Source organism: Thalassospira profundimaris, from assembly GCF_003326675.1.
GTDB classification, from domain to species: Bacteria; Pseudomonadota; Alphaproteobacteria; order Rhodospirillales; family Thalassospiraceae; genus Thalassospira; species Thalassospira aquimaris.
In genome coordinates this window covers 173,015-403,700 of the sequence record NZ_JPWF01000002.1, presented here as the reverse complement: position 1 = coordinate 403,700, position 230,686 = coordinate 173,015, and the positions used below count along the sequence as shown (strand labels likewise).

Here is a 230,686-nt window from a genome sequence, read left to right as displayed (position 1 = left end):
CGGACATCAAACTTGGCGGCAACGTCGAGATGCGTGTTGAAAACGAACTTGGCAATGTTACCGACGAAGCCAAACGTGCCGAAGCGATTGAAAAGATCAAAGCCGAAGTCAAAGCCGATCAGGAAAAGGTTCTGGCGGCTGGCGGTCTGTTTGTGATCGGGACCGAGCGTCACGAATCACGCCGCGTCGATAACCAGCTTCGTGGTCGTTCCGGTCGTCAGGGTGATCCGGGTGGCTCGAAGTTCTTCCTGTCGCTTGAAGATGACCTGATGCGTATTTTCGGGTCCGAGCGTATGGACGGTATGCTTCAGAAACTTGGTCTTCAGGAAGGTGAAGCAATTTACCATCCGTGGATCAACAAGGCGCTTGAAAAGGCCCAGCAGAAAGTTGAAGCGCGCAACTTCGACATTCGTAAGAATGTCCTGAAGTTTGACGATGTCATGAACGATCAGCGTAAGGTCGTTTATGAACAGCGCCGTGACCTGATGCAGGCAAAGCATGTTGCCGAAGACGTCGCAGACATGCGCGCCGAAGTCATCGAAGAGATGGTTGATAAATTCTGCCCGGCCAAAGTTTATCCCGAACAGTGGGAAGTCGCGAGCCTGCATGAAGAGATCACCCGTCTGCTTGGCTTGAACCTTCCGATTGCGGATTGGGTCAAGGAAGAAGGCATCGATCAGGAAGTCATGCGCGAGCGTCTTGAAAAAGCCTCGTCCGAGAAGATGGCTGCCAAGGTCGCGAATTATGGTGCCGATATCATGCGCCAGGTCGAGAAAAGCCTTGTTCTTCAGCTTCTGGACCAGTCGTGGAAAGAGCATCTTCTGGCACTTGATCATCTGCGTCAGGGCATTGGTCTGCGCGCCTATGGTCAGCGTGACCCGCTGAACGAATTCAAACGCGAAGCCTTCAACATGTTCGAAGGTATGCTGGCAAACCTGCGTGAACGTGTGACCCAGATGTTGTCCCATGTTGAATTGCAGTCTGCCCCGCGCCCCGAAGACCTTGAGGCCCGCCGTCCTCAGCAGGAAATGCACGAAAACCGTGACGAACTTGATGGTGACGAACAGGGATCAGAAGGCGGAACCGTTCAGTCGCGTCAGGCCGCTGGCGATGCAAACCCGAATGATCCGTCGACCTGGGGCCGTGTTGCACGCAACCAGCTTTGCCCGTGTGGTTCTGGCAAGAAATACAAACATTGCCACGGTCAGCTTTCCTGATCGGAATGCTGAGTTTGAGATAAAAAACGCGCCTTCGGTTGGAGGCGCGTTTTTTGTTGGGATCAGTTCATCTGCAAATGTTGCCCAAGGAAATCGGTAACGGGTCCCAGAACCGCGTTATTGGTGGTCAGATAGAAACCCAATGAAATCAGGGTGCCTGCATGGCCGGTTTCTTCGATTTCGACCAATTTGGCATTTGGGGCCAGTTCCGCAAGACGACGGGAATTGCGCGGAAAAACGGTGTGGTCGCGATTGCCGGTGATCAAAAGAAGTGGCGGCATATGAGATAGGTCCATCTCGACCGGTTGGCTCTGCTTTGCAGGCGTATCGCCGAATGCTTCTTGCGTTGCTTTCACATCATAGGGGTAAAAATCATAGGGCCCCGACAGTCCAATGATCGCAGCAATGTCTTTCGGGCTTAGTCCGACATCACCGAGGTAAACCGGATCTGCTACCACCTGCACAGCGTTATAAGCGCCTGCTGAATGGCCGGCCAAGACAACTGGACCGGTTTTGATCTGATCGACATTTTCGTTGGCGTAATTCTTCATAAAGGCAATGGCAGAGGCACTGTCTTTAATAAAGGCCGGGAAATGCACATTGGGCACCAGCCGGTAATCCGGGATCGCCACCGCGTAGCCAAGTTCGGTAAAGCGTTTGGCGACGAATGAATATTTGGTCTTATCCCCCGAATCCCATGATCCGCCATAAAACCAGATCAACAGCGGTGCCGGTTGAAAAGCTTCATCTGGCAGATAAAGATCAAGCTTCTGACGGCGATCTTCACCATAGGAAAGATCAGCGATATCGGGCTTGAAATCCCCGGCTTGCCAATAGTTATAAGCACCAAGTTTGTCGCATCCCGTCAGAAGGAATGCGGCAACAAGGACATTGGTCGTTAGTGTCAAAACGCGCATTGGCCATTCAAATCAATAAAGGTCATAACAACATCAATCTATACGCGGCAAACGAAGCAGAAGATCGTTTCTTTGCCAAATGGCTTGTTGGGCTGACATCGGGACGACCAAGAATGTTTCTGCGATTGCTGATTTCTGTCGCAATGTTGACGGCCGTTTTCCGTGCCGTGCCGGCCTCTGCCCAAAGTTCCGACTATGAAAAGGCGATTGCAGGCATTCTTTCCAGCCCGCAAGCCGCATTTTCCCGAATTGCGACGCGAACAGACGGGCTTGGTGTTCTTGATCAGATATTGATCCGCTTTGCGATTGAAACTGTCAGTCCCGAACGGGATGCATTGATCCTTGATATGCAGACGGCTCTTAACGCTGTAATTTCGGAAAAGGTTGATCCGGATTTAAGTAAGCGGGTCGGACCGCTGCGTGCCTATGACGGAACGCTTGAAAGCCTTATCCCGACGGTGGTCATGGCATCGGCAAGTGGTGTTTCCGTTTCGCATCCGTCGTTTTATGCAATTCCGTGTGCGGTTTTGCGGGTGGAGCCGGGGATGCTTAAGGCGCTGGCGCCGGTTTATGGGGATCAGCGCGACGGTACTTTGCCACGTGCAGGATGTATCTGGGGACGTGGAGCGATCAAGAATTATCCGCTGGACGAAGTATCGGCGTTTATTGATGCAAGTTTTTCAGTCGCTGTAGATACGGCCACATCGGGTGAAGCCATTCCAATTGAACGGATATTGGCAAAGACCCATGCCTTGCAACGTGCAATGGTCGCGCCTGAAACACTGCCACGGGCACCTGTGACGGATGTGCTGCCCTATGACGGCTGGGCCGCAGTCATGCCCGAAAGGCGTTCGGAGTTCGAACAGCTCATTGTTTTGGGGCGCACAGCGCAATCGGGCCTGATCCAATATTGGACCAAGAATGGTACCGACCCGCAAGCCGCACAATCCAACGCCGAGCGGACGCTGTTTGCAACGACGCTTGGTGCAGATTGTGGTGGTGCAATTCCGGTTACGATGATCCGGGCAATGATTTTTCAGAAGCAACCAGCATCGGCCTTTGCCAGTTTGCCAAATGCGATGGATGTCAGCGATGCCAAGTCAAAGGCGCTGTGTGGGGGCGATAAAGATAAGGGGGTATTGCTTCATCTTGCGGTGGGACGTCCCGATATCTTGGCGATGCTATATGTGCGTGGCTACATCACCGATATGGAATCCCCGGATGGTCAGGGCAAAACGGCCCTGATGGCCGCAGCCGAAAAGAACAACCTGTCGGCTGTGAACTGGTTGCTTGCCAATGGGGCGAATATCAATGCCCGTACGCGTCAAACCGGTCCTGGCGAGGAGCCGAAACATGGTTATCGGACTGCCCTTCATTACGCGGCGGCCTCTGCCAGTCTGGCCGTGATGACAAGTCTGATGGCGGCCGGGGCGGATCCGTTTAATGCAGATGACGAGGGGTATCGTGCGGTGGATTATCTGACCGGCTGGGCACAGGTTGGTGGAAACAGGACATTGTCCGCGCAGGATTTCGCCCAAGCCCGGCGCATGCTTGGTGGCTAAATTGAAGTTGGATGCGCTCGGCTCTTGGCGAAGGCAATTTTGCGCGATACAACAATCCCATGACGATACAACAACCAGATAAAGGCTGCATGTCGGTTGACCTGCGCCAGGGTAAGACACCCGAAAAAACAGTATTTGTCAGTGCAGTGGCGCTGGTGGATGCGGATCATCGTGTATTGATTGCACAGCGCCCCGAAGGCAAGTCCATGGCAGGCCTGTGGGAGTTTCCCGGTGGCAAGGTCGAACCGGGTGAAACCCCCGAAATGGCCCTTGTGCGGGAACTGAAGGAAGAGCTTGGCATCGATATCACCGAAAGCTGCCTGGCGCCTTTTACCTTTGCCTCGTTTACCTATGACGATTTCCATTTGATGATGCCGCTTTATCTGTGCCGCGTCTGGAAAGGGGAAATTACCCCGATGGAAGGTCAGCAGGTCAAATGGGTGCGCCCGGTGCGTTTGGGCGATTATCCGATGCCACCAGCTGACGTGCCACTGGTTGCGATGCTGCGCGATTTCCTGTGATCCACGCCCGATGGCGGTGTGATCCAGTGTCTTAAAACACGATTGAAGTTGTGGGGAAGTGATGTCTGATCCGGTCCGTGCCTGTTTGATTATTATCGGCAATGAAATCCTGTCTGGCCGTACCCATGACAAGAACCTGCCTTATCTGGCGGAAGAGCTGAACAAGATCGGCGTACGTCTTGCCGAAACCCGCGTGATCCCCGATATCGAAGACACCATCATTGCCACCGTCAATGAATGTCGTGCCAAGTTCGATTACGTCTTTACCACCGGCGGGATTGGCCCGACCCATGATGACATCACATCGGAATGCGTTGCCAAGGCGTTCGGGGTTGCGATCGAACTGAATGCCGAGGCACATGATCTTCTTAAAAGCCATTACGAGAAACCCGAAGACCTGAACGAAGCGCGCCTGCGTATGGCGCATGTGCCGGTTGGTGCGGAACTTGTTCAGAACCCGATTTCCAAGGCGCCGGGTTTCCGTATGGAAAATGTCTATGTCATGGCCGGTGTGCCGATGATCATGCAGGCGATGTTCCAGGGCATCAAACACCAGCTGATCGGTGGCAAGCCGATGGTGTCGCGTTCGGTGGGCGGCTATATCCCCGAAGGCACGATTGCCAAGGTTCTGGCAGAAATTCAGGGCGATTTCCCCGAAACCGATATCGGGTCCTATCCTTTCCTGCGCGAAGGAAAACTTGGCACGACATTGGTGGTGCGCGGGGAAAATCCCGATGACGTCAATCAGGCGGCCGAGCGGATTCGACTGGCGATCACGGACAATGGCCGCGACGTTATCGAAGACACCGGTCCGGCAGTCGCATAGACACCGAGCCGGTCACAACTGATTGCGTTTGGTCAAAGTCCTTTGCGCAAATACTGTCTAGAATTGTTCTGACCTTGATAAGGGATCGGACATGACCGGTATGGAAAACAACACAGACCCGAATTCGGAAGACGCGGTTCGTAACAGCAAGGCTGCGCGTGAAGCCCGTTCCATTGTGCGTTTCATGATTGAACACACGGCCTATGGCGGATTTGGGGCGCTGGTGTTCGGCTGTCTGGTTCTGTTTTTTGATATTGGCGGGATCTACAGCCTTGCGATGTCATCGCGGGATGCACCGATCTTTATCTTTTTGCTGTTTTTCGGATTGTTCATCACCTTTGGCGGGATCAGTCTTGGCATCGGGATCATGAATCTTGGCGGTTTTTCCGATGATGACCGATACCGGGATGAACGCACATCCCATCGTAACCGGGATGACTAGGACATGAAAAAAAGGCACCTGTGCGGTGCCTTTTGTTTTTCGGAATGCCGACGCACTTATGGCCGGTCTGCACCGGACTTCTTGATGATGATCCGGGCGACAATCATGCCGATGATCCAGCCTGCCAGCGGCACAACAAAGATATAATCAAACAGGGGGTGTGCCGTATCACCACCCGATGCTGCCAGAATAAAGCCGACCCAGCCAGCAGTCAGCAAATAGCCCATGATCTTAAAATAGACGCCATTCGACAGACCCTTTTTCACGGGCTTTTCGGGGGCGTTTGATTGGCCTTTCTCGGCAGACATCCTGATATCCTTGTGATGGGGATTATAGTTGTTCTGATAATGGCTTGAACCTTGGCGGGATCAACGTTCAAGGGTAAGGGCGTCGGGATCAATGCGATCCTGCCAACCTTCGCGGACCAGTTCGGGTACGATATGGTCTTCTTCGGGGTAGCCGATGCACAAATAGGCGATCAGGCGCCAGTGTTCGGGAACTTCAAGGGTCTTGCCAACGACCTCTGGTTCAAGGATCGATACCCAGCCAACTCCGATGCCTTTGACGCGGGCCGCCAGCCACAAAAGCTGCACCGCGGCGACGGCTGAATAATCCAGCATTTCGGGCATTGTCTTGCGTCCAAGGCCCATGCCGGCCTCGGTTTCCTCGTCGGCAAAAACAGCAAGTTGCACGGGGGCCTGATCCATGCCCTGAAGCTTCAGGGAGGCATACATTTTTGCCCGTTCGCCGTGATAGTCGTTCAGGGCCTCGGTATTGGCCCGTTCGAAGCTGTCGCGGATGGCCTTGCGGCGTTGCGGGTCATTGACCTTTACAAAGCGCCATGGCTGGCAATTGCCAACGGACGGCGCCAGGCAGGCTTCCTTGATCAGGTCGTTGATATCATCCTGCGGGATCGGGTCGGTCCGGAACCGGCGCACATCACGCCGCCATAGCAACAGATCGATGAACTGTTTTTGAAAATCCCGATCAAAGACCGGCGGGGTCAGCGTTGGCGTATCCGCGGCGGACTTGTTGAGTGTGTCGGGCTTGTTCATGGCGCAAACCTGCTGGTATTAGCGTAACGGGTGTTTGTGTGTGCACCCTACCTGTCACGGGGGTGAACGCCAATAGCAAGATGCGCATTCGGGCATATTCGGCGCGCAAATTCGCCGATCAAAACGGAAAGTCGATGGTAAGGAGCCCGGTATAGTCACTATGTTGCACCTCATAGGTGAATTTGCGCCGCACCTCGAAGCTCAGTTGACCGGGAAGTGCGCCCCAGCTTTGGGTGATCCCGCCCCCGGTATCGAGATACAGGTTGGTGGTTTCGACCGTGACAAAGGGTTGAAGCGTTACATAGCTTTGCGGCAGATCACGGGTCAGGGCGAGTTCCGAACGGATGCCTTCAAGTGGCTGGCTGCTATTTGCGATTTCGCGAAAGCCGGTGATGCTCATATCAAAGCCAAGCGGATCATATCGATAGTCCGAGCCACCGTAATAGCGGGTTGATCCACTGCGTCCGTAATTCTGGTTCAGCAGGGAAATGGTTTCTTCCTGACCTGCGAACGGAATGATCCTGTGAGGGCCAAAATCAAGCTGATAGCGGGCTTCAAGGGCGGCATCAAACAGTCGGGTTTTTGCTGTGTTTGCGCCAACCACGCCGCCATCGGTGGCACGTGCCGCATCGATATATTCGTGGGCCGTGATCACGTCGCCATCAAGCTGCACACTTAGGGGTAGTCCACCAAACTCGTACTTGGAGGCAAACCCGATAGAGTTGGAAAAGGTGCTGCTTTCAAGGTTTTCGGCATATCGCATGCTGGTGGGTGGGGCTTCGATGGCGGACTGACTGATCATGCTTTTGCCAAAGCTCAGACTGCCGCGCAGATTAAGCCAGTCGGTCATCCGGGCAACGAAATAGGGCGATACGGCCAGATTGCTTTCGCGATACCGCAATTGCCGGGCGCCTGTTTCGCCAAGGGTGTTGCTCCATCCGATGCCAAGACCAACAACAAGGCCGTCATCCAGAAGGTAGTCAACACCACTGTCAATCGAGACGGAATCGCCGCTGATGCCGGGATCATATCCGGATCGGGTGACGCGGTTTTCAAGATCGGTGTGGTTGCCGACAACCCAGATGCTGATCGGGACGCGCACACTGCGGGATTGGGTGGGAAAGGTGCCCGCGGCACTGTCGAAATCAATCTTGCGCGCAAGTGACGACAGTGCGGCACGACCACCAAAAACCTCCACGGTCGGATCATTGCCTGTGCCAAGATAAAGGGACGGGGATGCCTCGTTTACGGGATCGACGAAATCGTCAAACAGCAGGGGCGAAAGGGTGCTTTCATACAGGTCATTGTCCATCTTGTCGTAAAGACGGTTCATATGACGTCGACGATTGTCCGCACGGTTAAGTGTTTCGCTGTGCAGGATCACGGGATCAGGGCGCGCGTTATTTTCGCTGGCAAAAGCCAGCGTCATGAAACGCGGAAATATACCGCGGTGGTAATACAGGGTCGCTGTTGTGATGCATACCGTCGCGGTCAGCACGGTTTTCAGATGCCTGTTCATAAGACGCAGCGCGTTGTTTGGTGAACAGCGGGAATGGTGCAGGCCAAAAGTGCAGGGAATATGGAACAAGGCGGGCAATTCTGCCGCATTCTTGATCCGGGACGGGCAAAACAGAGCCAAATCAACGGGGATCGGTGAATAGGACAATAGGGTGTTGCGCCAACTTCAAAGCCGCGCTAGAACCCTGTTTCACCGGTTTTAAACCGGTTGCGACACGCATTGCGGGCGTGGCGAAATTGGTAAACGCAGCGGACTTAAAATCCGCCGGCCCTAAAGGCTTTGCCGGTTCAAGTCCGGCCGCCCGCACCATTCCCCAAAGTCAGATACATTCCACGCAGCAGGTCGAGCACCAAAAGAGCTTGATTGCGCCATTAAATTACCTGTTTTGCAGATTAGAAGATGCTTTCGTCATCTATTGGCGGGATTGCGTCCTGTATGGGGCGTGAAGTGTTCTCTGTGAACTCAGGAGAGTGAGATGATCCATTTGATCGCATTTGGCGTTATCGCCGTTACCGCACTTGTTGTTGCCTAGGCAATGCGATGGGCCATCCCGTGTTGATCGGGATTGGCCGGTTCTAGTTCGTGTCGTTTGTTACCTGCTGGATGATCGGTCGTGGTTTGGCGATGGCCAGATGACGGCGCAGGTGCCGCATGTCTAGATCCGAGGCAGGCGATGTCGCAAAGTAGAATGTCTGGGTCGCGACGGGTTGCGAACTTATGTGAAGCATTTCCCCCAATTCGGGATAGGTGTGAATCAGGGTGTCGGCCACGGCCTTTTCCATAAGGCCGCCATCGGCTCTTTTGCTTGCGATCATGCGCATGATTGACAGGTCATCGACCACTTCAATTATATCAACATCGTCGCGACGGCTTTCGAAAACATCGCCATACCAGTACCCGGCGCCAACCGCGATGCGATGATGCCAAAGTTGTGCAGAATCAAGCGGGTAGTCCCGATGTGATAGCAAGATCGTGTCGCTGATCAAAATCGGAAACTCATATTCCAGCCCATAGGTCTTGGCTTGCCCTGCTTCGGCGCAGAAAATCACATCAACTGTGCCGTCCTGTGCCGAATCAATTGCCCGTTTCCATGGGTAGATTTCGATTTGTGCCTTATAGCCAAACGAGTTCAGCAATTCTTCTACATAGTCGACCAGTATTCCGCCCGGCCGTTCACCTTCGACAACATAAGGGGGCCAAGGACTGCAGGATGCGACGATTTTTGTTCCGCTATCACCGGACGCCAATCCGACAGAGGGTAAAAAAACGCTGCAAGCAAGCAGGCGTCCGAAGGTCTTGATTATAGGCTGCATCAGCGGGTCCAATGAATATGAGATAATACATATGTGTGAGCGGCACTTCACGGTTTACAGAGTGGAACTGTTCGAAAGTGTAGGCTTTGCGTAGCGCCCGTTCGACAAGTCTTTGTTTTAATGAAAAACAGGGTCGATTTTTTCGGCCGACAAAATGCTTTTTTCATGAATATCACGATGCGCAGGGTGTCCGAGGACGCTGTTGCGGGGCAAAAGTCGTCCTTCCTGTGACGAAATGCACATTGGTTTGCGGTTTACTTGATTTAAATCGGTTGGGACTAGGGTCGGCATTTGGGCAAGGCACGCTTGTGCAAGGCAGGACGGAAGAGAACCGGTGAATATGATCGAGAAAGAAGACGATGCTCCGCGCAAGAAGGAACGGATCGGCAAATATGTCGCCCCGGAAGAACGTGCGGCCAATATCGTCAAGCAACTCGACGAGTTCCTGCGCAAAGGTCCGCGCAAGGGATTGAAATATTCCCGTTGGCAGCAGCTTGCCTGGTATGAAATCGTCGATGAAATCAAACGCGCCGAGACCGCCCAGAAAAATCAGGATACTCTGACCAAATCGGCCTTTCTAAGCCTTGCGGTGGGATTTGGAACCGTCGGGTTCTGGGGGCTGGTGTTGATGGCGGGCAATGGCCTTGGCGGGATTGCTGCGGCATTGATTGTTGTTGCCGGACTTGTTATCTGGCGGGCAATGGCAAAGGCCAAGTGGTTCAAATAATTCTCGGACGTGATGTCATATGAACAAGGAAGCTGCGGAAACGCTGGCCATTCGCGCCATCGCCCATATTGTCGGGGATGACGAATTGCTTCAGGGCCTTGTGGCCCAAACCGGCATGGGGCTTGATGACCTGCGAGCAGGTATCGGTTCCAACGAAGTGCAGGCCGGTGCACTGGAATTCCTGCTGTCGCACGAGCCGTTCCTGATGCGCTTTGTTGACGATTCCGACTATGCCCCCGAAGATCCGGCACGTGCCCATATCATTCTGTCGGGTGGACCGATCTGGCAGGACTGATGCCGTCGATATTCGGGCGGACTAGCCCGCGATGAATTGGGGCGGGTTCGGGATGTCGGGCCGCGGATCACTGCGCAGCAATCCGAAAATCACCGAATCGCGAATACCAATATGGGTTTCCCATTCCCCGCGCAAAACACCTTCGCGGGTGAAGCCGAGCTTTTCGAATGTTCTGATGGATGCGTGATTGTCCGGGTCGATATCGGCAAAGACCCGGCGCGCAGTGGTGTTTTCAAACAGATATTGAACTGAGAAATGCAGCCCGCGTGCCGCATAGTTCTGTCCGCGTGCTTGTGGGTTTACCATGCAGGCTGCTTCCCACACATCCTTGTCGCGCCCGACATTATAAAGCGCAATCCGGCCAAGAGCCGGGCCATCAGGCGTTTCGCAGATCGCCCATGATGTGGCTTCAAATCCGGTTGTCCAGTCACGCAGTTTGGCAATCGTGGCATCCAGATCGGCAAAGGCCGGTTCCGGAAGCCATGTGCAGCATTCCGGATCGCCAAAAATAACGTGCAATGCGGGGCCGTCGGCCACCGGATCAAGGGGACGGATAAACATGTGGGGCTCTTGGTTCAGATCGGAGGTTGCTTAGCCGCCGATAAAGGGCAGCGGTACACCGTTATAGAAATACAGCCAGACCAGAAGGCCACCACCCAGCAAGATGCGATAGATGGCAAACGGGGTGAAGCTGGATCGTTTCAGCCAGTTCATCAAAACGGCAATTGCGATCAGAGCGGTCAGGAAGGAAAGCCCGGCTGCCAGAAGAATATCTTCATTAAGGGCAATATTGCCTGCCTGATGAAGATCGATCCCGGCCAGGAGGCCTGCGCCCAAAATCACCGGAATCGACATCAGCATGGAAAACTGTGCTGCGTCGGAACGCTCATACCCCATGAAGCGGGCAGCAGTCATCGTGATGCCCGAACGGCTGGTGCCGGGAATCAGGGCCAGAACCTGTGCCAAGCCGATAAACAGTGCACCGCCCCAGCGCATATGTTCAAGACGGTTGATTGTCATGCCGATCTTGTCAGCGATCCACAGGACAATGCCAAACCCGATGGTCGCCCATGCGATGATCTCGACCGAGCGCAGCTGTTCCTCGATCCCCGAGACTTTAAGATAAAAGCCGACGCCAATAACCGGGATGGTCGCAAGGATAATATGGAGTGCAAGGCGGGCACCGGCGTTGATTCGCCCGGTAAACAGCCGAACGAATCCGCCGATCATCGCGAATACATCACGCCAGAAATAGATCAAAACAGCTGCCAAAGTGCCGACATGGACGGCCACATCTACCAACAAACCCTGATCCGGACTGCCGGTCAGGGCAGGTGCCAGAATGAGATGGCCTGATGAGCTGATGGGAAGGAATTCGGTGATCCCCTGAACGACTGCCAGAAGGATAATGTGCTGTAGGGTCACGCCGGCCTCGGTGCCTGTTCTCTTTAAAAACTGATCGCTTATAGCAGTTTAGCGTGATTCGGCGAAATGTATAAATAGTACCATAATGGTACCAATGAAACATTATTACAGCAGGCTTCCGGTTGAAAATCTGGAAAACCGGAAAAAAAGTGCGGATATTTATGTCAGTAAAACTGACCTATAGTGCATTTTGTGCTAGATTCTTGCGTGTTTGACACGTATACAAGCCGAAACCCGCAACATAAAACCCTTCCAGAGGGCGATCATGACAGAAAAGATGCTGAAGTTTGTTCATCTCGAACAAAAATATCCGCACAAAAGAGAGGCGTCCGAACGTCGGACTGACTTCAACGAAATTTATGAAGCATTCGAGGACGACAAGGCTGCCGATCAGGCGTCGCGTTGTTCCCAGTGTGGTGTGCCGTTCTGCCAGGCCCATTGCCCGCTTTATAACAACATCCCGGACTGGCTGCGCCTGACCACTGAAGGTCGTCTTGAGGAAGCTTATGCTATCTCGGCTGCAACCAATAACATGCCCGAAGTTACCGGTCGCATTTGTCCGCAGGATCGTCTGTGCGAAGGCAATTGCGTTATCGAACAGTCAACCCACGGTGCGGTCACGATCGGCTCTGTCGAGAAATACATCACCGATACTGCCTTTGCGAACGGTTGGGTCAAAGCCCCGACGCCGGCAAAGGAAAATGGTATGTCGGTCGGCATCATCGGCGGTGGTCCGGGTGGCATGGCCGCAGCAGAGCAGCTGCGCCTTAAAGGATATGAAGTCCATATCTATGACCGTTATGACCGCATTGGTGGTCTGCTGGTTTATGGTATTCCTGGCTTCAAGCTTGAAAAAGATGTGGTTGAACGCCGTGTCAAACTTCTTGAAGAAGGTGGCGTTGTTATGCACACCGAATTCGAGGTTGGCCGCGATGCGACCCTTGATGATCTGCGCAAGAAGCATGACAGCATTCTGATCGCGACCGGTGTTTACAAAGCCCGCGAACTGAAACTGCCGGGTGCCGGTCTTGGCAATGTTTATCCCGCACTTGAATATCTGACCACGTCCAACCGTCAGGGTCTGGGTGATCAGGTTCCGGCATATGAAGACGGAACGCTGAATGCCAAGGACAAGAATGTTGTCGTGATCGGTGGTGGTGATACCGCCATGGACTGTGTTCGTACCGCGATCCGTCAGGGTGCGAAATCGGTCAAATGTCTGTATCGCCGTGACCGTGCCAACATGCCCGGTTCCCAGCGTGAAGTCGCGAATGCCGAGGAAGAAGGTGTCGAGTTTGTCTGGCTGACCAACCCGGAAGCCTTTGTTGGTGATGACAAGGTTACCGGTGTTCGTGCCGTAAAAATGCGCCTTGGTGCCCCCGATGCCGGTGGCCGTCAGAGCCCGGAAATCATCGAAGGTTCAAGCTACACCATGGATGCCGATATGGTCATTCTGGCACTTGGCTTCGAACCCGAAGATCTTCCAACCCTGTTTGGGGCACCGGAACTTGGTGTGTCGCGTTGGGGTACGGTCAAAATCGACTTCCGCACCATGATGACCAATCTTGATGGCGTGTTTGCTGCTGGCGATATCGCCCGTGGTGCATCGCTTGTGGTTTGGGCGATCCGCGATGGCCGCGATGCGGCAGACCGGATGGATGAGTATTTGCTGGCGCGCAAAGAAGCTGCTGCTTAAGCCCGCTGCCGCATTAGGAGAGAGAAGTTATGAACAAGATCGTTCAGGACAAAATGGATCAGAGCCGCGGTGCAGCCGATATCGCCCGTTTTGAGAAAAACGCAGCGCATCTCGAAGCCAGCGGCATGTATGACCCGGCCGAAGAACATGCCAACTGTGGTGTGGGTCTTGTCGGTGCGATTGACGGCAAGCCGCGTCGTGAAGTGGTTGAAGCCGGGATCGAAGCACTGAAAGCAATCTGGCACCGTGGTGCGGTTGATGCCGATGGCAAGACCGGTGATGGCGCTGGTATTCACCTTCAGGTCCCGCAGGATTTCTTCAAGGCTTACCTTAAGGTTATCAACCAGGAAGCCCCGGAAAGCCTGATCGCGGTTGGTCAGGTCTTCTTGCCGCGTATCGACATGTCCGCACAGGAACGTTGCCGTGCGATCGTTGAAACCGAAATCCTGAAGCAGGGTTACGGCATTCTTGGTTGGCGCCAGGTCCCGGTTGATGTTTCGGTCATCGGTGAAAAAGCAAACCAGACCCGCCCGGAAATCGAACAGGTTCTGATTGGCGTCCGCAGCGACGTTGACGAAGAAAAGTTCGAGATTGACCTTTATGCGATCCGTCGTCGTATCGAAAAGGCAGTCCTGTCCGAGACGATCAAGGACTTCTATATCTGTTCGATGTCGTCGCGTTCGATCATCTACAAGGGCATGTTCCTTGCAGAAGACGTTGATACCTTCTATCCGGATCTTCGTGACGAGCGCTTTGTTTCGAGCTTCTGCGTCTATCACCAGCGTTATTCGACCAACACCTTCCCGAGCTGGCCGCTGGCTCAGCCGTTCCGTGTTCTTGCCCATAACGGCGAGATCAACACGCTGCGCGGCAACGTCAACTGGATGAAAAGCCACGAAGCACGTATGGCGCACGAAGTGTTCGCCGACAGCATTGATGATTTGAAGCCGGTTATTCAGCCGGGCTCGTCTGACTCGGCAGCCCTTGATGCCGTGTTCGAGCTGATGATCCGTGCGGGCCGTGACCTTCCGATGGTGAAAACCATGATGGTTCCGGAAGCATGGTCGAAAAAGGCATCGACGCCTGACAGCTATAAAAACCTTTATGCCTATTGCAACGCCGTGATGGAGCCGTGGGACGGCCCGGCTGCACTTGCTGCCTATGGTGGTGAATGGCTTATGGGTGGTACGGACCGTAACGGTCTGCGTCCGCTGCGTTATGCGGTAACCGGTAACGGTCTTCTGATCGCCGGTTCCGAAGCCGGTATGGTTCATATCGATGAAGAAACCTGCATCGAAAAAGGCCGCCTCGGCCCGGGCCAGATGATTGCGGTGAACCTTGCCGAAGGCAAACTGTTCCACGATGCCGAGCTTAAGGACAAGCTTGCCAATCGTCGTGACTGGTCGAAATGGGTTGGTCGCACCAAGGTGCTTGATGACCTGATTTCGCCGGAACATACCGAACCGTCCCATATCGAAAAAGAACGTCTTCTGCGTTTGCAAAAGGCAATGGGCCTGACCCATGAAGACCTTGAGCTGATCCTTCATCCGATGGGTGAAGACGGCAAGGAAGCCATCGGTTCGATGGGGGATGATACCCCGCTTGCGATCCTTTCTGATCGTTACCGCGGTCTGCATCACTTCTTCCGCCAGAACTTCTCGCAGGTGACCAACCCGCCGATCGATTCTCTTCGTGAAGCGCGCGTCATGAGCCTGAAGACCCGCCTTGGCAACCTTGGCAACGTTCTGGAAGAAGACGAAAGCCAGTGCGACCTGCTTCAGCTTGAAAGCCCGGTTCTGACCAACGCTGAATATGACGCAATGCGCGGCTATATGGGCGACACGGCTGTCGAAATTGACACCACCTTTGACATCAATGGTGGCCAGACTGCCCTGCGTGATGCGATTTCCCGCATCCAGCGTGAAGCAGAAGAAGCCGTCCGTGGCGGTGCCTTGCACATCATCCTGACCGATGAGTCGATCAGCGAAGAACGCGCAGCCATTCCGATGATCCTTGCGACCGGTGGTGTTCACAGCCACCTCGTGAAGACGTCGCTGCGTACCTACATTTCGCTGAACGTGCGTTCGGCAGAATGCATGGACGTGCATTACTTTGCCGTTTTGATCGGTGTTGGCGCGACCACGGTTAACGCCTATCTGGCACAGGAAGGTCTGCTTGACCGTTATGCACGCGGCCTGTTCCCGAATGTGAACAGCACCGCCGAAGTCATGCAGCGCTTCAAGGCCGCAATCGACGCGGGTCTTCTGAAGATCATGTCCAAAATGGGCATCTCGATCATCAGTTCCTATCGCGGTGGCTATAACTTCGAAAGTATCGGCCTGTCGCGTTCGCTGGTGGCTGAATTCTTCCCGGGCATGCCGTCGCGTATTTCGGGTATCGGTCTTCAGGGTATCCAGCGTCGTACGATTGCCCAGCATAAAGAAGCGTTTAACGGCAATGTCGTCAGCCTTCCGGTTGGTGGTCTTTACAAATACCGTCGCAGTGGCGAACGCCACGTCTGGACCGGTCCGCTGATCCATACGTTGCAGTCCTCTGTCACCACGGGCAGCTACAACACCTTCCGCAAGTTTTCTGAAGGTCTGCGTTCGCGTGAACCGCTTCATCTGCGTGATCTTCTTGATTTCCGTAGTGACCGTACCGCAGTTCATCAGGACAAGGTCGAAAGCATCACCGAAATCCGCAAACGTTTTGTCACCCCGGGCATGTCCCACGGTGCATTGTCGACCGAGGCCCACGAGGCACTGGCGATTGCAATGAACCGTATCGGTGCGAAATCGAACTCCGGTGAAGGTGGTGAGTCGCGTGAACGTTTCCGTCCGCGTGCGAACGGTGACAATGCGCGTTCCTCGATCAAACAGGTTGCGTCCGGTCGCTTTGGTGTGACGGCTGAATATCTGAACAACTGCGAAGAAATTCAGATCAAGGTCGCCCAGGGTGCAAAACCGGGTGAAGGTGGTCAGCTTCCGGGCTTCAAGGTTACGGTTGAAATCGCACAGCTGCGTCATGCGACGCCGGGTGTGACCCTGATTTCTCCGCCGCCGCACCACGACATCTATTCAATCGAAGATCTGGCGCAGCTGATCTATGACCTGAAACAGATCAACCCGCGTTGCCGCGTCTGCGTGAAGCTGGTGTCGCGTTCGGGTGTTGGTACGATTGCCGCTGGTGTTGCCAAGGCAAAAGCCGACGTGATCCTGATTTCCGGTTATGACGGCGGTACGGGTGCAAGCCCGCAGACCTCGATCAAATATGCAGGCGTTCCGTGGGAGATGGGCCTGTCGGAAGTGAACCAGGTTCTGACGCTTAACAACCTGCGTGACAAAGTCAAACTGCGCGTTGACGGTGGTTTCAAAACCGGTCGTGACGTGGTGATTGGCGCAATGCTTGGTGCAGAGGAATTCGGTATCGGTACGGCTTCACTGATCGCACTTGGGTGCATCATGGTCCGTCAGTGCCATTCGAACACCTGCCCGGTTGGTGTCTGTACCCAGGATCCGGCACTGCGTGCCAAGTTCGTCGGTACGGCTGACAAACTGGTCAACCTGTTCACCTTCATGGCCGAGGAAGTCAAAGACGTTCTGGCAGAGCTTGGCTATGACAAGCTTGAAGACGTGATTGGCCGTTCGGACCTGCTTCAGCAGGTTCACCGTGGCGCGAAAGACCTTGTTGACCTTGATTTGAACCCGCTGCTTGCACAGGCTGATGCCGGTGATCATGCACGCTTCTGCACCATCGAAGGCCGGAACGAAGTCCCGGATACCCTTGATGCGCAGATGATCAAGGATGCCCGTCCGCTTCTGGAAGACGGCGAAAAGATGCAGCTTCAGTACAACATCCAGAACACCCAGCGTGCGATTGGGACCCGGATGTCGTCACTGATCACGCAGAAATACGGCATGACCGGCCTGAAACCGGGCCACCTGCATGTCCGTCTGCGTGGTTCGGCTGGTCAGTCGCTTGGCGCCTTTGCGGTTCAGGGTCTGAAGATCGAAGTTCAGGGCGATGCCAACGACTATGTTGGTAAAGGCCTTTCGGGCGGTACGATTGTTCTGCGTCCACGTCCGAGCAGCCCGCTTAAGACCAACGAAAACACCATCATCGGTAACACCATTCTTTATGGTGCGACGGCTGGCAAGCTGTTTGCTGCCGGTCAGGCCGGTGAACGTTTCTGTGTCCGTAACTCCGGTGCGACCGTTGTGGTCGAAGGTTGTGGTTCGAACGGTTGTGAATACATGACCGGCGGAACCGCAGTCATCCTGGGTTCGGTTGGTGAAAACTTTGGTGCTGGTATGACCGGTGGCATGGCCTTCATCTATGACGTTAAGGGCACCTTTGCCGATGTCGTCAACGATGGCTCCATCCTTTACCAGCGCATTGAAACCCAGCATTGGGACGAACATTGCCGTGCGCTCATTGAAGAGCATGTTGCAGAAACCGAAAGTGGTTATGCACGCACGATCCTTGATAACTGGGATCGTGAACGCGGCAACTTCTGGCAGATCGTGCCGAAGGAAATCGTCGACAAGCTGGAACACCCTATTCGCTCCGAGAGCGAAAACCAGGCAACTGCGTGATCTGATCACGCTTTTGCGCAAGCTCCCTTGTCCAACACACCTGGACAATTGAACTGGCCCCGTACTTCGGTACGGGGCACTTTTCTTTGTTCGTGACGGATGAAGCGAGCAGGCAAAAAGGCGGGCCTTGTGGTCCGCCTTTTACTTTCGGGTGTTCTGGCATTGCGCCATCACCCGTCCAATCTGTCCCGGTCTAGAGCAGAATATTCAGATATGTGCCGCGCCGCGCATTGTGATCAATTTGATCGGTTGCGATCAGATTACGCAGTCGTGCGAGCTGTGCGGCGATAAAGCTGTCAGAAGATGGTTGATCGGAATTGGCAGTCACGCGGCCACCAACCCCGGGCAATCCCTGTGGGCGGTTGCGGGCGTCCTGCAGTCCCGTTTGGGACGAGCCTGTACCGATTCTGTTGGCGACCATCATGCTATCCAAATGAAAATCCGGCCCTGACCTTAGCACGTGCAAGGGGACTTGTCATGATGGGCTATTGCTAAGCCTTTAGACGGGCACACAAAAAGGGGTGGTTCTGGACCACCCCAAGGAGGAAGCTAACGGAGGGAAAAAATCACGTCAGAATGTTTACGCGTGTGCCGCGGTGACCACTGGTTTGAAGCGGCTGATGTTCGGTAACGATGGAACCGATAACTTTGGCAAGGCCGGTGGCCTTGTTGATCGCGCCTTCAGCGGCGGCAAACGGCAAAGACGGGCCTGAACCACCGGGGGTGATGGCATCATTAACAGCCTGTGCTGCTGCGCTTAAACCTGAACCTTGAACCGAACCGATCATGTTGACCTCGTCATCCTTTCCAAAAGGGTGGGGCACCCATCGAAGAGAACATCACTCAATCTCTATGACTTTAAGGTAGGGATTAATTGCCAGCAAAAAAGTGACGGTTGTCACAGGTGGGGTTCCCGGCAGAGAGCGGGCAGAAGAAACTGGTTTTCGCAGAGTGACTTACGGGTGAATTTGCGTAAATATTTTTTTAATCATTGCGCGATGGGGCGGGCCGTATTTACCTGTACGGGTTGCGCATCCCTGCGATATAAAAAGACAGGCATTGCGGCCTGTCTTGTATTTTTCGATGACTTAAGTCCGCTGACGTTCAGCCCGCAGAGCAATGGCATCATGGATGGCTTTTTGCAACTGACTTGGACGGAACGGTTTTTTGACAAAGACATAATTGCCAAGAAGCTTGTCGAGTTCCTTGCGCGATCGGGCCGGATAGCCCGACATAAAGACGACGCCATATCGCGGGTTTGATCGCAGGGCCTCGATCACCAGTTGCGGGCCACTACGGCCAGACATCACCACATCGGTCAGAATGACATCAAACGGATCATCCTTTTCCGCCTGGATCAGAACTTCCAGCGCTTCTTCGGTGCTTTTGGCCGTTGCAGTCCGGAAACCGGCATCTTCAAGAATGATATGCGCGGTGGTTCGCAGGGCCTGTTCATCATCGACAATCAGAACCCGTTCGCCGTTGCCCGGGAAGTCATGAATTTCATCAACACGAAGGGCTGCTTCCGATCCGGCTTCGGACCGGGGCAAGTAAACCGAGAAGGTTGTCCCTTCGCCTTCAACGCTTTCGACATTGATAAATCCGTGTGCTTCTTCCACCCAGCTATGGACGATGGACAAGCCAAGCCCGGTGCCTTTGCCCGGTTCCTTGGTTGAGAAGAAGGGCTCAAAAATATTGCCGATAATGTCGTCGGGAATGCCGGTCCCGGTATCCTGAACCGTGATGACAACAAACTCACCGGCGATTTCGTTGGGATAGCTGTCTTCGTCCTCGTCCGGGTCACGCTGGGCCAGTGGCGGGATGTCGACACTGCGCGACGATATTTGCAGTGTGCCGCCATCAGGCATGGCATCGCGGGCATTGATCGCAAGGTTCAGAATGCAGGCTGAAAGCTGTGTCGGGTCGACACGGGTAAAGAGTTCAGGCTCGTCAGACCAGATTTGCAATTCGATCCGGTGTTCCAACAGGGTCATCAGCAGTTTCTCCATTTCCGAGAAGATGCTTTGGACCCGTACATTGGTTGGCTGATCAATCCGGCGGCGCGAGAACATCAAAAGCTGATCGGCAACACTGGTCGCACGTTCGCCCAGCGATATCACATGGTCGAGATATTCTTTGACCCGTTCGCGATCGTCGATCTTTGCCCTGGCGACTTCGGCGAAGCTCAGAATACCGGCAAGGCAATTGTTAAATTCATGGGCAACACCACCAGCCATCTGACCAACGGCTTCAAGCTTTTGCGACGTGGCAAGTTGACGTTGCAGGGCCTGTTGTTCTTCGGTTGCGCGATGCTGGGCGGTGATGTTGCTGCCGGTGCCGCGATAGCCGTTGAAACGGCCATCAAGCGAAAAGACCGGAACCCCGTTGATGCGGCCGTAATGCTTTTCACCTTTGCGCGAGACCCAGGAAAACTCGACATTTTGGAACGCCATATGGGCATCCAGCCGACGTTGAAGATAATGCCAGCCTTCCGGGTGTTCGGATGTCAGGCCAAGTCGGTCGAAGGACTGGCCTTGTGGTGATCCGTTGATTTCTTCGATCAGCTGATAAAACTTGTAGGACGCAAACGCGATTTTAAGGTTCGCACCCATTTCCCAATACCAGTCGGCCGAGGACAGGGTGAAGTCGCGGAAACGTTCTTCGCTGTCACGCAGGGCATCCTGGGCAATCTGATGTTGCTGTGTGCGGCGTTCCAGACTTTCGGCCATTGCATTAAGGCCGCGTTCAAGCGTGCCAATTTCATCGCGTCCCATCGGAGTCAGGCGCGAACTCAGCTTACCCAACTGGATCTTGTTCACAAACTGGGCTGCTGTGATCAGGCGTTTGAGGACTGTTTGCTGGGTGAACAAGAAGATCAGGGCTGATGTCATCAGGATACACATCGCTGACCCGACCAGCAGCACCGATTGCATTTGGCGCTGGCTTTCTTCAAGGCCTTTGGTGGAAACCTTGAGATAGACAAACATGAAGGGCTGATTGGCGTTCAGGCTGAACAGCGGGGTGATCGAAACGATACTGCGGCCAACCTGATCGTCGGTCGTGAACAATGTCGGCTCTGTCAGGTCCGAACGCAATTGATCAACCGGGAAATCCGGTACGACAGTGATCGAGTTACCGATGATAAAGGGATCAATCGCGTGATAGATCGTGCCGTCAAAGCCGATTGCCATGGCTTGCTGCAAGTGATCACCCAGCAGCAATTTCATCTGGTCGGCGTCGCTCAGGATCGAGATTTTAAGTTGTTCGTCCTGAATAAGGCGGCCAGGCGTGCTGATCTGTTCCGCAATACGGCGATCAATTTCCGCGCCGAAATACTGGACATAATATCCGCCAAACAATCCAAGCAGAATGGTTTCCACAATGACGATTGCCAGCGCAATCTTGAAAACCAGGCTGCCGATCATTCGGTCTAACAGCTTCTTCACGCCTCGTCGTCTCCCCTGTGCGAGATCAGTCTCCCGCGCACCAGTTACTTTTGCTCAATATAGTATTGGCTTGGGTTGGTTGGTGCTGGTGTTGCATAGCTCCATGCCGCCGGAATTACTTTTGGAACATTGTGGAAGTTCTTGGCAACCACGCCTTTCCTGTTTGGCGGCAAAGCAATACCCATAACGTAAAACTGATCTGCGCTGATGTCGAGGATATCGCGCATCAGTTGATTTTGTTTTTGAGCGTTCGCGGTTTCTTTGAGCTGATTATAAAGCGCAAGCTGCTTTTGCACTTCATCGGGCGGGGTAATTGCGTTCGGGCTGTTGGGATTGACGTACCAATTGGCCCATCCGGTCGCAAACCAGGACGAATCGGCCGACATTGGCAGATAGTTGATCGGAATGACCATCGCATCAAGGCCGCCATCACCGCCCCATGCACTGGCTTGATGATCATTGCGTTCGCGCATAGCAAAGAATTCGTCGCGCGGCAGGTTGCGCGCCCTGACATCAAGGCCGATTGCCCGCCAATACTGGATCACCGCATCAAGGATCGCAAAGCGGTTTGCGCCTTCGGTGTCGATGGTAAAGGACAGGCGTTTACCATCCGGACGCAGCAGGAAGCCTTCACTGTCTGTTTGATGCAAACCGGCCTTGGCAAGATAGTCCGTTGCAAGGGCGGCGTCATAATGGATGAACTGACGGGCCAGAACGGTGTGATAAAGCGGACTTTCCGGGCGCGGTGCGGCCTGATGAGGCAGGGCATCGGGGACAAACCGGGCAATGACATCGTTGCGATCAATCGCATGGGACAGCGCAATCCGGAAATTCTTGTTCTGGAAGATATCGCGCAGTACCGGGTCCTTGTCATTGAGGTTCAATGACAAGGTCAAGGTGTTCATGTCACTTTCAATCAGCGTAAAGGGCTGAAGATCGTGATTGGCGGCAAGAACTTCGTCCGCACGCGTGCTGACATGGCGTTCCTGCATATTCACCTTGCCGGCAATCGCTGCGTCACCTGCGGCACTTTTCGACGGTACAAGCGTCAGTGAAACTTCGTCGATATAGGGAAGCTGACGGCCGGCCGGATCAATCTTCCAGTAATAGGGATTGCGTTTGGCAATCAGCGGATCATCCTTGCCATAAACACCGGTGAGAACCCAGGCATTCAGGGTTGGGACATCCGGATTAAGCCATCGCGATGGATCATCAATCGTGCCGGGCGTTCCAAACACCGCAATAAAGCGTTCTTTCCATCCCGCAAAGCCAAGGCTGCGTGCTTCGCTATCCGCATTTGGATTGTATTTCGGCAAAAGCGGTTTAAGGAAATGGGCGGGATAGCTTACCGGTTCGACGCCTTCTGGGCGCGCCAATGCTGTCGGGAACAGGCCATAGGGCGTACTGAAACGAAACGCGATGGTGTTGTCATCAATCTCGTCTACCCGCACGGCATTGCCACCGGCAATCAGCCATTCCGGAACTGAATCGGCAAAGGCCGGATTAAGAAGGATGTCCTGATACCAGAAGATGATGTCATCAGCACTAAAGGGCGCACCATCTGACCAGCGCATTCCCGGGCGCAGCCGGAAAAAGAATTCTGTGGCATCGTTGCTGGGCTGGAAGGAAAGGGCAACGTTTGGAATGGTCGATGTCCATTGCGGGGTCCAGCGCAAAAGCGGTTCATAACCGATATTGCGGATCAGCAGAGCCTGATCACGCTGATCGCGTTGCGCCATTTTCCAGGTGCCGCCATAAACACCAATCTTTTCGTTCGGCGTGACAATCATCGGTGTGGTCGGCAGGCGGTCGCTGACAGGTGGCAACTTGCCTTCTGCAACCTGTTGGGCAAGGGTCGGGGATTCACCAAATTCAGCAGCACGCACATCCGGGAAATTGACCAGAACGGCCCCCAGTGCTGCGATCAAGATGTACTTAAACTTTTTCAAAAGACGCTGCGCCCCCGCGGTATTTCCAGCCTCTGATCGAAGGTATCGGAAAAACTACTCAAAGGTGGTGAATATCTTGAGTGGATAAAAAGGTAAATAGACCTGTGCGCGTGATAAACCCCAAAATGAAGGAATACGAACTTTATCATATAAAGATAATTTACATGTTCGTTCCGTTCTATTGATTTTTTCCAATAGCTTGCATCAATCCACAGGATAGATTTTTCATTGAAATTCCGCAGGTTTGAAAGGTTTTGACGTGAATTCGAAAAGGTTCAAAACTGGATTTATTAATATTTATGGTTGAGATTCGCGTAGTGGCGAAGCTGCTATGCTCATACATATTCGACTAAAGTTTAATGGTGACTAATTTAGAGGGTTTGACTTTTTATTGTCCCGGAATCGCATTAAGGGGCGTTCCTTTCCTGCGACGAGTCGCCATATAATCAGGATGGTCAAACGGACTGCTTATCGACAGGACAGGTGTCGTGGCGCAAAACGACAAGCAACAGTCACAAGAAAATGGTGGAGGGTCCTTTATGAAAGGACCGAAACCGACGGCACCGATTCCGAAATATGAACCGGGCACGGATGTCGCATTGCGCGAACGGTTGCAAGGAACATCGGCAACGCCAAGTGTTATCGCCGCCGGGCAAGAGGCCAACGGGATCAGTGTTGCCGGGATCGAAGGCATGATTGATCGCAGAAAAGCCAATGTCGCGGCCAAGCTGGTTGATACCGATCCGGATCGGGCCTTGCGCATCATTCGTAATTGGCTGGTCGAAGAATAATCTTCATTCCCTTTATGTTTTTCGGGCAGGGCATCTACGGCTGCCTTCCGTGAAATGCGCCATCGTTTAATTCCTTGGCATTACGAGATTTTTTGTCATGCTGATGGTCAAATACGTCAAGGGGAGGTGCAAAAGGCCAATGGCAGATTTTACCAAGCTGATTGAAGAACAATTTTGTGCGTTCGATCCGGATTATGTGACGCAGCAGGAAAACTATGCTGCGAAATTGGCCCCATTGCAGGACAAGCTGATTGCAATTCAGCAGACCGGTAACAGCATGGCGGCATCTGATCAGCGGATGATCGAATGCAAGTGGCTGTTGATGTATACCGCCGACTGGGACACGCTTGCGACCAAGATTGATGCCTTTGCGGCTTCGCTGGAGAACCCGGATCAAAGCTGGGCCGAAGACCAGGTGCCAAGCGATGGTTCATGGGGACCTTGTTATGATCAATGGTTCCTGAAAGTCGATGCGATGATTGATGCGGTCAATACGTTGGCCGATGCCGGGACAGCACCGCAATATCCCTTTGCCTTCATGGCGCCAATCGCAACGCCCGAGAAAATGGTCGCCTGGCTTGAAAGCCAGAAAACATCAAAGATTTATGCAGATGGTCTTGATCGTCGTGATGCGCTGGGTGCGGTTACAGCCACACTTTCACAGATGTGTTTCAAAAGCGAAATCCGCGACTATTTTCAGACTTATGTGAAGGGCTTTGACCTGACCCAGGATTATATCGATGCCTATAAACAGTGGCTTGATAACTGGCAGGACGATCAAAGCGGATATTGGGGCGGCTGGTTCGACACACCTGATCAGGGTGTTCTGAAAAGCAGCGATCTGAGCCTGACTTTCCATAATATTTCCTATCAGCACGGCAAGGTCGATTTATGGCCACAGATTTTCCAGACCACGCTTGCGATCCGTGACGATGCCTATCCTTTCGGCTGGAAACACAATGGCGATTTCAACAATCACAACAATTATGATGTGACCAAGATCTTTGACCTTGGCTGGTCACAGGTTGATGCGGATATGCAAAAGAATGCATCGGCCGATATCGGTCTGGTGCTGGAATGGTGTCTGACCAAATCGATGACACCCGATGGTGGCTTCATTGATGACCCGACATTCTATAACTCGGTCGGGGCTGCTTATTATTATGGTGTGTCGTTCCTTGATCAGGCCGGATATTTCGGAACGACGGCGCCGTTCTGGACCGATAAGCCATTCCCCGGTGGACCTGCCCTGTGTTGTAAAATCCAGAAAAACATCAAAGCCGAGGGGCTTGATGATGACGAGGCAAAGGCCGCAATGGAAAAGCTGGTCGATGCCTGTGGCAATTGCACTTGAAATTCGGGGCTGTGGTGTGAATTCGATCCGGGGGATTGGCGAAACGGCCATCGCGATCCCCATATAAGGTAGGAAGAACAACACAGTTCACGAGGTTTCGCATGACGGACCGTAAAGATATTGATCTGGTTGCACTGCGCACGCGTCTGGAAGCTAGGCGCGCCGACATTCTGGCGCATTCAAACCATTCAGAAGATTATCGAAAGCCGGTCGAGCTTGATCAGCAGGCAGTCGGTCGTTTGTCGCGAATGGATGCTCTTCAGAATCAGCAGATGCATCTTGAACAGGAACGTCGCCGCAACGCGGAACTGGACCGGATTGAAAAGACCCTGAAGCGGATGAGCGATGATGAATACGGTCATTGCCATAATTGCGGCGAGAATATCGAAAAGAAGCGGTTGGAGTTTGACCCGACAACGCCGCTTTGTGTGGAATGCGCGGAAAAGGTAAGCCACGTCTGATGTCAGGCACTATAGAACCCATTGTGATCTTTTGGTGAGGATGTTGTTTGTTTTATCGTGATCACATGGCGAACTGGATAGCGGACCTTTTTTGCAGCCTTGTGATCTGTGTGGCATTGCTGGTTGTGCCGACACCGGTCGCGGCGCAAGGATCATGTGTTTCGACGCGCAGTCCCGAAGCCAGACTTGAATTCAATCACATGGATCCGATGCTTGATCGCCACCGTTCCGTGAAATGGCTTAACAGCCGTGCGGGCGGAAATCCGCGTTATGTGGTGGCAGGCCTGACCGAATATGAAATGCAGGCATCCTTTGATATGCGCTTTGAACCACGTGAAGTTGGCAATGGGCGTTATTGTCTCGAACTGGTGCGGGTCAGTCCCAAAGTCGATGTGATCAAACATCTGGTCTATGTCGCATCGGAGCTTGCGCGCGGCACATGCGAATATGATGCGGTCTATGCCCATGAAGGCGAACATGTGAAGGTCAATCAGGGGATGGAAGCCGATATTCGGGTTGCCCTTGATGATCTGATCAGGGATGTTGTGATCAAGGTAGGGGCAATGTTTCCGCTTGCCGCGGATAATGTCCCGGGGGCCATGCGGCGGCTTTCGTCGGAATATGGTCGGGATTTCAAGCGCCGGTTAAAAGATATCGATCGCCGCCGTCGGGAAAAACAGCGCCAGATCGACACCCCCCAGGAATATGAAAGGCTGGCGGCGTCTTGCGGGCCCAACTCGGCATTCCAGACAACCTTGCAACAGGCTGCCAGATAGGTACGACATTCTTAGAATGACAGTGAAAGCCGGTCTTCATCTATGCCTGCAACATCCTTAAGGCCGTCGAGATCGAGACGGAAGACATTGCGTGACTGGAAATCCAGCAGATCAATACGTCTGAAATCGGCAATGATCCGGCTGGCCGTTTCGGTGGTGATGCCCAGCATCGCACCGATATCTTCGCGGCCGGGCAACTGACAGGTGCCGGTTTCGGGATCGTTCAGGAACAGACACAGACGGGCCACCCGTTCGCGGGCTGTCCCGGTCGACATCTGGGTCAGCCAGTTATCTGAATCCATCACTGCCTGATGCCAGCGATTAAGGACCTGTTTGTGCAGACGGGGGCTTTCGCGATCCAGTTTCTCGATCACGGCAATCGGAATGCGGCAAAGCTGACTGTCCTGAATGGCTTCGGCGTGATGGGTGAAGCAATCACTGACGATGGCTTCAAGTCCGATGGTGCCGCCGGGTCGCACAAGTCGCACAACCCGTTGATTGCCGTCCGGAAGATAGTGGACAAGTTTTACGAGACCACTGCGCAAGGTATAAATGGATTGGGCCTGATCGCCGGAATTGTAAAGCGTACCGCGTTTCGGAAGAGTAATGTCTTCGACCGGCATATGAACGAGTTTGAAATCCTCGTCCGTCATATTGTTAAACAGCGCAAACTTTCGCACGCCACAATCGCGGCACCGCGCAAGGTCGGGTCGGAATGTATAGCTTACTGAATGGTTCACACGTTCCGCCTATCAAGGAGTTATATACAGGTAGCGTGACGTCAGATGAAAAGTTTAATCAATCCAAACCATTGACCAATGTACCGGTTTCATTTGTTAAATCAATCTAAAGTCGTATCTCGCACGTCACAAACCAGACCGGAACCGGACGATCAGGCGTTGGTGTCGAGCGTGACCAGACCTTTTTCGATTGCGTAACGGACAAGACCGGCAGAACTGTCGATATCAAGTTTGCGTTTGATGTTTCGGCGGTGGGTTTCGACCGTGCGCACGCTGATATCAAGTTCACGTGCGACATGTTTGTTGCTGGCCCCTTTGGCAAGGAGGCGCAGAACGGTGCGTTCACGTGTTGTCAGCGGCACGCCATCACTGGTGCTGTCTTCACCGGCACTGATACGGTCAAAGGTCGAGCTATACGCTTCACCGCCATTGGCAATAGCCTCGATGGCCCGAACCATGTCATTTGACGACACGTCTTTGAGGATAAAGCCCTTGGCGCCAGCCTGCTGGGCGGTGCGAAGATATTCCGGGTTTTCATGCATCGACAGGATGACAACCTTGGTATCAGGCAGAGTTTCGCGGAACTTTTCCGCGGCCTCCAGACCGTTCATCACCGGCATCGAAATATCCATCAAAACGATATCCGGACGCAGTTCGCGGGCCAGCGACAGGGCTTCGACGCCGTTGCTGGCTTCGCCAATGATGTTGATATGATCAAAACATTCCAGTCGCGAACGGATACCGTCCATCACAAGGGCGTGGTCATCGCACAGCAGAATGCGCAAGGGGCGGGCGGTGGAATAGATTTGATTGGAACTGTTCATCGATCGAAACTTGGTCCTGTCGCATAACGGTAACTATTTTGCCAGATTAACCTCTGATTGGTCTGTCGGGTAGATCATTCTGGCTGGTTGCGGGAATAAATGCAGTGATTTTAGTGCCATCATCTGGTTCTGAGCGTACTGAAAGCCCGCCACCGTGGAATTCCATACGTTCGCGCATATTGCGCAATCCGATTCCGGCACGCGGATCGCGGTTGCGGATATAACGGTTGGTTTCAAAGCCGACACCGTTATCGGTGATGCGCATGACAACACTGGGCCCTTCGCGTTTGATCGATATCTTGATGACGGTTGCATCGGCGTGGCGTTCGATATTGGTCAGGGTTTCCTGCAAAACACGATACAGCGTGGTCTTTTTGGCGATGTCGAGTTGCTTGTCGATATTGTCGATCTTGATTTCCATCAGAATGCCGGAACGGTCCTGCAATTCCGCGCACATACTTTCGATGGCCGGTTTCAGGCCAAGGTCATCAAGCACCGCCGGGCGCAGGTCGCGCGAAATCCGGCGAACTTCGTGAATGGCGTCCTGTAATCGTTTGGCGGCCTTTTCCATCGGTTCAATCGCGTTTTCGCGTGCCTGTCCAATCCGGGCGATGGCTGTTTCGACCGAATATTTGACCGAAACCAGTATCTGGCTGATGCCGTCATGCAGTTCGCGCGACACCCGAAGACGCTCCTGTTCCTGCACGTCAACCACGCGGTGGGTCAGTTCCTTAAGCTTGGAATCGGCAAGTTTGCGTTCGGACAGTGTGACGACCGTTCCGGAAATACCAACAAGCAGAACCGCAAGGATGGTTACGCCAATAATAGAAATCGTGGTTTCGCGGATATGGGTGGAAACCTCTGTCTCGATCTCGGTGACCTGTTCGGCGATATCGTCAATATAAATGCCGGTGCCGATCATCCAGTCCCATTTATCAAGCATCAGCGAATAGGTGATCTTTTCGGTGGGTTCGCCGGTTGACGGTTTTTCCCAGACATGGCGCATGAAGTCGCCACCCTTTTCGGCGTTAAAGATCAGGCCCTGAATGACGGTGTTGCCGTTAATGTCGCGCAAGTTCCAATAGGTGCGCCCGACGCGCCATGGCTGTGGCGGTTCGACAAGGGCAGTGCCATCGCGGTCATAAATAAAGAAATATCCGTCTTCGCCATAAGTCAGGTCTTCGATGATGGCCTTGACCCGTTCCTTGGAAACAGCATCAAGCGGACTGGCCACCGAATAGATATGGTCAATCGATGCCAAAGCCAGTTCGAGATAACTTTTGAGTTCTTCCTTGCGGGCTTCAAGGATGTTGCGTTCAAAGGTTCTGATTTCGGCCTCGGCCAGTCTTTCGGCCTGTGCAAAGACCAGCCAGGAGATGGCCGATGCCGCAAGAACCAGTGGCAAAATGGAAAGCAGCAGGAACTTTAGTCGAAGATTGAGCTTCGGCATGGGCGTAACCGTTTCAGGATTTGGGTGTTTTTCCTCGGGCGGACAATAGCATATCTGTCACAAAAGTCGCCGAAAGATCGCGGATTTCCAAGCCGTGACAAGGCACCATATGCGCATTTCGTTCCACATGGTGAAAAGCGGCTGGTCTTGCTTTTGTTCAATTGGTATTACCAATTCATGAGATCATGCTTTGACAGGGAGAGGGCAATGCGCATATACCAGAAACGACGCCTGCCCACCGGGCGCCAAAAGCTCTGGATGCATTGCACAAGATCTCTACGTGCAGGCATCTTGTTCCGCCACAAAAGGTATGGCGTTGCAGGCATCCCGCACCGCAACGCATTCCGGGACCATATCGTGGCGTTTCACTTGGTTTTGGCAGGCGCGCACAGGCACGTTCCTGCCAGGAAAATGTGGTAGGAGCCCGGTGTCAATGACGCGTTCTGCACCTAAGCGTATCCGTAAACTTTTGGTCGCCAACCGTGGCGAAATCGCGATTCGTGTTTTGCGAGCTGCCAACGAGCTTGGCATTCGCACCGTTGCGATTTTCTCTGACGAGGACCGTTTCGCCCTTCACCGTTTCAAAGCAGATGAAAGCTATGCGGTGGGCAAGGGCAACAAGCCTATTCGCGCCTATCTTGATATCGAGGACATCCTTCGCATTGCACGTGATGCTGATGTCGATGCGATCCATCCCGGATACGGTTTCCTGTCTGAAAACCCAGAATTTGCCGATGCCTGTGCCGAGGCCGGAATTCAGTTTATCGGTCCGAATTCCGATGTGATGCGGGTCCTTGGTAACAAGGTCGCTGCGCGCAATTTGGCCGAAAGTGCCGGTGTGCCGGTGATGCCGGCATCAAGTGCACTTCCCGAAGATATGAAGGAAGTCACCCGCATTGCCGAGGCAATCGGCTATCCGCTGATGCTTAAGGCAAGCTGGGGCGGTGGCGGACGCGGGATGCGTGTCATTGAAAATGGCAAAGACCTTGCCAATCAGGTACTGGCCGCCCGCCGCGAAGCCGAGGCCGCCTTTGGCAATGGTGAAGTTTATTTTGAAAAACTGATCCGTCGTGCACGCCATGTTGAAGTTCAGCTGCTTGGCGATACGCACGGTACACTGGTTCACCTGTATGAACGTGATTGTTCCGTTCAGCGCCGTAACCAGAAGGTCGTCGAACGTGCACCGGCTCCGTATCTGAATGATGATCAGCGTCAGGAAATCTGTGACGCGGCAATCCGGCTTGGAACAGCGGCAAATTACGTTAATGCCGGTACGGTCGAATTCCTGATGGATGTTGATACATCCAAATTCTATTTCATCGAAGTCAACCCGCGCATTCAGGTCGAGCATACCGTTACCGAATGTGTGACCGGCTTTGATCTGGTCAAGGCGCAAATCCTGATTGCCCAGGGTGGCCGCATCGGTTTCCCGTCAGAAACCGGTATTCCGTGGCAGGACAAGATCAAACTGCGTGACCATGCACTTCAGTGTCGTATCACGACGGAAAACCCGGAAAACAACTTTGTCCCCGATTACGGGATCATCAAGGTTTATCGCGGGGCCAACGGTTTTGGTATTCGTCTGGATGGTGGCACGGCCTATTCCGGTGCAGTGATCACGCCGTTCTATGACAGTATGCTTGAAAAGGTCACCGCATGGGGCAGTACCCCGCGCGAGGCCGTGGATCGCATGGACCGTGCATTACGCGAGTTTCGTATTCGCGGTGTTGCCACCAACCTGGCCTTCCTTGAAAACCTGATCAACCACCCGAAATTCCGGGCGGGTGAATATACCACGCGCTTCATTGACGAAACGCCGGACCTGTTCAAATTCGTGCGCCGTCGTGACCGTGCAACCCGTTTGCTGCGCTTCATTGGCGAGGTTGCCGTCAATGGCAACCCGGAAGTCGAAGGCCGCGTTGTTCCAAGCAATCTGCATGATCCGGTCATGCCGAAATCCATCGATCTTGGCGAAATCCGTCCCGGTACTAAGCAAAAGCTTGATCAACTGGGGCCAGAGGGTTTCTCGCGCTGGATGAAGGATCAGGAACGTGTCCTGATGACCGATACGACCATGCGTGATGCGCATCAGTCGCTGATTGCGACGCGTATGCGGACGTTCGATATGCTCGAAATTGCGCCTTATTATGCGCATGGTCTGCCGGAACTGTTTTCGCTGGAATGCTGGGGCGGGGCGACGTTTGATGTTGCCATGCGCTTCCTGAAAGAAGATCCGTGGGATCGTCTGGTTAAGCTGCGCGAACGGGTTCCGAACATTCTGACCCAGATGTTGCTGCGTGCGTCAAACGCGGTCGGCTATACGAACTATCCCGACAATGCGGTGGATTATTTCGTCAAGCAGGCGGCCGAACATGGCATGGATGTGTTCCGTGTCTTTGACTCGTTAAACTGGGTCGAAAACATGAAAGTCGCGATGGAATCGGTTCTTAAAACCGACAAGCTTTGCGAAGCGACCATTTGTTATACCGGCGATATCTATGACAAGAGCCGCCCGAAATATAACCTTGATTACTATGTGAATATGGCGCGCGAGCTTGAAAAATCAGGTGCGCATATTCTGGGTCTCAAGGATATGGCGGGCGTCTTGCGTCCGGCGGCGGCGACCGAACTGGTCAAGGCGCTTAAAGATACGGTCAATATTCCGATCCATTTCCATACCCACGATACCAGCGGCATTTCGGCGGCAACCGTGATTGCCGCGATTGATGCCGGTGTCGATGCGGTTGATGCGGCGATGGATTCAATGTCGGGCCTAACGTCGCAGCCAAGTCTTGGTTCGATTGCCAATAACTATATCGGTCAGCCCCGTGATCCGGGCCTCAAGACCGAGGCACTTAAGGAAGTCTCGACCTATTGGGAGCAAATCCGTCGTTACTATGCCGGATTTGAAAGCGACATTCGCAGCGGCACGTCCGATGTCTATGTCCATGAAATGCCGGGCGGCCAATATACCAACCTGCGCCAGCAGGCCCGTGCCTTGGGGATTGAAGATCGCTGGCCGGAAGTTTCCAAGTCCTATGCCGCGGTCAACAAGATGTTTGGCGATGTCGTCAAGGTGACGCCAAGCTCCAAGGTTGTTGGCGATATGGCACTGATGATGGTGACATCGGGCTTGTCCGAGGAAGACGTCCAGGATCCCAAAAAGGACATCGCCTTCCCCGACAGCGTGATTTCGTTCTTCCGTGGTGAAATCGGTCAGCCGGTTGGCGGCTTCCCGCCCGCCCTGCAGCGCAAGGTGCTTAAAGGTGCCGAAGCTCTGACAGATCGTCCGGGCAAATCATTGCCGCCGATTGATTTCGAGGCCACCCGCAAGGAAATCGAAAAGAAAACACATCGCAATATCAGCGACGCCGAAGTTGCATCCTATGTGATGTATCCCAAGGTGTTCCTTGATTATGCCGAACATCGCAGTCACCACGCCGATGTTTCCGTTCTGCCAACCCCGGTCTTCTTCTATGGGATGAACCAGAACCAGGAAATCTCGGTCGATCTGGAAAAGGGTAAAACCCTTGTTATCCGGTATCTGGCGACGTCGGAATTCGGTGATGAAGAAGGCCATCGCACGGTATTCTTCGAATTGAACGGCCAGCCCCGTACGGTCAAGGTTGCCGACAAGACTTTGGCGGCGTCGGGCAAGGCAAAACCAAAGGCCGAAGATGGCAACAAGCTGCATGTTGCAGCCCCGATGCCGGGTCTTGTGGTCGAGGTGCATGTTGCCGAAGGCCAGAAAATCAAAGCCGGTGATGTGATGTGTTCGCTTGAAGCGATGAAAATGGAAACCGCGGTTCACGCGGAAAAGGACGGTGTGGTGGCCAAAATCCACGCACCTGCCGGTACACAGGTCGACAGCAAGGACTTGCTGGTCGAATTGAAGGAGTAACCATCGATGCTTAGGATGCCTGAGCCGAACCAAAACACACTTGCACGTCGCAAGGACATTATTGCTGCCATGCGCGACATTGTTCCCGCAATTGGTGGCGTAATTGTCGATGAGGATCAGCTCAGGCCCTATGAGTGCGACGGATTGATGGCCTATCGCCAGCTTCCGATGATTGTGGTCCTGCCCGAAAATACCGGGCAGGTCGCAGCCATTCTGAAATATTGTCATACAAATAAAATCCGCGTGGTTCCGCGGGGTGCGGGCACCGGTCTTTCGGGCGGGGCACTGCCAATGGCGGACGCGATTACCATTAGTATGATGAAATTCAACCGCGTGCTTGAAATTGACTGGGACAACCGGGCGGCTGTCGTGCAGCCCGGTGTCACCAATCTTGGCATCACGCGTGCGGTCGAGCACAAAGGTTTCTATTACGCGCCGGACCCGTCCAGCCAGATTGCCTGTTCAATCGGTGGCAATATTGCCGAGAATTCCGGCGGCGTGCATTCCCTGAAATATGGGCTGACGACCAACAATGTTCTTGGGCTTGAGATGGTCACAATCGAGGGCGAAGTACTTCGCATCGGTGGCAAGGGGCTTGATCAGACCGGATATGACCTTTTGGGGGTGATTACCGGCTCCGAAGGATTGCTGGGCATCGTTACCGAAGTTACGGTCCGCATTCTGCGCAAACCCGAAACGGCGCGTGCGCTTCTTTTGGGCTTCAACAGCAGCGAAGAAGGTGGCAATTGCGTTGCCAAAATCATTGCGGACGGGATTATCCCCGGCGGACTTGAAATGATGGATGCCCCGGCGATCAAGGCGACCGAGGATTTTGTTCATGCCGGTTATCCGCTTGATGTCGAAGCCCTGTTGCTGGTTGAGCTGGATGGTCCCAAGGTGGAGGTCGACTATCTGATCGAGCAGGTCGGGGCCATCGCCAAGGCATGTGGCGCGGTCTATTCGCGCATTTCCGAAAGTGAAGAAGAAAGACTTCTGTTCTGGTCGGGGCGCAAGAACGCCTTTCCCGCAATCGGGCGTATTTCGCCTGACTATATGTGCATGGATGGCACCATCCCGCGTGCCCGCCTTGCCGAAGTTCTGACCGGGATGCAGGTGCTTTCGCAACGTCACGGATTGCGTGTGGCCAATGTGTTCCATGCCGGGGACGGCAATTTGCACCCGCTGATCATGTTTGATGCCAACCAGCCCGGCGAACTGGAACGGGCCGAGGAATTCGGTGCCGATATCCTGAAACTTTGTGTCGAAGTTGGCGGCGTTCTGTCGGGCGAACATGGCATTGGTGTCGAAAAGCGTGATCTGATGCCGGAAATGTTCACCAAAGATGACATGAAGCATCAGGAGCGCCTGAAACTGGCCTTCGATGAGGACGAGCTTCTCAACCCCGGCAAGGTATTCCCGACCTTGCATGGGTGTGGCGAGTTGAAAACCCTTCATGCCCGCGAAGTTGCCAACAAATTCCCGGATATCCCGCGCTTCTAGGCCCGGGCGAGAGACGACAAGAAAAATCCGGTCATCGGGGCCCACTTCCCGGATGGCACGGATCACGAGAGGAAGAGAGAAATCACAATGGCGGAAGTCATAACCCCAAGCACGCCCGAACAATTGCGCGAGGCGATTGGCTGGGCAGTCGGGACAAACAGCCCGTTGGAAGTTTTCGGGTCAGCAAGTAAGCGGGCCTTTGGTCATGCGGTTGCCGCAGACCATGTTCTGGACTTGTCGAAACTGTCAGGCGTGTTGTTCTACGAACCGGAAGAACTGGTTCTGTCCGTTCGTGCGGGTACATCCCTTGCCGAAATTCAGGCAGTTTTACGTGAAAAGAACCAGCAATTTCATTTTGAGGCCGGAAACTTTCCGGGGCTTCTTGGTGATGGGGGTGCGGAAAATGCAGGGACTATCGGGGGCCTGATTGCAACCAACCTTTCCGGTCCGCGCCGGATCAAGGTCGGGGCGGCACGCGATCATCTGTTGGGGTTTGAGGCAATCAGCGGCCGGGCCGAAGATTTCAAATCCGGTGGGCGGGTGATGAAGAACGTTACGGGTTTTGATCTTTCAAAACTGATGTCGGGTTCATTTGGAACGCTTGGCGTGATGCACACCATCACCATGAAAGTGATGCCATGTGATGAAAAGACCCGGACCGTTCTGATTGCTTGTGATGATATCGAACGTGCCGGTGCGGCCATGACCCGCGCAATGGGCAGTGAAAACGAAGTTTCGGCTGCGGCCTGGTTGGCGGCAAGTGACATCGCCAAGCTGGGCATTGATGTCGCATCTACCATGTCATCCGGTGTTGTCGGACTTCGTGTCGAAGGACCGGCACCGTCGGTTGCCTGGCGCTGCGAAGCATTACGTAAACTGTTGGCGGAATTTGGCACTACCGAGGAATTGCACACGATCAACAGTCATTCATTCTGGAAATCGGTTGCGGATGTGATGCCGTTTTCCGGGGGAACCGGGATTTTGTGGCGGGTCTCGGGTGCGCCCGCATCGGGGGGACGAATTGCCGCAAAACTGGCGGCAGAAACCGGCGGTCAGGTCATGATGGACTGGGCCGGGGCCCAGATATGGCTGCTGCTGCCCGGTGATGATGCCAAGGCCGGTCAGGTACGCCAGATCGCACAATCCGAAGACGCCCAAGCGGTTCTGGTGCGTGCCCCGGCGGACATGCGCGCCGCCGTTCCGGTATTCCATCCGGAAGACGCGGCATTGGCCCGCATCAATCAGAAAATCCGCGATAATTTTGATCCGGCAGGCATCCTTAATCCGGGGCGAACCCGGCCAATTGCAAGTGACGGGGGACACGCATAATGCAGACCAATTTCAGTGCGGCCCGTCTTGCCGATCCGATGATTGCCGAAAGTGAACAGATCCTGCGCAAATGTGTGCATTGCGGGTTCTGTACGGCGACCTGTCCGACCTTTGTGACGCTGGGTGATGAACTTGATAGCCCGCGTGGACGCATTTACCTGATCAAGGACATGCTGGAAAATGACAAACCGGCAACCGATCGAGTGGTAAAGCATCTTGATCGTTGCCTGTCCTGTTTGTCCTGCACAAGCACCTGCCCGTCGGGCGTGGATTACATGCATTTGATCGATAATGCGCGTGCGCATATCGAAAATACCTATCAGCGACCGTTGGGTGACCGGCTGTTGCGCAAATTGCTGGCCTTTGTGGTGCCCAATCCGACCCTGTTCCGTCTGTCGATGATCGGGGCAAAACTCGCATCACCGTTCGCACGACTGATGCCCGGGCGCCTGCGCGGCATGGTGAAAATGGGTGCGCGCCATATGCCGCCGCCGAGCTGGGTTGATAAACCACAGATCATTCCGGCGATTGGTGAACGCAAGGGACGTGTGGCAATCCTGACCGGCTGCGCACAGCAGGTCCTGGAAACAGAGATCAACGAATCGACAGTTCGTCTACTGACCCGCCTTGGTATCGAAGTGGTCGTTGCCCAGGGTGCAGGATGTTGTGGGTCACTTGTCCATCACATGGGCAAGGAAGAGAAATCCCATCATCAGGCCAAAGGCAATATTGATGCCTGGAGTGCCGAAATCGCCGGCGAGGGTCTGGATGCGATTGTCATTACCGCATCTGGTTGCGGCACAACGGTCAAGGATTACGGCCATATGTTGCGTCATGATGCGGCCTATGCCCAAAAGGCAGCCAAGGTTTCAGCCCTTGCCAAGGATATTACCGAATATCTGGCAAGTCTGGATATTGATGGCAGTGTCTTTGCAGATGCCGCCCATGGCGGTCCGCGCGTTGCCTATCACTCGGCCTGTTCGATGCAGCACGGGCAAAAGATCACCCGTCCGCCGCGTGATCTTTTGAAACAGGCCGGTTTTGACGTGGTCGAAATTGCCGAAGGTCATCTGTGCTGTGGGTCGGCCGGTGTCTATAACCTGTTGCAGCCGGAAATCGCGGGCAAGCTTCAGGAACGCAAACGCGGCAATATCCGCGCGACTCAACCCGATCTGGTGGCGACCGGCAATATCGGCTGCATGGTTCAGATCGAAACAGATGATCTGAAAGTCATTCATACAGTGCAGTTGCTTGACTGGGCGGCCGGTGGTCCGGTTCCGGGCAAGCTGAAGGCCGGATTTGGCGAGGCGACCCTGGCGTCATAGCCCAAGACCTTCGTTCTATGTGGACAAAAACACAAAAGACGGCAGATTTCCTGCCGTCTTTTTTATTGTCAGCGATTGAGGATTCACCAGCTTACAGGCTGCTTGCCGGGTTATGGATGTGCGCTGCTGGACTTCGAAGCGCGTCCGTTCTTGCCCGATACCCGACCCAGATACCCGATAAAGTATGGGATCAAACTTCCTTGCCAAGAAGGCTTTGTGCGATGCCTTCGGCAGCGGAACCTTCGGAGCTATCCTCGGAATAAGCAGCGGTTTTGTCGCGAATCCACTCGATGGCTGCGGCGTCATCAATTTCGACCTTCTGGGCAACAAGGGCCAGAATGGCTTCGATGGCCAGAACGTGGGATGCCACATTATTGACGGCAACATGCAGGTCATCGATATGCCGAGAGGCCGCCTCGGACATTTCACCAAGTTCGCCCGACAGCTTCTGGATCAGTTGCTGAATCTCGTCAATCGACGCGTTGCTCATGTTGTTCTCCTGATTATGGCTGCATCAGGGATGATGCAGCCTGTTGCTGTCCCTGTCTTTCACAGTTGCGTGGAATGACCCGGATGTAAAGGGGCGGGGGGATAAATCCGCAATGGGTCTATGGGACCGCCGCCACAGTTCGGCAGGGACCAGTATATGTGACAGTTTTTGTTACAGTCCGTCGCAATCAGGTCGTTTCAGCCTGAAAACAGGATGAAATTCCCCTTTTTCGGACAAGGGCGAAAATCATCTAATGATTTGAAAAATAATCATAAAGCACCGCGTTTTTACTGCTCTGATACGTTGTCACATAACGTTAACAAAAGCGACACAATACCGTAAGCACCCAGCGGTAGAGTCCGCCTCGCAGATCGTTGCACCGTTCCGAAGTGGAACAACCATTGGGGAATATACCATGAAGAAGACTCTTGCTGTTGCGGCGCTGATGAGCGTTGCCTTTGCTGGCGCTGCCCAGGCACGTGACCAGATTCGTATCGTTGGTTCGTCCACCGTTTTCCCGTTTGCAACCGCAGTTGCAGAAGAATTCGGTAAAACCACCTCTTTCAAAACGCCGGTTATTGAATCAACCGGTTCTGGCGGTGGTCTGAAGCTGTTCTGCGCCGGTGTTGGCGAACAGCATCCGGACATCACCAACGCTTCGCGTCGCATCAAGAAGTCGGAAGTTGAAACTTGCGCAAAGAACGGCATTGCCGAAGTTACCGAAGTTAAAGTCGGTTACGATGGTATCGTTCTGTCGAACTCGAACGAAGCACCGGAAATCGATCTGACCAAAGAACAGATCTTCCTGGCACTGGCGAAAACCGTTCCTTCCAAAGACGGCAACTCGCTGGTTGATAACTTCTACACCACCTGGTCGGAAATCGATCCGAGCCTGCCGAACATCAAAATCGAAGTTCTTGGCCCGCCCCCGACCTCCGGTACCCGTGATGCCTTCACCGAGCTGGTACTCGAAGAAGCTTGCAACTCGTTCCCGGCTATCAAAGCACTTAAAGACTCCAACAAAGATCAGCACAAAGCTGTCTGCGCTGGCGTTCGTGAAGACGGTGCCTATGTTGAAGCTGGCGAGAACGACAACCTGATCGTTCAGAAACTCGAAGCAAACCACGATGCACTTGGCATCTTCGGTTTCTCCTTCCTTGACCAGAATGGTGACAAGCTTCAGGGCTCGAAAATCGAAGGCGTTTCGCCGACCTTCGAAGCGATCTCTGCTGGTGAGTATCCGGTTTCCCGTTCGCTTTACTTCTACGTAAAGAACGCACACGTCGGCACCATCCCGGGCATGAAAGAATACCTGGCTGAGTTCACCTCGGAAAAAGCTTTCGGTGACGAAGGTTACCTTGCTGACCGTGGCCTCATCCCGATGGATGCAGCTGAGCGCGAAGCAGTTCGCAATGCTGCGACCAACCTTGCTCCGCTGAGCATGTAACGCGATCTTTCAACCGATGGCGGCGAATGCTGCCATCGGTTTCTTTGTTTCCTTGCTTGATTTATTTATTGTTTTTGTCCTATTGGCCTCTCATCTGATTCCTACAGGCTCACCTGACAAACGGATTTAGCGGAATGTCCCTGTCTTTCCTGTTGCTCGCGGTTGCGGCACTTTGTGCTTTGTCCTTCTATTTCGGACGCCAGCGGGCCGTGGCCCTTTCGGGTGGACGGTACAGTAACCTCCATTCTCTTCCGGCTCATTACGGGACCTATGTGGCCCTGTGGTGCGGCCTGCCTGCATTGTTGCTGTTGCTTGTCTGGCATTCGCTTCAGGGATCGATCATCCAAGCGATGATCATTTCCGAACTGCCTGCCGAAATTACCGGTGATGCCGGACAACTGTCACTTGCGCTGAACAGTATTTCGCTGATCGCAGCCGGTAACGGACAGCACCTGAATGTTGTGCCCGAAGTTATCGATGCTGGACAGCGTCTGGCGAATTTGCAGACCATTGCCAATGCGGCGATGATTGTCGTGATGCTGAGCGGTTCGGTTCTGGGCGTATCTCTTTCCTATCGCAAAATCTCGGCGGAACTGCGCGCACGTAATAATGTCGAACGCATTTTCCGCTGGATGATGATTGCCTGTTCGGCCATCGCGATCCTGTCGACGGTTGGTATTGTCTTTTCGCTTCTGTTCGAAGCACTACACTTCTTTAGCAAGATCAGCCCGGTTGAATTCCTGTTTGGTCTTGAATGGAGCCCGCAAACCGCAATCCGTGCAGACCAGGTTGCATCGGAAGGCGCGTTTGGTGCGATCCCGCTGTTTGTCGGTACGCTTCTGATCACCATCATTGCGATGTGTGTTGCGGTTCCTGTCGGTTTGTTCTCGGCCATTTATATGGGCGAATATGCATCACCGAAATTCCGTGCGGTTGCCAAACCTGCACTGGAAATTCTGGCCGGTGTTCCGACAGTTGTTTACGGCTTCTTTGCGGCCCTGACCGTTGCGCCGTTCCTGCGCAATAACGGTGCGGTGCTTGGTCTTGATGTCAGTTCCGAAAGTGCGCTGGCTGCGGGCCTGGTCATGGGCGTAATGATCATCCCGTTCGTATCGTCGCTGTCTGATGACGTGATGTCGCAGGTGCCGAAATCCCTGCGTGACGGTTCGTACGGTTTGGGGGCTACCAAATCCGAAACCATCCGCCACGTGATTTTCCCGGCAGCATTGCCCGGTATCGTCGGTGCGGTTCTTTTGGCGGTGTCGCGTGCGATTGGTGAAACCATGATCGTGGTGATGGCGGCTGGTCTTGCTGCCAACATGACGGTTAACCCGCTTCAGGCCGTGACCACCGTGACTGTTCAAATCGTAACCCTTCTGGTGGGTGACCAGGAATTTGACAGTGCGAAAACCCTATCGGCCTTTGCGTTGGGGCTGGTTCTTTTCCTTGTCACCTTGGGCTTGAACGTATTTGCCCTTAAGGTAGTTCAGAAGTATCGCGAGAAATATGACTGATATGGCATCCCTCATGGAAGATAGAGCCGCAGCAAAGGTGATCTCGGACAAGGTGCAGAAGCCCGTTGATTGGGACAGCCCGAAGATCGCACGTAACATCAAAAAACGTTACGCCGCTGAACGTCGTTTCAAAATCTATGGACTGAGCGCAATCGGTGTTGCGCTTCTGGCCCTGTTTGTTCTGGCATTCTCGATTGGCTCCAAGGGCTATACCGCGTTTTTCCAGACTTATGTTCAGCTTGAAATCAATTTTGATCCGGCCGAGATCGATCCGAATGGCACGGGGGATCCCGCAGTTATCGGCAAGGCCAATTTCGATGACCTGATCAAAAAGGCGTTGCTTGCACGTTTCCCGGACGTCACGGACCGTCGCGACAAACGCGACCTGTATGGCGTTGTTTCGGGCGGGGCGTCCTATGACTTGCGTGAACGTGTCATGGAAAACCCGAACCTGATTGGTCAGACGCGCAAGATCTGGCTGATTTCGGGTGACGATTTCGACATGCTCAACAAGGGCTATATCGATGCCAATGTTGATGAAGGCAGCCGTCGCCTGAATGACAAGGAAATCGGCTGGTATGACGCGCTGGTCAGTGACGGCGCGGTGGAAAAGAAATTCCATTCACGCTTCTTTACCAGTGGTGATTCCCGCGAACCGGAACTTGCCGGGATTTGGGGGGCTGCGGTCGGGTCATTCTATACCCTGCTTGTTACCCTGTTCCTGTCCTTCCCGATTGGTGTCCTGGCCGCGGTTTATCTGGAAGAATTCGCACCGAAGAACCGGTTCACGACGATTGTCGAGGTTAATATCAACAACCTTGCCGCTGTTCCGTCGATTGTGTTCGGTCTGCTCGGTCTTGAGGTTTATCTCAATGTCATGCATCTGCCGCGTTCGGCCCCGGTTGTTGGTGGTTTGACGCTGGCTCTGATGACCTTGCCGACGATCATCATTGCATCGCGTGCAGCGATCAAGGCGGTTCCGCCTTCAATCCGTCAGGCTGCCCTTGGTCTTGGCGCATCCCCGGTTCAGACAGTGACCCACCATGTGTTGCCGCTGGCAATGCCAGGCATCCTGACCGGTACGATCATCGGTATGGCGCAGGCCCTTGGTGAAACTGCCCCGCTTCTGATGATCGGGATGGTGGCCTTCATCGTTGATATTCCGGGTGGTGCACTTGATCCGGCGACAGTTCTGCCGGTCCAGATCTATCTGTGGGCAGACAGCCCGGAACGTGCCTTTGTCGAGAAAACCTCGGCGGCGATTATGGTGTTGCTGGCCTTCCTGATCCTGATGAATGGACTGGCTGTGTATCTGCGCAAAAAATTTGAACGGAAGTGGTAAAATGGCTGCTGTATCCCAGAGCGCAATGACGGCAGAGCCGTCGGTCGCAAGCCCGAAAATGACGGCCCGTGACCTTAATCTTTTCTATAGCGATAACCAGGCGCTGTTTGACGTCAATCTTGATATCGTTGAACGCCAGGTAACCGCGCTGATCGGTCCGTCCGGTTGTGGCAAGTCAACCTTCCTGCGGTGCCTGAACCGCATGAATGATACGATTGACGGTGTGACTATCAATGGCAAGGTGACGCTTGATAACCGCGATATCTATGACAAGCATATCGACGTTGTTCAGTTGCGTGCACGCATCGGCATGGTGTTCCAGAAACCGAACCCGTTCCCTAAATCGATCTATGACAATGTGGCCTATGGCCCACGTATTCATGGTCTGGTCAATTCGCGTGACGAGCTTGATGAAATCGTCATGACCTCGCTTGAACGGGCTGGTCTTCTTAAAGAAGTCAAAGACCGTCTTCAGTCCCCGGCGACCGGCCTTTCCGGTGGCCAGCAGCAGCGTCTTTGCATAGCGCGTGCGGTTGCTGTCAGCCCGGAAGTCATTCTGATGGACGAGCCGTGCTCGGCACTGGATCCGATTGCCACGGCAAAGGTTGAAGAGCTGATTGACGAGCTGCGTTCGAACTACACGATCGTGATCGTGACGCACTCCATGCAGCAGGCCGCCCGTGTATCGCAGCGGACCGCATTCTTCCACCTTGGCAAGCTGGTAGAAGTTGGTGAAACCGATCAGATCTTCACCAACCCGAAAGACGAGCGCACCAAGGGTTATATTACCGGTCGTTTCGGTTAAGCCGACGGCACGAGGAGAACGCATAAATGGCTGACGACAAAACTCATATCGTAAGTTCGTTCGACGAAGAATTGACCCGTCTGAACAACATTATCTCGCAGATGGGCGGGCTTGCAGAAAGTCAGCTGATCTCTGCGATCCGCTCGATTGTAAAGCGCGATTCCGAACTGGCCGAGAAAGTCATCCTTTCGGATCAGCGCATCGACGTACTTGAACAGGAAGTTCAGGATTTCGCGGTTCGTCTTCTGGCCCTGCGCCAGCCGATGGCCGATGACCTGCGTCAGGTCGTTACGGCCCTGAAACTGTCGAATGATCTGGAACGTATTGGGGATCTTGCGAAAAACATTGCCAAGCGCGCCCAGGTTTTGAACCAGATCCCGCCGATCCGTCCGGTTCAGGTGATCCCGAATATGGGCAAACTGGCCCAGGAAATCATCAAGGACGTTCTGGATGCCTATATCGAAGGCGACGCGGAAAAGGCCGAACGGGTCTGGGCACGCGATCAGGAAGTCGACGATATGTACAATTCGCTGTTCCGCGAATTGCTGACCTACATGATGGAAGATCCGCGCAACATCACGGCATCGACCCATATGCTGTTCATCGCCAAGAACATCGAACGTATTGGCGATCACGCAACCAATATCGCCGAGACGATCTATTACCGGATCAAAGGCGAAGACCTGCCGGCAATTGACCGGCCAAAAAACGACGCAGCAAACTTTGCTGTTGTCGAACCGAATGACTGACACTGGAGCATAGGAAGATGGACCCAACGGTTCTTATCGTCGAGGACGAAGCTGCAATCGTAACCATGTTGCGCTACAACCTCGAACGCGAGGGGATGCAGGTAGTCGAAGCCGGTGACGGTGACGAAGCGTTGAAAATCCTTGCTGAAACGCATGTTGATCTTGTCCTTCTGGACTGGATGCTGCCGGTGATGTCGGGGATCGAGGTTTGCCGTCAGATCCGTCGTAAACCGGAAAGCCGCGATTTGCCGGTGATCATGGTGACAGCACGTGGCGAAGAAGGCGATCGTATCCGCGGTCTTGATACCGGTGCCGATGATTATGTGACCAAGCCGTTTGCGATTGGCGAATTGCTGGCGCGAATTCGTGCGTTGCTGCGTCGATCTGGCCCGGCGCAACCACAAGGGCAGTTGGTCTATTCCGATATCGAAATGGATCTTGCCGCCCACCGTGTCAGCCGCAATGGCAAGGCCATCCATCTTGGACCGACCGAATTCCGTCTTCTGCGCTATTTCCTTGAACATCCGGGACGTGTTTTCTCCCGCGAGCAGCTTTTGAATGCTGTTTGGGGACCGAACATTTATGTCGAAACCCGTACGGTTGATGTCCATATCCGTCGCTTGCGCAAGGCATTGAACGACGTCAAGGGTACCCGCGACATCATTCGTACCGTGCGCGCAGCCGGTTATGCGCTTGATTCCGAAACGGCGGCCTGATCCGACCAAGGATAGTTTGCCGGATCTCAGATAAACAAAACCCCCGTTGCCGATGGTAGCGGGGGTTTTGCATTTAACTGTCGTCTTTGGGCGTCGTCTTGCTGGTCCGGCTTGGGCTTGGCGAAGTTGATTTCTTGGTGGAGGCCGCTTTGGCTGGTGCCTTGCGCGCCGGTGTTTTCTTGGTTGCTGCCGTTTTGGTCGCGGTCCTGCGGGACGTGGTTTTCTTTGCTGCGGTTCGTGTGGCCGGCTTTCGGGCTGTTGCCTTCGCCGGTTTGGTATCCGGCACCGGTTGGGCCTCAGTCGGCGTTGGGATTGTTGTTTCCGGGGGTTCGGGTGCCGTGACAGGGGCCTCCGGGACCTTTTTACGTTGGGTTCGCGGGGCCAACTCGTTCATCAACAACATATCTGCACGGCGGAACTTGGCGATTTCGGCATCGATATCTTCCTGCGGGACATCACAAGCCGACAGAACATGGTCCGAAAGCCGAAGACCTGTTTCAAGAACCTCTGGAATGGCAGCATCCGCGCCGCTGCGGGACAGGGGACCGATATGGGTGATGTCCTGCGCACGGGCAAAGATTTTCAGATGCGGATAATGCTGGCGCAAAAGTGCCACGGTTTTTTCCGTTGCATGGGGATTGCCCATGGCCACAACGGCAATGCGGGCTTCGTCGGTATGGGCAGCACGGAATGTTTCGGGGCGTGAACCATCGGCGAAGAAAACCGGCAATCCTTCGGCACGGCCGCGCGATACTTGCTGGGCATCGCTATCAAGCACGATGAAGGGGATGTCGCGGGTTTTAAGAAGGCGCGCCAGAACGCGGCCAACGCGGCCACTTCCGATCACAAGGACATGCTGGTGAATGCCATCGGTTTCATCTGAAATCGGACCAAGCTGATCATCTTCCTTGGGATGGAGTTTTTCCTCAATCTTGTGACCAAGGTTGATCAGGGTCGGTGTTAGGGCCATGGAAATGGCAACCACCGGGATCAGCATGGCGGCAAGATCACGCGGGATGGCACCGTTCTGGGCGGCAAGGGCGAACATGACAAAGGCAAACTCGCCACCGGCGGCCAGGCTCATGGCGACCCGGACCGCGGAACCGCGTTCAAACTGAACGGCACGCGACAGAAAATACAGAACAGCCGTCTTGATGATCAGTAACCCGATCAACCACAGGATCACGCTGCCAAGCTGATCAATGACGACATTGGCATTAACCGACATACCAACCGACATAAAGAACAGCGACAGGAATACGCCACGAAATGGCGCGATGTCGGCTTCGATCTGATGGCGGAATTCAGTTTCGGCAAGCATCACACCGGCGATAAAGGCACCCAGCGCCATCGACAGCCCGGAAACTTCGGTCAGGGTGCTGGCGGCCAGAACCACAAACAGTGTGCCAATGGCAAACAGTTCCGGGTTTTTGAGTGACGCGATATAGCGAAACAGGGTTGGAAGCAAATAGCGGCCGAGAACCAGCAGCAAGGCGACCGAGCCAAATCCAAGCAGGATACTGATCCAGGGGCTGGTTTCTGTTCCGGCATCGCCGGCGGCCTGCACCATAATAAGGAACGGGCCAACCGCCACGTCCTGAACCAGCAGGATGGCAAGGGCGGCACGACCAAACCGGGTATTAAGCTGCCGGTCATCAGAAAGCTGCTTAAGAATGATGGCGGTCGAAGACAATGCCAGCGCCCCGGCAATTACAAGCGACGTCGCCAAGGGCAAATCCAGCAGGGCCAGAACCCCCATGATGGCGGCCATCGAGACCAGAATCTGTAACAGCCCCAAGGCTGCAAATCGTCCCCCGATGACGCGCAACCGTTCCCGCGACAGTTCAAGGCCGATCATAAACAGCAGGAACACGACACCGAGTTCGGCGACGGTCGAAATATCTTCGCGTTCGGTAATTAATCCGAACCCGAACGGACCGATGCAAAAACCGCCAATCAGAAAGCCGATAATTGAATTGGCGCGCAGCCGATGCGCAATGGGTACCGCGACAACCGCCGCAGTCAGGATCAGAAACAGCTCGAACAGGACGCTGTGATGCATGGTCAGAATCAATCCGGCAAAGCAGATAAATATTTGAAAATAACGAGATTAAAAGGATAGCGGAAACCGGGGTGTCCGTCCTGTGGAAATTTTTCCTGCACTTGCAATTTACACGTTTGGAATTGATCTATTTCAAAGCCGCAATTGCCTAATTTTCCTAGGGCGCAGCGATGCTGTTACGCCGGGTGGTGTGACAATTGTCATGTCCTGATGACTTGCTATTCCCGGTGCCAAATGCCATGTTCCGCCTGCCTGAACTGGCGCCCCCGTAACTGACAGTCAATAAGAGCAAACGCATCTTGGAACAGCTTATTCCCTATATTCAGATCATCGCCGGTCTTGTTTTTCTGACTGCTGGTGGCGAGTTCATTGTCCGTGGTGCCGTCGGACTTGCTCTTTTGCTGGGTGTTTCCAAGGTGATTGTCGGTTTGACAATCGTTGCAGCAGGAACATCCGCACCGGAATTCGTCGTGTCACTGAATGCCGCCCTTAAGGGAACGGCTGATATCGCGATGGGCAATGTGGTCGGATCGAATATTGCCAATATCTTGCTGATTTTGGGGGCTGTTGCGGTTCTTAAGCCGGTTGCGGCAAGCAGGGTGACGGTGGTCCGCGATGGCGGGACCATGTTGCTTGGTACCGTGTTGTTTGTCGGGCTTTGCATGTTCGGGGCGATTGACCGCTGGGCAGGGGCGCTGATGCTGTGTGTCCTGATTGCGATCTGGTACTTTACCTACAAGCATGACAAGAACATGCCAAGCGATGCCAGCCATTTGCATGAGGACGAGGTTGATGAAGTCGGCGAAGTGCCGACCGGCTGGGTAAAGCCGATCATTGCCACCCTGATTGGTATTGCTGCCCTGATGTTCGGCGCAGAATGGCTTGTCGAAGGTGGTGTCACGGTTGCCCGCCAGTTCGGTGTGTCCGAGGCAGTTATTGGTCTGACCCTGGTGGCATTCGGAACGTCCTTGCCGGAACTGGCTGCATCCGTGGTTGCGGCATTCCGTGGGCATGCCGATGTTGCGCTTGGCAACGTTTTGGGCTCCAACCTTTTGAATCTTCTGGTGATCATTGGTGGTGTGTCGCTGATTGCCCCGATCCCGGTTCCGGAACAGATTTTGAATTCCGATCTCTGGATCATGTTGGCGGTAACTATCGTATTGCTGATTGTTGCCTATGCATTGCGTAACATTTCCCGGATTACCGGTGCTGCATTCGTGATTGCCTATTTGGTCTATGTCTTCCAACTTGTAGCGGCATAATTATCAGACCGGCCAATCGGGCTGGATGGCAGGGGGGGACGACACAGTAATGACCGCACACATGCCCAAGACGGTTTTGATCACTGGTGCGGCCAAACGGATTGGCCGGGCGGTTGCACTTGATCTGGCGCGCAACGGCTTTGATGTGGCACTGCATTGTCATCATTCGCGCAAGGATGCCGAAATCCTTGCCGATGAAATCCGTGCCCTTGGTCAACGTGCCTGTGTTATTTCTGCCGACCTTGCCCGCGAGGAAGATACCCATCGCATCTTCCGCGAAGCACAGGTGGCATTGGGGACGATGGGGGTTCTGATCAATAATGCCTCGACCTTTGAATATGATGATGTGCAGACCGCAACGCGCGATGGCTGGGACCTTCATATGGAGGCCAATCTGCGAGCACCTTTTGTTTTGTCACAGGAATTCGCCAAACGTCTTCCGGGTGATGCAAAAGGTCTGATCATTAACCTGATTGATCAGCGGGTCTGGAACCTGAACCCGCATTTCATGACCTATACCCTGTCCAAGGCGGGGCTTTGGACCCTGACACAGACGCTTGCACTGGCGTTGGCACCAAAAATTCGTGTCAATGCCATCGGGCCGGGCCCGGCATTGCCTAGTACCCGACAAACACAGGATATTTTCGATCAGCAATGTTCGAAAACGCCCCTGAAAGTGGGGACAAACCCGCAAGAGATTTGCGATGCGGTTCGATTTTTCCTTGCCGCGCCTGCCATCACCGGGCAAATGTTAGCCCTTGACGGCGGGCAGCATCTTGATTGGGCACCCAGTGACCAGGATGACAAGCCAATAGAATGATGTCTGGCAGTGATGCCTGATATTGGCCGGACGGGCATGACGTGGATCGATATTCCACGCCCAAAAGCAGCACAAGGAAGACCGGAATATGACCGCAGGCCTGAAACAGGATGCCAAAATTACGACATTGCCCTTTGCCGATCTGCCGCATGCAGAACGGGCAGGCAGCCTGCGTCGCGTCTTCGTGCGTGATATGGTAATCCATACCTCGATCGGGGTTTATGACCACGAAAAGGAAGCCCCTCAACGCGTGCGGATCAATCTGGATCTGGCCGTGCTTGAAGGTGACGGCGTTCAGAATGACGATATCACCACCGTACTGAGTTACGAGGATCTGGTGGTTGGCACCCGTCGCATCTGTCAGGACGGGCACGTGAACCTTGTGGAAACTCTTGGGGAAAAACTTGCTGATATGTGTCTGACCGACACCCGGGTTCGCAAGGTGATCGTCCGGGTTGAAAAGCTCGACGTTTTTGAAGACGTCGCGGCGGTCGGGGTCGAAATCGAACGTTACAATATCGCGCGCTAATTTACGTCGAATTTCGGTAAAAAATTTACTTTTTCCAACGGACGCCCCAAGGGACTCTGTGATTCCCTTGGGGCGAATCGCATCGGCCCTTATTCACAAGCATCTGGGCGAATGGATTCAAAGGAAAATTTTCGATTTTTACGACAGTATTACTGAATGATTTCAGGTTGACAGTATTTTTTTCGATATAAATCAATAACTTAGATGTTTTGCTCAATATTTGGGCACTTCACAGAACGTTAAGACTCTCAAGGGGTGCAGGATTAAGCCCCCCTATTACCCACATAGTTATCCACAGTCTTGGTGGACATCTTTTTTCCGGGGCGATTCCCTGTCGCGCTGTTGCGATGTTAATCTTTTCGGCTATGTTCCAAGGCCGGGAAAGACAGTGACGGTTGTCACAACTTTGAATGTATTTGTGTGATCGCGGAGCGCCTAAATGAAGCCACCAGTTCCCTCCGAAAACCCGACCGGGGATGATGCCCCGAAACGGGAAATCGGTTTGTCGCTTGACGGTGACGATAACCGGGGTGGTGCGGCACGTGGTGTTGATGCGATCAAACATGCCCTGAAAACCATGCCAGGCGCGCCGGGCGTTTACCGGATGCTCGATGACAAGGACCGTGTTCTTTATGTCGGCAAGGCCAAGAACCTTAAGAAACGGGTGGTGGCCTATACGCGGATCATGCAATTGCCGATCCGTATTGCCCGCATGGTGGCCCAAACGGTGCGGATGGAAATCATCACCACCCATACCGAGGCCGAAGCCCTTCTTCTTGAATCCAACCTGATCAAAAAGCTTAAGCCGCGCTACAACATCCTTTTGCGCGATGACAAAAGCTTTCCCTATATCCTGATCACCGAGGACCATGACTACCCGCGCATCGTCAAACATCGTGGTGCGCGTGCCAAGGATGGCAGTTGTTTTGGGCCCTTTGCATCGGCGTGGGCGGTGAATAACACCATCAACCATTTGCAGCGGGCATTCCTGTTGCGGTCCTGTACGGATGCGGTTTTCTCGAACCGGTCGCGCCCCTGTTTGCTGTATCAAATCAAGCGGTGTGCCGCCCCCTGTGTCGACCGGATTTCCAAAGCCGAATATGACGGGCTTGTTGATATCTGCCGTGACTTTCTGACCGGGCGGAGCCAGAAAATCCTCAAACAGCTTGAAGCTGACATGATGGATGCGTCGGAACGCATGGAATTCGAACAGGCGGCGATGTATCGCGACCGTATCCGCGCGCTTAGTCAAATTCGGTCCCATCAGGACATCAATCTTGAAGGTGTGGAAGAAGCCGACGTTATCGCCCTGCATCAGGAAGGCGGCCAAAGCTGTGTGCAGGTGTTCTTTTTCCGGTCTGGATCAAACTATGGCAACCGGTCCTATTTTCCGCGCCACGAACAGTCTGCTGAAATTCCCGAAATCCTGTCGGCCTTTGTCGGGCAGTTCTATGCCGACAAACCGGCCCCGAAACAGATTTTCCTGTCCCACGAGATCGAGGGGCAGGAACTGGTCGAAAATGCATTGGGCATCAATAACAACCGCAAGATCGAATTGCTGGTGCCAAAGCGGGGTGGCAAACGCAAGCTGGTTGAGCATGCCCTGACCAATGCCAAGGACGCGCTTGGGCGCCGCATGGCCGAAAGTGCGACCCAGCGCAAACTGCTTGAAGACCTTGCTGACAAGCTTGATCTGGAAAGCACGCCGGAACGGATCGAGGTTTACGATAACTCCCACACCCAGGGTACGAACATGGTGGGCGGGATGATTGTTGCCGGACCCGAAGGCTTTATGAAAAACGCCTATCGCAAGTTCAATATCAAGGGCGATATCGCCCCCGGCGATGACTTTGCCATGATGCGCGAAGTTCTGACCCGCCGGTTCGCCCGCGCACAAAAAGAAGACCCGGATCGTGAAAATGGCTCATGGCCGGACCTGTGCCTTATTGACGGTGGTTTGGGGCAGCTTGGTGTTGCACGCGCAGTTCTTGAAGATCTGGGTATCGAAGACGTGATGCTGGTTGGCGTGGCCAAGGGTGTTGATCGTAATGCCGGTAAGGAAGTGCTGCATATCCCCGGCAAGGCCCCGGTGCGTCTTGATATGAAAGACCCGGTTTTGTACTTCATCCAGCGCCTGCGTGATGAAGCACACCGTTGGGCGATTGGCACCCATCGTGCCAAACGCGCCAAGCAGATCGGCAAAAGCCTTCTGGATTCGGTGCCCGGTGTTGGCGGGGCGCGCAAAAAGGCACTTTTGCATCATTTCGGATCGGCCCGCGGGGTTGCCGATGCCGGTTTGTCGGACCTTGAAGCGGTCGAAGGCATCAGTGCAGCCCTCGCCCGAAAGATTTATGATCATTTTCATGAGGCAAAATGATCATATTCGCAATTGATTGACGCGTTGGCGAACAATGGGCACGCGGCCCTTGTGGTATGCGCTTCAAGGCTTTAATAATTGCCCGGCTTTGGGCAGGTGGCCTGCGCAAAGCGTAAAACCGCCGCCATAAATATCCGTAAGCAGGCCTGTCCATGAAGAACCAGATTCCCAATCTGCTGACCATGTCGCGCATCGTTGTGATCCCGGCGCTGGTCGCATCGTTTTACATTGACGGTCCGGCCGGAAACTGGATCGGCTTTGCACTGTTTGCCTTTGCCGGTGTGACGGATTTCTTTGATGGTTATCTGGCGCGCAGCATGAATGTTGTATCGCCGCTTGGTCGTTTCCTTGATCCGATTGCCGATAAGCTTCTGGTTGCTGCTGCCTTGATGATGATGGTGGCGTTTGATCGTATTTCCGGTTTCTCGGTTTTGCCGGCGGTCATCATCATGTGCCGCGAGATTATGGTTTCGGGCCTTCGTGAACATCTGGCCGAACTGAAAGTTCCGTTGCCGGTGACGGTCCTTGCGAAATGGAAAACCACGGCCCAAATTTTGGCAATCGGGTTTCTTCTGGTCGGGGAAGCATCGCCCGATATGATTCCGTCGATCCTGATTGGTGATATCTTGTTGTGGATTGCAGGGATTGTGACGGTTCAGACCGGTTACATCTATCTGCGGACCGGGCTTAAGCATCTCGACTGAGTTTCGAATTTCCAGGCTGGGACCATGTCACGCGTTTCTGTTCAACAAGCTGACTTCGATCCGGGTGCCGAGCTTTCGGCGCTGACAGATGGCCGTGCCGATATCGGGGCGGCGGTCAGTTTTGTCGGGCTGGTGCGCGACATTCATGGCGGGGATCAGGTTTCTGCCCTGACACTTGATCATTATCCCGGCATGACCGAACGCGAGTTGGAAAAGATCGCGGGCGAGGCCGAAAGCCGCTGGCCACTTGATGCTATCCGCATCGTACATCGCTTTGGCCGCATGTTGCCGGGCGAACGGATTGTTCTGGTGATTGTCCTGTCTGCCCATCGCCGGGCGGCGTTCGAAGCCTGTGACTTCATCATGGATTTTCTGAAAACCCGTGCGCCGTTCTGGAAACGTGAAGAAACGCCGGACGGTGATGATAAATGGGTCGAGGCAAAGGCATCAGATGATGCCGATGCCCACCGCTGGACCTGATTGTTCCGCTAGGCTGAACACAATCAGACAAATTTCAAAAGCAATGCTGCCATCGACATCAACCCGCTTTGAAGGGTTGCAGCGCTATTGACCTTGTCACGAAGCGACTGCATTTCTGCAACGTCCTGATCGGTCACAACAATCGAACCTTGCAGCTGTTTGGTTTGAAGGGTGATGAGCAATTCTGCGGCCCGATCCAGTTCGGGTTTGGTTGCGAGTTTTTGATTGATGTCGGAAGACTGATACGTGATCTCGGCCTGTTCATAGGTCATTCTGGCAGCTGTGATCAAAGTGCTGATATTGTCAGTCATTTCATCCCCCTGTGTCAGTTTGTTGCGGTTTCAAGAAGGTTTGTGCCTTCGTTCACCAGTTCCTGCGGGCTTAGTTGATGGATGTGCCCGGCAAGTGTGATGCCCTGTTCAACAGCACCCAAAAGGGACGCTATATCAAGCTTGGCATAGTTATCAATCTGGCCCTGGAGTTTTTCGCCAAGTTTCGTCGCGGTCAGGAATTCACGCAATGTTTCGGCCTGCATTGCCTGTTCGGACGAGATCAGGTCATCCCATTGCTGCCACCAGATCTGATAATACAGGGCCTGGGTATCGGGCTCGTCGGTATCGGTTTTACGGATCTCGTTGAGTTCGGCAATCAGCGTACTGCGCCGTGTCAGATATCCGGGCGGGTTGGTCGCAAAATCACGGGTGATGGTCGCCAACTGACTGCGCAGCTTTTCAAGGATCGGCCCCGACTGGGTGACAGCCGATGCACCAAGGGCAGAACCTGCTTCGATATTGTCAAAGATGGCGACGAATTGCTGATACTGGTTGCGCAATTCATTTAGCGTTGTGGTCCATTGATCACGAACAGCGGGTGAAATTTTAACCGCATCAGGATCAAGCAAGGTGCCGATATTGGCAGGCGTCACCTGTCCGCTAAAGGCCGACATATTGGCGACAAAAGTGCTGCGTTTGTCTGTTTCCGATTTCGGGAAGGGGGCAAATTGCGCGCTGTGGATGGCATCATATTCGTCAAAGGCAGCTTCGGTTGCTGCACCGAACTGGGTGACAGACAATTTCAGTGTTTCGGCCTTTTGGCTGCATGCGGCAAGAAGGCCGATGAGCGCGATGACGGCACTGCTCCGAATGAAGTGATGAAGTTTGCAAAACATTGTCTGACCCCAAGGATGAACCGTGATGGATACAGACGCAGAGGATCGCGGAATGTGATGGCAAAAGAAAACGCCGCAACATGGGGTGCGGCGTTTGTCGTTTTGTTCTTTGGGGTGCTGTTACTTGCTCAACATGAACAGGGCCTGATTGCCAAAGAAATTGGCAAAGCCGGAATGGCTGTCCATTGAAACACGCGATCCGCTTTCATTCAGAACCATCGAACGTTCGATCTTAAGGTTCATTTCACGACACAGACCGACGAAATCACGAACAGTGCAGAAATGGATATTCGGGGTTTCGTACCACATGATCGGAAGGTTCGGGTTCTGTGGCATCTGCCCGCGGAACATCAAATCAAACCGGGCGCGCCAGTGACCGAAATTCGGAAAGGACACAATCGCCTTGTTGCCGATGCGCAGTAATTCCGACAGAACCTCCTTCGGGCGCTGGGTGGCCTGAAGCGTCTGGCTGAGGATTGCGTAATCAAATGCGCCATCGGGATAATCGCCAAGATCACGGTCCGCATCCCCCTGCATCACAGGAAGTCCCTGGGCAACGCAGTTGCGCACGCCTTCGTTGGAAAGCTCAAGCCCGCGCCCGTCAACATTCTTGGTACGGGTCAAATAGCCCAGCAATTCGCCATCGCTGCACCCGATATCAAGAACACGTGTGCCCGGCTCAACCATATCAGCAATGAGCTGAAGGTCGACACGGATGCGGTCACTATGAGGTGTGGCAGAGGTGATATTTGAAACGGTATTATTCATGATTATTTCAGCCCCCGGCCTTGTGCTGCACCTTCGATAAAGCCGCTGAGAACCATATGGAAATCGGGTTCATCGAGCAGGAAGGCATCATGGCCCTTGTCACTTTCGATCTCGACACAACTGACATTGCATGATGCGGCGTTCAAGGCATGGGCAAGGGTGCGGCTTTCAGCCGTGGTAAAGCACCAGTCGCTTGAGAACGAGATAACACAGAACCGGGTTTTGCATCCGGTAAAGGCTTCGGCGAGTCTGCCGTCATATTCCATCGACAGATCGAAGTAATCCATCGCGCGGGTGATATAGAGGTAGCTGTTGGCATCAAATCGGTCGACGAAGCTTTTGCCCTGATGGCGCAAATAGCTTTCGACCTGAAAATCATGATCAAAGCTATAGGTGATCGCACCACGGTTCTGAAGCTTGCGACCGAATTTGCGATGCAGGGCCGGTTGCGACAGATAGGTGATGTGCGCGGTCATACGCGCAACGGCAAGACCGCGCGCAGGCTTTTTGCCCTCGAGCAGGTAATTTCCCCCGCACCAGTCCGGGTCGGCCATAACGGCCTGACGGCCGACTTCGTGGAAGGCGATATTTTGTGCGGAATGGCGGAAGGATGTTGCAATCGGGGCCGCTGCAAAAACGCGCTCGGGATAGCTTTTGCACCATTCCAGAACCTGCATGCCGCCCATGGAGCCGCCAATCACCGCAAACAGGGTGTCGATGCCAAGCGCATCAATCAGCATGGTCTGGGCGCGTACCATATCAGCGATTGTGATCACCGGAAAATCAAGCCCCCAGGGCTTGCCGGTTTCCGGGTTGATATCCTTGGGGCCGGTGCTGCCAAGGCAACCGCCGATCACGTTACTGCAAATCACGAAATATTTGTCGGTATCAATGATCTTGCCGGGGCCAACGATTTCACGCCACCAGCCTTCCTTGCCGGTAATCGGATGAACATCATCGGCGACATACTGGTCCCCGGTCAGGGCATGACAGACCAGAATCGCGTTTGATTTATCGGCATTCAGCTCGCCATAAGTCTGATAGGCCAGCGTGAAGGGACCAAACTCGACACCGCTATCAAGGCGCAGCTTGTCCGTCTCCCCCAGAACCATATGATGGCCGGGTAGCGGAGGGCGTTTTTGGGTGTCGGCGATTGAGGACATGAATATCGTTCTTCCCTGAAGTGTTGTTATCCTTGTCAACAAGGCCTGACTTTCCTTCAAAATGATGGAAGTCAGTCTGTCCTAGCTAGGAATACGGTGGGGTTTAGTCAATCTTTTCTTTGCAATTCGGTGGCCCTGTCCTAATACTGTGCGCCGTTTTACAAAAGAGTGAATCATGGCGTGTAACGACGAAAATTTGGCAAATCTTGACCTTGATGGCTTGCGCGGCGAAATCGATGAAATCGATCAGACCCTGCAATTCCTGATCATTCGGCGCACCAAAGTTGTCCAGGCTGTCGGGGCCTTTAAGGACCGTGTGATTGCAGCCGGTGGCAAGGTCAAAGTGCCCTATCGTCCGGCTCGTGAAGCCCGCATCATGCGGACATTGGTCAATCGTCATGATGGTGCCTTTCCGAAATCGGCCCTGATCCAGATCTGGCGCGAAATGATTGCGGCGGGGACACGGCTTGAAGCCCCGTACACCGTTGCACTTTGCCGCAATGCCGATGGGCAGGATTGCTGGGAACTGGCACGTTTGAATTTCGGCTGTCTGAACGAAATCATCGAGTTTGATATCCCGCGCGAAGCATTCGGCGCCCTTGAAGACGGTCGGGCTGCGGTTGGTGTGTTCCCGAAACCCGAACTTGGCGAAGCCATGCCTTGGTGGACGCTTTTGACCGATGAAACCCCGGTCAAGGTCGTGTCGAAACTGCCATTTGGCGGACGTCCGGTTGGCCGTGGTGAACAGACCGAGGGCTTTGTGCTTGCCGCGATTGATCTTGAAGATAGTGGCGATGACCGGACTCTGTTCGTTGTCAGCCTGTCGAAGGAAATTTCGATGGATACCGTGCGCAAAAAAATTGCGGATGGCATCGACGGCGCGACAATCCTTGGCTTTTCTGATGATACGGCGGCGGATCGGCGTTTTGTTCTTGTTGATGTGCCGGGATTCTTTTGTAATCGCGCCGATGCGTTTCAGGCCACGCTGTCCGAGCAGGGGCTTGCCCCCGAAAGCCTGCGCGTGGTTGGTGCCTATGCGGTGCCGATATCAGAAGACGCACTGAATTAACAATTTCTGGCTGGCTGCTTTTGGCCGCCGCTTCCTCTGGGAGAATCTACGTTATGTCTGCGCCCACCCCACGCCCCGGAATTCTTGATATTGCGCCGTATAAAGGCGGCAAATCCAGCACTGATGGTTCCCAGCGCATCATCAAGCTGTCATCCAACGAAGGTGCCCTTGGCCCGAGCCCCAAGGCAATGGAAGCTCTGCGCAACACTGCAAGCCGTCTGCATCGTTACCCGGATGGTGGCTGTGATCTTCTGCGTAACAAGCTTGCCGAGAAATACGGCCTTGAAGTCGATCAACTTGTTTGCGGTGCCGGTTCTGATGAACTGTTGACCCTTTTGATCCGTGCCTATGCCGGTCCGGGCGATGAGGTTCTGTATTCGCAGCACGGCTTCTTGATGTATCCGATTGCGGCAATGGGGGTTGGTGCAACACCGGTGACCGCACCTGAAGCTAACATGACGACCGATGTTGACGCGCTGCTTGCAGCCGTAACTGACAAGACCAAGATCGTCTTTGTTGCCAACCCGAACAATCCGACCGGGACCTATATCTCTGATGCCGAGATGAAGCGTCTGCGGGATGGCCTGCGCGAGGATATTGTTCTGGTGGTCGATGCGGCCTATGCCGAATTCATGACCGGTCAGGAAGATTACAGCGCGGGCGAGGAACTGGTGAAAGCGGGCAATAACACCGTGATGACCCGCACATTTTCCAAGATTTATGGTCTTGGCGGCATTCGTCTTGGCTGGTGCTATGCTCCGCCGGCAATTGCCGATGTGTTGCAGCGTCTGCGTAACCCGTTCAACGTTCCGCTGCCGACCCAGGAAGCCGGTGTTGCGGCCCTTGATGACGATGATTTCGTCAATGCATGCGTGCGCCACAATGCGGAAACGCTGGCCTGGTTCCGTGACGAGATCAATGCCATCAATGGCCTGATCGCGCATCCGAGCTATGGCAACTTTGTGCTGATCGAATTCCCGGCAGGCGAAGGCAAGAATGCTGATGCTGCCAATGATTTCATGATGGCCCGTGGCGTGATCCCGCGCAAAATCGGTGCCTACGGTCTGCCGCAGATGCTTCGTGTTTCCATCGGCACGAAAGAAGAAATGGACATCTGTCTTCAGGCCATCAAAGACTTTGTGAACCAATAAAATGACCAATACTGCATCCCAACCGCTTTTTGAAACTGTCGCTTTTATCGGCATGGGCCTGATTGGCTCATCCATGGCGCGTCGCATCAAACGCGACGGCCTTGCCAACAAGATTACCTGTGCGGTGCGTTCTGAAAAGACCCGTGACCGTGTGCTTGAAATTGGCATTGCCGATGAGGCCTATTGCGACATCAAAGAAGCGGTTGGTGATGCGGATCTGGTGATGATCTGTGCGCCGGTGGGGGCAAACGAAGCCATTGGCGCACAGCTTTCCGGTGCATTGAAAAAGGGTGCGATTGTTTCCGATGTCGGATCGGTCAAGCAATCTGTCATTCGTGACATTGCCCCGCATCTCGACGAAGGCGTTCATTTCGTTCCGGGCCATCCACTTGCCGGGACCGAGCATTCCGGTCCGGATTCAGGTTTTCCCGAACTGTTCGAGGAACGCTGGTGCATCCTGACCCCGATTGCAGGGGAACCGGAAACCGCAACCGCAAAGGTCAAAGCCCTTTGGGAAGCATGTGGCATGTTTGTCGAATGCATGGATGCCGATCATCATGATCGTATTCTTGGTATTACCTCGCACTTGCCGCACCTGATTGCCTACACGATTGTCGGAACGGCAACCGATCTTGAAGACGCCCTGCGTCAGGAAGTTATCAAGTTTTCGGCGACCGGTTTCCGTGACTTTACCCGTATTGCCGCATCCGATCCGACCATGTGGCGGGACGTGTTTTTGAATAACCGCGAAGCGGTGCTTGAGGTCCTTGGACGTTTCCAGGAAGACCTGATGGCATTGCAACGTGCCATTCGCTGGGGCGAAGGCGACAAGTTGTTTGATCTGTTTACCCGTACCCGCGAAATTCGCCGCGGTATTGTTGATGCGGGTCAGTATTTCACCAACTTCTCCGCCGAGGGTGAGAATCGCCAAAGCGACGAAAAGGGCAAGAAAAAGCCCGCTGAATAACAAGGACAGTCCGCGGCCGCAGACTGTCATTCGGTGGGAGATGCGCCCCAAAAAGCATTGCCCGCCGGGTTCGGTTATAGGGGATAACCATGTCTGCCACCAACCATCCGGCATTTGGCCGGATCATGCCGTTTGTCTTTGTGTTTCTCTGGAGCACCGGCTTTGTCGGGGCCAAGTTCGGCCTTCCATATGCTGATCCGTTCGTTTTCCTGTTTGTCCGCTTTGCCATCGTGATTGTTCTGATGGTGCCGGTTGTGATGTTGCTGAAGGCCAGATGGCCGAAAACATTGCGCGAGGCATCCCATATCGCAACGGCCGGGATGCTGGTGCATGGCATCTATCTTGGCGGGGTGTTCTGGGCCATTGATACCGGCCTGCCATCGGGGCTTGCCGCCCTGATTGTCGGCCTTCAGCCGGTTGTGACGGCGTCGGTAGTTGGCAGCCTTTTGGGGGAACGGGTTTCCATGCGTCAATGGGGCGGGCTTCTTCTGGGGCTCGTTGGCGTGGCACTTGTGCTGCTGCCCAAGATCGGGGATGGCATTGGCATCACGCCGCTTGGCATCGGTTTGGCGGTTATGGCCCTGTTCGGGATGACGGCGGGAACATTGTATCAAAAGCGTTTCTGTACCGGCATGGATTTGATGAGCGGTACGGTCATCCAGTATATCGCTGCTGCGTTCTTCGTCGGGATCGTTGCCCTGTTCAAGGATGATCTTACGGTCGAGTGGAGCACGAATTTCATTCTGGCCATGGCGTGGCTGGTGCTTGTTCTGTCGATCGGGGCGATCATGTTGCTGATGGTTCTGATCAAGCAGGGCGAAGCAACCCGGGTGGCCAGCATGTTTTATCTTGTGCCGCCAACTGCTGCGTTCTTTGCCTGGGTTCTGTTTGACGAACATCTTGGCATGCTGGGATTTGCCGGGTTTGGAATTGCTGCTCTTGGGGTGGCATTGGTGATCATGAAACGTTAGTTTCACGTAATCTGAGAAACCATAAAGAAACGCGACCGGAGGAAATGGTGAGCGACGCCGCCGAAAAATGGGTCTTTGGATACGGATCGTTGTTGTGGCGACCGGGATTTGATTTTGCGGAACGGGCACGTGCCCTTTTACGCGGCTATCACCGGTCGTTCTGTATCTATTCCCATCATTATCGCGGCACACCGGAAAATCCGGGGCTGGTTCTTGGCCTTAATTCGGGGGGTGATTGCGTGGGCAATGCTTTTCGCATCGCGCCGGAAAACTGGAATGCCGTAAAGGCCTATCTCGACGAGCGGGAACTTGTGACCAACACCTATATACCGGCCGACGTCGAGGTCGAACTGGAAGACGGTCGAACCGTGATTGCGCATACCTATGTCGCCGACCCCACCCATCAGCAATATGCCGGGAATTTGCCGGTGCGTACTGCTGTTGAAATCATCGTGGCAGCACATGGAAGTGTCGGCCCCAACCTTGAATATCTGGAAAATACCGTGCTGCATCTTGATGAAATGGGGATCGTTGATCCGCCCTTGCATGATCTGATGGATCTTGTCCGCCGCGAATATGGCGAGATTAACATGGGGGCTGGTATCTGATGGCACAGGCCAATACACCAACTGCAACCAGCGGATCGACAGGCGATCAAACGCCGATGACCATTGCCTATCTGATGCTGGTGGCCTGCGCGATGATGTGGGGTTCAAACCATGTTGTGGCACGTGGCGTAAATGCGACGGTTCCGTTTGAAGCCTTGTCGTTCTGGCGCTGGGTCGTGGCGGCGGTGATGCTGTTCCCGGTTTGCTTCAAATATCTTGGCCGTGACCTGAAACTGATGGCACAGCACAAGATGTCGATGTTCCTGATCGGCTTTACCGGCGTATTTCTGTTTTCGGTCGTGATCTATCTGGCGGCTTACAACACAACCGCGGTCAATACCGGTCTTCTGAATGCGACAACCCCGGTATGGGTCCTGCTGTTTGCCGCAGTTTTGAGTGCCGATAAGCCAAAGCTCGGCCAATGGGTCGGGGTTCTTGTTGCCGGGGCCGGTACAGCGACCATCATTGCCAAAGGTGATCTTTCGGTCTTTGCCCGCATGGATTTCGTGTCGGGCGATGTATTTGCGATGATCTCGGCGATGGTTTGGGCGGCCTATTCAATGTTGCTTAAGCGTGCGCCCAAAGGTGTTCATCCGCTAAGCCTTGTTTTTGTCTCTGCCCTGATCGGTTTGTGCTTCCTGACCCCGCTTTATGCATGGTCGGTGGTTGTCGATGGCGAACCGTTCTTCACCCATCTTGATCCGGCATGGCCCGATATGCTCAAGATTTTCTATATCGGTGCTGGGCCAGCCTTCCTTGGATATTTGTTCTGGAACAAGGGTGTTGCGATTGTCGGGCCAGCCAATGCCGGTGTGTTCCTGTATTTGATGCCGGTCTTTGCCAGCGTCCTGGCAATCATCTTCCTTGGTGAAGAATTGCACATGTATCATCTGGGCGGGATTGTGCTGATTGCGTTCGGGATCTGGCAGGCGACCCGCAAGAAATCCTAGGGTTTAACGACAAACCCCAGACATCAAAAAGGCCGGGATGCAAAACGCATCACCGGCCTTTTCAATTTCTATATCAGGACTGGCTGTGGGGCCGGGACCCTGAGGCATCAGGACGCGCTATCCTGCCTTGCCTCGATATCATCGGATGTCAGCATCGGCAGATGGAATTCCTTCTGCGCTTCGGATTCAAGTTCCTTGGTACGGTTATCAATCCGTTCCTTGACCTCGTTCATGAAGGTCTTGCGATCAAGTCCGGGCTCGATCGGCTTCATAAATTCCATCGTGACCAAGCCGCCGTATTTCATGAAGCTGTGCCGTCCCCAGAACATCCCGGAATTAAGCGCAACCGGAATGACCTTGGTTTCGGGAAACGCTTTGTAAAGCGCATAAATACCGGGGTGGTATGGCTGGCTTGAGCCCGGCGGGGTACGCGTGCCTTCCGGGAAAATGATGACCTGACGGTTTTCTTTCAATGCCTTGGCCGCACCCTTGATCATATCTTTAAGGGCCGATGCACCGGCGGAACGGTCAACTGCAATCTGACCCGACAGCGTCAGGAACTGACCAAAGACCGGAATCTTGGTCAGTTCTTTTTTCAGGATATAGGCGGGGTCAGGAACGACCGTATGGAAGGTCAGGGTTTCCCACGCAGACTGGTGCTTGGCCACAAGAATACAGGGGCCTTCAGGAAGGTTTTCAAGCCCGGTAAAGCGTCTGCGCATACCAACAGAATAGCGCAGCATGAACTGCACCAACCGGCACCAGACATGACCGACGAACTGGTTGGCCTTGCGCCCGAACAACATCAAGGGCAGCAGGCTGAGACACAAAATCGCGGTGCCGCCAAAAAACAACACGTTAAACACTAACGCGCGGAGGGTTCTCATTCAGAAACGTCCTTCATACGCCTTTGGTCAATTCCCATTCATATGACCGTCATCTTTGCTGCTTTGTAACAGCTATATTGCAATCGGAAAACGCTGATTGTTCGGGGCTGTGACCCTAGCTGTTCTTGTCTGTGGCATTGGATGCCGAATATTCCTGCGGTGCAGGGGTATTGCCGCCGGGACTTGGCAATACCGGGCGGCCTTCACCTGGTAGCCATTGCAACAACGAGTTCCGCAGGCTGGCAAACATGAATTTGTTATATTCACTGGCGATCAAGGCTGTGCTGCCCGGGAAGCGCCACCAATTTTCGATCTTGACCGTATCGGGAAAGACCGGATGCGGGATGATTTCGACATCAGGCATCAGGCTTTTGAATTCCAGAAGTGATCTTGGCATATGGTAGTTTGCGGTAACGATACGCAGGCTTTTATAGCCTTCATCACGTACCCAGATCGCGGTTTCCAGTGCATTGCCACGGGTGTTTTCCGCGATGTGACCAAGGACGACACAACATGAAATCAGGCGCGGGTCCGATTTTCCAACAGAAAGAAGTTCGTCAACCTCCACCCCGCGATAGACACCGGAAATGAACAGTTTGTCGGCCATGCCATGGGTCAGTAACCGGCGACCTTCGGAAAGCCGTTCACTGCCACCGGTCAGAACCACAATGGCGTCAGTGCGCTGGTTGGGGTTTTCAACGGTGACCGGGATAGAATTGACATACCAGACAAATCCCCCGGCCCACAGAAGACCCAGGATAATCAGGGTTGAAAGCAGGAAGCGAAACCGGCGGAACCGGCGGCGGTGCTGAACACTAAGCGGGGGCTTGCTCATGAATGCGGGCCTTGGTAGCGGTGGGCTGGCATATATTCGGAACTCCTGAGATGGCCAAGGCCATGATCCCAAAAGGGAAGAAGGTCAACAACGGACTATACGAAGCTCCGCTGCGCCTTACAACATCCGGTGTAATACCCGAAGAACGGTGCGGGTGGCTGTGATCCCGGCAACCATTGCAACGATGAAGGGAATGGCAACGATCAGGGCAATGAAGCCCGGGCTTAGAACAAGGGACGGGATCGGCCATCCGGCCCGCAGACCAAGCCACGCAATCAATGCCGAAACCGGAAGGGCGATCAGAAGTCCGATCAACGCACCGAAAAAGGCCAGTCGCTGATTATAGCGCCCGAACTGTTTGGCGATATAGCCATCCTGCGCACCGATCAGATGCAGCAATTCAATGATCCGGTGATGGATCGAAAGACCCGAACGGGTGGCAAATACCACCGACAGAATGGTGGCGCCAAACAGCACGACAATCAGAAGAACAAGGGCAAGTTCGACCGAAAACGCCACATCTGCAATCCGTTCGATCCAGATGCGATGATCATCAAGAACAGCCTCGGGCGCGATGGTGCCCAGCCGGGTTTCAAGAGCATCAAAATTGAAACCGGTTTCAGGGGTGATTTCGATAATGCGCGGTATTGGAAGTTCGCTGACCACTTCATCCGGGCCAAGCCATGGTTCAAGAAGTGCGGCCATGGTGTCGGGACTTAGTTCCTCGATCCGGGAAATGCCGGGCAGGTTTGATATCTCGTCAATGATGGTATCAACCGTTTTCTGAAGGGCTTCTTCGCGTTCGGCCGGGGTGCGATTGGCAAGTTCGGTCGGCGGCACCTGAATGGAAAGGCTGCCTTCGATCTTGCCTGACCATCGACCGACACTGTCATGAAGGGCGGCAAGACCGACAATCGAGAAGGTCAGCAACGCCACCATCAAAGCGACGATACTCGGCAAAAAGCGCGAGGAAGAATCGCTTTCGAGCGGAAGGTGCGATGGTGGTGCGCGAAATGCCATGATCGTCGTTCGGTCCTGTTGATCCGGTTGGTTGGGTCGTTCTGGCTATCAGCTACTATGAGTGACGTCGTGGAGTGTGCCGCCTTCGAGCAGCCACTGGGTATGGCCAAATCGCCTGACCAGTTGGCGGTTATGGGTGGCAATCAGGACAGTCGTGCCCAGTTTGTTCAGTTCTTCGAACAGATACAGCAACCGCATGGCAATGCGGTCATCAACGTTGCCCGTCGGTTCGTCGGCAAGCAGCAGGGCCGGGCGTCCGATGACGGCACGCGCAATAGCAACACGCTGTTGCTGCCCACCCGAAAGACGCGATGGCTGTGCATTGATATGATCCCCCAGTCCGACCCATTCGAGAAGTTCGGTAACGTTCTTTCTGATTTGCAGGTCTTCGACCCCGGCAACACGCAGCGGCAAGGCAACGTTTTCAAATGTGGTCAGATGATTGATCAGGCGGAAATCCTGAAACACGACACCAATCTTGCGGCGAATCGCCGGAAGTTCTTCGCGCGGGATTCGGATATTGTCGCGGCCAAAAATATTGATTTCGCCACGGGTTTGGCGCAACGCCAGATATAGAAGCCGCATCAGGGTCGATTTGCCCGCCCCCGAAGCCCCGGTCAGGAAATGGAAACTGCCACGGCCCAAAGAAAAGTTCAGGTCGCGCAAAATTTCAGGCCCGGATTCGTATCGGACCCCGACATTCCTGAAACTGACAACTTCGGTCAAAATCGGTGCTCCATCTGGCAGGAAGACGGTCTAGCTTGGCGTGCAAAAGAGTAAAAAATCAAGGATTTCCCGATGGTTTGGCGGGGTTGATAACCGCGCCCGCCGTGACGATATCGGAAAAAACCAGATCGGTTTACCCGGTTTTTATATGCTTTCGGATGCCATGTTCGCGCACTTTAGGCAACGTTTAGACACCCAAATCCGGGCAGCTTCTGTTATCTGTGCTTAACAGTCTGTTAAATCGCGGCTATTTACATATAGTGTAATTAACTGCCGACGCGATTGGGGGACCGTTGGTGGTTCAGCTTTATTGCCCCCCATGTTTGATGCCGCTGTCATCGAAATGCCAGGTTTGCAATGATCATTACTTGCCCAGAGTGTTCAAAGAAATACTCAGTTAAAACAGAAGCAATCGGCCCCAAAGGCCGAACCGTGCGCTGTAAAAGCTGCGGCAATAGCTGGCATCAGGATCCTCCGGGGGCAAAGAAGCCTGCGCCTCAACCGGCTGCACCGGAAAATGATCTTCCACCGCCCTTTAATCAGGAAGGGTCGCTTGGTGCTGATTTCAACGAGGACCGGATGGCCGGTGGTCCGATTGATCCGGGCTTTGAAAATGCAGACAGAATTCCCGATCCGCCGCCCATTCCGCAGCAGCTGATTCGCAATAACCCGAAGCCGGAACCTAAAAAGAAAAAAGGTATCATCGGCTGGATCATCTTCCTGGTTCTTATTGGCGGGATCGGTGCGGGTGGCTATTTCGCCAAGGATCAGGTCATCGAAATATGGCCGCCGATTGCCAAGGTCTACGACCTGATCGGGCTTGATGTGCCCCATGTCGGTGAAGGTCTTGATATTCGGGAATTGCCGCCGACCCGTGAAGATGAAGACGGAATTGATGTTCTTGTCGTCCGTGCCGAGATCGTCAATATCAGCGAAGAACCGCGTCCGTTGCCGTATCTGTTGATCGAGCTTCTTGATCCGCTTGATCGTGTGGTACAGCGCAAAAAGGTTCCGCTGGTCTATGACGAATCGAAGGTAACGGCTGGTGCGGAAATGCCGATGGAACAACAGATGTTGCCGGTTGGCGAAAGCATGACGGTCGAAACCAAGATCCGTCGTCCGAACCCGACCGCAACCCGTTTGCAGGTGACCTTCCTTGACCCACGCGAAGCGGTCGAGCCGTAAGGAACCGGGCCCAAACAGATAAAGAAAAGGCAGCGTTTCATCGCTGCCTTTTTTGTTTTGGATCGGGCGTGGCTGGATGATCTCGACCAACCGGATCAGAACCGTTTAAGCAGCCTGTCGATATATTCCTGTTCGATCTGCGGGCGATCCGGGTCGCCGGAACGGCGGCGAAGTTCCTGTATAATCCGCCATGCCCGTTCCAGGGTGTTCACATCGGGAATGGTCGTGGTGCCATCCCCCCCAACTGGACGACCCAGTGGATCGCGTCGTCCAGACCCTTCGAGTTCTTCAAGCATCGGGGACATCTGACTCAGCCCTTCAAGCGCGCGGCTGATTTCGCCAATACCCTGTTGCAGGGCGTCCATGGCCTGTCTTTGAAGTTGCAGGGCCTCGTGGGATCGATTGTGCCCAAGCGCCTCTGCTGCGCCGCGCATCGCGTCTATGACCGTATTCATACCGCTGACATCGCCAAACTGGTTGATGCCGGGGCTGTTCATGATTTCGCGGGCATCATCGGCAAGGCCCTGTTGCTGATTGGCGCGTGGAACGGGCCCGGATTGCGCCGATGAATTGTCCCCCTGATTCATCAGATCCTGTTGTCGGCGGGCAAGATCGCGCATGCCATCAAGCATGTCTCGCAAGGTCGATGTGATATCCATGCCGCCTTCACCGGTCGTCACCTGCATGTTTTCGACAAGTTCGCGCAACCGGTCGATCAGTTGACGGGCCTGATCACGTGCGCCGGCACGCATCAGGGCATCGATCTGATCAATGATCCGTGACAGGTCCTGTTGTTCAAGGGTTGCCGATGCTTCGGGTTGGTCTTCGCCTACTTGCGGGCTCTCGCGGGTCAGGGCGGCAAGATATTCATTCAGGGCCTGACGGTATTCGTCGATCAGGCGGGCAATCTCGCCTTCGGTAATGTCCGGGTTTTTAAGGGCCTCAAGCAGGCGTTCTTCGGCTTCCATCAGGTTGCGTTCTGCAATGCCGTAACTGCCGCGCTCGATTTCCTCGGCGATATGCCAAAGAAGTCCTGCCACATTTTGATGGACATCACGATTGTCGAGATTGGCGGCAAGCCGGTTTTCAGCAACCGACAGGGCAAGGAACACACCGATATGGCCATTGAAGGCCTGCGGGGCATAGAGGATCGGTAACATTGCCTGATGCAGTTCAAGTGCCCGGGCCGGATACCGCAACAATCCGCGACGGATCGCGATCAGTTTCTGGGCCACCGGATGTTTGAACTCGCGTTCGGGCAACATCAGCGAACGGATATCACTTTGATTGAGCTGACCGGCATTGTCCTTGGAATGCATCTGGATATTGACCGGAAGCCCGGCCCAGGGGTGGGCAACAAGATCAAGGAAGCGGGGGCCTTCAATGCGGGTCGGCATTGCGGTTTCGCGAATATCTTCGCCGCGAATATCAATCACGATCTGATCAATTGGCCCGTATTGATCAAGAGAGCCATCATCGGGTGCCGGGGTGATGACAAGATCAAGAGATGCAAGGCCATAGTCATCAGTGGCAACATAATCCAGCCGGACATGATCGCGCCGGGTTATGGCAGGCGAGCTGACAAAGGAAAGGTTCGGCGCTTCGTCCGGGACCAGCTCGATATTAAGCGTCAGCCGGTCATTCCCCCAAACCGATATGCGCCACTGGCCGGATTGCGCGATATTGGTCGACAGGACATAGCTGTCTTCGCTGCTTTCGGTGAAGCCACGTTCTCCGTCCGGGGCGGTTAATGTCGGCTTCCAGATACTGGAAATACTGCCATCCAGTGTCGATCCAACCGGAACCTGTACCGAAATGACATCACTTTGCGGAGCAGAAGCTGTCCCATCAGAGGAAGAGGGGGCATTTTCGGTGCTGATCGCGGCAAAGCGCAGAACCCGTGGAACCTGTCCGGTATAGGCAGGCGGCGTAACCCACAGGGTTGCGCTGAAATCAGCCGCGCCGAGCCTTTGCAACGGACTGAATGCCTTGGAAAAGCGCTCGGAGATATGGTCATGTCCGGCGAGCAATCCGACAAAGATAAGAAGAACCGGGATGGCCGTCAGTCCAAACCGGTCAATGCGGGTAATTGCCGGGGCGGGTAGCGGCGTACGCAGATCGGCAAGCGCCTTTTCATGCAGGCCCAACTGGCGTTGCCACAGATAACTGGTCAGCGGGTCCGATGTTTCATGAATGTGGTCTTCAAGGCTTTGCAGCGGGTTATTCTTAAGGCCGTTTTCCCGTTCCAGACGGTTCAGGATGTCATGACGGGTCGGCCAGCGAAAATTCCGCCATGGTGATAAAAACCCGATCATCGCCGTCACCGACAATACCGACAGCAACATAATATGCCCGGTCGCAGGCAGGAATTCGAATGTCCCGGTCAAGACCAGCCCGGCCGTCAGTAACGCAATTGACAGAAACGGGATCAGACAGGGCCATACCGCTTCCCAAATCAGAACCATGCGCGTCCTGCACACATGGCCTTCCATTTCGGGATAGGGTGGTATCAGTGACATGCGACTGGCGGCCCCGGATTGTCGATATGTTGCAACATTATGGTGCAACGCGTTCCCTTTAAAACTTGGGGTTTCGCGGTGTCGGGTCAAGCTATTCGATGTGTGGAGACGAAATAAAAAAGGTGGTCCGCAAGGTACGGACCACCTGAAAATCTTTTATGGGCGCTTTCTGACAGCTTATTCGTTGCCGAGCCAGGCCGGGATCTGATCCATATTGATCAGCTGATCAATTTCCTGACGCGGGCGAACAATCGCGAAATTGTTGCCTTTGACCAGAACTTCCGGGGTCAGCGCACGGGTGTTGTAGGTCGACGACATCACCGCGCCATAGGCACCTGCCGACATGACAGCGACCAGATCACCTGCCTTAAGGTCGTCAGGAAGCTTGCGATCCTTGCCAAAGGTGTCGCCGGTTTCGCAAACCGGACCAACCACATCAACGGTCGCCTGCACGTCATCTTCGCCTTGTTCATCAACCGGGATGATTTCGTGATAGGCGCTGTAAAGTGTCGGGCGGATCAGGTCATTCATCGCCGCATCAAGGATGACGAAACGTTTGGCTTCGCCGTCTTTGATGTACATGACGCGCGATACCATGATGCCGGCATTTCCGGCAATCAGGCGGCCCGGTTCAAGGGTGATGTGGCAACCAAGATGACCAACCGTTTCGCGAACCATCTGCCCATAGGCATCGGGAAGCGGTGGTGTTTCACCCTGATAGGCAATGCCAAGACCGCCACCAAGGTCAAGATTGCGAATGTGGATGCCTTCTTCGCGAAGCTGCTCGACCAGACCGGCAAGGCGGGTAAATGCCTCGCGGAACGGGGTAAGGTCGGTCAGTTGCGAACCGATATGCATGGCAATGCCGGTGACTTCGATGCCATCCATTGCCGCTGCATCGCGGTAAACTTCAATCGCGCGGGTCCAGTCGATGCCAAATTTGTTTTCGGCCTTGCCGGTAGCGATCTTTTCGTGGGTTTTGGCATCAACATGCGGGTTGATGCGAAGCGCGATGCGCGCCTTTTTGCCCATCTCGATGGCTACGCGGTTCAGTTCGACGAGTTCCGGGATGCTTTCGACATTGATCTGGGCAATATCGGCATCAAGGGCCTCGCGCATTTCGGCATCGGCCTTGCCAACACCTGAAAAGATGATCTTGGCAGGATCAATACCGGCACGCAGGGCGCGGCGCATTTCCCCAACCGATACCACATCGGCACCGGCACCAAGATTGCCAAGGGTCTTCAGGACCGCCTGGTTGGAGTTTGCCTTGACCGCAAAGCAGACAGTGGCATCAAGGCCTTCGAATGCATCGGCATAGACATTGTAATGACGTTCAAGCGTCGCCGTGGAATAGCAGAAAAACGGCGTGCCGACTTTGTCTGCCATCTCGCTGATCGAGACACCTTCGGCGTGAAGCACGCCATCAATATATTCAAAATGGTTCATTTCGCGGGGTAGTCCCTTGGATATTCGTTGCCTTTTTCGGTCGGCGGTTCAAGCGGGCCTTTTTTGCCGCATGCCGCAACCGAAAGACCCAGCATGATTGCCAGCGTGAAAACGGTACTGCGTTTCAGCAAGGATGCGGTCATTTCAAAAACCTTTCCTTTGCAGCCTTGACCGATTCCTTGACGCGAACCGGTGCCGTTCCGCCAAAGCTTTGACGGGCAGCAACCGATGCTTCGACCGTCAGGACGTCATAAACTGCATTGGTGATTTTCGGCTCGATCCCCTGAAGATCTTCCAGCGGAAGCTGATCAAGGTCGCACCCCTTGGATTCTGCCAGTTTCACGGTTGCACCAACCACATGGTGGGCTTCGCGGAACGGCATACCAAGTTCAGCCACAAGCCAGTCTGCAAGGTCGGTCGCGGTGGTGTAACCGGCCCCGGCAGCAGCGCGCATGTTATCGGCATGGACCTTCATATCGGCAACCATGCCGGTCATGGCCGCAACGCACAGACCAAGGTGGTCATGGGCCTCAAAGACCGGTTCCTTGTCTTCCTGCATGTCTTTTGAATAGGCCAGCGGAAGGCCCTTCATCGACAGCATCAAAGAGTTATAGCAACCAACAATACGGCCGATTTTCGAACGGATCAGTTCGGCGGCATCCGGGTTCCGTTTCTGCGGCATGATCGACGAGCCGGTCGAAAACTTGTCGGACATGCCGATAAAGCGGAACTGTGCCGAACACCAGATGACCATTTCTTCGGCCAGACGCGACAGATGCATGGCAGCAATCGAGGCAGCGTTCAGGTATTCCAGCGCAAAGTCACGATCCGACACCGCATCAAGCGAGTTCGCGGTCGGGCGATCAAAGCCAAGCGCGCTTGCTGTCATATGACGGTCAATCGGATAAGGCGTCCCGGCAAGGGCGGCCGAACCCAGCGGGTTTTCATTCACGCGCGTGCGACAATCGGCGACGCGACCACGGTCACGACCAAACATCTCGACATAGGCCAGAAGATGGTGGCCAAAGGTCACCGGCTGGGCTGCTTGAAGATGGGTGAAGCCCGGCATGATGGTTTCCGCATGGGTTTCTGCCTGCGAAATCAGGGCGTCCTGAAGGCCCTTCAGACCGGCTTCCAGATCGGCAAGGGCAACGTCGCGAACCCAAAGCTTGAAGTCGGTTGCGACCTGGTCGTTACGCGAACGTGCGGTGTGAAGGCGACCGGCTGCCGGACCGATAAGGTCGCGCAGGCGGCTTTCGACGTTCATGTGAATATCTTCAAGCGCGCTTGAGAAGTTGAACTGACCGCTCTCGATTTCTTGAAGGATCTGGTCTAGACCATTGGTTATCTTTTCGCCATCTTCTGCGGGAATGATGTTCTGCTTGACCAGCATCGCGCAGTGGGCTTTGGAACCCTGGATGTCCTGGGCGTAAAGGCGTTTGTCAAAGCCGATGGAAGCATTGATTTCTTCCATGATGGCTGACGGGCCTGCTTCAAAGCGACCTCCCCACAGGGAGTTGGCGTTTTTCTGGTCGGTGGCGTTTTGATCGGTCATTTTGATCCGCAGTCTTGGAAAGGTTGGGTATTGTGAAGGCATTGCTTCGTTACGTAAAACTTGGCGTGATTGTCGCCATATCGGGCATTTATGCAACCCCTGCCTTTGCAGATACGCAATTCCCGCAAGAACTTTCAAAGATGGTTGTCCCATCTGATGGCGGTTCTTTGCCCGAAGGCGTAACATTTGTCGATGAAAATGATCAGGAAATTGCGCTTAACAGCCTGAAAGGACAGGTTGTTCTGGTTAATCTGTGGGCGACATGGTGCGTGCCATGCGTCAAGGAGATGCCGGAACTTGACCGGTTGGCTGCCGAGATGGATGGCAAACCGTTCCGTCTTTTGGCTCTTAGTCAGGATCGGGGTGGTGCGGCGGCCGTTACGGAATTCTTTGAAAAGAATGGAATCGAGAACCTGGATGTTGTTCTTGATCCGCGCGGCGCAACCGCGCGCAAGATGGGCGCGCGCGGCCTTCCGACCAGCTTTGTGATTGATGCCAATGGTGTGGTTCGCGGCAAGCTTGAAGGCATCGCACTTTGGGATGCGCCCGATGTCATTACCTATTTCAACGACCTGATTGATCAGGCGTCCTGAGGAAATTCAAAGCTGCTTTCCTAGTGCCCTGTTTCGATCAGTGACAGGACCTGTTCGATGTTTGGTGCCGCGTCGGCTGCGCCATTACGGGTGGTGGCAAGCGCACCTGTCGCACAGGCAAAGCGTACCGCATCGGGTAAGGGCTGCCCGCCATGCAGGGCCACGGCAAGGCCTGCATTAAAGCAATCTCCGGCGGCAACGGTGTCAATTGCATCGACGGTAAAGGACGGGATCATGCCTGTCTCGCCGCCAGACGAGTAATAGGCCCCCTTGCTGCCCATTTTAATGATCACGGTTTCAGGCCCCATTTCATGCAGGATGGCGGCTGCTTTGACTGCTGATTCTATATCAACCGGATCAATGCCGGTAATGGCCCGACATTCGCTGTTATTGGGGGTGACGATATGGGTCAGGGCCAACAGATCGCGCATGACCATGTGATCCTGAACCGGGGCAGGGTCAAGGATGACCTTGGCGTTGCCTTCGCGGGCATATTTGATGGCGCAATCAACCGCGACCACAGGACATTCAAGCTGCAACAGCAAATAGTCGCAATTGCGCAAATGGTCCTGTTTTTCATGAAGGTCGGCTCGGGTCATCGTCATGTTGGCCCCACCAACAACGGTGATCATGTTTTCAGCGGATTCATCAATCGAGATTAATGCCATTCCGGTCTGTGCTGCGTCAGCAATGATCAAATGATTGGTATCCATGCCATCAGAAGCCAGACTTTCAATCAACTGCCGTCCAAGCGCATCATCGCCAATCTTCGAAATAAAGATCGGTTGAACGCCCAGCCGGGCAACAGCAAGTGCCTGATTGCAGCCCTTGCCACCAGGACCGGATATGTATCCCTTGGACAGGACGGTTTGACCGGGTTGGGGCAGCTTCGCAACACGGGCTGCAAAATCAATGTTCGAACTTCCGACGACGACAATACTCATGACCTATCCAAATGGCAGAAAACTAATACTCATACTAATATTGGTACCAGATCAGTGGTTTAAAGAAGGTTTCGGATCAAAACAGGATATTACGATTAAAAAATATTGATGCCGCTGTTTGACGGCAAAGCGGGAAGGATCCAAAGACGGGGATGTTTTCAGGACGGGGTAAATTCTTCTGCAAGAGCGGTGTAAACGCGGCGGAATTTTGCAAATCGTGGCTGATAGGATTCATGGCGGGACATATCGGGTTCGATGACTTCCTCGATCACAGGTTTCTGGCAGACTTCCTCGACGCTTTCCTGACCCAGTGCCAATCGCGCCAGTCGCGCCGCACCAAACGCCGGTCCCTTCGCCGCGCCTTGATAACGGGCGAGGGGACCACCCATGATGTCAGAAATAAGCTGTGTCCAGTATCGGCTGCGCGCACCGCCACCAATCACACCGGGTAATGCACAACGTGTTCCGGCGGCGTGCAGGCGTGATTGCGCGTCTGAAAGGGCAAAAGCGACACCTTCAAGAGCCGATTGAACCAGTGTTTCGCGTGATGTGTCACTGCCAAGCCCGAAAAATACTCCGCGTGCATAAGGATTGTTGTGCGGCGTACGTTCACCGTTCAGATAAGGCAGGAACAAAATATCCGACGGCGCATGATGGTGTGCTTCCACCCGATCAAGCAGGGCACCGATATCACTTTCACCCAAAAGCTTTGCCGCCCATTGCAGGCAACTTGCACCGTTCAGCAGCACCGCCATCTGGAACCAGTGGCCGGGAATGGCATGGGTAAAGCTGTGCAGCAATTCTTCGGGCTTCGGGCGATATTTGTCGGACGCGACAAATATCTGGGATGAGGTGCCAAGCGAGATAAAGCCATCGCCATGGCGTACAGCCCCGACACCAATACCACCCGTGGCCGCATCGCCGCCACCACCGGCAATGATGGTTCCGGGTTTTATGCCCCAGCGATTGGCCAATTCGGCGCGCAGGGTGCCTGCAATGTTTGACCCCTCAACCAGGGTCGGAAGTTGATTCATCGAAATATCGCAGGCGGCAACAGCCTGTTCGTTCCAGTCGCGTTGTGCTTCATCAAGCCACAATGTACCTGCGGCATCCGACATTTCGGTGATCTTTTCCCCGGAAAGGCAAAAGCGAATGTAATCCTTGGGCAGCAAGATGGTTTTGATCTTTGTAAACAGGTCAGGTTCGTGTTTGCGAAGCCAGATCATTTTGGGTGCAGTCATGCCCGGCATGGTGGCGACACCGGCCCGATAGCCCAAATCCGGCAGCAGGGCATCAAGCTCGTCACATTCCTGTTTGGCGCGTCCGTCATTCCACAAGATCGCGGGACGCAGCGGTCGATCATGCACATCAAGCAGTGTCGCGCCATGCATCTGGCCTGACAGGCCGATGGCACGGGTGGCTGCGATGGCCGTCGGGTTCTGGCGATGGAGTTCATCAATGGCGCGAAGGGTGGCATTCCACCAGTCGGACGGGTTCTGTTCGCTCCAGAACGGGTGGGGATTGGAAACAGACAAAGGAACATCTGTCTCGGCAATCGTCGCCGAGTTTTCGTCAATCAACAGGGCCTTGACGGCCGATGTGCCGACATCAATCCCGAGAAACATTTCGGACGGCCTCCAGACTTCTTTTTCCTTCAGTCCCGGCATCACATTTGTGCGGGTTGGATTTTCCTGTATTCCAGATGTTTGGCCGTCTGATTGCAACAAAAAAAGCCGCTGAAGATTTCAGCGGCTTTAATTTGAAAATGCGAATGTTTTAAAGCAGCCCCTAGCGGGTCGGGACCGGCTCGTCACCGCTATAGTCATAGAAGCCGCGGCCAACCTTGCGGCCAAGCCAACCGGCTTCGACATATTTGACCAGAAGCGGGCAAGGGCGATACTTGGTATCTGCCAGACCGTCATGCAGGACATGCATGATCGAAAGACAGGTATCCAGACCGATAAAGTCAGCCAGTTGCAGCGGGCCCATCGGATGGTTCGCACCCAGACGCAATGCCGTGTCGATGGATTCGACGTTACCCACACCTTCATAAAGGGTGTAGATCGCCTCGTTGATCATCGGCAGAAGGATACGGTTGACGATGAAGGCCGGGAAGTCTTCGGCGCTTGCCGTGTCTTTGCCCAGTTTCTTGGTCAGTTCATGAATGGTGCGATAGGTGGTCTCGTCCGTGGCAATACCACGGATCAGTTCCACCAGCTTCATCAGCGGCACCGGATTCATGAAGTGCATCCCCATGAACTTCGCCGGGCGATCGGTATAGGATGCCAGACGGGTCACCGAGATCGAGGAAGTGTTGGTCGCGATGATGGCTTCGGGGCCAAGAACTGGGCAAAGAGCCTTGAAGATCTGTTTCTTGATCTCTTCGTTCTCGGTTGCCGCTTCGATCACCAGATCACAATCCGAAAGGAAGGAGTATTCCGTTCCGGTTGAGATATGTGCAAGTGCAGCATCTTTTTGCGCTGCGGTAATCAGCTCTTTCTTGACCTGACGGTCCATGTTCTTGTCCATCACGCCGATGGCCTTATCAAGGGCATCCTGCGAGATGTCGAGAATTCGGACGTCGTAACCGGCAAGGGCGACCACATGCGCAATGCCATTGCCCATTTGACCGGCGCCAATTACGCCAATGGTTTTAATATCTTCCAACGAAGCCATTTGTTCCCCACTCGTCCCCTAGGGTCAAAACAACAGAATTCATTGCTTTGACCCTAATAGGGATCAGATTATTTGTCGAGTTCACTCGCCAGAGCGGGAAGGGCTTCGAACAGGTCACCGACAAGGCCGTAATCCGCCACCGAGAAGATCGGTGCTTCTTCGTCCTTGTTGATTGCGACAATGACCTTGCTGTCCTTCATGCCGGCAAGGTGCTGAATAGCACCCGAAATGCCTACAGCAATGTATAGCTGCGGTGCAACAACTTTGCCGGTCTGGCCGACCTGCCAGTCGTTCGGAGCATACCCGGCATCAACCGCAGCGCGCGAAGCGCCAATAGCTGCACCGAGTTTGTCGGCAATCGGTTCGATCAGGTGGAAGTTTTCACCCGAACCCATGCCGCGACCGCCGGAAATGACAACGCTTGCGGCGGTGAGTTCCGGGCGTTCCGACTCGGTCAGTTCCTGGCCAACGAAGCTGGACTTGCCGGCATCGGCAACAACAGCAACATCTTCGATGGCAGCAGAACCGCCTTCGGCAGCAACCGGATCAAAGCCCGTGGTACGAACGGTGATCAGTTTGAGTGCGTCGGTCGACTGCACGGTTGCCAGTGCGTTACCGGCATAAATCGGACGAACAAAGGTATCGGCACTTTCGACATCGGTGATGTCAGAAATCTGTGCGACGTCTTTCAATGCTGCTACGCGCGGCATGAAGTTCTTGCCCGAGGTCGAAGCCGGAACCAGAACATGGCTGTAACCATCAGCAAGTTCGGTGACGAGGCCTGCAATGTTCTCGGCCAGGAAGTGGCCATATGCTGCATTGTCTGCAACCAGAACCTTGGAAACACCGGCAACCTTGGCAGCTGCGTCTGCAACACCACGGCAATTTTCACCAGCAACGAGGACAGTAATGTCGCCACCGATCTTCTGGGCAGCGGCAACGGTGTTAAGCGTGCCTGCCTTCAGTTCGGTATTGTCGTGTTCGGCAATAACAAGAATGCTCATTTTATTGATCCCCGCTTAGATTACTTTTGCTTCGTTGCGGAGCTTGTCGACAAGCTCTGCGACGTCGGCAACTTTGACACCTGCCTGACGTGCCGGCGGTTCCGTCACTTTCAGGGTTTTCAGGCGCGGCGCGGTATCAACACCAAGGTCGGCCGGGCTCAGGGTGTCGAGCGGCTTTTTCTTGGCTTTCATGATGTTTGGCAGCGACGCATAACGCGGCTCATTGAGGCGCAGGTCGGTGGTGACGATCGCCGGAAGGTCAAGCTTGACGGTTTCAAGGCCGCCATCGACTTCACGGGTAACGTCAAGTTTGCCATCAGCAATGGCAACTTTGGATGCGAAAGTACCCTGCGGCCAATCCAGCAAAGCAGCCAGCATCTGGCCAGTCTGGTTGGCGTCATCGTCAATCGCCTGTTTACCGAGGATCACAAGATCCGGGTTTTCTTTGGCGACGACTTCTTTCAGGAGTTTTGCAACGGCAAGCGGCTGCAGCTCATCCTCGGTTTCGACCAGAATGCCGCGATCGGCACCCATGGCAAGGGCGGTGCGCAGGGTCTCCTGGCACTGTTTAACGCCGAGCGATACAGCAACCACTTCGGTCGCAGTACCTGCTTCTTTGAGGCGGACAGCCTCTTCAACGGCGATTTCGTCAAACGGGTTCATGGACATTTTGACGTTGTTCAATTCAACGCCAGACTGGTCCTGTTTGACTCGGATCTTGACGTTGTAATCCACAACGCGCTTAACGGCGACAAGAACCTTCATGACAGACCTGTTCGTTTTTGTTGTCGAAACTATGGGCTTTCTGCTCCCTGCCAAGGCAGTTTGCTGCGGCCCGCATGTTACTGTTTTCCCCGCGATGCACAATAGGGGGTGCTTCGCAGGTTGTCAATTTACGTAAAGAGGTTGACGTTAACGATAACTTCTTTACTGAGATTTTGATGCCCTTCTCAACCTTGATACGGCACAAATCCGCCGATTAACAGGGTTTTATCCAATTATTTTTCGTTACCGTGTCAGGCCGGGTTGCCACAAAATGTCGTCCTTGCCGCCGTTATTTGCGTGTCGGGCAAGGACAAACATGTGATCTGACAGTCTGTTGATATAGCGTACGCACTCCGGATTGATGGCTTCGATCCCGGCCAGTTCAACAATAAGACGTTCGGCGCGACGCGATACAGTACGCGCAACATGAAGCTGCGCAGACAGTGCGCTGCCACCCGGAAGGACAAAGGATTTCAACGGGTCCAAGCCGGCATTGATCTGATCAATTTCCTGTTCGAGGCGTTCTGTCTGTTTGGCAATGATCCGCAGGGCCGGTTGTTCGGGGTTGTCGTCACTGCCATCGCCAGGCGTGCACAGGTCTGCGCCCAGATCGAAAAGATCATTCTGGATTCGGGCCAGCATTGCATCAACTTCGCCTTCGGCATGAAGGCGGGCAACGCCGATCACGGAATTGGTTTCGTCAACGGTGCCATATGCCTCGACACGCACAGAGTTTTTGGGAACGCGGGTGCCATTGCCAAGGGCGGTTTTACCCTTGTCGCCGGATTTTGTGTAAATGCGGGTGAGTTGAACCATCTGTCGTCCGATATCCAATTCAGGTGGGAGAATGTGCGGGGCTTATTTGCCAAGTGCCATCATCGACAAAATAAACAGCAGCAACAAGGCGACGGCCTGAAGCAATACGCGCAATTGCATCAATTTGTTGGACTTGCGGGCATCCTTGCCGCGCGCCATCGAAATGATGCCCAGTACCAGAACGACTGCCACGGCACCCATCGCCAGCAGCACGCCAATCTGAAGAAATGCAGCCATCTTTGTTCTTCCCTGTTGTTGCCTTCGAATTTATCCCGCGGCCAGGGTCGTGCAACCGGGGTGCAGGCATTTCGCGAAGGTCTGATTTTTTAAACTTGGTTCCGAGGGGTGTCATGCTGCGTCAAACTGTTGGCGCAGGCAACCGCAGATGGGAGTTTTTCGGTTTTATTCGATGCTTTTACTGTCATGGGCAAAGTCGCGGCGATCAATTTTGAATTTCTTGATACGCGATGCCAGTGTTGTTGGTTTGATATCAAGCAGCGTTGCCGCACCGTTACTCCCGAAAATTTTGCCGCGTGTTTCGGTCAGGGCGCGAATGATATTGTCATATTCGCTTTGACGCAGTTCTTCGCGGGTCAGGATCGATTTGATTGGTGCGGGTGTGGGGGCGGGTTTTGGTGCGGGCGGCTTTTTGCTGGTGCTGAAATCGGGCAGGTCGAAATGCAGCTTGCCGTCATGGGCCAGAATGGCAGCCCGTTCGATCACGTTTTCAAGTTCACGGGCATTACCCGGCCAGCCATAATTTTGCAGGACATGAACCTGTCCCTTGGTCAGTGTCGGTTGGGCAATGTTGAGGCGCTGACAGATATTGCGCAGGAAATGGGCGGCAAGTGGCGGAATGTCATCGGGTCGTTCGCGTAAAGGTCGGCATTCAATCGGAAAGACATTCAGTCTGAAATAAAGGTCTTCGCGAAAACGTCCCTGACGGACTTCTTCCTTAAGGTCGCGGTTGGTCGCGGCAATCAGGCGCACATTGACTTCACGTGTGCGTTCCTCGCCAATGCGTTCAAACTTCTGATCTTGTAGGACGCGCAACAACTTGCCCTGAAGTTCGAGCGGGATTTCACCGACTTCATCGAGGAACAGGGTGCCGCCATCTGCCAACTCGAACCGTCCGACGCGGTCGCGGATCGCGCCGGTAAAGGCCCCGCGGACATGGCCGAAAAATTCACTTTCAAACAGTTCATGCGGGATGGCCGCACAGTTCACGCGGACAAGAACGCGATCGGACCGTGTGCTGGCCTGATGGATGGCGCGTGCAATCAGTTCCTTGCCGGTTCCTGATTCCCCGGTAATCAGAACGTTGGCATCGGTCGGGGCAACAAGATCAATCTGTTTAAGGGCGCCCTGAATGGCATCGGATTGCCCAATGATTTCATGGTGGTTGTTGGTCGACAGGATTTCTTCCTGAAGATAGGCGTTTTCAAGTTCCAGTCGTTCGCGCAGTCGGTCGACTTCGGCCAGGGCGATATGCAGTTTTTCCTCGGCGATTTTACGTTCGGTAATATCGCGGAAGACAATGACCGCGCCGATGACAAGGCCATGGTCACGGATTGGGGTCGATGTGTATTCAACCCGGATCGGTTTGCCATCGCTGCGCCAGAAGACTTCATCATCCACACGTCGCACGATGCCTTCGCGAAAGGCGTTGTAAATCGGGCATTGCGCCGCGTGATAGGGTTCGCCATCAACATGGGAATGGTGAATGATCGAATGAATTTCCCTGCCCACCAGTTCCTCTGCCGTCCAGCCCAGCATACGTTCGGCCGCCGGATTGACAAAGGTGGTGACGCCATCGGAATTCACGCCATAAATCCCTTCGCCCGCAGCGCCCAGAATCAACTGGTTTTCGCGCTCGATCTCGCGAAAGAACCGTTCGGCGCGCCGCCATTCCGATATGCCTTCGCGCAGATAATCATCGGCCTCGGAATCGACATCGCGGCGGTGGCGTGCATCAAGGTCCGAGATGGTGACAGTCAGGTATTCTTCATCATCAAGAATGATGGCGCGGGCTTCGTGTTCAAGTTTCAGTTCGGTTCCGTCCGGGCGGGTCAAATCCAACCCGCGGGTCCATGCAAAACCGTGATAAAGGGCGGCCTGGCTAAAGACGACAAGGCTGGGTACTTGCCCCTTGTGCAGCGCACTCATCCGCGATGATTTCAACTCGTCAATGCTGCGTCCCAGAAGCTTTGCTGCGGCCTCGTTGGCAAAGATAATGCTGTCGGTTTTGGGGTGCACCAGAATTGTCGGATGCGTATGCGCCAGCAAAGCTTGCAGGTGCAGTGACTCCAAAGACCTTGAAACAGATTGATTTACGTCGTGGTTCATTTGTATTTCCTACGATAATTCGTAGTTGTGATTACGAATTATCGTAAATTACGATTTTTCGTATATGGCAAGGTTGCCTGCTGTTTTGCCAAGAGTCCAGCGTTTTCAACGAAAATACCGCAATGCAATAAACTGGCACGCCCGTTGCTGATACCCCGACTGAATATCTGGTGCTGTCAAACGACGGCGTAACAAAACAGGGGGTGATCAAATGTCAGTCAAAAGTCTGGGTGATCCATTTAGCGGCGATACCGACCTGCGTCATAGCAAGTCCTGTGGCTGCGATGCTTGTGCATCAAGCGGTGGGCATAAACATGCTGAACATGATCATGGCGTAAAACACGATCTGGCGTCGATGCCGGCACATAGCGATATGGCCGCGAAGGCACCGGAAAGCAGCGAAGAAATCCTTGATCGTGCCATCGACAGCGCGATTGTCCGCTCGGTTTTCGGGCACAATGAAATTTCGCGTCGTTCCTTTGCCAAGATGGTTGGTGGCAGCACCATGATGGCGGCATTGGCATCGGTCCTGCCAATTGACAAGGTCAAGGCAGCCATTCTTGATGATCTTGGCACGCCGGAAAAATCGAAACTTAATATCGGCTTTGTTCCGATCACCTGCGCGACGCCGATTATCATGGCGCAGCCGATGGGTTTTTATGAAAAATACGGTCTTGATGTTGATGTCATCAAAACCGCTGGCTGGGCGGTGGCCCGTGACAAGTCATTGAATAATGAATATGACGCGTCGCACATGCTGACCCCGATGCCGTTGGCGATTTCGATGGGGGCCGGATCAACCGCAACTCCGTTCCTGATGCCCGCGGTTGAAAACATCAACGGTCAGGCCATCGTTCTGCACAATGACCATCTTGATAAGCGCGATCCAAAACAGTGGAAAGGCTTCAAGTTTGGTGTGCCGTTCGAATATTCGATGCACAACTTCCTGCTGCGTTACTATGTCGCGGAACATGGTCTGGACCCGGATAAAGACATCCAGATTCGCGTTGTTCCGCCGCCCGAGATGGTCGCAAACCTGCGTGCTGGTAACCTTGATGGTTATCTGTCACCCGATCCGTTCAACCAGCGTGCGGTTTGGGAAAAAATCGGCTTCCTGCACACCCTGACCAAGGATATCTGGGAAGGCCATCCGTGCTGTGCATTTGCATGTTCCAAGGCATTTTCCGAAGAACTGCCAAACACCTATGGCGCGCTTCTGAAATCGATTGTTGATGCGACCCAATACGCAGCCAAACCGGAAAACCGCAAGGAAATCTCGGCGGCGATTGCGCCGGCCAACTATCTGAACCAGCCGGTTCCGGTGATCGAACAGGTCCTGACCGGTCGTTATGCCGATGGTCTGGGCGAAGTTAAAAACGTTCCTGATCGCATCGATTTCGATCCGTTCCCGTGGCATTCGATGGGCGTCTGGATTTTGACCCAGATGAAGCGCTGGGGCTATATCGAAGGCGATATCGATTACAAGAAAATCGCCGAAGAAGTCTATGTCGCGACCGATTGTGCCAAGGTGATGAAAGACCTTGGATATGAGGCTCCGACTTCGACCTATAAAAGCTATACGATCATGGGCAAGACCTTTGATCCCGATCAGCCCGAAGCCTATGTCAACAGCTTTGCGATTGGCAAAGGGGTAAGCTGATATGCTGGCATCCTTGAATGCCAGGGCTTTGGTTTTGTCACTCGTGCTATTGGCGGTCTTCCTTGGCCTTTGGGAGGCCGCCAGCCCGAAGCAAAATCTTTCTGGCGAACTTACCGAATATGAACTTCTGATGGGCGGGGCAGAGCCCAAGGCAGCCGTGCCACCGCCCTCGGCAGTGATCGGCAAGGCGTGGGAAGAACTCAGCAATCCTTTCTATGATGCAGGCCCCAACGACAAGGGGATTGGCATCCAGATCGGTTATTCGCTGTATCGTGTTCTGACCGGCTATTTCCTTGCCGCCGCACTTGCCATTCCGATCGGTTTTCTGATCGGGATGTCGCCCCTGATGTATAAGGCGCTTGATCCCTTTATTCAGGTGCTTAGACCGATCTCGCCTTTGGCGTGGATGCCCTTGGCACTGTTCGTCATTCAGGACAGCCAGGCATCGGCAATCTTTGTCATCTTCATCTGTTCGATCTGGCCGATGCTGATCAATACCGCATTTGGTGTCGCCGGGGTGCGCAAGGACTGGGTCAATGTGGCGCGAACCCACGAACTTGGGGCGTTCAAAACGGCATGGATTGTCATTCTTCCGGCGGCAGCCCCGACCATTTTGACCGGAATGCGCATTTCCATCGGGATTGCATGGCTGGTGATTGTCGCAGCCGAGATGCTCGTCGGTGGAACCGGCATTGGCTACTACGTCTGGAACGAATGGAACAACCTTGATCTGACCAGTGTTGTGTTCTCGATCCTGATGATCGGTCTGGTCGGCATGTTGCTTGATACCGCATTCGCCTATTGCGCACGTCTTGTGCAGTACCAGGAATAAGGAGACCTGATATGTCGACGCCATTCCTGAGCGTACAAAATCTTACCAAACGTTTTCAGGCCCCCAAGGGTGGGGAAAGCCTGACGGTGTTTGAAAACGTCAATCTTGGCATCGAAAAGGGCGAGTTTGTTTGCATCATCGGCCATTCCGGCTGTGGCAAATCAACGATCCTGAACATTCTTGCAGGTCTGGACGAACCCAGCGACGGCGCTGTCATCATGAATGGCAAGGAGGTCTCTGGCCCAAGTCTGGATCGCGGGATCGTGTTTCAGAACTATTCCCTGCTGCCCTGGCTTTCAGCACTCAAGAACGTCACCTTTGCCGTTCAGGCACGTTACAAGTCCTGGAGCAAGAAGCAGGTTCACGATCATTCGATGAAATATCTCGAATTGGTCGGTCTTGCGGGTGGGGCAGAACTGCGCAAGCCTTCGCAACTGTCTGGCGGGATGCGCCAGCGTGTGTCGATTGCACGTGCCTTTGCGATCCAGCCGGAATTGCTTTTGCTCGATGAGCCATTCGGTGCGCTTGATGCGCTGACCCGTGGCAGTATTCAGGATGAACTGATCCGGATTTGGTCGGGGTCTGATCAGACGGTCTTTATGATCACCCATGATGTTGACGAAGCCATCCTGCTTGCGGACCGCATCCTGTTGATGACCAACGGTCCCTATGCCCGGGTTGCAGAATCCGTTCAGGTCGAAATCGAGCGTCCGCGCGAACGGGCCAACATTATCCATCATCCCGATTACTACGATATCCGAAATCATCTGGTCGAGTTCCTTGCCAAACGGTCACGTGAACTTGCCGGAAAACAGGATGGTGACACGCAAGCTGCACCGAAGATTGTCCGTTTCGGGGCAAATGCCGGGGCGGAAATTTCATCAGAAACAGGCGGCAAGCCCGATGCGCGCAAGCGCGCGGTCAATAACGCCGACTAATCAAAACAACGTGCTGTATCAGAAGTGGAGTAAACCCATGAAAAAAGCTGACATCAAAGAAATGATCCTCGACGCCAAAAAAGCCAAAGGGCTTGGCTGGGAAGAGATCGCAAGCAAGATCGGTATGTCCCCGGTTTGGACGACGTCTGTTTGCTTTGGCATGAATTCGGCACCGAAAGACAAGGCCGACATGCTGGTGGCCCTGTTTGATCTGCCACCCGAAGCATCGGCTGTCATTCAGGAATCCCCGATGAAAATCTGGGATCAGGCAGTGCCGACCGATCCGGCAATCTATCGCCTGTATGAAATCGTTGGTGTGTATGGTGAAACCATCAAGGAAATTATCCACGAGAAGTTCGGCGACGGCATCATGAGTGCGATCGATTACGAAATGTATATCGAACGCAAGGAAGACCCGAAGGGTGACCGCGTTGTCATTACCCTTGATGGCAAATTCCTGAAATACCGCGCCTGGTAAGGTGTGATTTCAAACGGAAATACGTGACATTTGCGGGGTAATATATCGCGATGTCGCAGTCCGGTCGGGCCCGCCTGTTTTATCTGGCGGGTCCGTTCCGTTTGGAGTTGTTCCAAAGTCTTGGCTGCCGGTACTGGCGAAATGGTCCTGATCTGCTAAATCCTGAAGATATGTAATTGCCTGTATGCAAAGCCTGTTTCATGGTTTTGCGATCATTGGGCCCACCAACAAGGATTGAAATCAGATGGCAGACCTGTCCGCATTCGACATCACCAAACGCTGGCCGGCAACAAATCCCGATATACTTCAGCTCTATTCTCTGCCGACTCCGAACGGGGTCAAGGTTTCGATCATGCTTGAAGAAACCGGACTGGAATATGAACCGCACCTGATCAAGATCGGCGAGGATGAAACCTGGACGCCGGAATTCCTGTCGCTTAATCCGAACGGGAAAATTCCGGCCATTCTTGATCCGAACGGACCGGGTGGCAAACCGCTTGCGCTTTTTGAATCCGGGGCGATTTTGCAATATCTTGCGGAAAAGACCGGCAAGTTCCTGTCATCTGATCCGGCAACGCGGATTGAAACCATCCAGTGGGTTTATTTCCAGATGGCGGCCATCGGTCCGATGTTTGGTCAGATCGGTTTCTTCCATAAATTTGCAGGCAAAGAGATCGAGGACAAGCGACCGCTTAATCGCTATGTCACCGAATCCAAGCGCCTTTTGGGCGTACTTGAAGCCCGTCTCGAGGGGCGTGACTGGATCATGGGGGATGAATATACCATCGCCGATATCGCAAGCCTTGGCTGGGTCAGGAACCTGATCGGTTTCTATGGCGCAGGCGATCTGGTCGAGTTTGATAAATTGTCCAATGTGCCGCAATGGCTTGAACGCGGACTTGCTCGTCCGGCGGTTCAGCGCGGGCTTGATATTCCGGCACGCGACTAGGATTGCTTGTGTGCTGCCATGCTAAAAATTGACCGGATGGTCAGAAATGCTTTCCATCCGGTCAGGCAGCCATTAACAAGTGGGGAGTTTATTGGCCCCATGAAATTCAAGAGACACATCGATGACCAGCCGCATCAAGGACGCCGCCCTTGCCGCCCAGATCAATGACGAGACGCTTGCATGGCGTGAAGTCATCTGCCCGGTAACGGCGAAATATGGAAACTATGTCGCCAAACGCGATCTGCGCGACAAGACGATTGTCAGTTTCCAGCACGTGCTTGAAGACACCATTCCGACCCTGTTGCCTTTCGTAAAGGCCGGGGCAAAGGTCAAGGTCGGGGCGTGCAATCCCGATAGTACCGATGATGTCGCGGCGGCCTATCTGGCGGCAAACGGGGTCGAGGTTCATGCCTTTTCCGGTATGACGCCCGAAGAATACGCCAAAAGCATTGATATCCTGTCGTCCGAGCCGGCCGATATCGTTGCCGATATGGGCGGCGAGTTGATCGAGGCCTTCGTGAAAAAAGGTCATAAAGTTGATGGTGCGCTTGAAGCCACGACGACGGGCGTTCACCGCGTTGAAAAGCTCGATTATTCGTTCCCGGTCTTTAACTGGAACGACATCGCGATCAAGGACCGCCTGCATAACCGCCATCACGTGGCCCAGGAAATGTGGCCGGTCTTTTCCAACGTAACCGGTCTTGCGCTGTATGGTCGTTCGGTTCTGGTAATCGGTTTTGGTCCGGTTGGGCGTGGTGTTGCCGAACGTGCGCGCAATCTTGGTGCGGTGGTCTCGGTTGCGGAACGTGATCCGGTGCGCGCCCTTGAGGCCCAGCATCACGGATGCCGTGTCGTCAGTCTTGAAGATGGCATCAAGGAATGTGCGATCATTGTGACGGCAACCGGCCTTTCGGGCATTCTTGGCGAAAAGCAGATCAAGCAGGCCCGTCGTGGCGCCATTCTGGTTAATGTCGGTCATTCCAATACCGAGATCGACGTTGCCTGGCTTGATACCCAGAAACGCACGAAAATGCGCCGCTATATCGAGAAGTTTGAGTTTGATAACAGCCGCGAAGTCTATTTGCTGAACCGCGGTAGCCTTTTGAACCTTGCACCTGGCATGGGCGGTTCGGGCAAGGATCTGTTTGATCCGTTCTCGGCCATTCTGATCCGTGGCATTGACTGGTTGGCATCGGGTGGGGCGGCGTCGTTCAAGCCGGGCTTCTATGATTATCCGGCCGAAATCGAACGCGAAATTGCCGAGGCAATCCTGCATTCGCACAGCTGATTTTTCACCGGATTATTGCCGGTGTTGGCGCCAATATTGAAACACCCCGGTTATGAACCGGGGTGTTTTCTTTTTATTGTTTGCTCGGTTCCGAGGGGTTAGGCGCGGTAACCGATCCGCAGGTTGCCCCACTGTTCGCCATTCACGATGATCGGGACGTCGCATTCCTTCATGAAGACGACGGAATTGCCCATGTCGCGGAAATAGGTTTGCAGCAGATGCGGCTTGGTGTTGCGTGCTGCCATCAAGCCGGCGCGGTCATCAAAAATACGCCGGTTACGGCAATTGCCCATATTCCAGGCGGCCTCGCCGGGGCGCTGGGGGTGGCTATAGATTTTGTTATGGGTTGGAAGGTAGCCATTGAAATCAACACCCGCGGCAAAGACGATGTGCTTGTCCTTTTCAAGGATCGCTTCCTGAAGTGGTGTGAAATGACGGTCCGTGAACGGGATGTATGGCGTGATGAACTGTTTCGGATCGCTGCCTGAAACCGGTTCATAACGGGGGTTAAACAGGTCTTCGCGCTTGATCTCGTTATTGCGCAGACCGGACTCAAGAACCTTTGCCAGATCAAGGGATAATTGTTTGCCAAGTTCGGCAATCTTGTTGTCGTGATCGTGGGTTTTCTTAAGATGGCCCATAATGACCTGGGTGGCCTTCTCGTCGACTTCGGTAAACTGAACATGGGTGCCCAGTGCCGAAACAGCCTTGATTACGCCATGCAGAACCGTACCGTCGACCATGGTGATCGTGATCGGCTTGTTACGATCCTTTTCTGCGGCATCAATGCGGGCAAGAAGCCCTGCCATCGACATATCGGCGGTGACACCATTGCGGATGTCTCCGCTGCCAAAATCAACCTTGATATCAACCGCAATCGGAACGCGGTCTTCGTGGCGTCGGTTGGCACTTTCCGTGCTGCGCAGGACAGTCCGGAAACGGCTTTCCATTTCATTGATATCATTGCGAATGTTGGATGCCAGAATACGAAGGTTTTCTGCGGTTTCACTGGCGTTCTGTGACTTCTGGCTTGCCAGTTCAATGTCACTGGAAATGCCGCGCATGTGGGTGGAAACTTCTTGCGCACTGGTCGAAATCTCGCCGATTGCCGCTGTTTGTTGCTCTACCGATGCCGATATATCGGCAGAAAGCTGGCTGACCTCGTCAATTGCGCCACCGATGCCCTCAATCGCGGTTACGGCCTCGGATGTTGCACCCTGAATGGCGGTTATCTGGGAGTTGATATCAAGGATTGCCTTTTCGGTCTGGGTCGCAAGGTTCTTGACCTCGTTGGCGACCACGGCAAAGCCCTTGCCTGCATCCCCGGCGCGTGCGGCTTCGATGGTGGCGTTCAGGGCCAGCATCTTGGTCTGATCGGAAATGCGTTTGACGATATCAACAACCTTGCCGATCTCGCTTGCGGTTTCTGACAGGCTGTTCATCGTATGCGATGTTTCCTGCGCACGGATCACGGCCTGACCGGCGATGTCGTTGGTCTTGTGAATGCGTTCGGCAATTTCGTGGCTTGATGCCTGCAATTCCTCGGTCGCGGACGCGACTGTGGCGACATTGCCGCTGGCGATTTCGGTGGTCGAGGTGATGCGTTCAACCAGTTGGGATAACTCGCCGGCATCCTTTTCCATTGTTTGCGCAACATCGTTGGTGCGCCCGGCCTGAAAGCCGACTTCGGAAATGATGTTGTCGGTTTCGCGTTCGATGATTTCAGACATCGATTGAATTTCCGACGATGCCCGCTGTTGGGATGCCTGTCGTTGCAGGTTGCCCATCAGATTGCCCATGTCAGCCATCAGGACGCAACGTGCCGCATCCAGCAGGGCCGGGGTCGGGCGAATGCCCTTGGTGCTTGATGCCAATGCAGCGCAATTTGCGGCGGCCTTGTAATAGGCAAGGACGATTGCATCCGGTGTCAGATCGGAAGCGGCCTTGGCCAGCGCATGGTTGGCAAAGCAGTGATTGAAGACGTCCGCCGATGTCGCAGCGGCCAGCGCACGAAATTGTTTGGCAAGGTCAGGAACAAGGGTTTGCGGCGCGCTTTTATCCGCGCTGCTTTGTCCTGTTCCAAGCAGTTCTGCAATCAGGCTTTCAGCGATCCGATCTGCATGTTGTGCAAAGAGATCTTTGGTTTCGCTTATTCGCGCATAGATTGTATTTTCCGGCATCGCAGAGGTATGGTTCATTTAAACGTTCCTCCCCTTTTCCCTGAACGGCAATTGGGCCTATTTCCCACAGATTTTCAGGCTTCTGTGTTTATATCAGTGCAGTCTATCACTAGAGGTAAGTGTAAAATATATCATACTTTAGGTTGATATAGAAAAGCGGCCCGTCAAGGTTGACGGGCCAAGTTTGCCCTCGTTGGTCACAGGGGCCACGGTTCGCAATGCAAATAAGTTTCGGCTTTCAACCTGTTAGCTGATCAGCGCCCCAAAAGTCCGCGCGTCACAACTTGGGCCTGAATTTCGGCAGCACCTTCGAAAATGTTCAGAATACGGGCGTCACAAAGAACGCGGCTGATCTGATATTCAAGCGCATAGCCATTGCCGCCATGAATTTGAAGGGCATTATCGGCGTTCGACCAGGCCACGCGCGCGCCCAAAAGCTTGGCCATCCCGGCTTCGATATCGCAACGAATATCCTGATCTTTTTCAACGGCCGAGAAATAGGTGAGTTGCCGGGCAATCATGGTTTCAACAACCATCCATGCAACTTTGCCGTACACCCGCGGGAAGTTGAAAAGCGGTTTTGAAAACTGGATGCGGTCCTTGGCATAGCGCATGCCGATCTCAAGCGCATTTTGTGCCACGCCAACGGCGCGGGCCGCGGTCTGAATACGGGCGGATTCAAATGTTGCCATCAATTGTTTGAATCCCAGGCCTTCCTCGCCGCCCAGAAGGTTGGATGTCGGTACTTCAAACCCGTCAAAGGACAGCTCGTATTCCTTCATGCCGCGATAGCCGAGAACCTCGATCTCGCCGCCTGTCATACCGTCAGCCGGGAACGGGTTGTCGTCAGTTCCACGCGGTTTTTCGGCAAGCAGCATGGAAAGTCCGCGATACCCGGCTTCATCCGGGTTGGTTCGCGTCAAAAGCGTCATCAGGTCCGACCGGGCCGCATGGGTGATCCATGTCTTGTTGCCGGTCACCTTATAGATGTCGCCATCCTTGATTGCACGGGTGCGCAGATGGGCAAGGTCGGAGCCATTATTGGGTTCGGTAAAGACCGCAGTCGGCAGGATTTCACCCGATGCCAGTTTCGGCAGGTAATGTTCCTTTTGGTCATCCGTGCCGCCAAGACGGATCAGTTCGGCGGCAATTTCAGAACGAGTGCCAAGTGATCCCACGCCAATGTAACCGCGTGACAGTTCTTCGGTCACGACACACATCGCGGTTTTGCCCATGCCAAGTCCGCCAAATTCTTCGGGGATGGTCAGGCCAAAAACGCCGAGTTCGGACATTTCAGTCACAATTTCAATCGGGATCAATTCGTCTCGTTCGTGCCATCCATGGGCATGCGGGCTTACTTTTTCATCGACGAACCGCCGGAACTGATCACGGACCAGATCAAGTGTTTCATCTTCAAGGCCGGTTTCACCAAAGCGGCCGGTATCGAGGCTGTCTTCTATTTCAGTGGCAATCGCACGTCGTGCCGCATCCGAATTGCCATGGGCCGACAGAACCGTGACAGCACGGCTTGCGCAAAAGGCTTGAATGTCGGTTTCGCTTGCGCCCAGTGTGTTCAGGCGGATGATTTCCCCCTGTGACATCGGGATGCCACCCTTGATCTGGGCCAGATATTCGCCAAAGGCGACTTGCAGAATAAGGGTTTCCAGACGTCCGCGTTTGCCCTGTGTCGCAAGTCTGTCTGACCATGCCTTCATCTGTTGAAGGGCCGTGACATAGGTCGTGAACCAGGCAAAGCCATGGGCGGCGAACTGGTGTTCGTCAAAGGCGTTGGCATCAATACGGCCATCAACGGTGACCTGTGCGCGAACGGCATTTTCCGTGGCGTCATAAAGTGATGCCAATGCGGTCAGTGCATCGTCGCAAAGCTGGTCAAGATCAGGAAGCAGGGCGGTATCAGTCATTTGCTTGGTCCTTTGCCCGGCAATCGTGTGGGGCGATTGCACTGGTCGAAACTTGGTTGATGTCGTGTAAGAAGGGTGGTGGCACCCCGCACGCGGATCGGGCGAGAACGCGTTTGGGGTGCCAGCAATCAGTCGAAGATTAATGTGGGACTAGCCTTCGACTGCTTCTTCAAGGGTGCGCATGCCCGGGCGTTTGGCCTGAACCAGAACAGCCATGTTGCCGGGTTTGTGTTCATTGCGCATCATCTTCATGTGGGCGCGCGGAATGTCTTCCCAGCTGAATACTTCGGACATGCTTGGATCAAGGCGGCGTTCGATCACCAGTTTGTTGGCCTGTGCGGCCTGTTTCAGGTTGGCAAAGTGGCTGCCCTGAATGCGTTTCTGACGCATCCAGACAAAACGCGCATCAAAGGTCAGGTTAAAGCCGGTTGTTCCCGCGCAGAACACAACCATGCCGCCACGCTTTACGACATTGCATGATACCGGGAAGGTTTGTTCTCCCGGATGTTCAAAGACAATATCAACGTCGTTGCCCTTGCCGGTGATGTCCCAGATCGCTTTGCCGAATTTGCGGACTTCTTTCATATAGTCGCCAAATTCCGGACCATTGACCGTAGGAAGCTGACCCCAGCAATTGAAATCCTTGCGATTAATGACCGCTTTGGCGCCCAACCCCAGAACGAAGTCACGTTTTGACTCGTCAGAAATCACCCCGATGGCATTGGCCCCGGCTGTGGTGATCAACTGGATCGCCATGGAGCCAAGCCCGCCAGACGCGCCCCACACCAGAACATTGTGGCCCGGACGCAGGATATGCGGGCGATGCCCGAACAACATGCGATACGCGGTCGCAAGGGTCAGGGTGTAGCACGCGCTTTCTTCCCAGGTCAGATGTTTGGGGCGCGGCATCAATTGTTGTGCCTGAACGCATGTGAACTGTGCAAATGACCCGTCCGGGGTCTCGTAGCCCCAGATGCGCTGGGTCGGAGACAGCATCGGATCGCCGCCATTGCATTCCTCATCATCACCATCATCCTGATTGCAGTGAATGACGACTTCATCACCGACTTTCCAGCGGGTGACTTTTGATCCAACCGCCCAGACGATGCCCGATGCATCCGATCCGGCAATATGGAACGGGCAGTCATGGGAATTGAAAACCGAGATCGGTTTGCCAAGCGACGCCCAGATGCCGTTGTAATTCACACCGGCTGCCATCACAAGGACAAGTACCTCGTGGCTGTCGGGCTGGGTGACCGGCAAGACTTCGCATTGCATGGCGGTATCGGGTTCGCCGTGGCGTTCCTCGCGAATGGCCCATGCGTACATATTCTTGGGCACGTGACCCAGCGGCGGGATTTCGCCAATTTCATACAGATCTTTTTCTTCCTGACCGCCACGGAAAGGCAGCACTTCAGCAGTGGTGTTCATGGCCTTCACTCCTTGTTCGGGTCGATCCGGATGGCAGGGTAATTAAATTACCGATGCTGCGTTGCGGTCGACGAAACCTCCAAGCCACAGAATTTGTTTTATTTTCCCTGGGCGTTTCCCTGTTTTCTGCGGATTTCATTCCGATAAAACCGGGGCGATATTTGTTTTCGCTTTTATCGCGTTGCACAAATTGTTATATAATTACCCATGTGATGTCCAGTAGATAATTTAATAACGTAAATGCGAAATTATCGAAAAGACATGAGGTAATAAAAATACAAGAGGTCGCGATGTCGATGGAAAACAAACGCAGCGCAGCAAAGCCGGAACGTGATCGCCCGTGGCTGATCCGGACATATGCGGGTCATAGCTCGGCTGCGGCATCCAATGCCCTGTATCGTCAAAACCTGGCCAAGGGGCAGACGGGGCTTTCCGTCGCGTTCGACCTGCCAACCCAGACCGGTTACGATTCGGACCATATTCTGGCACGCGGCGAGGTCGGCAAGGTCGGTGTCCCGGTCTCGCATCTGGGCGATATGATGACGCTGTTTGACGGCATCCCGCTTGATCAGATGAATACATCCATGACAATCAACGCCCCGGCGGCTTGGCTTTTGTCGCTTTATATTGCGGTTGCCGAAAAGCAGGGCACGCCACGCGACAGTCTGCAGGGCACGACGCAAAATGACATCATCAAGGAATATCTGTCGCGCGGGACATATATCTTCCCGCCTGCACCCAGCCTGAAGCTGATTACCGACGTTGCGGCATTTACCTATCGCGAAGTCCCGAAATGGAACCCGATGAATGTGTGCTCGTATCACCTGCAAGAAGCCGGGGCGACGGCGGAGCAGGAACTGGCCTATGCACTGGCAACGGCGATTGCGGTTCTGGACGCGGTTCGCGATTCGGGTCAGGTGCCCGAAGAAGATTTTGCCAAGGTGGTGGGGCGCATTTCATTCTTTGTGAATGCCGGGATTCGCTTTGTGACCGAGATTTGCAAGATGAGGGCATTTTGCGAACTTTGGGATGAAATCACCCGGGATCGTTATGGCATCGAGGAAGAGAAATATCGTCGGTTCCGCTATGGCGTGCAGGTCAATTCGCTTGGCCTGACCGAACAGCAACCCGAAAACAACGTCTATCGCATCCTGATCGAGATGTTGGCCGTGGTGCTTTCCAAAAATGCACGTGCACGTGCGGTTCAGCTTCCTGCATGGAACGAGGCGCTTGGTCTTCCGCGTCCTTGGGATCAGCAATGGTCGCTCCGCCTGCAACAGATCATGGCCTATGAAACCGATCTTCTGGAATATGAGGACCTGTTTGACGGCAATCCGGCGATTGAACGCAAGGTTGGTGCCCTCAAGGAAGGGGCACGCGCGGAACTGGCAAAGATCGATGCCATGGGCGGGGCGATTGCCGCTGTTGATCGCGGGTATATGAAACAGGAACTGGTGCGGTCAAATGCACGCAGGCTTGCCGATATTGAATGCGGTCTGACCCGGGTGATTGGTGTGAATGCCTTTACCGAAACTGAACCATCACCCCTGACATCGGGTGAAAAATCGATCCTGACGGTCGATGATATGGCCGAACAGGAACAGATCGAAAAGCTGAAAGCCTGGCGTTCAGATCGTGATGCGGCAGAGGTGGCCAAAAGCCTTAATGCCCTGAAGTCGGCGGCGGGCGAGGGGCGCAACATCATGGAAAGTTCCATTGCCTGTGCCCATGCCGGTGTGACCACCGGTGAATGGTCAGAAACCCTGCGCGAGGTGTTTGGCGAATATCGTGCGCCAACCGGGATTACATCGATGATTGTGACAGGCGACGAAGAAAATATTCAGAACCTGCGTTATCGTGTGGACGAGGTTTCCGAAAAACTTGGCGAACGCATGAAAATGCTGGTCGGCAAACCCGGTCTGGACGGGCATTCAAACGGGGCGGAACAGATCGCCGTCAAGGCGGGCGAGGCCGGTATTGAAGTTCTTTATGATGGCATTCGCTGGACGCCGGATGCCTTGGTGCGCAACGCGATTGATGAAGGCGCCCATGTTATCGGTCTGTCGATCCTGTCAGGATCGCATGTGCCGCTGGTGCGCGAGGTGGTGAATGGTCTGCGTGCGCAAGGCGCAGGTCATATCCCGGTTGTTGTTGGCGGAATCATTCCCGAGGCAGACATGCTGGTTCTGCGTCAGATGGGGGTGGCGGCCGTCTATACGCCCAAGGATTACCAGCTGGTGCGGGTGATATCCGAAATCGTCGATCTTGTTGATCGCAAATCGTCAGAACTCGTTGTGAAACCGGCTTCTATCGAAGATAAAAACCGCGGAGCTGCCGTTTATTGAGGTTCTTTACCCAACCGAAAATGCAAGGATCTGGCTGATCTGGGTAAGGGGTCGGCCAGATCCTTTGTGCCATTGATCAAGGGCGGATTGGACGGATGCGAAATCCTTGTTCGAGGAAGGCATTTTGGCAATCACGCCTTCGTTCTGCAGGGCCGCGATTACGTCGTTGGAAAAAATCGGCGTATCCATGCCAATACGGCGCAGGGCAACCTGGCCGGTTTTACCACCAAGGCGTGATCCGCCTTTCTGCACGATGCGCAAATTGTCGCAGTAATCCCCGCTTTTCCATTCGGCAAAGAATGCGCCGACCGACCCATACGCATCACCAAGTGATTGCAGGAAACGGGCATTGTCGCCAACGGACTTGATCTTGGGGCCATGGGCAACGATACCGTCGGCCTTTAAAAGCCGTTCGACGTCCTCGTCATGCATCATCGACAGGCGGCCGACATCAAACCCGTCAAAGACTTCTTCAAACCGTGGCCATTTGGTTTCAATCACCTTCCAGCTAAACCCGGCCTGAAAGACCGATTTGCTGAATTCCGATAATCAGCGATCTGCCGGAATGGCCGCGATTTCATCGGGTGATTTTGGTGTGATCAGGACCGCGGCAAGGGCTGCTTCACTGCCTTTGCGGGCAATGGCGGCCTGTTCGATTTCATGAAATGGGCGCATCGGGGCTGGTCCCTTCAACGAAAAACAGCCAAAGCGAAGCCAAGGCTGTTTTCAGGAAAATCGATACGGATCAGGACTTGGCGGCAACCCGTTCGGGAACACGGCTGTGGCGTTCGCTGACCCAGCTTTCAAACGTGGTCGCCGGAAGCGGTTTGGAGAACAGGAAGCCCTGAATGAAATCGCAGCCTTTTTCACGCAGATATTCAAGCTGTTCGACTTCTTCCACACCTTCGGCAACCACTTCAAGATTAAGGCTGTGACCAAGGCCGATAACCGCATCGACGATTGCCTTGTCATCAAGATCAACATGAATATCGTTGACGAAGGAGCGGTCAATCTTGATTGATCCGACCGGGAACCGTTTCAGATAGTTCAGCGATGAATAGCCGGTCCCGAAATCGTCAATTGCGATTGTAACACCCAGCTCTTTCAGTTCCTTAAGGGTCGAAACTGCTTTTTCCGGGTTGTTCATCAGAATGGATTCGGTGATTTCAAGTTCAAGCGTGCCTTCGGGCAGAGCCGTGTCGCGAACGATCTTGGTCACGCTATCGACCAGTTCGGCATCCTGGAACTGTGCCGGTGACAGGTTGACCGCAATCCGCAGACCCGGAAGGGTCGAATCACGCCATGCTTGTGTCTGTTTGCAGGCCTTTTCAAGAACCCAGGCACCAAGCCGGTTGATCAGACCACATTCCTCGGCGACCGAGATAAACTCGCCCGGCAGGATAAGACCGCGTTCCGGGTGATGCCAGCGCACCAGCGCCTCGGCACCGACGACCTTTTCGGTCCGGCAATCAATTTTCGGCTGATAATAAAGTTCGAGCTGATCCTGTTCGAGCGCGTTGCGCAGATCTTCCTCGATGGTTTTGCGTTCTTTGACCCGTTCATGCATCGACGGCAGGAAGAAGCGGTAATTGTTACGCCCTTCGGCCTTGGCGGCATACATCGCCATATCGGCGTTTTTGACAAGCTGTTCTGGGTTCTCGCCGTCTTCCGGGAACAGGGTGATGCCGACACTGGCCGTTGAATGCAGGCGGATGCCACGGCAATCAAACGGCTGGGAAAGCTCGTCAATGATGCGCTGGGCAAGGGCGATGGTGTCTTCGATGTTCTGGACGTCGGTCTGAATGATCGCGAACTCGTCACCGCCAAGACGGGCGGCAGTATCCGAATCCCGGATGATCCGCGAAAGACGCTGACCCATTTCCTGAATCATCAGGTCGCCAACGTCATGACCAAAGTGGTCGTTGATGTCCTTGAACCGGTCAAGGTCAACAAACAGAACCGTGACACCGCGCTGGAACCGGCGGGCCGACAGCAATGCCTGACGCAGACGGTCAAGGAACAGTGTCCGGTTCGGAAGACTGGTCAGCACATCATGAACGGCAAGATGGCGCATCCGTGCTTCGGTCTGTTTACGTTCGGTAATGTCGGTATAGGTCGCAACATAACCGCCGCCGGGCATCGGGTTGTGATCAACCTGAATGACGCGACCGTTCGGGCGGGTGCGTTCCATCCGATAGGGTTCACGCCGGCGCGCAATAGCAACACGATCAGAAATCAGGGCCTGAATGCTGACATCGCCATATTCGCCGCGCTCGCCGTTATAGCGCAGGATATCGGAAAGCGGCGTGCCTTCCTTGACCAGATCACGTGGCAGATTAAGCAGCTCGATATAACGTTCGTTCCAGACCATCAGATTAAGGTCCTGATCGAACAGACATATGCCCTGACCGATATTGTGAAGGGTGGCTTCAAGCAAGGCCTGCTTGCGCTGGGCTTCTTCCTGTGCTTGTCCCTGAAGGGCGACCATTTCGTTATATTCGCGGATCAGAAGGCCAAGCTCGTCCGAGCTGTTCCATTCCACCGGGCGGCGCAAACGGCCATGCTTGGTCATTCGAATGGAATGCAAAAGACGGTTCAGCGGTTCCTTGATCGACCGTTTGTTTGCGATCAGCAGGCTTGCGGCAACCACTGCGATCAGCAATCCAAACAGGATCATATCAATGGCGATACGGCGGAACAGAAGGTCCTGAACGCGGGCATCGGTAAAGTAGATGACAAGTTCGCCGACATCGTGGCGCACATTGTTACGTTCGAAATAGACCCGGCGCGACAAGCGCAATGTGTCGGCCAGTTCGGATTGGGAAACACCTGTATGGGCAAATTCGGTGCCATCCGCACCAAGTGCCTGCACCGCGACGATGTCACGATCCCGTGCCATCGCGTTCAGCGCGGATTCGATATTGTCGACATCAAGATACCAGAAAGGTGTCGCAAGAACGCGGGCATTGATATCGGCGGTCTGTTCAACCTTGCCGTTCAGGTCATCGCGCAACACCTTGTAGCTGACGTAGCCAAAGACAATGAAAAGGGCGAGCGAGAACAGGGAAACCAGCGGCAATGCTATGAATAGCAGCCGGCTGCTTAAGGACTTGCGTTGTAAAAAGCCGTACGATCCGCGCGACAAGCGTTCTCTCCTGGGGCACCCACTTTAGGCTAGTCAAATATACTTTACTCGACGTTTGTATGGGAGCCAACACTCCTATATCTGAGTCGAATCAACCCGGAAGTTGTTCGAAACGCAAGTTTGATTTTGTTTTCCTGATAAATATTTAGTTGTGACCAGCTACCCCATCTATTTTGGAGCGAAGTATTTAAGCTTCAAGCAGTTGTCGGCAATTGGCCGAAAATTTCACTATTTTGGAACAGCCATTCGGGCCAGTTCATCACAACGTTCGTTTTCAGGGTGGCCAGCATGGCCTTTGACCCAATGCCATTCGACTTTATGCGGGCGTAATGCATCAAGCATTCTTTGCCACAGTTCGACATTCTTCACCGGCTTCTTGTCCGCGGTTTTCCAGCCACGTTTCTGCCAGCCGAAAATCCATTTCGTAATGCCGTCACGGACATAGCTGCTATCGGTATAGATATCGACGACGCACGGCCGTTTAAGGGCCTCCAGCGCACTGATGGCGGCCATCATTTCCATACGGTTGTTGGTGGTTTCAGGATCACCACCCGACAATTCCTTTTCGACACCCTTAAAGCGCAGGATTGCGCCCCAGCCACCGGGTCCGGGATTGCCGCTGCATGCGCCGTCGGTGTAAATCTCGACGTGGTTATCGCCGCTGCCTTGTGAAGTCATCGATGGGTATCCTTAATCAAGTCCGTAAGCAGCAGCACTTTCGACCCGCTGATGGAAGCGCAGTTTATTGATATACTCGCGCGGGTTCTTCGGCGTTACCAAGGCGTCCTTGGGAGTGTTTACCCAATCATAAAGGCGGGTCAGCAAGAAGCGCAGGCTGGCCCCGCGGGCCAAAATCGGCAATGCGGCAATTTCGGCATCGGTCAATGACCGCACCTTGCCATATTGCGATAACAGGTGCTTGGCCTTGGTAACGTTAAAGCTGTTATCAGGTTCAAAACACCATGCATTCATGCAGATCGCGATGTCATAGCAAAGCAGATCATTGCACGCGAAATAGAAGTCAATCAGTCCAGATACGTCTTCCTTGCCCGGGAAGAAAAATACATTGTCCGGGAACAGGTCGGCGTGAATGACGCCCTTGGGCAGATCATGGGGCCAGTGCGCTTCAAGATAGGCGATCTCGTCGCCAATCATTTTGCCAAGACCCGGTTCAACATCATCGGCATGTTCCCGGCAACTTTCGACCAGTCCGCGCCATCCCTTAACGCTCAGTGCGTTGGGAAGATACATTTCGAAATCAAGACCAGCAGTGTGCAGCTTGGCCAAGGCGATACCCAGGCCTGCGCAATGATGGGGCAGGATGCGGCGTGGTGACATGCCTTGCAGGAAGGATGTGATCGCCGCCGGGCGACCGCACAGGCGACGCAATGCAACCCCATCGGTTCCGTGGATCGGGGTCGGGCAATTAAGCCCCTTGGCCGAAAGATGATCCATCAGACCCAGATAAAAGGGCAGGTCATCCGGGTTCACGCGCTTTTCATACAGGGTAAGGATAAATGGCGCCTCGGTCGTTTGAAGCAGGAAGTTGGTGTTTTCGACACCCTCTGCAATGCCTTTGAACGACACCACATCGCCAATATCATATTCGGCAACAAAACGGGCGATGTCTTCGTCTGAAACGTCGGTATAGACGGCCATTGGATCTATCGTGGTCCTGATCTGAAAGGTAAAGATTTAAAAGGTCTTAGCTTGCAAGCTGACGCGGCAGTTTGAAGGTCACATTTTCTTCGGTCAGTGTGATGGTCTCTACCGTAACGTCGTAACGTTCGCGGCAGGCATCAATGACTTCTTCGACCAGAACTTCCGGGGCTGACGCACCAGCAGTGATGCCAAGGGTTTCGATCCCTTCAAGCTTGGTCCAGTCAATGTCACGGGCGCGTTCAACTAGAACCGAACGTGTGCATCCTTCGCGTTTGGCAACTTCGACCAGACGGTTGGAGTTTGACGAGTTCGGCGCACCGAGTACCAGAATCGCATCAGCCTTCTCGGCGATCATTTTGACCGCATGCTGGCGATTGGTGGTCGCATAGCAAATGTCTTCTTTCTTCGGCACCGAAATGGACGGGAAACGGCGCTGAAGGATTTCGATGATTTTGGCCGTGTCATCCAGCGAAAGCGTGGTTTGTGTCACGAAGGCGAGGTTTTCCGGATTGGTAACCTCAAGCTTTTCGGCGTCTTCCTCGGTCTCGATCAGGGTCATGCTGCCCGGTGGCAACTGGCCCATTGTGCCGATGACTTCCGGGTGACCGGCATGACCGATCAACAGGATATGCTTGCCATCGGCAAAGTGGCGTTCGGCACCGCGATGCACCTTGGAAACCAGCGGGCAGGTCGCATCAAGATATTCAAGCTTGCGGGTTTCGGCGGCTTCCGGCACGGATTTCGGAACGCCATGGGCCGAAAAGATCACCGGCACACCATCTGGAACCGCATCAAGTTCGTCGACAAATACCGCACCCATGTCGCGCAGACGGTCGACCACAAATTTGTTGTGGACGATTTCGTGGCGGACATAAACCGGCGCACCATATTTTTCGAGCGCCTTTTCGACGATCTCAATCGCACGGTCGACCCCGGCGCAAAAGCCGCGCGGGTTGGCAAGAACGATCCGAAGATTGGCTTTGTCTGACATGATACAGGTCCGGTTTCCAAAATGAGCCAGGGCATCGCCCAGCGCAGTTATTCAAGCGTTCTCGTTACATAACCTGCCTGATCTTGCGGCGCAATGACTCTGCATGGATTGACTAGGGCTGATACGCGATGATTTTGCGGTTCTGATTTGGCGATGATCGCCGAAGCGGGTTGTATGCAGGGCAGTGACAGCATAGACTGCGCGCGGGCCGTGCGACACACGCACAGGTCATAAAACAGATGGTTTGATAGAGGCTTGGATGACGATCGGTAACGGACTGCGGCGCGTTTGTGCATTGGGTATGGTCTCGGTTGGTGGATTGCTGAGTGCATGTGGTGGCAACATGTTTGAAGAACCGGCTGTTCCGACCTGCCCGGCGGCCTATCTGCCAAAAGACACCGCAACCCTTGTTCAGTTCAGCGGTGCTGGCAAAGATCTGACCGATGTAATCGTCGAAGCCGAGTTTGAAGGTTATCTTGGCGATTGCGGATATGATCTTGATGACAAGACGCTTGATGTCATCATCAGCCCGATCATCAAGGCCGAACTTGGCCCGGCGGCACAAAGCCGCACGACGGCCTTCCAGTATTTTGTCGCACTGCGCGATCCGTCCGGAAAGTTTGTTCAGAAATCGGTGTTTGATGTGACGCTTCCGTTCGCAGACAACCTTAATATGGCGCGTTTTCGTGACGAGCAGGTCACGCTTTCGGTGCCGCTTGATGACGTCTGGACCGGCCCGGATTACGAGATTTACCTTGGTTTCCAGTTGAATGCGGATCAGCTGGAATATAATCGTCGTACCGGCGTGAAATAACGCCACCGGTTGAAAATCCCGGTATGACGAATGCCTGAATTTTGGGGCTGGTCGACCGGGATTGAAATACGTATAAGGACGCATACCCAAGTGATCCCCGTGGGAGAGTGCCACGGTCCATATCGGATTGCGCGGACGCCGAAGGAGCAACCACCCCGGAAACTCTCAGGCAAACGGACCGCGGGGAGATGGGACTCTGGAAAGCAGGCGGCATCAATTTGATTTGCCGGTGACCGCCTCGCCGAAGATGTAAGCAGACCGTCACGACAAGTCGGCTGTGATTCTTTCAGGCTCCAAGACAGAGGGGGAATGTGGTTGGCCATTGGTCGGCTATGTTTCGCAACGACTGTCCGGGAGAGCTTGATGGCCGATCATCAGACCGAACTGCTTAAAACAGCCCTTTATGACCTCCATATCGAGCTTGGCGCAAAAATGGTGCCGTTTGCCGGATATGATATGCCGGTGCAATACCCCCTTGGTGTCAAGGGCGAGCACCTTCACACCCGTGCCAAAGCGGGTTTGTTTGATGTGTCCCATATGGGGCAGGTCCGCCTGACCGGTGAAAACCGTGTCGCCGAGCTGGAAAAGCTTGTGCCAGGCGATATCGCGATCCTGAAACAGGGCCGCACCCGTTATTCCACCTTCACCCAGGACGATGGCACGATCCTTGACGATCTGATGATCACCAATGCCGGTGACAGCCTGTTTCTGGTGATCAATGCGGCCTGCAAGGATGATGATATCGTCCATATGCGCGCCAATCTTGGCGACGGCGTTTCCCTTGAAGAAATCGATGACCGCGCGCTTATGGCGCTTCAGGGACCCGAGGCTGCCAATGTTCTGGCCCGCTTTGCCCCGGCTGTTGCCGATCTGAAATTCATGAGCTTTGCCGAGATTGATATTGCCGGCATCGCCTGCTTTGTCACCCGTTCGGGCTATACCGGCGAAGACGGCTATGAAATTTCTGTGCCCAATGACCGTGCCGAAGAACTTGCGCGCAAATTGCTGGCGGAGGAAGAGGTCGAGGCCATTGGCCTTGGTGCCCGTGACTCGCTGCGTCTGGAAGCCGGTCTTTGCCTTTATGGCAATGATATCGGCACCACCACGACCCCGGTTGAAGGCGATCTGAACTGGATCATCAACAAGCGCCGTCGTGAAGAGGGCGGTTTCAAGGGCGCGGATGTGATCCTTGATCAGCTTGCAAATGGTGCGGATCGCAAACGCGTTGGCATCCAGCCCGAAGGCAAGGCACCTGCCCGCGAACACACCCAGATTCTGAACAGCGACGGCGAAGAAATCGGCGAAATTACCAGTGGTGGTTTCGGCCCGACGGTCGATGGTCCGATTGCAATGGGCTATGTGGCAATTGAATTTTCCGAACCGGGCACCAAGGTCGATCTTATGGTGCGTGGCAAAGCCCGCCCGGCAGAGGTGGTTGCGCTTCCGTTCGCACCGCATCGTTATTTCCGCGGTTAATCGCCGCAATTCTTGAGAATGTGCGGCATTGCCGCCCGGTAGACATACGATCAACAGGGACAAATAAAATGGCTAAGAAATTCTCGCAGGAACATGAATGGATCGAACTCGAAGACGGTATCGCAACTGTTGGCATCACCGATTACGCACAGCAGTCGCTGGGCGATATCGTTTATGTCGAGCTTCCTGAAGTTGGCAAAAAACTGACCAAGGACGGCGATGCAGCCGTTGTTGAATCGGTCAAGGCCGCAAGCGATGTCTATGCCCCGCTTGATGGTGAAATCGTTGAAGTGAACGAAGAACTTGATGCAAATCCGGCACTGGTGAACGAAGCACCGGAAACCGATGGCTGGTTCTTCAAAATGTCGCTGACTGATGAATCCCAGCTCGACGAGCTGATGGATGAAGCAGCCTATAAAGACTTCGTCGAAGGTCTGTAATATGCGTTATCTTCCCCTAACCCGCGCTGATCGCGCCGCGATGCTTGAAACCATCGGGGCGTCATCGGTCGAAGAACTTTATTGCGATGTGCCCGATGGTGCGTTGCTTGATGCGCCGGTCGATCTGCCAAGCCACCTTGGCGAAATGCAGGTTGAACGCGACATGCAGGCGCTTGCGGCCAAAAACATCGGCGCATCAAGTGTGCCGAGCTTCCTGGGTGCAGGTGCCTATCGTCACCATGTTCCTGCAACGGTTGATTATGTCATCCAGCGCGGTGAATTCCTGACCGCCTATACGCCTTATCAGCCGGAAATCGCACAGGGTACCTTGCAGTATCTGTTCGAATTCCAGACCCAGGTGGCATCGATCACCGGCATGGATGTGGCAAACGCATCGATGTGGGATGGCGCGACTTCCTGTGCCGAGGCTGTTCTGATGGCCTGCCGTGCGACCCGTCGTAAAAAGGCCGTTCTGTCGGGTGGTCTGCATCCGCATTACCGCGAAGTTACGGAAACCTATTGCCAGTACAGCGATACCGAAGTTGCCGGTCGCGATGGCAATCCGGAACAGCAGGCAACCGTCGAAGAACTTGGCGAACTGATTGATGATCAGACCGCCTGCGTGGTTGTTCAGTATCCGGACGTCTTTGGCCGTATTCAGGACCACACCCGTCTGGCAGATCTTTGCCATGCCAAGGGCGCACTTCTTGTCGTTGTCTTTACCGAGGCGGTTGCATTCGGTGCGATCAAGTCGCCGGGCAGCTTTGGTGCAGACATCGTTTGCGGCGAAGGTCAGTCGATTGGTAATGCGCTGAACTATGGCGGACCTTATGTCGGTCTGTTCGCCACCACGCAGAAACTGGTTCGTCAGATGCCGGGTCGTCTTTGCGGTGAAACGGTTGACCAGGACGGCAAGCGTGGCTTTGTTCTGACCCTTTCGACCCGTGAACAGCACATCCGCCGTGAAAAGGCGACCTCGAACATCTGCACCAACTCTGGTCTGTGTTCGCTGGCCTTTACAGTGCATATGAGCCTGCTTGGCGAAGATGGTTATCGTCGTCTGGCAACGCTGAACCATGAAAATGCCTGCAAGGCAGCAGACGCAATTGATGCGGTTCCGGGTGCTTCGGTAGTCAATGACAGCTTCTTTAACGAGTTCACTGTCAAGCTGACCAAACCGGCCGCCGAAGTGGTCGAGGCGCTGGTTGCCGAGGGTGTTCTGGGTGGTGTGCCGCTGTCGCGTCTGTATCCGAACCGTTCGGATCTGGACAACTACCTTTTGGTCGCGGTTACCGAAACCAACACCGACGAAGATATCGCAGCCCTTGCGGCCGCATTGAAGGAGGCGCTGGCATGACGTTCGCAACCCATACCGGCAACCGTGGACTTGTTCTGGAAGAAAAGCTGATCTTTGAACAAGGTCAGCCGGACCGTACCGGTGTCGACCTTCCGGAACCCAAAGGAACCAAGTCGCGTCTTGGTGGTCTTGACCGCGAAAGTGACGTCGGTCTTCCGGGCCTGTCCGAGCCACAGGTGGTTCGCCACTTCACACGCCTTTCGCAGAAGAACTTCGGCATTGATTCCGGCTTCTTCCCGCTGGGTTCCTGCACCATGAAGCATAACCCGCGTCTGAACGAAAAAGTCGCGCGTTTGCCCGGTCTTGCCGATTTGCACCCGATGCAGCCGGAAAGCACTGTTCAGGGTGCCCTGGAACTGATCGACACCTGTGCGCACTGGCTGCTGGTTTTGACCGGTATGCCTGCCGTTTCCATGTCACCGGCGGCCGGTGCACAGGGTGAACTGTGCGGCATGATGGCGATCCGTGCGGCACTTGATGCACGTGGTGAAAATCGCCGTCGTGTTCTGGTGCCGGAATCTGCACACGGCACCAACCCGGCAACGGCTGCTGCTTGCGGCTTTACTGTGGATTCGATCCCGGCAACCGAGGATGGCCGTGTTGATCTGGCCGCATTCGAAGCCAAGCTTGGCGACGATGTCGCGGGTATCATGCTGACCAACCCGAATACCTGTGGTCTGTTTGAACGTGATGTTCGCAAGATTGCCGATCTGGTGCATGCCGCAGGCGGTTACTTCTATTGCGATGGTGCAAACTTCAACGCCATTGTTGGTCGTGTTCGCCCGGCCGATCTTGGCATTGATGCGATGCATATCAACCTGCACAAGACCTTCTCTACCCCGCATGGCGGCGGTGGACCGGGTTCCGGGCCGGTTGTGTTCTCCGAGGCATTGGCACCCTATGCGCCGATCCCATATGTCGTACGTAACGAAAACGGCTTCCATCTGGTTGAAACCGCAGACGAAAATGACGGCATGAAGCCGTTTGGCCGTCTGAAAGGTTTCCACGGTCAGATGGGCATGTTCATCCGTGCTTTGACCTATATGAAGAGTCACGGTGCTGATGGTCTGCGTCAGGCATCCGGTGATGCGGTTCTGAATGCGAACTATCTTCTCGCACGTCTCAAGGAAAAGCTCAGCGTGGCTTTCCCTGGCTATTGCATGCACGAAGCCCTGTTTGATGACAGCTTCCTGAAAGATACCGGTGTTTCGACACTTGATCTTGCCAAGGCGATCATCGACGAAGGTTTCCATCCGATGACCATGTATTTCCCGCTGGTCGTTCATGGGGCATTGCTGATCGAACCGACCGAGACCGAAACCAAGGAATCGATCGATCAGTTCTGTGACGCTGTTTTGTCACTTGTGGCAAAGGCCGAGTCGGGCGATGCGGAGTTCTTCAAGAACGCACCATACCTGACGCCGCGTCGTCGTCTTGATGAAACGGCAGCGGCACGTAAGCCTGTTTTGCGCTGGCAGCCGGAAACGGCTTGATACGCAACGCTACTACATGTTTGAAAACACCCCGGTCCATGGCCGGGGTGTTCTTTTTCAAGGACTTGTACTTGAAACCCATTGGACTTGTTGCAATCTGCACCTTTATACTTGTTCGAAAGGTAATGAACGACACCGTTAAACGGTGCGTTTGGGGATTTGGTGAACGGGCCTTGCCCGTTCTGGAGGTTTGAAGTCAATCATGTCTCGTCGTGTTCAGAAGGTGTTTACTGCCGAACGTCGGTTAAAAGAGCGGACAGGTGGGGTCGTAGAAGATTGGTCGGATTCATTCTTTGATCCGTCGCTGGAAAGTGGAATGGGTGCAGGTGCAGCCATGCCTTCTTCTTTGCCATCCCCAGGTGCGGTGGCCGAGCCATCGGGTTTGACGCAGGCTGTACTCGATGAAATTCGCGCCTTGCGCGGTGAAGTTTCGCAATTGCGCGAAGCAGTGGCATCCGGTGCAACAATCAATAGCGACGCCGTTATGGCGGCACCGGTTGCCTCGAACGATGCACCGATTGATGAATTACCTGAGCCGGTTTCAAGCACCTTTACACATAGCAACCGGCCCGGTGCATCCGAACCCGACCGTGACGATCTGGAACTGATTCGTACCCAGATCGAAGAAATGAACGAGCACATCCACAAGGCCAAAATCCAGATCGCATCGCTGCGCCACCCAAAGGCGCGGGACGACCGGTTGGTCAGTGCTGCTTCCGAGCTTGACGCCATCGTCAAGGATACCGAGATGGCAACACATACCATTCTGGAATCAGCCGAGCAGATTGACGATCTGGCGATGACGCTTAAAAACTCGGCGCCGAGTGATTTTGTTGCCGATCACGTTGAACAGATTGCGTTTATCGTAACGAAAATCTTTGAATCCTGTAACTTCCAGGACATTACCGGGCAGCGCATTAACAAGGTTGTCCGCACACTCGAATTCGTTGAAGAGCGCGTTCACAACATGATCCTGATCTGGGGCGAAGACGCATTTGCCGATCTTCCGATGCCCGAAGGTGCAGATAAAGAAGTCATTGAGGATGCTGATCTATTGAATGGTCCGCAACTCGAAGGCGAGGGTATCAGCCAGGACGACATCGACAAATTGTTCGATTAAGGATGAAAACCTTGTTTTTCCTCCCATATTTAAGGTAACAGACTAACCCTATCCTTCCGAAGAAGGAGGAATTGGCGATTTACTGACTTTTGATGTCAACTAATCGTTTACATATGTTGGGGTAGTTTTTTACCTATAAGAATAATAAGCGTTGTTGGGATGCGTGTAACATACGGTTGCACGCGTTTTAGCGTGCTTGGAGGTTGCAATGGGATTTTGGTCTCTTGGTGGTATCCGTCAGCCCAAGGCGCAGGATATCAAATGGCGTAAGAGTCCGCGTGGGGATTACTATCGTCTGTTCATGCTTGATGATATCAGAGATCTCGGCTTGAACGGTGTCGGTGGTGTTTATCTGCTTTGGCATGGCGGTTTGAAACCGTCCTGGTTGGTTGCAGGCGCAACCGAGGATCTTGGACACAGTTTCCAGGAACTCGCACGTGACCCGGACATTCGCGAATATGACGGCCGCGGCGGTGTTTTCATGAGCTGGTCACCGATCAAAGGGACCTTCCGTGAAGGTGTTGTGCATTTCATTGCAAAACACACCAATCCGACATTCGAATGCGATTATGACAGCAATGAAGAACCGATTCCGGTCCTGCTGCCGCGCTAAGAATTAAGTGATGGCCTAAACAAGAAAAGCTCCGCAGGTGCCTGCGGAGCTTTCTGTGCTTGTAGGTCTGTTCCCCAAGCCGGATCAGAGTTTCGCAAGTACCGCTTCGGCGCTGGAAACTTCAAATACGCCCGGTTCTTCAACAGCAAGATGGGTGACTTTGCCGTCATCAACAATCATGGCAAAGCGATTGGCGCGTTTGCCAAGACCACGACCGGTCAGATCCAGTTCCAAACCGGTTGCGTCAACGAATGAAAGATCGCCATCCGAAAGCATGGTGATGTTGTCGGCTTTTTCACTTACCGACCATGCCTGAAGCACGAAGGCATCGTTGGATGCCAGGCAGGCAATTTCATCAACGCCTTTGGCCTTGATTTCATCAGCTTTGGCAACAAAACCCGGCAAATGCTTGGCAGAGCAGGTCGGGGTATAGGCACCCGGAACAGCAAACAGAACAACTTTGCGGCCTGCGAAAAATTCTTTGGCATTGACGGCTTCCGGGCCGTCGCTGGTCGCGCGGAACAGGGTAACGTCCGGGATCTCATTGCCGACTGTGATGGTCATGGGTATCTCCGTGTGAATGCGCAATCCCGTTGATTGCGCGAAGGATGACTTGGTGGTGAATCAAACTACAAATTCACCAGACATTCAATGCTATGAAGCAGAGTTTTTAAGAACTTGAATTCTGGGCCGTTTGAGGCTGTTCAAATTGCTGCTCATTGATGTGTGGTTACGGATTGCGATCGGCAAGGCTTCTGATCTTGTTGCCGCTGGCTGATTGCAGGGCATCAAGCACCATGTCTTTGCGCAAAAGCTCCGAAAGCAGGATGCCTTCAGGTGCGCTTGGACCAAACACTGCATTGAACGGGATGCCAAATCGCCCATAGGACGCCAGATAATCGGCGATCTTCTGGTCAGGGCGGGTCCAGTCGGCCTGCATCAGGACAATGTCATCACCGCCAAGCACATCAATAACGTCCGCTGTTTCAAGAACCAGCTTCTTGTTGACCTGGCAGGTGACGCACCATTCGGCTGTGACATCAACCAGAACCGTTTTGCCGCTTGCGACAAGGGCCGGGATGGTTTCCGGGGCGAAAGCCTGCCATTCAAGCTGTCCTGACCCTTTTGCCATGCCTGCCGATGCTGGCGGCTTGGTAAAGCCCGGTGCAAACAGCGCGACCATGAAGCCGGTCAGCGCAAGGGCGGTAAAGGTAAAGCGCGGACGCAGGTTGGTGCTACGGGACCGGGCCCAGACAAAGATGCACCCGATAACAAGGCCAAGGCCAACCGCAATGGCACCGTTAAGGCCAACCTGAACCGACAGGATACCCAACAGCCAGATCGCCGTTGCAATCAGTGCCAGCCCAAGAATGACCTTCACCACATTCATCCAGCGTCCCGGCTTAGGCAGCAGATGTGCGACGCGGGGCTGAATGGCAATCGCCAGATAGGGCAGGGCAAGACCAATACCAAGCAAGGTAAAGATCAGGAAGATATCCGCGATACTCCCGGCCAGTGCAAACCCGATGGCGGTGCCAAGGAACGGTGCAGAACACGGAGTGGCAAGCAAGGTGGCAAACATGCCGGTCAGGAAATGACTGCTCAGGTGGTGACCACGGTTTTCCTGATCCGTAATCGCGTCATTGGCCGCATTACCCAGTTCGTTCGGACCTGTGATTTCAAACAGTCCCCACATATTCAGGGCAAACAGCGCCAGAATGATGGTCATGACGGTCAGGAACAATGGTTGCTGGAACTGAATGCCCCAGCCGATAGATCCGCCCGCCAGCTTGATGCCAACCAGTACGGCGGCGATCAGCCAGAAGGACGTGATAATGCCTGCTGCACTGGCAAGGAAGCCGTATCTGACCTGCATGATATCCTGTTCGCGGACATTGATCACGGACATGACCTTGATCGACAGCACCGGCAATACGCAGGGCATCACATTCAGGATCAGCCCGCCAAGCAAGGCAAAGACCGCGATCAACCAAATACTGGTGCTGGCCTGCGATGGTGACGCGGGGGGCGCTGTTGTGGTCCCGCTTTGGGGGAAGGTTGCGCCGACAACAACAGGTTGTTCGACGGACAAAGCCCCGGCTATTACCGTGATGGTAAGCGGTTGCTGATCAAGGGTTTGGTCGTTCGCCAGTCCGAAAACAGCAAGGTCAAAATACTGTATGTCTTCCGCACTATTTCCCGCTGCCGTGCCGGGCTTCGGACTGCCAAAGCCGGCACGCAGGGTACTTTCGATCAGGATGTCGTCAATGCTGACACCGGCACTTGCCAGACCTTTGATACCCAGATGCAAGATCGGCTGGCCGCCGCTTTCATCAAGTACAAGGCTGGTCATAGATACCGGAAGATCATCGCCCGTCAGAGGAACCCGCGAGACGAACTTTTCAATCTGGTGGGCCTGATTACTGATGATCGAGGTGCTTGCGCCATCAGTTCCGGTTGCCGATGTCGGGATATCAAGTGTGAAGCTGGCGCTTGAAGGGATGCAAATGTCACTGCACACCAGATAGTCAACATTCAGATCAACAAAGACTGGCTTGTCGGGATCGGGAATGGCGACATCAATCGGCAGAATGATATGATTCTTGTAGCCGAATGTTTCGAGACCAAAGATCGAAAAACGGTGCGGAGCAGGCCAAAGAATTTCTGCATCGCCGACATTTTGTGATCCGGCCCAGTCAAGCTGCGGCGGGAAACCGGCATCCCCGGCACTGCGCCAGTAAATTTTCCAGTCGGGCTGCAATTCAAATTCAAGACCAAGGCGCAGGGTATCTGAACCGTTGATATGTGTCTGGGCACCGATCAGACGTACTGACGCGAAGTCTTCATCAACCCATTTCGACACCATGTCCGAGGCGGCATTGGCCACGCCTGTTGCGCCAAGGGACAGGGCCAGAAAGATTATCAATAATGAAAAACGAATGATCAGGTGGCGTAGCACGTCTTGGTCCTTGAATAGCCGATATTTGACAGACGAATTCTGGGTCATGCATGTGGCGCAATCTGGGCAAATGACCATAGAAGAAGGCGTAGTCCGGTCTGCTGATCAAATCAAGCCACGACTATGTGACCGGTTTATCAGTTGGCGTCATTGCTTTGGCTCAATTTCGCGGTTTGTCGACATCTTTGGATGGTAGAAAAGTTCGGCTAAATGTTGGCGGTGGTGGAACCTAATCCCCACATCTGGAATAGAGAGAAGTGGTGCAAACGGTGGATGTTTTGTCACTGTTTCCGGGGTTCTTGATGGTAATCAACCGATAATCGCGCTAGGCTTTGTGAAACAGGATAGAAAGAGTTGCGAGATGGCTGAGCGTAGTAAAGACACAGGCGAATATCTGGGCGGCAAGTTACTGGTGGCAATGCCGGGCATGCGTGATCCGCGCTTTTCGCAAAGTGTTGTCTATATCTGCGCCCACAATCAGGACGGGGCGATGGGGTTGGTCATCAATCGCGTGATCGACAGCATCACCTTCCCGGAATTGCTAGAGCAGCTTGGCATCGCGCGTCCGGCACCAACCATCGAAGATATTCAGGTTCATTTTGGCGGCCCGGTCGAAAGCAGCCGTGGATTTGTCCTGCATTCCACCGATTTCTCAAACGAGGCGACCCTGCATGTCGATCCGGGTGTTTCGGTGACGGCGACGGTTGATATCCTTGAACAGATTGCCTTGGGCGAGGGACCAAAAAGCCGCATCCTCGCACTGGGTTATGCCGGATGGCGTAGTGGCCAGCTTGAAAGTGAAATTCTTGCCAATGGCTGGCTGCATGTCGATGCGGACCCGGATCTTCTGTTTGATGTTGATTGCGAAGATAAATGGGAACAGGCGTTTTCCAAACTGGGCTTTGCTCCTGAATTGCTGTCGGGCGAAGCTGGTCACGCTTGAGGCCGGGTTATCCACGTGAATGCCAAAGAAAAAGCCTGCCGATGTGGCAGGCTTTTGTCGTTTGACGTGACAGGGCGTCACATCAATCAAACAGAGCATCAATCTCGGCTTGCGAGAAGATCTGGTCCACTTCGTCCTGACTGACGCGCTGTGCGTTCTGTGGTGCCTTGGTGACAGTTTTATCTAGGTTGTCGAGCCCTTTGGGATCAGGCGGCAGATCAAAGTCGGCAAAGTCATCATCACCCCAGATTTCGATCACGCGGTTCACGCGTTCCTCGATATATTTCATGGTGTTGACAACCTTGGTGATGCGCTGACCTGTCAGGTCCTGGAAGTTACAGGACTCAAAGACCTTCACCACAAGTTCAACGATATCGTCGGCCAGGCCCTGTGTGTATTCATCGGGTGCGGCAGAGCGGATATTGTGGGCAACCGAATCAATCTTTTCAACGGTTTCGAGGATGTTTGCTGTGGCGTCTTCGGTTGCGGCCACGACAGAATCAAGTTCGCCTTTGACGATATTGATGCGGGTGCCGCTATTGTCTTCCGGTGCCGTGTAAAGGGCTGCGATTTCGCGTTTGGTTTCCTGAATCGAATGTGCCAGTGCACGAATTTCGGTTTTCAGAAGGCGCAGTTCCTTGCGGGCATCTTCCTGCTCATCATCATTGGACTGATTGTTCAGCTTTTTCTGTTCTTCAATCATGATGCGGATGTCGGACAAAAGCTCAAGCTTGAGGTCCTCGATCGCAGTATGAAGCTTGGACAAATCTGCCCCGCCAGCGCCCTGTCCTTCGGTTGGCATTTCCGTCGGAAAGGCGACCATATCGGTCATATTTTCAAGTTTATTGAGGAGCCGCATCTCGGCGGTAAAGAGTCTTTTGCTACCTTGACGAGCCATTCGCGAACCTCTGTTATTGTCAGTCGGCATCCGGGCCAAAATGTTGCATGGCGGCCACCCCACGTGGATGTCTGGATGCATACGTTTGGGTAGAATAGTCCCCCAAGTCAATCTAGCCAACCAATTTCATTTTACTGATATGCGACAAATTGCCTGTATTTCAAGGTGTCAGAGCATAGTTTCAGCGCGATATCCGTAATTGTCCGTACTTCTTGCACGCGTGCGAATCGCGTTCGTAAACAAATGCTTACCGAATATTCGCCCTTCGAAAGAGCCTTTTGGCAAAACGCCAATAAGACGTAGCGGTACGAGGTGCCGAAACGTGTCGTGACACGGTGCGAAAATCGGGCACGCAATTTATCCATTGGTTGAAGAGATTCCAAAGTCTCTTTCCGATTATATTGCAAAGCAATAAATCTGGAATGCGTCGAAATCTCGCTCCGGGAATGGCTGTTTTTCTATCTAAGGGTGGGTATTTTCGAATGTTTTCAGTGAAACCACAGCGATAATTTGAAACTTTATCAAATACATTTTTTGTGCATTGCAGCGAGGTTTTTTCTGGAATAGGTGCCGAAGATACGCTATTTGCCTGCCTTACAGATGTACTTTCGGGTGCAGGCTTATTAAGAATAAGATATGTCAGAGGAAATGCTCTGGCCCGTTCTGTGCTTAATCTTTGGTTGAGACGTGATAATGTCCTTGAGAGGGGCCGTCATCGGATCAATCATCGGGATCGGGGCGGAGAAAATTGAGGCATATCGCCTTGAGATGTAATGCGAGGGGGCAGATTCGCATGTCGATCAAGAAGCTATTTCCCATCTTTCTGTTGGGATTGGCGGTAATCGTCGGGTTTGATGCTTCGGCACTTGCTGCTGTTGGTCAACCCGCGCCGTGGCAGCTTGGGCTGCAAAAGCCGGTTTCTCCTGTGGCCGTTGAAGGCCATGATTTCTTTATTTTGCTGACGTGGTTGATGACGATCATTACCGTGATCGTTCTGTTGCTGCTGCTGTATGTGCTTTTCCGCTTCAGCGCCAAGCGCAATCCGGTGCCGTCGAAAACAACTCACCACACCCTTCTGGAAGTGGTCTGGACTGTTGTTCCGGTGCTTATTCTTCTTGTCATCGCGATCCCGTCGTTCCGTCTGCTGTATTTTGCAGACCGTGTCGAGGATGCCGACCTTACGCTCAAGATCATCGGCAAACAGTGGTATTGGACATACGAGTATCCCGATAACGGCAACTTCACGTTTGATTCCCTCATGATCGATGAGGACACGGCTGTTGCCGAAGGCAAGAACCGCCTTCTGGATGTTGATAACCCGGTTGTTCTGCCTGTTGATCAGAATATCCGTCTGATCATGACGTCTGATGACGTGATCCATAACTGGGCCATGCCGTCTCTCTTCATCAAACTTGATGCCGTACCGGGCCGTCTGAATGAAACCTGGACCCGCATTCCGGGTGAATATGCCGGTACGACGCTCTATGGGCAGTGTTCGGAGCTGTGTGGTGTGAACCATGCCTATATGCCGATCGCAGTCAAAGCTGTTACCATGGAAGAATACAAAGCCTGGGTAGCCAAGGCTCAAGAACAGTTCGCATCTGCTGACTTGCCGTCATCGGTATCAGTGGCATCGGCAGAGTGAGGGAGAGATTGATGGCTCACGCTGACACACATGATCACGATCATACCCCCGGTTTCTTTACCCGTTGGTTCCTGTCAACCAACCATAAGGATATCGGGACTCTTTATCTTATTTTCTCAGTGATCGCCGGTTTGATCGGTGGCGCGTTCTCGGTCTGGTTCCGTATGGAACTGGCGCATCCGGGAACCCAGATCATTGAAGATCACCAGTTCTTCAACGTGCTTGTGACCGCACACGGCATGATCATGGTGTTCTTTGTTGTCATGCCCGCCATGATTGGTGGTTTTGGCAACTGGTTCGTTCCGATCATGATCGGCGCGCCGGACATGGCGTTCCCGCGTTTGAACAACATTTCGTTCTGGCTGATCGTTCCGGCCTTCCTGCTGCTGATGCTGTCTGCCGTTGTTGGCAGCGGTGCCGGTACGGGCTGGACCGTTTATCCGCCGCTTTCGAGCGTGATTGGCCATCCGGATGCATCGGTCGATATGGCGATCTTTGCCCTGCACCTTGCCGGTGCCAGCTCGATCCTTGGTGCGGTGAACTTTATCACCACCATCTTTAACATGCGCGCGCCGGGCATGACCCTGCACAAGATGCCGCTGTTTGCATGGGCAATGCTGGTAACGGCCTTCCTGCTGCTTCTGGCTGTGCCGGTTCTTGGTGGCGCAATCACTATGCTTCTGACCGACCGTAACTTTGGCACGGACTTCTTCAATCCGGCCGGTGGCGGTGACCCGATCCTGTATCAGCATCTGTTCTGGTTCTTCGGGCATCCGGAAGTTTACATCATGATCCTGCCGGGCTTCGGCATCATCAGCCACATCATTTCGACCTTCTCGCGCAAGCCGGTCTTTGGTTATCTCGGCATGGCCTACGCGATGGTTGCGATCGGTGTTGTCGGCTTTATCGTGTGGGCGCACCACATGTATACGGTCGGCATGGATGTTGACACCCGTGCCTATTTCACCGCGGCAACGATGGTGATTGCGGTGCCGACAGGCGTCAAAATCTTCTCGTGGATTGCGACCATGTGGGGTGGTTCCATTACCCTACGTGCTCCGATGCTTTGGGCTATCGGCTTTATCTTCCTGTTCACTGTGGGCGGTGTGACAGGTGTGATCTTGGCGAACTCGGGCATGGATCTGCCGCTGCATGACACCTACTTCGTTGTGGCGCACTTCCACTATGTTCTGTCACTTGGTGCCGTCTTCTCGATCTTTGCGGGCTTCTATTACTGGTTCAGCAAAATGTCGGGTTACGAGATTTCTGATCTTGGTGCGAAGATCCACTTCTGGCTCTTCTTTATCGGCGTCAACCTGACCTTCTTCCCGCAACACTTCCTGGGTCTGGCCGGTATGCCACGTCGTTATGCCGACTACCCGGATGCGTTTGCAGGCTGGAACCTTGTATCGTCTTATGGTGCCTATATTTCCTTTGCCGCGACGATCTTCTTCCTCGGTGTGGTGGCGCATGCCTTCATCCGTGGCAAGAAAGCCGAAGCAAATCCGTATGGCGAAGGCGCAGATACCCTGGAATGGACCGTCAGCTCTCCGCCGCCGTTCCATACCTTTGACGAACTGCCGCGTATCAAGTAAGTGACACTGGTTTAAGTCCCCCGCATACCCTATTTGCGGGGGACGCCTTTCCGCCCCAAGAAGAGAAGACCAGAGTTCCATGACCAAGCAGGTTGCTAACCAGACCATTGCGCTTGAAAACGCAGCTCAGCTGCCGATTTCCGAGGTGCGCGACTATATCGCGTTGCTCAAACCCGGTGTGATGACCCTTGTGGTTTTCACCGGTGCTGTTGGTCTGTTGATTGCCCCGGGATCGATCCATCCGTTTCTGGGACTCGTGGCAATCGCCTGTATCGCTGTCGCCAGTGGCGCGGCTGCGTCAATTAACATGTGGTATGATCGCGATATCGATATCCACATGAAACGCACCCAGAACCGGCCCATCCCGGCGGGGCGCGTACCGGCAGACGAAGCCCTTTCACTGGGCATTGCTTTGTCGATCGTTTCGGTGACCGTTATGGCGGTTGCCATCAATTTTGCGGCTGCGGCTTTGCTGGCGGTGTCGATTGCGTTCTACGTTTTCGTTTACACCATGTGGCTTAAACGCAGCACACCACAAAATATCGTCATTGGCGGTGCCGCCGGGGCCTTCCCCCCGATGATCGGCTGGGCGTCGGTGACCGGCGGGATCGACCTTAATTCGATTGCGCTGTTTATGATTATCTTTATGTGGACACCGCCGCATTTCTGGGCTTTGGCCCTGTTCCGCTGCGGTGACTACGCCAAGGTCGGGGTGCCGATGATGCCGGTAGTGGCCGGTGAAGCGGCAACCAAAAAGCAGATGCTGATCTATACCATTCTGCTTTTGCCGGTAACCTTTGTGCCGGTCGCGACCGGGTTGCTGGGAGTTTTTTATGGTGTGACGGCAGGCCTGACCGGGCTTCTGTTCTTGCGCCATGCGATCCGCGTGTTGCGCGATGCTGAAGAACGCGCGCCGCACAAGATGTTTGGATATTCCATCCTGTATCTGTTTGTCCTGTTCGGGGCGATGGTTGCGGATGTTTGGCTGGTTGGATTTATGGCATGAGCGAACAGGCACAGGACAACAAGGCCGAGCTTGAGGCGTATCTTGCCAAGCGCAAAAAGAAGAATCTGGTGTTCCTGATCATCCTTGGTGGTCTGGCGACACTGTTCTTTGCGATTACGATTTTGAAGATGAGCTAGGAAACCGGGCACGATGACCGATCAGAAGCCGATTGATAAAACAAAGGCGCAGAACAGGAAGATCCTGTTTAGCTGCGTGTTTGTTGTCGGCGCGATGGTCGGTCTGGCTTATGCGTCGGTGCCGCTTTACAAGCTGTTTTGTCAGGTGACCGGGTTTGGTGGAACAACCCAGGTCGCGACCGAGGCACCTGTTGCGGTTTCCGAAAGAACCATCAAGGTCCGGTTCAACGCGGATGTAAACTCGGGCCTGCAATGGCAATTTAAACCCGAACAGCGCGAAATCACCGTTCATCTTGGCGAAGACAATCTGGCCTATTACGTGGCCGAAAACATGTCTGTCAAACCGGTCACGGGGCAGGCGGTTTACAATGTTACACCACTTAAGGCAGGGCAATATTTCAACAAGATCGCGTGTTTCTGTTTTGACGAGCAAACCCTTGAACCGGGACAGCGCGTCGACATGCCGGTCAGTTTCTATGTTGATCCTGCCATTGCAGAAGACATCAATACCCAAGACGTGAAGACAATTACCCTGTCCTATACCTTCTTCAAGGCAGATGCCACGGTTGAAGCACCAGGCGGGGAAGAAGATCAGGGAGGCTGACGGAACGCTTATCGGCGGACTGTATGTCTCAGTTTAACAAAGCGACTTGAATTTCTTTTGTAAGGATTGAGGGGGGCAAGGAATGAGTGATCATGCTCAGAAACATCCGTTCCACCTGGTAGACCCAAGCCCGTGGCCGCTTGTCGCGGCAGCATCGGCTGGTCTGTTTACTGGTGGCATGGTCATGTTCATGCATTCGGATCGCGCACCGGCAGATTTCTGGCTGGCGGCGATCGGGATTGCAGGCATCCTGTTTGTGATGTTCCGTTGGTGGAGCAACGTAATCAGCGAGTCAAAGATTTACCATAACAAGGTCGTTCAGATCGGCCTGCGCTATGGCATGTCACTGTTCATCGCATCCGAAGTGATGTTCTTTGTCGCCTTCTTCTGGGCATTCTTCCACAATGCCTTTGTGATCTTCAGCCCGGGCGTAACCGAATGGCCGCCAGCAGGTGTCGAAGTTCTTGATCCGTGGGATTTGCCGTTCCTGAACACTCTTATCTTGCTGCTGTCGGGCTGCACCCTTACCTGGGCGCATCATGGCTGCATCGAAGGCAAGAAAAAGGACATGGTCCAGGGGCTGGCAATCACCGTGGCGCTTGGCGTGATCTTCCTGTGCCTGCAGGCATATGAATATAGCCACGCTGCGTTTGGCTTTGCTGACAACATCTATTCTTCGACCTTCTACATGGCGACCGGTTTCCACGGCTTCCACGTATTTGTCGGAACGGTGTTCCTGGCCGTCTGCCTTATGCGCGCGATCAAGGGTGGCTTCAAACCTGATCACCACTTCGGTCTGGAAGCAGCAGCCTGGTACTGGCACTTCGTTGACGTGGTCTGGCTGTTCCTGTTCTTTGCAGTCTATATCTGGGGCGGCGAATAAGCCGCTCTGACCCGAAAGGCCGGGTCCAAGATCATGGATGATTATTATCCAAACATTTCCCCCATTCGTACCGGGCTGGCATGCAAATGCCCCCGCTGCGGTGGGGGAAAGCTGTTTTCCGGCTATTTGACCGTGCGCGAGAAATGTGACGTGTGTGGTTTGGATATGCGCGGTCACGATGCCGGTGACGGGCCTGCTGTTTTCATTATCTTTATCCTCGGGTTTCTGGTCGTTCCCGTGGCGCTTTGGGTCGAAATGCGCTATATGCCGCCTTTGTGGTTGCATGCGCTTTTGTGGGGCCCGGTGATTGTTGGTGTGACACTGGCCTTGCTTAGGCCGTTAAAAGGTCTCATGGTGGCGCTGCAATATCGTCATAGATCGACATCCCAACAGGACTGATTTCAGTTAATGTCTTTACTTAAAACGCGCCCTAGTCTGGCGATGAAAATTTGCGTCGGGTTGTCTTTGATCATCCTGCTGGGGCTTGGATCCTGGCAGGTCGACAGACTGTTCTGGAAACAGGGCCTGATTGAACAGCGTCAGGCACAGTCGCATATGCCGCCGATTGCGGTTCCGATTGATACGGTTGTCGAACCCGAAATGGCATTTCGCGCCGCCTTTGCCGAGGGGCGTTACCTGAACGATCAGGAAAAATACCTGATGGCGCGCACCCAGCGCGGCAATATCGGTTTCCAGCTGATCACCCCGCTTGAACAAAAAGATGGCCGGATCATTCTGATCAATCGTGGCTGGGTTCCGGCAGAAAACCGTGATCCGAAAACGCGCCCGCAAAGCCAGATCGATGGACAGGTCCACGTGACCGGCGTTCTGCGTTTGCCCAAAACCAAACATTGGGCGCAGCCGGAAAATGATCCTCTGGCAAATCAGTGGTTCTATGTCGATGTCGATCACATGGCCGAAGATACGGGTGCCGATCTGGCAAGCCGGTATTATCTGGAACTTGATGACACACCGGTTGCGGGCGGGTTGCCGATGGGCGGGCAGGCAAAGGTTGAGTTGCCAAATAACCACCTTGAATATGCGATCACCTGGTACAGCCTTGCCTTGTCGTTGATTGTGATTTTCGTCCTGTATCATCGTCGCCCGAATGATGACAAAAAAGACGCAGACACAAACAGCAAGGCCGCATAACCCGTGTGGCCCTGCTGCCCCGATGGGGCGTAGTTTTCCTGTCTTGATCCGTCTAGCCGAATGACCAGAACGCGGCGTTGACCTGATATCAGCAACGCCAAGGAGCCCCGATGACCGACGCATATAAAAAGCTCGAAGCCCGCTTCCATCGCATGGATGTTTTGTCTGATGTCAGTCAGATGTTGCATTGGGATATGGCGGCGATCATGCCGGATGGCGGGGCAGAGGCGCGTTCGGAACAGCTGGCAACGTTGAGCGTTCTGGAAAACGAAATGATGAAGGCGCCGGAACTCGGTGATCTGATTACCCAGGCCGAGGGCGAGGCGCTTGATGACTGGCAAAAAGCCAACCTGGGCGAGATGAAACGCAAATGGGTTCATGGCACTGCGGTTCCATCTGATCTGGTGGAAAAAATGTCGCGTGCCGAAACCCGGTGTGAAGTTGCCTGGCGGACCGCACGTGCGGACAATGACTTCAAGGGGCTTCTGCCGAAATTGCAGGAAGTTCTCGATCTGTCGATCGAAGCGGGCAAGGCAAAGGCCGATGCCCTTGGAACGTCGGTCTATGATGCGCTGCTTGATCAGTATGATCCGATGATGCGCTCGGACCGCATAGATACGCTGTTTGCCGAGCTTGAGGCGTTCCTGCCGGATTTCACATCCGATGTCATCGAACGTCAAAAAAGTGAAGACAAACCGGTTCTGCCAACCAGGCCGTTCCCGATTGAAACGCAAAACCGGGTTGGTCTGGATTTGATGAAGGCGGTCGGGTTTGATTTCGCCCATGGGCGTCTTGATATTTCGCATCATCCGTTCTGCGGTGGCATTCCTGATGATGTGCGTATCACCACGCGCTACGACGAGAATGATTTTACCTCGGCGATCATGGGGGTTTTGCACGAAACCGGCCATGCGATGTATGAACGCGGCCTGCCTAAAGACTGGCGGAACCAGCCGGTTGGCAAGGCACGCGGTATGACCATGCATGAAAGCCAGTCGCTTCTGATTGAGATGCAGGCGTGCCGGTCCGAGGAATTCCTGACCTATGCGGGCCCTGTTTTCAAACAGGCCTTTGGTGGTGATGACGCGGCTTGGAATGCGCAGAACCTGCATCGGCTTTACACCCGGGTTGAGCCGGGCCTAATCCGTGTTGATGCCGACGAGGTTACCTATCCGGCCCATGTGATCATGCGCTATCGCATTGAACGTGCCCTGATCGAAGGCGATATGAAGCTTGCCGACCTTCCCGGCGCATGGAACGACATGATGCAAAAGCTTTTGGGCATCACGCCACCAGATGACCGCGACGGATGCCTGCAAGATATCCATTGGCCATCCGGGGCATGGGGCTATTTCCCGACTTACACCCTTGGCGCGATGTCTGCGGCGCAGATTTTTGCCGCAGCGAAGACCGCGAACCCGGAAATTCCGGCAGCCTTGTCACGTGGCGATTTCGCGCCGTTGATGACCTGGCTCGGTGAAAATATCCATCGTCAGGCATCGAGCCGCTCGACGGACGAGATTTTGAAATCGGCAACAGGTTCGGTTCTTGGTGTTGACGCCTTCAAGGCCCATATGATCAACAGGTACGGTGCGTAAAACCGATTGAATGCCCGCAGTAATATGCTAGTATTAATCGGCGCGAATGTACTGGATTGTTCAGTAATACCAATCGCTTATACATTGGTCTAGCCCGTTTTAATCTTCACAGGCGTTTCTGTTATATGGGAATAACCGACGGCAACAAGAAGGTCATGGATCGACAGGTCTTTGCCACGGATCAGGTTATTTTCCGGGAAGGCAAACCGGGAAACGCGGCCTATGTGGTACAAGAAGGCAAAGTTGAAGTCTTCAAAACCATGAACGGGGACGAGGAAGTCATTCTTGGCACGATTGAAGCCGGTGGTTTGTTCGGTGAACTTGCCCTGGTCGATAATCAGCCCCGGATGGCGTCAGCACGTGCGACCGAGCGCACCGTTCTGATTGCGATCAATCGCCAGACATTTGAAAAGAAGATGTCGGGTTCAGATCGTTTCATCCGCGCGATTTTGCGAATCCTGCTTGGTAACTATCGAACGGTGGTACGACGTGCCGCCCTTGCCGAGGCCAAGCTTAAGGAACATGGCATATCCCTTCACGATTAAGTAGCGGTATTTCCGCTGTTTGTCCGTCATTTAGCAAGTGCTTGCGCGATAATGCGTATGACACGGCTGCTCTGCTTGATTGTCCCTTGACTATATCGGCCCAACCCCTCACTAACTCAGGCGTTGGAGTGTGTTTTGGTGCGATTTTTGCCCGAATGCACGGAACTGGTATTCGCCTTATGCAGGAGCAGGTCTAGTGCGTTATGTCAGCACGCGGGGAAGCGCCCCCGTATTGCAGTTCGATGAAGTTCTTCTTGCCGGTTTGGCCCGTGATGGTGGTCTGTATGTCCCCGAAACCTGGCCGACTTTTTCCAAGGATGACATTCGTGCGCTGCGAACTCTGACATATGCCGAAGTCGCCTTCAAAGTGATCCAGCCATTTGTTGCCGGCACTGTTGATGACGGGGCCCTTAAGGCCATTCTGGAAGATACCTATAACGGTTTTGATCACGAAGCCGTCGCCCCGCTGAAACAGCTTGGTGCCAATGACTGGGTGATGGAACTTTTCCATGGTCCGACCCTGGCCTTCAAGGATTATGCGCTTCAGGTGGTTGGCCGTCTGTTTGACCATGTTCTGGCCAAGCGTGGTGAGCGCATCACGATTGTCGGTGCAACATCCGGTGATACCGGATCTGCCGCGATCGAGGCGTGCCGTGATCGTGAAAATATCGACATTTTCATTCTGCATCCCAAAGGTCGCGTTTCGGAAGTTCAGCGCCGTCAGATGACGACGATCCTTTCTGACAACGTTCATAACATCGCGGTCGAAGGATCGTTTGATGATTGTCAGGATCTGGTCAAGGCCCTGTTCAATGATCATGGCTTCCGGGATGAAGTTGGCCTGTCTGCGGTCAACTCGATCAACTGGGCGCGCATCATGTGCCAGATCGCCTATTATTTCTGGGCTGGTGTGCAGCTTGGTTCGCCGGAACGCGAAATTTCCTTCTCTGTCCCGTCGGGTAACTTTGGCAATGTCTATGCCGGTTATGCAGCGATGCAGATGGGCCTTCCGATCAAGCAGTTTGTCGTTGGGGCAAACCGCAACGACATTCTGGCGCGCTTCTTTGAAACTGGCGTGATGAAGATGGAAGGTGTCGAACCGTCCCTTAGCCCGTCGATGGATATTCAGGTCAGCTCGAACTTTGAACGTTTGATGTTTGATCTTTATGACCGCGATGGTCTGGCGATTGCCGAGATGCTGACCAAGTTCCGTGAAACCGGGGTGATGGAAATGTCGCAAGGGCAGTTCGCCCGTGCCCGTGAACATTTTGACGGTTATCGTCTTGATGACGACGCGACCAAAGCTGCGATCAAGGATATTCTGGAAACCAGTGGTGAACTGGTTGATCCGCATTCCGTGATCGGCATTGTTTCGGGCCGCGAATGCAACCGTGACAAGTCGGTGCCGATGGTGGCACTGGCAACCGCACATCCGGCGAAATTCCCCGATGCGGTCAAGCAGGCCTCCGGTATCTATCCGGACTTGCCGCCGCGTCTTTCTGATCTATATGACCGACCGGAAAAGGTCGAAGCCATGTCCAATGATGTCGCGACCTTGATGGCGCATGTCCGTAAAAACCGGCGTGCGGCCTGAAGATCGGTTATGATTGGGTGTGATGTGAAAAACAGGAGTAATGCTATATGACAGTCGAGCTTACCCAGCTTGACAATGGGATGATTGTCGCGACCGACCGCCTTGACCATGTGCAGTCAGTGGCCCTTGGTACTTGGGTTGATGTTGGTGCTCGTAACGAGACGCCCGATATCAACGGCATTTCCCATATGCTTGAACATATGGCCTTCAAGGGCACGCGTCGTCGTTCTGCGCTTCAGATTTCCGAGGAAATCGAAGCTGTCGGCGGGCAGATGAATGCCTATACGTCGCGTGAAAACACGGCCTATTACTGCAAGGTCCTGCACGAAGATCAGGAACTCGCCATCGACGTTATCGCCGATATCCTTCAGCATTCCACGCTGGATGCCAAGGAACTTGAACGCGAACGTCAGGTGATCTTGCAGGAAATCGGTCAGGCCAATGATACGCCCGACGACATCATTTTCGATTATTTCCAGGAAACAGCCCTTCCTGATCAGGCATTGGGGCGCTCGATCCTTGGAAGTCCGGAAAACGTATCGTCGCTGACGCGTGATCATCTGTTTGATTACATGTCGCGCCGTTACAGCCCGAAACGCATGGTGTTTTCGGCATCGGGCAAGGTCGAACATAACCGCGTCGTCGATATGGTCGCGTCGAAATTCGACGGCCTGCCGGTCCATGAAGAACATGATATGGAGCCCCTTAAATACGAAGGTGGCAGCCGGATCGAAAACCGCAAACTGGAACAGGTTCATGTGATTTTCGGTCTTCCGACTGTGTCCTACACTGATGACAGTTTCTATGACCTTCAGGTGTTCAACACCCTGTTGGGTGGTGGCATGTCATCGCGTCTGTTCCAGGAAATCCGCGAAAAGCGCGGGCTGGTTTATTCGGTCTACAGCTTCTCGTCGCATTATGTTGATGGTGGCCTGTTCTCGATCTATGCCGGGACCGGGGCAAATGACATTGCCGAACTGATGCCGGTCATGTGTGATGAACTGGTGCGTGCCACCAATGATCTGACCGAGGAAGAAGTCACCCGTGCCCGTGCACAGCTTAAGGCGTCGGTGGTGATGGCGATGGAAAGCAATTCCGGTCGCTGTGAAACCCTTGCTCGTCAAATCCAGATTTTCGGCCGCCCGCAAACCATGGAAGAAATCGTCGCCAAGATTGATGCGGTCGATATCGAAAGTGTACGGCGGTCCGGCAAGGCGCTTTTGGATGGTAAACCAACCATCACGGCCCTCGGCCCGGTTGACCAGATGCCCGGATATGATGATCTGGCAGCGCGTTTGCGCGGCTGATCACACACGATCTTGCATGACTAATGACGGCACTTGTCCAGACGGGCAGGTGCCGTTTCCTTTTGCTGGGGCAAACATGTTGGTGTATCCCCATATCCAAAGCAGATTTAAGGCAATATGCTTTAACGATAAGGCGGGGTAGGCGCGATGCAATATGCCTTTGATATAGGCGGATCAAAGATCGAGTTCGGGGTGTTTAGTGATGCCGGTGACGTCATGCTTCACAGCAAGATGCCAACACCCAAGGACGATCTGGATGCATTTGTCGCAGCCATTCAAGATCTGATCGGCGATGCCGATACCGAGTTTGGTGAACGTCCTGATATCGGTATCAGTTATGCTGGCGGGCTTGATCCGCAAACGGGTGCCGTCATTTCGGCCAATGTTCCGGCGATCAAGGGATGGCGGTTGGCTGCGGAACTTTCAACCATCCTGAACCGCAAAGTTCTGGTGGAAAATGACGCCGATTGTTTTGCCCTGGCCGAGGCAATCAGCGGGGCTGCCAAAGATTCCCGAACTGTCTTTGCCATTATTCTTGGGACCGGTGTTGGCGGCGGGATTGTTGTTGATGGACATTTCATCGGTGGGAAAAGCGGCATTCGCGGCGAATGGGGCCATGGCAACGACGTCACCGGTACTTTGATCCGTAACGGCCTTGCCCCGGTTCAATGTGGCTGTGGCCAGACAGGATGCCTTGATGCATGGGGTGGTGCGCGCGGTCTTGAACATATCCATTCCCAGATAAGCGGTAATCCGGTCACCAGTTTTGAAATCACCGATGCCTGGCGTGCCGGGGATGCCCATGCCACACGTGCGGTCGAAATTTATTGCGAACTGGTGGCACGCGAACTTGCCCTGATGGTTAATGTTCTTGATCCCGATTGCGTGCCCGTGGGCGGTGGAATGGCATCGGAGAAAGTCATCATTTCCACAATTGATGGATTGGTGCGTGATCGTGTTCTGGGGCGTTACGACGCCCCACTCGTTGTGCCGGGCACCTTTGCAAAGGACGGGGGACTTCGCGGGGCGGCAATGCTGCATCTTGGTCAGCGGACTGTAACGACCAATGACTGACAAGCAGGGATCAGGTCAGCAGTATCACCCAATGCTGGAAATCTGTGTTGAAAGTTTTCAGGATGCCCTAAGCGCGGTTGATGCCGGTGCCGACCGTATTGAATATTGTTCTGCGCTGGCAGTTGGCGGATTGACGCCAAGTCCGGGTGCGATGGAACGGATATCCGATATTCCCGCACCCTGTATGGTGATGATCCGTCCGCGTCCGGGGAACTTCCGCTATGACGCGTCCGAAATTGCGATCATGAAACGCGAAATTTCCCTGGCCCGTGAACATGGTGCCGCCGGAGTGGTGTTTGGGGTGCTTAATGATGCGGGGGTCCTTGATAAGCCGACCCTAAAGGATCTGATTACCGCTTGCGAAGGTCTGCAAACGACTTTGCATCGTGCCTTTGATCAACTTTCTGATCCGTTGGCTGGACTTGAACAGGCAATTGAGCTTGGATTTGACCGGGTTCTGACCAGTGGTGGTGCGCCTGATGCGATGACAGGGCGCAATGTCATTGCGCACCTGATCACGGAGGCAAGGAACCGGATCGTCATCCTGCCCGGCGCGGGGGTGACTGCGGCAAATGCCAGCGATATCCTTGATGTCACCGGGGCAGATGAACTTCATGCGTCCTGCAAGCGCGATGCGGCGGGATCGGGCTATGATGCCGGGCGGGTATCGGTTGATACGGATCGGGTGCGGGCGTTGAAGGCGGCCATGAAACGGTGATGCGAATGCTATTTGGCACAGGACTTCGAAACTTGCGATCCGCGCAGCGGAAAGCCTTATGCAAACGTATGGAACCAGTCTAATCTTAATAGGTTAGGGGCGGTAATTGTTCGTTAAGCAGCCTCGCATAAATCTACGTTTTGACATATGCCATTGGGCGGTTCCCTGTGGCTGTTAATGATGCAACGGTTGGTGAGAGAATGAATACAGAACAGAATGGTGGCGCGACTTCTGCAAGCAGGCAGCCAACCGAACATGCACTGAGCCAGTTGCATCAGATTACCGCCTCGCAGGATCTGAGTTTTGAACAACGTGTTGATGCCATTCTGAAATTGGGAACCGAGCATTTCGGACTACCAATCGGTATTTTCAGCAAAATTGTCGATAACAAATACGAAATCCAACAGGCGCGACATCCTGAAAACGCTCTGACACCGGGTATGGCGTTCGAACTTGGCAATACCTATTGCGTACACGTGATCAATGCTGATGACGTGTGTGGCTTCCATCATGTCGGGGACAGTGAAGTCCGTACCCATCCCTGCTACCAGAATTTCGGGCTGGAGGCCTATCTGGGTGCGCCGGTCATGGTTGACGGTGTCTGTTATGGTACGCTCAATTTCTCAAGCCCGGAACCGACCCGCGCGTTTTCAGCAACCGATATAGAACTGGTTCGACTGTTTGCATCGTGGCTTGGTCAAACGATCGGTCGTATGAGCGATTCCTATGCGCTTGAGGCCAGCCGCAAGGAAGTCGAACGTCTGGCGACCCATGATCCGTTAACCGGGCTTTATAACCGTCGCTATATGCAGAAATGCCTCAAAGCCGAACTCGAACGCGCCAAACGTTATGAGAAGCAGTTGATTGTCGGTTTGCTGGATTACGACAACTTCAAGCAGCTGAATGACGAATATGGTCATGATACCGGTGACAAGGCGCTTGAACTGTTTGCCAAGGTTTCGTCGGAGCTGATGCGGGAAACCGATGTGATTGCGCGGTGGGGCAACGAAGAATTTCTGATCCTGATGCCGGAAACCGGTGCCGCCGGGGCGCTTAAATATCTGCAACGTCTCAGTGATCGTGTCCGCGAAGCCGATTTCCGCGCCGGAGATGATGAATTGCACCTTAATCTCAGCATTGGTCTCGGGATTGCGGAACCGGGCGACACGGTCGAGACACTGGTGTCGCGTGCCGACATCGCAATGCATGAATCCAAACAGGTTGGCCGCGAAGGATCGCGTCAGGGTGATTGTTTCTAACCGCGTGATTGGCTCAATTCATGGTCCGCAGAACGCGGGCCAGAATTTCCTGTGTCAGGGGTTTGGACAGATAGCCGTCAAACCCAATGGCAAGATACCGGTTTTCGGCCTGTTCAAGGGCGTCGGCTGTTACAACGATAATGCGTGCATTGCGTGATGGGCCGGGTGTCTTGCGGATGGCATGAAGGGCCTCTGATCCATCCATGACCGGCATTTGCGCATCCATCAGGATCAGGTCAAATCCGGTTTCTACCGCCATTTCGACAGCTTCCCGGCCATCACAGGCATAGCTGACCTCATAGGGGCCTTTTTCAAGAAACGCCCCTATGACAATCCTGTTGAGTTCCTTGTCATCAACGACAAGTATTTTCCGGATATCACCCGACGGCTCTTCCTTTTCTTCGTTGCCAGAAAGGTCATGAAGGAAGCGCGTTGATCCCCTGTCCGGATCAGTCAGGGCCGGATGCACCGGTGTGAAGGGAATGTCGACCCAAAATGTCGCACCTTCGCCGGGGACGGCGGATGCATCGATCTTGCCACCCATTGCTTCGGTCAGGCGTTTGGCAATGGCAAGTCCAAGTCCGGTGCCCCCGTATTTGCGCGTGGTTGACTGATCCGCCTGGCTAAAGGCCTCAAACAGGCCTTTCTTCGTTACCTCATCAAAACCGATCCCTGTATCACTTACTTCCAGTCGCAACACGACAACATCGGCCCAATGTTCGGACAGGCGATCGCTGCGATACATATTGACGGTGACATTCCCGGCCTCGGTGAATTTCAGGGCATTTGCGACAAAGTTCGACAATATCTGGCGTAATCTGGTCGGGTCGCCTTCGACAAGGGCCGGGGTGTCGTCGGCGATGATGGTGCGCAGCTCCAGTTTCTTTTCGGCAGCCACACTGCCAAAGCTGCTGATGGTGTTGCGGACAACATCTTGTGGCGAGAAGGTAATATGTTCGATTTCAAGTTTGCCCGCCTCGATCTTGCTCAGATCAAGGACGTCATTGACGATAACCATAAGGGCCTTGGCCGACTCATTGATCAAAATGGCATAGCGTTGCAGGTTTGCTGCCATCTCGCCCTTGGCCAGTAATCCGGAAAGTCCGAGAATACTGTTCATCGGGGTTCTGATTTCGTGACTGACGGTGGCCAGAAATTCCGACTTGGCCTGACTGGCGGCATTGGCGCGATTTCGTTCTTCGGCAAACTGATGAAGGCTGCTGCGTATGATCGCAATCATCGGCCAGACAATGCCAAACATCACCCCGAAAATGCTTAGGATCATGGCGCCACGCATCGCAAACGATACTTGGGTGCTGATCATAAGCTGGCGTTCGGCATCGCGCTGATAAAGTGTTACAGCACGATCAAGCATCTCAAGTAACGGCCTGAAGGCGGCCCGTCGGATATATTCCGCATCAAGGGAAAGGATGCTGCTGTAATTGGGAGTGTTGCTTTCCAGAACCCGCTTGGCCGCGGCAAGGAAGGATCGCACTTCGCGATCAAGGGAGGGGGTGCCTTCAAGGTAATAATCGCGAATGGCACCATCCGAGGGTGGCAAACCAAGTTTTTGACTGCCATTCACCAGTGCCCGGTGCGAACTTTCCATCAAGTCGATGGCATCGCGAAGGGCAAGACGGATTTCGCTGTCTTCTACGGCCGTCGTTTGATCGTTTCTGGCCAGTATCTGGCTAAAGCCGTTGATACGTTGGCTCAGCATCCTTTGACGGCCACTCATATTGATCTGAAGGGCGGTTTCCTGACGGGCATGTTCGGTAACGTAATCAACAACCCCGTCCGTCAGAATAAGGCATAGGATCAGTGCGGTAGCAATCAGGATACGCTTGCGGAAAGGGATCACAACATCGCGCGGCCGCAGTAAAGTCTGCGTACTATCACGATTTTCTGTGTCCCCTGTCGTCATTTGATCCCCCTGAAATAACATTCTGCCCCAAGGACTTCTGTCGTCAGGACCTTGGTCCATTGCCAGACAGTTGAACGCTACAGTGTGAATATGGGGACTGTCACGCGCAATTCGAGCAGCGTGCAACGATCAGTTTTCCAAAGGTTGAGAAAAGGCAGCCATCAGGTAAAAAGAAAACCGCTTTGAGGAGAACCTCAAAGCGGTTTGTCTTGGCTGGGGCGGTAGGATTCGAACCTACGGTACACGATACCAAAAACCGATGCCTTACCACTTGGCCACGCCCCATCAGCGTGTGTGGCGCGGAAAATAGCGTCCCCGCGACAAGAGTGCAACCCTCTATTTCAAGGTTTTTTTATCCCGGCCTCAGTCCGGGAAAGATGCCCCGATATTTGACAGCTCGCGGGTCTGTTCGCACAGGGTTTGCGTCGGAGAAATCCACCAGTCAACATGCTGTGAAGCAATGGCATTTGCGGCCTTTTCTGCCTGCTCTTTGGTGTCGTAAATCCCAAAGCAGGTGGCACCACTGCCCGACATTCTGGCAAGCAAACAGCCTTCTTCACGGGCCAGCGCATTAAGCACATCGCAAATTTCGGGAAGGATACTGGTCGCAGCCAGTGTCAGGTCATTGCCGCAGTCGGATAATGCGTCGGCCAGTGACGCGCCACTGGAAAATTCGCGTTCAATGTCCCAAAGACCGGAAATCGAAAAGCCTTCATCCTCGCGGGTCTTGAAAATTTCCGGTGTGGAAACTGCCTTGCCCGGATTGATCAAGACCATCGGGATTTCCGGAAGATCAGGCAAGTCGGTCAATTCTTCGCCGATGCCTGACATCAGGCATGTCTTGCCATGCAGGCAAACCGGCACATCGGCACCAAGTGTCAGGGAAATGCGTGCAAGGGCCTTCTGGTCCAGATCAAGCTGCCACATATCGCAAAGAAGACGGATTGCCGCCGCCGCATCGGCAGAACCACCCCCAATGCCCGATGCGACCGGCAGGCGCTTGTCAAGAACAAGATCAGCACCAAGCGCCGTACCGCTTTCATCCTGAAGCAGGCGGGCTGCGCGCACGACAAGGTTGTCACGGGTGTCATCAAGTACAAGGCTTGCCGACATCGGGCCGGTAATGGTCAGATTGATTGCACCATCATCGCGGCACTCACCACTTAGAACGTCACCCGTAGCGGTAAAGCAGACAAGGCTTTCAAGCAGGTGATAGCCATCGTCACGTTTGCCGGTAACATGCAAGAACAGGTTGATCTTTGCCGGTGCCTGTTCGCTATAGGTCGCAGACATGGATGTTTCTTCCCGAGTAGCTCAGTTGTTTACGACAATCGGCGCAACATTTGGGACCTGGCCATTAAGTTTGGCTTCGACGGTGGTCCGTAATTCTTCTGTCGGATTGAATGAAAGGGCGCGGTGCCACTGGAAACGTGCCTCGTGATAGCGCCCGATCTGCCAATAGGCATCCCCAAGATGATCATTGATGGTCGGATCATCGGGTTTAAGCTCAACCGCTTTTTCAAGCTGTTCGACGGCATCTTCAAACCGGCCGAGTTTGTAATAAACCCAGCCAAGACTGTCGACGATATAGCCGTCATCAGGCTGTAATTCGACAGCCCGTTTAAGCATGTCTTCTGCCTGTTTGATATTCAGGCCCATATCGACCCAGCTATATCCGAGATAGTTCAGGACATAGGGCTGTTCAGGTTCCATTTCGAGTGCAAGCAGGAAATCGGACTCGGCCTTTTTCCAGTCGCCAGCCCGTTCATGGGCAATGCCGCGACGATACAGCAATCGCCAGCCAACAACGGTGTCGCCGCCAAGACGTGTAATCGCCTTGTCATAGGCATCTGCCGCACCGGCATAGTCACCTTGAATGCGCAGGATATCACCAAGCTGGATCAAGGCATCCGGGCGGTCTTTGCGTTCGGCAACCATGTCTTTGAGGATGGCGATGGCTTTGTCTGCCTGCCCGACCTGTTCAAGGCTGGATGCTGTGCGAAGACGCGCATTCCAGCTGTGCGGGGAATCATGGGGAATGGCACTATAAACCGTGATGGCCGCGTCATAGCGTTCCTGAACTTCCATGACTTCACCGACCAGAAGGCGGGTAATGTCATCATAGGGACGCAGCGCAAGGGAATAGCGCGCCATCAAAAGTGCCGGATCAACCGCATTTTCCTGACTAAGCAGGGTCGCGATATCAAGATAGGCTTCTGCAAGGCCGCTTGCCGGTGTCTGCATGGTCGCCAATGGCGGTTCACCACGGTCCAGACGGGTAAGGTGGTATGGCATGGCAAGGGATTGCGGATGGCGATCCATATAGCTTTGATAAAGAAGGGCGGCTTTCTGGACCTGACCTTTGCGTTCATAAACCGCACCCAGCGCCTCGGCGGCGCGAAGCGGCGCATCGGCGGGATCGCCATAGGCACTGGCAAGGGCGCGTTCTGCCCCGTTCAGATCATCGAAATAGGCCAGAATTAAACCACGGTGATATTCCGAAAGCGGGCTAAGTGCACCGTTGCCCTGCATCTCATCAAGGGATGTCAGTGCCTCGGTTTTCTTGTTCAAACCGGCGTAAAGCCAAGCCTTTGCCAGCGGCGCAATCAGTGCATTAATGCCACGTTGCGGCAAGGCCGAGACTACATCAATCGCATCCTGATACCGGTCCTCGTGGATTGCGGTATCCATGACAGTCAAGGCGGCAAACAAATCTTCGGAATTTTCGCGTTGCAGCTGGCTTGCGATGGCACTGGCATCGGAAATGCGACCATCACTGATCAGTGCAAGAAACGCCCGGCGGCGCAGTTCGGCATTATCGGGTTCAAGTTCATGGGCGCGCAGAAGATACTGTGCGGCATAGTTCGACCGGTTTTCAAGCTGGGCTGCCTTGCCCGCAAGGAAATTGCCCGAAAAACCATCGGATTGTGGATACTGGAACTCGACCTTTTCGGTTTGCCGGGGCATCGTGCCACAGGCCGAAAGAGCAAGTGCCGTCATCGGAATGATGATGTGTAACAGTTGACGTTTCAAAGGCTTGTCCTGCGTCCGCAATTCCGGGTCGGTGCTGTCATGATCTGATCAACACCATGCTGAATTTCGGGTTTAGCCTACTCAGTCGGCAATTATAAGGCAAAGCATTTGCAACAAGTCCCCAGCGGCAAATCCGATTGCCGACGTGCTGTTACGGTAAAAGTGTGGAAAACTGCGGATTATGAGGGTGTCGGCCTAGCAATAAAGTGGCCGTTTGGCCGGAACATCAAGCTGTTTGCCAATGATTTCGCGCGCCTGTTTACCAAATTGTGATCGCTGACCGACCGGGGCAACGGTTTCAAGAACCGACATTGCCTTGTCGATACCAACCGCCTTGGTCAGAAACCATCCGGCCAGATAGCTTGAAGACAGGCAGCCGCCACTGGTGACGATATTGCCCTGCGCAACAAGCGGGCGATCTTCAACCACGGTATCGGTCCGCGCAAGCAGCGGGCGGGTTTTGGTGTCGGTCGTGATGGTTGCTGGCAAAAGACCCAAACGATACAGGAACAAAACCCCGGAACATTGCGCGCCAATCAACTGGCGTGACGGATCAAGGGCAAGTTCGCGCATGATTGCCGTGTCATCAATATGAGTACGGGTATGGATGCCACTTCCCAGCAATACGGCATCAGCTTCGCGGACAAAGGACATCGGCTTTTGCACCGAAACGGTGACACCATTCATCGATGTTACGGTTTCACCGGGTGCTGTGATCGCAGCGGTCACGCCATCGGCCTTGGCACGGTTCAGGATCGACAGGGCAACAAAGCTGTCGATCTCGTTGAAACCGTCGAGTGTCACGATTGCAATCTTCATGTCCGTCTAACCGCCGTTGAAAAAGGGCGGCTATTGAACGCGCAGATTGAAACCTGCACAAGGAAAAACTTGTATATGGCTGATTTGCTTAACGTGCACCAAGATATTCATCTACCAGCGTGATCCAATAGGTCACGCCATAGGGGATGGCTTCATCGTTAAAGTCATAGGCCGCGTTATGCAGCAAACAGTTGCCATCGGTCGGACCATTGCCAAGCAGTACATAGCTTCCCGGCTTTTCATTCAGCATGAAGGCGAAATCTTCGCTGGCCATCGATGATTCCGGATTGGGATCAACCTTGTCGGTGCCAACGACCCGGATGGCAGCAGCCCGTGCAATGGCGGTTTCGGCTTCGCTGTTGATTGTTGCCGGATAGCGGCGCTGATACATCACACGGGCCGAGCAGCCAAAAGCCTCTGCGGTTGATTTGGCAACGGCCTTCAGGCGTTCTTCGACCAGATCCTGAACAGCGGGGGAGAATGTCCGAACTGTGCCGCGAATGGTTGCGGTGTCAGGAATGACGTTCCAGGTGTCACCGCCGAAAATCTGGGTCGGCGAAATTACCGCACTTTCAAGCGGATTGACGTTGCGTGCGGCAATGGTCTGAAGGGCAAGCAAGACCTGCCCGGTGGCTGTGATCGGATCGCGGCCGAGGTGGGGCATGGCTGCGTGACAGCCTTTGCCGTCAATATTGATTTCAAAGATGTCATAGCTGGCCATCATCGGACCGGCTTTCATCGCCATGGTGCCAACATCACGTCCGGGCCAGTTATGCATGCCAAAAATGGCATCGACCGGATGGCTCTCAAACAGCCCCTCATTGACCATTTCACGACCGCCGCCTTCGTTTTCTTCGGCAGGCTGGAAAATGAATTCAACGGTTCCGGCAAAATCGGGGGCTTCGGACAGGATTTTTGCAGCACCAAGCAGCATCGTCATATGGCCGTCATGGCCACAGGCATGCATCTTGCCCGGATGCTTGGATGCATAGGGCAGATTGGTCAGTTCATGGATATCAAGCGCGTCCATATCGGCGCGCAGCCCGATCCGCTTGCCGTTGCCCTTGTTGCCTTTCAGGGTTGCGATCACCCCGGTTTTGGCCATGCCGGTTGAAACTTCAAGGCCAAAGGATGCAAGCTTTTCCGCAAGAAAAGCACTGGTCAGCTTTTCCTCAAACGCGGTTTCGGGATGAGTATGCAAATGATGACGCCAGGATTTAAACTCATCAGCAAGTTCGGTGGCACGAGGATGAGGGGAGCAATTGGAGACAGTCATCTGCATACTCTGTAGCGTGTCAGAAAGGGCGGGTTTGTCAGTTTGCAAACAAGAACCCGCAGGATAAACGGGGACGCAATTGTCCCCGTTTATGGGGTAGATGATCAAGAACCCTGAAGACGCAGGATCAATTCGGCAACCAGAACAGAACCGGCATAGGTGCCAAGGAATACAAGGCAGGCAACCAGTGCCAGTTTCCAGCCGGAATGCTTGGCGACTTCGATTTCTTTCTTGGCGATGGCAAAACCGGCATAGGCAAGGGCCGGGGTTGCAAGCGCCAGGAAGTTAACCGATTTGGCCTGTGCAACGATCCATTCCGAGCCCGGTGTCCAGGGCAGGGTCGCAACGATCCCGACCAGCGAAATCCAGGCCACACTCGGAAGATAGAAAGGCGCAAAACGGGTCAGGATTAAACCGACCATCGAGATCAGATAAATCACGACCATGCCGACAAAACCATCTGCCAGCGGAATGGCCGGACCAACAGTGTTCATGACCAGACCGACAAGGCACACAATGATCAGGGTGACGGCGTGATCAGTCAGATTGATGTTCGGACGGGTACGTTCCATTGCAACTGCGCTATCAGACATGATCAAGCCTCCTTCTTGTTCGCGGTGGCGAGATCATTTTTGCCAGCGGTCGCGTTATAAAGTTTTTCGACAATCGGAAGTGCGATGAACAGGCCCGCATAAAGGCCGGTCGCATAGGTCAGAAGATTGCTGGCCCCGGCCAGTGCAAGGATTTCGTCCTTCATGTTCGGAACAACTTCGGTCAATGCACCGGTGCAAGCCGCCATCATCGAGCCACTGCCGATACCACAAGCCATGGCAAGGGCACGCGGGTCAAAAAGGCCGCTGCTGGCAAACAGGGATGCCAGAATGGCAAAGATGAAGGTACCAAACAGGGTGCCGATCACATAAACGCCCATAACACCTGTGCCTTCCGGGCTTTTAAGCGTATAGCGGTCTGCAATGATCGCAAGGTTGGGTTCACGCGCAATCGAGAAGGTCGCGCCAATTGCCTCGCGGCCCATTTTCAGGCCCCAAACCGCAAGCGGGAAGGCCAGAACGATGGTGCCAAGGTTACCCAGTTCCTGAAGCAACAGGGCCGGACCGGCTTCGATAATGGTTTCAATTGCCGGGCCGATGGTGGTGCCGAACTTTGCGATGAAGGGCATGATCGCGATAACGATCAGCGGGGAGGCAGCTTTGACTTCTTTTTCGCGAATGAATTTGCCGAGTTTCGGCATAACATTCGGGTTCATCAGTGCGGCCATAACAAAGGCATAAAGCAACGGCAGCAGCAAAATGGCGCCGATGCCAAATGAAATTTTCTGGATACCGATCAATTCGGCAATAGCACCGAGAATGATCACGGCAAGATGAAGCCGCCAAAGCTCCAACTGTCCCCGAAGCGCATTCATTTTCAAGTCTCCTCGACGTGGCGTGTTCGACACAATCTCGTCCGGAGTCCCGAAGAAGCCAGACAGGTTGCGTCATCCCTGTGGTATCCGGATGCCGGCAAATTTCACATTTTTGCCATTTTCTGAACCCGGAATTTTGTCCGACAATGAAAACTCGAAGGGGGCTGGGCAAGTGCCATTTTGGGATGCTTCTGTTGCCGGAACGGCAACAGGTTGAAGGATGCTAGGAATGTTCTTCGGGATACCAGGCGGAACCGAATGCCTCCATCCGGTCGCGGATCATGCCGGTAACCGCCCGAACGGCGGCGGTTTTTGGTCGGCCCTTACGCACCAGAAGATGCGATGGAACCCGGGCAAGGAACGGGTCGGTCATTGGGACTGCAACGACCTCGCCACGGCGCAATTGCCGCGATACAGCAAAAGCCGGAAGGTACGTGATCCCGCCCCCCGAAAGAACGAAATGGATGGCAACATTGATCGAATCGGCGGTCAGAAAGGCATCATGGGCAACACGATTTCCCTGATCGACATTGGCCAGAAGTTTGGCCACACCAAAAGGCGGGTTCAGCAAGGCAGCCGGATAATTCAGTGTATCTGAAAGCGTACAGCTTTCCTTGTCGGCAAGATCAAATCCCGGCGGGACAAGGGCGCAAAGCGGTGCATGATCCTCGGCCAGAAGTTCAAGATCGGGATTGCGCGGCGGATTGAAAACAAGCCCCATATCGTAGTCATCGCGCAGGATTCCGTGGGTGATCTTTTCGGTTCCCGCGACATCGATTTCAAGACGGATATCGGGAAACTCGTCGCGCAGAGGGCGCACAACATGATTGACCAGATCAACAACGAACCCTTCGCCGGTGGCTATGCGGACCTTCCCGGCAATCGCCCCGCGTGCAGCGGCCAGATCGACTGAAAATGCTTCGTCCATCTCGAACCGGCGTCTGGCATGGGCGGCAACCATATGACCGGCTTCGGTAAAGATGATGCCGCGTTTGGTACGTTCCATCAGAAGAGTTTCAAGATGCGCTTCAAGGGCTGCGATCTGGCGACTGATGGCCGATGGCGCAATGCGCAGGTTTTCGGCAGCCGTGCGAATAGATCCGGCTTCAAACACGGCAAGGAAATAGCGAAGCGGTTTATCGTCGATCTTCATGATGGCTGCTGCGCAAAAAGTTGACCCTTACCGGCTTGGTATGTGGGTGATCACCTAATCAGAGCATATGTGTTGCTGTTTCGGCAACAAGATGTTCCGCCAATTGATCTTGAGTTCGCCCGATATCCACCGGAAAGTCGGATGGTAAAATCAAAAAATCACATCAGACCGCCTTGGTGCTGTGACGGGAAGAAGTGTGTCTTCACCGATTACGCCCGGCTGTCTGAAACCAAAGAGGCAATTTTCGTGAATAATCCAGAAACCGGCACCATTGGTGTCATCGGTCTTGGCAATATGGGGATGGGCATGGTCCGGACCCTGTTGCGGGACGGTTTTTCCGTTGTCGGGTTCGACCTTTCTGCTGACCGTCAAACAGAAGCCGCAACCGCCGGTGCAACCATTGTCGCCAGCCTGCCCGAGCTGTTTGAAGCTTGCAAAACCATTATCCTGTCCCTGCCAACGGCAAACCATGTCCGAACGGTCCTGACCGGGGATGACGGGCTTGTTGCCCGCGATCTGGATGCGCGACTGGTGATCGACACCACGACATCAGAACCCGATGTGACCCGGGATATTGACGCGACCCTGCGCCGTTTGGGGCATATCCTGATTGATGCACCGGTCAGCGGTGGTCCGGCAGGGGCCAATAGTGGTCAACTGACCATGATGGTTGGCGGTGATGATGCCGACGTCGCGCGTGCCATGCCGGTTCTTGCGTCACTTGGCGGCAAGATCACTCATGTCGGTCCGGTCGGGGCCGGACATGCGGTCAAGATCGTCAATAATATGCTGGTCGCATCCCATCTTTTGACAATGAGCGAGGCCGTCAGGCTTGGTAATGCCGCGGGCGTCACCACCGAAAACCTGATTTCGGCATTGAATGCCGGTTCCGGTCGAAGTGCGATCAGCGAAGTCAATTATCCCAAATGGGTGATGAATGGTGCCTTTGACAGCGGCTTTACCATGGGCCTGATGCGCAAGGACATGCGCCTTGCCATGGCACTGGCAAAAGACAAGGACGTTGCATTGCCTGTTTCGGCACTGGCCGGACAGATTTGGGGCAAAAGTTCTGATCTTCTTGCAGATGATGCCGACTTTAACCGAATTACCGAATGTGATCCCACCCATGCAGGAGCCAAGTCATGACCAGCGAAACCAAATTGATTGCCCGTGACTATCACAAGGCAATGGTGCCGTTTTTTGGGACCGCGGAAGTCGGAAGCTGGGTCAACGGGGCGATGGTGCCAGGCAATGGCGATACGTTTGAACTGATCGATCCGGCTACTGGTAAGGCGTTTCTTGCGCTCAAGGATGCCGGGGCTGATGTTGTCGATCAGGCAATGGATGCCGCCGTCGCAGGACAGAAAGTCTGGTGGGGTATGACGGGGGCCGAACGTGGCCGGATCATGTGGCGCATCGGCCAGCAGGTTCGCGATCACCTTGAAGAACTTGCACTTCTTGAAACCGTCACGGCAGGCAAGCCGATCCGCGATACCCGGGTCGAGGTTCTTAAAGTTGCCGAGATGTTTGAATATTATGCCGGCTGGGCTGACAAACTGCACGGCGACGTTATTCCGGTCCCGACCAGTCATTTGAACTATACGCGTCCCGAACCCTATGGCGTGGTCACACAAATTACACCTTGGAACGCGCCAATCTTCACGGCGGGCTGGCAGCTTGCCCCGGCACTTTGCACGGGCAATGCCGCGGTTCTTAAACCGTCGGAGATGACGCCGCTTACATCACTTGCTCTTGGTGTCCTTTCGAAAAAGGCCGGTCTGCCCGATGGTGTGATTACGGTTTTGGCCGGGCTTGGTGCGACGACCGGTGTTGCGGCAACCACGCATGATGCCACGCGCAAGGTTGTCTTTGTCGGATCACCGCGTACCGGGGCGATTATCGCCGCCCAGGCCGCACAGAATATCGTGCCCTGTGTTCTCGAACTGGGCGGGAAGTCGGCCAATATCGTGTTTGGTGATGCGGATCTGAAACGTGCGGTGATCGGCGCGCAGGCTGCGATATTCAGTGGTGCAGGACAAAGCTGTGTTGCCGGTTCGCGTCTTCTGGTTCAGCGCAATGTGGTGGATCGCTTCCTTGATATGCTGGTGACCGGTGCAAACACCATTCCGGTCGGCGATCCGATGGACACGGCAACCCAGATTGGCCCGATCAATAACGCGGCCCAGTATCAGACTGTGCGTCGACTGGTTGCAAGTGGCCAGGACGAGGGTGCGCAATTGCTTGCTGGCGGGGTGCGCCCGGATGGCGATGCCTATCAGGATGGCTATTTCCTGCGTCCGACCGTTTTGGGCAATGTGCGGAATGATATGAATATCGCACGCGAAGAAATCTTTGGCCCGGTTCTGTCGGTGATCCCGTTTGATGACGAAGCCGAGGCAGTCGCAATCGCTAATGACAGCAAGTTCGGTCTGGCAGGTGCAGTTTGGACCCAGTCCGTTGACCGCGCGCATCGTGTGGCGGCCAATGTTCGGGCCGGGACGTTCTGGATCAACAGCTACAAGACGATCAATGTCATGTCACCATTTGGCGGTTTCGGTGCCAGTGGCTATGCCCGGTCCAGTGGCAAGGAAGGTTTGATGGAATATATGCAGCCCAAAAGCGTCTGGACCGAAACAGCAGCAAATCCGCCAGCCGCTTTTGGTTATGCCCCGGACTGAAAACCAATCATCAGACAATAACGAAAAAGGGCCGCATCAAGCGGCCCTTTTGTATGAGGATAAGCTGTAAGCAGCTTACATGTTCGGATAGTTCGGACCGCCGCCACCTTCGGGCACCACCCAGACGATGTTCTGGGTCGGGTCCTTGATGTCGCAGGTTTTGCAATGAACACAGTTCTGCGAGTTGATCTGCAAGCGTTTGCCGCCGTTATCTTCGTCCTCGACGAACTCGTAAACACCGGCCGGGCAGAAACGTGCCTCGGGGCCGTCATAGATGGCAAGGTTGGTGTTGACCGGAACGCTGTCATCTTTCAGCGTCAGGTGAACCGGCTGATCCTCGCCATGGTTGGTGTTTGACAGGAAGACCGAAGACAATTTGTCAAAGCTGATTTTGCCATCCGGTTTCGGATAGTCGATCTTGGGCATCTGGCTTGCCGGTTTCAGGCAAGAATGGTCTTCGTGGTTTTTGAAGGTCCAAGGTGCCTTACCACCAAACAGATAGGTATCAACCGCACTATAGGCCATCCCGCCCCAGAAGCCCCATTTGGCAAAGCTCGGACGGATGTTACGCACCTTGTGCAATTCCGGATAGACCCAGCTGTTTTCAAGACGCGACGGATAGCTGTCCATCTGTGCCGGGACATCGTCGGCGGTCAGGGCCTCGAACGCGGCCTCGGCGGCCAGCATTCCGGTCTTCATCGCAGTGTGCGACCCTTTGATCTTCGGCACGTTCATGAAACCGGCCGAACAACCGATCAGGCAACCGCCCGGGAAAACAAGATCAGGGATCGACTGGAACCCGCCTTCGTTCAGCGCACGTGCGCCGTAAGAAATGCGACGGCCATTTTCGAAAATCTTGCGAATTTTCGGATGGGTCTTGAAGCGCTGGAATTCGTCAAACGGGCTCAGATGCGGGTTTTCGTAATCAAGGCCGATTACGAAACCAACAACCACCTGATTGTTATCAAGATGATACAGGAACGACCCGCCATAGGTGTCCTTGGTCAGCGGCCAGCCAATGGTGTGCTGGATCAGACCTTCTTTATGGACTTCCGGGGCAACTTCCCAAAGTTCCTTGATGCCGATGCCGTAAGTTTGCGGATCGGAATTCTTGCGCAGATCAAATTTCTTGATCAGTTGTTCAGACAGGGAGCCGCGGCAACCTTCGGCAAAGAAGGTATATTTCGCATGAAGTTCCATGCCCGGTTCATGGTTCGGGCCCGGCGTGCCATCACGCTGCAAGCCCATATCGCCGGTGGCGATACCCTTGACCGAACCGTCTTCGTTAAACAGAACTTCGGCGGCGGCAAAACCCGGGTAAACTTCAACGCCAAGGGCCTCTGCCTGTTCGCCAAGCCAGCGGCAAACATTGCCAAGGCTGACGATATAGTTGCCCTTGTTGTGCATCTGCGGCGGCGTTGGCAGCTTTTTGGCACCGGTTTCGCTCAGCATCAGGAACTGGTCTTCGCCAGCCGGAACGTTCAGCGGTGCGCCGCGTTCTTTCCAGTCCGGGAAAAGTTCATTCATGGAGCGGGGCTCCATCACCGCACCCGACAGGGTGTGTGCGCCGACTTCGGAACCTTTTTCAACCACGCAGACGGTGATTTCTTTTTCATGTTCCTGGGCGAGTTGCATCAGTTTGATGGCAGCCGACAGACCGGATACACCAGCCCCGACGACAACCACGTCAAATTCCATGGATTCGCGTTCCATATGGCCTCTCTCCTTTGGCTGCCGGTCTTGTCGAACTGTTTTCGTTCGTTTGACAGCAAGCCGGTATTCACCGATCAGGGTCTCGCCCAAGCCCTGATTTCTCACATTTGTTGCTTAATCGGTATAGCTATACCGATTTAACGCGCGTTTGTATATGGTACATATGGATCAAAATCGTTAAAGTCGGTCAAAATCCACTGCACCAATCACGCGTGCGCCGCAACATACACCGCCTTTGTGTAGATGAGCAATCCAATTACAGATTTTGATGTAAATAATCTCGATCCGTTTCAGGCATTGGTTTGGCAATTTGAAATGGGTGTGGACGAAGCAATTGCTGACGAACCACTTGACCGTTTCAAAGCATCCGAAAGTCTGAGCCGCAATGCTGCAAACCGCCCGGGATTTGCCCCGCAAGCACAGGCGGGCGGCAACCGTAGTCCAGCGCAGGCTGCAAGACCAGCCGGACTTGCCGGCGGACCGGCACCGGTGCCTGCGGGGGCTGATGGCGGTTTCCTTCTTTCCGATACCCCGCATGAAGCCCGTCAGTCGGCCCGTGATGCGGCGGCGGCGGCCACCAATCTTGACGAGCTTAAAGAAGCGATTGAAAAGTTCGAGGGCTGTGCGCTGAAGAAATCGGCAAGCAACACGGTCTTTGGGACGGGCAATGTCGAGGCCAAACTGGTTCTGGTCGGCGAAGCACCGGGTGCAGAAGAGGACCGGCAGGGGCTGCCATTTGTTGGGCCAAGCGGCAAGTTGCTTGATGCGATGTTGCGGTCTATCGGATTGGCGCGTGAAGAGGTCTATATCACCAATATTCTGCCCTGGCGTCCGCCGGGGAATCGCCAGCCAACCACGGCCGAAGTTGCGGTATGTGAACCGTTCGTCCGCCGTCATCTTGAATTGATCGGGCCAAAGGTCGTTGTCTGTCTGGGGGGCAGTTCTGCCAAGACCCTGATGGAAGAAGACCGCGGGATCACGCGCCTGCGCGGGACCTGGAAAGAACTGATCTTTGCCGATGGCGCCAAGGCCGATTTAACGGCGATGTTCCATCCTGCCTATTTGCTGCGGACACCGGAACAAAAGCGCCTTGCATGGCGTGATTTGCGGGCGGTTGCACAAAAACTTTAAGGAAATGGCGATAAATTTGCCATACGCATGGGAGATATGCACAGGGTCGGTGCCGTAAAATAGGTCCACGCCAAGTGATTGATTCCAGATAAATGATTTCGCGGTTTGGGTGATTGCTGCTATAAAAGGCGCCGTTGTACCGGGGGGAACACCGCAGACAACGGGTTGCGAGACCAAACTGCTTCGGGATAAACACGCGGCTGGAATAAAGCCTCGTTGGGGAACTAGAACTTGATCGAAGCAATAAGAACAAGCCTGCCGGGTGTGAAAACCACACTGAGGCAGGGGCTCTTAGTCGCGATATTCGGGGCTATGACATTCATGGCCGTGCCGTCACCTGCTGTTGCTGACACGCAGGAACAGGCTGCTTTGGGCAATCCCGAACTTGACGATGCGCTGTCCATCCTTATTCCCAAACCGCTTTCTGACCGTGATGCAGAACTTTACGAACAGATTTTCTCTGTTCAGGAACAAGGTCGCTGGAAAGATGCCGACCGGCTGATTTCGCGCCTGTCTGATAAAGTTTTGATGGGGCATGTTCTGGCGCAGCGTTACCTGCATCCGACCGCCTATCGTTCGCGTTACAATGAACTTCGTGACTGGCTGGCAAGCTATGCCGATCTGCCACAGGCCCCGCGTATTTACAAACTGGCGCTGACCCGTCGCGGTTCGGCAAACTATCCGAAAAAGCCGGTTGGGAATTACGTGTCGGGTGCCGGGTATGATTACGAAGATATCAAACCCTATTACCATAAATCGACCAAACAGCTTTCAGCAGCACAGCGTTCGCGACTGAGCACACTTAAAAGCCGTATCCGTCACCGGATTGGCAATGGCTGGCCCACTGGTGCTATGGAAGTTCTTGAAAGTCAGGAAGCCAAACGCCTGTTTGACGCCTATGAGCAGGATCAGGCACGCGCATCCATTGCATCGGGATATTATTATTTCGGCAAGCCGGATCTTGCATTGAAACTGGCGGTCGAGTCTGCCAACCGGTCGGGTAAATATCTGCCACAGGCGCATTGGACTGCGGGCCTGACTGCCTGGCGCCTGGGCAAGATGGATACCGCGCACAAGCATTTCGCGGCACTTAGCACCAATAAATACGCATCAAGCTGGACCCGTACGGCGGGTGCCTTCTGGGCTGCGCGTATTGATTTGGCCGCTGGTCGTTTCGAAGATGCCGACAAGATGCTGAACCGTGCGGCGGAATATCCGCGTTCCTTCTATGGGCAGCTTGCGATGCGTGCCCTTGGTCGCGATGACGTGTTTGACTGGGACAGCCTTGAACTTGATGAAAACCGTGCCAACAAGTTGAAGCTTGATCCGCATGGTCGTCGTGCATTGTCGCTTCTTCAGGTTGGGCAACGCGACGAGGCGGAACGCGAATTGCGCAAGGCAGCTGCCAAGGACGACGATGCACTGCGTCGTGCAGTGCTGGCACTGACCGATACGGCGAACTTTGCGTCCCTGACCATGCGTCTGGGCAGCTATATCGCGCAAAAGACCGGGGATGTGTTTGTCAACGCGCTTTATCCGGTGCCACCATGGACGCCGGAAGGCGGATATGAAGTCGACCGCGCCCTGATCTATGCATTCATGCGTCAGGAATCCGGTTTTAACACCGATGCGCGCAGCCATGCAGGTGCGCGCGGCTTGATGCAGCTGATGCCGGCAACGGCAAGCTATATCGGCAATACCCGCTATCGCGGTGCCAAACGCGCCGAACTTTTCGAACCGGAAATCAACCTGTCGCTTGGGCAGAAATATGTTGATCATCTGCTTGAACAGAACGGTGTTGATAACGGCTTCCTGCAATTGATGGCGGCATATAATGGCGGGATTGGCAATCTTGGTCGCTGGCAAAAGGCGCTTAAGGACAATGTCGATCCGCTTTACTTCATCGAAAGCATCCCGTCGCGTGAAACCCGTTTGTTCATTGAACGCGTGATGGCCAATCTTTGGATGTATCGTTCGCGCTTTGGTCAGGAAACTCCGTCTCTTGACCTGTTGGCGGCCGGTCAATGGCCGACCTATCAGCCGCAGGATGGCGAAGACGACAGTGGTCTGACGGCAGAACGTTAAGCACAAAACGTTCCATGACCGGTAACAACGCCAAAGACCCGCATGGGGTTGCACATCAGAACAGGGACCGTCACCCGGAACAGGGAACGGTCCTTGATCGTATCAAGATGCCCCCAATGAGTGGCGAAGAAGCCCTGCGCCGGTTCAACGAACAGAGCGCACCCGAACAGGAAAGCTCGAAACATCATTCCGCGTCCGGGCAAAGCGAACTGGCCAACCTTCATCCGGTAATGAAGCTTGTCGCACTTGGTGGGACGTTGTTGATGATTACAGCCATACTTCTTGGTGTGCTGTATCTGTTCGGGGCTTAGGCCGCACTATTGTGCGACTGTCCGGGCGTCGAGCAGCGCACGCAGGGCTTTTATTTCGCTGTCTGTCGCATTGCCAAGCGGGTCATCCTTTGGCAAATCCCGAGACAGATCATGCAGGACGTTCAAAGCCTGTTCGGGCTTGTCACTTTGTTTCAGCATCATGCCGTAATAGTACCGCGCCAGAAGATGGTTTGGCATTTGTCCCAATGCATGCAGGACAAGATCACGCGATGTACTGTCGATCAGGCCGTTTTGCGCTGTAATCCGGGTATCGGCATATTCAATGGCCAGTAACGGGTTATGTCCCGAAAGGGCATAGGCCTGGGCAAAGGCGGCAACCGCACGTTCGATATTGCCCAGCCGTAATGAGCCACGCGCCAGTGCGATCCAGCCCTGAAGGTTGCGTGGATTAACTTCAAGCGACAGAACGATCTGGTTCAGCAATCTTTGGATTTGCTGATCGGTTTTATAGTTCGGATCGGTGACGTTCCCCGCAACCGCGGCCGCCGCGGCAAGGTTCCTTTCCCCGGTGCGTTCGGCATAGGGTTGGGATGGCAAGGTCGGATTGCCAAGGACGGCATAAATACCGAATGCCACCAGAACCGGGAGAATTGCACATCCCGCTTTGCGTACCGAAAATACACTGCCATCGCCGTGCGGCAGGCTGACATAAATGACAGCCATGCAGAACAACGCCAATGCGGAAAGGCCAACCCAGATCAACGTGCACCTCCGACAGGCTGGCTGGATTTTCGGGTCAACTCAAACATCAGGCTTTTCCGTCACCCTTGGACGAGCCAAGGATTTCATCAAGGCGTGCCTGTTCTTCACGCGACAGGGATGCGGTGGTGCCAGCAGATGCTTCGCGCTGTTTGCGGCGATAGAATGCAAATACGGCCAGCAATGCCAGCAACGCCAAAACAACCGGGCTGCCCCAAAGAATGTATGTTTCAGGTTTCAGCGGCGGGTTCAGAAGAACATAGTCGCCGTAACGCGCAACGATATAGTCGATGGCTTCTTCGTTGCTGTCCCCGGCAATCAGCCGTTCACGGACAAGGACGCGTAAATCGCGCGCCAGTTCGGCATCGGAATCGTCAATCGACTGATTCTGACAGACCAGACAACGCAGTTCCTGGCTGATATCGCGGGCACGCTTTTCAAGGGCCGGGTTCGACAGCATCTCGTCGGGGTTAACCGCCATGGCCGGACCGGATGCCAGCAACGGCAACACAATTCCAAGAGCCCCGACCAGCATCAGAAGACGTTTGGTCATCCTTTTAACTCCGCGATTTTGGGCAGAAGAACTTTTTCCAGGACGTCTGCGGTCACCGGACCAACGTGTTTGTAGCGGATCTGGCCGGTGCCATCGATGATGAAGGTTTCCGGAACTCCGTAAACCCCGAAATCAATTCCGGTACGACCCGAAAGATCCATGCCGACTGCCGCATAGGGATCACCAAGTTCTGCAAGCCATTTAACACCATCCTGCGGGTCTTTTTCCTTATAGTTCAGGCCAAAGACCGGCACACCGGCTTCACGCGACAGGCGCTTGATCAACGGATGTTCCGCACGACATGGAATACACCAGCTGGCAAAGACATTCAGGACCGATACTTCGCCCTTGGTCAGATCGGCTTTTGATAATCCGGCGTCACGTCCGGGCAGCGGGGGCAATGAGAATTCCGGCGCAGGCTTATCAATCAGAACCGACGGCACAACCGACGAATCCTTGTCGATATTCATCAGGAACACCCCGGCGAGTGCCGCAAAAAGAACCAGCGGGATTACGGCGAGCGAAAATCTCATGAAGTGGAAACTCCATTCTTCTGAAAGCGCAGAACTATGCGTGTAAGGATGCTGAAGGTGCCACCAATCAGCATCATAATCATACCGGCCCAGACCCAGGTCATCATCGGCAGGAACCGTACCGAAACGATACGGCCGCCATCATCGGCCCGATCCCCGACCGAAACATGCAGATCACCATCGCGGCCATGCCAGATACCGGCTTCGCGGGTTTCAACGCCGCGGATCGGGTAATAACGAATTTCCGGGAAAAGCTCGGTCACAGGAAGGGCATGACGATACAGGATGAAGGTTGCCTGACGGGTGGCATAGTTTTCCCCGGCAAGCAAAGCCACACCTTCATATTGAAGGTTATAGGGGCCTGCCTGAATGCTTTGGCCTGCGCGGGCCGAGACAACAACCTGTTCTTCCCAGATGCTGCTTGCAGCCCCGCCGGCCAACATGATGGCAAGCCCGATATGGGCCAGCGTCATGCTAAGATACCGTGGACCCAACAGTTGCAGGTTGCGATATTTACTTTCCCCGTGATCTGGTTGCCGCCACAGCCGCGCCCAAAGATCACTCAGCGATGCGGTCAAAATCCATCCGGCCAGACCGATGCCGATCAACGGTGCTGGTGACAGTTCAATAAAGCGGATTGAAACAAACAGAATAATGATCACGGAAAGGATGGCGGCAAGCTTCATCCGCCGTCCGATCAGCCACATTTCATCCTGACGCCAGCGCAGTGTTGGTGCAAATCCCATCAGGAACAACAAGGGGACAACGACCGGTACCAGCACTTCGACATAGAAAGGACCGCCAACCGTGATATTCTCGCCATCAAACCAGCGCAGAACCAGCGGATAGATCGTGCCGATCAGGACGACTGCGGCAATAAGTGCCAGCATGACGCTGTTGATGAACATGCTGCTTTCACGCGACACCAGTTCAAACGATCTTGGTTCACCCAATTCTTCGCCGCGTCGCCAGAACAGATAATAAGAACCGGCAAATACCACACAGAACCCGATCAGAAGCGCCACACTGTCATGGGGCTTGTTCAGGGTTTCACTGAGTGAACCAAACAGATCGGACCGGGTCAGGTAAACACCGAACCAGCCAACGGCAAGTGCCGAAAGCCCCAGAAACGCAGTCCAGCCTTTAAGCGTTTCGGTCTTTTCCAGAACCGCACGGCAATGCAAAAGGGCGGTGGTCAAAAGCCATGGCAACAGAAGGCTGTTCTCGGCCGTGTCCCAATACCACCAGTTCCCCCATGCCTGCTGGCTATAGGAACGATAGGCATTGATTGCGATAGCCGCACCAAGGGAAAGCCAGGATGCAATCGTCCAGAACCGCAAGGTTTCGGCAATGCGACGATCAAATTTCTTAAAGATCAGTCCGGAAAGCGTCAGGGCATGGATAACGGCAAGACCAGCCAGTCCGACATAAAGAAACGGTTCGCGCAGAACCCGCAAGATGTCCTGGCTTTGCGGGTTCATGCCCCGGCCATCTAGCGGGGCAACAGGGATGCGCAGGAACGGGTCTGCATCAATCAATGTCGCAACACCAAGAACGGCAATCAGAAGGCCCATAATCGACATCGCGTTCTTAAACAACGTGCCGTCGTCTTCTTGCGCATAAGGTGATTTTGCCGGACCGAACAGCTGCAAGGTCAAAAGCACATTGACCAGTGACAGCATCAAAAGCCAAAGAACCATGGCCCCGCCATCAGGCGTAAAGGCGGCACCGATACGGAACAGAAGCGGGGTCGATGAATGGCTGACCTCTGCCACGATTGGCAGGCTGAAATCGCTGATAATGAAGGAATGTAACAGGGCTGCTTGGGCAATGATCGCCATGGCCAGAATGCCAAATGGCATAATCAGATGTGCCCGGGAATTCAGGGGCAGGCCACCTGTTGATCCATTGGTTGTGATCGTTCCGGCATCGGTCAATAAGACCGGATTTCCTTGCAATGATGCATGAACAGGCACGCGCAGCCAGAACGGACTGCACAATACAGCTTGCCCAAGCCCTGTCGCAACAATCAGCAGCAGGGCAAAATGTCCGAATTCTGCAAGCATCTCCGTCTAAGGCTTCCCCGATTAATCCCCGATGATACCTGGCGGCGGAACTGGTGGTGTGACGGGACACCGATTGGCACAGTTACGTCAAAGTCAGGTTTTTCTTACGCGTTTGGTTGGGCTTTATGGCGAAAGAATGTGGCTTAATTGCGCATTTGTTCCGCATTCTTGGCTTCGATTTCTTCCCAATAGCCACTTTTCTTAAGGGATTCAGCGACCTCGGGCGGCATGTAGTTTTCATCATGCTTGGCCAGAACTTCGGACGCGACAAAGGTGCCCTCGGCATTCATGTGGCCTTCGGCAACCACACCCTGACCTTCGCGGAACAGGTCGGGCAAAATGCCGCTATAGGAAATCGGAACAGTTTCGGCCATGTCGGTTACGGCAAAGGCAATGGTTTTGCCGTCCTGAAGTTTTTGAACCGACCCTTCGACCACCAGTCCGCCGATCCGCAAACGTTGATCAGGATCAATGGGGGACTTTTCAATGATTTCGGTCGGGCTGAAAAAGAACACAACCGAATCTTCAAACGCCGTCAGGATCAATGCCGCTGCACCGGCAACTGCCAGAAGAACAGCACCGATAATATACATGCGTTGGCGTTTGCGGGCTTTTGCACGGGAAAGGGACACAGTTATTCTCCGGTCGGGGTGCCTGTCTGGCTTTTTCTGTTTCGGCGCGGACGACGCGATTGCAGAACAGCTTCGAGCTGATCGCGTTCGATCCTGCTGCTACGCAGGCCGCGCAATGTGGCCAGCAACAAGGCAATCATCGCAAATGCCGTAATGGCGTAGCTGCCCCAGATATAGCTGCCATAGCCGCCCATAGAGAAGAATTCACTCATTGGTTGGCCTCCATATTGTGACCCGCTTCATAGTTGCGTGAACCTGCATCCTTGTGATCGGGGCGTTCGTCAAACATCCCCGAAAGTTGCAAGGCACGAATGCGGCGTTCATTCAATTCAAGACGGACGCGCAGGATCAGCACGACAAAGTAATAACTGGTAAAGCCGAGGATCATCAGCGCGAGCGGTAACTGCATGCTGGGATCAACCGCCGGGCCGTCCATACGGACAATCGAAGCCGGTTGGTGAAGCGTATTCCACCAGTCGACCGAGAATTTGACAATCGGGACATTGATTGCACCGACAAGTGCCAGTGCCGAACCGGCCTTTGATCCGCGTTCGGGATCATCAAAGGCATTCACCAGCGCGATATAGCCAAGATACAGGAACAGCAGAATCAGCATCGAGGTCAGGCGCGCATCCCACACCCACCAGGTGCCCCACATCGGTTCTCCCCAAAGCGATCCGGTGATCAGACAAAGGGCGGTAAATGTTGCGCCAATCGGGGCTGTGGCACGTGCGCAGATATCGGCAAGCGGATGCTTCCAGATCAGGCTCATGGCACCACAAATCGCCATGCCGACATAACAGAACAACCCCATCCAGGCTGCTGGCACATGCAGATACATGATCCGCACGGTATCGCCCTGCTGATAGTCAATCGGGGACGCAAAAAGTGCGAAATAAAGCCCGGCGGCAATCAGGATCGCCGTTGCCCCGGCCAGCCATGGCAGGATCGGGTCGGTCAGCTTCAGAAACACACTTGGTTTGGCAAAACGATGCATATTCTTCTGTCCGTTATTCCATTGCCTGACGCACTGCGTTCGCAGTGGCAAAGGGCGTAGCTGCCAGTGCAATCAGCAAAATGGCCGCCATGATCTGTAACTGTGCGGTTGCCGATATGCCCAAAAGGGCTGCTTCAACCGCACCGGCCCCGAAAATCAGAACCGGAATGTAAAGAGGCAGGACCAGCAACGAGACCAGAACGCCGCCTCGTCGCGCCCCCAGAATAAGGGCCGCTCCAATCGCCCCGATCAGGCTTAGGGCCGGTGTGCCCAGTAACATTGCCACCATCAGGGTGATAAACCCGTCCTGATCCATATTCAGCATCAAGGCCATCAACGGGGCCGCAATGATCAGCGGCAACCCGGTGGTCAACCAATGTGCCAGTACCTTGCCCAGGACCAGCAATTCAAGCGAGACCGGGGACAGGGTCAAAAGTTCAAGCGTGCCGTCTTCGTAATCGGTCTGGAAGACCCGTTCAAGTGACAGCATCGCGGCAAGCAATGCCGAAACCCAGATCACCCCGGATGCAATACGCGCAAGAATATTGGCTTCGGGTCCGACACCGAATGGAAACAGCGTTGTCGTTACGATGAAGAAAGCTACCACCATCACGGAATCAGCGCCTTGACGAAGGGCAAGACTCAAATCGCGACGCAGGATGGCAAAAAAGCCGTTCATTGGGCGGCCTCCTGTGTTGAAACAGGGGACGTGCCATCAAGTTCGGGATGTTCAAGCAGCCATTCGACCATCGGAATGGCGAACTCATCCAGATCAAGTACGGTCGGATTATCGACCTCGAGATCAATATGGGTCGAATAAATCACGATACCGCCGCGTGCCCGGAAATCGGCAATCATGCGCGATACCTCGCCACAGCTTTCACGATCAAGCCCGACGGTTGGTTCATCAAGCAGCCAAAGGTCGCTTTGACCCATCAGAATACGGGCAAGGGCGGTGCGGCGTTTCTGCCCGCTTGAAAGATAACGGCCTGAAACCCGCGCAAGATGATGGATATCAAGCACATCAAGGGCTGCGTCAATTTCATGTTCGATGTTTTGAACGCCGCGCAATTGTCCCCATAGACGCAAATTGTCGCGCACAGACAATACCGGTTTGACGGCATCCGGATGCCCCAGATAGTGCAGGCGGGCATGATGGGCGATCCGGTCATCGGCGATGCTTTCGCCATCCCAGCAGACTTGCCCCGAACGCGGTGACAACAACCCGGCCATGACGCGCAGCAAACTGGATTTACCGGCCCCGTTGCGACCGCGCAGCATAACTGCATCACCGGACTTGGCGGCAAAGGAAAGACCACCAAATACCAGTCGCTCGCCGCGCAGGCAGGTCAAATCAGAACCGCTAAAATCTGCCATGTAACCCGTTCAACAATATTGGTCTCAACCGTCTTTGCGATATTCTATAACGGGTTGAGGTCGATGATCCATTCTTTAACCGATCTAGATTGCGGCGGCCTTGTTTCAAATCAATCGAAACAAGGGACGAGTAATTTCGCTCGGTCATGTCCGGGCATAGCAGGGACAGGGTTTCCAACGGGTGAATGGGCGGGATCGTATCAGGACATGCTTTTTGAAACGCTTGTCGACGAACAAGGATCACAAAGCGGAATTAAAACCGGACAACAGATGCGGCCGTAATCGGACCGCCACGGCCATCTTGCACCATCAGGATAATGCCGCCGTCACACGCAGAATTCATGGCAAAGGGTATGTCACGTGCCTTGCCGTCCCAGGTGCCCAAATCGGTCATTTCGCGGACAACATTGGCATGCACAAGCCGCTTTCCGGCATTTTCGCCAGATAGAACATCACGTTGATGTTCGCGATCAAAGCCGATCAGCCACAATCGGCTGGCGACCTGTGCCGTCGTGTTGCTTGTTCCGGCATCCTGAAGGGTAACTGTGCCACTTGCAGGAGATGTTGCATTGCCCGACGTAATCGTGATTTCAGAGATGTTCCTGAGTGGTGTGACAGATTTGCTGGTCGATTCGATATTTTGTTTTGCGGTCGCACGTACAACGGCATCGCCATTGATGATGACTTGCGGCGTGTAGACATATCGTTCGCGCATCCGGCTGGCATAGTCGCGTTGGCGGTCACTGTATCGGGCGTCGGAAAACGGATCGACCCATCCCAGATAGTTCCAGTAATCAACATGGTATGACAGGACAAGAAGATCGCTATCTTCCTGATTTAACTCATAAAGAACACGGTCTGCCGGCGGGCAGGAATTGCATCCCTGCGAGGTATAGAGTTCCACGACGGCGCGCGGGGTGGTGCTTTGCGCAGCAGTGGCAAGGCTGGAAACCAGCATGATTGCGCCTGTAAGGGCAAAAAGAAGGGGGCAAGAATGTTTCATGCCTTTCATGATGCCTGAAAACACCCATCAACCCCTAATCACAAGGACTTGAAAGTTATAATTGCTTCAAAAGGGCGGATTTTTGCGGCTTTTGGGTGAATTTCGAAATGAGATTTCTAAAGATTGATGTTAAGAGCTGCGGACCAATCGGAACCATTCCAGCGAATGTGTTTCCGACGTGAGGGACGTCTTGAACCTTTGCGTTAAAGCAAAAATGAGGAACTGGCACGTTGGCGGGAGCAATTTCCAACGAGGCCGGTCGATAAAGAAGGTTTGCAGGTTAATGATGAAACGTGAAAACTGGGGCTCGCGCCTCGGCTTTATTTTGGCGGCCGCCGGATCGGCTGTTGGCCTTGGGAACATCTGGAAGTTCCCCTATATGGCAGGCGAAAATGGTGGTGGCGCCTTCCTGATTATTTATCTGGCACTGGTCTTTACCATCGGGATTTCCGTCATGCTGGCGGAATTTGTGATTGGCCGCATGTCGGAAAAGAATGCGATTGGCGCATTCGTCAAACTCAAAGGCGGTCTTTGGCCGATTGTCGGTTTGTGCGGCGTTGCGGCGGCTTTTCTGATTTTGTCTTTCTACAGCGTCGTTGCTGGCTGGACAATTTCCTACATGATCAAGTCGATTTCCGGCGCATTGTCGATTGAAGATCCGGCTGCCCTTGGCGGCATCTTCGGGGACTTCATTTCTGACCCGGTATCTCCGCTGATCTTCCATGCGATCTTTATGGCGCTGACCGTGTTTGTTGTTTTGGCTGGGGTTGGTGCGGGGATTGAGCGCGCATCAAAAATCCTGATGCCGGCCTTGTTCGCGCTTCTGATCATTTTGATCATTCGCTCGGTGACTTTGCCGGGTGGCAGCGAAGGTGTCGCCTTCCTGCTGTCGCCTGACTTTTCCAAGGTAACCTGGAACACGGTTTCAGATGCACTGTCGCAGGCGTTCTTCTCGCTCTCGCTCGGGATGGGCGCGATGATTACGTATGGATCGTATCTGTCGAAGAAAGAAAACATCGCGGGTGCCGCGGGATGGGTGACGTTGCTTGATACCGCTGTTGCGGTGATGGCGGGTCTTTTGATCCTTCCGGCGGTCTTTGCCTTTGGCTTTGATCCGAGTGCCGGTCCTGGCTTGACCTTCATTACCCTTCCGGCGGTGTTTGCGCATATGCCGATGGGATCGCTGTTTGCCTTCATGTTCTTCCTGCTGCTGGGTATTGCTGCCCTGACATCGGCAGTGTCGATCCTTGAAGTGGTGGTCGCCTATTTTGTTGATGACCGTGGTGTCAGCCGCAAGACTGCAGCCGTGGTAATCGGCCTGATCATCTTCTTGCTGGGTATCCCTTCGTCGCTGTCGCTTGGCGTGATGTCGGATGTCACCTTCTTTGGCAAAAGCTTCTTCGATCTGATGGATTTCATCAGTTCCAACCTGTTGTTGCCGATTGGCGGCCTGTTCATCTCGCTGTTTGTCGGCTGGGTTGTCTGGGGCAAAGCCAAGGAGGAAATCATTGCCCACAATGGTGTTGTACCCGGCTGGATCACCGCATGGGGATTGATTGTAAAATTCGTGGCCCCGGTCGCGATTGCCTTCATCCTGCTAAAAGGGCTCGATATCTTCTAAGCCTGTCAGGCAAAAGATGCAGAGACAAGAAGGGCGGGAATTTTTCCCGCCCTTTTTATTTTAGCGACTGATTCGTTGACAGGTTCAGGCAACCGATGCGGTGGCGATGCGCGAAATGTCTTCGGCTGTCATTGGACGGCCCAGCAAAAATCCTTGGACAAGGTCGCATCCGGCATCGCGCAGAACGGCAAGCTGCCCTTCGTTTTCAACACCTTCGGCAATACAGGTTTTACCAAGGTTGCGCGCCATATTGATGATAGTGATGGCCAAAGTCCGGCCTTCGTCGCCATGATCAATGTCCGAGACAAAGCTGCGATCCAGTTTGATGACGTCAAAGGGCAGGGTGCGCAGGTAGCTCAGGCTGGAAAAACCGGTGCCAAAGTCATCGAGTGAAATGCGAATGCCAAGATCGCGGACACGCTGCAATTTGGCGCGCATGTCTTCGATATTGCGCATGAACAGGCTTTCGGTCACTTCGATTTCAAGCCGGTCCGCAGAAAGACCCTTATCGACCAGAATGGCGCGCAACTGTTCGGCCAGATCGACCGTGCCGTAGAACTGTTGAACCGAAACATTGACCGCAAGACGCAGGTTATGAAGGCCTTCCTTGCGCCAGTTGACCAATTGGCGGCAGGCGGTACGCATTACCCAGCGACCAAGCTCGCCAATAACGCCTATTTCCTCGGCAATCGGGATAAAGGTCGAGGGTGGAATGTTTTCGCCACTTGCCGTCGTCCAGCGCACCAATGCCTCGACCCCGCACAACGCACCGGTTTTGGTATCAAATTGTGGCTGATAGGCCAGATGCAATTCGTCATTATCAAGGGCACGGCGCAGTGCTGTTTCAAGGGCAAGGTCTGCGCCCTTCTGGCTTTGCATGGTGATGCTGAACCGCCCGACGCGATTGCGCCCCTGTTCCTTGGCTTGCAACATGGCAAGTTCGACACAGCGCAACAGATTGCTGGTGTCGTTGGCGTCCTTGGGGAAGGATGCGACACCGATGCTGGCGGAAAGATAAAGGTCATCGCCCTTGCTGGTCAGGTGCGGTTCGCCAAGGCGGACCAGCAACCGTTCGGCAAGATTAAGGGCCTCTTGCTCGGTCTTCACATCAGGCAGAATGGCGGCATATTCATCGGCACCGACGCGCGCCATGACTGCATCATGGCCCAGTTCGCGGCTGATACGCCGTGATACTTCAACCAGAACATCGTCACCAGCATTGTGCCCCAGCGCATTATTGACGCGCTGGAAGTTATCCAGATCAAGCATCAGGACCGTTAAGGGCCGGCCACTTTGGCGGGCGCGTCCGACATGCAGCGACAGTAATTCCGAAAAACGCCGACGGTTCGGCATTCCGGTCAATTCATCGGTAAAGGCAATTCGCAGGATATCTTCGCGTGTGCGTTCGCGTTCGCTGATATCGCTAAAGATCGACGCATAGTGGCTTGTGCTGCCATCGGTGTCGCGAATGGCCATGATGGTCAGCCATTCGGGGAAAACTTCGCCTGATTTGCGGCGATTCCAAATCTCGCCTTCCCACTTGCCGGTACGGGCAAGGTCAGACCACATTTTGGCATAGAATTCCGGCGTCTGGCGACCTGACTGCAGAATGCTGGGATTCTTGCCAATCACTTCGTCGGCCTGATAGCCGGTTACGCGGGTGAAGGCGGGATTGACGGCTTCGATTTCTGCGCGGGCATTGCAGACCATCACGCAGTCGGGGGAATTTTCGATCAGCTTGCGCGCCAGGGCAAGTGACTGGCGGGCCTTTACCAATTCGCTATCACTATCATCATTCAGATTATTCAAATAAATCAGGTAGTCCTGCTCGATAAATTCAAGCAGGTCAGCAAAGGACAGAACCCCGACAATTTCGTTGTAGTGATTATTCACCACCAGATGCCGGATATTGTTGCGCAGCATGATGTTGCGCGCATCGTTCAGGTTCACATTGCTGTTGATCTTGGTGACCGGGCGGGTCGCGATATCACCTGCTGTCAGGTGATCATTGCCTTCGGCCAATGCACGCAAAATATCGCGTTCGGTTATGATACCAGTTTGCAATTCCACATCGAGATTTGACGGAAAACCGGTGATAACCGCGCTATCGCATTTTTCCTTATGCATCCGGTGCCGCAATTCGGTGATCGGCATCTTCGCATCAACAAAGCTGGTCGCCTGACGCAGGGCATCGGCGACGTCGTTGGCACTGAAGGGGCGTTTGTTGCTGATCTGGCGAATCAGGTCGGTGCGGCTGATGATCCCGACAAGGCAGTTATTTTCATCCACCGTTACAAGGTGACGGACATTGCGTTCGCGCATGCGCACGATGGCTGCTTGCGGACTGGCATGAACCGAAACGGTATGAACCGGGTGCGACATATACATTTCGACCGGCTGGGAAAGCACAGCTTGGCTATCCGCAGGCAGCGAAAGTAGGTCATGTTCTGTGATAATGCCGACCGGTTTGTTCGACTCTATCGCGATGATGGAACTGTTATTTGCATTGCGCATTTTGGTAATGGCTTGCGCAAGCGGGGTTGCGGGGCTGCAACTTAAAACGGTTCCTGGCGACAAAGTCCCGACCGTCTGACCAAATGACCGGTCTTCGGCTGGGGTAGGGCGCATCATTTGATCCTGCTCAGGTGTCCTGGTTTCTTCATTTTGGTGGTCAGGTGGCAAATTGTTTATCTCCCTACCTATCAGAATAGCGGTACCTGAGAATTGTTCTGGATCAAGGACACATGTGGGAATTGTTATATGGGGTTAAAGGGCAACTGCAAATAAAACACCCCGCTGGTGAACCAGCGGGGTGAATTTCTGTCAGCTAATGATTTCGGACTGAAATCAGGCAGCTTTCATCATGTTACGCAGAACGAACTGCAAGATGCCGCCGTTCTGGTAGTAAAGAACTTCGTTCTCGGTATCGATACGGCAGGTTGCAACAACTTCTTCGGTGCTGCCATCTTTGCGCGTGATGCGAACCGTAACGTCCTGAAGCGGGGTGATGCCATCACCAATGCCCAGTACGTCGAAGGTTTCCGAACCATCGAGCTTGTAGGTCTCGCGACCTTCGCCGTTTTTGAACTGCAGCGGCAGAACGCCCATGCAGACCAGGTTGGTACGGTGGATACGCTCGAAGCTTTCCGCGATCACAGCTTTGACGCCAAGCAGGTTGGTGCCTTTTGCTGCCCAGTCACGCGAAGAACCGGTGCCGTATTCTTTACCTGCGACGACAACCAGCGGGGTGCCTTCGGCCTGGTAACGCATGGCAACGTCATATACCCAGCCCTGATCACCCGACGGGTAATGGACCGAGATGCCGCCTTCGGTGCCCGGTGCCATTTCGTTACGAATACGAATGTTGGCAAAGGTACCGCGCATCATGACTTCGTGGTTACCACGACGTGCGCCATAGGAGTTGAAGTCACGAACTTCGACGCCATTCGCCTTGAGGTATTCACCTGCCGGGCTTTCTGCTTTGATCGAACCGGCCGGAGAAATGTGGTCGGTGGTAACAGAGTCACCAAGGATCAGCAGCGGACGTGCGCCGTGAACTTCTGCGAAGTCACCCGGCTCAGCAGCCATGTTGACGAAGTAAGGCGGGTTCTGGACATAGGTGGACTTGCCATCCCATGCAAAGGTTTCGCCTTCGGTGATTTCGATCGCCTGCCAAGGCTTCGGACCGGCAAAGATGTTGTCATAACGATCTTTGTACATCGCAGCCGAAATCGACGACGCAATGGTGTCGGCAATTTCTTTGTTGCTCGGCCAGATGTCTTTAAGGAAGACGTCTTTGCCGTCTTTGTCGGTGCCAATCGGGTCGTTGTTCAGATCGACCTTGAGGTTACCGGCAAGAGCATAGGCAACAACCAGCGGCGGCGAAGCAAGGTAGTTTGCCTTGACGTGCGGGCTGATACGGCCTTCGAAGTTACGGTTACCTGACAGAACGGCGGTAACGAGCATGTCGTTGCCGTCAATTGCTTCGGCAATCGGACCCGAAAGCGGGCCGGAGTTGCCGATACAGGTGGTGCAACCGAAACCTGCGACGTTAAAGCCAAGCTGATCCAGGTAATCCTGAAGGCCTGCTTTTTCGAGATAGTCAGCAACAACGAGCGAGCCCGGTGCGAGCGAGGTTTTCACCCACGGCTTGCTGGTCAGGCCAAGTTCGACTGCTTTTTTCGCCAGAAGACCAGCTGCAATCAGCACGCTCGGGTTCGAGGTGTTGGTGCAAGACGTGATCGCAGCGATAACGACGTTACCGTCTTTCATTGCATAGTTTTCGTTGGAAACTGCAACAGAACGGTCTGCGTCAACACCCGGTGCCATGTCAGCAAAGGTGCCATTGAAGCTGGAAACAGCGTCTTTAAGAAGAACGCGGTCCTGCGGACGCTTCGGACCCGAAAGGGCCGGCTCGACGGTCGAGATGTCGAGTTCAAGCGTTGCAGTGTATTCTGCTTCAAAGCCCGGCTCGCGCCACATGCCCTGTTCTTTGGCATATGCTTCAACCAGGGCAATCTGGTCTTCGTCACGACCGGTCGAACGCATGTAGTTCAGCGTTTCGTCATCGATCGGGAAGAAGCCACAGGTCGCACCATATTCCGGTGCCATGTTACCGATGGTCGCACGGTCCGGCAGGCTCATGTGGTCAAGGGCATCGCCATAGAATTCGACGAACTTGCCGACAACGCCTTTTTCACGCAGCATCTGAACGACGCGCAGAACGAGGTCAGTTGCGGTGATGCCTTCTTTCATGGTGCCGGTCAGCTTGAAGCCGACGACTTCCGGGATAAGCATCGAGATCGGCTGACCGAGCATTGCTGCTTCGGCTTCCAGACCACCAACACCCCAACCAAGAACAGCAAGGCCGTTCACCATGGTGGTGTGGGAGTCGGTACCAACCAGGGTATCCGGATACGCAACGGTTTTGCCGTCTTCGTCCTTGCCGGTCCAGACGACCTTGGCAAGATGCTCGACGTTCACCTGGTGGCAGATGCCTGCTCCCGGCGGGACGATGCGGAAGTTGTTGAACGCATTCTGACCCCAACGCAGGAAGCCATAACGTTCGCCGTTACGTTCGAACTCGACTTCCATGTTTTTGTCGAGTGCGTCGTCGGTGCCGAAGAAGTCGATCATGACCGAGTGGTCGATGACGAGGTCAACCGGTGAAAGCGGGTTCACTTTCTGGGCGTCGCCACCCATTTTCACGACGGCATCACGCATTGCTGCAAGGTCAACGACGGCGGGAACGCCGGTGAAGTCCTGCATCAGAACGCGGGCCGGACGATAGTTGATCTCGTGGCTGCTTTTACGGGCTTTGAGCCAGTCTACAACAGCCTGAACATCGTCGGTTTTGACAGTGAAGTCATCTTCATAACGCAGAAGGTTCTCAAGAACGACTTTCAGCGTGAAGGGCAGTTTGGAAACGTCGCCGAGTTTTTCGGAAGCAACTTTGAGGCTGTAATAGTCGACGGACTTGTCCCCGACATTCAGCGTGCGGCGCGTTTTCAGGTTGTCTTTGCCACAAATGGACATCAGACCCTCCTCAAGGTGGTTAAAAGGGCTTGTCGTGACAAGACACCCCGACCGTCGGAGCGCCGAGCGGTGGGCTATCTGTGTTGCGTGACGCGGGTCACGGCTACATATGTATGTGCAACGGGGTTACACCACAATTCCCTGTGAAAGTCCAGACCCCGTGAAGGGGTATTCCACAAAACCCGCCGAACACAGCATATTGGCAAAGTACAACAAGCATCGGTAAACCTTTGATCGATATGTGAAGGCGCATTTCGCCTTTCAATAGGGGTTCTTCCATGTGCCGAGTCTGTTGTGCATGGTCTGTGGGCCGGGCTTTTGATCTTTTGGTGGCCGAAAGTCCTGTCGGGCGGGTCGCGCGTGATCAATTAGTTCAAAACCTGTCCCGAATCCGTTGCGATTCGATCTTTGGTCGACCCGTTTGCGATCAATATTGACCCGGCCGCCGTGCAGAATTTTGTGCGGTGCATGATCAGGAAAAAATTTTGCGATGCGACGAAGTAGGGCGGGCTTAATTGGCCTTTGCGTCAGATAACGTTACGTAATCAAGGGTAGAAAGAAGCGCTGTCTCAGGCGAATTTAAATTGTGCAATGCGAATTTGTAGAAAAGTCACAATCCCTTGCTGATCATTGCATTGACGCAATATGCTGAAATTGGTACTTAAATGCCTATTAAATGTGTCAGGCCCGGTTTCCGTAAGGTCAGGGTCGAATAATAAACCGACACATCATCAGGGAAACTGAATCTCGGTTCGCGAATTTGACCAAAATGAACCCGAATGTGGTTCTGCGGCATTTGCGGCCCAAGTCAGGGAGGAATGCGACGGCATGACGTCACAGAGTCCTATTTTACAGATCAGCGATGTGTCGCTGGTTTTCGGCGGTGTACGTGCGCTGAGTGATGTCAGCTTTTCCGTCCAGCCGGGCGAGCTTTTTTCGATCATCGGACCGAATGGTGCGGGCAAGACATCGATGCTGAACTGTGTGTCCGGGCGTTATAGCCCGACTTCGGGTTCGGTATCGTTCAAGGGGCAGGATGTTACGGCGCTTAAGCCGAATGACCGTGCCGAACTTGGCATTGGTCGTACCTTCCAGAACCTGGCGCTGTTTGGCCATATGAATGTTCTTGATAACATCATGGTCGGTCGTCACCACCTTCTGAAGAACAACTTCCTGAACGGGCCGCTTTACTGGTTTGGCGGCGCGCAGAAAGAAGAACTGGAACATCGTCGTTTCTGCGAAGACGTGATCGATTTCCTTGAAATTTCCCATATCCGCAAGGCAACCGCAGGTACGCTGTCATATGGTTTGCGCAAACGCGTTGAACTGGCGCGCGCTGTTGCACTGCGTCCTGATCTGATCCTGCTCGACGAGCCGATGGCCGGTATGAACCTCGAAGAAAAAGAGGACATGGCCCGCTTTATCATCGACCTCAACGAAGAGTGGGGCATGACGGTTGTGATGATTGAACATGACATGGGCGTTGTCATGGATATTTCGAACCGGGTCATGGTTCTGGATTTCGGTCGTAAAATTGCCGAAGGCCTCCCCGACGAGGTGATGGCCAACAGTCACGTCAAAAAGGCCTATCTCGGCGAAGAAGACGACGAAACCGACGAAGACGAGCAGGTGGCCTGATCATGAGCAGCAATATCCCCGATTATGCCGACGTTCAGTCGCTTGATACCTTCCCGAAAGTGCTGGCCTATAATGCGCGCAACTGGGGCGGCGAAGTCGCCATGCGCGAAAAGGAATTTGGCATCTGGCAGGAATTTACCTGGAAAGATTACAACGACCGCGTCAAATGGATGACGCTTGGCATGCGCGCCCTTGGCATTGGTCAGGGCGATGTGGTCGGTATCATTGGTGAAAACCGCCCGGAATGGGTTTGGGGCGAAATCGCAGCCCATGCGTTGCGCGGAATGTCGGTCGGCCTGTATCAGGACAGCCTTCATGAAGAAGTCGCCTATCTGATCACCTATTCCGGTGCCCGCATTCTAATCGCCGAAGACGAAGAACAGTGTGACAAGCTGATCGAGCTTGGCGAAGATATCCCGACGGTGGAGCATATTGTTTATTGCGACCCGCGCGGGATGCGCAAATACGACGATCCGCGTTTGATGGATGTCGAAAAGCTTTATGAGCTCGGCCGCGAGCTTGAAGAAAAGAATCCCGGTATCTATGACCAGATGGTCGCCGATACCAAGGGCGATGAATGTGCGATCCTGTGCACGACGTCGGGCACCACATCCAAGCCGAAAATGGCGATGCTGAACTCTGGAGATTTTCTCGATCATTGCGCGGCTTATCTGCGCGCCGATCCGAAATATCCGGGTGACAACTACGTTTCCGTCCTGCCGCTTCCGTGGATTATGGAGCAGGTCTATGTGGTTGGTCAGTCACTGGTCAGCCGCCAGATCGTCAATTTCGTCGAAGAGCAGGAAACCATGATGGCCGACCTGCGCGAAATTGGTCCGAACTTCGTGCTGCTTGCGCCGCGTGTCTGGGAGACCATTGCCGCCGACGTGCGTGCCCGCATGATGGATTCCACGCCATTCAAGCAAAAGATGTTTGATTTCGGCATGGCGCTGGCCCGTACCGCACTCGACAATGGTGGTCATTCCAAGCTGGCCGACGTCATTTTGATGAATGCACTGAAAGACCGTCTTGGTTTTTCCAATCTGCGCTCGGCAGCGACCGGTGGTGCGGCGATTGGTCCGGAAACCTTCAAGTTCTTCCATGCGATGGGTGTTCCGCTGCGTCAGCTTTATGGCCAGACCGAGCTTTGCGGTGCCTATACCATTCATCAGCCCGGCGATATTGATTTTGATACGGTCGGCGTGGCCTTTGACAATTCCGATATTCAGGTGATCAACACCGATGAAAACGGGGTTGGTGAAATCGTTGCCCGGACGTCGGGCATGTTCACCGGATATTACAAAAACCAGTCCGCTTATGACGATGACGTCAAGGATGGCTGGATGCATACGGGCGATGCCGGTTACTTCAAGAAAGAAAACAATCATCTGGTTGTGATCGATCGTATGAAGGATTTGGCGGAAACCTCGACCGGGGTGCGTTATTCGCCACAGTTTATTGAAAACAAACTGAAATTCTCGCCGTTCATTGCCGAGGCCGTGATTCTTGGCAAGGATCTGCCGTTCCTGTCGACCATGATCTGTATCCGCTATTCGATCATGGCGAAATGGGCAGAGCAGCGCGGGATTGCCTTTACCAACTATACCAACCTGTCAGCCCAGCCGCAGGTCTATGACATGATCACCGAGGAAATCCGCGAGGTGAACAAGACCCTGCCAGAGGCGCAACGCATCAAACGCTTCCTGCTTCTTTACAAGGAACTCGATGCCGATGACGGCGAACTGACCCGTACGCGCAAAGTGCGTCGCGGGGTGGTTGCCGAAAAATACGCCGACATCATCGATGCGGTTTATGCCGGGAATGACAAGGTTGATATCGACACCATGATCACGTTCCAGGACGGGTCGAAAACCCGCATCCAGACCAGTGTCCGGGTGGTCGATCTCGAAGATAACAAGGTCGCACAGACGGCCCCGAAAGCCGCCGAATAAGGCAGCAGCAAAACTGTGGTCCCGATCCCCGGATCGCGGACCGCCATTACAGGGATGGCAACATGAATTTCGAACTTCTGTTCCAGCTTCTGCTGAACGGGTTGATCGTCGGGACGCTTTATGGCGTCGTCGCGATGTGCTTTGTGCTCATCTATAAATCAACCCAGATTGTTAACTTTGCCCAGGGCGAGTTTCTGCTGATTGGCGCGTGGGTTTGCTATGCGTTCCTTGTGGAAATGAGTTTGCCCTTCTGGCTGGGTTTCCTGTTTACGCTGCTCTTTATGATGGCGTTCGGTATCATCCTTCAGATGGTTGTTTTGCGCCCGATGATTGGCGAACCAATCATTTCCGTGATCATGGTGACCATCGGACTTTCGATCTTCTTCCAGGCCGCGACCAAGTGGATTTTCGGTGCTACTACGGCAACCTATCCGCAGGTATTTGAAACCCGTTCGGTCAACCTTTTGGGGATGCAGATCGAAACCGCCTATATCATGAGCTTCGTGATTTCTCTGTTCATCATGGCCGGGTTCTACTGGTTCTTTAAATATTCCAAGCTTGGCCTTGCGATGCGCGCAACCGCCTTTGATCAGCAGGTCGCACAAAGTCTTGGTATTTCCGTCAAAACCGTTTTTGCGATGTCTTGGGCCATTTCGGCTTTGGTATCCGGGATCGCCGGTATCGTCATCGGTATGGTCAATGGCGTGTCTTCGGCCCTGTCGGTTATCGGGATCAAGGTATTCCCGGCGGTTATTCTGGGCGGGCTTGATTCCATTGTCGGCGCGATTGTCGGTGGCGTGATCATTGGTCTTCTGGAAAACACTGCCGAGTTCGTTGACGGCCAGTATCTGAACTGGGGCAACCTGTTCTCGATCGCGCCGTTCTATGTGCTGATCATCATCTTGTGCATCAAGCCATATGGCCTGTTTGGCACCAAAGATATCGAACGTATCTAAGGGACGAGGAAACGAATTATGGCTGGATTTTCAATGCGTCCCTGCGGTGATTTCCGGACGACTTATCGTCAGGATACCCGCATTTACGATACGACCTTTATCCGCAATGCGGCGATCCTTGGCATCATTGCCGTTGCCTTGATCCCGTTTGTTCTCGATGGCTATTACGTCAACCTGTTCATTCAGATTTCCTATTTCGCGATTGCGGCTTTGGGACTGAATATTCTGGTTGGTTTTACCGGGCAGATATCGCTGGGCCATGCCGCATTCTTTGGGTTTGGTGCCTTTGCGTCGGCATGGATCAACAACACGACCGGTATTCCGGTGTTGCTGTCGATCCCGCTTGCCGGTCTGATGACGGCGGCGGTGGGGATGCTGTTTGGTTTGCCCGCTGCCCGGATCAAGGGGCTTTATCTGGCGATTGCGACCTTGGCTGCCCAGTTCATTCTGGAAGATTTCTTTGCCCGTGCCGAATGGTTCACCGGCGGTTCATATGGGGCCGCGGCCAACCCGATCAATGTGTTTGGCTATGAAATCCTGGATGATTTCAGCTTCTTCTATGTGTCGCTGTTCTTTCTGGTGGTGATGTATCTGCTGGGGACCAACCTGATGCGGACCCGTGATGGCCGTGCCTTTGTTGCGGTACGTGACCATTATCTGTCGGCCGAAATCATGGGCATCAATCTGACGAAATACCGTCTGATGAGCTTTGCCATCTCGTCCTTCTATGCCGGTGTCGGCGGGGCGATGTACGGGCACTACCTTGGCTTTGTTTCGGCCGAGGGTTTCACCATTCTGCTGTCGATCCAGTTCCTTGGCATGATCATCATCGGTGGTCTTGGATCGGTCAAGGGCACCCTGATGGGGACTGTCTTTATGGTGCTTCTGCCCGAAGTCATGGAAAGCGGTGTCAGCGCATTAAGTGTTTTCGAATGGGCAAGTTCGACGGCTGTGACCGACGGGCTGGCTTATATCAAGGAGATGGCGATTGGTCTGGCCATCATCCTGTTCCTGATCTTTGAACCGGATGGGCTTGCCCATCGCTGGCAACAGATCAGGGCGTACTGGAAGCTTTACCCCTTCTCGTACTGATAAAGACCCCGAACCCGGCCCGCTTAAAAAACAAAAAGGGCCGGGACCAAAACGGGGAGACCGGGAGGCTATCTTTTATGAAAACGTCCAAGGGAGACGTCGTTATGAAGAGACTGATTGCAGCAACCGCCATGGTTGCGACCGGCTTGTCGTTCTCGGCAGCCAAAGCAGACGAAGTGTTTGTTGGCCATCTGATGGATATTACCGGTGCAACCGGCTTTATCGGCAAGTTCTATGCTGATGGCGTGCGTGACGCGCTGTCCTACGTCAACATCCACGGCGGTATTGATGGCACGGTGCTGGATTCTGAATCCGTTGACTATGCCTATAAAGTTCCGCAGGCGATTGCGAACTACAAAAAATGGCGTTCGCGCAACAACATGATCGCGTTGCAGGGCTGGGGCACCGGTGATACCGAAGCGCTGATCAGCTTTGTTGCCAAGGATCACGTGCCGGTCTATTCCGCGTCCTATTCCGGTCACCTGACCGACCCGACCGCGAAAAACCCGAAAACCGCAAAGCCGGCTCCTTATAACTTCTTCTACGGCGCATCCTATTCCGATGCCTGCCGTGCAATGGTTCAGTGGGCAGCCGAAGACTGGAAACAGTCGGGTGGTTCGGGCAAGCCGGTCTTCTCGCATATCGGGGATAACCACCCGTATCCGAACGCACCGAAAGAAGCTTGTGCTGAATATGCCAACGAGCTTGGCTTTGAAGTAACCGCACCGGTTGTTGTTTCGATGAAGCCGGGTGATTTCAAGGCACAGTGCCTGACCATGAAAGAAGCCGGTACCAACTATGGTTACCTTGGCAACCTCGGTCCGTCGGTTGTGTCGCTGGTGAAATCCTGTGACACGGTTGGCGCGACGCCGAAATGGCTCGCCAATATCTGGGCGGGTGATTACGAAACGCTGAAAACCATTGGCGATGTTGAAAACTATGTCTTCCCGGCCATGACCAGCTTCTGGACCGACGAAGGCGTACCGGGCATGGATCTCGTTCGTGAAATCTCCAAGGTTTCCGACAGCTCCGGCAAGGAATTCCGCACCCATCACTATATCCGTGGCATCTGCTCTGTTTATTACATGAAAGAAGCCATGGAATGGGCAAAGGCGAATGGTGGCATCACCGGCGAAAACATCAAGGCTGGCATGTATGCCCGCACCAACTGGGTACCGAAAGGTCTTGAAGGTGTTTGCATGGAAGCAACCTGGACCGCCGAAGATCATCGCGGCATCAACACCGTCAATATCTATAACGGCAGTGCCAAAGGTGGCGAGGTTACGGTGAAAAAAGTAACCACCGTTACCCTGCCGCGTCGTGACGACTGGCTCGGTTACTAATACCGGATCAGAAAGACGAATGTCTCCCATACTGTTCGGGGGCGGTGCATAAGACGCAAGATGCACTGCCTCCGACAGCGGGAGGTCACAAAGCGATAATTCGAAAGGGACACCATGGCAGAGCCGGCCCGCAAAATTGATACCGCTGAACCGATGCTGTCGGTCAATAACATCGAAGTCGTTTATGACGAGGTGATCCTTGTCCTGCGCGGGGTATCGCTTGAAGTTCCGCAAGGCAAAATCGTAACTCTGCTTGGCCCGAACGGGGCCGGGAAGTCCACGACGCTCAAAGCCATTTCCGGTTTGTTGAAAACCGAAGACGGCGAAGTGACCCGTGGCGACATCAATTTCATGGGCCAGCAAATCGCCAATGGCAGCCCGGAAGAAATCGTGCGTTCCGGCCTGTTCCAGGTGATGGAAGGCCGCCGCATCATCGAAGATATGACCTGTATCGAAAACCTGCGTCTGGGGGCCTATACCCGCAAGGACAAGGGCGTTAAAGACGATATCGAGATGGTCTTTGAGTATTTCCCGCGTCTCAAGGAACGTACCGGTCTTGCCGGTTATCTGTCAGGCGGGGAACAGCAGATGCTGGCAATCGGCCGATCCTTGATGGCGCGTCCGAAGATGATCCTGCTTGATGAACCGTCAATGGGTCTGTCGCCGCTTCTGGTCAAGGAAGTGTTCGGGATTATCGAAAAGATCAATCGCGAACAGGGCATCACCATGCTGATCGTCGAACAGAACGCCAACTTTGCGCTTAAAGTTGCCGATTACGGCTATATCATGGAAAGCGGCAAGGTGGTTCTTGATGGCACCCGTGACGAGCTTCTGAACAATGAAGACGTCAAGGAGTTCTATCTTGGTGGTGGTTCTGAAGAACGTAAAAGCTTCAAGAACATCAAATCTTACAAACGTCGCAAACGCTGGCTGTAAGAGCCATACTTTGTTGTGGTTACCATTTCGATTGAAAGACAGGTGTGATGCTGACGACTTATTATGACGAGCGCGAAACCCGAACTCCCGAAAGCCGTGAAACCGGGTTGATGGCAGCATTGCCGCGCATTGTGCATCACGCCAAAACCAAATCGGCCGGATATGCCCGCATTCTGGCCGATATTGATCCACAGACCATCACCTCGCGCCAGGCACTGGCGACATTGCCGGTCACCCGCAAGTCCGATCTGATTGATGCGCAGGCCAATGACCTGCCACTTGCAGGCCTGAACGCAACGCCGGTTCCGGCCCTTGCACGCATGTTCCAAAGCCCCGGCCCGATTTATGATCCGCAGGGCAAGGGGGATGACTGGTGGCGGATGGGACGTGCATTCTTTGCTGCCGGTTTCCGCCCGGGCGACATCGTTCATAACTGCCTGTCCTATCACCTGACACCGGGTGGCTTTATTTTTGACAACGGTGCGCGTGCCTGTGGCTGTGTGGTTGTGCCGGCCGGTGTTGGTCAAAGCGAAGCCCAGGTCAAGGCGATCAATGATCTGAAACCGGCTGGCTATAGCGGCACGCCATCATTCCTGAAAATCCTGATGGAAAAGGCCGAGGAACTGGGGGCTGACATCTCGTCGATCAAGCGTGCGCTTGTTTCCGGCGAAGCATTGCCACCCGCACTGCGTGACTGGTTTGGTGAACGCGGGATCGCGATGTTGCAATGTTATGCCAGTGCTGATCTTGGTTTGATTGCTTATGAAAGTGATGCCAAGGAAGGGATGATCGTTGCCGAAGACATCATTCTTGAAATTGTCCGTCCTGGAACCGGTGAAACGGTTGCAGATGGCGAAGTTGGCGAAGTGGTCGTGACCACCCTTAATATGGATTATCCGCTGATCCGGTTTGCAACTGGTGACCTTTCCGCCATTGCGGTTGGTCAAAGCCCCTGTGGGCGCACCAATGACCGGATCAAGGGGTGGATGGGGCGTGCCGATCAGACGACCAAGATCAAAGGCATGTTTGTCCATCCGCAACAGGTTGCCGAGATCGTCAAACGCCACCCGGCCATTTCCAAGGCCCGTCTGGTCGTGACCCGCGAACAGGATAACGATGTCATGACCCTTCTGTGTGAAGGCGATCAGGCATCGGCCAATATTGATGGCATTGCCGAAACGATGGCAAGCGTTTGCAAGCTGCGCGGTGTTGTCGGATGGAACCCGTCCGGTACGCTGCCCAATGACGGCAAGGTGATTGATGATCGCCGTGATCACGGCTGATCTTTTGATCATTTCCAACAGTTATTCCCGCTCGGGAAACTTGATGCCGCCTGGTTTCGACCGGCGGCATTTCTTTTAATTCCAACGGTTCCAATCAATCGTGGGCATTTGGTAGCGGTTCTGTATGATGTCGTTCACTTTATTGCACCGGCCTTGAATTCTGGGGGGAAGATGGCGCGTACCGGCAAGGGAGTTGCTGTTTCAATTATAACAGTGTGCCAATTGATGGCGCTTGCCCTTTGGTTTTCGGCAACGGCCGTGCTGCCGCAATTGCGCAGCGAATTCAATATCGATGCGTTGCAGTCTTCCCTGTTTACCAGTTCGGTTCTGCTTGGCTTTGTGCTTGGCACGGTGACCAGTGCGATTTTTGGACTTGCTGATCGTATCGAGCCGCGCCGTTTCTGGGCTGTATCGGCCATCATTGCCGCCACGGCCAATATCCTGATCCTTGCTGTCCCCGTCGATGGCATTATCGTGATTTTGCTGCGCCTGATCACCGGTGTCTGTATGGCGGGTATCTATCCCATCGGCATGAAAATGGTGGCGACCTGGTCACGCGGCGATACCGGCTTTCTGGTCGGGCTTCTGGTCGGGGCATTGACCATGGGGTCGGCCATGCCGCATCTGTTTTCGGTCGCTGTTCCACTGGATTGGCGGCTGGTGATCGTTACGGCAAGTGTATCGGCCTATCTGGCGGCAATTGCCGTTTTGTTTGTGCATCTGGGCGGAACACCGGGAAAGTCGCCGCGCTTTGATCCGCGCATGGTCGGTAAAATCTGGGCTAACAAACCCTTGCGCCATGCCTGTTATGGCTATTTCGGTCACATGTGGGAACTTTATGCCATGTGGGGCTGGATCGGGTTGTTCCTGTATGGGGCCTATTCGGACCGAATGGTCGAAAATCCAGGCATCTGGTCGGCATTATCCACCTTTGCGATTGTCGGCGTCGGGGCGTTCGGATCACTTGCGGGGGGCTATTACGCAGACCGGATTGGCCGGACCACGGTGACAATTGCCGCGATGGTGGTCAGTGCCGCTTGTGCCTTGATTGCAGGTGCCTTTGGCGACGCACCTTTTGCCATATTGATGGTGATCTGCATTATCTGGGGCATTGCGGTGGTCGCGGATTCTGCGCAATTTTCATCCTGCGTGATCGAACTTGCCGATCCCCATCAGGTTGGTACGGCCCTGACCATGCAAAATGCCATCGGGTTTGTGATCGCGCTGGTTTCTATCCATCTGGTGCCGGTTGTTGCAGATTGGGCCGGATGGTGGGGGGCATTTGCCATGCTGTCGATCGGGCCGGTACTGGGCACGGTTGCGATGGTGCGGTTGCGCATGATGCCCGAAGCATCGCTACTCGCAGGTGGCAGGAAGTAAATTGTCAGTTGAAATCGCCAAAATCACGGGTGATCAGCTTCACTTGACAGTCGCAAGGCAAAAAGCTGCGCCGTTTGGGTTTTCTTGACCATTTTCTGAACAAATATTACCTTCTGCCAGAATTTTCTTGCTGTCTCGCGTTGGGGGCGATGCGGCGATTATCCAAAAATAAGGGTCTTTCATGAGTCTCACCCTCATTGTTTTGCTTCCCTTCATTGGGGCGGTCTTGCCCGCCATAATGATCAGGGCCGGGCGCAATGCATGTGCTACTGCCACCGGTTCTGTCACGCTGCTTGCTCTGATCTTGCTGATGGCCAAGGCCCCGGCTGTGATTGGCGGCGAAGTATTTCAGGTCAGTTATAATTGGCTGCCGGAACTGGGTCTGAATGTGACCTTCTTCCTTGATGGTCTGGGCTTGTTGTTCGCAACATTGATCCTTGGCATCGGCTTGCTGATCATCATTTACGCGCGGTTTTATCTGTCAAAGAACGATCCAATGGGACGCTTTTATGTGTTCCTGCTTCTGTTCCAGGGGGCGATGGTTGGTATTGTTCTGTCCGATAATATTCTGCTGCTTCTGATTTTCTGGGAACTGACGTCGCTGTCATCGTTCCTGTTGATCGGGTACTGGAAACATCTGCCCGAAGGACGTCAGGGTGCGCGTATGGCGCTTGCGGTCACAGGTGCGGGTGGTCTGGCCATGATCGCCGGGATGCTGATCCTTGGCGACATTGTCGGTTCCTATAACCTGACCGACATTTTGCAAAACGCCGATCTGATCCAGGCATCGCCGATGTATGTTCCGGCCTTGATCCTGATCCTGCTTGGCTGTTTCACCAAATCGGCACAGTTCCCGTTCCATTTCTGGCTTCCCCATGCGATGGCGGCACCGACCCCGGTTTCGGCCTATCTGCATTCGGCTACCATGGTGAAGGCCGGTATCTTTTTGATGGCGCGCATGTGGCCGGTTCTGTCGGGTACGCCGGAATGGTTCTATATCGTTGCGACTGCCGGTCTGGTGACGATGGTTCTGGGCGCATGGATCGCGATCTTCAAACATGACCTTAAAGGACTTCTGGCCTATTCGACGGTCAGTCACCTTGGTCTTGTGACCATGCTGTTTGGTTTCGGAACGCCGATGGCGGCGGTTGCCGGTGTATTCCACATCATCAACCATGCGACCTTCAAGGCCGCGCTGTTTATGACGGCGGGCATTGTCGATCATGAAACAGGCACGCGTGACATTCGCCGTTTCGGCGGGTTGTTGAACCTGATGCCGATCGCCGGGACCATCGGGATTATCTCGGCGGCATCGATGGCCGGTGTCATTCCATTTAACGGCTTCCTGTCCAAGGAAATGATGCTGGAAGAAGCTTGGCATACGGTTTGGTTCGATCAGAACTGGCTTGTTCCGCTGCTTGCCACCATTGGTGCGATCTTCTCGGTTGCCTATTCCTTCCGCTTTATCTTCCATGTCTGGCTGGGCAAGCCGCGCGACGAGAACTTGCCGCATCATCCGCATGATCCGCCGTTCGGCATGTGGGCACCGCCTGCATTCCTGACGGTTCTTGTGGTTCTGATCGGTTTGTTCCCGGGCACAATCGCCGGTCCGCTGGTCGCAGCGACATCGGGTGCGGTGATCGGCGGTGAGTTGCCGGAATATCACCTGGCCCTGTGGCATGGTTTGACCCCGGCACTGGGCATGAGTGCAATTGCACTTGTTCTGGGTGCGGTTATTTTGATGCGTCATGGTGGCCTTCTTTCGGCGACGGCAAATCTGTCACGTCCGGATGCCAAGTCCATGTTTGACTGCGCAATGGTCAAGCTGGTCGCATTGAGCCGTCTGATCTCGGACAACCTGCATAACGGTTCCTTGCAGCGTTATCTGGCAATTATGGTTATGGCAGCGGTGGCAATCGGTGTGTCGGGCTTCTATGCACAGCCTGATTACCTGTCAGGGTCGCGTGAACTTCTTGAAGTTTCGCCGCCTGCGGCAATTGCCTGGCTGTTGCTTGTTGTGACCTGTATCGCGTCGGTCTTCATGCATCACAACCGGTTGCTGACCTTGCTGCTGGTTGGGGTGATTGGTCTGATCGTGTCGCTTGGCTTCATCTATCTGTCGGCACCTGACCTTGCCCTGACGCAAATCTCGGTCGAGGTGGTGACGGTTATCCTTATGTTGCTGGCACTTAATATCCTGCCAAAGGAAACACCGAAGGAAAGCATGCCCGGCCGCAAGCTGCGCGATGTGATCGTTTCGGTTGCTGCCGGTCTTGGCGTCGGCGGGGCGATCTGGGCGATCATGACCCGTGATCTGCCGAATTCGATTTCGGCCTATCATCTGGCCAATTCGAAAATCGAAGGCGGCGGCACCAACGTTGTGAACGTCATCCTCGTCGACTTCCGCGGATTTGATACCTTTGGCGAGATCATCGTTCTGGGCATTGCCGCATTGTCGATCTTTGCCTTGATTGAAACCGTCACCCAGGGCGAAGCCGCCAAGCGTCTTGCAAGCTGGGTGGTCAGCAACCGCCGTTCGGCCGACCGTCATCCGATGATGATGGTAGTGGCTACGCGGGTGATGCTGCCGCTTTCGCTGATGGTGGGTGTTTACATCTTCCTGCGCGGTCATAACGAACCGGGCGGTGGCTTTATCGCCGGTCTGGTCGTGTCGGTTGCGCTGGTCATGCAATATATGGCGTCGGGCTTTGGCTGGACCCAGAACCGCATGAAGGTGAACTATCACGGCATGATTGGTCTGGGTGTGATTGCTGCGGCCATCACGGGTATTTCGGCTTGGGTCGCGGGGCTTCCGTTCCTGACCAGCGGCTTTACCCACGTTCATCTGCCGATTGTTGGCGAGTTCGAACTGGCATCTGCCATGGGCTTTGACCTTGGTGTCTTCCTGACCGTGGTCGGGGCGGTGATGCTGGCCCTTGCCAAACTGTCACAGGTTGAACGCATGGCCGAACATGTTGATGTGAATGTTGATCCGATGGATCACGATCCATCAGCACCTGTTGCAATCCCAGCAACCCCGGAAAAGGAGGCCTGATATGGAATTTCTTGTAGCAAGCAGTATTGGGCTTCTGACCATGTGCGGCACGTATCTGTTGCTGCGCGGGCGGACCTTCCCGGTGGTGATCGGCCTGGCGCTGATCTCCTATGCGGTGAACGTCTTCCTGTTCGCAATGGGTCGTTTGACGATCAATATGCCGCCAATCCTGCGTGATGGTGTGACCGAATATACCGATCCGCTGCCCCAGGCACTTGTCCTGACCGCGATTGTGATTTCATTCGGCATGACCGCCCTGATCGTTGTTCTGTCGATCCGGGCCTATCTTGAAATCGGCAATGACCATGTTGACGGTCGCCCGGTTGGTGCGCCATCCGAAGCAGGAGACAAAAACTGATGGGTGACTGGATTGTTGTTCCCATAGTGCTGCCCGCCGTGATGGCCGCCCTGATTGTATTGGCGGTTCGTCATGACATTGTGTTGCAGCGCGTATTTTCGATCACGGCGACGGTTGCCCTTGTCGGGGTGACGCTTTCGCTTGTGGTATTTGCCAATGGTCATGACCCGGAAATGTACGCATTGTCCGATTGGCCGGCACCATTTGGTATTGTGCTGGTCCTTGACCGCCTGTCGGCGATGATGGTTTTCCTGACATCGCTTCTGGGGCTTGGTGTTGTCCTGTTCGCCTCTAGCGAATGGGATCAGCGTGGCAAGCATTTCCACGCCCTGTTCCAGTTCCAGCTGATGGGGGTGAACGGTGCCTTCCTGACCGGCGACGTGTTCAACCTGTTCGTGTTCTTCGAAGTTCTGCTGATTGCGTCTTATGGCTTGATGCTGCATGGCGCGGGGGCAGAACGTCTGAAGGCCGGCATGCAATATGTCGTCATCAACCTGACGGGCTCGGCGCTGTTCCTGCTTGGTGTTGGTATGATCTATTCGGTCACTGGCACGCTGAACATGGCCGATCTTGCCATTCAGGTTGCCAATGTGGCACCTGGTGATGCGGCCCTTCTGCGCGCAGGGGCGCTGGTGCTTCTGCTGGTCTTCTGTGTGAAGGCCGCACTGGTACCGATCCATTTCTGGCTTCCGGGAACATATGCGAATGCACCGGCACCGGTTGCCGCGCTATTTGCGATCATGACCAAGGTTGGTGCCTATTCCGTCCTGCGTGTCTATTCGCTGGCGTTTGGCGATATGGCGGGTGACATGTCCTGGCTCGCACAGCCTTATCTGTTACCAGCCGCGCTTATTACGCTGGTTCTTGGCATGACCGGGGTTCTGGCGGCCAAGCGTCTGAATGGTCTGATTGCGTTTTCCGTGATCGGGTCGATGGGGACGCTTCTGACTGCGATTGCGCTGTTTACCCCTGAAAGCATTGCCGCGGGTCTTTATTACCTGCTGCATTCGACTTTCTCGGCGGCGGCCCTGTTCCTGATTGCGGATCTTGTAGTGTCACGCCGCGGTCAATATGGCGACAGCCTGCATACCGCACCAACCTTCCATCAGTCGGGCTTTATGGCGGTTCTGTTCTTTGCCGGTGCAATTGCCATGGCCGGGATGCCCCCGCTTAGTGGCTTCCTGGGTAAGTTGCAAATCCTTGATGCCGCCCGTGGCAGTGATGCCATGGTCTGGATCTGGGCAATCATTCTGGTGACGTCGCTGATGTGCATCATTGGGTTTGGCCGTGCAGGCAGTGTCCTGTTCTGGAAAAGCGCATCGGTCGAAGGTGAAATCACCGTCGAAGGTGCGAAATGGCCGGTCCTGCCGATCGTTGCAGCGTGCGGCATGTTGAGCGGGTTGGTTGCTTTGACGGCCTTTGCCGGTCCGATCACCGACTACCTGCATGGTGTTGCCGAACAGGTCTTTAACACATCTGGCTATATTCAGGCGGTGCTGGGCGAAAACGCCCTGGCATTGCTTGGCCGGTAAGCGGAAAGGACAAGGATCATAATGATGAAACGTTATCTCCCCCATCCGCTTTTGACACTGGCGTTGCTGATTGTCTGGGTGTTTCTGGTCAACGAGGTTTCCGCAGGCGCGGTGATCTTTGGCCTTGTTCTTGCGGTGGTTATTCCGCTGATCACGGCCAATTTCTGGCCGGGTCGTCCCAAGGTACGCAATGCCTATGCGATCTGTGAATATGGCTTGATCGTCATGTGGGACATTCTGGTGGCCAACGTTGTGGTTGCCGGATTGATCCTGTTTCGCAAGACCGAAAGCCTTGAGTCAAAATGCGTTGTTGTTCCGCTTGAACTGACCTCGCCCGAGGCAATCACCACCCTTGCCGGCACCATCACCATGACGCCGGGGACGGTGACGATTGATCTTAGTGCTGATGCCAAAAGTCTTCTGGTTCATTGTCTTCATGCCCCGGATGGCCAGGGCGTGGTTGACGATATCAAGAACCGCTACGAACGCCGTCTGAAGGAGATTTTCGAATGATCGAATATGCACTGAATTTCGGCTTCGTCTGTGTGGCGCTGGCGCTTTTGATGAACCTGTATCGTTTGACCGTCGGGCCAACCACGGCGGACCGGGTTCTGGCGGTTGATACCATGGCGATCAACGCAATTGCATTGTTGGTGCTGTTCGGGATCGGTCAGGCAACCGCGATGTATTTCGAAGGGGCGTTGCTGTTTGCGATGTTCGGTTTTGTGTCAACCGTCGCCTATTGCAAGTTCGTCTTGCGTGGCGACATCATCGAATAAGGGAGCGACAAGATGCCGTTTTTTGTTGAAGTCATCATTTCGCTTCTGATCGTGATTGGCGGGCTGTTCTTGCTGATCGGGTCATTCGGGATGATCAAGCTGAAAGATTTGCTGCCGCGTCTTCATGCGCCGACCAAGGCAAGTACTGTTGGCCTTGGTGGCATTCTGATTGCGTCGATGCTGTTCTTCTGGATTGAACGCGGGCATTTCACCATTCATGAATTGCTGATCACGCTGTTCATCTTCCTGACAGCGCCGATCACCGCCAATCTGATTGCCAAGGCCTATATGCTGTTGAATGTGGACCCGAACAAGGATCTGCCACCTTCCAAGCAGAATGAAGGCTGGGCCACTTTTGATCCGGTCGGGCCAGAAGGCTATGACCCCAGCGAAGAATACAAGGAAAAGGAAACCTGAAAGGCAGGGGACCTGTGATTTGAAAACGGCACCGGTCTTCCGGTGCCGTTTTGTTATGGTGTGTGCTTTGGCGTACGAGGATGAATTGATCGGACATGGATGCATGAATTTCGAAACCCAACGACTGATTCTGCGTCCGCGCACCATGGATGATTTTGATGCCTGCCTTGCCATGGACATCGCCCCGGGCGTGCTCGATTTCGTTGCCGGGCCTTGGGATGAGCCGGGCCGTCACCGCACCTTTATCAAGGACAGGATTAGTCAGGATTACGGGATCGGGTTGGGCTATTGGTCAATCTTTGCCAAACAGGACCCGGACAAATTCATTGGCTGGGTCCTTCTGATTCCCGAGGATGGAACAGGTCCCGATATTGAAATCGGTTGGCGACTGCATCCTGATTACTGGGGAAAAGGTATCGCGTTCGAAGCAGCAGGTACCATCCTGGATCATGGTCTCAATCATCTTGAACTACCCCGGATCGTTGCCGCAATTGATCCGGCCAATCTGGCATCATGTAAACTGGCAGAACGACTTGGTATGATCGCGGATATTTCATGTAACGATTATGTTCACTATTCGATTGGGCCTGATGAGGCCCGATAAGAAGTTTGCATGCAGGACGTCTAACGCGGTCGGTTAAACTGCGATATTGTCCATGCACGGGCCGCTTGCTATGACGGTGGAAACAAAGAGACACCAACGCCATGCCAGATTTTGTCATCGAAGATCAGTATCAGGGACGCATTGCCGGGATTGATGAAGTCGGCCGTGGGCCTCTCGCCGGGCCGGTCGTAGCGGCGGCGGTGATCCTGCCCCGGGATGAACGGCTGCCTTCTGTCCTGCTGGCAGAGCTTAATGATTCCAAAAAGCTTTCAGCCAAAAAACGCGACAAACTGTTTGATGTAATCATGGAATGTGCCGAAGTTGGCATTGGTGCGGCATCTGTCCGCGAGATTGATCAGATCAACATTCTTCAGGCGACCTATGTTGCGATGCGCCGTGCGGTGGATCATTTGTCCCGTGTGCCTGATCAGGCGCTTGTGGACGGTAATCGCGATCCCGGTTTGCCGTGCAGTGTTGAAACCGTGGTCAAGGGCGACAGCAAATCGCTTTCGATTGCTGCGGCATCAATTGTTGCCAAGGTGGTTCGGGATCGCGCTATGGCACGTCTGGCTGTTCGCTACCCGTTCTTTGGATGGGAAGGCAATGCTGGCTATGGGGTTAAAAAGCACATGGCAGGTTTGGGTGATGTTGGTCCGACGCCCCATCATCGCAAAAGCTTTAAGCCGATTGCCGATCTGTATGACGCCATGATGGGGACGCAATAGGCGCCCTTGATCACGCCAAGGCGTCCAAGGGCGTCCTGCCAGATGTTATGCCAGTGCAAGCCGATTACCTGGCACTATATGCGCACGGACAAGGTCGGTGCCATCTTCTTCGCGACTGACGGCGGCAAAGCCATTGGCATGACGCAGTTCAACGCGTTCATGGACCCGGCATTCGGTGCGGAACTGGATATCAAGGCTTTCTGGGTGGAAATCCGGACGGTTGTTCGATCCAGCCGCCCCCAGAACCCACTGCATCAAACGCACATTGTTTACATGCCCATACAGATCAAGATCAGATGGCCGTGCCTTGATGGTGTCGATGGCGGGCAGGGGATCGGTGCTGGTGGCCGGGCGCAAGGGCGGTTCAATTAGTTTCGGGCCGGGCGGGTTGGGAAGGCGTTCCTCTATCCAGTCTGGCCATTGTGCTGCGCGCCGTTCACGTAAATCAAACATCACCCAGTAACTTTGGGCAACACCGATCACGTCGCCCTTGGCGTTAGTAAGGCGGAAATCGCGGGTCGCAACCCGGCGCGATACGCCGGATGGCCATGTTTCCACGAGAATATCTTCGCCATTCCCCGGATAGTCGCGGATATAAATGACCATACGGGCCAGAACCCAGGCAATGCCCTGATCAACCGTATCGTCATAGGCCAGTTTCAGAATGCGCGCCCCCCAGCCCGCAGCATCCTGCATGTAATCGGCAAGGGCAGGCATCATGACTTTGCCGTTCTCGCCAATTTCCGAATAACGGACGCGATAGGTCCCCCGCCATCCGCAATGGGCGGGCAAGGTTGCCTTGGCGATGTGGTCCCAATCAATTGTCATGTCTTGTACCTGCCTGTGTTTGCCAATTCATTTATAGGAAGCCGGTTCAGTCAGTGCAAACACGCATTGCAAAGCAAGGCTGCTGCAACCCGTGTGAAATTGCAGGTTGTTAATCCAGTGATCATATGTGATCATTTGAATTAATGGTAGAGAGGCAGTTTGGTGCGATAATATGTAACGATGGTGTTTGTTGAAATGTCAAAACGTAAATACACAAAGGGGTTGCGTGCCGATCAGCAGCATCAAACACATCTGAAAATCGTTGAGGCAGCCATTGCTTTGCATGCCGAAGTCGGCCCGCTACAGACAACCATAAGTGCCATCGCAGACCGCGCCGGGGTTCAGCGACTGACCATTTATCGTCATTTCCCCGAAGAACATGAATTGCTTGATGTCAGTTTGGCTCGTTGGTTTGACCTTAACCCGCCGCCGGATCCACAGGAATGGCGTGCATCCGTCGCGCCAGTGGATTGGGGAATTGCGATCCTTAGTATGCTTTATCAATATTACAGCGAAACCGCCCAGATGTGGGCGCAATATGATCGCGACCGAGGTTGTATCGCTGTTCTTGACGGTAAAATGGCCAAGTTTGATGGTTATCTTGAAATGCTGGCAATAGACGTTCTGGTCCACCAACCCGGTGCCCGACAAAAGGCCAAGCTTTGTCAGGCGGTTGCACGTCATGCTCTGCAATTTTCAACCTGGCAGTCTTTGTCGCAAACGGGTCTTGATACGGTGGAAATGGCGGCCCTTATGGATGACTGGCTGCATAAATGCCCGCTTTCCTGACTTCAAGCAGCCTTTGGTGACTGCCCAGATTGAGGTAGCCAGCTTCCTCGGAGGTCAGTCAATCGGGCGCTGGCGCATTTTCTTGACGTCGCCGCGCTTCTTTTTGCTGTCGACGCGTTTGCGTTTGGCCGACAGGGACGGGCGGGTTTTGACCCGGTATTTCTTGCGCTCGGCCGCTTTGCGCAGCAATGCAAGCAACCGTTCAATCGCATCCTGTTTATTGCGTTCCTGTGTGCGGTGACGTTGGGCGTCAAAGATGATTTCCCCCTCGTTGGTCAGCTTGCTGCCGGCCAGTTCGCGCAAACGGTCGCGGACCCGTTGGGGCAGTTCCGTCAGGTCGTCGATACGGACGCGCATTTGCACAGCCGTTGAAACCTTGTTGACGTTTTGCCCGCCCGGACCGGATGCACGCACAAACTGAAAGTGCAGATGGCGTTCATCCAGATAAAGGCCATTTTCAATTTCAAGCATGATGAACCGCAGGGAATTTCAAACAGTTGGAGGGAACTGAAAATAACTGAGTATAATAGTCGGCTATTTGTTGAATTTCGCAATCACAGCGCCTAAATTACAGGCGTCTAACCTGTCAGGGGTGGGACGGGCTGTAAACAGGAAATCTATCGTGCGTGTCTCGCATCTTTATCTTGCCCTTGGGTGGCTTTCGGTTGGTCTTGGCGTCATCGGGATTTTTTTGCCATTGCTGCCGACAACACCTTTCATGCTGTTGGCCGCATGGTTGTTTGCCAAGGGATCGCCGCGCCTGCATGACTGGATTTGCAACCATCCGCGATTTGGTTCCTCGATCCGTCAGTGGAACGAACATGGTGTGATCAATCGCCGGGCCAAGATGTTGGCGATGCTGGCATTTGCAGTGGTAATCACCGCATCTCTGATCTTTATTGAAAACCGCTGGGTGGTGATGATCCAGGTGCTGGTTGCAATCCCGGTCAGTTGTTTTATCCTGTCGCGTCCATCGGAAGCCCGTCTGTCCAAGTCATCGGTTTCAGTCGAAGCCGGGCAATAAGGTGATCGTCACCTGATCGGCATGACCTTGATCAGCCAGTCTTTTTGCGGGTCAGTTCGCCCTGACAGGTTTCTTCAAGCTTATCAAGTTCATCAAGTGTCGCATCAATATCCTCGCGCTGTTTGCGCAGGGTATCGCGACGTTCGTTGATCTTGTCGACAAGGGTTGTCAGCTGCGTTACTTCGCTGCGATCCCCGTCATAGAGATCAAGCAGGTCGCGAATTTCCTTAAGCGAAAATCCAAGACGCTTACCGCGCATGATCAACCGCAACCGCACGCGATCACGTTGGCTATAAATCCGCGTCTGGCCGTGGCGTTCGGGCGAGATCAGTTCCTGATCTTCATAAAACCGGATGGTTCGGGTGGTAACTTCGAACTCGCGGGCAAGGTCGGTGATGGAATAGCTGTCGGTCATTGGGGCTCAATCATCTTTACGCTTACGTAAACTGCAAGCTACATGCTTTCCGTAGCGGCGACAATCGGCAATTCCTTGGGAAGCTCGACGCAGAAGGTGCTTCCTTCGCCCGGGGCACTGGTCACGCTAAGTATTCCGCCATGTCGGTCGGTGATCTTTTTACAGATGGCAAGACCGATCCCCGTTCCGGCATAATCCCCATATCCGTGCAGACGTTTGAAAATCTCGAAAATGGTTTCGTGATATTGCGGGTCGATACCGATGCCGTTATCGGCAACGAATATTCGATAGCTGCCGGGTGTGTCGGCGGCAAAGATCCGCACGCGTCCGTTTTCGGGATCACTGTATTTCAGGCCGTTTGACACCAGATTCTGGAACAGCAAAAGCAACTGGCTGGCATCCCCGGTCACAGTTGGCAGATGTCCTTCACGGACAATATTGCCTTCGGGGGCAGAACCAGCGCGTTTGAAATTGACGACAATGGCATCAAACAGATCATCGAGCGGTACGGGGTGGAACGGTTTGCCATGTCGACCGACCCGCGACAGGGTCAGAAGATCATCAATCATCCGCTGCATGCGCTGTGTGCCATCAACCGCATAATGGATGAATTCATCAGCTGTATCGTCAAGCTGCCCCTGATAGCGACGCGCGATCAATTGGGTATAGCTCGACACCATCCGAAGCGGCTCCTGCAAGTCGTGGGATGCTGCATAGGCAAACTGTTCAAGTTCGCTGTTGGACCGTTCAAGTTCGGCCATGGTGCGCTGAATTTCCATCTCATGACGCTTGCGCTGGGAAATATCGCGCAGCGTAATGATGTAGTGATACCGCTGATCAGCGGAAAAATGGCTGATGGCGACTTCAAGCGGCACGGTACGGCCAGTTTTGGTAAAGGCGAGGACCTCGATCACACCGGTGCCAAGATCGGTCAATAACCGGTCGGGTGGTGGGGCTGTGATCTGGATATGGTCGCTGTCAGGCAACAGGAACCGGATGATGTTGCGCAATTCCGGATCGCCTTCCGGGCCGCACAGTTCCTGTGCGCGGGAATTCAATGGTTCAATTGTCCCGTCATCGGATGCAACAAGAATGGCATCGATGGTATTTTGCAGTATCGCCTTCGTGCGGTCTTCGCTGCGTTTTGACTGGGTGACAAGATCGGCCAGTTCGGATGCCTGTTTGCGCAACAGACGGTCGCGCTGTACGGCAAGCGTCACATCCCGGATAATCAGCGAACAGAGTGTGCCGTTATTCTTGGTCTTGATCGGATGGACACGAATGGATTGCTCCATCCGGTCAAAGCTTGCGGCAAATTGCGGCAAGGGCGACAGCGGCAAGGCCCCCTGATTAAGCGACGGGGATATGACCGCAGGCATCCCGAATTTCAGGCAGTCCTCAATCGCGACACTGACGCGTCCCATTCCGGTTTCGGGAAAGACGTCGTGAAGTGCCTTGCCCATGACCTCCTGGGAACTAAGGCCCGACCGGGTCTGCATCCATTGGTTCCAATGGCAAATTGTCCGGTCAGGGGCAAGCGCGACCAGTCCTGTATCTGCGGTATCAAGAAGTGCGGCAAACAGTTCCGCAGCATTGCCGTCCCGGTCCAAATCAATGGACTGTGTTGGTTCCTGTTGGGATGTGGGCGATGGCTTTTTCATGCACCTCACCAGTTAACCAAGCGAATTGGCAAGAAAACGACGAACCAGTTCACGCAACATCTGGATGGAATCCAGATCCATGACAAACAGCACATATCCATCGATGTCATTCTGACGCAGCATGAATTGAACATGCAGGATCATCAGGACCGGCTTGTTGCCATTATTCAGGCCGCCGCCCTCGACATCCAGCAATGATTTGCTTTCACGTTTGCGAAATGACGGCATTGAACAATTGATAGGCTCGCCAAGAACGTTTGAAATGCTGCCAAGACAGGCATTCAGGATGATGTTGCCAACCTCCATCAATGCTTCCTGTTCAAGATCGGTCAGCGTATCAAGCGGTACTTCGACTTTCAAAAGGCTGCGCACCAGCTCAAGGCTGCGTTCTTCCGGGAAAACCAGCATGGCCTCGCCCTTGAAGGGGCCATCAAATGTTTGGCTGACTGCGGAAACCACTTCGTTTGGTTTGCTGGCAAGGTCGGTATCGGAAAATCGTTCGACAAAGGTAATGCGCGGAACGGTCAGTTCGACCGGCTGTTCAACCATTTCCGACAAAGATGACGCAGCGCGACCAACCCCGATATTGATCAGTTCACTGATCGTGTCATGTTCAAGTTCGCTAAGGTCGATCATCGCGCCGCTTCCTGTGCGGCAATGAAGTCGCGGATTTTTTCTTCGGTCGGCGGTTTAGCCAGGAATTCAAGTCCAAGGCTTGCAGCCTTCTTCTGAATTTCCTGCTGAATATTGGCAGTCAGAAGTGCGATTACGGCATCGGGAAAGCGACCGCGCAATTGTTCGCCAAGCTCAAGACCATTCATGCCGGGCATGTTGAAATCAAGCAGCAGATAGTCATATGACTTGCCTTCGACCATTTCGAGCGCCTTGTTGCCGTCTTCGGCCTCGTCAATTTCCCAGTTGGAGAAATTGCTGGAAATGAATGCCTTGACCAGAAGGCGGGCAAATTTGCTGTCATCGACAAGCAGGACGGAACGCTGTTGGGCCATATGTCTACTCAGGTGATCTGTTCAATATTTCGCGGGGCGGTAATTATAGTTCAGTCTCGGCATTTGCGGAAATCCGCAGGATATGTTTGACGATTTCTTCAGCGGGTTGCGGTGTCGTAATCAGGAAACCCTGTACTTCGTCGCATCCGCTTTCGCGCAGGAAAGCCATTTGTTCCTCGGTTTCAACGCCCTCGGCAATGACATTCAGGCCAAGGTTATGGCCCATCAAAATGATCGTGCGCGTAATCGCGGCATCATCAGTATCAATTGTCACATCGCGGACAAAGGAGCGGTCGATCTTGATGGTGTTGATCGGCAAACGTTTCAGATAGGCAAGTGACGAATACCCGGTACCAAAATCATCGACAGCAATCTGCAAACCCAGATGACGCAGTTCATCAAGTATGGCTGCGGACTTCTTAATGTCCTGCATCATGACCGTTTCGGTGATCTCCAGAACGATGCGTGCCGCTGGCGTCCCGGTCTCGGTCAATATTCGTGATATGGTCTCTGTAATTCTGCCTTCAATAAGCTGTCTGGGTGACAGGTTGATCGCAACAGGCAGTGGCGGGATGGATTGTTTGTCCCATTCGGAAATCTGACGACAGACTTCCTTGATGACCCATTCGCCGATTTTGCCAATCAATCCGGTTTCTTCGGCAACGGGAATGAACTGCATCGGGGAAATATAACCACGTCCCGGCTGCTTCCAGCGGATCAGGGCCTCCAGCCCCGAAATACGATCAGTGCGCAGATCGACTTTGGGCTGGTAATGCAGTTCGAACTGGTTCTGGGCAAGTGCTTCGCGGAGGTCATTTTCAATGACCAGACGCGCCATCGCACTTTCGTTCATGGTTCTGGTAAAGAAGTGATAGGTCCCGCCGCCACTTGATTTCGCACTATACATTGCCGTATCGGCGTTGCGCATTAGGGCCGGGAAATCTTCACCGTCTGACGGATAAAGGGCAATGCCAATTGAAGGCGACACAAACAAAACGCGTCCCTTGATGTCAAAGGCCGGTGCCAGCGCATCAAGAACTGCCTGCGACAAATTGGCGGCATCCTGCGTTTCTTTAAGGTCGGGGATAATGATCAGGAATTCGTCACCGCCCAAGCGACCAACGATTTCCTGACGCCCGATGACTTTTTGCAATCGCCCGGCTACCGCCTTGAGCAACAGGTCGCCAACATCATGACCCAGACTGTCGTTGATGACCTTGAACCGGTCAAGGTCGATGAATAGAACCGCCGTTGCACCATGGCGGGAACTGGCATTTTCTTTGTGTTTGGCCAGCGCCTTCGACAGGCTGTATTCCAGCATGCTGCGATTGGGCAAATTGGTCAGCGTGTCGTGATTGGCCATATAGACAAGCTGTTCTTCGTATCGCTTGCGGACGGTTATATCCGTCAGAACTGCCGTCATCATCGGTGTGGCCGTGTCCGGAATCATGCGCAGGGCGATGGAAACTTCGATTTCGGCCTGATCTGCGCGGCGGATCGGCAAGGTCAGTCGTTTTTCAACCGAATGATTGTCCGCACCACGGGATGCCAGTTCTTCAAGGCTGTGTTCCAGAAGAGGGATGGCACGCGGCATCAGGAATTCATGCAATGTCCGTCCTTGTGGGGTTTCATCGCGCATCAATCCCAAAATCTGTTTGGTCGCGGCGTTATATTCGACGATCCGCCCGGTCGGGGTGATGGTCAAAATCCCGTCCGCTACGTTCTGAACAATTGCAGTCAGCTGGTTTTCGCGGTCGCGGACCTGTTGTTCGGTGATGCGCAATTTATCAAGGGTGGCTGAAATACGCTCGATCAGACCGCGCGTGGTTTTCAGGATCATGCCCAATTCATCACGGTCGTGAATTTGCGGGATATGAAGCGTCGAGGGATCCGGATTTTGCGGATCAATTTTGCGCAACAAGCCGGCAATGAGCAGCAACGGCTTGGTCAGTGTCGCATAGAAAAACGCCACCAGAACAAGACCAAGAATCAGGTTGCGCAAGATGCCCGATGTCAGAATACGTGTGGCGCGATTGATAAAGCCGTCGGCAATCTGGTCTGTATCAATTTTAACACTCAGATGTCCGACAAGATCTTGCGAGCCGCCAGTCACGAGCGGGATTTCATAGGCGTGGTTTTCACCGAACATCACTTCGGTCAGGGCGGATCTATTGGAGTTGATCGGTGCTTCTGATCGCTGCGCAAGGATGTTGTTGAAATTGTCGCGAAGGACCGCTTCGTAAACCGGTTCATATTCAAACAGACCGGAAACAACACGTGCGGCCAGCGTTTCATCAAGCCCGTAGGCAGCCTGCGTCGCGGATTCGCGCAAAGTTGCCAAAACCTGCATCACTGTGCGGTCAATCAGGCTTCGTTCTTCGCGCAAATCCCAAGCAATCTGAATTCCGCTAAACAAAAAACCGATCAAAAGGGTCAGGCCAACTGCGATCCTTGCCTGTTTGACAGACAAACGATCTCGCCACTTAAGCCGTTGCTGATCAAGGCTTTTGTCTGGCACGCTCAACCCCAAATATCCACGTTTCCCAATTGATCAAAAGCACACTATGGCTTTGCGGGGGTAAAAGCAATTATCCGGGCAGTCTGCAAACTGGAAAAACGCAAAGAAATCTGTATGGTCTGCGCAGTTTTGCAATGCGTTTGCAGTGCTCGCATCTTGCTGTATTACCGCATTGCACCAGAATTAGAATAATACGTAAAAAAATGGGGTTTTATTGGAGTTGCACACAACAGCGGTGCGTGATAACCCAATCCCCAGAGAGAGAACAAGGCCAAGCGCGGGTGCAGCCGCAATCTGGCCTCGCAACCTGTACGGAGTTACACCATGACCTATGTGGTGACGGAAAACTGCATCAAGTGTAAGTATCAGGACTGTGTCGAGGTTTGCCCCGTCGATTGCTTCTATGAAGGTGAAAACTTCCTGGTTATTCACCCTGATGAATGCATCGATTGTGGTGTTTGCGAACCCGAATGCCCGGCCGAGGCAATTATTCCTGATACCGAGCCGAATCTGGATAACTGGTTGGAAATCAACCGGAAGTTCGCGGAAGTATGGCCGAATATTACCCGCAAGGGCGATGCGCCAGCCGATGCTGATGAATGGAACGGCAAAACCGGCAAGACCGAATTGCTGAGCGAAGCACCGGGCGCGGGCGACTGATTGTCGAACTAACCCCCGAGATTTTATACGATTTTAACCCGTTGGCATTTGCCAGCGGGTTAAACGCATGGCTGCATTGAGCCACGCACACCGAAAAAATCTGTGAACCAGTGGCGTGTTGTGCTATTGTGGGCAACTCGCGTTAAGGGCTCGACAGGCTCGTTCCGAAATCCCGGATCTCCGTTTTTTATATTCCTGTCTGAAACCGCGACTTCGCCAAAAGCTTGGTCGTGTGCAGCTCTTCGCGTCACTGGGTCTATATTGTTACAGTTGAATGACCAGGCCTGAATGGGCCGGAAGGATGCTTGATGTCGGATAAGTTGCCCTTTGCTGTTGGCGATTACGTTGTATACCCCGCACACGGCGTTGGCTGTGTTGGTGGCCTGGAAACCCAGGAAATCGCGGGTCAGGAATTGCGCCTTTATGTAATTACCTTTGAATCCAGCCGCATGACCTTGCGCGTGCCGGTGAACAAGGTGGGTAACTCCGGTCTGCGCAAGCTGTCCTCGAAAAAACAGATGGACTCGGCACTGATCACCCTTAAAGGCCGTGCACGTGTAAAACGCACCATGTGGTCGCGTCGCGCCCAGGAATACGAAGCAAAGATCAATTCCGGTGATCCGGTTTCCATCGCCGAAGTTGTGCGCGACCTGCATCGCAGCGCGACCCAGCCGGAACAGTCCTTCTCTGAACGTCAGATCTACGAAGCAGCGTTTGAGCGCCTTGTTGACGAACTGGCCGCGATTGAGAAAATCGACAAGGACAAAGCATCGGGCAAACTCGAAAAGCTTCTGCAAAAAGCTGCCTGATTGAATAAGTCCAGCTATACAACTATTTATAAAAGCCGGCCCACAAGGTATCCTTGGGCCGGTTTTATTTTTGTTTTAGGCAGGTTACAGCGATGAGTGCAGTTCTGGCGCCGATAAAGCCGGCTGAGAGAATCTGGGTTGTCGGCGCGATCAATGGCGATCATGGCGCATTGCGTGCTGTGCATCTGAAGCTTGCCGAACGCATCGCGCCCGGTGATCGGCTGATTTATCTTGGCAATTACTGGGGGGATGGTACGGCGCAAGATGTGATCGCCACCATCAACGAGCTTTTGCTGTTCCGCCGTTTCTTCATTGCCATGGATGGCGTCGATATTGCCGATATAGCCTTCCTGCGCGGTGCAGCCGAAGAAATGCTGTCCAAATTGCAGCAAATCCAGTTTGCCCCGAACCCGGGCGAAGTTTTTGACTGGATGCTGACGCGCGGTATTGCCGGAACAGCGCGGGCTTATGGATTTGATCCTGCGCATGTCCAGTCGATCATGCGTCAGGGGGCGCACGCCATTTCACAATGGACGTCGCAGTTTTCAGATAGCCTGCGTCGCCATCCAGGGCATACGGCGCTGATGTCGGATTTGAAACACGCGGCCTATACGACCGATGGTCGCCTGATCTTCGTTCATGCCGGGCTTGATGGTTCGCGTCCATTGACCGGACAGACCGATACATTCTGGTGGGGTGGTTCGATGTTCGAGGCGATCAATGAGCGGTATTACGATTGTGCGCGTATCATTCGCGGTGCTTCGACCACGCAGGCAGGCTTGCAGGAGCGCGAATTTACATTATCTGTTGATGGCGGCGCCGGACGTGGCGGGGCTTTGATGGCGCTTGCACTTGATGGTCAGGGTAAGATTACTGAACAGATCACAAGTGGCACCTGATCCATTCCGGTTCTTAATGAAAAAGGCAGCATCCTTTTTGGGGATGCTGCCTTTTTGTTTTTCAGGTCTAACGCCGAACTAGTGCCGGACGACTTTGACCAGCGATCCTGTTGCCGGTGCTTCGCCATCACGCAGGCCGTTCAAGGTGGCGAATGTCTCGGCCGGTGCGCGGTCGACCTGCATGTCATCAATGAAAGTCTGCAGGTTATATTCCGGGTTTGCTGCCCTGACCTTGATGCGAAGCGGCGTAAAACCCCGTTTCTCGGTATTGCTTAAGGAACGGAAGCTATAGGTCGTCTGCCGCAGCGGCAGGTTATAGCTGTCGGTCTGCGCCAACGGGGTGATGAACAGGAACTGATAGGCCGAGTCCCCGTGACGAATGACAACCACCCTAAGCCGTGCGGAACCGGATCGCAGTGACACATCTGCGCTGCCCGTGGCTGCTTCCTGGCCGTTGATATCGATCATTTCGATATTGCGCAGCGTGATCTTGGTCGAAAAACCGTCCTGAAGATAGCGATCCAGTCTTGTATCTTTCGCCTTTGGGGCGCCTTCAAACACGATTTGCGCACCCTTGCCATCCTGTGCAATTACCGCAGATGGCTGGTTGCTGATGGTGAAGCCTTCCGGGACTTCAAACCGGAAATCAAGCGGGACATGGACAAATTCCTGTCCGCGGACATAGCCCTGATCAGGGCCGTCACCATAGAGAATACCATCAATGGCGGTCATATAGCGAACTGTACCCAATTCCGGATTTTGGACTGCGGTGACATTGGCGCTCTGATGGGCTTGCTGGATGCGATCAAGTGTCCGCGGGTGCGTTGCCATGAAATCATACTGGTCGACATCATCGGCGGATCGTCCGGCCAAAACCGCCTGCAGACGGGAATGGGCGCGCAGCTTTTCAAGGAAGGTCGCCATCGCATCCGGGTCGTAACCCGCACGGGTGATATAACGAACGCCAAGCATGTCGGCTTCAAATTCATGTTCACGCGAAAACGATTTCAGATAGGCACTCGCACCCGTGTTGATCAGATCGCCTGCGCCATTACCTATCGCAACCGACAAGCCACCTGCAAGGATTTGGGTCAAAACCCCACGGCTATAACGCTGTGCGGAATGTCGGGCGACAACATGGCCGATCTCGTGGGCAATAACCCCGGCAAGTTCGGCTTCGTTGGTGGCAAGGGCGGCAAGACCCCGGGTGATGTAAACATAGCCGCCGGGAAGCGCAAATGCGTTGACGACCGGCGAATCAAGAACCGTAAAGGTGAACTGGTCATTGGGGGTTTCGGACACTGCAACAAGCTTTTGACCGATTTCAGTGACATAGCTTTGCAGGTCTTTCTCCGAATATTGCCCGCCGAATTCCTTGACCATTTTCGGATGTTCTTGCGAACCGAGCTTCTTTTCCTCTTCGGGCGACATAAAGGCGGTAAAGCTGTCTTCGCCCGTCGCAAGGTTGGTCGAACAGCCCGCAAGTGATGTACTTATCGTGACTGCCGCCATGATTGCGATCAGGTGCTTTTTATGACCGAATTTCAACCAGTTCATAGATGCCTTTCCTCATGCCGCCTTGCCGCGTAAGCTGTTTGTCGTCACCCGGCGAAACCAAGTAGGAATTGGTAACGCGTGTTCAGAAATCATTCAACACATTCACATCCCTCGATCAAAACAGCGAATTGGGGAAATTTTGCGGTCAAACACCGGTTCAGGGATTGGCGGATGCATGCCGTGTGGATTTGTCTGGTGGTCTTTGGTGTGTCTTTGGGCGATGCGCAGACGACTGAATGGCGATGTGGCCGCGATCTGGTTTCGGTCAGGGATACGATGCCAAATGCTGATATCACTCTGCCTGCTTGGCAGTTGCTGTCCGGGCTGAGCATTCATGGGGTTGACGAACTGGTTGATCCTGTCGCTCCCGACGTGAAAATGCGTCTCGCCGATGTCGAATTTGTCCCTGAATATGCAGACGCAGCTCTGCAATGGATGCGTTCCGGACGCCAAGCGAAACTGGAATGGCGAAAACTTTCTGACGCACCAGACTATCTTGGGCGTTATAGCGTCGAAATCAGGGAGCAAGGCGATTTGGCTGCGACCGGGCTTGCGCCTGTTTCCTGGGCAAAGCGATTGCTGTCAGCGGGGCTTGTGATGGCATTGCCGCAAAGCGGACGGGATGTGCTATCATTGATGTCCGCAGAAAGCAACGCCATTACAAAGCATGCGGGTCTTTGGGCTGATACCTCGGCAGATCGAGCGTATCTGGTTTCCGCAATGCCCGGCGGCGGTTCCCAGCAGAACGGCTTAATGCCGTCTGTGCATGATGCCATCGGTCGCTTTGTTGTGGTCGAAGGCAAGCTGCGTGCGGTGGAGCATCAGGAATGGCGCAGCTACCTGAATTTCGGGGCGGAATGGCATCGCGACTTTACCATCGCACTGGACGATGAGTTACGCAGCTTTTTTGTCGGTGGTGCTATTTTCGAAAATGCACTTGATGACTGGATCGGACGTACTGTGCGGGTGCGTGGATTGGTGCAAAGTCGCGGCGGGCCATATATTGAACTGGCCAATCCGGACTGGCTTTGTTTGCTAACCGAATAGAGACTTGTCTTTGGGGGCGCAATCATGAGACTTGTGGCAGGTCATTGCCACCAGCAAACAAGAGGTCCCCGCGTGCTGTATCCCGAAATTGCTCCTCATATGACCGGTTGGTTGTCTCGTGCCGACGGACACGAAATTTACTGGGAAGAGGTTGGAAATCCCGACGGTATTCCTGTTGTCTTCCTGCATGGCGGGCCAGGGGCCGGGATATCACAAAACAGCCGCCGTTTCTTTGACCCGGAAAAGTACCGCGTTATCTTGCTTGATCAGCGGGGTGCAGGGAAATCAAAACCGTTCGGCAGTCTTGAAAACAACACAACCGACCATCTGATTGGCGACATCGAGGCCCTGCGCGAAGATCGGGGTATCGAAAAATGGGTGGTGTTTGGCGGGTCCTGGGGTTCGACCCTGGCGCTTGCCTATGGGCAGGCGTGCCCTGAACGTGTTCTGGCCTTTGTTTTGCGCGGGATATTCCTTGGCCGCGAAAGTGAAATTGCATGGTTCATGGATGGTATGGGACGTTTCTTCCCCGAGGCAGAACGTCGTTTCCTTGAGACCGCAGGGTTTGATCGCAACCCGGGCTGGCAGGAAATGCTTGATCGCTATGCCGATATCTTTGCCGGAAAGGAAGGTGAAGAGGCCGCTGTCGAAGCCGCCCGCGTGTGGTCAGCTTACGAGGCGACTTGCTGTACCTTATTGCCCGACGAAGCCCTGGTCGAAGATTTCGAAGGCGATGAAATCGCCTTGGCCTTGGCGAAGCTGGAACATCACTATTTCGTTCATCGCTGCTTCTTTGCGCCGAACCAGCTGCTTGGAAATGTCGACAAGATTGCGCATTTGCCTGCCGTTATCGTTCAGGGACGCTATGACGTTGTTTGTCCGCCGACATCTGCATTTGACTTGAGTAATGCATGGGAAGGAGCAACGATGATTATCGTTGATGACGCAGGACATGCAGCAAGTGAGCCGGGCATTATCCGCGAACTGGTCCGGGCCATGGATCGGTTCGACGGGAAAACTTTTGCTTGATAATTGTGCAATGTTTGGTTGAGTTTAGCGCGGGCGTCAGTAATATGTCGCAAATATTGATCTAGTGGGGACTTGGTTAATGAGAGTGACTTTGGGGAAACTGCTTGCAGTTTGTGTCTTCTTTGGTTTCGTAAACGCAGCATCTGCGCAAGAAATTCTCGGAAATAACAAGGATTCGGGCCTTCTCGAGTTTTCGACCGGTATGGTTGATATCACTCAGGATGAAGAAGCAGCAGAATTCCGTATCGATTATCGTGCCCAGCACGCAATGTTTGATGTGACTCGCCCGATTGGTGGCGTGATGGTCACATCAGAAGGTGCTGTTCACGGTTATGGCGGTCTGGCTGTTGACGTTTTGTGGGGCGATCATTTCGTTTCCAGCGTCTATACCTCGGTCGGTGCCTACCATCAGGGTAATGGCGAAGATCTCGGACACTGGATTGAATTCCGTTCCGGTCTTGAACTCGGCTTCCGCTTTGACAGCCACGAACGTCTGAGCCTGGGGATTTCCCATATCTCGAATGCGAGCATTGGTGATGAAAACCCGGGGACGGAAATCCTGTCTTTGACCTATTCTTTCCCGATCGAGCGTATCTTTAACTAACAGATATGCGATCACACCAGTCATGGCTGGCGGGATTGAACAGATGCATTTGAACAAGAGCCTTTCGGGAAACCGCATTCCTGCAAGGCTCTTTTTCTTTTGACGAGGCGCTTAATTTAAGCAGGAGATTGCGCCTTTACGTGATGCTCCTGCATTGATCGCATGTCGATTAGCTGTTAATTGAAAGCGACTTCTGATCGTGATGCGCCCGTAGCTCAGCAGGATAGAGCACCAGATTCCTAATCTGGGGGCCACAGGTTCGAATCCTGTCGGGCGCACCAATTTCTGTCTGGGTTTAAAGGCCGGACATTTCCCCCATAACTTGAAAGCCTGACGCTTTCTTCTCATATCCTTTTTATGTGCAACTGCCGGAATTCAAAGGACAGGTGCACCAACAAACAGGGTCGGGAGGAAACAATGCCAAACTGGATCAGGCTTCCCAACAGCGAAGGTTCGTGTGTGCCGTCATCCGGTCCCGGATCGGATCAGGCAACCTATCAGCGCCATGTTGGACGTGCCGGTTTTCAAGGGCCATCCGCACAGATTTATCATCGTCACCCACCAGTAGGCTGGGCCACGTTTGAAGGTCCGCTAAGGCCGCGTGCATTTGACTTGGGAAAACTTGCCCCCGGTCCGGCCTGTCCGTTACAGGCACGACGGTTTTTGCGCAGCGATACCATGGAAGTTCGTTACTGGAAAACGGATACCAAGATGCACGCGCTGGCCCGCAACGCCGATGGCGACTTGTTGCTGTTTGTGCATAACGGCGAAGGTTCGCTGTTTTGTGACTATGGTCATTTACCCTATCGCGACGGGGATTATATCCTGTTACCGCGCGGGACAGCTTGGCGTGTTGAGCCGTCGACTCATTGCGAGTTCCTGTTGATCGAGGCAACGGCAGATGCCTTTGGTCTGCCTGACCCCAATGCGGTCGCCGGTGGAACGTCTGTTGATCCCATGCTGTTCACTTTGCCAAGCATTGATGATGCATTCCGCGCCCAGCAGGACGAGGCATTCTGGGAAATTCATATCAAACGCAAGGGGCAAGTATCCACATTGACCTATCCCTATAACCCGCTTGATGCAGCAGGTTGGGAAGGGGACTTGTGTGTTGCCAAATTAAACTGGCGGGATTTGTCCAAGAGGCGTTCGTCTGGGGATAAAGTGCCGCCTGCGGCCTACTGTACCTTTGTCACCGGCACCTTTTCTGTCAGCACCTTTATTCCGAAGGTCGGCGAAGGTGAATCCGGGATGCTCCGCGTCCCGTTTTATCATTCCAATGAAGATGTCGACGAGTTCGTCTTCTATCATCGTGGCGAGTTTTTCAGTCGCGGCGAAATCAAGGCGGGTATGGCGACCTTCCACCCAAGCGGCTTTCCGCATGGTCCGCATCCGCGGTCCTATCAGGAAAAAATGATCAAGGCCCCGGTCGAAACCGACGAAGTCGCGGTGATGATCGATAGCCGGGACTTTTTGACGGTCGATGAATCCATTCCAGATGGCGCGGAATGGAAGGCCTATGTGAAAACCTGGGAAAAGGCACAGGAAACGCTATAGGGATTTGTGCGCAAGAGGATTGGAAGCTTATCTCAAGGGATAGGGAAATAGCGGAAATCTCGGCAAAACACGTTAATATTATTGTTAACTTGTGCGGTTAATTTATGCTGTGCGATAGAACGTGCCGGACCAGATTTGATCTGACACGTTATAGTTATGGTTGGCGTGGTTGCGACGACCATTTTGCATTGCATCTACTGCCGCCATTTGGTGTAACCAAGTCAATCAAATGGCGACAAACAATAGCGCCGGCACAGGTTGATCAAAGCCCATAATGACCAAACAGAAGATCGTTCAATCCGTTAGCCACAAAGCACCAGCGCAACCGCAAGCGCCGGAAGATCCGTTGGCGTGTCTGCCCCAGACCTTTGTTCAACGTGGGGTGCGGACGCCATTCACCACCAAAACTTTGCGCTATGCCCGTGTTGCTGTCGGCAAGGGTGGTCGGTCCATGATCATGCTGCCGGGGTTGTCCGGTGGTCTTGGGACTTATGAGTTGCCGCTCGATACGCTGCGCGATGTTTTTGATCTTTCAGTCCATGACCGCATGTTGTTTGACCGTCTGCTGGAGTTCGAAGATATTCGCCCGGAAACTGTGCTGGATCACGCCCGCGCAGTTGCTGCAACCGGCGTTGGCGGAGTGGAGCTTGCGCGGACGTCAATCCGGCGTGGTGGCAATGAGAAATCGTCTCGCGAACTTGGGCAACTTGCGGTCCTGCATCAGGCCTTGCTGCAGCTTGGTGGCGCTGCTGTGCAGGATATGCAGCGCGAAGAATTGACGACCATGGAAGGTCAGGTGCGCGCACGCAAGGCCCTGAACCGGTTTGCCTCCGAGGCGAAGGTTTCAAATGACACCATCATCGATAGTCTCGGCGAATGGAGCAAAATGATCGCCTCGGTCGGACTTGAGCTTGAAGGCTGTCAGGGACTGTTGCGTCGTCTGACGCAAGGGTTGAGCAAGTTCGCAAACGATATCGAAGAATGGTCAAACTCCGAACAATCCGATTATCGGTTTATGGCCGGGCGGATTTCAAGTGCGACACAGGCCACATATAAGCATGCGCTTCGCTGCGTCGAAGAAGTCGACAGTTGGAACAGCGAACTGGGCAAGGTTCTGACCGATTGGGACAGGGCGCAAAAGGATATTGGCAAAACCATCACAAAACTTTGGTGGATTTTGGATGGTTGGCAGGAAATGATCGATCTATGGCAGAAACGCCCGACTACGGATCGTGTCAGACAGCGCGAAATCATTGAGGAAGTGGCAAGCTTCGCGCCAGTCCTTCCGATTGAGGAAATCACCGCCGCAGAACAGCAATTCTGGGTCGACGTTCGTGTGAACCAGATGCTGTGGGCTGGCGAGTTGCGTAAATTGGGTAGTGGGGAAATTGATGCGGATATGGTGGATCGTCTCGAACGTTATCGGAGACAATCTGCATGAAGGTTGAAGACGCAGGAAAACTAGGTGCTTCCCAACTCGGGCAATTGTTTGAATCGCTTAGCGGTTCTGAAATTGCACGTTTCACACGTGCAATTGAAAGCGATCGCGCCGATCCGAAGTTACCGCTGCCCCATGAAGCCATTCTGCAAATTCTGCGCCCGCGTCTTGCGTCGCTCAAACCTGAACGTTACCCGACCCCGATGCGCCAATTCTGCGACCCGTTTGAAGATCTTCTAACATCGGGTGAGCCAAGTGACAAAAGCATCCGCATCAGCCGGATGTCCCTGATGCCGATCTGGCGGGTTGTCACCGGCGCAAATGACCGCGACTTCAACGAGGCCATGCAGGAAATTGATGCGGCCGCAGCTTCGCGCGATCAACATAAACTGGCCGCTGCCGAAAGCAGATTGTGGAAAGCCGGTGCGCGCATCATCGAAGAACAGATTGCCCGTTCTCATGATGGCGTCAAACAGGAACGCGCCCTTGCCACCAGCCTGGGATCGCGTGTGCATCTTAAGGCCTTTGCCGAAATTGGTCGTATCCTGAATGTTGGCGAAGAAATCAGTGAAGTACGATCCCGGTTCCCGTCCGCGCCGATCCGTGCGCTGGATGCCAACGACGTAAGCTGGTTGCGCGACCGTTTCCTGAGTATTTCAAAATCGAAGCCCGGGTTCGAACCGATGTTCCTGCTTGCGGTTCTTGCGCGATTGCTGCGTCCAAGCGAACTGTTCAAGCTGATCCGCGTCTTGTCGAACAAGTCCGATGACAGCACGATTGAAAAAACCAATCTGGCCGAAACCGGCGATCTGATTATTGATCTGCTGGCTGAAACCGTGACCGAGATTGAACAAGGTGTTGGTACGGGCAAGGACGAGGCCCATATCCTGTCGCTTGCCCGCTGGTATGCTTCCGAATTCACCCGCATCACGCGTGAGTTTAAAATTCGCAAGGATGGGCGTTGGGGTGAAAAGCTGCTTGAAACCCGTCGACGTGTGTCGCGTGCCTTGGCCGATACGATGTTCGGGGCAACCCCGGAACGCGTGATCGATGCCTTGCCCAAGATGGAAGTCCGTCAGGGTCCGGGATCAGGGGTTAAGGGACCCGGGCGTCCGCTGTTTGCCCAGGATTTTGACGATGAAAAGGTTCTGGCCGCAGAAAAATCGGCCGAGGCGATTGCTGAAACCGCCCGTATTTCTGATGTGCTTGCAGCCCAAAGTTCTGCTGCACGTGCGGTGGTTGACCTTAAGAAAAAGCTCAATCAGATCGGGCGTGCCGGTGTTGATGGGATGGGGCGTTTGGCGCCTGAAGAAATCCCAAATGCACAGCGTAACCTGATGGCGACTGTCCGGTTGCTTGAAATCGTTGATGGCCCGGAAGATGCCGACGTTTTGCGTCGTCGTGGCATGTCGGCAATTCGCGCGCTGACCAGTCAAAAGGCAAGCTGATCAAATAGGTTTGCCGCGTTTTGGTTGGCCTGATCAGGATCAGTGATCTGTCTTGCTGGTCTTGGCGGCCAATTGTGCGGCTGTGTCAAGTTGGTCCAGCCAGTTCATGAATGCCCGAATTTTTGGCAGGCGCGTGCGCGTTGCCGGACTACAGGCATAATAGTGAAACGGACTGGCTTTTGGGGGGCCAAAGGGGGCGACGATCCGTCCGGATCTCAGTTCATCTTCAATCGCAAATGTCGGTAGCAACGCCACACCAAGCCCGGCCGCCGCGGCCTGCATTGCCATGGTGAAATGTTCGAACTTTGGTCCGTTCTCCCCGTCAATATCGGTCAGTCCACTGGCCATAAGCCAGTCGGCCCAGCCACGCGGGCGGGTGGCGATATGCAATAACGGGAAATGGCGCAAATCATCCGGGGATGCCGGGTGATCCAGATTTGCAATCAGTTGCGGGCTGCAGATCGGCACCATTTCCTCGCCATGCAGGATATGGGCATCAAGGTCATTCCACGTGCCTTGGCCAAACAGAACCGCAATATCGATCTGTTCACGGTCAAAATCCGGCATTCCGATCCGCGAGATGAAGTTGATCGCAATATCAGGGTGCTTGGCGCGAAATTGCGGCAATAAAGGAATAAGGCAACGTGATCCGAATGTCGGTGGGGCGGCAACCGTCAAAACCCCGCTTTCTGATCCTCCCGACAGGACCGTCAGGGTAGCACTTTCAAGCTGATCAAGTGCCGGACGAATGGATTGCAGGTAACTTTCCCCTTCGGGTGTCAGGACCAGACGTTGCTTTTCCCGGGCAAAAAGCTTGCAGCCAAGCCATGTTTCCAATCCTTGAATTTGCCGGCTGACCGCACTTTGCGTCAAATACAATTCCTCAGCCGCGCGCGAGGCGCTGCCATAACGGGCCGTTTGTTCAAAACAACTTAGGGCCTTAAGGCTGGGAATGCGGCGGCTCAAACATCACCTTTGATTTGTCGGGCTGGATACAGTTTATGAGTTTTTCGCATAAACTATATCGCTTTTATCATTTGCAACTTGGGCTGCCAATTCCTAGCTTAACGGCATAAGCAAATAAGCTTACAGGGGTAGCGTCATCTCGCCCTTCTATGGCGCTGCCCCTGCTTTCTATCGAAAAATTCATAAAGGATCAGGCAAATGGCAAGCCGCGCACCGTTTCAATGGGAAGATCCGCTCCTGCTTGACGAGCAGTTGAGCGAAGAGGAACGCATGATCCGCGATGCGGCCCGTGCATATTGTCAGGAAAACCTGCAAACCCGCGTTCTCGAAGCAAACCGTCACGAGATTTTCCATCGTGAAATCATGACCGAGATGGGTGAACTTGGCCTGCTTGGCCCGACCATCCCCGAGGAATACGGCGGACCGGGTGTTAACCACGTTGCCTATGGTCTGGTTGCACGTGAAGTTGAACGTGTTGATTCCGGATATCGTTCGGCAATGTCGGTTCAAAGCTCGCTTGTTATGCATCCGATCTTTGCCTATGGCAGCGAAGAACAGCGCAAGAAATATCTGCCGAAACTGGCAACCGGTGAATTCGTTGGTTGCTTTGGCCTGACCGAGCCGGATCACGGTTCCGATCCGGGCGGCATGAAAACCCGTGCCCGCAAGACCGAGGGTGGCTTCACCCTTACCGGTTCGAAAATGTGGATCACCAACAGCCCGATCGCAGACGTCTTTGTCGTCTGGGCGAAGGATGATGAGGGTGTCATTCGCGGTTTCATCCTTGAAAAGGATATGAACGGTCTGTCCGCACCGAAGATTGAAGGCAAATTCTCGCTGCGTGCGTCGATCACCGGTGAAATCGTCATGGACAATGTGTTCGTGCCCGAAGAAAACATGCTGCCAAATGCCAAGGGTCTTGGCGGTCCGTTCGGTTGCCTGAACAAAGCCCGTTACGGCATCGCATGGGGTGCAATGGGTGCGGCTGAATTCTGCTGGCATGCTGCGCGTCAATATACCCTGGACCGCAAACAATTCGGTCGTCCGCTTGCCGCCAATCAGCTCATCCAGTTGAAGCTGGCCAACATGCAGACCGAAATCACCCTGGGTCTGCAGGGCGCACTTCAGCTGGGCCGTCTGCTTGATGCAGGCAAAGGCGCACCGGAAGCCATTTCGCTGATGAAACGTAACAACTGCGGCAAGGCACTCGACATTGCCCGTGTTGCCCGTGACATGCATGGTGGTAACGGTATTGCTGACGAATTCCACGTCATCCGTCATTCGATGAACCTTGAAGCGGTCAATACCTACGAAGGTACTCACGATGTTCACGCCCTGATCCTGGGCCGTGCACAAACCGGCATTCAGGCCTTCTCCGCCGAAGGCTGATCAAGCTTTGAACGGGCGGCAACAGTGATGTTGCCGCCCGCTTTGATTCTATCGCGTATTTCCACCTCGACTTTCGGGATAATAAGATGACTGGTGCACTGTCCGGGCTTCGTGTTCTTGACCTTTCGCGTGTGTTGGCCGGGCCTTGGGCCAGCCAGACTCTTGCCGATATGGGGGCCGAGGTCATCAAGATCGAACGACCGGGTGCCGGTGATGATACCCGCGGCTGGGGCCCGCCCTTTGCCAAGGATGCCAATGGCAATGACACCACCGAGGCCGCCTATTACCTGACGGCGAACCGGGGCAAAAAGTCACTGACAATTGACATCACCAAGCCCGAAGGCCAGGAAATCGTTCGCAATATCGCGGCCCAAAGTGACGTTGTTCTTGAAAACTTCAAGGTTGGCGGTCTTGCCAAATACGGCCTTGATTACGCGACCTTGTCGGCAATCAACCCCAAGCTTGTTTATTGCTCTATCACCGGATTTGGTCAGGACGGCCCCTATAAGGACCGGCCGGGTTATGACTTCATGATCCAGGGCATGGGCGGCTTGATGAGCATCACCGGTGCACCGGATAGCGTACCGGGTGGTCAGCCGATGAAGGTCGGTGTGGCGGTTGCCGATATCTTCACCGGACTTTATGCGACGGTCGGTATTTTGGCGGCCCTGCGTCATCGCGATGCAACCGGCGAAGGCCAGTATATTGATCTTGCATTGCTTGATGTTCAGGCCGCTGTTCTTGCCAATCAGGCGATGAATTACCTGACAACCGGCAACGCGCCGGGCCGTCTGGGCAATGCCCATCCCAATATCGTGCCTTACGAAGCGTTCCCGAGTGCCGATGGTTATCTGATTCTTGCGGTCGGCAATGACAGCCAGTTCAAAAGTTTCTGTACCGTTGCCGGGTTGGATGATCTGCCCTCCGATGAACGCTATGCGACCAACCGCAAGCGCGTTGCCCATCGTGATGAGCTTGTGCCGTTGATCCGTCAGGCCATGGTGTCAAAAACCACCGATGAATGGATTGCGGCCCTTGAAAAGGCCAATGTGCCGTGCGGGCCGATCAATACCCTTGATCGCGTTTTTGATAACCCGCAAGTCAAGCATCGTGGTCTGGTCAAGCATCTTGATCACCCGACCGCAGGAACCGTACCGACGGTTGCCAATCCGATCAAGTTTTCCAAAACGCCGATTACCGATGAAAAGGCCCCGCCGATGCTGGGTCAGCACAGCGACGACATTCTGCGCAAAGTCGCCGACCTTAGTGACGACCAGATTGCCAAACTGCGCGAAGCAGGAATTGTTTAAATATAACAATCCCTTGTTTCATTGCGTCATGATGTGGATAAACTAACCCCAACAGTGAAATTTCAAACAGGGTTGGCATCATGAAAATCGCAGTAATGGGGGCAGGGGCCGTTGGATGTTATTACGGGGCGATGCTGGCGCGTGCCGGTCATGACGTTACCCTGATCGGCCGTCCCAACCATGTCGAGGCAATGAACCGTGACGGTTTGTTGCTCGATTTCGGGACGTCGCAGGAATATGTCGCGGTAACCGCGGCCAGTGATGCCGCGGCGATTGCCGGGGCAGAACTCGTTCTGTTTTGTGTAAAGTCCACCGATACCCAGTCGGCTGGCGAACAGATCAAGCCGTTCATTTCCAAAGATACCATTGTGCTGAGCTTGCAAAACGGTGTGGATAACGCTGAACGGTTAAGTGCGGTTCTCGAACAGCCCGTCATTCCGGTGGTGGTTTATGTTGCCACCAGTATGGGCGGGGCCGGGCATGTCAAACATCATGGTCGTGGTGAACTCGTGATCGGGCCATCGGACCAAAGTCAGGTGGTTGCCGATACCTTGCGCCCGGCGGGTATTCCAATTGAAATCTCGGAAAATGCTCCGGGTGCGCTTTGGGCAAAGATGATCCTGAACTGTGCCTATAATGCGCTTTCGGCGATTACGCAGCTTCCTTATGGCAAGTTGGTTGAAGGCGAAGGCGTTGGCGATGTGATGCGCAACGCAGTCGAGGAATGCCTTGCTGTTGCCAGGAAGGATGGCGTTACTGTTCCCGATCATGTGTGGGAGGCAATTGAAAAGATCGCCCAAACCATGCCCACACAGTTTTCGTCAACGGCACAGGATCTGGCACGCGGCAAGCCAAGCGAGATCGATTATCTCAACGGCTATATTGTGCGCAAGGGGGCGGAACTTGGTATCCCGACCCCGACCAATCTTGCGCTTTTTGCTCTGACCAAACTTCAGGAAAGCAAAGCTTCCTGAGTTCAGTGGTAATTTGCCTGACCTGATCTATTCCGCAGGTGTTCCGGTATGTTCGGTGCGGATAGCGGGTTTGGTGGTGTGCCGTTTGGCAAAGGCAATGATCTGATCGTTGAAGCCAACAAGTGCGGCGGCAAGAACAATGATGACCCCGCCAATCAGGCTGACCGGGGCGGGCAATACGCCAAAGACCAGAAGATCAAGGGCAATGGCCCAGATCATCGCGGTATATTCAAACGCCGACAGGGTCGAAACCGGGGCACGCGCCAGTGCCTCGGTCATGGCGATATGGGCAAGCCCGCCGGTCAGGCCGGCGCCAATCAGCCATACCAGATTACCCATCGATACCGGCGCCCAGCCAAACGGGATGGTCAAAAGCCCGCCAATCGAACAGACCACAGCAAAGTAAAAGGCAATGGTGCCCGATGGCTCGGTCGTGGTCAGGGCCTTGATCTGGGTTTTGGCAAATGCCGTGGTCAGGGCAAAGGCAATCCCCGCACCAATTCCGATCATGGTGTCATGGTCCAGTCCCGGTGTGGAAATTGTGGGCCACAGGATCAGGAACACACCGGCAAACCCGCCAAGTGTTGCGCCCGTCACCAGCCAACCCGGATTTTCGCGTAAGAACACAATGGCAATCGGAATAACCACAAGCGGTGCCAAAAAGCCAAGAGCAGTGGCAAGTGCAAGCGGAAGATAAGCCAGCGACACGAAGGACAGGAACATCGATACGCCGCCAAATGTGCTGCGTTTAAGGTGTCCCCACGGGCGTTTGGTCCGCAAGGCGCGAGGGAATTCCTTGCGCCACATCAGGTAAAGAATGATCGGCAATATCGCAACGGAACTGCGCCAGAACATGATTTGGCCAACCGGGGCCTCAAGCGATGCCATGCGTACAAACAGGCTCATCACCGCAAAAAGGGCGGTTGCGGCCAGACGCAATCCTATTCCAGTCCATACATTGCTCATTGCAGATAACTCCGGGGGGCGCTGACTTAATCAATAGCGGAGTTTTGTGAAATTCGATGAATGACAAAATTTCATGTCTGGGCTGACAAAAATTTGCGCATCGGGTCCGAAATGCCATTTCTGCGATCAAATCATCAAAATCTGGACGTTTTGCATATAATTCTGGACTGACGGAATAGTGCGTAGTGTGTGAATAGGTCACACTCGATGCTGGTCAAGAAGAGTACCAATGGCATTGAAAACAGTTTCATGAAGCATTGGTTCAGGTCGTCAACCAAGTAGGGAAGACCGACAAAATGCAGAATCTGTTGGCAATGTCGCCAGATGATCGGGGGCTGCTTGCACGTTGTTCGGAACAACGGCCTGTTGTCATTATTGAACAGAATCAGTCGAACCTTGACGAATTGGTCGGGTTATATCTTGGGCTGGCCGATATCATACTGGTTCCCAACGCCTATATTGGCTTGCGGATGATCAATCTGTTTAAATCCGAAAATGTGCCTATTCTTGCGGTGGAGGGGCTGTTTGGATATGGCTCGTCATTGCAGCAAGAAGGGGCCATACAGGTCTGGGCAAGCTGATCAGGCATCGTCATTGATGTCAGTGCGGTTCGCCGATCAAGATGTCATCCCAACCAGGCGGAGGTGCGGGTAGGCTTAACCCAACCCGTGTATCCAGTGTTCGAACTGTGTATCAGCCAAACCGATAATGCAGTGATTTTTGCGCAGATGCGGAGCTGCGCCGTTGCGCACTTCGCCCGGTGTCGCATCATATTTGTCTCTGAAGGCACGGATAAAGCTGGCATCGCTCGAAAAACCGCATTCCAGGGCAATATCGTAAATTGATGAACGTGCGCGTTGCGGGTCATTGAGCAATGTAATAGCCTTGCGCAACCGCATATCACGAACATAGTTGTAAACCCCGCCATAGGGGGCAAAGCAGTTATAAAGCTTTGATCTCGAGACCCCCAAATCCAGAGCCGCCCGACGAGGATTGAGATCCGGAGAACAGAGGTTCTCGCGGAAGTAGCGTCGCATCCGGACCATACTGGTAATGCTTTGACGCTCGTGACTGTTCTCTCGTGGGCCGCAACTTGCAGAGTTCAGGCAATTGGCCAGCATGGCGGGGAACATTTTTTCAAGCGTCTGTGCCTGCGCATGACTGAGGTCTCCGACATTGCGTTGCAGGGAAATGATCATGTCCCGGATGATTTGAACCATCGGATCTTCTTGCGACAGGACACGCATGCAATGGTCATCGGGGTGCTGCAACTGATCTTCAAGCAGAACTCGCGGGATGACAAGGTTCAGGGTCTTGTGATCTGTTGTTCGGGCGGTAAATGGCTGGGTCAGATCATAGATCAGAAGTCCGCCGGGTAGCAGTTGCTCTGAACCTCTGGATGTATTGCATTCGACGCTGCCACGTTCATAGACCGCAATGCCGTAATGATCCATTCCGTTGCCGGCAATCTGTTTGTAGCCCCGGCTCCAGTGCTGTTGTCGGGAATCTACTTCCATCAACATCAACGAACCGAAAAGATGTGACTGAATGGTGGTTTGGAAGTTGTTTTCACGGACTTCCTGATCGGCATCGACTTCGAAAAGGCAGGAAATAGCCTCTTTCCAGACGCCAAAGCGGTCCTGCATCGGCAGATTGTCGACAGTAAAAAATGTGCTGGTTGATCCAGCAGAAAGCTGATCCGGTTGCATCTTGCTACCCCAATTGCCTACGTGGCGGACACTTACATTGAATGTATGCGGTGTGGATTGGGTCAGGCTTTCATGCCTATCCACACGTCTAGGTTATGTAAGTTAACGAATCTCGTAAAGTCCTTTAATTCGATTTTTTTAAATTAATTTATTCTAATGTTATTTTGGGATGACGATAGCCTTCCCTGGAATGGTGTCATCACAGAGAAAAACACCTCAAACCGCGAGTTCATGCAGCCAGTTTTCATAGCGGTTATCAATTTTTTCGCTTGATGCCGATGGATTTTGACCAAGGGCCGCGACGCCGTTTCTGACATCCCCGGGGGTCAGTTCATACCGTTCGCGAAATGCCCTGATGAACTGGCATCAGATGCAAAGCCGCATTCAAGGGCAATGTCATAAATCGATGAATGATGTCGCATCGGGTCATTGAGCAAAGACATTGCCCGGCGCAGTCGCATTTCGCGGATATATTGGTAGACACCGCCATAAGCCGAAAATGAATCGTACAGCTTTGATCGCGATACGCCGAGGTCCCGTGCGACTTTACGGGGTGTCAGGTCCGGCGATGCCAACTGATCGCGGATATAACGTCGAACTTTCATCAGATTAAGCAACTTCTGACGGTGCTGAACTGTTTCCCGGTCACCGCCAACCGCGTCATTCAGGCAGGTCGCCACCATCATGGAAAAGGATTTCTCAATCACCTGTGCCTGTTGTTGACCAATGCGGGCAATGTTTCGGTGAATGGACATCATCTGATCATAGACGATCCGGGTCATCGGGTTCTTGGGATCAAGGAACCGCATGCTGTGATCATCTGGCAGGTTGACCATGTCTTCAATCAGCGGACGAGGCACAACAAATGTCATAACCTTGAGATCACTGGTGTGGGCGATGAATTCCTGTGTCAGGTCAAAGACAACAAGTCCGCCTTTGGGAAGCTTGGTCGGGCCTTTGGCGGTGTCACAAAAAAGGTCGCCTTCCTTGAAAATCCCGATGCCGTAATGGTCCATACCGTTACGGGCGATCTGAAGGTTATCGCGTTCCCAATTCTGTTCGCGCGACGTCACCTCCATGATCATCATCGATCCAAGAAGGTGGGATTCAATACTGGCTGTGAAATTATTGTCCCGGATTGATTTGTCGGCATCGACGCCAAACAGTACATCAATGGACTCTTTCCAGACACCATACCTCTCATGCATAGGTAGGGTATCGACCGTGAAATATGAACTGACCGCGCCACCGGAAACCTGATCCGTGCCCATCTTCCCCTCGCAAGAAAGTGTGTGCCGGTCCGTATTTTTACACTTTCCTGAGGATTGTCGTGCCGCGGTTCCGGATATCTATTCCTATAATTTTACTACTTTCAAATCGCCACTAACGCAAAAACGCTTTGGTATAGTTATTCTTATAGTGGCTATACCAAAGAGGGTTTTTAAAGGTGTGGGGGGCACGAAAGAGGCAGTTTTCCGGTGTTTTTTTGGACTGGGTGCATATTGAATTGGACGCACTGCACATTGCGAAAAGCGCGATTGTGATAGACAGAAAATAGAAACAAGGCCCTGCTCCGATTGACCAAGCAGGCCGATCAATCAGGGAACCGCTGAAAATTCTCTCTGGGGGTGAACATGTATTCAGTAGACGCACATCCTTCGCGACGGAAAGGAGAGAAAAATTTCTCTGATCCGGGGCGAAACTGGGGACCGGCCAGTCACATCGTGCCGGGACGCCGGATCAATGAACCCAATTACAATGCCTGGCACAGTCCGGTGGCATTGCTTGCACGTTCGCGATCAGGTTTTGATCTGATCCAGCAAGCCAGCAAGGATGTATCCGATATTACACCGCCAACCGATGCCTATGAAGAAATGGCACTGGCTATGGTCAAGACCATTGGCGATAGCGTCACGGTGCTTAAAAGCATTGCAGACATCATGCCGGTTATTGAACGGATGTTGACGGGACGGCACGGCGAAGGTCTTCATGAAGAAATCCGCCAACCGGACAAAGCCGCCACACCCGATCATGGCGCCTCCGAGGCCCGGAATTCCGGTCTGTGCTGGTCTTCGGATATGATGGTCGAAATTCACAATTTGTGCGCGCAAAATCGTCAATGTGGTCAGGCTTATGCCAAGGCCATTCGCCGCTATGATGTCGATGCTGATCCCGACAATGATATCCTGCCTCCATTGCGATACTACAAGGACGAATAGGGACTGATCGTCTAGCGGAAATAGCTTCCCGGCGTGCGGCCGGTGACCTTGCGGAACATCGCGATAAAGGCCGATGGTGTTTCATAGCCAAGATCAAGCGCGATCTCGGTCACCGGGCGATCATTTGCCAGCCTCTCCAACGCATAAAGCAATCGCAACTTTTGCCGCCAGTCACGAAACGGCATCCCTGTTTCGCGTAAAAACAGGCGTGCCAAAGTACGCGATGATGCCCCGCAAATCTGTGACCAGTCATCAAGTGTCCGGTCATCGGCCGGATTGGCAAGTAACGCATCGCAAATTTTGCCAAGGCGGAAATCCTTGGGGGCTGGCAGATGAAGGTTTTCCTGGTCGGGCGCCCGCAATTGATCAAGCAACACCTGCATCATCCGTCCCTCGGCACCATTTTCGTCATATTCAACCGGGATTTCTGTTGCCGCCCGGATCAGTTCGCGCAGTAGCGGGCTGACATCAAGAACCATGCAACGGTCTGGCAAATCAACCGGTGCATCGCGGTCGATGTATATATGGCGCGCCCGGGTGAAGGTCGCATGGGACACCGCATGTTCAAGATGGGGTGGAACCCAGACAGCACGCTGGGGTGGCACGATCCAGATCCCTGCCTCGGTGGTGACTTTCATCGTTCCTTCGCTGGCATAGATCAACTGGCACCAGTCATGACTGTGCGCGCCGATGCTGTAACCGGCGGGAACATCGCTCATACGGACATAGATCGGGCGGGGCAATTGATTGGGGCGCGGGCGAATATGACGGGCTTCGTCAATCGGGGTGGGGCGATGCATCTACAACCACCGTTGTGTCTGATTTGCGATATATGATGGCAGATTATCGAAAGACAGACGGCATGCAACAGGTTTAATTTGGTCGCATTCCAAACCAAATGACGTTGTGACAACGGACCCGCCACCAACGCGACCATGTCTGGGGAGACAAAATGCCCAAGGAACCAATCATACCAGAAGCCAGTAATCACGCGGCACCCATTGGCGAAGTCGCCGGGGCCACGGGTGTGGATACGCCGGTATATAAGGGATGGCGCAATCCCGAAGTCCTGTTGATCCTGATGGCTGCTGCGATGCCGCTGTCCTTTTCGACCTGGATGGCGCTTCTGAATAACTTTTCGGTCGAGATGGCCGACTTTACCGGGCGCGAGATCGGGATTTTGCAGTCCCTGCGTGAAATTCCGGGCTTCCTTGCCTTTACCGCGATCTTCGTGCTGCTGATCTTGCGGGAGCAAACCTTTGCGTTGCTTTCACTGTTGGTACTTGGCATCGGGGTGGCGATTTCGGGATATTTCCCGACGGTGATCGGTCTTTATTGCACCACGGTTCTGATGTCGATTGGCTTCCACTATTTTGAAACCATGCAACAGGCCCTGTCCCTGCAATGGGTCAAAAAGGAACGAACCGCCCTTGTGATGGGCAAGCAGCTTTCGGCGAAGTCCGTTTCGTCGCTGGTGATGTTTGGCATCGTCTGGGTGATGCTCGAAGTGTTCAACATCGAATACCGCTATGTCTATCTGTTTGGCGGTGCTTTGACGATCATTACAGCCCTGTTTATTTGGGGTGCTTTCCCGAAATTCTCCGATGCGCATCCGCAAACCAAAAAGCTGATCTTGCGCAAACGCTATTGGCTTTACTACGCGCTGACCTTCATGAGTGGTGCGCGCCGACAGATTTTCACGGTGTTTGCCGGCTTCCTGATGGTTGAAAAGTTCGGATATGACGCGGCAACCATCACGCTGCTTTATCTTCTGAACCATGCGATCAACATGTTCCTGGCACCCAAGATCGGCAAGCTGATCGGCAAGTGGGGCGAACGCCGGGCACTGAGCTTTGAATATATCGGACTGTTCCTTGTCTTTGTGTCCTATGCGTTTGTCGAAAACCACATTATTGCTGGCGGTCTTTATGTGATCGACCATCTGTTCTTTGCCATGGCGATTGCCATCAAGACCTATTTCCAGAAGATCGCCAATCCGGCCGATATCTCGTCGACCGCGGGTGTCAGCTTTACGATCAACCATATTGCGGCGGTGTTCATTCCGGCTGCATTCGGGTTGCTCTGGCTGGTTTCACCAAGTGCTGTTTTCCTGGCCGGTGCGGCGATGGCGCTTGTGTCGCTAGTGCTGTCACTGAATGTCCCGCATGACCCGCAACCGGGCAATGAAGTGGTCAAAGGCTATAAATCTCCGGAAGGTCTGCCTGCCTGATTGACGGCAGAGACTGGCGGAATGGTTCAATCTGGGAAACGCCGGTGCAGTGTCACCGGCGTTTCTGTTTGTGTTTGCCTTATCTTTTTCGCAAAATCTTCAAATCCTGACCATCTGAACAAGAATAAAGTCGTTGAACCGAATACTCGTACAGGGAAAAGACAAATGAGATATCCAGGTAAGGCAGGGGCAACTGCAATCGGTCTGGTTCTGGCATTGTCCAGCGGAACCGCACTTGCCGACAGCACAGTATCGCTTCGTATTCTCGAAACCACTGACATTCACACCCATCTGGTGAATTACGATTATTATCGCGATGGTGCGTCCGACACGGTGGGACTGGCCAAGGTCGCGACCCTTCTTAAAACCGCGCGCGGCGAAGCCAAGAACGTTGTCTTCCTTGATAACGGCGACCTTATTCAGGGCAACCCGCTTGGCGATTACATGGCCAAGGAACGTGGCCTGAAAAAGGGTGAAACCCACCCGGTTTACAAGGCGATGAACCTTCTTGGCTATGATGCGGCCAATCTGGGGAACCATGAATTCAACTACGGCCTTGAATTCCTTGAAAACTCGATCGCCGGGGCGAATTTCCCCTATGTCAGCGCCAACATCTTTGTCGATGACGGCGATGGCAACACCGAAAACGACAAACCCTATTTCGAACCCTACATCATTCTTGATCGTGAATTCGTCGATGACGAAGGCAAAAGCCACAAGGCAAAGGTCGGCGTGATCGGTTTTGTCCCGCCCCAGATCATGCAGTGGGACAAGGCCAATCTTGAAGGCAAGGTCTTTACCAAAGACATCGTCGAAATGGCCGAAAAATATGTGCCCGAGATGAAGGCAAAGGGTGCCGATATCGTGATCGCCATTCCGCATTCCGGTCTGTCGACCATGGAACGCCACGGCATGGAAGAAAACGCCACCTATTATCTGTCAAAGGTCGATGGCATTGATGCGATCCTGTTTGGTCACGCTCACACGGTCTTCCCGTCCGAAGCCTTCGCCGATCTTGAAGGTGTCGATGTTGCCAAGGGCACGATCAATGGTGTTGCAGCCGTAATGCCGGGCTTCTGGGGCAGCCACCTTGGCGTGATTGATCTGACGCTTAATGTGTCTGATTCCGGTGACTGGACCGTGGTTGACAGCCTGTCTGATGCACGCCCGATCTACCAGCGCGAAGGCCGTACCATCACCCCGCTGGTCGAAGCCGACCCGGATGTGGTTGCCGCGGTTAAGGAAGAACACGAAGCAACCATCGCCTATATGCGCGAAGGTGTGGGCACGACGTCTGCCCCGATCAACAGCTTCTTTGCGCTGGTTGCAGATGATCCCTCGATCCAGATCGTGACCAAGGCCCAGAAATGGTATCTCGAAAAGATCCTGAACGGATCGGAATATGACGGTATCCCGATCCTGTCGGCGGGTGCACCCTTTAAGGCTGGTGGTCGCGGTGGTCCGGACTATTTCACCGACATCCCCGAAGGCAAGATTGCGCTTAAAAACGTTGCCGATCTTTATATCTATCCCAACACGGTGCGTGCGGTGCTGCTCAATGGGGATCAGGTGCGTGAATGGCTTGAAATGTCAGCTGGCCAGTTCAATCAGATCGACCCGAATAGCAGCGAAGAACAGCCGCTGATCAATCCGGATTTCCCGACCTATAACTATGATGTCATTGACGGGGTAACCTATCAGATCGATGTCACCAAACCGGCCCGTTACAACAAGGCCGGCGAAGTTATCAATGCCGATAGCCACCGTATTGTTAATCTGAGCTTCGATGGCAAACCGGTATCGGCCGATCAGCAGTTCGTTGTTGCAACCAACAACTACCGTGCCAGTGGCGGGGGTAACTTCCCGGGTCTTGATGGTTCAACCATCATTGTCGAGGCCCCGGATGAAAACCGCACGGTTCTTGCCAATTACATCCTGACCGAAAAGGAACTTGATCCGAAGGCAGATGGCAACTGGACCTTTGCACCGATCGGTGATGCGTCCAAGGTGACCTTCGTCACCAGCCCCAAAGCATCTGCTGCGGCCAATGCCCCTGACGATATCAGCTTCATTGGTGAGGACCAGGACGGTTTTGCCAAATATGTTCTGCAAACCCGCTAACCGGTCTTAACCGGACATAGCAAAAGAAAAGCCGCCCGGTAAAACGGGCGGCTTTTTTATTCGGCTGGCATCAGGGATGCCGCATTAAATCTTACTTCTTGGCTGTTGCCTGCGGACCTTTGCCCGGGCCACCCTGCTGCGAAGGGGGATTGTCTTCACGCGGGTTTTTGCCGTTCAGGTAAGCCTGTGCGCAATGCTCGTCGCAATAGGGTTTGCTTGGAACGATTTTCTTGCCACAGAAGTGGAAGTCATCATCGCCCGGGTCGCCAAACGGCCAGCGGCACATGCCAGCACCAAGATCAAAGATCGAGATACCTTTGCTCTGTTGTTTGGGTGCCGGGGCTTTCTTCTGTTCAGCTTCCTCAGCACGGCGCTGAATCGGAGACGGGCGTTTGGGCAGGCCAAGGCGGTGTGCCTTGCCTACGACGGCATTCTTGCCAACACCCAGTTCTTCACCGATGCGTGCCGTGGTCCAGCCCTGATTCCAGAGCGAGGTCAGCAATTCAATCTTTTCCGGCGTCCAGCTCATTTCGAGTATATTCCGTGTTCCGTTGCCTGCCGGACGGTTTTATTCCCGTCAGCAGTTGCTTATTGTCCGATGTCAAACAGGGATACAGAGGTATCCGCTAATATCTCGTAACGCAAGGGTCTTGGAGATTCGCACCCCGGCCCGTATGCGAGAACAGCGCAATTTGCATGTTGAAGCAGCAATGTAAAGAGGGGATCGCACTTTGGTCTGGTTTTTCATCTCGGTCGCGGTTTTCCTTGGTGCACATGTCATTCCGGGTCTTCTGCGAAACAGGATCATCAACCTTGTCGGACGGCGGGTTTATGTTGTTGGTTTCTCGGTTCTTTCGACGGTCCTGTTCGGGTGGGTCATCCACGAAGTGATTGTTTCGGAGTCGTTTTGGCTGTGGGACTTCCATCCCGTACAGGCAAAGGTGCTGATTATTGCCATGCTTCCGGCTTGTATCTTGTGGGCCAGCGCGATTTTGCAACCATGCCCGTTATCAATCGGACGGCAATCGGGCTTTGATCCGGCAAAGCCGGGTATCAACCGGTTTACGCGCCATCCTTTGTTATTGGGGATGTTCTTGTGGGGGGCGGGGCATGTGATTGCCAATGGCGATATTGTTGCCCTGATCTTTTTCGGCGGCAGTGCGATCTTTGCCCTGATCGGGTTTACACGGATGGAGAAAATCCGTCTGCGCGATATGACGTCGAGTGAGCAAAATGCTGTTTTGGCCGGGACTCGGCGGTTTTCCCCGTCCGGATTGCTTAAGGGGGCAATTGGCTGGCGGGATGTGGCCGTTGGGGGCGCGATGTATCTTGTTCTTCTGATGGGGCATGGTCATGTGATTGGCGTCAATCCGCTTGAAATGGCGGGTTGGTAGGCCGGGCTTGACGGCAAGGCTTGTCAGCCCATGTTTTGAAAGGGATACTGTTTTCAAAGCATGTCGTACTGACATGCACTGTGCTGATGCCGTTTTGGTCAGTCGGCGCACAACAAGGCGAGGTATCATGACGTCTGCCCAACTCGCGACCAATCTTGCCAAATTTGCCGAAATGGAAGGCCGCCACCCTCGGCTTTTGCTTGCCACGGCCTCGTCGGCCGAACAGGCACATCATAAACAGGTCGCAACCCTGTTTGCTGATGGCGGCTTTGACGTTGATGTCGCCCCGCAGCACTCCGACGCCCAGTCAATCGCCCGTCAGGTGATTGACTGTGATGCCGATATGCTGGTGCTGATCCGTACATCGTTAAGCTCGGAAGACCGTGTCAGTGTGGCTGATCTGATTTCAGCCCTTGATGCGCTTGATGCCGAGTATGTCAAATTCGGCATTGTCGGGCATGCGGATGACCCGGCGCGCGCCAATGTCGATTTTGTCTGTGACCTTGAACATCTTCAGACGGCTGATTGCGAAGCCCTGATTGCCTATATGCTGGCTGTTGAAGAAAGCCGTGTCGCGCAACATATTTAAATTGTTCGAATTTTTGCCTCTCACTGGGGGCAATGATTTTGAAACCCTTTTCGGGGCATAATGGTTTAGTCCCGGTGCAGGAAAACAATCGAAGGATCAATTGATGGGATTGCTCAAGGAAACGCTGATGCGCGTCTTTGTTGGCAAGAAGGGCCGCGATGCCATTCGTGCGTACAATAATGCGCAATCCCTTCAGGTTCGTGACGCCGCATCGGCTGAACAGACGGCGGCGCAGGCCCGTCAGGCCCGCCGGATCGAAGACCGCGCACTCGCCCATCAGGACGATGGCATGTCCCTGGAGGAGGCCCGTGCGCTTGCCCTTGCCGAGACCCTTACAGAACAGACCGATAATCCCCATAACGAGATCATCAAGGCCCTGAATGCCGCCGATGCCAAACTTGGTAAGCAAAAAAGCAAAATCCCGACCGAGGCCGATGCACGTCGCCAGGAACTGATCAACGAGGCCGTCAAGGCACTACGCAGCAAGCAAGGTGATCTTGACAAACTTGATCCCGATCTGCGGGCCAAACTGACCGTGATGGCAGTTGGTGCATTGATGGGCGGTCCCAATACCCGCCAATAATTGTGCAGGCTGTCTGATGCGATGAAAAAAGCACTCGTTCGATAATGCGAAGGGTGCTTTTGGTTTTTCAGGTAAAAGACAGCTTAGGAATTCAGTTGCCGGTGCAGCCCTGTCAGCAGCTCGCCATAACTTGGTTCGTTATCGGCGGTCAGATATCCGTGCCGGATCAGGAAATCAATGACCACCAGCGCGCAGTTGAACTTGAAATCAAACCCTGTCCGGACGATCTCGGCCACTTCGGCAAGGGGACGCAATTCAAACTGCTCGACTTCACCGTCTGCACAATGAGGCACGAAATCTTCGGGCAGTTCCAGATCGAAATTGATCATGACATCGGGTTTAAGGCCCTCGGATGTCTCATAAAGATATGATACCGCCCCGATTGGTTGAACATGGCGCGACAGACTTTCGGGAATGCCGGCTTCTTCGGCGCATTCCTTGATCATGTTTTCACGAAAACCAAGGCCGGTCGGCTGGCCGCCCGCGACCATGTTATCAAGCATTCCCGGATAGGTCGGTTTATCCTTGGACCTTTGGGCGATCCACATATGGATGCCGTCGGGTTTGCGCACAAACCCGTTCATATGCACGCCCCAGGATCGGCAGCCGAAATAGGGCATGGCAAATCGGTCAAGCTGACACAGCGGTGCATCGGAGAGACGTTTGCGAATATCGAACTTCTCGCCGTGCAGGCGTTTGATAACGCCCTGCTGTTTCAGATGTTCGGTCGCGGTAACAAGGACTTCGTTACGCTGCTCTGGCGTCTGGATATGCGCGGCAAACCCGTATTCACCATTCTCGTCGCGGACGAAATCGGGGCCAAGCGCAATCAGGGCTGATGCGAAATCAGACCGGACGGCACCGACGGGCTGATCTTCAATACGAAAGCGTGCATAACGCGACAGATTGGCATTATTGCAGGCATTGATATGGTCAAGATAAGCCAATTGGGCACTCCTGTCGGATGGGACGCACTGCCGGTTGGGTCGCCGACAGTGCTACGACCCCGACAGCCTACGCGCTAAGTGCTGAGTTTGAATAGCCTTTTTCCGATGTCAGGACGGTATTTACATGTACGACCTGACGCAGGCAGCGGGCGATATGTTCGGCAACCTTGGCTTCAAGTTGCTGAACCTGGATGTCGATCTGAAGTTCCTCAAATCCGCGATTGCCCTCGGCAACCGTGGAATGCCAGCTGGCCGGAACCAGATTGCGTTTGGCAAACAGTTCAAGGACACGCGGCATGACATCGGGTTCAGCAGCGGCATGGACAGAAAAACAGAAAACGGATTTGGCGGTCTGCGCGTCAACCTGGGACGCAGCAAAAGCATGATTGGTCATGGCAATGCTCACGGATTTTCAGTGCATCAAATAGGCGAACAGGTACGTCCCGGTGTCCTTAGACAACCGGGCAAATAATTCGCGTAATGATGGCAGTGAAAATGTGGCGATTGGTCATGAAGCTATCTTATGGATCTTCTTTTCAGAACCGTCTGGTTTGAAAGGGATCGAAAATGCGATGAAAGCGGTAACTGGATCAGAGGACCAGTAGCGATGCGATCAGAGCCACAATGGATCCTGCAAACAGGATTTCCATGGAACGGGCAATCTGCTGTTCACGAGCAATGGCGATAGCAACGGCTTTACGCTTATTCATCATATTCACTCCGTCTTCTGACAGGTAGCTTCTAAGTGCCCGACAGGACACAACTCAAATATATGCAGGGCAGCGGCCGGGATACAAGGCTTCTGATTCAAAAAACGTCAAAAAACTTTCAACTGCGTGGAAAAGGTAGCTTTTTTTGCCGCCGATTTGTCACAAGTCGCCTTTTCCCTACGAGTTATCCCTTAGTATAGGATGGAATCGATGCTAACCGGTTTTAAACGGTTTCGATGCCGCTGTGCCGATTCGCTTCTGCGACCACCGGTTCGGTGGTGCCCGGTACGGGCTCTTCGGGATGCACAATGTGCCAGTAATCGGCAATCGGACGCGGATAACCGTACTTGTATCCCTGAACCGCACGACAATCGTGATCGGTCAGGAAGTTGGCCTGTTCGTCGGTTTCGACACCTTCGGCAATGACATCAAGAGCAAGGTCACGGCTAAGATTGATCACCGCGCGGACAATCGCCCCGGCCTGCACATTGCCAACAAGCTTGTTGACGAAGGACTGGTCGATCTTGATGCGATCCACCGGGAAGTTCTGCAGAGTGGCAAGCGACGAATAGCCGGTGCCAAAATCATCCATCGCAATTCGCACACCAAGTTTCTTGATATCCGAAAGGATCTTCATCGAACGGGCCGGATTGTGGATCAGGGCGGTTTCTGTGACTTCAAGCTCAAGCCGCTTGGGGTCAAGTCCGCTTTCGGCAAGGACGCTGGCGACGATGTCGGGCAGTTCGTGCTTTTGCAACTGAACCGCCGAAAGGTTCACGCCAATGCCCAACGGCTTTTTCCAGCGGGCTGCTTCCATGCAGGCGGTACGCAGGACCCATTCACCCAACGGGATGATCAATCCGGTTTCCTCGGCTATCGGGATAAACCGGCCGGGGGATACCTGACCCAATTCGGGATCGTTCCAGCGCAGTAAGGCTTCGAATGACTGAATTTCTTCGTCATCGGCGTGGCATTGCGGCTGGTAATAAAGTTCAAGCTGCCGGTTTTCGAGGGCGATACGCAGGTTGGACGCCATCTGGCGTTTAAACCGGTATTCTTCGTCCATTTCCGACGAATAAAATACCACATCATTCCCGCCCGATTGCTTGACCCGATACATGGCAAGATCGGCATGGAACAGGATGCTTTCGGCATCTGCGCCGTCGACCGGATAATGGGCAACACCGATGCTGGCCGATAGCTTTGCCCGGTTTTCCTGATTGATAAAGATCGGAAGGGCGATGCAATCAAGGATCTGCTGGGCAACTTCCTGACTGTGGGCATTGATCTCGGTTGCCTTGGTGCGGCCCTGATGGTGTAACAGAACAACAAATTCATCACCGCCGACACGCGCAATGGTGACTTCGTCGGTTACCAGCTTGCTCAGACGTTCGCCAAGTTCGCGAAGCGCATGGTCCCCGGCAATATGGCCAAAGCTGTCATTAAGTTCCTTGAAGTGGTCGAAATCGACACACATCACGGTTGTCGGAATGCCGGTTTCATCTGATTCCGCAAGGGCTTCGCCAAGACGATCATTAAAGGTCGTTCTGTTCAAAAGCTGGGTCAGGGAATCATGTTCTGCCAGAAAACGGATATGCTTTTCGGCGGCATACCGTTCGCGCAAATCACGCAGACCATAAATAATGGTGTCATCGGAAATATCGTCGGCGGGAATTTCGCGACGAATGACTTCGACCGGAAGCTCTTTCTGGTCATCCAGACGCAAAGAGGTTTCCACATAATTCAGGTTGCCGGTCTGAAACGCTGGGGGCGTATCAGGAAGCCAGCGCGCCAGGAAATCCTGTTCAAGGATTTCGTGCGGTTTGGAGCCGGTCAGGCGAAGGAAACTTTCATTGCTGTCAACAACACGGCCGTTTTGGGTCAGGACAAGGGCCTCGATTGCCGAATCACCAAGGATGCGCATCCGGTTGCTGACATGCGCACGCATCTGGCGGTCAACCAGTGCCGTGACAAATCCGATGGCAATCAGAAGGGTCGCAACAATCGCCACACCGATGGCCAGGTAATGCTGGGAAATCAGCTGTGCGGGCACGGGAACGGTCGGGTCGGGGGTGACAACAAAACCGCCCATGGCGCTGAAATGCATGGTCGCAACGGCAACCGTCAGACTGGCCTTGCCATAAAGTTTCTGGCGTGGTGTGCGAGCCGCCTCTGCAAACCAAAGTGACAGCATCGCGAAAACCGCCCCCATGATGATCGAGGCGATGACGATGTCCATATGCCAGCTGATAATACCGGGCACGCGCATTGCCGACATGCCGGTGAAATGCATGGCCGAAATGCCAAGCCCGACAACAAGGCCGCCCGTCACACGCGACAGGACAAGATGCGGTCCCGCAACTGATGCAATGGCAAAACCGATCATGGTTGTGGCAATGGCAATAATAAGGGATACCGCTGTCAGACCCGGTTCATATCCCACCGGGACAATCGGGTCATAGGCAAGCATGGCAATGAAATGGGTGGCCCAAATTCCGCCACCGGTGACAACACCTGTCAGAAACAGCCACGCAATTTTTTGCTGCCAGCGACCAATACAGGCGCGCGCATAAAGATTAAAGGCCGTATGAATTCCTCCCAAGCCGATCGCAATCGCAATCAGCACCAAAACAAGATCATGCTGATTGGTCAGGCAGTCATATATTTTGTACATACAGGTGTCGCAGTTTTCATTTTTCTATGAATTCAATACTTAACGCAGTTTGCTAATGTGATTTTAAATCCTGTGGAATAGCCAAGGCAAACGATAATACGATGTCTATACATTGGTCTTGGATTGCCTGTAATCAGGCCGGATTTAATATTGCATAAACCCACGGGCATACTGAATTACGCAAGCTATCTGTTTGCGGATCAATTTTAAATCGCCGAACTTGGCCATCTGCCATCTGCCATCTGCCATCTGCCATCGAAATTAAGCACAGCTATCCTTTCATGTCCCGAGACCGGGACATGGTTTGCAATCGGTCGCAACGATAATTGGCGCTTGTCCGATGATCAGCGGATCGAAAGGTCGGTTTGCCCGATCATCTTTGACTGCTGCCCGGGGCGGGTGAAGGTGACTTCACCTTTATAGCTTCCCGTCGGCCATGCTGTGCCGGGGCGGTCCATATTGATAAAGAACCATTTGGCACGCGGGCCCTGATCATTGGGCTGGTCGATAACAAAGTCTCGGTGTCCGCCCTTGCCATCCGGCGTTTGCAGGCTCAGCCGAATGACATCGCCATTGTTTGCCCCGATCAGATATGCCCAGAAATAAAGGGCCGGACTTGTGCGCGGCAATACGGTTTCCTTGCCATAGCCACGCTTAAGGTCCGATGCATTGGGCCGCGCCATCGAAAAGCCGTTACCATAAAGCGATATGTCGTGATAGCTCAGCTGCGCGCGGGCTTCAGATGACCACAGGCTGGCTTGTTCAGGGGAACATTCGCTCGGATTGGCCGCCCCCATGCCTGTTCCGCTGAACGGATCAACAAGCTGCCCGTCTTTACGCAAATTGAAATGCAGATGCGGGAAGGTTGCCTGTCCGGACATGCCGATCTCGGCGATCATCTGGCCGCGCGATACCTTGTCGCCTTTCTTTACGGCAACCGACCCGCGGCGCAGATGGCAATACTGGCTTTGCCAGCCATCGGCGTGATCAATCAATATGCCATTGCCGCATTCAATTCCGTCCAGGCTGTTTTTGGCAAGGCGACCGGAATCAATATCCTCGACCCCTTCACGCAGGGCGATGACTGTGCCATCGGCGATGGATCGTACCGCCACACCATCAAGCATGGCAGCCTCGTCCGAAACGGCAAAGTCAGTGCCGCGATGGCCGTTATAGGTTGTTGTCCCGCAGGCAAAATCACGAATTTCCGGGCCGGGATCATGGTCAACATAATGAACGATGTTGCACGTATTGTCCGGGCAATCGACCGGAAGATCAAAAGGCACACTGTCGGCCTGTGCCATGCCACTTAATGTCAGGGTTGCGAACACGGAAAGGGCAAGTGTTCGGAAACGTCCTGATGGATGTGGCATGTAGCCTCCTGGCATGGCTTAAATCTGTGGAATCGTGCGTTTTATGAACAAACACTTATTGTCTAACATAAAGGTGATGGCTTCGCGACGTGCAAGATATTGTTCGTAAGGGCAGGTTTCAGCTATCACTTCTCATACCGATGATCAGATGATCAATCACGTAACCGGGGCGACATGGCATGGATCAGAACGGATTGCTTCGACTGGGAATATTCGCAGCCATTCTGGCTGTCATGGCCTTGTGGGAAGCCGTTGCGCCCTATCGGCCCAAGGAAGTTGTACGTCGCCCGATGCGTTGGCTGACCAATTTCGGGTTGCTTCTGGCAAGTGCCGCCTTGGCGCGCTTTACGATCGGTGCGGCAATGATTGCCACAGCAATCTGGGCACAGGAAAACGGGTTTGGTCTGAATAATCTGGTTGGGATGCCTGCTGTTCTGGGCGGGATTGTCACGATCCTTGTTCTTGATTGCGCGATCTACTGGCAGCACCGTCTTGCCCACATGATCCCGGTATTGTGGCGGTTCCATCGGGTGCATCATTGTGATGTTGAATTTGATGTCACCACTGCGGTGCGTTTCCACCCGTTCGAGATTGTCGCATCCGCGCTTTATAAATCCCTCTTTGTCTTGCTGATTGGCGCTGATCCGTGGGCGGTGGTGATTTATGAAAGCATGCTAAGCGGCTTTGCCCTGTTTAATCATGGCAATGTTCATCTGCCACAAAGCCTGGACCGGGCTTTGCGCAAACTGATTGTGACACCCGACATGCATCGGGTGCATCATTCAAGCGTCATGGATGAAACCAACAGCAATTATGGAAACATCCTGTCGGTCTGGGATCGCCTGTTTGTCAGCTATGTTGATCACACCCGCACCAATGACTATGACATGCAGATAGGCCTGGAAGAATTTCGCGACGGCAAAAGTCAAAGCCTTCTGGGTGTTTTGTGGCTTCCCTTCCGTCAGCCTTAAGGTTGCCCTGATCAGGCGGCAACGATCCCGCGAACCGCAAGGGCAGATGCCACAAGGGATCGACGCCCGTCCGGCTTGCCCCCCAAATAGGCCCGCATTGTTGCCTGCTGGATTTCGTGGGCGATCTCGGCAGGTTGATTGGCAAAGAAATTTCGGATCAGGCTGTGCGCACCCATAAGCGACTGCCAGTAATCGTCGAAATCAATGAAATCCATGCGAACGGCAAGTGTCGTGGTCGCCACATCTTCAAGTCCGGCATCGGACCAAAGATCAAAAAGATCATCTTCATTCTGATAAGGCACATCAAAGACCCTGGCGCGCAATTCTTCGCCCTCGGTCCCGGCCACCAGTGCCGCAACATCAAGAAACAGGCGGATAAAGGTCAGTCCGCCGACGCGATCCCAAACCGTTGCGGCAATCCGCCCGTTTGACCGCGTCACACGCACCATTTCGCCAACCGCCCCGGCCGGGCCATCCAGATCGTTTAACAGCAACTGGGAAAAGGACGTGTCAAAACTGTCATCGGCAAAGGGCAGGGCCGATGCATCACCGGTTTCGAACCGGACATTGGGGGCCGAACTGCGCAGAGCGTCGGTCAAGTAATCGGGCATCAGGTCAATGCCGACAATATCGGCATTGGGATACCGGGTGGCCGCGGCAAGTGTCAGGCTGCCGGTGCCACAGCCGACATCAACCAGCGCCCCGCAGGACGGGGCTGCAACAAAATCAAGGAAACTGCGCGACAATCGGCGGCTCCATCGGCCCATGGCAATTTCATAGGTGTCGGCGATTGTCATATTCATCGGGTATTGTTTCCTCAAGACGGGCCGTTTGACGGCCTTTTTTCCATTATCGCGAATGCAGGACACATCCAGCAAGTACCTGATGTGTCGCTGATTTCATTTATTGCAAGGTCCATTACTTTGGCTATTCGACGAAATAGGGATTGCCCAAAATTCAAAATGCGCAATAAAATTACAAATGCTGCGATGCAAAATTAACCATAAGCGCGAAAACGTGCTGGTCGATTGTGACCGTGACAGGCAAGGGAAAGACAGGAAATGAAAGAGTTAAACGGACTGGAAGGGCTGTATCTTGAAGATCTCGAGGTCGGCCTGTCTGCAAGCTATGGCAAAACCGTAACCGAAACCGACATCGTCATGTTTGCCGGTTTGTCGGGTGATACCAACCCGGTTCACCTCAACGAGGAATTTGCCCAAACCACCATGTTCAAGGGGCGCATTGCCCACGGCATGCTGTCTGCCGGTTTCATTTCCACAGTTCTTGGAACACGTTTGCCCGGTCCGGGCACGATTTATCTGTCCCAAAATCTGCAATTCAAGGCACCGGTTCGGATTGGCGATACCGTCACCGCAAGGGTTGTGGTGCGCGAACTTATCCCGGCCAAGAAGCGCGCCATCCTTGAAACCAACTGCTATGTCGGTGACACCTGTGTGATTGCGGGCGAGGCCACCGTCATGGTGCCAAGCCGCGGCTAGTCCCTGTATCTGGCAGGCGGCGGTGGGTTCATTGCTGCCGCTTGCAGCGGTAAAGCAGGTTGTTTATCTGTACCAAATTGCAGATTGTCGGATCAGCTATGCGGGTCTGAAGGCACTTTTTTATTGGAAAAGTCTTTACGCTCCGGGGGCGGGACCTTTATAGCTGCCTGCTGGATTTGCTGATCCCTGATTGGCAAGATGGTAAAGCAGCAAAGAGAGACCGGCGCGGATGCGCGTTTTTCGATCTTTTGAAAACCTGACCGATGAGGCGCGCGGCGCTGTCGTGGCGATCGGCAATTTTGACGGTTTGCATCTGGGGCATCAAACGCTTCTGGATCAGGCACGTGCAATTGCCCGCGATCTCGGTGTGCCGCTTGCGATCCTGACATTCGAACCCCATCCGCGCATGTTGTTCCGTGCCGATGATCCGCCTTTCCGGCTGACCTCGGCCGAGGATCGCGAAACAGCGGCGGGCAGCATTGATATCGACCTGTTCTTTGAGGTTGAATTCAACCGCGATTTTTCCGCCATGAGTGCCGAACAGTTCATTGAACGTGTTCTGGTCGATGGCCTTGGGGCGAGGCATGTGGTGGTTGGTTGGGATTTCTGTTTTGGCAAGGGCCGCGCTGGCAATGTCGATTTGTTGCGCGCCATTGGTGAAAAATCAGGTTTCGGGGTGACGGCGGTCGAAGCGGTAACCCATGATAACGGGATCATTTATTCATCAACCGCCATTCGTCAGGCGCTGCGCGAAGGTCGCCCGCAAGACGCCACCCATCTGTTGGGGCGTCCGTGGGAGATCGCCGGAATTGTTGCCCACGGCGATGCCCGTGGACGCACCATCGGTTTCCCGACTGCCAATATCGCAATGGGTGATCATCTGCGCCCGAAATTCGGTGTCTATGCCATCGAACTTGGCCTGATTTCCGAACAGGATGGCCAAACAGTTGAACGCTGGATGCCCGGAGTCGCCAATATTGGTGTTAGGCCAAGCTTTGGTGGCGATGATGATGCCGGGCTCGAAGCCCACCTGTTTGACTTCAATCAGGACATCTATGATCGCCGCGTTCGGGTGCGCCTGCACGGCTTTATCCGGGGCGAAGAGAAGTTCGACGGGCTTGACGCGCTTAAGGCCCAGATCGCTGCGGATGTGATTGCTGCCAAAGAGATTCTCGGCAAGATTTGAATTTGTCGACGAACCCGCTATGATCCGCGCGCTTTTTGCGGAATTCACCGGGGGTTCGCCCTTTTAATTTGTTCAAGACGACAGGACCGTCACGATGAGTGTCGAATACAAGAAAACCGTTATCCTGCCCCAGACCGATTTCCCGATGCGGGCGGGTTTGCCAAAGATGGAGCCCACCCTGCTTGCGCAGTGGAAGGACGAGGACCTCTATGGCAAAATTCGCGGTATTTCTTCCGACCGTGAAATGTTTGTCCTGCATGATGGCCCTCCCTATGCGAACGGCCATCTGCATATCGGTCACGCTCTGAACAAAATCCTGAAAGACGTCATCACCCGTTCCCAGCAGATGCTGGGCAAGAATGCGGTTTACGTTCCGGGTTGGGATTGCCACGGTCTTCCGATTGAATGGAAAATCGAAGAACAGTATCGCGCCAAAGGCAAGAACAAGGACGATGTTCCGATTGCCGAATTCCGCAAGGAATGCCGCGAGTTCGCCCAGAAATGGCTTGATGTTCAGCGCGAAGAATTCAAACGCCTTGGCGTGATGGGTGACTGGGACAATCCCTATGTCACCATGGACTACAAGGCAGAAGCATCCATCGCCCGCGAACTTGGCAAATTCCTGATGAACGGTTCGCTCTATATGGGCTCCAAGCCGGTCATGTGGTCGGTGGTTGAAAAGACCGCCCTTGCCGAGGCCGAGGTCGAATATCACGACCACACCTCCAAAACCATTTATGTGCGTTTCCCGGTCACCGAGACCAAGGTCGATGTCCTCAAAGATGCAACCATCGTCATCTGGACCACGACCCCTTGGACCATTCCGGGTAACCGTGCAATTTCCTATGGTGCGGAAATCGAATATTCGGTGATCGAAGTAACCGAAACCGCCGAAGAAGCATGGGCAACCGTTGGCGAGAAAATGGCGGTTTGTACCGACCTTCTCGAAGACCTGTGCAAAAGCGGTCGCGTCACCGGTCACAAGGTTGTCGGAACCTTCAAGGGTTCTGATCTTGAAGGTACGCTGTCGGCCCATCCGTTCCGTGGTCAGGGTTATGACTTTGATGTTCCGCTTCTGGCGGCTGATTATGTCACGACCGATACCGGTACCGGCTTTGTCCATACTGCACCGACCCACGGCCCGGACGATTATCAGACCGGTCTGAAATATGGTCTTGAAATTCCGGAAATGGTCGATGGCGACGGTGCCTATTACCCGACCGTTCCGATGTTTGCCGGCAAGCGCATTTATGATGAAAATGGCAAGGAAGCCGACGCCAACGAAGCTGTGATCGCCAAACTGATCGAAGTTGGCGCATTGTTGTCGCGTGGCCGCCTCAAGCACTCCTATCCGTGCTCCTGGCGCTCCAAAGCCCCGATCATCTATCGCACCACGCCGCAATGGTTCATCTCCATGCAGGACAATGACCTGCGTGAAAAGGCGCTTAAGGCAATTGATGAAACCCGCTTCGTGCCCGAAGCGGGCCGTAACCGCCTGCATTCCATGATTGCCAACCGTCCGGACTGGTGCGTTTCGCGTCAGCGCGCATGGGGCGTTCCGATTACGGTCTTTATCGATAAGAATACCCGTCAGCCGCTCCGCGATCAGGGTGTTCTGGACCGCGTTTACGAAGCCTTCTGTGCCGAGGGTGCCGACGCATGGTTCACCCGCGATCCGCAGGAATTCCTTGGCGACAAATACGATGCGGCGAACTACGAACAGGTTACCGATGTTCTTGACGTCTGGTTTGATTCCGGTTCGACCCACGCCTTTGTTCTCGAAGAACGCCAGGACCTGAAATGGCCGGCTGATCTTTATCTCGAAGGGTCGGATCAGCATCGCGGCTGGTTCCACAGTTCTCTACTGGAATCCTGTGGTACCCGTGGTCGCGCACCGTATGAAGCCGTTCTTACCCATGGTTTTGTTCTGGATGGCGAAGGCCGCAAAATGTCCAAGTCATTGGGCAACGTGATTGCGCCAAATGACATCATCAACAAGCTTGGTGCAGACATTCTGCGTCTTTGGGTGGTCAGCTCGGATTATCATGACGATCTGCGCATCAGCCATGAAATCATCGAACGTCATTCCGACATCTATCGTCGTTTGCGTAACACGCTGCGCTTCCTGCTTGGCAACCTTGATGGCTTCAACGATGCCGAAAAGATTGCCGAGAACGAGCTTCCGGAACTGGAACGCTGGGTCCTGCATCGTCTTAGCCACCTTGACGATATGGTGCGCAAGACGACCGCTGATTTCGACTTCCACACCATGTTCATCGAACTGCACAACTTCTGTGCGCTCGACATGTCGGCCTTCTATCTTGATATCCGCAAGGACGCGCTTTATTGCGACGCGCCAAGCAGTCTGCGCCGTCGTGCGGCACGCACGGTTATGGATCGCGTGTTTGATTGCCTTGTTCGCTGGTTGGCACCGGTTCTGTGCTTTACCGCCGACGAAGCATGGCGTTCGCGTTATGGTGCGGAAAGCTCGGTCCATACCGAAACCTTCAATACTGTATCGGACAGCTGGAAAGACGAGGCACTGGCAGCGAAATGGGCGAAAATCCGCAAGCTGCGCCGTGTCGTCACCGGTGCGCTGGAACTTGAACGTGCAGAAAAACGCATTGGCGCAAGCCTTGATGCCGCACCGAAGGTTTATGCTGCTGCCGAATATGTCGACGCACTTGATGGCCTTAATCTTGCCGAAATCGCCATTACATCTGACATCGAACTGATCACGGGTGACGCACCGGCTGGTGCCTATACCCTTGATGATGTTGCAGGTGTTGGAGTGGTATCGGCACTGGCAGATGGTGAAAAATGCGAACGTTGCTGGCAGACCCTGCCGGAAGTCGGCAGCCATGCAACGCATAAAACCGTCTGTAACCGTTGCGCAGATGCCGTTGATGAAATGGGAATTGCCGCGGCCGAATAAGGCCTGTGGTTTCTGGTATCAGTCCTGCCAAAGAGCAGGCTGATACCGGCAAGTCAGAAAGAGTATCGATGAAACATCGCGCCTTTGTGTTTGGTCTGATCGTCATTGCAATTGTTTTTGGTGTCGATCAGTGGACCAAGGCCCTTGCCATTGACGGCTTGTCCAACCCGTTTCGGGTGATTGAAGTCACGCCGTTCATGAACTTCGTTCTGGCCTGGAACCCGGGTGTCTCTTTCGGCCTGTTCCAGGGGCAAGCGCCTTGGGTGATGATTGCGGTGACGGCGGTGATCACCATTGGCTTTGGCGTCTGGATGTGGCGTACCCGTGATTCAATGTTGCGTCTTGCGCTGGCGATGATTGTTGGCGGTGCGATTGGCAACCTTGTGGATCGCCTGCGTCACGGTGCTGTGACCGACTTCATTGATCTTCATGTTGCGGGCTATCACTGGCCGGTATTCAATGTTGCCGACAGTGCAATTACAGTTGGTGCGGCGCTACTGTTGATCGATTCCCTTTTTGGCGGTAAAAAATCTGCCAGATGAATTTTTGGCCGGGTGATCTTATCCCGGTTGCGGAGTGGTAAAGAGGCACATATGGCCCGGAAGATTACGACCAGTATTTTCAAAATTGCGCTGTTGGGCGGACTTGCACTTGGTGTTTCCGGTTGTGAATCCACCCGCGAAACCTTTGGCCTGAACAAACAGTCCCCTGACGAGTTCGCCGTTGTTTCGCGTGCGCCGCTAAGCCTGCCGCCAGATTTCACCATGCGCGTTCCGGAACCGGGTGCCGCCCGTCCGCAGACCGGCTCGACCACCGATCAGGCCCGCCGCATTCTGGTCGGCGATGATCCGACCAAGGTCAAACGCGACATTACCGGTACGGGCAGCAAAGGGCAGGTTGCCCTGTTGTCTTCATCCGGTGCGCAATATGCTGATCCGGAAATCCGTTCGACCGTTGATCGCGAAACCTCGATCTTTATCAGTGAAAGCGAAGGCGTCATTGATGATCTGCTGTTCTGGCAGGAAAAGCAGGACCCGAATTCCGTGGTTGATGCCGAGGCAGAAGCAAAGCGTATCCGCGACCAGCAGGCACTGGGCAACAGTGTTTCGGGCGGTGGCAATACCCCGGTTATCGAACGCAAACAGAAAGGCTGGCTCGAAGATATCTTCTGATCTGACAGCACGCTTTTATGCGCTACACGACAATTTGATGAACAAAGCAAGGGCGCGAAACTTTCGCGCCCTTGTTCTGTCATATTCGCTTCTTAAGAAATTCGGGATGAACGCCTGATAAGGAATGGGATGACGTAATGAAAATTCCAAGATTGTCTGTCATGTCACTGCGTAATCGCACATTTGCCGGCCTGTTGGCCGCGGTTATGGTGGCATTGGTCCCGAACATGTCTTTTGCGGCTGTCTTCAGCCCCCAGACCGCAACGCTCGATAACGGGATGCAGGTCGTTCTGGTGGAAAATCACCGCGCTCCTGTGGTTACCCAGATGGTCTGGTACAAGGTCGGCTCGGCTGACGAGCCGCTTGGCGTATCGGGCATTGCCCATTTCCTTGAACATCTGATGTTCAAGGGCACGGCTGATGTCGCACCGGGTGACTTTTCCAAGATCGTTGCGCGCAATGGCGGCAATGACAATGCCTTCACCACCTGGGACTATACCGGGTACTTCCAGAACATCGCACGCGACCGTCTTGATCTGGTGATGAAGATGGAAGCCGACCGTATGACCAATCTTCAGCTTTCCGACGATGTTGTCCTGCCCGAACGCGATGTGATCATCGAAGAACGTCGGTCGCGGATTGATAACAATCCCGGTGCGCTTCTGGGCGAACAGATGCGGGCATCCCTTTACATGGCCCATCCTTATGGTCGCTCGATCATTGGCTGGATGCACGAGATGGAGCAGCTTTCGACCGAAGACGCTCTTGATTTCTATCGCAAATGGTATGCGCCCAATAACGCCATTCTGGTTGTTGCCGGTGACATCACGATGGATGAACTTCTGCCGATGGCGCAGAAATATTATGGCGTCATCCCGCGTGGTGATGTTCTGACCCGCAACCGCGTCAAGGAACCGGTGCAGCACGCCCCGCGCAAGGTCACCATGCACGATCCCCGCGTTGGGCAGGCATCCATGTCGCGCTATTACCTTGCCCCGTCCTATCACAGCGAAAATGCCGCCGATGCCGCCCCGCTTGAACTCCTCAGCGAGATTATCGGTTCGGGCACGACAAGCCGGATGTTCAAGGCGCTGGTCGTCGATCAGGCCATTGCGACCAGTGTTGGTACTTTCTACGACCCGGTCGCGGTTGATCTGGCCACCTTTGGCGTCTATGGCGTGCCACGTGACAATGTCGAACTGGCCGATCTTGAAAAGGCGATTGATGATCAGATTGCCGATATCGTTGCCAATGGTGTGACCCAGGACGAACTTGAACGCGCCAAGCAAAAGCTGCTTGATAGTGCGGTCTTTGCCCGTGATTCCTTGTCGGCCGGTGCCCGCGTGCTGGGTAAATCCCTTGCGGTTGGACTAAGTGTCGAACAGGTCGAAAGCTGGCCGGACCGGGTTTCCGCGGTCACCGTTGATCAGGTCAACGAAGCCGCCAAGCGGGTCTTTAACGACAAGCAATCCGTGACAGGCTGGCTGTTGCCACCAAAGGACGGCCCGGTTTCGGGTCGCGGCCCTGTATTGCCCATCGATACCGGCGCGGGAGTACATTGATATGAACCAGCTTATGAAACAGGTCGCTGGAATTGCCGTTGCCTCGATGACAATTCTGGGCATGGCTTCTGCCGCACAGGCGGTCGAGGTCAAGGAAGTGGTTTCCGAGGGGGGCATTCGTGCCTGGCTGATAGAAGATCACATGAACCCGCTGATGACCATGGATATTGCGTTTACCGGTGCGGGGGCGGCAACCGATCCGGCTGACAAGATGGGCCTCGCCAATATGGTCTCGGGCCTGATTGACGAGGGTGCGGGGGCCATGGACAGCCAGACCTTCCGTGGTGAAATGGAAAACCGGTCGATCAGTCTGTCCTTTGATGCTGGTCGCGATGATTTTTCCGGATCGCTGACCACGCTGACCCGCGAACGTGAAACTGCAATTGATCTTCTGCGCCTGGCACTTTCCGAGCCACGCTTTGATGACGAGGCGGTTGAACGTATCCGGTCCCAGATTGTCTCGGGCCTGAAGCGGGCGGAAAATGATCCGGGCGATATTGCCAGCCGGACCTTCTTCAAATCGATCTTTGGTGGTCATCCCTATGCCCGTCCGGTTTCGGGGAACTTTGAAACGGTCGCCGGGCTGAACGCCAATGATTTCCGCAATTTCGTTGGTCAGGCCTTTGCCAAGGATAACCTGATCATTGGTGTTGCCGGTGATATCACGGCCGAGGAACTTGGACCGCTTCTTGACGAGGCCTTTGGCAGTCTGCCGGATCACAGTGACCTTCCGGTTATTGCCGATGTTACGCCGAAATTTGGGGGTATCGACGTCGTCGATCAGGACATCCCGCAAAGTCAGGCGATCTGGGGGCAGAAAGGGATTGAACGCAAGGACCCGG

General features: G+C 54.0%; 205 protein-coding genes, 3 tRNA genes, 1 pseudogene and 2 riboswitches (2 of these 211 cut by a window edge). Of the genes and pseudogenes, 120 read left to right on the top strand and 89 right to left on the bottom strand.

Features of this window, described 5'->3' with window-relative positions; translation table 11 throughout:
- A protein-coding gene (gene secA / locus TH19_RS04475) for a preprotein translocase subunit SecA (protein ID WP_114101119.1) crosses the window boundary here: on the top strand, nt 1–1,217 show its 3' end. The gene continues 1,492 nt to the left of window position 1, outside the view; 1,217 of the gene's 2,709 nt are visible here — the last part of the coding sequence; the start codon falls outside the window, past its left edge; the stop codon is at nt 1,215–1,217.
- A gap of 62 nt (nt 1,218–1,279) precedes the next feature.
- Here secA and TH19_RS04470 read toward each other — a convergent pair whose 3' ends face one another.
- Nucleotides 1,280–2,134, bottom strand: coding sequence for an alpha/beta hydrolase (locus TH19_RS04470; RefSeq protein ID WP_114101118.1), 855 nt, complete (start codon nt 2,132–2,134; stop codon nt 1,280–1,282).
- On the opposite strand from TH19_RS04470, the gene TH19_RS04465 reads away from it, so the two are divergent.
- The 4 genes from TH19_RS04465 (at nt 2,119) to TH19_RS04450 (ending at nt 5,485) form a co-directional block, all read left to right on the top strand.
- A complete protein-coding gene (locus TH19_RS04465) occupies nt 2,119–3,696 on the top strand; it encodes an ankyrin repeat domain-containing protein (RefSeq protein ID WP_181846308.1) in 1,578 nt (525 codons plus the stop codon). The two genes, TH19_RS04470 and TH19_RS04465, sit on opposite strands and share 16 nt — an antisense overlap.
- Nucleotides 3,697–3,785: 89 nt before the next feature.
- A complete protein-coding gene (mutT, locus tag TH19_RS04460; RefSeq protein WP_114101235.1) occupies nt 3,786–4,217 on the top strand; it encodes an 8-oxo-dGTP diphosphatase MutT in 432 nt (143 codons plus the stop codon).
- A 61-nt stretch (nt 4,218–4,278) separates the two neighbouring features.
- Nucleotides 4,279–5,043: a competence/damage-inducible protein A gene (locus TH19_RS04455; protein WP_114101116.1), complete on the top strand. Its 765-nt coding sequence runs from the start codon at nt 4,279–4,281 to the stop codon at nt 5,041–5,043.
- A gap of 91 nt (nt 5,044–5,134) precedes the next feature.
- Nucleotides 5,135–5,485, top strand: a complete 351-nt coding sequence (locus TH19_RS04450) for a hypothetical protein (RefSeq protein ID WP_258547825.1) — start codon at nt 5,135–5,137, stop codon at nt 5,483–5,485.
- A gap of 56 nt (nt 5,486–5,541) precedes the next feature.
- Here TH19_RS04450 and TH19_RS04445 read toward each other — a convergent pair whose 3' ends face one another.
- The 3 genes from TH19_RS04445 to TH19_RS04435 form a co-directional block, all read right to left on the bottom strand.
- Nucleotides 5,542–5,793: a hypothetical protein gene (locus tag TH19_RS04445; protein WP_114101115.1), complete on the bottom strand. Its 252-nt coding sequence runs from the start codon at nt 5,791–5,793 to the stop codon at nt 5,542–5,544.
- A 60-nt stretch (nt 5,794–5,853) separates the two neighbouring features.
- A complete protein-coding gene (gene bluB, locus TH19_RS04440; RefSeq protein ID WP_114101114.1) occupies nt 5,854–6,540 on the bottom strand; it encodes a 5,6-dimethylbenzimidazole synthase in 687 nt (228 codons plus the stop codon).
- Nucleotides 6,541–6,658: 118 nt separating this feature from the next.
- Nucleotides 6,659–8,059 (bottom strand): autotransporter domain-containing protein, encoded by a 1,401-nt coding sequence (locus TH19_RS04435; protein ID WP_147250710.1) that lies wholly within the window; start codon nt 8,057–8,059, stop codon nt 6,659–6,661.
- Nucleotides 8,060–8,280: 221 nt separating this feature from the next.
- On the opposite strand from TH19_RS04435, the gene TH19_RS04430 reads away from it, so the two are divergent.
- Nucleotides 8,281–8,368: transfer RNA gene (locus TH19_RS04430), tRNA-Leu, on the top strand.
- A 266-nt stretch (nt 8,369–8,634) separates the two neighbouring features.
- Here the strand turns inward: TH19_RS04430 and TH19_RS04425 are convergent.
- Complete coding sequence (locus TH19_RS04425) at nt 8,635–9,384, bottom strand: substrate-binding periplasmic protein (RefSeq protein WP_181846307.1); 750 nt, start codon at nt 9,382–9,384, stop codon at nt 8,635–8,637.
- Nucleotides 9,385–9,712: 328 nt separating this feature from the next.
- On the opposite strand from TH19_RS04425, the gene TH19_RS04420 reads away from it, so the two are divergent.
- Together TH19_RS04420 and TH19_RS04415 are read left to right on the top strand one after the other, a co-directional pair.
- Nucleotides 9,713–10,099, top strand: a complete 387-nt coding sequence (locus tag TH19_RS04420) for a hypothetical protein (protein ID WP_258547824.1) — start codon at nt 9,713–9,715, stop codon at nt 10,097–10,099.
- A gap of 19 nt (nt 10,100–10,118) precedes the next feature.
- Entirely contained in the window at nt 10,119–10,394 is a 276-nt protein-coding gene (locus tag TH19_RS04415; RefSeq protein ID WP_114101110.1) for a DUF3572 domain-containing protein, read from the top strand.
- Between the two features lie 21 nt (nt 10,395–10,415).
- Here the strand turns inward: TH19_RS04415 and TH19_RS04410 are convergent, their stop codons facing one another.
- Nucleotides 10,416–10,955, bottom strand: coding sequence for a GNAT family N-acetyltransferase (locus TH19_RS04410; protein ID WP_114101109.1), 540 nt, complete (start codon nt 10,953–10,955; stop codon nt 10,416–10,418).
- 30 nt (nt 10,956–10,985) lie between these two features.
- Nucleotides 10,986–11,819 carry an undecaprenyl-diphosphate phosphatase gene (locus TH19_RS04405; protein ID WP_114101108.1) on the bottom strand — a complete coding sequence of 278 codons (834 nt, stop codon included), beginning with the start codon at nt 11,817–11,819 and terminating at the stop codon, nt 10,986–10,988.
- 265 nt (nt 11,820–12,084) lie between these two features.
- On the opposite strand from TH19_RS04405, the gene TH19_RS04400 reads away from it, so the two are divergent.
- Nucleotides 12,085–13,515, top strand: a complete 1,431-nt coding sequence (locus TH19_RS04400; RefSeq protein WP_114101107.1) for an NAD(P)-dependent oxidoreductase — start codon at nt 12,085–12,087, stop codon at nt 13,513–13,515.
- A 29-nt stretch (nt 13,516–13,544) separates the two neighbouring features.
- Entirely contained in the window at nt 13,545–18,110 is a 4,566-nt protein-coding gene (gene gltB / locus TH19_RS04395) for a glutamate synthase large subunit (RefSeq protein ID WP_114101106.1), read from the top strand.
- A 193-nt stretch (nt 18,111–18,303) separates the two neighbouring features.
- Here gltB and TH19_RS04390 read toward each other — a convergent pair whose 3' ends face one another.
- The 4 genes from TH19_RS04390 to TH19_RS04375 form a co-directional block, all read right to left on the bottom strand.
- Nucleotides 18,304–18,531, bottom strand: a complete 228-nt coding sequence (locus TH19_RS04390) for a hypothetical protein (RefSeq protein WP_114101233.1) — start codon at nt 18,529–18,531, stop codon at nt 18,304–18,306.
- Nucleotides 18,532–18,676: 145 nt separating this feature from the next.
- Nucleotides 18,677–18,898, bottom strand: coding sequence for a hypothetical protein (locus tag TH19_RS04385; protein WP_114101105.1), 222 nt, complete (start codon nt 18,896–18,898; stop codon nt 18,677–18,679).
- A 300-nt stretch (nt 18,899–19,198) separates the two neighbouring features.
- A complete protein-coding gene (locus tag TH19_RS04380; protein WP_114101104.1) occupies nt 19,199–21,556 on the bottom strand; it encodes an ATP-binding protein in 2,358 nt (785 codons plus the stop codon).
- A gap of 44 nt (nt 21,557–21,600) precedes the next feature.
- The gene (locus tag TH19_RS04375; RefSeq protein WP_114101103.1) at nt 21,601–23,505 is read right to left on the bottom strand and encodes an ABC transporter substrate-binding protein; all 1,905 of its coding nucleotides are present in this window, start codon (nt 23,503–23,505) and stop codon (nt 21,601–21,603) included.
- Nucleotides 23,506–24,044: 539 nt separating this feature from the next.
- Here TH19_RS04375 and TH19_RS04370 point away from each other — a divergent pair.
- The 4 genes from TH19_RS04370 to TH19_RS04355 all read left to right on the top strand — a co-directional run bounded on the left by TH19_RS04370 (nt 24,045) and on the right by TH19_RS04355 (nt 26,887).
- Nucleotides 24,045–24,296, top strand: a complete 252-nt coding sequence (locus tag TH19_RS04370; protein ID WP_258547823.1) for a hypothetical protein — start codon at nt 24,045–24,047, stop codon at nt 24,294–24,296.
- A 139-nt stretch (nt 24,297–24,435) separates the two neighbouring features.
- The gene (locus TH19_RS04365) at nt 24,436–25,650 is read left to right on the top strand and encodes a hypothetical protein (protein WP_114101101.1); all 1,215 of its coding nucleotides are present in this window, start codon (nt 24,436–24,438) and stop codon (nt 25,648–25,650) included.
- A gap of 101 nt (nt 25,651–25,751) precedes the next feature.
- A complete protein-coding gene (locus TH19_RS04360) occupies nt 25,752–26,111 on the top strand; it encodes a TraR/DksA family transcriptional regulator (protein ID WP_114101100.1) in 360 nt (119 codons plus the stop codon).
- A 47-nt stretch (nt 26,112–26,158) separates the two neighbouring features.
- A complete protein-coding gene (locus tag TH19_RS04355; RefSeq protein WP_181846306.1) occupies nt 26,159–26,887 on the top strand; it encodes a hypothetical protein in 729 nt (242 codons plus the stop codon).
- A gap of 11 nt (nt 26,888–26,898) precedes the next feature.
- Here TH19_RS04355 and TH19_RS04350 read toward each other — a convergent pair whose 3' ends face one another.
- From TH19_RS04350 to TH19_RS04340, 3 genes are all read right to left on the bottom strand, one after another.
- Complete coding sequence (locus TH19_RS04350; protein WP_114101099.1) at nt 26,899–27,627, bottom strand: Crp/Fnr family transcriptional regulator; 729 nt, start codon at nt 27,625–27,627, stop codon at nt 26,899–26,901.
- A gap of 152 nt (nt 27,628–27,779) precedes the next feature.
- The gene (locus tag TH19_RS04345; RefSeq protein ID WP_114101098.1) at nt 27,780–28,451 is read right to left on the bottom strand and encodes a response regulator transcription factor; all 672 of its coding nucleotides are present in this window, start codon (nt 28,449–28,451) and stop codon (nt 27,780–27,782) included.
- Nucleotides 28,452–28,497: 46 nt separating this feature from the next.
- The gene (locus TH19_RS04340; protein WP_114101097.1) at nt 28,498–29,901 is read right to left on the bottom strand and encodes a cache domain-containing protein; all 1,404 of its coding nucleotides are present in this window, start codon (nt 29,899–29,901) and stop codon (nt 28,498–28,500) included.
- 433 nt (nt 29,902–30,334) lie between these two features.
- Between TH19_RS04340 and pyc the strand changes: the two genes are divergently transcribed.
- The 4 genes from pyc (at nt 30,335) to glcF (ending at nt 37,956) form a co-directional block, all read left to right on the top strand.
- Entirely contained in the window at nt 30,335–33,802 is a 3,468-nt protein-coding gene (gene pyc / locus TH19_RS04335) for a pyruvate carboxylase (protein WP_114101096.1), read from the top strand.
- A gap of 15 nt (nt 33,803–33,817) precedes the next feature.
- Nucleotides 33,818–35,302: an FAD-linked oxidase C-terminal domain-containing protein gene (locus TH19_RS04330; RefSeq protein WP_114101095.1), complete on the top strand. Its 1,485-nt coding sequence runs from the start codon at nt 33,818–33,820 to the stop codon at nt 35,300–35,302.
- 87 nt (nt 35,303–35,389) lie between these two features.
- A complete protein-coding gene (locus TH19_RS04325; RefSeq protein WP_114101094.1) occupies nt 35,390–36,631 on the top strand; it encodes an FAD-binding protein in 1,242 nt (413 codons plus the stop codon).
- Nucleotides 36,631–37,956 (top strand): glycolate oxidase subunit GlcF, encoded by a 1,326-nt coding sequence (gene glcF / locus TH19_RS04320; protein WP_114101093.1) that lies wholly within the window; start codon nt 36,631–36,633, stop codon nt 37,954–37,956. Before TH19_RS04325 ends, glcF begins: the two co-directional genes overlap by 1 nt.
- 190 nt (nt 37,957–38,146) lie before the next feature.
- Here glcF and TH19_RS04315 read toward each other — a convergent pair whose 3' ends face one another.
- Nucleotides 38,147–38,446, bottom strand: coding sequence for a hypothetical protein (locus tag TH19_RS04315; RefSeq protein ID WP_114101092.1), 300 nt, complete (start codon nt 38,444–38,446; stop codon nt 38,147–38,149).
- A 415-nt stretch (nt 38,447–38,861) separates the two neighbouring features.
- On the opposite strand from TH19_RS04315, the gene TH19_RS04310 reads away from it, so the two are divergent.
- The 6 genes from TH19_RS04310 to phoB all read left to right on the top strand — a co-directional run bounded on the left by TH19_RS04310 (nt 38,862) and on the right by phoB (nt 45,019).
- Nucleotides 38,862–39,893 carry a PstS family phosphate ABC transporter substrate-binding protein gene (locus TH19_RS04310; protein WP_114101091.1) on the top strand — a complete coding sequence of 344 codons (1,032 nt, stop codon included), beginning with the start codon at nt 38,862–38,864 and terminating at the stop codon, nt 39,891–39,893.
- Between the two features lie 134 nt (nt 39,894–40,027).
- The gene (gene pstC / locus TH19_RS04305) at nt 40,028–41,407 is read left to right on the top strand and encodes a phosphate ABC transporter permease subunit PstC (protein ID WP_114101090.1); all 1,380 of its coding nucleotides are present in this window, start codon (nt 40,028–40,030) and stop codon (nt 41,405–41,407) included.
- The gene (gene pstA / locus TH19_RS04300; protein ID WP_114101089.1) at nt 41,400–42,749 is read left to right on the top strand and encodes a phosphate ABC transporter permease PstA; all 1,350 of its coding nucleotides are present in this window, start codon (nt 41,400–41,402) and stop codon (nt 42,747–42,749) included. Before pstC ends, pstA begins: the two co-directional genes overlap by 8 nt.
- Nucleotide 42,750: 1 nt before the next feature.
- Nucleotides 42,751–43,554, top strand: a complete 804-nt coding sequence (gene pstB / locus TH19_RS04295) for a phosphate ABC transporter ATP-binding protein PstB (RefSeq protein ID WP_181846305.1) — start codon at nt 42,751–42,753, stop codon at nt 43,552–43,554.
- A gap of 26 nt (nt 43,555–43,580) precedes the next feature.
- Nucleotides 43,581–44,303: a phosphate signaling complex protein PhoU gene (gene phoU, locus TH19_RS04290; RefSeq protein WP_114101088.1), complete on the top strand. Its 723-nt coding sequence runs from the start codon at nt 43,581–43,583 to the stop codon at nt 44,301–44,303.
- 17 nt (nt 44,304–44,320) lie between these two features.
- Nucleotides 44,321–45,019, top strand: coding sequence for a phosphate regulon transcriptional regulator PhoB (gene phoB, locus TH19_RS04285; protein ID WP_101245355.1), 699 nt, complete (start codon nt 44,321–44,323; stop codon nt 45,017–45,019).
- 73 nt (nt 45,020–45,092) lie between these two features.
- On the opposite strand, the gene TH19_RS04280 is transcribed toward phoB, so the two are convergent.
- Nucleotides 45,093–47,081, bottom strand: coding sequence for a cation:proton antiporter domain-containing protein (locus TH19_RS04280; protein ID WP_258547822.1), 1,989 nt, complete (start codon nt 47,079–47,081; stop codon nt 45,093–45,095).
- 299 nt (nt 47,082–47,380) lie between these two features.
- Between TH19_RS04280 and TH19_RS04275 the strand changes: the two genes are divergently transcribed.
- The 6 genes from TH19_RS04275 (at nt 47,381) to moaE (ending at nt 53,253) form a co-directional block, all read left to right on the top strand.
- A complete protein-coding gene (locus TH19_RS04275) occupies nt 47,381–48,343 on the top strand; it encodes a calcium/sodium antiporter (protein ID WP_114101087.1) in 963 nt (320 codons plus the stop codon).
- 49 nt (nt 48,344–48,392) lie between these two features.
- A complete protein-coding gene (locus tag TH19_RS04270; RefSeq protein ID WP_258547821.1) occupies nt 48,393–49,163 on the top strand; it encodes an SDR family oxidoreductase in 771 nt (256 codons plus the stop codon).
- An 88-nt stretch (nt 49,164–49,251) separates the two neighbouring features.
- Entirely contained in the window at nt 49,252–49,692 is a 441-nt protein-coding gene (gene folB, locus TH19_RS04265) for a dihydroneopterin aldolase (protein ID WP_114101086.1), read from the top strand.
- A 439-nt stretch (nt 49,693–50,131) separates the two neighbouring features.
- A complete protein-coding gene (gene uvrC, locus TH19_RS04260; protein WP_114101085.1) occupies nt 50,132–52,069 on the top strand; it encodes an excinuclease ABC subunit UvrC in 1,938 nt (645 codons plus the stop codon).
- Between the two features lie 152 nt (nt 52,070–52,221).
- Nucleotides 52,222–52,773 carry a CDP-diacylglycerol--glycerol-3-phosphate 3-phosphatidyltransferase gene (gene pgsA, locus TH19_RS04255; RefSeq protein WP_114101084.1) on the top strand — a complete coding sequence of 184 codons (552 nt, stop codon included), beginning with the start codon at nt 52,222–52,224 and terminating at the stop codon, nt 52,771–52,773.
- Nucleotides 52,774–52,797: 24 nt separating this feature from the next.
- Nucleotides 52,798–53,253, top strand: a complete 456-nt coding sequence (gene moaE, locus TH19_RS04250) for a molybdopterin synthase catalytic subunit MoaE (protein ID WP_114101083.1) — start codon at nt 52,798–52,800, stop codon at nt 53,251–53,253.
- A gap of 23 nt (nt 53,254–53,276) precedes the next feature.
- Here moaE and TH19_RS04245 read toward each other — a convergent pair whose 3' ends face one another.
- The 4 genes from TH19_RS04245 to metX form a co-directional block, all read right to left on the bottom strand.
- Entirely contained in the window at nt 53,277–53,564 is a 288-nt protein-coding gene (locus TH19_RS04245) for a hypothetical protein (RefSeq protein ID WP_114101082.1), read from the bottom strand.
- A gap of 14 nt (nt 53,565–53,578) precedes the next feature.
- A complete protein-coding gene (locus TH19_RS04240) occupies nt 53,579–54,421 on the bottom strand; it encodes a hypothetical protein (RefSeq protein WP_114101081.1) in 843 nt (280 codons plus the stop codon).
- A gap of 120 nt (nt 54,422–54,541) precedes the next feature.
- A complete protein-coding gene (gene metW / locus TH19_RS04235; protein ID WP_114101080.1) occupies nt 54,542–55,189 on the bottom strand; it encodes a methionine biosynthesis protein MetW in 648 nt (215 codons plus the stop codon).
- A gap of 2 nt (nt 55,190–55,191) precedes the next feature.
- The gene (metX, locus tag TH19_RS04230) at nt 55,192–56,352 is read right to left on the bottom strand and encodes a homoserine O-acetyltransferase MetX (RefSeq protein WP_181846304.1); all 1,161 of its coding nucleotides are present in this window, start codon (nt 56,350–56,352) and stop codon (nt 55,192–55,194) included.
- 175 nt (nt 56,353–56,527) lie between these two features.
- Between metX and TH19_RS04225 the strand changes: the two genes are divergently transcribed.
- The 6 genes from TH19_RS04225 (at nt 56,528) to TH19_RS04200 (ending at nt 62,068) form a co-directional block, all read left to right on the top strand.
- Nucleotides 56,528–57,421, top strand: a complete 894-nt coding sequence (locus tag TH19_RS04225) for a chorismate mutase (RefSeq protein WP_114101078.1) — start codon at nt 56,528–56,530, stop codon at nt 57,419–57,421.
- Between the two features lie 53 nt (nt 57,422–57,474).
- The gene (gene hisC / locus TH19_RS04220) at nt 57,475–58,572 is read left to right on the top strand and encodes a histidinol-phosphate transaminase (protein ID WP_114101077.1); all 1,098 of its coding nucleotides are present in this window, start codon (nt 57,475–57,477) and stop codon (nt 58,570–58,572) included.
- 1 nt (nt 58,573) lies between these two features.
- A complete protein-coding gene (locus tag TH19_RS04215; protein WP_114101076.1) occupies nt 58,574–59,539 on the top strand; it encodes a prephenate/arogenate dehydrogenase family protein in 966 nt (321 codons plus the stop codon).
- 89 nt (nt 59,540–59,628) lie between these two features.
- Nucleotides 59,629–60,510 (top strand): DMT family transporter, encoded by an 882-nt coding sequence (locus TH19_RS04210; RefSeq protein ID WP_114101075.1) that lies wholly within the window; start codon nt 59,629–59,631, stop codon nt 60,508–60,510.
- Nucleotides 60,511–60,554: 44 nt separating this feature from the next.
- Complete coding sequence (locus TH19_RS04205) at nt 60,555–61,118, top strand: gamma-glutamylcyclotransferase (protein WP_309471248.1); 564 nt, start codon at nt 60,555–60,557, stop codon at nt 61,116–61,118.
- Nucleotides 61,118–62,068, top strand: a complete 951-nt coding sequence (locus tag TH19_RS04200; protein WP_114101074.1) for a DMT family transporter — start codon at nt 61,118–61,120, stop codon at nt 62,066–62,068. Before TH19_RS04205 ends, TH19_RS04200 begins: the two co-directional genes overlap by 1 nt.
- Before the next feature lie 107 nt (nt 62,069–62,175).
- Here the strand turns inward: TH19_RS04200 and TH19_RS04195 are convergent, their stop codons facing one another.
- The 4 genes from TH19_RS04195 to ftsE all read right to left on the bottom strand — a co-directional run bounded on the left by TH19_RS04195 (nt 62,176) and on the right by ftsE (nt 65,536).
- Entirely contained in the window at nt 62,176–62,955 is a 780-nt protein-coding gene (locus TH19_RS04195; RefSeq protein ID WP_114101073.1) for a lysophospholipid acyltransferase family protein, read from the bottom strand.
- 115 nt (nt 62,956–63,070) lie between these two features.
- Nucleotides 63,071–63,790: a YdcF family protein gene (locus TH19_RS04190; RefSeq protein WP_114101072.1), complete on the bottom strand. Its 720-nt coding sequence runs from the start codon at nt 63,788–63,790 to the stop codon at nt 63,071–63,073.
- Between the two features lie 117 nt (nt 63,791–63,907).
- Complete coding sequence (locus TH19_RS04185) at nt 63,908–64,810, bottom strand: cell division protein FtsX (RefSeq protein WP_114101071.1); 903 nt, start codon at nt 64,808–64,810, stop codon at nt 63,908–63,910.
- Nucleotides 64,811–64,858: 48 nt separating this feature from the next.
- Nucleotides 64,859–65,536, bottom strand: coding sequence for a cell division ATP-binding protein FtsE (ftsE, locus tag TH19_RS04180; RefSeq protein WP_114101070.1), 678 nt, complete (start codon nt 65,534–65,536; stop codon nt 64,859–64,861).
- Between the two features lie 357 nt (nt 65,537–65,893).
- Between ftsE and TH19_RS04175 the strand changes: the two genes are divergently transcribed.
- Complete coding sequence (locus TH19_RS04175) at nt 65,894–66,721, top strand: DUF3426 domain-containing protein (RefSeq protein WP_114101069.1); 828 nt, start codon at nt 65,894–65,896, stop codon at nt 66,719–66,721.
- Nucleotides 66,722–66,816: 95 nt separating this feature from the next.
- Here the strand turns inward: TH19_RS04175 and TH19_RS04170 are convergent, their stop codons facing one another.
- The 4 genes from TH19_RS04170 to argH all read right to left on the bottom strand — a co-directional run bounded on the left by TH19_RS04170 (nt 66,817) and on the right by argH (nt 72,286).
- Nucleotides 66,817–69,240 carry a DUF4175 domain-containing protein gene (locus tag TH19_RS04170; RefSeq protein WP_114101068.1) on the bottom strand — a complete coding sequence of 808 codons (2,424 nt, stop codon included), beginning with the start codon at nt 69,238–69,240 and terminating at the stop codon, nt 66,817–66,819.
- 177 nt (nt 69,241–69,417) lie between these two features.
- Entirely contained in the window at nt 69,418–70,689 is a 1,272-nt protein-coding gene (gene lysA / locus TH19_RS04165) for a diaminopimelate decarboxylase (protein ID WP_114101067.1), read from the bottom strand.
- Complete coding sequence (gene lptM, locus TH19_RS22395) at nt 70,686–70,832, bottom strand: LPS translocon maturation chaperone LptM (RefSeq protein WP_147250709.1); 147 nt, start codon at nt 70,830–70,832, stop codon at nt 70,686–70,688. The genes lysA and lptM overlap by 4 nt, the downstream gene beginning before the upstream one ends.
- Nucleotides 70,829–72,286 carry an argininosuccinate lyase gene (argH, locus tag TH19_RS04160; protein WP_404969477.1) on the bottom strand — a complete coding sequence of 486 codons (1,458 nt, stop codon included), beginning with the start codon at nt 72,284–72,286 and terminating at the stop codon, nt 70,829–70,831. The genes lptM and argH overlap by 4 nt, the downstream gene beginning before the upstream one ends.
- Between argH and TH19_RS04155 the strand changes: the two genes are divergently transcribed.
- Nucleotides 72,277–72,837, top strand: a complete 561-nt coding sequence (locus TH19_RS04155) for a TlpA disulfide reductase family protein (protein ID WP_114101229.1) — start codon at nt 72,277–72,279, stop codon at nt 72,835–72,837. The two genes, argH and TH19_RS04155, sit on opposite strands and share 10 nt — an antisense overlap.
- A 20-nt stretch (nt 72,838–72,857) precedes the next feature.
- Here the strand turns inward: TH19_RS04155 and rbsK are convergent, their stop codons facing one another.
- From rbsK to TH19_RS04115, 8 genes are all read right to left on the bottom strand, one after another.
- Nucleotides 72,858–73,781, bottom strand: coding sequence for a ribokinase (rbsK, locus tag TH19_RS04150; RefSeq protein WP_114101065.1), 924 nt, complete (start codon nt 73,779–73,781; stop codon nt 72,858–72,860).
- Between the two features lie 158 nt (nt 73,782–73,939).
- On the bottom strand, nt 73,940–75,406 hold the full coding sequence (gene xylB / locus TH19_RS04145) for a xylulokinase (RefSeq protein ID WP_114101228.1): 1,467 nt from the start codon (nt 75,404–75,406) through the stop codon (nt 73,940–73,942).
- A gap of 163 nt (nt 75,407–75,569) precedes the next feature.
- The gene (locus TH19_RS04140) at nt 75,570–76,457 is read right to left on the bottom strand and encodes a 3-hydroxybutyryl-CoA dehydrogenase (RefSeq protein WP_114101064.1); all 888 of its coding nucleotides are present in this window, start codon (nt 76,455–76,457) and stop codon (nt 75,570–75,572) included.
- Between the two features lie 68 nt (nt 76,458–76,525).
- Complete coding sequence (locus TH19_RS04135; protein WP_114101063.1) at nt 76,526–77,461, bottom strand: electron transfer flavoprotein subunit alpha/FixB family protein; 936 nt, start codon at nt 77,459–77,461, stop codon at nt 76,526–76,528.
- Nucleotides 77,462–77,476: 15 nt separating this feature from the next.
- The gene (locus TH19_RS04130) at nt 77,477–78,226 is read right to left on the bottom strand and encodes an electron transfer flavoprotein subunit beta/FixA family protein (RefSeq protein ID WP_114101062.1); all 750 of its coding nucleotides are present in this window, start codon (nt 78,224–78,226) and stop codon (nt 77,477–77,479) included.
- A 243-nt stretch (nt 78,227–78,469) separates the two neighbouring features.
- A complete protein-coding gene (locus tag TH19_RS04125) occupies nt 78,470–79,042 on the bottom strand; it encodes a cob(I)yrinic acid a,c-diamide adenosyltransferase (protein WP_114101061.1) in 573 nt (190 codons plus the stop codon).
- A gap of 42 nt (nt 79,043–79,084) precedes the next feature.
- Entirely contained in the window at nt 79,085–79,279 is a 195-nt protein-coding gene (locus tag TH19_RS04120) for a twin transmembrane helix small protein (protein WP_114101060.1), read from the bottom strand.
- 165 nt (nt 79,280–79,444) lie between these two features.
- Nucleotides 79,445–81,388 carry a sigma 54-interacting transcriptional regulator gene (locus TH19_RS04115; protein WP_114101059.1) on the bottom strand — a complete coding sequence of 648 codons (1,944 nt, stop codon included), beginning with the start codon at nt 81,386–81,388 and terminating at the stop codon, nt 79,445–79,447.
- A 211-nt stretch (nt 81,389–81,599) separates the two neighbouring features.
- Here TH19_RS04115 and TH19_RS04110 point away from each other — a divergent pair, with 211 nt between their 5' ends.
- The 6 genes from TH19_RS04110 to TH19_RS04085 all read left to right on the top strand — a co-directional run bounded on the left by TH19_RS04110 (nt 81,600) and on the right by TH19_RS04085 (nt 87,533).
- Nucleotides 81,600–83,048 (top strand): CmpA/NrtA family ABC transporter substrate-binding protein, encoded by a 1,449-nt coding sequence (locus tag TH19_RS04110; RefSeq protein WP_114101058.1) that lies wholly within the window; start codon nt 81,600–81,602, stop codon nt 83,046–83,048.
- Between the two features lies 1 nt (nt 83,049).
- Nucleotides 83,050–83,880 (top strand): nitrate ABC transporter permease, encoded by an 831-nt coding sequence (gene ntrB / locus TH19_RS04105; RefSeq protein ID WP_114101057.1) that lies wholly within the window; start codon nt 83,050–83,052, stop codon nt 83,878–83,880.
- Between the two features lie 11 nt (nt 83,881–83,891).
- Entirely contained in the window at nt 83,892–84,818 is a 927-nt protein-coding gene (locus TH19_RS04100; RefSeq protein ID WP_114101056.1) for an ABC transporter ATP-binding protein, read from the top strand.
- A gap of 37 nt (nt 84,819–84,855) precedes the next feature.
- Complete coding sequence (gene cynS, locus TH19_RS04095) at nt 84,856–85,296, top strand: cyanase (protein WP_114101055.1); 441 nt, start codon at nt 84,856–84,858, stop codon at nt 85,294–85,296.
- 244 nt (nt 85,297–85,540) lie between these two features.
- On the top strand, nt 85,541–86,245 hold the full coding sequence (locus TH19_RS04090) for a glutathione S-transferase N-terminal domain-containing protein (protein WP_114101054.1): 705 nt from the start codon (nt 85,541–85,543) through the stop codon (nt 86,243–86,245).
- A 121-nt stretch (nt 86,246–86,366) separates the two neighbouring features.
- Entirely contained in the window at nt 86,367–87,533 is a 1,167-nt protein-coding gene (locus tag TH19_RS04085; RefSeq protein WP_114101053.1) for an adenosylhomocysteinase, read from the top strand.
- A gap of 98 nt (nt 87,534–87,631) precedes the next feature.
- On the opposite strand, the gene TH19_RS04080 is transcribed toward TH19_RS04085, so the two are convergent.
- From TH19_RS04080 to ccrA, 3 genes are all read right to left on the bottom strand, one after another.
- Complete coding sequence (locus TH19_RS04080) at nt 87,632–89,731, bottom strand: methyl-accepting chemotaxis protein (RefSeq protein ID WP_114101052.1); 2,100 nt, start codon at nt 89,729–89,731, stop codon at nt 87,632–87,634.
- Between the two features lie 236 nt (nt 89,732–89,967).
- Nucleotides 89,968–91,635: an acyl-CoA dehydrogenase family protein gene (locus TH19_RS04075; protein ID WP_114101051.1), complete on the bottom strand. Its 1,668-nt coding sequence runs from the start codon at nt 91,633–91,635 to the stop codon at nt 89,968–89,970.
- Between the two features lie 150 nt (nt 91,636–91,785).
- Entirely contained in the window at nt 91,786–93,066 is a 1,281-nt protein-coding gene (ccrA, locus tag TH19_RS04070) for a crotonyl-CoA carboxylase/reductase (RefSeq protein ID WP_114101050.1), read from the bottom strand.
- Nucleotides 93,067–93,356: 290 nt separating this feature from the next.
- Here ccrA and TH19_RS04065 point away from each other — a divergent pair, with 290 nt between their 5' ends.
- Nucleotides 93,357–95,411 carry a protein meaA gene (locus tag TH19_RS04065; protein WP_114101049.1) on the top strand — a complete coding sequence of 685 codons (2,055 nt, stop codon included), beginning with the start codon at nt 93,357–93,359 and terminating at the stop codon, nt 95,409–95,411.
- A gap of 6 nt (nt 95,412–95,417) precedes the next feature.
- On the opposite strand, the pseudogene TH19_RS04060 reads toward TH19_RS04065, so the two are convergent.
- The 6 genes and pseudogenes from TH19_RS04060 to ispH all read right to left on the bottom strand — a co-directional run.
- Nucleotides 95,418–95,927: pseudogene (locus tag TH19_RS04060) on the bottom strand (DNA-3-methyladenine glycosylase I); the annotation flags it as partial.
- Between the two features lie 33 nt (nt 95,928–95,960).
- A complete protein-coding gene (locus tag TH19_RS22990) occupies nt 95,961–96,086 on the bottom strand; it encodes a hypothetical protein (protein WP_258547820.1) in 126 nt (41 codons plus the stop codon).
- A 70-nt stretch (nt 96,087–96,156) separates the two neighbouring features.
- Nucleotides 96,157–98,556: a putative bifunctional diguanylate cyclase/phosphodiesterase gene (locus TH19_RS04055; protein WP_258547819.1), complete on the bottom strand. Its 2,400-nt coding sequence runs from the start codon at nt 98,554–98,556 to the stop codon at nt 96,157–96,159.
- A 228-nt stretch (nt 98,557–98,784) separates the two neighbouring features.
- Nucleotides 98,785–99,234 (bottom strand): ribonuclease HI, encoded by a 450-nt coding sequence (rnhA, locus tag TH19_RS04050; RefSeq protein ID WP_114101048.1) that lies wholly within the window; start codon nt 99,232–99,234, stop codon nt 98,785–98,787.
- 12 nt (nt 99,235–99,246) lie between these two features.
- Nucleotides 99,247–100,215: a homoserine kinase gene (locus tag TH19_RS04045; protein WP_114101047.1), complete on the bottom strand. Its 969-nt coding sequence runs from the start codon at nt 100,213–100,215 to the stop codon at nt 99,247–99,249.
- Between the two features lie 46 nt (nt 100,216–100,261).
- A complete protein-coding gene (gene ispH / locus TH19_RS04040) occupies nt 100,262–101,209 on the bottom strand; it encodes a 4-hydroxy-3-methylbut-2-enyl diphosphate reductase (RefSeq protein WP_114101046.1) in 948 nt (315 codons plus the stop codon).
- 259 nt (nt 101,210–101,468) lie between these two features.
- On the opposite strand from ispH, the gene TH19_RS04035 reads away from it, so the two are divergent.
- From TH19_RS04035 to TH19_RS04005, 7 genes are all read left to right on the top strand, one after another.
- On the top strand, nt 101,469–102,023 hold the full coding sequence (locus TH19_RS04035) for a hypothetical protein (protein WP_114101045.1): 555 nt from the start codon (nt 101,469–101,471) through the stop codon (nt 102,021–102,023).
- A gap of 90 nt (nt 102,024–102,113) precedes the next feature.
- Nucleotides 102,114–102,214: riboswitch (glycine riboswitch) on the top strand.
- 3 nt (nt 102,215–102,217) lie between these two features.
- Nucleotides 102,218–102,327, top strand: a riboswitch (glycine riboswitch).
- Nucleotides 102,328–102,386: 59 nt separating this feature from the next.
- A complete protein-coding gene (gene gcvT, locus TH19_RS04030; RefSeq protein WP_114101044.1) occupies nt 102,387–103,499 on the top strand; it encodes a glycine cleavage system aminomethyltransferase GcvT in 1,113 nt (370 codons plus the stop codon).
- Nucleotides 103,500–103,567: 68 nt separating this feature from the next.
- A complete protein-coding gene (gene gcvH / locus TH19_RS04025; RefSeq protein ID WP_114101043.1) occupies nt 103,568–103,939 on the top strand; it encodes a glycine cleavage system protein GcvH in 372 nt (123 codons plus the stop codon).
- Nucleotide 103,940: 1 nt separating this feature from the next.
- Nucleotides 103,941–105,296, top strand: coding sequence for an aminomethyl-transferring glycine dehydrogenase subunit GcvPA (gene gcvPA, locus TH19_RS04020; RefSeq protein WP_114101042.1), 1,356 nt, complete (start codon nt 103,941–103,943; stop codon nt 105,294–105,296).
- The gene (gcvPB, locus tag TH19_RS04015) at nt 105,293–106,789 is read left to right on the top strand and encodes an aminomethyl-transferring glycine dehydrogenase subunit GcvPB (protein ID WP_114101041.1); all 1,497 of its coding nucleotides are present in this window, start codon (nt 105,293–105,295) and stop codon (nt 106,787–106,789) included. The genes gcvPA and gcvPB overlap by 4 nt, the downstream gene beginning before the upstream one ends.
- A gap of 202 nt (nt 106,790–106,991) precedes the next feature.
- Nucleotides 106,992–107,909 carry a protein phosphatase CheZ gene (locus tag TH19_RS04010; RefSeq protein WP_114101226.1) on the top strand — a complete coding sequence of 306 codons (918 nt, stop codon included), beginning with the start codon at nt 106,992–106,994 and terminating at the stop codon, nt 107,907–107,909.
- 208 nt (nt 107,910–108,117) lie between these two features.
- On the top strand, nt 108,118–108,522 hold the full coding sequence (locus TH19_RS04005; protein ID WP_258547818.1) for a hypothetical protein: 405 nt from the start codon (nt 108,118–108,120) through the stop codon (nt 108,520–108,522).
- A gap of 84 nt (nt 108,523–108,606) precedes the next feature.
- Here TH19_RS04005 and TH19_RS04000 read toward each other — a convergent pair whose 3' ends face one another.
- On the bottom strand, nt 108,607–109,086 hold the full coding sequence (locus TH19_RS04000; protein ID WP_114101040.1) for a peroxiredoxin: 480 nt from the start codon (nt 109,084–109,086) through the stop codon (nt 108,607–108,609).
- A 166-nt stretch (nt 109,087–109,252) separates the two neighbouring features.
- Nucleotides 109,253–111,481, bottom strand: coding sequence for a protein-disulfide reductase DsbD family protein (locus tag TH19_RS03995; RefSeq protein WP_114101224.1), 2,229 nt, complete (start codon nt 111,479–111,481; stop codon nt 109,253–109,255).
- A 361-nt stretch (nt 111,482–111,842) separates the two neighbouring features.
- Between TH19_RS03995 and TH19_RS03990 the strand changes: the two genes are divergently transcribed.
- Nucleotides 111,843–112,424 carry a YqgE/AlgH family protein gene (locus TH19_RS03990; RefSeq protein WP_114101039.1) on the top strand — a complete coding sequence of 194 codons (582 nt, stop codon included), beginning with the start codon at nt 111,843–111,845 and terminating at the stop codon, nt 112,422–112,424.
- An 82-nt stretch (nt 112,425–112,506) separates the two neighbouring features.
- Here TH19_RS03990 and TH19_RS03985 read toward each other — a convergent pair whose 3' ends face one another.
- On the bottom strand, nt 112,507–113,322 hold the full coding sequence (locus TH19_RS03985; protein WP_258547817.1) for a hypothetical protein: 816 nt from the start codon (nt 113,320–113,322) through the stop codon (nt 112,507–112,509).
- Between the two features lie 793 nt (nt 113,323–114,115).
- Between TH19_RS03985 and coxB the strand changes: the two genes are divergently transcribed.
- From coxB to TH19_RS03915, 15 genes are all read left to right on the top strand, one after another.
- Entirely contained in the window at nt 114,116–114,967 is an 852-nt protein-coding gene (gene coxB / locus TH19_RS03980) for a cytochrome c oxidase subunit II (protein ID WP_114101037.1), read from the top strand.
- An 11-nt stretch (nt 114,968–114,978) separates the two neighbouring features.
- The gene (gene ctaD / locus TH19_RS03975) at nt 114,979–116,562 is read left to right on the top strand and encodes a cytochrome c oxidase subunit I (RefSeq protein ID WP_114101036.1); all 1,584 of its coding nucleotides are present in this window, start codon (nt 114,979–114,981) and stop codon (nt 116,560–116,562) included.
- A 79-nt stretch (nt 116,563–116,641) separates the two neighbouring features.
- Nucleotides 116,642–117,568: a heme o synthase gene (cyoE, locus tag TH19_RS03970; RefSeq protein WP_181846303.1), complete on the top strand. Its 927-nt coding sequence runs from the start codon at nt 116,642–116,644 to the stop codon at nt 117,566–117,568.
- Nucleotides 117,565–117,705 (top strand): hypothetical protein, encoded by a 141-nt coding sequence (locus TH19_RS22460; protein ID WP_181846302.1) that lies wholly within the window; start codon nt 117,565–117,567, stop codon nt 117,703–117,705. Before cyoE ends, TH19_RS22460 begins: the two co-directional genes overlap by 4 nt.
- Before the next feature lie 13 nt (nt 117,706–117,718).
- Nucleotides 117,719–118,309, top strand: a complete 591-nt coding sequence (locus tag TH19_RS03965; RefSeq protein WP_114101035.1) for a cytochrome c oxidase assembly protein — start codon at nt 117,719–117,721, stop codon at nt 118,307–118,309.
- An 82-nt stretch (nt 118,310–118,391) separates the two neighbouring features.
- Entirely contained in the window at nt 118,392–119,192 is an 801-nt protein-coding gene (locus tag TH19_RS03960; protein WP_114101034.1) for a cytochrome c oxidase subunit 3, read from the top strand.
- Nucleotides 119,193–119,225: 33 nt separating this feature from the next.
- Nucleotides 119,226–119,591 carry a DUF983 domain-containing protein gene (locus TH19_RS03955; protein ID WP_114101033.1) on the top strand — a complete coding sequence of 122 codons (366 nt, stop codon included), beginning with the start codon at nt 119,226–119,228 and terminating at the stop codon, nt 119,589–119,591.
- Nucleotides 119,592–119,600: 9 nt separating this feature from the next.
- Complete coding sequence (locus TH19_RS03950) at nt 119,601–120,344, top strand: SURF1 family protein (RefSeq protein WP_114101032.1); 744 nt, start codon at nt 119,601–119,603, stop codon at nt 120,342–120,344.
- A gap of 110 nt (nt 120,345–120,454) precedes the next feature.
- Entirely contained in the window at nt 120,455–121,942 is a 1,488-nt protein-coding gene (locus tag TH19_RS03945) for a carboxypeptidase M32 (protein WP_114101031.1), read from the top strand.
- Nucleotides 121,943–122,067: 125 nt separating this feature from the next.
- Entirely contained in the window at nt 122,068–122,487 is a 420-nt protein-coding gene (locus TH19_RS03940) for a cyclic nucleotide-binding domain-containing protein (protein ID WP_114101030.1), read from the top strand.
- A 196-nt stretch (nt 122,488–122,683) separates the two neighbouring features.
- A complete protein-coding gene (gene thrC, locus TH19_RS03935) occupies nt 122,684–124,081 on the top strand; it encodes a threonine synthase (protein ID WP_114101029.1) in 1,398 nt (465 codons plus the stop codon).
- A 47-nt stretch (nt 124,082–124,128) separates the two neighbouring features.
- Nucleotides 124,129–125,388: a M16 family metallopeptidase gene (locus TH19_RS03930; protein ID WP_114101028.1), complete on the top strand. Its 1,260-nt coding sequence runs from the start codon at nt 124,129–124,131 to the stop codon at nt 125,386–125,388.
- A gap of 147 nt (nt 125,389–125,535) precedes the next feature.
- A complete protein-coding gene (locus TH19_RS03925; RefSeq protein ID WP_114101027.1) occupies nt 125,536–126,462 on the top strand; it encodes an ROK family protein in 927 nt (308 codons plus the stop codon).
- Nucleotides 126,455–127,180 (top strand): copper homeostasis protein CutC, encoded by a 726-nt coding sequence (locus tag TH19_RS03920; protein ID WP_114101026.1) that lies wholly within the window; start codon nt 126,455–126,457, stop codon nt 127,178–127,180. Before TH19_RS03925 ends, TH19_RS03920 begins: the two co-directional genes overlap by 8 nt.
- A gap of 200 nt (nt 127,181–127,380) precedes the next feature.
- On the top strand, nt 127,381–128,439 hold the full coding sequence (locus TH19_RS03915; RefSeq protein WP_114101025.1) for a sensor domain-containing diguanylate cyclase: 1,059 nt from the start codon (nt 127,381–127,383) through the stop codon (nt 128,437–128,439).
- Nucleotides 128,440–128,452: 13 nt separating this feature from the next.
- Here the strand turns inward: TH19_RS03915 and TH19_RS03910 are convergent, their stop codons facing one another.
- The 9 genes from TH19_RS03910 to TH19_RS03870 form a co-directional block, all read right to left on the bottom strand.
- A complete protein-coding gene (locus tag TH19_RS03910; protein WP_181846301.1) occupies nt 128,453–130,363 on the bottom strand; it encodes an ATP-binding protein in 1,911 nt (636 codons plus the stop codon).
- A gap of 210 nt (nt 130,364–130,573) precedes the next feature.
- Nucleotides 130,574–130,648, bottom strand: a tRNA-Gln gene (locus tag TH19_RS03905).
- Nucleotides 130,649–130,726: 78 nt separating this feature from the next.
- Nucleotides 130,727–131,656: a 4-(cytidine 5'-diphospho)-2-C-methyl-D-erythritol kinase gene (locus TH19_RS03900; RefSeq protein WP_114101023.1), complete on the bottom strand. Its 930-nt coding sequence runs from the start codon at nt 131,654–131,656 to the stop codon at nt 130,727–130,729.
- A gap of 21 nt (nt 131,657–131,677) precedes the next feature.
- The gene (locus tag TH19_RS03895; protein ID WP_114101022.1) at nt 131,678–133,396 is read right to left on the bottom strand and encodes a tetratricopeptide repeat protein; all 1,719 of its coding nucleotides are present in this window, start codon (nt 133,394–133,396) and stop codon (nt 131,678–131,680) included.
- A 195-nt stretch (nt 133,397–133,591) separates the two neighbouring features.
- Nucleotides 133,592–134,215: a DJ-1/PfpI family protein gene (locus TH19_RS03890; protein ID WP_114101021.1), complete on the bottom strand. Its 624-nt coding sequence runs from the start codon at nt 134,213–134,215 to the stop codon at nt 133,592–133,594.
- A gap of 88 nt (nt 134,216–134,303) precedes the next feature.
- Nucleotides 134,304–135,491 (bottom strand): M20 aminoacylase family protein, encoded by a 1,188-nt coding sequence (locus tag TH19_RS03885; protein WP_114101222.1) that lies wholly within the window; start codon nt 135,489–135,491, stop codon nt 134,304–134,306.
- 104 nt (nt 135,492–135,595) lie between these two features.
- Nucleotides 135,596–136,084, bottom strand: a complete 489-nt coding sequence (locus tag TH19_RS03880) for a hypothetical protein (RefSeq protein WP_114101020.1) — start codon at nt 136,082–136,084, stop codon at nt 135,596–135,598.
- A gap of 2 nt (nt 136,085–136,086) precedes the next feature.
- The gene (locus TH19_RS03875; protein WP_114101019.1) at nt 136,087–136,917 is read right to left on the bottom strand and encodes a DUF3100 domain-containing protein; all 831 of its coding nucleotides are present in this window, start codon (nt 136,915–136,917) and stop codon (nt 136,087–136,089) included.
- Nucleotides 136,918–137,140: 223 nt separating this feature from the next.
- Nucleotides 137,141–138,070 carry a LysR family transcriptional regulator gene (locus tag TH19_RS03870; RefSeq protein WP_114101018.1) on the bottom strand — a complete coding sequence of 310 codons (930 nt, stop codon included), beginning with the start codon at nt 138,068–138,070 and terminating at the stop codon, nt 137,141–137,143.
- Nucleotides 138,071–138,211: 141 nt separating this feature from the next.
- Between TH19_RS03870 and TH19_RS03865 the strand changes: the two genes are divergently transcribed.
- Together TH19_RS03865 and TH19_RS03860 are read left to right on the top strand one after the other, a co-directional pair.
- Entirely contained in the window at nt 138,212–139,216 is a 1,005-nt protein-coding gene (locus TH19_RS03865) for an NAD(P)-dependent oxidoreductase (protein WP_181846300.1), read from the top strand.
- Complete coding sequence (locus tag TH19_RS03860) at nt 139,213–140,748, top strand: aldehyde dehydrogenase family protein (RefSeq protein ID WP_114101016.1); 1,536 nt, start codon at nt 139,213–139,215, stop codon at nt 140,746–140,748. The genes TH19_RS03865 and TH19_RS03860 overlap by 4 nt, the downstream gene beginning before the upstream one ends.
- 75 nt (nt 140,749–140,823) lie before the next feature.
- On the opposite strand, the gene TH19_RS03855 is transcribed toward TH19_RS03860, so the two are convergent.
- Nucleotides 140,824–142,461 (bottom strand): electron transfer flavoprotein-ubiquinone oxidoreductase, encoded by a 1,638-nt coding sequence (locus TH19_RS03855; protein WP_114101015.1) that lies wholly within the window; start codon nt 142,459–142,461, stop codon nt 140,824–140,826.
- Between the two features lie 243 nt (nt 142,462–142,704).
- Between TH19_RS03855 and TH19_RS03850 the strand changes: the two genes are divergently transcribed.
- The 3 genes from TH19_RS03850 (at nt 142,705) to TH19_RS03840 (ending at nt 145,988) form a co-directional block, all read left to right on the top strand.
- Nucleotides 142,705–143,592: a uracil-DNA glycosylase gene (locus TH19_RS03850; RefSeq protein WP_114101014.1), complete on the top strand. Its 888-nt coding sequence runs from the start codon at nt 142,705–142,707 to the stop codon at nt 143,590–143,592.
- Nucleotides 143,593–143,904: 312 nt separating this feature from the next.
- Nucleotides 143,905–145,677 (top strand): lytic transglycosylase domain-containing protein, encoded by a 1,773-nt coding sequence (locus tag TH19_RS03845; RefSeq protein WP_258547816.1) that lies wholly within the window; start codon nt 143,905–143,907, stop codon nt 145,675–145,677.
- 14 nt (nt 145,678–145,691) lie between these two features.
- Nucleotides 145,692–145,988, top strand: coding sequence for a hypothetical protein (locus TH19_RS03840; RefSeq protein ID WP_114101012.1), 297 nt, complete (start codon nt 145,692–145,694; stop codon nt 145,986–145,988).
- A gap of 6 nt (nt 145,989–145,994) precedes the next feature.
- Here TH19_RS03840 and TH19_RS03835 read toward each other — a convergent pair whose 3' ends face one another.
- The 10 genes from TH19_RS03835 to TH19_RS03790 all read right to left on the bottom strand — a co-directional run bounded on the left by TH19_RS03835 (nt 145,995) and on the right by TH19_RS03790 (nt 153,824).
- Complete coding sequence (locus TH19_RS03835; RefSeq protein ID WP_114101011.1) at nt 145,995–146,711, bottom strand: tetratricopeptide repeat protein; 717 nt, start codon at nt 146,709–146,711, stop codon at nt 145,995–145,997.
- 46 nt (nt 146,712–146,757) lie between these two features.
- Nucleotides 146,758–147,261 (bottom strand): cytochrome c-type biogenesis protein, encoded by a 504-nt coding sequence (locus TH19_RS03830; RefSeq protein ID WP_114101010.1) that lies wholly within the window; start codon nt 147,259–147,261, stop codon nt 146,758–146,760.
- Nucleotides 147,258–147,794 (bottom strand): DsbE family thiol:disulfide interchange protein, encoded by a 537-nt coding sequence (locus TH19_RS03825; protein WP_114101009.1) that lies wholly within the window; start codon nt 147,792–147,794, stop codon nt 147,258–147,260. Before TH19_RS03825 ends, TH19_RS03830 begins: the two co-directional genes overlap by 4 nt.
- Nucleotides 147,791–149,860, bottom strand: a complete 2,070-nt coding sequence (locus TH19_RS03820; RefSeq protein ID WP_114101008.1) for a heme lyase CcmF/NrfE family subunit — start codon at nt 149,858–149,860, stop codon at nt 147,791–147,793. The genes TH19_RS03825 and TH19_RS03820 overlap by 4 nt, the downstream gene beginning before the upstream one ends.
- Nucleotides 149,861–150,003: 143 nt before the next feature.
- On the bottom strand, nt 150,004–150,492 hold the full coding sequence (ccmE, locus tag TH19_RS03815; RefSeq protein WP_114101007.1) for a cytochrome c maturation protein CcmE: 489 nt from the start codon (nt 150,490–150,492) through the stop codon (nt 150,004–150,006).
- A 2-nt stretch (nt 150,493–150,494) separates the two neighbouring features.
- The gene (ccmD, locus tag TH19_RS03810) at nt 150,495–150,704 is read right to left on the bottom strand and encodes a heme exporter protein CcmD (RefSeq protein WP_114101006.1); all 210 of its coding nucleotides are present in this window, start codon (nt 150,702–150,704) and stop codon (nt 150,495–150,497) included.
- Nucleotides 150,701–151,489 (bottom strand): heme ABC transporter permease, encoded by a 789-nt coding sequence (locus TH19_RS03805; RefSeq protein WP_114101005.1) that lies wholly within the window; start codon nt 151,487–151,489, stop codon nt 150,701–150,703. The genes ccmD and TH19_RS03805 overlap by 4 nt, the downstream gene beginning before the upstream one ends.
- 13 nt (nt 151,490–151,502) lie before the next feature.
- Entirely contained in the window at nt 151,503–152,168 is a 666-nt protein-coding gene (ccmB, locus tag TH19_RS03800; RefSeq protein ID WP_114101004.1) for a heme exporter protein CcmB, read from the bottom strand.
- On the bottom strand, nt 152,165–152,866 hold the full coding sequence (gene ccmA, locus TH19_RS03795; RefSeq protein WP_114101003.1) for a heme ABC exporter ATP-binding protein CcmA: 702 nt from the start codon (nt 152,864–152,866) through the stop codon (nt 152,165–152,167). Before ccmA ends, ccmB begins: the two co-directional genes overlap by 4 nt.
- Nucleotides 152,867–153,119: 253 nt before the next feature.
- Nucleotides 153,120–153,824, bottom strand: coding sequence for a DUF1223 domain-containing protein (locus TH19_RS03790; protein WP_258547814.1), 705 nt, complete (start codon nt 153,822–153,824; stop codon nt 153,120–153,122).
- A gap of 328 nt (nt 153,825–154,152) precedes the next feature.
- Here TH19_RS03790 and TH19_RS03785 point away from each other — a divergent pair, with 328 nt between their 5' ends.
- Nucleotides 154,153–155,490, top strand: a complete 1,338-nt coding sequence (locus TH19_RS03785) for a sodium-dependent transporter (protein ID WP_114101002.1) — start codon at nt 154,153–154,155, stop codon at nt 155,488–155,490.
- Nucleotides 155,491–155,574: 84 nt separating this feature from the next.
- Here the strand turns inward: TH19_RS03785 and TH19_RS03780 are convergent, their stop codons facing one another.
- Both TH19_RS03780 and acnA read right to left on the bottom strand, forming a co-directional pair.
- Nucleotides 155,575–158,121 (bottom strand): EAL domain-containing protein, encoded by a 2,547-nt coding sequence (locus TH19_RS03780; protein WP_114101001.1) that lies wholly within the window; start codon nt 158,119–158,121, stop codon nt 155,575–155,577.
- Nucleotides 158,122–158,337: 216 nt separating this feature from the next.
- Nucleotides 158,338–161,025: an aconitate hydratase AcnA gene (gene acnA / locus TH19_RS03775; protein ID WP_114101000.1), complete on the bottom strand. Its 2,688-nt coding sequence runs from the start codon at nt 161,023–161,025 to the stop codon at nt 158,338–158,340.
- 828 nt (nt 161,026–161,853) lie between these two features.
- On the opposite strand from acnA, the gene TH19_RS03770 reads away from it, so the two are divergent.
- The 16 genes from TH19_RS03770 to TH19_RS03695 all read left to right on the top strand — a co-directional run bounded on the left by TH19_RS03770 (nt 161,854) and on the right by TH19_RS03695 (nt 179,075).
- Nucleotides 161,854–162,663: an ABC transporter ATP-binding protein gene (locus TH19_RS03770; protein WP_114100999.1), complete on the top strand. Its 810-nt coding sequence runs from the start codon at nt 161,854–161,856 to the stop codon at nt 162,661–162,663.
- Between the two features lie 2 nt (nt 162,664–162,665).
- Nucleotides 162,666–164,615, top strand: coding sequence for a long-chain fatty acid--CoA ligase (locus TH19_RS03765; RefSeq protein WP_114100998.1), 1,950 nt, complete (start codon nt 162,666–162,668; stop codon nt 164,613–164,615).
- Between the two features lie 62 nt (nt 164,616–164,677).
- Entirely contained in the window at nt 164,678–165,571 is an 894-nt protein-coding gene (locus TH19_RS03760; protein ID WP_114100997.1) for a branched-chain amino acid ABC transporter permease, read from the top strand.
- 18 nt (nt 165,572–165,589) lie between these two features.
- Nucleotides 165,590–166,663 (top strand): branched-chain amino acid ABC transporter permease, encoded by a 1,074-nt coding sequence (locus tag TH19_RS03755; RefSeq protein ID WP_114100996.1) that lies wholly within the window; start codon nt 165,590–165,592, stop codon nt 166,661–166,663.
- Nucleotides 166,664–166,767: 104 nt separating this feature from the next.
- Nucleotides 166,768–168,006, top strand: a complete 1,239-nt coding sequence (locus TH19_RS03750; RefSeq protein ID WP_114100995.1) for an ABC transporter substrate-binding protein — start codon at nt 166,768–166,770, stop codon at nt 168,004–168,006.
- A gap of 153 nt (nt 168,007–168,159) precedes the next feature.
- Nucleotides 168,160–168,942, top strand: a complete 783-nt coding sequence (locus tag TH19_RS03745) for an ABC transporter ATP-binding protein (protein WP_206927130.1) — start codon at nt 168,160–168,162, stop codon at nt 168,940–168,942.
- 47 nt (nt 168,943–168,989) lie between these two features.
- Nucleotides 168,990–170,225, top strand: coding sequence for a phenylacetate--CoA ligase family protein (locus tag TH19_RS03740; protein WP_114100993.1), 1,236 nt, complete (start codon nt 168,990–168,992; stop codon nt 170,223–170,225).
- A 171-nt stretch (nt 170,226–170,396) separates the two neighbouring features.
- Complete coding sequence (locus tag TH19_RS03735; RefSeq protein ID WP_114101220.1) at nt 170,397–171,605, top strand: MFS transporter; 1,209 nt, start codon at nt 170,397–170,399, stop codon at nt 171,603–171,605.
- 181 nt (nt 171,606–171,786) lie between these two features.
- Nucleotides 171,787–174,660: a monovalent cation/H+ antiporter subunit A gene (locus TH19_RS03730; RefSeq protein WP_114100992.1), complete on the top strand. Its 2,874-nt coding sequence runs from the start codon at nt 171,787–171,789 to the stop codon at nt 174,658–174,660.
- A gap of 1 nt (nt 174,661) precedes the next feature.
- On the top strand, nt 174,662–175,018 hold the full coding sequence (locus tag TH19_RS03725) for a Na+/H+ antiporter subunit C (protein ID WP_114100991.1): 357 nt from the start codon (nt 174,662–174,664) through the stop codon (nt 175,016–175,018).
- On the top strand, nt 175,018–176,550 hold the full coding sequence (locus tag TH19_RS03720) for a monovalent cation/H+ antiporter subunit D (RefSeq protein WP_114100990.1): 1,533 nt from the start codon (nt 175,018–175,020) through the stop codon (nt 176,548–176,550). The genes TH19_RS03725 and TH19_RS03720 overlap by 1 nt, the downstream gene beginning before the upstream one ends.
- Before the next feature lie 24 nt (nt 176,551–176,574).
- A complete protein-coding gene (locus TH19_RS03715) occupies nt 176,575–177,063 on the top strand; it encodes a Na+/H+ antiporter subunit E (RefSeq protein WP_258547813.1) in 489 nt (162 codons plus the stop codon).
- Nucleotides 177,060–177,329, top strand: coding sequence for a K+/H+ antiporter subunit F (locus TH19_RS03710; protein WP_114100988.1), 270 nt, complete (start codon nt 177,060–177,062; stop codon nt 177,327–177,329). Before TH19_RS03715 ends, TH19_RS03710 begins: the two co-directional genes overlap by 4 nt.
- A 12-nt stretch (nt 177,330–177,341) precedes the next feature.
- Nucleotides 177,342–177,746, top strand: a complete 405-nt coding sequence (locus TH19_RS03705) for a Na+/H+ antiporter subunit G (protein WP_114100987.1) — start codon at nt 177,342–177,344, stop codon at nt 177,744–177,746.
- A 103-nt stretch (nt 177,747–177,849) separates the two neighbouring features.
- Nucleotides 177,850–178,350, top strand: coding sequence for a GNAT family N-acetyltransferase (locus TH19_RS03700; protein WP_114101219.1), 501 nt, complete (start codon nt 177,850–177,852; stop codon nt 178,348–178,350).
- A 101-nt stretch (nt 178,351–178,451) separates the two neighbouring features.
- The gene (locus TH19_RS03695) at nt 178,452–179,075 is read left to right on the top strand and encodes a ribonuclease HII (protein ID WP_114100986.1); all 624 of its coding nucleotides are present in this window, start codon (nt 178,452–178,454) and stop codon (nt 179,073–179,075) included.
- Between the two features lie 45 nt (nt 179,076–179,120).
- On the opposite strand, the gene TH19_RS03690 is transcribed toward TH19_RS03695, so the two are convergent.
- Complete coding sequence (locus TH19_RS03690) at nt 179,121–179,903, bottom strand: acyl-[acyl-carrier-protein] thioesterase (protein WP_114100985.1); 783 nt, start codon at nt 179,901–179,903, stop codon at nt 179,121–179,123.
- 195 nt (nt 179,904–180,098) lie between these two features.
- Here TH19_RS03690 and TH19_RS03685 point away from each other — a divergent pair, with 195 nt between their 5' ends.
- Entirely contained in the window at nt 180,099–180,692 is a 594-nt protein-coding gene (locus tag TH19_RS03685) for a TetR/AcrR family transcriptional regulator (protein ID WP_220151688.1), read from the top strand.
- A 54-nt stretch (nt 180,693–180,746) separates the two neighbouring features.
- Here TH19_RS03685 and arfB read toward each other — a convergent pair whose 3' ends face one another.
- On the bottom strand, nt 180,747–181,163 hold the full coding sequence (gene arfB, locus TH19_RS03680) for an alternative ribosome rescue aminoacyl-tRNA hydrolase ArfB (protein ID WP_114100983.1): 417 nt from the start codon (nt 181,161–181,163) through the stop codon (nt 180,747–180,749).
- A 151-nt stretch (nt 181,164–181,314) separates the two neighbouring features.
- Here arfB and TH19_RS03675 point away from each other — a divergent pair, with 151 nt between their 5' ends.
- Nucleotides 181,315–181,716: a YbaN family protein gene (locus tag TH19_RS03675; RefSeq protein WP_258547812.1), complete on the top strand. Its 402-nt coding sequence runs from the start codon at nt 181,315–181,317 to the stop codon at nt 181,714–181,716.
- A 31-nt stretch (nt 181,717–181,747) separates the two neighbouring features.
- Here the strand turns inward: TH19_RS03675 and TH19_RS03670 are convergent, their stop codons facing one another.
- The 5 genes from TH19_RS03670 to TH19_RS03650 are packed head-to-tail and all read right to left on the bottom strand — an operon-like array spanning nt 181,748 to nt 187,317.
- Nucleotides 181,748–182,131 carry a MerR family transcriptional regulator gene (locus TH19_RS03670; RefSeq protein ID WP_114100982.1) on the bottom strand — a complete coding sequence of 128 codons (384 nt, stop codon included), beginning with the start codon at nt 182,129–182,131 and terminating at the stop codon, nt 181,748–181,750.
- A gap of 38 nt (nt 182,132–182,169) precedes the next feature.
- Complete coding sequence (locus TH19_RS03665; protein ID WP_114100981.1) at nt 182,170–183,792, bottom strand: ATP-binding protein; 1,623 nt, start codon at nt 183,790–183,792, stop codon at nt 182,170–182,172.
- A gap of 12 nt (nt 183,793–183,804) precedes the next feature.
- Complete coding sequence (locus TH19_RS03660) at nt 183,805–184,428, bottom strand: chemotaxis protein CheC (RefSeq protein ID WP_114100980.1); 624 nt, start codon at nt 184,426–184,428, stop codon at nt 183,805–183,807.
- Nucleotides 184,425–184,799 carry a response regulator transcription factor gene (locus tag TH19_RS03655; protein WP_114100979.1) on the bottom strand — a complete coding sequence of 125 codons (375 nt, stop codon included), beginning with the start codon at nt 184,797–184,799 and terminating at the stop codon, nt 184,425–184,427. Before TH19_RS03655 ends, TH19_RS03660 begins: the two co-directional genes overlap by 4 nt.
- Before the next feature lie 43 nt (nt 184,800–184,842).
- On the bottom strand, nt 184,843–187,317 hold the full coding sequence (locus TH19_RS03650) for an EAL domain-containing protein (RefSeq protein ID WP_258547811.1): 2,475 nt from the start codon (nt 187,315–187,317) through the stop codon (nt 184,843–184,845).
- Nucleotides 187,318–187,641: 324 nt separating this feature from the next.
- On the opposite strand from TH19_RS03650, the gene fdxA reads away from it, so the two are divergent.
- The 3 genes from fdxA (at nt 187,642) to TH19_RS03635 (ending at nt 189,685) form a co-directional block, all read left to right on the top strand.
- Nucleotides 187,642–187,977, top strand: a complete 336-nt coding sequence (gene fdxA / locus TH19_RS03645) for a ferredoxin FdxA (RefSeq protein ID WP_114100977.1) — start codon at nt 187,642–187,644, stop codon at nt 187,975–187,977.
- Nucleotides 187,978–188,285: 308 nt separating this feature from the next.
- Nucleotides 188,286–188,786, top strand: a complete 501-nt coding sequence (locus tag TH19_RS03640) for a CarD family transcriptional regulator (RefSeq protein WP_101245477.1) — start codon at nt 188,286–188,288, stop codon at nt 188,784–188,786.
- 92 nt (nt 188,787–188,878) lie between these two features.
- Nucleotides 188,879–189,685, top strand: coding sequence for a hypothetical protein (locus TH19_RS03635; RefSeq protein WP_114100976.1), 807 nt, complete (start codon nt 188,879–188,881; stop codon nt 189,683–189,685).
- Nucleotides 189,686–189,763: 78 nt separating this feature from the next.
- On the opposite strand, the gene TH19_RS03630 is transcribed toward TH19_RS03635, so the two are convergent.
- Entirely contained in the window at nt 189,764–191,242 is a 1,479-nt protein-coding gene (locus TH19_RS03630; protein ID WP_114100975.1) for a M48 family metalloprotease, read from the bottom strand.
- Nucleotides 191,243–191,422: 180 nt separating this feature from the next.
- Here TH19_RS03630 and TH19_RS03625 point away from each other — a divergent pair, with 180 nt between their 5' ends.
- The 7 genes from TH19_RS03625 to TH19_RS03595 all read left to right on the top strand — a co-directional run bounded on the left by TH19_RS03625 (nt 191,423) and on the right by TH19_RS03595 (nt 198,365).
- Nucleotides 191,423–192,289 carry a hypothetical protein gene (locus TH19_RS03625; protein ID WP_147250708.1) on the top strand — a complete coding sequence of 289 codons (867 nt, stop codon included), beginning with the start codon at nt 191,423–191,425 and terminating at the stop codon, nt 192,287–192,289.
- A gap of 99 nt (nt 192,290–192,388) precedes the next feature.
- A complete protein-coding gene (gene pip, locus TH19_RS03620; RefSeq protein WP_258547810.1) occupies nt 192,389–193,318 on the top strand; it encodes a prolyl aminopeptidase in 930 nt (309 codons plus the stop codon).
- 79 nt (nt 193,319–193,397) lie between these two features.
- Entirely contained in the window at nt 193,398–193,922 is a 525-nt protein-coding gene (locus TH19_RS03615; RefSeq protein ID WP_114100972.1) for an acyloxyacyl hydrolase, read from the top strand.
- A 204-nt stretch (nt 193,923–194,126) separates the two neighbouring features.
- A tRNA-Arg gene (locus tag TH19_RS03610) sits at nt 194,127–194,203 on the top strand.
- A gap of 136 nt (nt 194,204–194,339) precedes the next feature.
- Complete coding sequence (locus TH19_RS03605; RefSeq protein WP_114100971.1) at nt 194,340–195,479, top strand: homogentisate 1,2-dioxygenase; 1,140 nt, start codon at nt 194,340–194,342, stop codon at nt 195,477–195,479.
- Between the two features lie 346 nt (nt 195,480–195,825).
- Nucleotides 195,826–196,920, top strand: a complete 1,095-nt coding sequence (locus TH19_RS03600; RefSeq protein WP_258547809.1) for a hypothetical protein — start codon at nt 195,826–195,828, stop codon at nt 196,918–196,920.
- Nucleotides 196,917–198,365 (top strand): hypothetical protein, encoded by a 1,449-nt coding sequence (locus tag TH19_RS03595; RefSeq protein WP_114100970.1) that lies wholly within the window; start codon nt 196,917–196,919, stop codon nt 198,363–198,365. Before TH19_RS03600 ends, TH19_RS03595 begins: the two co-directional genes overlap by 4 nt.
- Nucleotides 198,366–198,404: 39 nt before the next feature.
- On the opposite strand, the gene gcvA is transcribed toward TH19_RS03595, so the two are convergent.
- Nucleotides 198,405–199,331 carry a transcriptional regulator GcvA gene (gcvA, locus tag TH19_RS03590; RefSeq protein WP_114100969.1) on the bottom strand — a complete coding sequence of 309 codons (927 nt, stop codon included), beginning with the start codon at nt 199,329–199,331 and terminating at the stop codon, nt 198,405–198,407.
- Between the two features lie 198 nt (nt 199,332–199,529).
- Here gcvA and TH19_RS03585 point away from each other — a divergent pair, with 198 nt between their 5' ends.
- The 3 genes from TH19_RS03585 to TH19_RS03575 all read left to right on the top strand — a co-directional run bounded on the left by TH19_RS03585 (nt 199,530) and on the right by TH19_RS03575 (nt 203,004).
- The gene (locus tag TH19_RS03585; protein ID WP_114100968.1) at nt 199,530–200,720 is read left to right on the top strand and encodes an acyl-CoA dehydrogenase; all 1,191 of its coding nucleotides are present in this window, start codon (nt 199,530–199,532) and stop codon (nt 200,718–200,720) included.
- Nucleotides 200,721–200,806: 86 nt separating this feature from the next.
- Nucleotides 200,807–202,030 (top strand): CaiB/BaiF CoA transferase family protein, encoded by a 1,224-nt coding sequence (locus tag TH19_RS03580; RefSeq protein ID WP_114100967.1) that lies wholly within the window; start codon nt 200,807–200,809, stop codon nt 202,028–202,030.
- A gap of 80 nt (nt 202,031–202,110) precedes the next feature.
- Nucleotides 202,111–203,004 (top strand): ketopantoate reductase family protein, encoded by an 894-nt coding sequence (locus tag TH19_RS03575; protein WP_114100966.1) that lies wholly within the window; start codon nt 202,111–202,113, stop codon nt 203,002–203,004.
- A 27-nt stretch (nt 203,005–203,031) separates the two neighbouring features.
- Here the strand turns inward: TH19_RS03575 and TH19_RS03570 are convergent, their stop codons facing one another.
- Nucleotides 203,032–203,970: a DMT family transporter gene (locus TH19_RS03570; RefSeq protein WP_114100965.1), complete on the bottom strand. Its 939-nt coding sequence runs from the start codon at nt 203,968–203,970 to the stop codon at nt 203,032–203,034.
- Nucleotides 203,971–204,266: 296 nt separating this feature from the next.
- Here TH19_RS03570 and TH19_RS03565 point away from each other — a divergent pair, with 296 nt between their 5' ends.
- Nucleotides 204,267–204,551, top strand: coding sequence for a hypothetical protein (locus TH19_RS03565; RefSeq protein WP_114100964.1), 285 nt, complete (start codon nt 204,267–204,269; stop codon nt 204,549–204,551).
- A gap of 75 nt (nt 204,552–204,626) precedes the next feature.
- On the opposite strand, the gene TH19_RS03560 is transcribed toward TH19_RS03565, so the two are convergent.
- The gene (locus TH19_RS03560; RefSeq protein ID WP_114100963.1) at nt 204,627–205,679 is read right to left on the bottom strand and encodes a helix-turn-helix domain-containing protein; all 1,053 of its coding nucleotides are present in this window, start codon (nt 205,677–205,679) and stop codon (nt 204,627–204,629) included.
- Nucleotides 205,680–206,005: 326 nt separating this feature from the next.
- Complete coding sequence (locus TH19_RS03555; protein ID WP_114100962.1) at nt 206,006–206,950, bottom strand: AraC family transcriptional regulator; 945 nt, start codon at nt 206,948–206,950, stop codon at nt 206,006–206,008.
- A gap of 363 nt (nt 206,951–207,313) precedes the next feature.
- On the opposite strand from TH19_RS03555, the gene TH19_RS03550 reads away from it, so the two are divergent.
- Nucleotides 207,314–207,898, top strand: coding sequence for a hypothetical protein (locus TH19_RS03550; RefSeq protein WP_147250707.1), 585 nt, complete (start codon nt 207,314–207,316; stop codon nt 207,896–207,898).
- Between the two features lie 11 nt (nt 207,899–207,909).
- Here TH19_RS03550 and TH19_RS03545 read toward each other — a convergent pair whose 3' ends face one another.
- Nucleotides 207,910–208,698, bottom strand: coding sequence for an AraC family transcriptional regulator (locus TH19_RS03545; RefSeq protein WP_114100960.1), 789 nt, complete (start codon nt 208,696–208,698; stop codon nt 207,910–207,912).
- Nucleotides 208,699–208,850: 152 nt separating this feature from the next.
- Here TH19_RS03545 and TH19_RS03540 point away from each other — a divergent pair, with 152 nt between their 5' ends.
- The gene (locus tag TH19_RS03540; protein WP_114100959.1) at nt 208,851–210,128 is read left to right on the top strand and encodes an MFS transporter; all 1,278 of its coding nucleotides are present in this window, start codon (nt 208,851–208,853) and stop codon (nt 210,126–210,128) included.
- 165 nt (nt 210,129–210,293) lie between these two features.
- Nucleotides 210,294–212,249: a bifunctional 2',3'-cyclic-nucleotide 2'-phosphodiesterase/3'-nucleotidase gene (locus tag TH19_RS03535; RefSeq protein WP_114100958.1), complete on the top strand. Its 1,956-nt coding sequence runs from the start codon at nt 210,294–210,296 to the stop codon at nt 212,247–212,249.
- Between the two features lie 91 nt (nt 212,250–212,340).
- Here the strand turns inward: TH19_RS03535 and TH19_RS03530 are convergent, their stop codons facing one another.
- Nucleotides 212,341–212,778 (bottom strand): GcrA family cell cycle regulator, encoded by a 438-nt coding sequence (locus tag TH19_RS03530; protein ID WP_114100957.1) that lies wholly within the window; start codon nt 212,776–212,778, stop codon nt 212,341–212,343.
- Between the two features lie 202 nt (nt 212,779–212,980).
- On the opposite strand from TH19_RS03530, the gene TH19_RS03525 reads away from it, so the two are divergent.
- The 3 genes from TH19_RS03525 to TH19_RS03515 all read left to right on the top strand — a co-directional run bounded on the left by TH19_RS03525 (nt 212,981) and on the right by TH19_RS03515 (nt 214,815).
- On the top strand, nt 212,981–213,643 hold the full coding sequence (locus TH19_RS03525) for an NnrU family protein (protein WP_114100956.1): 663 nt from the start codon (nt 212,981–212,983) through the stop codon (nt 213,641–213,643).
- Between the two features lie 127 nt (nt 213,644–213,770).
- A complete protein-coding gene (locus tag TH19_RS03520; RefSeq protein WP_114100955.1) occupies nt 213,771–214,232 on the top strand; it encodes a methylmalonyl-CoA mutase in 462 nt (153 codons plus the stop codon).
- Nucleotides 214,233–214,335: 103 nt separating this feature from the next.
- A complete protein-coding gene (locus TH19_RS03515) occupies nt 214,336–214,815 on the top strand; it encodes a hypothetical protein (protein ID WP_114100954.1) in 480 nt (159 codons plus the stop codon).
- Between the two features lie 83 nt (nt 214,816–214,898).
- On the opposite strand, the gene TH19_RS03510 is transcribed toward TH19_RS03515, so the two are convergent.
- The 4 genes from TH19_RS03510 to TH19_RS03495 form a co-directional block, all read right to left on the bottom strand.
- Entirely contained in the window at nt 214,899–215,762 is an 864-nt protein-coding gene (locus tag TH19_RS03510) for an NUDIX hydrolase (protein WP_114100953.1), read from the bottom strand.
- Between the two features lie 67 nt (nt 215,763–215,829).
- A complete protein-coding gene (locus TH19_RS03505) occupies nt 215,830–216,156 on the bottom strand; it encodes a hypothetical protein (RefSeq protein ID WP_114100952.1) in 327 nt (108 codons plus the stop codon).
- A 539-nt stretch (nt 216,157–216,695) separates the two neighbouring features.
- On the bottom strand, nt 216,696–219,146 hold the full coding sequence (locus tag TH19_RS03500; protein WP_114100951.1) for an EAL domain-containing protein: 2,451 nt from the start codon (nt 219,144–219,146) through the stop codon (nt 216,696–216,698).
- A 344-nt stretch (nt 219,147–219,490) separates the two neighbouring features.
- Nucleotides 219,491–220,519, bottom strand: coding sequence for a M23 family metallopeptidase (locus tag TH19_RS03495; RefSeq protein ID WP_114100950.1), 1,029 nt, complete (start codon nt 220,517–220,519; stop codon nt 219,491–219,493).
- Between the two features lie 179 nt (nt 220,520–220,698).
- Here TH19_RS03495 and TH19_RS03490 point away from each other — a divergent pair, with 179 nt between their 5' ends.
- A complete protein-coding gene (locus TH19_RS03490; protein WP_114100949.1) occupies nt 220,699–221,490 on the top strand; it encodes a sterol desaturase family protein in 792 nt (263 codons plus the stop codon).
- 11 nt (nt 221,491–221,501) lie between these two features.
- Here TH19_RS03490 and TH19_RS03485 read toward each other — a convergent pair whose 3' ends face one another.
- Nucleotides 221,502–222,293, bottom strand: a complete 792-nt coding sequence (locus TH19_RS03485) for a class I SAM-dependent methyltransferase (RefSeq protein WP_114100948.1) — start codon at nt 222,291–222,293, stop codon at nt 221,502–221,504.
- Between the two features lie 258 nt (nt 222,294–222,551).
- On the opposite strand from TH19_RS03485, the gene TH19_RS03480 reads away from it, so the two are divergent.
- From TH19_RS03480 to TH19_RS03450, 7 genes are all read left to right on the top strand, one after another.
- Complete coding sequence (locus tag TH19_RS03480; protein WP_114100947.1) at nt 222,552–222,989, top strand: MaoC family dehydratase; 438 nt, start codon at nt 222,552–222,554, stop codon at nt 222,987–222,989.
- Nucleotides 222,990–223,218: 229 nt separating this feature from the next.
- Nucleotides 223,219–224,175, top strand: a complete 957-nt coding sequence (locus TH19_RS03475; protein ID WP_114100946.1) for a bifunctional riboflavin kinase/FAD synthetase — start codon at nt 223,219–223,221, stop codon at nt 224,173–224,175.
- 94 nt (nt 224,176–224,269) lie between these two features.
- A complete protein-coding gene (gene ileS, locus TH19_RS03470) occupies nt 224,270–227,110 on the top strand; it encodes an isoleucine--tRNA ligase (protein WP_114100945.1) in 2,841 nt (946 codons plus the stop codon).
- A 68-nt stretch (nt 227,111–227,178) separates the two neighbouring features.
- Nucleotides 227,179–227,652: a signal peptidase II gene (lspA, locus tag TH19_RS03465; RefSeq protein WP_114101216.1), complete on the top strand. Its 474-nt coding sequence runs from the start codon at nt 227,179–227,181 to the stop codon at nt 227,650–227,652.
- 51 nt (nt 227,653–227,703) lie between these two features.
- Entirely contained in the window at nt 227,704–228,282 is a 579-nt protein-coding gene (locus TH19_RS03460; protein WP_114100944.1) for a DUF3035 domain-containing protein, read from the top strand.
- 161 nt (nt 228,283–228,443) lie between these two features.
- On the top strand, nt 228,444–229,844 hold the full coding sequence (locus TH19_RS03455; protein WP_258547808.1) for a M16 family metallopeptidase: 1,401 nt from the start codon (nt 228,444–228,446) through the stop codon (nt 229,842–229,844).
- 1 nt (nt 229,845) lies between these two features.
- Nucleotides 229,846–230,686, top strand: partial view of a M16 family metallopeptidase gene (locus tag TH19_RS03450; RefSeq protein ID WP_114100942.1) — the 5' portion only. The gene runs 491 nt beyond the window's last position; the window shows 841 of its 1,332 coding nt (coding positions 1–841); it begins with the start codon at nt 229,846–229,848; its stop codon lies off the right edge, out of view.

Coding starts and splice junctions, on each gene's coding strand:
- TH19_RS04470 (WP_114101118.1), bottom strand. CDS start 2,134: ATGCGCGTTTTGACACTAACGACCAATGTCCTTGTTGCCGCATTCCTT.
- mutT (WP_114101235.1), top strand. CDS start 3,786: ATGTCGGTTGACCTGCGCCAGGGTAAGACACCCGAAAAAACAGTATTT.
- TH19_RS04455 (WP_114101116.1), top strand. CDS start 4,279: ATGTCTGATCCGGTCCGTGCCTGTTTGATTATTATCGGCAATGAAATC.
- TH19_RS04450 (WP_258547825.1), top strand. CDS start 5,135: ATGACCGGTATGGAAAACAACACAGACCCGAATTCGGAAGACGCGGTT.
- TH19_RS04445 (WP_114101115.1), bottom strand. CDS start 5,793: ATGTCTGCCGAGAAAGGCCAATCAAACGCCCCCGAAAAGCCCGTGAAA.
- bluB (WP_114101114.1), bottom strand. CDS start 6,540: ATGAACAAGCCCGACACACTCAACAAGTCCGCCGCGGATACGCCAACG.
- TH19_RS04435 (WP_147250710.1), bottom strand. CDS start 8,059: ATGAACAGGCATCTGAAAACCGTGCTGACCGCGACGGTATGCATCACA.
- TH19_RS04420 (WP_258547824.1), top strand. CDS start 9,713: ATGATCGAGAAAGAAGACGATGCTCCGCGCAAGAAGGAACGGATCGGC.
- TH19_RS04415 (WP_114101110.1), top strand. CDS start 10,119: ATGAACAAGGAAGCTGCGGAAACGCTGGCCATTCGCGCCATCGCCCAT.
- TH19_RS04410 (WP_114101109.1), bottom strand. CDS start 10,955: ATGTTTATCCGTCCCCTTGATCCGGTGGCCGACGGCCCCGCATTGCAC.
- TH19_RS04400 (WP_114101107.1), top strand. CDS start 12,085: ATGACAGAAAAGATGCTGAAGTTTGTTCATCTCGAACAAAAATATCCG.
- gltB (WP_114101106.1), top strand. CDS start 13,545: ATGAACAAGATCGTTCAGGACAAAATGGATCAGAGCCGCGGTGCAGCC.
- TH19_RS04390 (WP_114101233.1), bottom strand. CDS start 18,531: ATGGTCGCCAACAGAATCGGTACAGGCTCGTCCCAAACGGGACTGCAG.
- TH19_RS04385 (WP_114101105.1), bottom strand. CDS start 18,898: ATGATCGGTTCGGTTCAAGGTTCAGGTTTAAGCGCAGCAGCACAGGCT.
- TH19_RS04370 (WP_258547823.1), top strand. CDS start 24,045: ATGAAAGGACCGAAACCGACGGCACCGATTCCGAAATATGAACCGGGC.
- TH19_RS04365 (WP_114101101.1), top strand. CDS start 24,436: ATGGCAGATTTTACCAAGCTGATTGAAGAACAATTTTGTGCGTTCGAT.
- TH19_RS04360 (WP_114101100.1), top strand. CDS start 25,752: ATGACGGACCGTAAAGATATTGATCTGGTTGCACTGCGCACGCGTCTG.
- TH19_RS04345 (WP_114101098.1), bottom strand. CDS start 28,451: ATGAACAGTTCCAATCAAATCTATTCCACCGCCCGCCCCTTGCGCATT.
- TH19_RS04340 (WP_114101097.1), bottom strand. CDS start 29,901: ATGCCGAAGCTCAATCTTCGACTAAAGTTCCTGCTGCTTTCCATTTTG.
- pyc (WP_114101096.1), top strand. CDS start 30,335: ATGACGCGTTCTGCACCTAAGCGTATCCGTAAACTTTTGGTCGCCAAC.
- TH19_RS04330 (WP_114101095.1), top strand. CDS start 33,818: ATGCCTGAGCCGAACCAAAACACACTTGCACGTCGCAAGGACATTATT.
- TH19_RS04325 (WP_114101094.1), top strand. CDS start 35,390: ATGGCGGAAGTCATAACCCCAAGCACGCCCGAACAATTGCGCGAGGCG.
- glcF (WP_114101093.1), top strand. CDS start 36,631: ATGCAGACCAATTTCAGTGCGGCCCGTCTTGCCGATCCGATGATTGCC.
- TH19_RS04315 (WP_114101092.1), bottom strand. CDS start 38,446: ATGAGCAACGCGTCGATTGACGAGATTCAGCAACTGATCCAGAAGCTG.
- TH19_RS04310 (WP_114101091.1), top strand. CDS start 38,862: ATGAAGAAGACTCTTGCTGTTGCGGCGCTGATGAGCGTTGCCTTTGCT.
- pstC (WP_114101090.1), top strand. CDS start 40,028: ATGTCCCTGTCTTTCCTGTTGCTCGCGGTTGCGGCACTTTGTGCTTTG.
- pstA (WP_114101089.1), top strand. CDS start 41,400: ATGACTGATATGGCATCCCTCATGGAAGATAGAGCCGCAGCAAAGGTG.
- pstB (WP_181846305.1), top strand. CDS start 42,751: ATGGCTGCTGTATCCCAGAGCGCAATGACGGCAGAGCCGTCGGTCGCA.
- phoU (WP_114101088.1), top strand. CDS start 43,581: ATGGCTGACGACAAAACTCATATCGTAAGTTCGTTCGACGAAGAATTG.
- phoB (WP_101245355.1), top strand. CDS start 44,321: ATGGACCCAACGGTTCTTATCGTCGAGGACGAAGCTGCAATCGTAACC.
- TH19_RS04280 (WP_258547822.1), bottom strand. CDS start 47,081: ATGCATCACAGCGTCCTGTTCGAGCTGTTTCTGATCCTGACTGCGGCG.
- TH19_RS04270 (WP_258547821.1), top strand. CDS start 48,393: ATGACCGCACACATGCCCAAGACGGTTTTGATCACTGGTGCGGCCAAA.
- folB (WP_114101086.1), top strand. CDS start 49,252: ATGACCGCAGGCCTGAAACAGGATGCCAAAATTACGACATTGCCCTTT.
- uvrC (WP_114101085.1), top strand. CDS start 50,132: ATGAAGCCACCAGTTCCCTCCGAAAACCCGACCGGGGATGATGCCCCG.
- pgsA (WP_114101084.1), top strand. CDS start 52,222: ATGAAGAACCAGATTCCCAATCTGCTGACCATGTCGCGCATCGTTGTG.
- moaE (WP_114101083.1), top strand. CDS start 52,798: ATGTCACGCGTTTCTGTTCAACAAGCTGACTTCGATCCGGGTGCCGAG.
- TH19_RS04245 (WP_114101082.1), bottom strand. CDS start 53,564: ATGACTGACAATATCAGCACTTTGATCACAGCTGCCAGAATGACCTAT.
- TH19_RS04240 (WP_114101081.1), bottom strand. CDS start 54,421: ATGTTTTGCAAACTTCATCACTTCATTCGGAGCAGTGCCGTCATCGCG.
- metW (WP_114101080.1), bottom strand. CDS start 55,189: ATGAATAATACCGTTTCAAATATCACCTCTGCCACACCTCATAGTGAC.
- metX (WP_181846304.1), bottom strand. CDS start 56,352: ATGTCCTCAATCGCCGACACCCAAAAACGCCCTCCGCTACCCGGCCAT.
- TH19_RS04225 (WP_114101078.1), top strand. CDS start 56,528: ATGGCGTGTAACGACGAAAATTTGGCAAATCTTGACCTTGATGGCTTG.
- hisC (WP_114101077.1), top strand. CDS start 57,475: ATGTCTGCGCCCACCCCACGCCCCGGAATTCTTGATATTGCGCCGTAT.
- TH19_RS04215 (WP_114101076.1), top strand. CDS start 58,574: ATGACCAATACTGCATCCCAACCGCTTTTTGAAACTGTCGCTTTTATC.
- TH19_RS04210 (WP_114101075.1), top strand. CDS start 59,629: ATGTCTGCCACCAACCATCCGGCATTTGGCCGGATCATGCCGTTTGTC.
- TH19_RS04205 (WP_309471248.1), top strand. CDS start 60,555: ATGGTGAGCGACGCCGCCGAAAAATGGGTCTTTGGATACGGATCGTTG.
- TH19_RS04200 (WP_114101074.1), top strand. CDS start 61,118: ATGGCACAGGCCAATACACCAACTGCAACCAGCGGATCGACAGGCGAT.
- TH19_RS04195 (WP_114101073.1), bottom strand. CDS start 62,955: ATGAGAACCCTCCGCGCGTTAGTGTTTAACGTGTTGTTTTTTGGCGGC.
- TH19_RS04190 (WP_114101072.1), bottom strand. CDS start 63,790: ATGAGCAAGCCCCCGCTTAGTGTTCAGCACCGCCGCCGGTTCCGCCGG.
- TH19_RS04185 (WP_114101071.1), bottom strand. CDS start 64,810: ATGGCATTTCGCGCACCACCATCGCACCTTCCGCTCGAAAGCGATTCT.
- TH19_RS04175 (WP_114101069.1), top strand. CDS start 65,894: ATGATCATTACTTGCCCAGAGTGTTCAAAGAAATACTCAGTTAAAACA.
- TH19_RS04170 (WP_114101068.1), bottom strand. CDS start 69,240: ATGTCACTGATACCACCCTATCCCGAAATGGAAGGCCATGTGTGCAGG.
- lysA (WP_114101067.1), bottom strand. CDS start 70,689: ATGAACCATTTTGAATATATTGATGGCGTGCTTCACGCCGAAGGTGTC.
- lptM (WP_147250709.1), bottom strand. CDS start 70,832: ATGACCGCATCCTTGCTGAAACGCAGTACCGTTTTCACGCTGGCAATC.
- argH (WP_404969477.1), bottom strand. CDS start 72,286: ATGCCTTCACAATACCCAACCTTTCCAAGACTGCGGATCAAAATGACC.
- rbsK (WP_114101065.1), bottom strand. CDS start 73,781: ATGAGTATTGTCGTCGTCGGAAGTTCGAACATTGATTTTGCAGCCCGT.
- xylB (WP_114101228.1), bottom strand. CDS start 75,406: ATGTTTCTCGGGATTGATGTCGGCACATCGGCCGTCAAGGCCCTGTTG.
- TH19_RS04140 (WP_114101064.1), bottom strand. CDS start 76,457: ATGGCTTCGTTGGAAGATATTAAAACCATTGGCGTAATTGGCGCCGGT.
- TH19_RS04135 (WP_114101063.1), bottom strand. CDS start 77,461: ATGAGCATTCTTGTTATTGCCGAACACGACAATACCGAACTGAAGGCA.
- TH19_RS04130 (WP_114101062.1), bottom strand. CDS start 78,226: ATGAAGGTTCTTGTCGCCGTTAAGCGCGTTGTGGATTACAACGTCAAG.
- TH19_RS04125 (WP_114101061.1), bottom strand. CDS start 79,042: ATGGTTCAACTCACCCGCATTTACACAAAATCCGGCGACAAGGGTAAA.
- TH19_RS04120 (WP_114101060.1), bottom strand. CDS start 79,279: ATGGCTGCATTTCTTCAGATTGGCGTGCTGCTGGCGATGGGTGCCGTG.
- TH19_RS04115 (WP_114101059.1), bottom strand. CDS start 81,388: ATGAACCACGACGTAAATCAATCTGTTTCAAGGTCTTTGGAGTCACTG.
- TH19_RS04110 (WP_114101058.1), top strand. CDS start 81,600: ATGTCAGTCAAAAGTCTGGGTGATCCATTTAGCGGCGATACCGACCTG.
- ntrB (WP_114101057.1), top strand. CDS start 83,050: ATGCTGGCATCCTTGAATGCCAGGGCTTTGGTTTTGTCACTCGTGCTA.
- TH19_RS04100 (WP_114101056.1), top strand. CDS start 83,892: ATGTCGACGCCATTCCTGAGCGTACAAAATCTTACCAAACGTTTTCAG.
- cynS (WP_114101055.1), top strand. CDS start 84,856: ATGAAAAAAGCTGACATCAAAGAAATGATCCTCGACGCCAAAAAAGCC.
- TH19_RS04090 (WP_114101054.1), top strand. CDS start 85,541: ATGGCAGACCTGTCCGCATTCGACATCACCAAACGCTGGCCGGCAACA.
- TH19_RS04085 (WP_114101053.1), top strand. CDS start 86,367: ATGACCAGCCGCATCAAGGACGCCGCCCTTGCCGCCCAGATCAATGAC.
- TH19_RS04080 (WP_114101052.1), bottom strand. CDS start 89,731: ATGAACCATACCTCTGCGATGCCGGAAAATACAATCTATGCGCGAATA.
- TH19_RS04075 (WP_114101051.1), bottom strand. CDS start 91,635: ATGACTGATACCGCCCTGCTTCCTGATCTTGACCAGCTTTGCGACGAT.
- ccrA (WP_114101050.1), bottom strand. CDS start 93,066: ATGAACACCACTGCTGAAGTGCTGCCTTTCCGTGGCGGTCAGGAAGAA.
- TH19_RS04065 (WP_114101049.1), top strand. CDS start 93,357: ATGTCGATGGAAAACAAACGCAGCGCAGCAAAGCCGGAACGTGATCGC.
- TH19_RS22990 (WP_258547820.1), bottom strand. CDS start 96,086: ATGCGCCCATTTCATGAAATCGAACAGGCCGCCATTGCCCGCAAAGGC.
- rnhA (WP_114101048.1), bottom strand. CDS start 99,234: ATGACTTCACAAGGCAGCGGCGATAACCACGTCGAGATTTACACCGAC.
- TH19_RS04045 (WP_114101047.1), bottom strand. CDS start 100,215: ATGGCCGTCTATACCGACGTTTCAGACGAAGACATCGCCCGTTTTGTT.
- ispH (WP_114101046.1), bottom strand. CDS start 101,209: ATGTCAGACAAAGCCAATCTTCGGATCGTTCTTGCCAACCCGCGCGGC.
- TH19_RS04035 (WP_114101045.1), top strand. CDS start 101,469: ATGACGATCGGTAACGGACTGCGGCGCGTTTGTGCATTGGGTATGGTC.
- gcvT (WP_114101044.1), top strand. CDS start 102,387: ATGGCCGATCATCAGACCGAACTGCTTAAAACAGCCCTTTATGACCTC.
- gcvH (WP_114101043.1), top strand. CDS start 103,568: ATGGCTAAGAAATTCTCGCAGGAACATGAATGGATCGAACTCGAAGAC.
- gcvPA (WP_114101042.1), top strand. CDS start 103,941: ATGCGTTATCTTCCCCTAACCCGCGCTGATCGCGCCGCGATGCTTGAA.
- gcvPB (WP_114101041.1), top strand. CDS start 105,293: ATGACGTTCGCAACCCATACCGGCAACCGTGGACTTGTTCTGGAAGAA.
- TH19_RS04010 (WP_114101226.1), top strand. CDS start 106,992: ATGTCTCGTCGTGTTCAGAAGGTGTTTACTGCCGAACGTCGGTTAAAA.
- TH19_RS04005 (WP_258547818.1), top strand. CDS start 108,118: ATGGGATTTTGGTCTCTTGGTGGTATCCGTCAGCCCAAGGCGCAGGAT.
- TH19_RS04000 (WP_114101040.1), bottom strand. CDS start 109,086: ATGACCATCACAGTCGGCAATGAGATCCCGGACGTTACCCTGTTCCGC.
- TH19_RS03990 (WP_114101039.1), top strand. CDS start 111,843: ATGGCTGAGCGTAGTAAAGACACAGGCGAATATCTGGGCGGCAAGTTA.
- TH19_RS03985 (WP_258547817.1), bottom strand. CDS start 113,322: ATGGCTCGTCAAGGTAGCAAAAGACTCTTTACCGCCGAGATGCGGCTC.
- coxB (WP_114101037.1), top strand. CDS start 114,116: ATGTCGATCAAGAAGCTATTTCCCATCTTTCTGTTGGGATTGGCGGTA.
- ctaD (WP_114101036.1), top strand. CDS start 114,979: ATGGCTCACGCTGACACACATGATCACGATCATACCCCCGGTTTCTTT.
- cyoE (WP_181846303.1), top strand. CDS start 116,642: ATGACCAAGCAGGTTGCTAACCAGACCATTGCGCTTGAAAACGCAGCT.
- TH19_RS22460 (WP_181846302.1), top strand. CDS start 117,565: ATGAGCGAACAGGCACAGGACAACAAGGCCGAGCTTGAGGCGTATCTT.
- TH19_RS03965 (WP_114101035.1), top strand. CDS start 117,719: ATGACCGATCAGAAGCCGATTGATAAAACAAAGGCGCAGAACAGGAAG.
- TH19_RS03960 (WP_114101034.1), top strand. CDS start 118,392: ATGAGTGATCATGCTCAGAAACATCCGTTCCACCTGGTAGACCCAAGC.
- TH19_RS03955 (WP_114101033.1), top strand. CDS start 119,226: ATGGATGATTATTATCCAAACATTTCCCCCATTCGTACCGGGCTGGCA.
- TH19_RS03950 (WP_114101032.1), top strand. CDS start 119,601: ATGTCTTTACTTAAAACGCGCCCTAGTCTGGCGATGAAAATTTGCGTC.
- TH19_RS03945 (WP_114101031.1), top strand. CDS start 120,455: ATGACCGACGCATATAAAAAGCTCGAAGCCCGCTTCCATCGCATGGAT.
- TH19_RS03940 (WP_114101030.1), top strand. CDS start 122,068: ATGGGAATAACCGACGGCAACAAGAAGGTCATGGATCGACAGGTCTTT.
- TH19_RS03930 (WP_114101028.1), top strand. CDS start 124,129: ATGACAGTCGAGCTTACCCAGCTTGACAATGGGATGATTGTCGCGACC.
- TH19_RS03925 (WP_114101027.1), top strand. CDS start 125,536: ATGCAATATGCCTTTGATATAGGCGGATCAAAGATCGAGTTCGGGGTG.
- TH19_RS03920 (WP_114101026.1), top strand. CDS start 126,455: ATGACTGACAAGCAGGGATCAGGTCAGCAGTATCACCCAATGCTGGAA.
- TH19_RS03915 (WP_114101025.1), top strand. CDS start 127,381: ATGAATACAGAACAGAATGGTGGCGCGACTTCTGCAAGCAGGCAGCCA.
- TH19_RS03910 (WP_181846301.1), bottom strand. CDS start 130,363: ATGACGACAGGGGACACAGAAAATCGTGATAGTACGCAGACTTTACTG.
- TH19_RS03900 (WP_114101023.1), bottom strand. CDS start 131,656: ATGTCTGCGACCTATAGCGAACAGGCACCGGCAAAGATCAACCTGTTC.
- TH19_RS03890 (WP_114101021.1), bottom strand. CDS start 134,215: ATGAAGATTGCAATCGTGACACTCGACGGTTTCAACGAGATCGACAGC.
- TH19_RS03885 (WP_114101222.1), bottom strand. CDS start 135,491: ATGACTGTCTCCAATTGCTCCCCTCATCCTCGTGCCACCGAACTTGCT.
- TH19_RS03880 (WP_114101020.1), bottom strand. CDS start 136,084: ATGTCTGATAGCGCAGTTGCAATGGAACGTACCCGTCCGAACATCAAT.
- TH19_RS03875 (WP_114101019.1), bottom strand. CDS start 136,917: ATGAATGCGCTTCGGGGACAGTTGGAGCTTTGGCGGCTTCATCTTGCC.
- TH19_RS03870 (WP_114101018.1), bottom strand. CDS start 138,070: ATGAAGATCGACGATAAACCGCTTCGCTATTTCCTTGCCGTGTTTGAA.
- TH19_RS03865 (WP_181846300.1), top strand. CDS start 138,212: ATGGTAAAATCAAAAAATCACATCAGACCGCCTTGGTGCTGTGACGGG.
- TH19_RS03860 (WP_114101016.1), top strand. CDS start 139,213: ATGACCAGCGAAACCAAATTGATTGCCCGTGACTATCACAAGGCAATG.
- TH19_RS03855 (WP_114101015.1), bottom strand. CDS start 142,461: ATGGAACGCGAATCCATGGAATTTGACGTGGTTGTCGTCGGGGCTGGT.
- TH19_RS03850 (WP_114101014.1), top strand. CDS start 142,705: ATGAGCAATCCAATTACAGATTTTGATGTAAATAATCTCGATCCGTTT.
- TH19_RS03845 (WP_258547816.1), top strand. CDS start 143,905: ATGACATTCATGGCCGTGCCGTCACCTGCTGTTGCTGACACGCAGGAA.
- TH19_RS03840 (WP_114101012.1), top strand. CDS start 145,692: ATGACCGGTAACAACGCCAAAGACCCGCATGGGGTTGCACATCAGAAC.
- TH19_RS03830 (WP_114101010.1), bottom strand. CDS start 147,261: ATGACCAAACGTCTTCTGATGCTGGTCGGGGCTCTTGGAATTGTGTTG.
- TH19_RS03825 (WP_114101009.1), bottom strand. CDS start 147,794: ATGAGATTTTCGCTCGCCGTAATCCCGCTGGTTCTTTTTGCGGCACTC.
- TH19_RS03820 (WP_114101008.1), bottom strand. CDS start 149,860: ATGCTTGCAGAATTCGGACATTTTGCCCTGCTGCTGATTGTTGCGACA.
- ccmD (WP_114101006.1), bottom strand. CDS start 150,704: ATGAGTGAATTCTTCTCTATGGGCGGCTATGGCAGCTATATCTGGGGC.
- TH19_RS03805 (WP_114101005.1), bottom strand. CDS start 151,489: ATGCATCGTTTTGCCAAACCAAGTGTGTTTCTGAAGCTGACCGACCCG.
- ccmB (WP_114101004.1), bottom strand. CDS start 152,168: ATGAACGGCTTTTTTGCCATCCTGCGTCGCGATTTGAGTCTTGCCCTT.
- ccmA (WP_114101003.1), bottom strand. CDS start 152,866: ATGGCAGATTTTAGCGGTTCTGATTTGACCTGCCTGCGCGGCGAGCGA.
- TH19_RS03790 (WP_258547814.1), bottom strand. CDS start 153,824: ATGCTGGTTTCCAGCCTTGCCACTGCTGCGCAAAGCACCACCCCGCGC.
- TH19_RS03785 (WP_114101002.1), top strand. CDS start 154,153: ATGATGAAACGTGAAAACTGGGGCTCGCGCCTCGGCTTTATTTTGGCG.
- TH19_RS03780 (WP_114101001.1), bottom strand. CDS start 158,121: ATGATGCGCCCTACCCCAGCCGAAGACCGGTCATTTGGTCAGACGGTC.
- acnA (WP_114101000.1), bottom strand. CDS start 161,025: ATGTCCATTTGTGGCAAAGACAACCTGAAAACGCGCCGCACGCTGAAT.
- TH19_RS03770 (WP_114100999.1), top strand. CDS start 161,854: ATGACGTCACAGAGTCCTATTTTACAGATCAGCGATGTGTCGCTGGTT.
- TH19_RS03765 (WP_114100998.1), top strand. CDS start 162,666: ATGAGCAGCAATATCCCCGATTATGCCGACGTTCAGTCGCTTGATACC.
- TH19_RS03760 (WP_114100997.1), top strand. CDS start 164,678: ATGAATTTCGAACTTCTGTTCCAGCTTCTGCTGAACGGGTTGATCGTC.
- TH19_RS03755 (WP_114100996.1), top strand. CDS start 165,590: ATGGCTGGATTTTCAATGCGTCCCTGCGGTGATTTCCGGACGACTTAT.
- TH19_RS03750 (WP_114100995.1), top strand. CDS start 166,768: ATGAAGAGACTGATTGCAGCAACCGCCATGGTTGCGACCGGCTTGTCG.
- TH19_RS03745 (WP_206927130.1), top strand. CDS start 168,160: ATGCTGTCGGTCAATAACATCGAAGTCGTTTATGACGAGGTGATCCTT.
- TH19_RS03740 (WP_114100993.1), top strand. CDS start 168,990: ATGCTGACGACTTATTATGACGAGCGCGAAACCCGAACTCCCGAAAGC.
- TH19_RS03735 (WP_114101220.1), top strand. CDS start 170,397: ATGGCGCGTACCGGCAAGGGAGTTGCTGTTTCAATTATAACAGTGTGC.
- TH19_RS03730 (WP_114100992.1), top strand. CDS start 171,787: ATGAGTCTCACCCTCATTGTTTTGCTTCCCTTCATTGGGGCGGTCTTG.
- TH19_RS03725 (WP_114100991.1), top strand. CDS start 174,662: ATGGAATTTCTTGTAGCAAGCAGTATTGGGCTTCTGACCATGTGCGGC.
- TH19_RS03720 (WP_114100990.1), top strand. CDS start 175,018: ATGGGTGACTGGATTGTTGTTCCCATAGTGCTGCCCGCCGTGATGGCC.
- TH19_RS03715 (WP_258547813.1), top strand. CDS start 176,575: ATGAAACGTTATCTCCCCCATCCGCTTTTGACACTGGCGTTGCTGATT.
- TH19_RS03710 (WP_114100988.1), top strand. CDS start 177,060: ATGATCGAATATGCACTGAATTTCGGCTTCGTCTGTGTGGCGCTGGCG.
- TH19_RS03705 (WP_114100987.1), top strand. CDS start 177,342: ATGCCGTTTTTTGTTGAAGTCATCATTTCGCTTCTGATCGTGATTGGC.
- TH19_RS03700 (WP_114101219.1), top strand. CDS start 177,850: ATGAATTTCGAAACCCAACGACTGATTCTGCGTCCGCGCACCATGGAT.
- TH19_RS03695 (WP_114100986.1), top strand. CDS start 178,452: ATGCCAGATTTTGTCATCGAAGATCAGTATCAGGGACGCATTGCCGGG.
- TH19_RS03690 (WP_114100985.1), bottom strand. CDS start 179,903: ATGACAATTGATTGGGACCACATCGCCAAGGCAACCTTGCCCGCCCAT.
- TH19_RS03685 (WP_220151688.1), top strand. CDS start 180,099: ATGTCAAAACGTAAATACACAAAGGGGTTGCGTGCCGATCAGCAGCAT.
- arfB (WP_114100983.1), bottom strand. CDS start 181,163: ATGCTTGAAATTGAAAATGGCCTTTATCTGGATGAACGCCATCTGCAC.
- TH19_RS03670 (WP_114100982.1), bottom strand. CDS start 182,131: ATGACCGACAGCTATTCCATCACCGACCTTGCCCGCGAGTTCGAAGTT.
- TH19_RS03665 (WP_114100981.1), bottom strand. CDS start 183,792: ATGAAAAAGCCATCGCCCACATCCCAACAGGAACCAACACAGTCCATT.
- TH19_RS03660 (WP_114100980.1), bottom strand. CDS start 184,428: ATGATCGACCTTAGCGAACTTGAACATGACACGATCAGTGAACTGATC.
- TH19_RS03655 (WP_114100979.1), bottom strand. CDS start 184,799: ATGGCCCAACAGCGTTCCGTCCTGCTTGTCGATGACAGCAAATTTGCC.
- fdxA (WP_114100977.1), top strand. CDS start 187,642: ATGACCTATGTGGTGACGGAAAACTGCATCAAGTGTAAGTATCAGGAC.
- TH19_RS03640 (WP_101245477.1), top strand. CDS start 188,286: ATGTCGGATAAGTTGCCCTTTGCTGTTGGCGATTACGTTGTATACCCC.
- TH19_RS03635 (WP_114100976.1), top strand. CDS start 188,879: ATGAGTGCAGTTCTGGCGCCGATAAAGCCGGCTGAGAGAATCTGGGTT.
- TH19_RS03630 (WP_114100975.1), bottom strand. CDS start 191,242: ATGAACTGGTTGAAATTCGGTCATAAAAAGCACCTGATCGCAATCATG.
- pip (WP_258547810.1), top strand. CDS start 192,389: ATGACCGGTTGGTTGTCTCGTGCCGACGGACACGAAATTTACTGGGAA.
- TH19_RS03615 (WP_114100972.1), top strand. CDS start 193,398: ATGAGAGTGACTTTGGGGAAACTGCTTGCAGTTTGTGTCTTCTTTGGT.
- TH19_RS03605 (WP_114100971.1), top strand. CDS start 194,340: ATGCCAAACTGGATCAGGCTTCCCAACAGCGAAGGTTCGTGTGTGCCG.
- TH19_RS03595 (WP_114100970.1), top strand. CDS start 196,917: ATGAAGGTTGAAGACGCAGGAAAACTAGGTGCTTCCCAACTCGGGCAA.
- TH19_RS03585 (WP_114100968.1), top strand. CDS start 199,530: ATGGCAAGCCGCGCACCGTTTCAATGGGAAGATCCGCTCCTGCTTGAC.
- TH19_RS03580 (WP_114100967.1), top strand. CDS start 200,807: ATGACTGGTGCACTGTCCGGGCTTCGTGTTCTTGACCTTTCGCGTGTG.
- TH19_RS03575 (WP_114100966.1), top strand. CDS start 202,111: ATGAAAATCGCAGTAATGGGGGCAGGGGCCGTTGGATGTTATTACGGG.
- TH19_RS03570 (WP_114100965.1), bottom strand. CDS start 203,970: ATGAGCAATGTATGGACTGGAATAGGATTGCGTCTGGCCGCAACCGCC.
- TH19_RS03565 (WP_114100964.1), top strand. CDS start 204,267: ATGCAGAATCTGTTGGCAATGTCGCCAGATGATCGGGGGCTGCTTGCA.
- TH19_RS03560 (WP_114100963.1), bottom strand. CDS start 205,679: ATGCAACCGGATCAGCTTTCTGCTGGATCAACCAGCACATTTTTTACT.
- TH19_RS03555 (WP_114100962.1), bottom strand. CDS start 206,950: ATGGGCACGGATCAGGTTTCCGGTGGCGCGGTCAGTTCATATTTCACG.
- TH19_RS03550 (WP_147250707.1), top strand. CDS start 207,314: ATGTATTCAGTAGACGCACATCCTTCGCGACGGAAAGGAGAGAAAAAT.
- TH19_RS03545 (WP_114100960.1), bottom strand. CDS start 208,698: ATGCATCGCCCCACCCCGATTGACGAAGCCCGTCATATTCGCCCGCGC.
- TH19_RS03540 (WP_114100959.1), top strand. CDS start 208,851: ATGCCCAAGGAACCAATCATACCAGAAGCCAGTAATCACGCGGCACCC.
- TH19_RS03535 (WP_114100958.1), top strand. CDS start 210,294: ATGAGATATCCAGGTAAGGCAGGGGCAACTGCAATCGGTCTGGTTCTG.
- TH19_RS03530 (WP_114100957.1), bottom strand. CDS start 212,778: ATGAGCTGGACGCCGGAAAAGATTGAATTGCTGACCTCGCTCTGGAAT.
- TH19_RS03520 (WP_114100955.1), top strand. CDS start 213,771: ATGACGTCTGCCCAACTCGCGACCAATCTTGCCAAATTTGCCGAAATG.
- TH19_RS03515 (WP_114100954.1), top strand. CDS start 214,336: ATGGGATTGCTCAAGGAAACGCTGATGCGCGTCTTTGTTGGCAAGAAG.
- TH19_RS03505 (WP_114100952.1), bottom strand. CDS start 216,156: ATGACCAATCATGCTTTTGCTGCGTCCCAGGTTGACGCGCAGACCGCC.
- TH19_RS03500 (WP_114100951.1), bottom strand. CDS start 219,146: ATGTACAAAATATATGACTGCCTGACCAATCAGCATGATCTTGTTTTG.
- TH19_RS03495 (WP_114100950.1), bottom strand. CDS start 220,519: ATGCCACATCCATCAGGACGTTTCCGAACACTTGCCCTTTCCGTGTTC.
- TH19_RS03490 (WP_114100949.1), top strand. CDS start 220,699: ATGGATCAGAACGGATTGCTTCGACTGGGAATATTCGCAGCCATTCTG.
- TH19_RS03485 (WP_114100948.1), bottom strand. CDS start 222,293: ATGAATATGACAATCGCCGACACCTATGAAATTGCCATGGGCCGATGG.
- TH19_RS03480 (WP_114100947.1), top strand. CDS start 222,552: ATGAAAGAGTTAAACGGACTGGAAGGGCTGTATCTTGAAGATCTCGAG.
- TH19_RS03475 (WP_114100946.1), top strand. CDS start 223,219: ATGCGCGTTTTTCGATCTTTTGAAAACCTGACCGATGAGGCGCGCGGC.
- ileS (WP_114100945.1), top strand. CDS start 224,270: ATGAGTGTCGAATACAAGAAAACCGTTATCCTGCCCCAGACCGATTTC.
- lspA (WP_114101216.1), top strand. CDS start 227,179: ATGAAACATCGCGCCTTTGTGTTTGGTCTGATCGTCATTGCAATTGTT.
- TH19_RS03460 (WP_114100944.1), top strand. CDS start 227,704: ATGGCCCGGAAGATTACGACCAGTATTTTCAAAATTGCGCTGTTGGGC.
- TH19_RS03455 (WP_258547808.1), top strand. CDS start 228,444: ATGTCACTGCGTAATCGCACATTTGCCGGCCTGTTGGCCGCGGTTATG.